Source organism: Staphylococcus sp. NWU MK-U1 (genome assembly GCF_033283505.1).
Classification (GTDB): domain Bacteria; phylum Bacillota; class Bacilli; order Staphylococcales; family Staphylococcaceae; genus Staphylococcus; species Staphylococcus haemolyticus.
The window spans coordinates 115,343-346,028 of record NZ_JAVSMG010000001.1 but is presented as its reverse complement, the minus strand read 5'-3'; the positions used below and the strand labels follow the sequence as shown (position 1 = coordinate 346,028).

Below are 230,686 nucleotides of genomic sequence, written 5' to 3'. Positions count from 1 at the left end.
TCAGGTAAATCGTCTTTAGCATTCGATACGATTTATGCTGAAGGGCAAAGACGTTATGTAGAATCATTAAGTGCATATGCGCGTCAATTTTTGGGGCAAATGGATAAACCAGATGTCGATACGATAGAGGGATTATCACCAGCTATTTCAATTGACCAAAAGACGACAAGTAAAAATCCCCGCTCAACAGTAGCAACGGTAACGGAGATTTATGATTATATTCGTTTGTTATACGCACGAATAGGCAAGCCATATTGTCCTAATCATAATATTGAAATTGAATCTCAAACTGTGCAACAAATGGTTGATCGCATTTTAGAACTTGAAGAACGCACTAAAATTCAAATTTTAGCGCCAGTTGTTTCTCATAGAAAAGGTAGTCATGAGAAACTTATCGCAGATATTGGTAAAAAAGGCTATGTACGTCTTAGAGTTGACGGCGATATTGTCGATGTCAATGAGGTTCCTGAATTAGATAAAAATAAAAACCATACTATCGAGGTAGTCGTAGACCGTTTGGTAGTTAAAGATGGTATTGAAACACGTTTAGCAGATTCAATTGAGACAGGTTTAGAATTAGCTGATGGCAATATTACTGTCGATGTAATTGATGGAGAGGACCTTAAATTTTCTGAGAATCACGCTTGTCCAATTTGCGGGTTCTCTATTGGTGAATTAGAACCTAGAATGTTTAGTTTCAATAGCCCATTTGGTGCTTGTCCAACTTGTGATGGTTTAGGCCAAAGATTAACAGTCGATCTTGATTTGGTAGTTCCAGACCCTAATAAGACTCTAAATGAAGGTGCGATTGAACCATGGGAACCTACGAGCTCAGATTTTTACCCAACTTTATTAAAACGCGTATGCGAAGTATATAAAATTAATATGGATAAGCCATATAAAAAGTTGACTGATAGACAGAAAAACATATTAATGAATGGTTCAGGTGATAAAGAAATTGATTTCTCTTTCCACAGTCGTAACGGTGGGACACGTCATAGAAGAATGAAATTCGAGGGTGTTGTTGCCAACATTGACCGTCGTTATCATGAATCACCATCGGAATATACACGTGAAGTAATGAGTAAATACATGACTGAACTGCCTTGCGAAACTTGTCACGGTAAACGTTTAAGTAAAGAAGCGCTATCTGTTTACGTTGGTGGATATAATATTGGAGAAGTTGTCGAATATTCTATCAAGAATGCATTAAATTACTATGAAAATATTGAGCTTTCAGAACAAGATAGAGCTATTGCAAATCAAATTTTAAAAGAAATCATTTCAAGATTGTCATTTCTAAATAATGTTGGATTAGAATATTTAACACTTAATCGTGCGTCAGGCACTCTTTCGGGTGGTGAAGCACAACGTATTCGATTAGCGACACAAATCGGTTCACGCTTAACAGGGGTACTTTATGTGCTTGACGAACCCTCTATTGGTTTACACCAACGTGATAATGATCGTCTGATAAGTACATTGAAAGAAATGCGAGATTTGGGCAATACACTTATTGTTGTTGAACATGATGATGACACTATGCGAGCAGCTGATTATCTCGTAGATGTCGGTCCTGGTGCAGGTAATCATGGTGGTGAAATCGTCTCTAGTGGCACTCCAAGTAAAGTCATGAAAGATAAGAAATCTTTAACAGGACAATATTTAAGTGGTAAGAAACGTATCGACGTTCCTGAACATCGTCGAGAAGTAACTGATCGCAAAATTAGTATCAAAGGTGCACGAAGTAATAACTTAAAAGGTGTAGATGTAGATATTCCATTGTCTGTAATGACAGTTGTAACAGGTGTGTCTGGTTCAGGTAAAAGTTCACTAGTTAATGAAGTATTATATAAATCATTAGCTCAAAAAATAAATAAATCTAAAGTTAAACCGGGTGCCTTTGATAGCATTGAAGGTATTGATCAACTAGATAAAATTATTGATATTGACCAATCTCCTATCGGTAGAACACCACGTTCTAATCCAGCCACTTATACTGGCGTATTTGATGATATACGTGATGTATTTGCTCAAACAAATGAAGCGAAAATTCGTGGTTATCAAAAAGGACGCTTTAGCTTTAATGTTAAAGGTGGACGTTGTGAAGCTTGTAAAGGTGATGGCATTATTAAAATTGAAATGCACTTTTTACCTGATGTGTATGTTCCATGCGAAGTTTGTGATGGAAAACGCTATAACCGTGAAACATTAGAAGTTACTTATAAAGGTAAGAATATTGCTGAAGTGCTTGAAATGACAGTGGAAGAAGCAACGTATTTCTTTGAAAATATTCCTAAAATACATCGTAAATTACAAACACTTGTAGATGTTGGTTTAGGTTACATCACGCTTGGACAACAAGCCACAACACTATCAGGTGGAGAAGCACAACGTGTTAAATTAGCTTCTGAATTGCATAAACGTTCAACTGGTCGTTCCATCTATATTCTTGATGAACCTACAACCGGTTTGCACGTCGATGATATTAGTCGTTTGCTAAAAGTGCTTAATCGTCTAGTCGAAAACGGTGACACAGTTGTGATTATTGAACATAATTTAGATGTCATTAAAACAGCAGATCATATTATTGATCTAGGACCTGAAGGTGGCGATGGTGGTGGTACACTAGTTGCTACTGGTACACCAGAAGAGATTGCAAATGTAGAATCATCATACACAGGTAAATATTTAAAAACGGTACTTGAACGAGATAAAGTAGAATAAATTAAATTATAGATTATGGAAATTAATAGTAATTTAAGGGATCATAGTCATCTCGCATTAATTGACTTAACTGAGAAGACGCTCATATCGAGCTTTTCTCAGTTTTTTTAATAACAAAACATCAAACCCAACAAAGGGAATTGTAATAAGAAATTCAATAAGTGAGGTTAAGTAATCCAATACAAACTATATGTTGCTCCCTTAATGATTTAAAAGCAATCTAAGGTGTATATGAAACAAATATATTAGGATTTCTTCTTTTTTATATTAATCTTGTCTTTATTTTTGATATGATAATAGGTGAATGAATTCAAGTGAAAATTTTGAGGTGAACTCATGTTAACGACAGAGAAATTAGTCAAATTACTTAAATTAGAATTGTTTACAGGTGAAAAAGGATTACATAAACCTATTAAAAATACGGATATTTCTAGACCAGGTCTAGAAATGGCTGGATATTTTTCACACTATGCTGCAGACCGAATTCAATTACTAGGTACTACAGAATTATCGTTTTATAATTTGTTACCAGACGAGGAACGTCATGGACGTATGAGAAAATTATGTCGTCCTGAAACACCTGCAATTATTGTGACAAGAGGATTAGAACCTCCGCAAGAGCTGATTGATGCCGCTCAAGAAATGGATACACCACTCATCGTATCAAAGGATGCAACTACAAGTTTAATGAGTCGATTAACGACATTCCTTGAACATGAATTAGCTAAGACAACATCATTACATGGTGTGTTAGTCGATGTTTATGGTGTGGGTGTGTTAATCACTGGAGATTCTGGTATAGGTAAGAGTGAGACTGCACTTGAATTAGTGAAACGAGGTCATCGACTTGTAGCTGATGATAACGTAGAAATTCGTGAAATAACTAAAGATGAATTAATAGGGACACCACCTAAATTAATTGAGCACTTACTAGAAATTAGGGGTCTCGGTATCATCAATGTCATGACATTATTTGGAGCGGGGTCAATCCTCACACAAAAACAAATTCGTCTTAACATTAACCTTGAAAATTGGGATAAAGATAAACTGTATGACCGAGTTGGATTGAATGAAGAAACATTACAAATTCTTGATACAGAAATCACTAAAAAAACAATTCCTGTAAGACCAGGACGAAATGTTGCAGTCATTATAGAAGTCGCAGCAATGAATTATCGTTTAAATATAATGGGGATTAATACAGCTGAAGAATTTAATCAACGTTTAAATGAAGAAATCTTAAAAAAAGGTCATCAAAGCAAGGAGAACTAGAACATGCTTTTTAATCTGAATTATATTGATCCTACTGCATTTAGCATAGGTCCACTCTCAATAAAATGGTACGGTATCATTATTGCGGTAGGAATCCTTATTGGTTATTTCATAGCTCAAGAAAGCTTGAAATATGTTGGTTTACATAAAGATACGCTTGTTGACGTCATCTTTTACAGTGCCATCTTTGGGTTTATCACTGCACGTATTTACTTCGTGATTTTTCAATGGCCATATTACGCCCAAAACCCTATTGAAATTCCAATGATATGGCATGGCGGTATTGCAATACATGGTGGTCTTTTAGGTGGATTTATCACTGGTATTATTGTATGTAAAATTAAAAATTTAAATCCATTTCAAATTGGTGACATTGTGGCACCAAGCATTATTTTAGCTCAAGGTATTGGACGTTGGGGTAACTTTATGAATCATGAAGCTCATGGGGGTCCAGTCTCAAGAACCTTTTTAGAAAATTTACATATTCCAGAGTTTATTATTCGTAATATGTATATTGAAGGGATATACTACCATCCAACATTCTTATATGAATCTATATGGGATATATTGGGATTCATCATTTTAATTACAATTAGAAAGCATCTTCGCGTAGGTGAAACATTCACACTTTATTTAATATGGTATTCAATTGGACGTTTCTTTGTAGAGGGGTTAAGAACGGATAGTTTGATGCTAACAAGTCATATTAGAGTAGCGCAATTGGTATCAATTATTTTAATCATAATTGGTTTGGTTATTTTAATTTATCGTCGCATTAAATACCAGCCACCATTGTACAAAGAAGCAGGTCCGTTAACTTGGAATAGCTCTAAGGCGAAAGTGAAATCATGAGACGGTTAACTAAAGAAGACCATCATAAGATTAATCCACTATGGCGGATTTATAGTTTAGTACGTTTTCCCAAAGTATTTACCAATACATTGCTTATTGAATTATGTCGTTTTATACCAAATTTAAAATGGAAACGTTGGATATATATTAATCTATTGAACATGACCATTGGACAACATACTGCTATTGCCTATAAAGTAATGCCTGACATCTTTTATCCGCAACTCATTACAATTGGCAATAATTCTGTAATTGGTTATAATACAACAATATTAACGCACGAAGTATTAGTGGATGAATATCGCTATGGCCCAGTGTACATTGGTGACCATACATTAATTGGTGCAAATTCGACCATTCTACCAGGTGTACATATTGGTAATCATGTAGTCGTTAAAGCTGGAACAGTTGTATCAAAAGATATACCAGATTATGCCATTGCATATGGCAATCCTATGCAAATACATCATAAATAAAGAGAGGTGACAAAGAATGGCGCAAAACAATGATAAAATTATCTCGATGAAATTTGATGAACCATTTTATCGTAAAATGGCTGATCAAAAATATAGAATGCAAGATTTTAATAAGGCAGTAGAATACTATAAAAAAGTGCTTGATTTGTCACCACAAGATTTTGATATTAAATTAAAGTATGCTTATTGCTTAAATAAACTTAATTTAGGTAGACGAGCTGAGCATTTGTTTTATGACAGCATTATTGAAGGTAATCATGTTGCCGACAGTTTCTATCAACTTAGTCAATTAAACATTGACCTTAATGAGCCAAACAAGGCCTTCTTGTTTGGTATTAATTATGTGATTTTAACTGATGATACTGACTTTCGAGAAGAATTAGAAAAAACATTCGAAGTGTCTTATATGAGTGAAGATAAAATTCAGCTCGAAGCACAACTTTTCTCAACGCAATTACTATTCCAATATTTATTTTCTCAAGGAAGATTACAAGATGCACGTAAATATATTTTGAATCAAGAGGAGAAAATTCAAGAACATAGAGTCATTCGCAACTTATTAGCAATGTGCTATTTGTATTTAAGTGAATATGAAATTGCTAAAGATATGTTTGAAGCGTTATTGGCAGAAGATAATTCAGATGTACATGCACTATGTCACTATACATTGCTACTTTACAATACGAATGAAAAAGATAAGTATCACAAATATCTTAAAATATTAAGTAAAGTAGTACCAATGAATGATGATGAAAGTTTTAAATTAGGCATAGTACTAAGCTATTTAAAACAGTACGATGCATCTCAACAAATATTATTACCACTTTATAAAAAAGGTAAGTTTGCCTCAATTCAAATGTTTAATGCATTGAGCTTTAATTATTATTACCTCGGAAATAAAGAACAGAGTAAAGTATTTTGGGAGAAGTTACTGCAAATTTCTAAAGTTGATGTGGGCTACGCACCTTGGGTACTTGAAGAGAGTAAACAAACATTTGATCAAAAAATATTACCACTGTTATTAGATGATGATAGCCATTATAGACTTTATGGTGTGTTTTTATTAAATCAATTAAATGGTAAAGAAATATTAATGACTCAAGAGATTTGGTCTATTTTAGAAACAATGAATGACTATGAAAAACTTTACCTTACTTATTTAGTACAGGGACTGCATTTAAATAAATTAGATTTCATTCACAAAGGTTTAGTGAGTTTATATGAAATGGACGACATACAGAAAGATACGGAATTATTTATAAGTTGGATTGATAAAGGTGAAGGGTTAATTGCGAACGATGTTGATTTTAGTGAAGTTGACAGATATGTAGCTGCACATGCTTATCTATATCATCGTTATTATCATAGCCATATGACTAAAAAGAAAATTATGGAATTGTTTAATATATCAAGTTATAAGTTAGATAACGCAATTGATCAATTGTTGAGCATATAAATTTAAAGATTTCAAATATTAATATATAATGCGCATGATATTAAAAACGTAGGAGGCATAAAAATGACTGAAGTAAATTATGATGTTGCAATTATCGGTGCTGGACCAGCCGGTATGACTGCAGCAGTTTATGCATCACGTGCAAATTTAAGCACAGTAATGATTGAACGAGGCATGCCTGGTGGACAAATGGCAAATACAGAGGAAGTAGAGAACTTCCCAGGATTCGAAATGATTACTGGTCCAGATTTATCAACTAAAATGTTCGAACACGCTAAAAAATTCGGTGCTGAATATCAATATGGAGATATTAAATCAATTGAAGATAAAGGTGACTATAAAGAAATTAATTTAGGCAATAAAGAGATAACAGCTCGTGCGGTAATTATTTCAACTGGTGCTGAATATAAAAAAATTGGTGTCCCTGGTGAACAAGAACTAGGTGGACGCGGTGTAAGTTATTGTGCAGTATGTGATGGTGCATTTTTCAAAAATAAAAACTTATTTGTAATAGGTGGCGGGGATTCTGCTGTTGAAGAAGGTGCATTCCTAACTAAATTCGCAGATAAAGTTACAATTGTACACAGAAGAGATGAATTAAGAGCACAAAAAATCTTGCAAGATCGTGCGTTTAAAAATGACAAAATCGATTTTATATGGAGTCATACTTTAAAATCTATTAATGAAAAAGATGGAAAAGTAGGTTCTGTAACACTTGTTTCTACCAAAGATGCCTCTGAACAAACTTTAGATGCAGATGGGGTGTTCATCTACATTGGTATGAAACCATTAACAGCACCATTTGTGAATCTAGGAATTACGAATGATATGGGCTATATTGTAACTGAAGATAATATGAGTACGAAAGTGCCAGGTATATTTGCGGCTGGTGATGTTAGAGATAAAGGTTTACGTCAAATTGTAACAGCTACGGGTGATGGTAGTATAGCAGCACAAAGTGCTATTGATTACATTGAAGAATTAAAAGATAAGCAAGAAGCATAAATAAGATTAGGCTAGAGCATGCAATCACATCATATAGTGATTAAAGCATGAATTCTAGCCTTTTTTATTTAATTCAATATTAGATTCAGATATCGCAATAATAGTTACGATAAGTAGCTCATATGATATTATGAAAGTAAATTAACGATATTCTAAAACGTATGTATATATTAAAAAGATTAACTAGGCGGTGTCAAAATGACGAACCATAAAGAAAATGAAATGAGTAAAAGTGAACTATTAGTAGTAACAGGTCTATCCGGTGCGGGTAAATCAGTGGTCATACAATGTTTAGAAGATATTGGTTACTTCTGTGTTGATAATCTACCACCTATTTTACTCCCTAAATTTGTAGAATTAATGGAACAAGGTAATCCTTCTTTGCAAAAAGTAGCTATTGCTATAGATTTAAGAGGTAAAGAATTATTTAAATCATTAGTAGAAGAAATTGATGCAATCAAAAGTAGAAACGATGTAATTGTAGATGTCATGTTTTTAGAAGCGGAAACAGAAAAACTAATTTCTAGATACAAAGAATCTAGACGAGCTCACCCTTTAAATGAAAATGGACAAATGTCTTTGATGGATTCAATCTTAGAAGAAAAGCAATTGCTTAGCAATATTCGTACAATCGCTAATTATATTGTAGATACAACTCAATTGACGACGAAAGAACTTAAAGCTAGAGTGAAAGAAAAATTTGAAGATGAGAATTTTAAATCCTTTAGTATCAATGTATCAAGTTTCGGCTTTAAACATGGTATACAAAAAGACGCAGATTTAGTATTTGATGTCCGTTTCCTCCCAAATCCTTATTATGTTGAAGACTTAAGACCGATGACAGGAGAAGATGAACCAGTTTACCATTATGTTATGAAATGGAATGAAACTGAAATATTTTTCGAAAAATTAATGGATTTACTGAAATTTATGATACCAGGTTATAAAAAAGAGGGTAAATCACAATTAGTAATTGCAATAGGTTGTACAGGAGGTCAACATCGCTCTGTTGCGTTAGCTAAACGCATTGGTGAAGAATTAACAGAAATATTTGATTATAATGTCTATGTTCATCACAGAGATGCACATATCGAAAGTGGCGTGAGAAAATGAAACAATTAAAGATTGTACTCATAGGCGGTGGAACAGGCCTATCAGTATTGGCGAGGGGGCTGAGAGAGTACCCCATTGATATAACGGCCATCGTTACTGTAGCTGATGATGGTGGTAGTACTGGTAAAATACGTAGTGAGATGGATATACCTGCTCCAGGTGATATTAGAAATGTTATAGCGGCACTAAGCGATGCTGAACCAGTCATAGAAGAATTATTTCAATATCGATTTAAAGAAAATCAAATCGAAGGACACTCACTAGGTAATTTATTACTAGCAGCCTTAACAAACATAAAGAATGACTTCGGTCATGCAGTTAAAGAATTAAGTAAGATTTTAAATATTAAAGGTAAAGTGATTCCTTCAACGAATACTAATGTTATGCTAAACGCAGTGTTAGAAGACGGAGAAATTGTACGAGGAGAATCTCAAATACCAAAGAAAAACAAACGTATTGATCGTGTTTTTTTAGAACCTGAAAATGTTGAACCTATGGAAGAAGCAATTGACGCATTAGAAGATGCAGATTTAATCGTGCTCGGACCTGGCTCACTATACACAAGTGTTATTTCGAATTTATGTGTTAAAGGTATGTCAGAAGCTATTTTACGTTCTAAAGCACCTAAATTATACATATCTAATGTTATGACTCAACCGGGAGAAACATCAGATTACGACGTTATGGACCATATTCAAGCAATACATAAACATGCTGGAAGTGATTTTATTGATTATGTCATCTGTAGTAATGATAAATACGATGATAAAGTGTTAGAACGTTATAGAGAGCGTAATGCTAAACCGGTTGTTATGGATGAACATAAAATTACAGATCATAATATTAGAATGATCACGTCATCTAATTTAGTCGAAATATTAGATGATCATTTAGTACGTCACAATACTAAAGTTTTAGCAAGATTGATCTATGATTTAGCACTTGAAATGACAAGTACGATTCAATTTAGACCTAAAAAATAACACTTCTAATCATCTGTATAACTATGGTATGATATAGGGCGTATGTTTATTAATGTATTCGCGTAATATAGTGCAACTATATAGGATGTTAGTTACTTGTATATATAAAATTGATTAGAGGGGGAAATGTGATGAGTTTTGCATCAGATATGAAGAATGAATTAACACGCATTGATGTTGATGAAAGCAATGCCAAAGCAGAGCTTAGCGCATTAATTCGTATGAACGGTGCACTTAGCCTATCTAATCAACAATTCGTAATTAATGTTCAAACAGAGAATGCTACGACCGCTAGAAGAATTTATTCATTAATTAAACGCATATTTAATGTAGAAGTGGAAATTCTAGTTCGTAAAAAAATGAAATTAAAGAAAAATAATATTTATATTTGTCGTACAAAAGTGCGAGCTAAAGAAATTCTAGATGAACTTGGTATATTAAAGAATGGTATTTTTGTTCACGATATTGATGCTAGCATGATTAAAGATGATGAAATGCGTAGAAGTTATTTAAGAGGCGCATTTTTAGCTGGAGGATCTGTAAATAATCCAGAGACATCATCCTACCATTTAGAAATATTTTCTCAATATGAGAATCATTCTGAAGGTTTAACTAAATTAATGAATAGTTATGGATTAAATGCTAAACATTTAGAACGAAAAAAGGGTAGTATTGCTTATTTAAAAGAAGCTGAAAAAATTTCTGATTTTCTAAGTTTAATAGGTGGATACCAAGCATTATTGAAGTTTGAAGATGTGCGAATTGTTAGAGATATGAGAAATTCAGTGAATCGTTTAGTAAATTGTGAAACTGCAAACCTTAATAAGACTGTAAGTGCCGCTATGAAACAAGTAGAAAGTATCCAGTTAATTGATCAGGAAATCGGATTAGATAATTTGCCTGATCGCTTAAGAGAGATTGCTAAACTTCGAGTTGAGCATCAAGAAATCTCTTTAAAAGAACTGGGAGAAATGATATCGACGGGTCCGATATCTAAATCTGGAGTCAACCATCGTTTAAGAAAGTTAAATGAACTTGCAGACAAAATTCGAAGTGGTGAAAAAATAGAATTATAAGTATAAACGCGTCATGGATTGGCGAGTTCTTTTTTTAGAACTAGGGACTTGGATCCCTGAAAAGTCCCTGAAATTTAATTTTCTTTGTTTTTTTATTAAAAGACAAATAAAAAAGAACGAGCCTGGAACATAAATAATATGATGATGCTATTTTGCAAATTCGCAGTAGATGACTGAACTGAGAAGGCGCTTAAATCAAGCTTTTCTCAGTTCTAGTCATCCTTGTGGGGCCCCAACAAAGAGAATTTCACTAAGAAATTCTACAAGCAAAGCAAGTTGGGAGTGGGACGACGAATTTAAAAAGAATTCTGTCGCACTCCCATTCTTGAAATTAAAATGTGCATAATTAAAGCTATTAGCCCCCTCGAGAGGAGTCGAACCTCTATCTTAAGAACCGGAATCTTACGTGCTATCCGTTACACTACGAGGAGATATTAAATGATAAAGACAAATTTCTGTACTAATTGTTATTTTAAAAGTACAATCTGAATGTATGTTTATAGTGTACAAAATCTATTAAAATATGGTCAACTTTTCTTAGTGCTAGATGAGTTTAAATTTTGACCATTTTTGACTTTTGATGTAAAATACTAATTAACAGTTAATCACAAGGAGGAAATATAAATGAATTTAATTCCTACAGTAATTGAAACAACAAATCGCGGTGAACGCGCATACGATATTTATTCACGTTTATTGAAAGACCGTATTATTATGCTAGGTTCTGCAATTGATGATAATGTAGCAAATTCAATTGTATCACAATTATTATTCTTACAAGCTCAAGACTCTGAGAAAGACATCTATCTATATATTAATTCTCCAGGTGGTAGTGTTACGGCTGGATTTGCAATTTATGATACGATTCAACATATTAAACCAGATGTACAAACAATTTGTATCGGTATGGCTGCATCAATGGGTTCATTCTTATTAGCAGCTGGTGCAAAAGGTAAACGCTTTGCATTACCAAACGCTGAAGTTATGATTCACCAACCATTAGGTGGTGCACAAGGACAAGCGACTGAAATCGAAATTGCTGCTAACCACATTTTAAAAACACGTGAAAAATTAAACAAAATTTTAGCTGAACGTACAGGTCAAAGTATTGAAAAAATTCAAAAAGATACTGATCGTGATAACTTCTTAACTGCTGACGAAGCTAAAGAATATGGTTTAATTGATAATGTTATGCAACCAGAAGATAAATAATCAAATTTAACCATGGCATACAAATGGGAGTAGGACAGAAATAATATTTTCTCAAAATTTATTTCGTTGTCCTACCCCGGCAAGGATGACTAGGTTTGAAAAAAGCTTGATTCAAGCGCATTTTCAAATCAGTCAGCTACTGACAAAATGATAAAGTAGGCTGAGACATTTTATTTTGTCCCAGCCTCATTTTTTTATGACTATTTTAATTGTTTGAAGAACGTTTTAGGAACAGTCGAATAGATATAATAAGTAAAATAATGCCAATTAATATGAAGAATATGGACATTAAAATAATTACTAAATTATGTTCGAAAGCGAAAACACCATTGAGTATAAGAAATAGACTTGCGATGATAAGTAGAATATAAGTTAATTTCTCGTCATTCATTTTCAAAACTCCAATTAAATTATTATGCATCTATTAAATCTTCGAAAGCAATTTTTAGGTTAGGATAGTTAAACGTAAAACCGAGCGCATCCAGTTTATTTGGTAATACCTTTTGCGTATCTAAAACAACCGTAGACATTTCACCAAGTGCTAATCGCATTAGGAAGGATGGCACCCATGTTTCATGAGGGCGATGCATGACACGCGCAAGTGTGTACCCAAATAAATTTTGGCGTTCAGCAATTGGTGCAGCCATATTGAATGGACCTTTTGCTTTAGGATTATCGATTGTGAATAGAATTGCGCGCACTAAGTCATTAATGTGAATCCATGAATACCATTGGAATCCAGATCCTAATTTACCACCTACGAAGAATTTATAAGGAAGCTTCATCGTCTGTAGGGCGCCTCCATCATCAGATAAAATCATGCTGAATCTGCCAAGTACTACTCGCGTACCAAATGACTCAAAGCGTTTAGCAAAACGTTCCCACTGATAAACCACATCAGATAGAAAATCAAACGGATGTGTTTGATATTTCTCTGTATACGTATGATATAAACTAGGTGGATAATAACCCATTGCACTAGCATTAAAGAGCACTTCAGGTTTATGTTCTCGTTCGCTAAATAAATCAACTAGTGCTTGAGTTGACTGAATACGACTAGTCATAATCAATTGTTTATATGATGGTGTCCAACGTTTATTTAAAGTTGCACCAGCCAAATTAATTACAACATCTATATCTGGAACTTGGGACATCCAACCGTCTTTTGACCAATTAACATAAGAAATCTTTGGATCATCACTTTGCTTATCACTACGAGTTAGTATTGTAATATGTACATCGCGATTCTTTAATTCATTTACTAATTGACTGCCTACCATTCCAGTTCCGCCAGTTATTAAGAATTGCTTCATATTTACACCTCTATTAATTTATAGTATTAAGATAGCCTTTCTATAATCAACATTGAACTTTTCTTGTTCAAAAAATGTACAATGATTAGTCAATAATATGTCATTTACTAAGCTGTAAACAGGATTTAAATTATCTAAAGTTAAGTTATAATTAATTTGTACCTTCGCTATAGTAGATTTCAATATCTTTGAGTAAATTGAGTATACCCCATAGACTACACAAAATAAACGAAGGTCAATTTTGACTCCCTTTAGTAGAAGCCCATGCGAGAATCGTGTGGGCTCTTTGTATATCTATTATAGTACTAATGAATAAAGATTAAGAATAATATGATTAGAGGAATGAAAATGACTGATAAAAATATAAAGTCAAACTGAGATGTATGACTGTCATCATAATCATCATTATTCAACATCATAGATTTTAGATTATGTTTAGGGACATTTTCATCTTCAAACATATCTTCAGAAACAAATTTTTTCATTATGACTCACACTTTCACATTTTAATAAAATTAAATTTGCATAATTGATGTTTGTAATTACTTATGATGTTATCATATATAAGTGATTATGTATCATTATAATTAATGTCTTAAACCTTTTTATTTCATTTCCGTGCGAATTACTGTAAAATTATATGCTACATTTAGGGGACTAGACAATTTTAATATATTAAAGTGAGGTAACTTATGTCTAAGAACAATAGAAATAGAGATGACTTTGGTGAACCGGAAAAGAAAAAAATGAGTGGCATTTCGAAACTTATTAGTACGATTATCGTTTTATTATTATTAAGCGGATTAGCATTTGCGATTTTTGCATTTGTAGATCATTCAAATCGTTCAAGTGAACGCTTAAACAATCAATCAACTGAAGAGCACAAAGATAAAAATGATAAAAAAGACAAAGAAGATAAAGACAAGAAGGATAAGTCAGATAAAGATAAAAAAACAAGTGAAGATAGTTCGAATGTGACTCAAGAGAATGTTACGCAGCAAACAGCTCAAACCCAACAACGTCAGACACAACAAGCAACACCTCCAACTCAGCAAAGAACTAAACATCAACCATCAACGGAGGAGAAACAAAGAACCAAAGAAGCACAGACTAAGGAAGAAAAAACACAAGAGAAAACAACTAAAGAAGAAGCTACAACAGAAGAAGCTCGCACTAAAGAACAAGCAACTCAAGAAAGTAACAGTAATAATAGTAGTGATAATAATTCTAGTGAATCAAATACGGATAAGTCTAATAGTAACCAGACAAGCAATCAAACTAGAACGCAACAATCACCACAGACACAACAATCACCACAGACCCAACAACGATCAACAACTCAGTCGTCTACGCAGCAATCAACCTCAAGACAAACTTCACAACGAAGTGCTACGTCTAGTCAAAGTCAGTCAAGCCAAGAATCATCAAATAGTAATGAATAATATAGTTAGTAGTTATCAAAGTGAGATTTTGAAACAGTCATGTTTCAAGTCTCACTTTTTACTTTTTTAAAACATCCAATTGAGTAAAAAGGTAAAAATAATTGAAAGCAAAATAGAAATGATTAGTGAAGAAAGGCAACCAAATGGACAACCACAACCATAATGATATCTTATCGAATAGTTGTTACGTTCATTATGATCATTACCATTAAAATAGTTATCATCTTTATATCTACGATCTTCAGGGTCAATGACTTCTACATTATTATCATTTTCTCGAGCCATTTCTTCATCCTCCTTAAATGAATTTCTTATATTATAAATTAAAATAGTTTAAACAAGAAAGTGTTTTGCAAAAGAATAATTTCTAAACTTTAAGGGTAATACTATAAAATAAGGGTTTAATTAAACTTTGCGCCACTTTATAAAAAGGGAAATACTACTTAAATTAGGGAATTTTACAGATAATTTTAAATATTAGAGTTTTTCTCTTGCATTTTCAACAACACAATAGTACTATTGCAAGTGTAAAGAGGTTAGATTTTGTCCCACGCGGGACGCAATAAGTCAAACCAGGTTTATGCTATTGGTTACCTTTTATATATAAAGGAGGAAGGTAGTAGTGAAGGACTTGATTAAAATTCAACAGAAGCTGATACCTGATTTAATTGATAAAATGTATCGACGCTTTTCTATCTTAACTACTATCTCAAATAATCAACCAGTAGGTAGAAGAAGTTTAAGTGAGCACATGGATATTACTGAACGTGTTTTAAGATCTGAAACTGATATGTTGAAAAAGCAAGATTTAATTCAAGTCAAATCGACTGGAATGGAAATCACTGAAGAAGGCAAGTCAGTTTTGAATCAGCTTAACGAATATTTCAATATTTATACTGATGATAATCAATTAGCTGATCAAATTAAGTCAACTTTTGGTATTAAAGAAGTTCACGTTATACCTGGTGATGCAGATGCTCAAGAGAATGTTAAATCCGAAATGGGAAGACAAGCTGGCCAATTATTGGAAAGCATCTTATATGAAGACGCTATTGTTTCAGTAACAGGTGGTTCAACAATGGCAAATGTAAGCCGAGCCATGCATCTTCTACCATTTAATGTATTTTTCGTACCAGCTCGTGGTGGTCTTGGTGAGAATGTTATTTATCAAGCTAACACGATTTCAGCGAGCATGGCGCAACAAACAGGTGGTTATTATACAACACTTTATGTACCAGATAATGTAAGTGAATCAACGTATAATACACTTCTGATGGAACCCTCTGTGGTTCATACATTAGATAAAATTAAACAAGCAAATATAACAATTCACGGTATTGGTGATGCGCTGAAGATGGCGTATCGTAGACAATCGTCAGAACAGGTGATTGAAAGCCTTCAACATCATCAAGCCGTCGCAGAAGCTTTCGGTTACTATTTTGACGCTCAAGGAAATGTAGTCTATAAAGTAAAGACAATAGGACTACAACTTGAAGATTTAGAAACCAAAGATTTTATATTCGCTGTTGCAGGTGGACAATCTAAAGGTGAAGCAATTAAAGCTTACTTAAGTATTGCACCTAAAAATACAGTTTTAATTACTGATGAAGCAGCAGCAAAGGTAATATTAAATTAGTAATAAAAAGTTTAAAGCTTTTTAAATATCATTTTAAAGGAGGCCATTATAATGGCAGTAAAAGTAGCAATTAATGGTTTTGGTAGAATTGGTCGTTTAGCATTTAGAAGAATTCAAGACGTAGAAGGTATTGAAGTAGTTGCAGTAAACGACTTAACAGACGACGAAATGTTAGCTCATTTATTAAAATATGACACTATGCAAGGTCGTTTCACAGGAGAAGTTGAAGTTGTTGATGGTGGTTTCCGCGTAAATGGTAAAGAAGTTAAATCATACGAAGAACCAGATGCAAGCAAATTACCTTGGGGCGATTTAGATATCGACGTAGTATTAGAATGTACTGGTTTCTATACAGATAAAGAAAAAGCAGAAGCACACATCAATGCAGGTGCTAAAAAAGTATTAATTTCTGCACCAGCTAAAGGTGATGTAAAAACAATCGTATTCAACACTAACCACAATGACTTAGATGGTTCAGAAACAGTTGTTTCAGGTGCATCATGTACTACTAACTCATTAGCACCAGTTGCTAAAGTATTAAGTGATGAATTTGGTTTAGTTGAAGGTTTAATGACAACTATTCACGCATACACTGGTGACCAAATGACTCAAGACGGTCCACATAAAAAAGGTGACAAACGTCGTGCACGTGCAGCAGCTCAAAACATCGTACCTAACTCAACAGGTGCTGCAAAAGCAATCGGTAAAGTTATTCCTGAAATCGATGGTAAATTAGACGGTGGTGCTCAACGTGTACCAGTTGCTACAGGTTCATTAACTGAAGTAACAGTTGTATTAGAAAAAGACGTTACTGTTGAAGACGTTAACAAAGCAATGAAAAACGCTTCAAACGAATCATTCGGTTACACTGAAGACGAAATCGTTTCTTCTGACGTAGTTGGCATGACTTACGGTTCATTATTCGATGCTACTCAAACTCGTGTAATGTCTGTTGGTGACCGTCAATTAGTTAAAGTTGCAGCTTGGTATGACAACGAAATGTCTTACACTGCTCAATTAGTTCGTACTTTAGAATATTTAGCAGAATTATCTAAATAATTTAGAAGCATAGTTAAATAAACTTGTGCTCAGTATGGATGTACTATTCACAGTACACTTGTACAAATTATTGAAATAAGTTAGCTTATGAGTAAGCGGGGAGCACTAACGCTTCTCCGCTTATTTTTATATTAGTAATTCCTATTTAGAGGAGGAAATTATAATGGCAAAGAAAATTGTTTCTGATTTAGATTTAAAAGGGAAAGTTGTTTTAGAACGTGCTGATTTCAATGTACCTTTAAAAGACGGTAAGATCACAAATGATAATCGTATTGTTCAGGCTTTACCAACAATTAAATATATCATCGAACAAGGTGGTAAATTAGTACTATTTTCTCACTTAGGAAAAGTTAAACAAGAAAGTGATAAAGAAGGTCTTACATTAAAACCTGTTGCTGATGCTTTATCTGAAAAATTAGGTAAAGAAGTTACTTTCGTACCTGAAACACGTGGTGAAAAATTAGAATCAGCTATCAAAAACTTAAGTGAAGGCGATGTATTATTAGTCGAAAATACACGTTACGAAGATTTAGATGGTAAAAAAGAATCTAAAAATGATCCTGAATTAGGTAAATATTGGGCATCACTAGGTGATGTATTTGTAAATGATGCTTTCGGTACAGCTCACCGTGAACATGCATCTAACGTTGGTATTTCAACTCATTTAGAAACAGCGGCTGGTTATTTAATGGAAAAAGAAATTAAATTTATCGGTGGTGTTGTTAACGACCCACATAAACCAGTAGTTGCAATTTTAGGTGGCGCAAAAGTATCTGACAAAATTGGTGTCATTAAAAACTTAGTAAATATCGCTGATAAAATTCTTATTGGTGGTGGAATGGCGTATACTTTCTTAAAAGCACAAGGCAAGGAAATTGGATTATCTTTACTAGAAGAAGACAAAATCGACTTTGCTAAAGAATTACTTGAAAGTAACGGAGATCAAATTGTGTTACCAGTAGATGCGAAAGTTGCGAAAGAATTCTCAAATTACGCTGAAATTACTGAAGTATCAATTGATAACATCCCTTCTGATCAAGAAGCAATGGACGTTGGCCCTAAAACTGTTGAATTATTCTCTAAAGAATTAGAAGGTGCACATACAGTAGTATGGAATGGACCTATGGGTGTATTTGAATTTAGTAACTTTGCTCAAGGTACAATCGGTGTATGTAAAGCCATTGCTAACTTAAAAGACGCTACTACAATTATCGGTGGTGGTGACTCAGCAGCAGCTGCAATTTCTTTAGGTTTTGAAGATGACTTCACACATATTTCTACTGGTGGCGGTGCATCATTAGAATACCTTGAAGGTATTGAATTACCAGGAATTAAAGCAATTAATGATAAATAATCACCTTATAAAAGGTGTACGTTTTTCTAAGCATTTTCAAGGGAAAATGTATAAAGAATAAGACTTTACGTCTTAAAAAATTATTTAATGCTAAAATTACAATTTTAAATATATAGGAGTGTAATCAATGAGAAAACCAATCATAGCTGGTAACTGGAAAATGAACAAAACAGTTAAAGAAGCTAAAGACTTCGTTAATAATTTACCAACATTACCTGATGAAAAAGAAGTTGAATCAGTAATTTGTGCACCAACAATTCAATTAGACGCATTAATTTCATTAGTGAATGATGGCAAAGCAAAAGGATTAAAAATTGGTGCTCAAAACACTTATTTTGAAGATAATGGTGCATTCACAGGAGAAACTTCTCCAGTGGCATTAGCTGACTTAGGTGTTAAATACGTAGTTATTGGACACTCAGAACGTCGTGAATTATTCCATGAAACAGATGAAGATGTGAATAAAAAAGCACATGCGGTATTTAATCATGGCATGACACCAATTATTTGTGTTGGTGAAACTGATGAAGAACGCGAAAATGGCAAAGCTAATGAAATCGTTAGCAATCAAGTTGAAAAAGCATTAGAAGGTTTATCAGAAGAGCAACTTAAAGAAGTTGTTATTGCATACGAACCAATTTGGGCAATCGGTACTGGTAAATCAGCTACTTCTGATGATGCTAATGAAATGTGTGCTCACGTGCGTAAAACAGTAGCGAAAGTGGCTAGTCAAGATGTTGCTGATGCAACACGTATTCAATACGGTGGTAGTGTTAAACCTAACAACGTTAAAGAATACATGGCTCAATCTGACATTGATGGTGCATTAGTAGGTGGCGCATCATTAAAAGTTGAAGATTTCGTACAATTGTTAGAAGGTGCAAAATAATTATGGCTAAACAACCGACAGCTTTAATCATTTTAGATGGTTTCGCTAATCGTGAAAGTGAACATGGTAATGCTGTAAAACAAGCGCATAAACCAAATTTTGACCGCTATTACAGCAAATACCCAACTACACAAATTGAAGCAAGTGGTTTAGACGTAGGTCTTCCAGAAGGCCAAATGGGTAACTCAGAAGTTGGTCATATGAACATTGGTGCAGGACGTATTGTTTACCAAAGTTTGACTCGTATTAATAAATCAATCGCAGATGGCGATTTCTTTGAAAATGATGTGTTAAATAACGCCGTGCAACATGTTAATGAGCATGATTCTGCATTACATGTCTTTGGATTACTATCTGATGGTGGTGTACACAGTCATTACCAACATTTATTTGCATTGTTAGAACTTGCTAAACAAAAAGGTTTAGATAAAGTTTATGTACATGCATTCTTAGACGGTCGTGACGTAGACCAAAAATCAGCACTAAAATACATTGAAGACACAGAAGCTAAATTTAAATCATTAGGTGTAGGAGAGTTCGCATCTATTTCTGGCCGTTATTACGCTATGGACCGTGATAAACGTTGGGATCGTGAACAAAAAGCATATAATGCTATCCGTAACTTTGAAGGGCCTACTTATGCTTCAGCAAAAGAAGGCGTTGAAGCTAACTACGCTAATGATTTAACAGATGAATTTGTTGAGCCATTTATTGTTGAAGGTCAAAATAATGGTATCAATGATGGAGATGCAGTTATCTTCTTCAACTTCCGCCCTGATAGAGCAGCTCAGTTGTCAGAAGTATTTACTAATAAAGCATTTGATGGCTTTAAAGTAGAACAAGTTAAAGATTTATTCTACGCAACATTTACTAAATATAATGACAATATAGATGCTGAAGTTGTCTTCGAGAAAGTGGATTTAACAAATACAATTGGTGAAGTTGCTCAAAATAATAACTTAAAACAATTACGTATTGCTGAAACTGAAAAATATCCACACGTAACGTACTTCATGAGTGGTGGACGTAATGAAGAATTTGAAGGTGAGCGTCGCCGTTTAATCGATTCACCAAAAGTAGCGACTTACGATTTAAAACCAGAAATGAGTGCGTATGAAGTTAAAGATGCGTTATTAGAAGAGTTAGATAAAGGTGATTTAGATTTAATTATCTTAAACTTTGCTAACCCTGATATGGTTGGACATAGTGGTATGTTAGAACCAACTATCAAAGCAATTGAAGCAGTGGATGAATGCTTAGGTGAAGTTGTTGATAAAATCTTAGACATGAATGGTTATGCAATTATTACAGGTGACCATGGTAACTCTGACCAAGTATTAACAGATGATGATCAACCAATGACTACTCATACGACTAATCCGGTTCCTGTTATTGTAACTAAAGAAGGCGTTACATTACGTGAAACTGGTCGTCTAGGAGATTTAGCACCAACACTATTAGATTTATTAAATGTAGATCAACCATCAGACATGACTGGTGAATCACTTATTAAACACTAAAAATTAGTCCAGTTATAAATGGTAAGAATATTGTAATCCCTAATACAATATTTGAAACTTTAGGGATTCAGTCCTTATCTGATATAAATATTTTATTTAAAGATTAAATCAAGCTATAATAGCTTTAGAATCTAAATTAAAGGAGATTTTTCACATGCCAATTATTACAGATGTTTATGCTCGCGAAGTCTTAGACTCACGTGGTAACCCAACAGTTGAAGTTGAAGTATTAACTGAAAGCGGTGCTTTCGGTCGTGCATTAGTGCCATCAGGTGCTTCTACAGGTGAACACGAAGCAGTTGAATTACGTGATGGAGATAAATCACGTTATAGCGGTAAAGGTGTTACTAAAGCTGTTGAAAATGTTAACGAAATTATTGCACCAGAAATCGTTGAAGGTGAATTTTCAGTATTAGATCAAGTATCTATTGATAAAATGATGATTCAATTAGACGGTACACCTAACAAAGGTAAATTAGGTGCAAACGCTATTTTAGGTGTATCTATCGCAGTTGCACGTGCAGCAGCAGACTTATTAGGTCAACCTTTATACAAATATTTAGGTGGATTCAACGGTAAACAATTACCAGTTCCTATGATGAACATCGTTAATGGTGGTTCTCACTCAGACGCACCAATCGCATTCCAAGAATTCATGATCTTACCAACAGGTGCAGAATCATTCAAAGAAGCATTACGTTGGGGTGCTGAAATCTTCCATAACTTAAAATCAATCTTAAGTGAACGTGGTTTAGAAACAGCAGTAGGTGACGAAGGTGGTTTCGCTCCTAAATTTGAAGGTACTGAAGATGCTGTAGAAACAATTATTAAAGCTATCGAAAAAGCAGGTTACAAACCTGGCGAAGATGTATTCTTAGGATTCGACTGTGCATCATCTGAATTCTACGAAAATGGTGTATATGATTACACTAAATTCGAAGGTGAACATGGTGCGAAACGTAGCGCAGCTGAACAAGTTGACTACTTAGAAGAATTAATTGGTAAATACCCAATCATCACTATCGAAGATGGTATGGATGAAAATGACTGGGACGGTTGGAAACAATTAACTGATCGTATTGGTGATAAAGTTCAATTAGTAGGTGACGATTTATTCGTAACAAACACTGAAATCCTTTCTAGAGGTATTGAACAAGGTATTGGTAACTCAATCTTAATCAAAGTTAACCAAATTGGTACATTAACTGAAACATTCGATGCAATCGAAATGGCTCAAAAAGCTGGATACACTGCAGTAGTTTCTCACCGTTCAGGTGAAACAGAAGATACTACAATCTCTGATATCGCAGTGGCTACTAATGCTGGTCAAATTAAAACTGGTTCATTATCAAGAACTGACCGTATTGCTAAATACAATCAATTATTACGTATTGAAGATGAATTATTTGAAACTGCTAAATTTGATGGTATCAAATCATTCTACAATTTAGACAAATAAGTCTAATAATTTAACCTATTTAAAACAATAATAGAGTTCACGCTTATGTATTACCTGTCACAGAGTTGAGACTGTGGCAGGTTTTTTCAATTATTAAACAATGTAAGTGATTAACTAATTGTAAAATCATAATGACAAAATCATTAATGTAGCTTTTATCACATATATCTAACCTACTAATGATTCTTAACGAACATGGAACAGATTTAATTTAGGTATACAAACTGATATAATAGCTATGTATATAAAAGAAGGAGAAATAAAGATGGAGAATCAACTTAATCAACCTAGTCAAAGAGAACGCAATGCAGGTAAATTAATAGGCTACAGTTCTTTAATTTTATGTATTTTATTGATCATCCATAACTTTATTGCATTAGATACGTTAACAGCTAAGACACTATTATCACAGGTAGGACAGAAAGCAAGTGATAGTGCAGTAGCTAATATTTTAAATAGCTTTAGATATACTGGCATTATGTATATTTTGGCATATTTAGCAGGTGTCATTGCATTATGGAATCGACATAAATATCTGTGGTGGTTTATGTTTGCAGTCTATGTTTCAAATGTATTATTTACATTAGTAAACGTAACTATGGTTATTAATGCGATAATAACAGCTAAATCAGTGTTGTTTATTATTCCTATTATAATCGTAATTGTGGGCTCTACAGTATTAGCATTATACATGCTAGTTATTTCAATCATCCGTAAGAGTACCTTTAATCGATAGTCATTGATTATAAAGACTAGTATATGATATAATTCGGAACGTATATAATGAATGGAGGACAATTTTCATGCATACACTTTTCATAGTACTATTAATTATTGATTGTATTGCATTAATCACTGTTGTATTACTCCAAGAAGGTAAAAGTAATGGACTTTCAGGTGCTATTAGTGGTGGCGCAGAACAGTTATTTGGTAAACAAAAACAACGTGGCGTCGATTTATTCTTGCATAGATTAACAATTATTTTAGCAGTCATTTTCTTTTTAATAATGATTGGTATCAGTTACTTTGGTTTATAAGGTCCGACGATGTTAATGTCGGGCTTTTTTATTTATAATGAATAGTGACGGACGACGTCATTGATATTTAGTCAGGAGACCTAAGGTCCGATTTAAATAATGTATATTTCCGAGAAAATAAGGGAATATTTAGTTAAATATAATATTAATACGAAGCATTGTATTTGAATTAAAACATATAATGCAAGAATAATTTTGAGATAATGATGGAAGAGGGATTTTAAATGCAAATTAAATTACCACAACCGTTTTTCTTTGAGGAAGGGAAACGAGCAGTCTTACTTCTACATGGATTTACAGGTAATTCATCAGACGTAAGACAATTAGGAAGATTCCTACAGAAGAAAGGTTACACTTCTTATGCGCCTCAATACGAAGGGCATGCTGCACCACCTGAAGAAATTCTAAAATCAAGCCCACATGTGTGGTTTAAAGATGTGCTTGATGGTTATGATTATTTAGTGGACCAAGGCTATGAAGAAATTGCCGTAGCAGGCTTATCTCTCGGTGGTGTATTCGCATTGAAATTGAGCTTAAATCGTCCTGTAAAGGGTATTGTAACTATGTGTGCACCCGCTGAAGGTAAAACGCAAGGTGCGATATACGAAGGCTTTTTAGAATATGCAAGAAACTTCAAAAAATATGAAGGCAAAGATCAAGCAACGATTGATAAAGAAATGGAAGACTTCCATCCTACTGAAACGTTAAAAGAGTTAAGCGAAACATTAAATAACGTTAGAAACGAAATCGATGAAGTGTTAGATCCAATTTTAGTAGTACAAGCTGAAAATGATGAAATGATTAATCCTCAATCAGCAAATTATATATACGAGAATGTCGACTCAGATGAAAAAGACATCAAATGGTATGCAAATTCAGGACATGTCATTACAATCGATAAAGAAAAAGAACAAGTATTTGAAGATGTATACAGTTTCTTAGAATCTTTAGATTGGTCTGAATAATAAATTTAAAAATATTAAACGAAAGAAGAAAGGAGGGGCATGATGAATTTAAAGCAATCCATTGAAGAAATCATAAAGCAACCTGATTACGAACCAATGTCGGTATCTGATTTTCAAGATGCTTTAGGTCTTAATAGTGCCGACTCGTTTAGAGATTTAATAAAGGTGCTAGTAGAACTTGAACAAGCAGGTTTAGTTGAACGAACTAAAACAGATAGATACCAACGCAATCAATCGCATAAAAGTTCAAATTCTAAGTTAATTAAAGGGACGTTAAGTCAAAATAAGAAGGGCTTTGCATTCCTACGTCCTGAACAAGAAGATATGGATGATATCTTTATTCCTCCAACTAAGATTAATCGCGCATTAGATGGTGACACAGTTATTGTAGAAATACAGAAGTCTAAAGGTGAACATAAAGGTAAAATTGAAGGCGAAGTTAAATCAATTGAAAAACATTCAGTAACGCAAGTAGTGGGTACGTATAGTGAAGCGAAACATTTTGGCTTTGTTATCCCAGATGATAAACGCATTATGCAAGACATCTTCATTCCGAAAGGTCAAAGTCTTGGTGCGGTAGATGGTCATAAAGTACTCGTTCAAATTACGAAGTATGCAGATGGTACAGATAATCCTGAAGGACATATATCTGCGATTCTAGGCCATAAAAATGACCCAGGAGTAGATATCTTATCAATCATTTATCAGCACGGTATCGAAATCGAATTCCCTGATAATGTATTGAAAGAAGCCGAAGCGGTTCCTGAAGAGATTAAGCCTGATGAAATTAAAGGTCGTACAGACTTGCGTGACGAGTTAACGATTACCATTGATGGTGCAGACGCAAAAGACTTAGACGATGCTATTAGTGTGAAAAAATTAAAAAATGGTCACACAGAATTAACTGTAAGTATTGCGGATGTCAGTTACTATGTTAAAGAAGACTCAGCACTAGATAAAGAAGCTTACGATAGAGCGACAAGTGTTTATTTAGTAGACCGTGTTATTCCAATGATTCCACACCGTTTGAGTAACGGTATTTGTTCATTGAACCCAGAAGTCGATCGCTTAACACTAAGTTGTCGTATGGAAATCAATGAACGAGGTGTAGTGGTTAATCATGACATTTTTGATAGTGTCATCCATTCTAATTACAGAATGACATATGATGCAGTTAATCAAATTATCACTGAAAAGGACCCTGACGTACGTAAGCAGTATCAAGAAATTACACCAATGCTTGATTTAGCACAAGATTTATCAAATCGTTTAATCCAAATGCGTAAACGTCGTGGTGAAATTGACTTTGACATCAGTGAAGCTAAAGTGTTAGTGAATAACGAAGGCTTACCAACTGATGTGGTTTTACGTGAGCGAGGCGAAGGTGAACGTTTAATTGAATCATTTATGCTAGCTGCTAACGAAACGGTGGCAGAACATTTCAATAAACTTGAAGTTCCTTTCATTTACCGTGTTCACGAACAACCTAAATCAGATCGTTTAAGACAATTCTTCGACTTTATTACAAACTTCGGTATTATGATTAAAGGTACAGGTGAAGATATCCATCCTTCAACATTACAATCTATCCAAGAAGAAGTTGAAGGTCGCTCTGAACAAATGGTTATCTCAACAATGATGTTACGTTCAATGCAACAAGCACATTATGATGATACAAACTTAGGTCATTTCGGTTTATCAGCGGAATACTATACACATTTCACATCACCTATTAGACGTTATCCGGACTTAACAGTTCATCGTTTAATTCGAAAATATCTCATCGATAATTCAATGAATAATAAAGAATTACACAAATGGGAAGATAAATTACCTGAATTAGCTGAGCACACGTCTCAACGTGAACGTCGTGCAATTGAAGCAGAACGAGATACTGATGAATTGAAAAAAGCTGAGTATATGATTCAACACATCGGTGATGAATTTGAAGGTATTGTAAGCTCTGTTGCAAATTTCGGTATGTTTATCGAACTACCTAACACAATTGAAGGTATGGTTCATATTTCAAATATGACAGATGATTATTATCAATTTGATGAACGCCAAATGGCACTTATTGGTGAGCGCCAAGCAAAAGTATTCCGTATAGGCGATCAAGTTACAGTGAAAGTCACACATGTCGATGTAGATGAACGAATGATTGATTTCCAAATTGTTGGTATGCCATTGCCAAAAAATGATCGAAGTCAACGACCATCGAGAGGTAAAACGATTCAAGCTAAAACACGTGGCAAGTCTTTAGATAAATCAAAAGATGATGATCATAAAGGCAAGAAGAAAAAACGTAAGCAACGAAAAGGTAAAAACCAACGTAGTCGTGATAAGCAAGGTAAAACGAATCACAAACCATTCTATAAAGATAAAAGTGTGAAGAAAAAATCACGTCGTAAGAAAAAATAATCAGCAAAGAGGTGACATAGATTAATGGCTAAGAAGAAAACGAAATCACCCGGTACACTAGCTGAAAACCGTAAAGCCAGACATGATTATAATATTGAAGATACAATTGAAGCGGGTATTGCTTTAAAGGGAACAGAGATTAAATCTATTCGTCGTGGAAGTGCCAATTTGAAAGATAGCTATGCGCAAGTTAAACGTGGCGAGATGTTCATTAATAATATGCACATTGCACCTTATGAGGAAGGTAACCGTTTCAATCATGACCCTTTACGTTCTAGAAAGTTATTACTTCATAAGAAGGAAATTATTAAACTTGGGGAACGTACGAGAGAAATTGGCTATTCACTTATTCCATTAAAACTTTATTTAAAACATGGTCAATGTAAAGTCTTATTAGGCGTAGCATATGGTAAGAAGATACATGATAAACGACAAGCTTTAAAAGATAAAGCAATGAAACGTGATGTTGATCGTGCAATTAAAGACCGTTATTAAGCGTGTTTGTTGCTTAATCGGGTGCTATTTGGTATGATAACTGATGTTGTGAATAAAAAATACGTTAGATAGAAAGTGAAGTAGGATTCTTTCGATTGTGTTATTTCACTTTAGTATGAATGACTAGAACTAAGAATTGCTTATATATATTGCTTTCTTAGTTCAGTCAGTCACTACGTATTGTAATGATTTATAAATTTTGTTATGGGGGCGTTTTTGGATTCGACAGGGGTCCCTCGAGCACATTAAGCGTGTCGGAGGGTTGTCTCCGACATCAACACATTTCAGTAAATATAACTGACAAATCAAACAATAATTTCGCAGTAGCTGCGTAATAGCACTCTGCATCGCCTAACAGCATCTCCTACGTGCTGTTAACGCGATTCAACCCTAGTAGGATATGCTAAACACTGCCGTTTGAAGTCTGTTTAGATGAAATTTAATCAAACTAGCATAATACTGGTTGTCTGTTGCTTACTATTATGCGAAATTTATCAATAGACTACACACGTAGAAAGGTGTGTATCAGGACCTCTGGACGCGGGTTCGAATCCCGCCGTCTCCACTATATAGCCTATAACCCTTGTGGTTATGGGCTTTTTGTTTTTTGGTGCCACAGTATTGCCCCAAAATTGCTATACAAAAAATACGCCCTATAATTAGGACGTAATATTTTTGTATAAAACTATTTCCTTTTTATCTTTGTGAATTTAAGGAATTATATCATAAATTTTCTCATATTCAATATAAGTATCTTCATTTCATTGTATTTAAAATATACTAACTTCTATTTATTCAATAGTGCATTAACGCTAACAAACGTTCTATGTTGCAGTGGGGAATAAGTATGTGTAATTATTGTATGTAACACTTGGTATATAATATATATAGGATGAGTTATATGAGTATAATTACAAGATTGTTAAACAACAGTGATTTTAAAAAATTAGATTAACTATGTAAATTCATTTATCGATGCAGCAAAGAGTGAATGTCATATACATAAAATTAATTTAATGATAAGTAGAATGATTACTAAAATGAAAAGATAACTGATAGGATGATGTGAAATGATTGAATATGAATGGTTTCATTTGAAAAGTGAAAATAGATCTGGAAATAAAGTTCTAGATATTTTGCATCCAAACTTTAAAGAGTTTGGAAAATCAGGAGAAGTTTATTATAAAGCTGATATAGATCAAATTCGACTGGATAATGATGACTATAAAATCAGTGACTTTGAAGAATGTTCTTTGTCCGAAGATTGCATATTATGTACATATACTTTGTTTAATAAAACAAATAATACTATAACGAATCGAAGTTCTATTTGGAAATACTATGAAAATGATTGGAAATTATTATTTCATCAAGGAACAGTTAAATATTAACTAAAAGAGAATAATTGTATTAGTTTTTCAATAAATCACAGATTTTGAAAGTGAAATTAAAAGCAAAGAGTGCATAACTTTCTTTTGTTTTCAATTTCAACATTTTAAACTCAACTGATTAGACAATGTAAATGCTGATACGACAATACTCATAGCGATTTGAACTTTGATTAATAAACGCTCTAATGACCTCCCACCGTTTCCACTATGAAGCCTATAACCACAAGGGTTATAGGCTTTTTGATTTTGTATTTAAACTTTTATGGGTTAAAATATATAAATGTTGTATTTATTATATAAAAATATTATAATATAATTAAGTCAACGACCATGCGTGGACTTTGAAAAACAAAATCATGTACAGTAGTAGCCGTCTGCTATGAGACTAGGCATTATAATTGAATATCATAGTGTTGATAAAGAGATATGATTAATGAGTGATTAGTCATATCTCTTTTTTACATATGCAAACATACAAATCAAACCATCAAATTAATGTGTAATGAACTAAAGTTAACCTTATAAGTAGAAGAGGTGGTTATTTGAGATATGTGAATAACGAGAAACATAGACATGCTTTAATCAGTCAATTAACTGAGAACCAAAGAGAAATACTGTTTAAGTATTATAAATACAGAAAAAAGAATATATTAATCAATGATATGTATCGCTATTCAGAAGAGTGGGAACTTATCGACTTTAAAGTAAATGAAAATTACCGAACGAGTTGTAATGATAACCCGCTATATTGTGAATGCGGAAAAGAATTAAAGTATCAATATATACTACGATCAAAGTCAAAAGACACAATTGTGAAACTTGGGATTGAACATTTTAAAGAACATAGTGGCATTCCAAATCGTATTGCTTATCAGGTTAGAAAGAATATGTTCTTGTTAGATGATTGGTTGGATGATGTACTCTTAAATCATGAGAAATTTATGAATGATTCAGAGTATCATCGTAAAGTGATAAACATGTATAAAGAGTGGAATACGATCTCTGAGTTAGACGTGGAAGAATTTAACTCGAATTCATCAAAGCCTATTACGAGTAAGAATATTGAATTAATTAATGATTTTAAAAAGTATAGTATGGCTTTGCCCACTAACATCGAACAGAAAGTTTTTGCTTTGATTGATTATTTTCATAGAAAGAAATATCTTGCGTATATAGAAGAACTAGAACGAGAAAGACGCATTCAAAGAGAAAAAGAACAAGAAGCATTGAGAAAAGAGCGAGAGTTAAAGCGACAGCAATTATTAAAAGAGGCTGAAGCACGTAATAGTCAAAAAAGAAAAATTATGGCCAAAGAAAAGACTGATAAGATGTTAATTGCTGAATGCAGAGTGAAAATAACAAAACTATTAGACGTACAAAATGTGATTGATATCACTACAATTTATAATGAATGTAAAATAGAGATAAACGAATTATTAAAATCGCATGTTAATACAAAGATTGTAAATGATATCGTAAATTCTATTAATAGATACACGATGTATACTGTGAAGTTTCAAAACAATAAGCTATTTAAAGCATGGACTAAGCGTTTTTGATAAGCAACATAGTCATATCCAAAATATATTGGATGAGTACAACTAAATTATATCACATTTATTAGTATTGAAATATTTAATAAAAATGTTATAATATAAATATCAACGACAATGCGTGGACGTTATAAACCGAAATACATTGCATAGCTAAGAATAAGTTTTAAATAACTTAGGAAAGAGAGCAAGTAGGACTTGTTCTCTTTTTAGTTAACGGTCGTGCGTGGACTTTAAAACAAGTACATTGATTATCTGATTTGAAATGCAAATTTCAATAAATGTAGACGAAGCGTTAGAACGAAGGGTTCTAACGCTTTTTAAAGATTTTTCAACATAAATAATATGATAATGCTATTTGGAAAATTTACAGTAGCTGTCTGAATTGATGAGACACTTAAATTAAGCTTTTCTCAGTACAGTCGGGCCCCAGCAACGAGAATTTCGAAAAGAAATTCCACAAGCAAAGAAAGCTGGGGTTAAAAAGGATTTAAAATTCTGTACCACGCTTCAATGATGTTACATCCAATTTCGATGTGGTATATATATAGTAAGCAGACTAAAGTCAGCATGATGAATTAAGACAACTCGTTATTAAAGGAGCTGTTGTAATATGGAATTATTAACGAAAGCGATTAGTTTTACGATGTCATCTCTTTCAACATGGCTAGGAAGTAAAGATTTATTAAAAGATGTCGGAAAACTATTTGATAAAGATCGCAATTAAAAGTAAGTCAACGTATCGTTTTAAGCATATGTAAAAACAAAAAAACAAGCATTTACTGTTTCAATAAATGAAACATGTAAATGCTTGTTTTGCTATTAGTTATCGTTAATTTTTTTACCATCTGTACGATCTGATTCGCCTTTATCTTTATGAGCCTTAGGGTTGTCTTTTTTGTGAGAACTTTTCTTAACATTATCTACTGAATCATCATTGTTACCACATGCCCCTAATAGTAAAAAACTTGAGAGTAGTACAAAAGCTACTTTCTTCATAAGTGTCACCCTTTATTTAATTATATTTAATATCTAATTGATATAAATATTATTACTATAAGTATGTCACACTTTTCTAAAAATTCAACAGTTAATAATATTTGATAATTTAAATAAAAAACACCGGGATAAGTCGAAAAGTTGATTATCCCGGTAAAAGTAATTGAATTAATTAGTTTATATATTGATTACACTAATTAGTTTGCACTATTATTTGATTCATTTGTATTAGTCTCAGTTGTTGCTTCGCCATTGTCAGATTGTTCAGCGGAGCTATTTTCTGAATATGTCTGTGTTTGATTTTCATTAGACTGATTCTCAGTACTTGAACTATCCTCTGTAGAAACATTTCCGTTTGAACCGCTATTATCACCATTGTTATTACTATTTCTATTACTTTGATTATAGTTTTGATTTGTGTCGTTTGCTTGATTCGCATTTTGATTATTATTAGAAGAAGTATTATTTTGATTGTTTACAGTATTATCCTGTGTAGTATCTTGTTGAGTAGAAGGTGCTTCGTTATTTGATTCTTCAGTTGTTGGTTGCTCTTGTTGTGAACTTTGTTGTTCTTGAGTATTTAATTCTTCATTAGTTGATGTTTCTTCAGAACGATTTTGTTCTTCTTGAGTAACATTATTATCATCTTTGTCGTCATCTTTTTTTGTCTTTTTTCTTTTTATCTTTAGATGATTTATCCTCTTTAGATTGCTTATCTTTAGATTGAGTTGCTTGATTTTCAGAAGGATTATTACTTTCAATCATTTTATGAATGCCTAAAGCAAGCATACTTAGTAGAATAATCGTAATAGCCATCGCAAAATATTTAAAATAATTCTTATTTTTAAATACTGCCACAATAGCGAACAAGATTAATATAATCGCAATAATTAGTAATACCGTGCCTGTATAGAACAACAGTTTCTCCATACGCTACTTCCATTAAATTTACATCATTAATTGTATTGTACTACACATATAATATAATACATATTACCTTGTAATTAACATCTAATTACTATTTAAAAACAGTTGTGTAAACGTATAATTGATTAAGCTATTTCACCTTATCGAAAATGTTAATCTCTTTATGCTCTTTACTTACAGATACATATAAGTTTTCATCGTTAAGTTGTACTTCGTTTGATGTTTGATTTAAGTTGATTTCAGCTAATATTTTGAAAGATCCATTATGATAAGGTTCAACAATAGATATTTCATTCGCATGTTCTTGAATCATCAAATGTCTGTGGGATTGGTTATTTATTTTCCAGTTAGTCATATATTCACCTTTTCCATAAAATAAAACTACGCTAGCAATAGTCTAACGTAGTTGATTAATTATTTAAAACTTTGCTCTATTTCGGTAAAAGCTTTGTTAGTAACGGTAATGTCATCAATTCTATCTGCTGTAAGTTGTCCTTCAAGATAACCATGATCGATTAGAACTTTACAATTCTCTAAAAAATCATCGTATTCACGATCACAGAAATAATCATCTTGTGCTTTTATACTATCTCCAAAATAATTCGCTTCACTTTCAGATTGCCCTTCATTAGAACGTTCCATGTATAATTTATAAAATTTAGCTATCGTATATTTTTGTTCTTGCGTTAATGAATCTAACATGACATGTTCCCCCTCACTATAATACGTTATACCCAAATTAAATATGATTGAAAACGTAGCGTAGGGGTTAATAAACTACTGTGCATCTTCAATGCCTTTATTAACTGCTTTAGCGAATTTGTAAAATGTATGTGTGTAATTGTCTGGGTTCTTTCTTGTATTTTGATCTAATTGTTTATCCTTAAAGAATAATGCTCTTTGCCCAGTAGTTAATTCAAGTTGAACGCCTGAGTCATTATCACTTCTATTAATAATATTAGATGATGATGTTGCTTCAATACCTTTAGGACTCTTTTGAACGGTGAAGCCTTTATTTTTTAATGATTTAGTTATTGATTTCGCTAATTTTTTATCTTTACCGCCAACGTAAACAATAGGGTCTTCACCTGAATAGCCATGAATAGATATTGTCTCATCTGAGTGGTCTAACATTTTTAATAGCGTCGGTTCATCAAACACAGTTGAGGTGATATGCAAGCGTTCGTTATGCTTTGGCATTAATCCTTCGAATGTGTAAAAATCATATTCACCTATATTGGCCACACGACGTGCAAGTTCAGTTGTACCTGGTTCAATACCTCCGCCATGTATTGCTGTGACAAGAATGTGATTATCTTTACGATTTTTCGTTTTAATACGCCAATCTTTACCTTCTGTTGTGTTTTCTTTTAGCTCTTCGAAATTTGAATAATAATCTAATGAACGATTTTGTTTATCTTCACGCGTTTTATAAAGTATAAATGCAATAACTATAATAGTAATAATTAAGACAGAAATAAAAATATAATATAATTTAGAATACCAGTTTTTTCTTTTTCTCATATGACCTTCCTTTATATTGATTGTAATAATAAAAATGTGTAATTTAACTTTTATATTATAAATTATATTACTGATAAGCTCAAATATTGTTTAATTTAGAAAAATAAGTAAATAATTGAAATAAGGAGGAATGAAAGTGACGAAAATAACAATTCAATCAGCGAAGCCTCACCATAATGAAGGGGGTCAGTTAATTTACTCGGCAATAGATGACATGGCTAAAATTATATTAGGTAAGTCAAGTGATAATGAAATTATTGATGACTTACAACAACTTTGGAAAAATCGTGCGAATCGCTTTAGTCATGATATGTCATTTGTAGCTCATGAAGATAATCAAGTGCTTGGGGCTATAACGTGCAATCCTTTAAAAAAGATTGATAGAGCGATGACGCCAACAGTACTTCAAATTATTTCAATGAATAAGTTGAAACCTTTCTTATCAATCATCTCACATCCGAAATCCTTTTATTCACTTGTAACGATGGACGAGGGTAATGAAGATGAATACCATATTAGTATGCTAGCGACTATGCCTAATGCAAGGGGAAAAGGAGTAGGGCAACAATTATTAAATTTTGCTGAACAAAAAGCTAAAGAATCAGGCTTCAGTAAACTTTCTTTAACAGTAGTACAAGATAATGATCCAGCATTGAAACTATATCAAAAAATGGGATTTGAAATTGTTGGAGAAATTAATAAGAAACCGTACTATCTATATCAAATGAGAAAAGAAGTAAAATAGAGAGATACATAGTCACATCACATATTTAACATGTGATAGCTTGCCTCTCTCTAAGTCCATGAACTTTATTAATTATTCTTATATTTATCGTATTTACCGTTAGCTATATCTTGTTCTCGTTGTTGTATTGTTTGATAAACTTCTTCAGCATCATCACCATCATAATAGCCTTGTTCAATTGCATGCTTAGTTTGAATCTCTCCAGAAGATAAACCGCCGTTATATTTTTTTCTCAAAGCATCTACGTATTCATCCTCATTAGTTGCAGCGTTGATTTCTGCATTTGGATCGTCTGTGTTTTCTTCTTCTGAAGACTGGTTAGACTGATCATAAACAGATTTTTCTTGACCACTTTCCACGCGTAGTGAACTTGCATAAGCTTCACTTGCAGGGCCTTCCATTACATTACCTTGTGGAATAACACCATTTGCAACTGCGCTATTATAGGCAGCAATTTTATCTATTTCAGAGTAATTGTTACTGTTTATAACTGCTTCTAATGTGGCGCGGTCAGTTATATTGTGAATATCGATTTGCTTTGCATTCTGAGAAGACGAGTTAGAAGTAGATTGCTGTTCGTTGGAAGAACTGTCTTCATTGCTTTGATCAGTAGATTCATCATCGCTTTCAGCATCATTTTTTGATGAATTAGAATCAGAATGTTGTTCATTTTTCTTTTTAGTATCATCATTCTCTTTTTTATTCTGTGAGGAAGATTTAGATTTAGAATGATCTTCTTCCTTATCTTCATTCGAAAAACTACAACCAGTTAATATAAAAAGACCTAATAATAATGTAAATAAAACTTTTTTCAATATAGTCACTCCTAAATTTAATATAATATTATTTTATAATGAAATGACTAGTAAATGTTTTAAATTTTTGAAAATATTTTAAAAGATATATTTACATAAATTATACGGTAATTTCATTGTTATTTTACAAAATTATGGTAAATATGAAGTGAATAGGATGTGAGATAACATGGATAAAAAATTATTAAAAAAGTACTTTGATAATAATGATTTTAAAGCAATTGCGATTGTAGTGGGTTCTAAAAAAATGGTATTAGAAAATGATATTCATCTAGATTATGAAAATGAAATTATTATCTATCCTTTAAAAAATTGTACGCGTATTATCCCGTTTAGCTCTATTTCTTATATTGATTTATTAGAAGAAAATGAGCATTTCATAAATTATTTCAAGGAAACTGTCTAACGAAAAAAGAGTAGCTATTTCAAAGCTACTCTTTTTACTATGGATATTCAGTATTGTTTAACTAATTTGAGTTGATAATCTTTCGTGAAATTATCTACAAGCGCGTATGGAGAAATGATGAGTAAACCATGTTCGTTAATTGAATTTTTACTTACGCCATATTTATAAGCTTGATAAATAATCTTAGTACAGTATGTAAATCTTTCACTTTTAAGATTTAAAGTGACTAGATATGTCTTATCTGTATCTTTATAGTGTTCTTCAGCCCATTTAGCTGCTCTCTCTCCAGCTCCAGGCATAGAACAACGGTAGATTTTAATCCAATCATCTTTGCCTTCACCAAATCGTTGTTTGAAAGAATGGAATGACTCTGTAATGGGTTTGTCTCCAGGGCCTTCTATTTGTAAAACGGTATCGTGATCAAGTGCGATACTAGAATGACCAAAGAAACCAAATAAAACTGGGCCCTTAGTGAGTATAATATCACCTGGCTGTAAATCAAAATCATCTTCAGTTGGTGAGAGTGCATTAGAGTTACTCGTATAAGCTAATAAGTGTGTTGGAAAAGTTATAAGAATTATCAGTGTAACAAAGAATATTTTTATAAATGGAGAAATTGAATATTTCACTTTGATACTCCTTAGAAATTAACAAATCATATTTGATGAGTTATTAATGAATATTACATATAGATATAAATAAAAAAGAACAAAAATAACAATGTCATTTTGTTCTTTAATTCTACGCTATAATATACCAAATATGAATACGTAGATGAGTAAAGCAAATCCAAAAATATAAAATATTACGGTAAAACCTAAATATGATTCTTTACGTTCTTCTTTTTTAGATTTAAGTAATAAGCCCAATATAATTGAGGCTGCTATTACAAAAATGATACCAAGCCATAACAATATAGTTAAATGCAAACTCATGCGTAAGCCTCCTAAATTTATATTAAAAGAATGTATATACCATAGGATAAATGTAGTATAAAAGCATAACAATATTGATTAGAAAAATAACTTCGCTAACCAGGTTCTTGCAAATGAGCGCAGTACTTAAGCTTAGTACAATTGTAATACCACTAATTGTAAGTCCTGGAATTAGCCAGAAGAAATCATCTAAGCCTGCATTGTAAGTGACAATGATATTGAAACCCAAAAATAATAACGTAATAAAAATATTTATCTAAAAAATTTTATTATTATTCATGGGTGTCACCTCTTATTAAATAGTTAAACTTTATATAATCATATCATTTATTGTATACCGGTAAAACGAGTTAATCAAAGTAATTGTATGTTTTTATCTTAATATTAGAATTTGTCAAAAATTTAGTTGCTAATATTGTAAAAGTGAGCAATAATATATATCAAACTTATATTTAATCTTCTTTATATACAAAAATGCCAACCGACTTAATGAAGCGGTTGACACAACATCCCTTATAACTTTTGATAAATGTTTTAATATTTATATTCATTTTTGCGTGAAGCTACATAACTAAATAAATGAACTTCGATTTCTTCATCATATTGTAACAATTACGACAAGTTACTATCTTAATAAATAACAAATTAAGTGATTAATTATTGGGTAAATGATTTAATAATCTTAAACAGTATATTTAATGCAATGAGTTATATACTAGAAATAAGCAAAAGTTGCTAATTACATGTTAAAGTTGAGTTATCTTATATGTTTAGAAAATATTAATAATGAAATATTTTAAGAGAGATTAATTAAACTGAGGAGGGGAACTATGACATTCTATGATTTTATAATTGGATTTATAAACGATGATACACCTCTAGGAAGTTTAGCTCAATATATCGAAAACGACTGTGAGTTTCCAAAACACGAACGAAATAACAAAGCTATTAGATCGTATGTTATGTCTAACTACGTCGATCATCAACTTATTGAAAGTACTAATAGAGCAATAAGTCTTTATAAATTAATTTGAGTGAGCGTAATACCAATTTTGGGTGTTTAGCGCATTCCACACATCTTTAGTTTTAAAGTTAATTTCATTATCTTTTATTGAAAAAGGCTCAATAATATTTCTGTCCATCCAAGAATTAATTAATTCTTTTGGAACACCATCTAATAACATATCTGTTTTACTTATGATTAAACATTCCCAATCTAACGAGAGCTTATTTGGATTAACATAATTATATTGATTATGGTCGCTCATGAAAGACACTCCTTTTAGAATTGTGAATCTTATAATAATTTATACCCACCATGACGGGACTCAAACCACTTTATAAATTTTTTCTATGTTCTTGTTTTTGAAAATTAAAAAATTAATGTATACTATTACTCGAAAATACAATTGTACTTAGGAACGGTTAATAACAAATAAACGCGTTCAATTAATGTCAGTAATTTGAAACAAAAACTAAGTTTGAGGTGTATACAATGTCAAAAACACTTTATTTAATGAGACATGGACAAACAATGTTTAATTTACGAGGTAAGGTGCAGGGGGCAAGTGACTCTCCTTTAACAAGTTTAGGAATCTCTCAAGCCAAACAAGCTGGTCAATATTTTAACGAACATAATATTTCTTTTGGAAATTTATATTCATCTAGCTCTGAACGCGCATGTGATACATTGGAATGCGTCGCACCAAACCAAGATTATAACCGTTTAAAGGGACTCAAAGAATGGCATTTTGGTATTTTAGAAGGCGAAAGTAATGATTTATTAAACGCAAATTATGATATTACAGATGCTTTTGGGGATCGTTTAGTAGTGTTTGGCGGAGAGTCTAAAAATGAAGTGGAAGACCGTTTTATAGGTACTTTAACTGAAATAATGCGCACATCAGATAGTGATTCGAATTTAGTTGTAAGTCATGGAACTACGATTGACGTATTTTTGAGAAAAGTTATTGGAGATACAGAAGCAATTAATTACTTTATTGGCAATTGTCATATTCTAAAATTTGAATATAGAAATTATGAATTTCAGTTTATTGAAAAGATTGATCCAGAAAACGGTGAAATTACTAAACATGAAAATTAAAATATAGCAAATATAGATAGGCACAAGTCAAAAAATAAAATATTAACTCAACATTCTCTACAAGGTCAATTACTTGTAGAGATTTTTTGCTTTTTAAATCTTCAAAACAGAAATGGCTAGAACCTAAAAACACTTATGATAAGTTATTTTAAGTTCTAGCCTACTGCTATATTTAAGAAAAGCATTTTTAAAATATGAGTTGATAAATTTTTTGAAGTATCATTAATGCAACGATTAAGATAATAATACTTGAAATCTTATTTAGTAAGATCAATAGGCGACCTGATTTATCAAAATGACCTACAGTACGACCAGCAATAGCTAGAAATATAAACCATAGCCATGAAACGCTAATTGTCGCAATAGTAAATGCTATCTTTACAGAGCCATCATAGGCAGAAGCGCTTGTACCTATTACGCCAATGGTATCCATAATTGCATGAGGATTAAGTAATGAAACAGAGAGTGCGAAGCTTATTTGCTTTGCAGGTGAGATGCCACCTTGTTCATCAATATCACTACTTTGTTCATGCCACAATGTCCACGCCATATAAAGTAGAAATACTAATCCTATTATGTAAACAATCATTTGAAGTATTGGAAATGACATAAGTATAAGGGACACGCCAACCACTGCTAGTATGATGAGTAAAGAATCACATAAACCAGCTGTAATAACAGCAGGAAGTGCACGCCTAAATTTCGTTTGATTAGCGCCTTGGTTAAAAACAAATATGTTTTGAGCGCCTAATGGTAGTATTAAGCCTATAGCTAACAATACTCCATGTAAAATAGCTTGTAACAATATAATCCCCCTAGACTTATGAATTTTTAAATTTTATAAAATCTGAAAATTTAGAATATATCAATTATTATAAAGGTCATAAATTAAATGTCTAGAGAAAAATTTTTAAAAGTATAGTTAAAATAGGGGTTAAACAATATCATATAATAGCCAATGAACATCAAAATATTCGTCACCAATTTTTGAAGACTTCGATTCTAGACCCAAAGTTTCAAATCCCATAGATGAGAAAAAGATTTTGCCACTAATGTTATTAGAAGTTACACAAGTCATCAATTTTTCAATGTTGCGAGATTTAGCGTGATCTATAGCAAATTGCATTAAATTTACAATCGTACTTTCATCTTTTTTATCAAGTAAGAATAAATTCTCTATCATAGCTTTGTGAGAACTTCCAACTTGCTTTAATTGACGTAAAGTAACACATGCTACAAGTTTATCATCTTTAAAAGCACCGATAATATTACAAAATTCATCATCATCGGATAGCATTTGTTTAAGATCTTCGTTTGAAAGATTTTCTAAATAGACTTTGTCCCACGAATAAGTGTGCGTGTTGCTGGATAATAATTGAGTATAATGATCTAAATCATCATGCTTTAGTATACGAATATTTGTCATCATGTCCTCCTATACCTGTCATAGAATAACGTTTTTAAAATTTTATTAATTATATAAATAATAGGGTGAACTCAAAAGATTGAAGTAAAAATAATTTTATAAAAACTATTTGAGTTTTAATATGTATAAATGATTTATAAAGTTTTTTATTTACTGTATTTATAGAATAACTTAAATTGGCAAAATTCACAAAAAAGAAGACACAAAAATCCCCAAAAGATTTTTGTGTCTAAAATAATGAGTACATGATTAAAATAATCACATATTTATTTTATATATAAATTTAATCTACTACTTGAACGTTTAAATCAACATCGATGTTACCACGAGTTGCTTTAGAATATGGGCAGAATTCGTGTGCATCTTGTAAATATTTTTCAGCGTCTTCTTGAGACAATACATTTTTAACTTTAGCGTCAATCGCTACACTTAATTTTGGACTTTCCGCATCTGGATCATCTTCAAGGCGAACCGTTAAAGTAACTTCTGGTTCAGCGTCACGTACTTTATTTTGTTTTAAGATAAGATCGAACGCACCATTGAAACATGAAGCGTAACCAGCAGCAAATAATTGCTCAGGGTTAGTTGCGTTTCCGTCTGCTTGTTGTGGTGGTAATACATCTACATTTATTGCATTATCGTCAGTGTTTACATGTCCTTTACGTCCACCAACGTTAGTAGCTTTTGTTTCATATTGAACTGCCATTATTATTACCTCCTAAATTCGTATACATTTATTATTTACCCATTTACATATTTTTAAATCATTGATTATTAATTTTATTGAAAAGTATGTTACTCGAGGTTGGAGAGTGACGGCCTTTAGTTTAAAATAAATACAAGTTAAATTGAGGAAGAAGGGATCATTATGACGAATGTTGAAGTGGCTGCCACAGTTGCTCCCAATCAATTACTGGATACATTAACATTAGATAGTATCAAAGAATATAGTAATGATATTGATATAATCGAATTACGGATTGACCAATGGGAAGATCGACATCTTGAGTTGCTTAAATCCAATTTAGAACAACTACAAGAATTAAATATAAACGCTAACATCTTGGTAACGTATCGCACGGTCTCACAAGGCGGTAAAGGTAAAATGATATATGAAGCATACATGACATTATTAAAAGAGATTATTAAAAATCATCATTGCCAAATGATTGATATTGAATGGGATAGTGATTTTGATGTTTTCGCGCATCGTGATTTAATTGACCTAGCACATCGATATAATAAACAAGTTGTTGTATCTTATCATAATTTTCAAGAAACACCTGATATAGATGTTTTAAAATTTACATATTATAAAATGAATCAATTAAACCCAGATTATGTCAAAATAGCTGTCATGCCACAAGACAAAGAAGACGTAGCTACTTTGCTTGAAGCGATAGCAACAAGTGCCGACACTCTTGATGCTAAGGTGATTGGTATTTCTATGTCTGGTGCTGGCTTAGTTAGTAGAACAGCTCAAGGTGTGTTTGGAGGCGCTGTATCCTATGGATGTTTAGGTGAGCCCCAAGCGCCTGGACAAATACATGTTAAAACTTTAAAACAACAACTATTATTTTATAGTAATCATTAAGATACATTTGAAATTAAGAGGCAAAGGTTTTATAATTGAGAAGAGTTATCAACAATAAGGAGCGATAATTGTGGAATTACAAGAGGCAATTGCTTCAAGAAGAAGTATAAAGAAATTTAAACATGATATGACAATAGATGATGATAAGCTTTATCAAGCGATCGAAAAAGCTGCAGATGCTCCAAACCATGGCATGCGAGAACCATGGAGAATTATCCATATAGCCAAAGATAGATTAGGTGAAATGAGCAGAGATGTAACGCATTTTGCATTTCCAAATCATCCTGAGAAACAAGAAGATCATTATAATAATGTGACTAATCTTGGTGGTATGTTAGTGTTAGTACTTAAAACTGACCCAAGACAACGACAAAATCGTGAAAACTTTTTTGCAATGGGTGCGTATGCTCAAAACTTAATGCTTCTATTACATGAACAAGGGATTGGTACATGTTGGAAGACACCACCTTACATTTTTGAACCAAAAGTTCGTAAGGTATTTGGCGTTCATGGAGATGAAGTCATTGCAGGTTTCCTTTACCTAACAGATTTAGAAGAAGTGCCACCAAAAGCACCGCGTAAAAACAAACATTTAATTTCAAAATACTAGAATTAATAAAGACGGCTGGACAAATAAATGTCTCAGCCGTCATTATTATTATACGGGCACTAGCTAACAGAATTGAGAAAGCACTTATATCAAACTTTACTCAGTTCTAGCCATCTATGCCAGAATAGTATCATCAAATTAAATTTTCGAATTAGATAACTATACTATATCCTATTTGTTAAATGTTTCTGATAAGAATGATTCTACTTGTTCAGGTGATTTAGCATTAGCAGAGTGTAAATGTGCAAGTTTATTACCATTTTCAAATACTAATAAGCTAGGAATACCCATAACATCATTATCTGCAGCTACATCTTCGAGTTCATCACGATTAACAGTATACCAATCATAGTCGTTATATTTTTCGACGATTGGATCAATCCACATGTCCATAGCTTTACAATCAGGACACCAACCAGCTTCAAATTTTACAATAACTGGTTTATCGCTTTCAATTGTTGATTTAAACGCATCAGTTGTATTAATACTTTGCATAACAAACGCTCCTTTAGATAATTACTAAATGTATTATAACGAATAATTTCCTTTAATTGAAAAATTAAGCTTAAAATATTGAGCGTTTACATAGATTATCTGATATATTTAAAATAAGACAGAATAGGAGGTTACATCTGAATGATTAAATTTTATCAATATTCAAATTGCACAACTTGTAAAAAAGCCGCAAAATTTTTAGATACACATGGCGTAAGTTACGAACCAATTGATATTGTACAACACACACCAACTAAAAAAGAGTTTGAAGAAATTATCGATAAAACAGGTGTAGAGGTTAATAAATTATTTAATACCCATGGTGCTAAATATAGAGAACTAGGGTTAAAAGATAAATTAAAAGATTTATCAACTGATGAAAAATTAAATTTATTAGCTTCAGATGGCATGTTAGTTAAACGACCATTAGCTATTTCTGGAGATAATATCACATTAGGATTTAAAGAAGATCAATACAAAGAAATTTGGCTATAGTTTAAAATTACAAATTTTATTTATATAAATTATTGTAACTTTTTGTTTTAATAGTTGAATGAAAACTTACGGTATGGCATCATTAAATTGTAATTAATTTTAGGAGGGGATTCTCGTGGCAGTACCGAGCGAATTAAAATATTCTAAAGAACATGAATGGGTAAAAGTTGATGGCAACACAGTAACAATTGGTATTACTGAATACGCACAAGGTGAATTAGGTGATATCGTATTCGTTGAATTACCAGAAGTTGATGACGAAATCAACGAAGGGGATACTTTTGGTAGTGTAGAATCAGTTAAAACTGTTTCTGAATTATATGCGCCAGTATCTGGTAAAGTTGTTGAATCAAACGAAGAATTAGAAGATAGTCCTGAGTTTGTTAACGAATCACCATATGAGAAAGCATGGATGGTTAAAGTTGAACTTAGCGATGAAAGCCAATTAGATGATTTATTATCAGCTGATCAATACAAAGAAATGATTGGTGAATAATTAATTTAAACTCCTTGATTACGGTCATGGAGTTTTTATTTTGCCTATTTTTCTAAATAATAATCAACAAATTTTAAAATTTATACTTTGTTGATATAAAATGTTAAATAATCGTAAATAATGTTTAATCTATTAGCGTTCTGTGAAAAAGTAACTGATTGTTTATTATCGACTTAGAAGGTGGATTATCATGGCAATTTTAAATAAAGTTATTATTGTTGAAGGCAAATCTGATAAGAAGAGAGTACAACAAGTCATCGCTGAACCTATAAATATTATTTGTACGCATGGTACAATGAGTATTGATAAATTAGATGACATGATTGAAACATTATATGATAAGCAAGTCTTTGTTCTAGCAGACTCAGATGACGAAGGTGAAAAGATAAGAAAATGGTTTAAACGTCATCTTAGCGAATGTGAACATATCTATGTGGATAAAACATTTTGTGAGGTAGCTAGATGCCCAAAGAATTATCTTGCGCATGTATTGAGTAAACATGGCTTTACAGTTCGTAAAGAGAAACGTCTAATTCCTAATTTAACGACTGAAAGGTTAGTAATCATGCATGAGTAAATCTGTAGAAATAGAAGATATTTGTGAGAATTTTAATAAAGAAAAACATCTAATTTTTGGATACACACCGATGTGTGGTACTTGTAAAATGTCAGAGCGAATGCTAGATACCGCAAATGAAATACTACAATTACCCGTTAAAAAAATCGATTTGAATTACCATCCTAAATATAGTGAGCGTAACAAAATTATGTCAGTTCCTGTTCTAATAGTAATGAATAAAGATATAGAGATAGATAGAATCTACGCTTTTCAATCTGTTCCTTATTTGTTAGAAAAGTTAAAATAATTGTTGACGAAATTATAGTGCAATGGTAGGATATAAATTAATTAAATAGTGCGAAAACTCTTATCAAGAGAGGTGGAGGGATGTGCCCTATGAAGCCCGGCAACCGTCTAGTTATAGAAATGGTGCCAATTCACATAAAGTTGATTACTTTAGAAGATGAGAGAAAGATGAATCAATGCTTTCTCAACTTTTCTAAAGTGAGAAAGCATTTTTTAATTACATAATGATTTTTAAGGAGGCACTAAACGTGATTGAGTTAAATCAAGTTGTAAAACGTTATCACACTAAAGATAAAGATGTACTAGCAGTTGATCACGTTAACTTAAATATAGAAACGGGCTCTATTTTCGGAGTTATCGGATTCTCTGGTGCTGGTAAAAGTACGTTAATCAGAATGTTCAATAATTTAGAAGAACCTACTTCTGGCGATATTATTATAGATGGCGATAATATTAACAAACTTTCAAAAGCAGAATTAAGAAGAAAACGACAAAAAGTAAGTATGGTATTCCAACACTTCAATTTATTATGGTCACGAACAGTACTTCGAAATATCACGTTCCCTTTAGAAATTGCAGGGTATTCTAAAAGCAAAGCAAATGAAAGAGCGAGAGAATTAATTGACCTTGTTGGTTTAAATGGCAGAGAAAATGCTTATCCATCAGAATTATCAGGTGGGCAGAAACAACGTGTGGGAATTGCAAGAGCTTTGGCTAATGAACCTGACGTCCTCTTATGTGACGAAGCTACAAGCGCATTAGATCCACAAACAACAGATGAGATTTTAGACCTACTGCTAAAAATTAAAGAACGTGAAAACCTTACAATCGTGATTATCACTCATGAAATGCATGTTATCAGACGTGTTTGTGATGAAGTAGCCGTTATGGAAAGTGGACGTGTAATTGAGCAAGGTAAAGTAACGCAAGTGTTTGAAAATCCACGACATGAAGTTACAAGACGATTTGTGAAAGATGATTTGGATGATGATTTTGAAGAATCAATCAAACATCTAGAACCATTAGATTCAGATGCGTACATTGTTAGGCTCAACTTCAATGGTGATAATACGACTGAACCAGTTGTATCTTACATAAGTAAAACGCATAACATTGATATAAATATTCTTGAAGCAAACATAAAAAATACCCGTGGTGGTTCTGTTGGATTCTTGGTGGTTCATATTCCACATATTGCTGAAACAGAGTTTGAGACATTTAAAGAAGATTTACATCAGCAACATGTAAATGTGGAGGTGGTTAAGCATGGATAAATCTTATGGTGATATTTTTAAAGAGATGATTACAATGCCTAACGTCCAATGGCCTGAAGTATGGCAAGCCATTTATGAAACATTATATATGACTGTAGTTTCAACTATTTTTGCATTTATTTTTGGATTGATTTTAGGAGTACTATTATTCTTATCAGCTAAGAGTAATTCCAAAGGTGCTAGAGTCTTTTATAGCATCGTTTCATTTATTGTTAACTTATTCCGAGCGATTCCATTTATCATTTTAATCTTGTTATTAATTCCATTTACAAGTGTGATCCTTGGAACAATAAGTGGTCCAACTGGTGCCTTACCAGCTCTAGTTATTGGTGCAGCACCATTCTATGCAAGATTAGTAGAAATTGCCTTCAAAGAAATAGATAAAGGTGTTATCGAAGCGGCTTGGTCAATGGGAGCTAGTACTTGGACAGTTGTCCGAAAAGTATTACTACCTGAGGCAATGCCAGCACTAGTTTCAGGTATTACTGTAACAGCAATCGCATTAGTTGGTTCTACTGCAATTGCAGGTGTAATTGGTGCAGGTGGTTTAGGTAACTTAGCTTACTTAACAGGTTTCACTCGTAACCAAAACGATGTCATTTTAGTTTCAACTGTATTTATTTTAATTATCGTATTTATAATTCAATTTATTGGGGATTGGATTACAAATAAAATTGACAAACGCTAAAAGAAAAGAGGAATGATTCAATGAAAAAACTTTTAAGCTTATTTTTAGTATTAACATTAACAGTCGTTTTAGCAGCTTGTGGTAATGGTAGTGGGGATAAAGATAAGAAAATCGTTGTAGGCGCATCTCCAGCACCTCACGCTGAAATTCTTGAAAAGGCTAAACCTTTACTTAAAAAGAAAGGCTATGACTTAGAAATTAAAACAATTAATGATTACACTACGCCAAACAAATTATTAGATAAAGGTGAATTGGATGCTAACTATTTCCAACACGTACCTTATTTAAAAACTGAAAGTAAAGAAAAAGGATACAAAATTGAAGACGCAGGTAAAGTTCACTTAGAACCAATGGCTGTTTACTCTAAAAAATATAAAAGTTTAAAAGACCTTCCTAAAGGTGCAACAGTTTATGTATCAAATAACCCAGCTGAACAAGGACGTTTCTTAAAATTCTTTGTTGATGAAGGATTAATTAAAATTAAAAAAGGTGTAAAAATCGAAGATGCTAAATTCGAAGATATCACTGAAAACAAAAAAGACATCAAATTCAACAGTAAACAATCAGCAGAATATCTTCCAAAAATCTATCAAAATGAAGATGTAGATGCTGCAATCATCAACTCTAACTATGCGATTGATCAAGGCTTAAGCCCTCAAAAAGATTCAATTGCTGTTGAAAAACCAAATAACAACCCTTATGCTAACTTAATCGCAGTTCAAAAAGGACATAAAGATGATGAAAAAATTAAAGCTTTAATTGAAGTGTTACAATCTAAAGAAATCCAAGACTTCATTAAAGACAAATATAAAGGTGCAGTTGTACCAGCGAAATAATAATGAAAGAAACTCCGTAACCATTTTGATTACGGAGTTTCTGTTATTTAGAAAGATTTTCTGTCCTTATACAATATACCGACGCCTTGTCCACCAGATCCCATTGTATAATCAAATTTAATAACTTCGATATACGGATTCTCCTCTAAAAAGCGATTTACTTTTTTAGTTAAACCACTTTCAGTCATAGCGGTAAAATTAATAAATTTCATCATATACCTCCTTTAATTTTATTGTTACAGTGTCATTATATAAGAATTATTAAATAGAATGAAAAATATTCTATAATATATAAAATTTATGAATAAGGTGTTTAATGAAAAGACTATAGGGGTATGTAATTATTAAGTAAAGATACAGACAATCAAGGAGGAATTTTAAATGGCTGAAGATAAATTTGAACAAGCAAAAGGTAACTTAAAAGAAACTGTTGGTAACGCAACTGACAATAAAGATTTAGAAAAAGAAGGTCAAAACGATAAAGCTTCTGGTAAAGCCAAAGAAGCAGTTGAAAACGTTAAAAACAAAGCTAACGACCTTATCGATAAAGTAAAAGGTAATAACGATAATAAATAATTTAATGATTATTTGAAGCATGAGTGCAAAGCACTTGTGCTTTTTTTTATGTGTAAAAATTAAAAGTATTGGCACAAGTTAATTATTTTTAAAAATTATTAAAAAAATTAGATAAAAAGTGTTACCACGTCTATCAAATTAAATTATAATCAAATTATAAAATAGGGGTGGGTGATTTAAAGTGAAAACAGATTATATTTTAGGATTAGATATAGGTATAACTTCAGTTGGATATGGCATTATCAATTACAATGACAAATCAATCATTGATGCCGGAGTGAGATTGTTCCCTGAAGCTAATGTAGAAAATAATGAAGGCCGTAGAAGTAAGAGAGGCGCTAGAAGATTAAAAAGAAGAAGAATTCATAGATTAGAGCGTGTTAAACAATTATTATTAGATTACAAGTTACTTGATTCTATTGATATCATTCCTCAATCTACAAACCCTTATGAGATAAGAGTGAGAGGGTTACGAGAAAAATTAACTAAAGATGAATTAGTAATTGCATTACTACATTTAGCTAAAAGACGTGGAATACATAATATAGATGTTATTGATCAAGAAGAGGATGCATCAAACGAACTTTCTACAAAAGAACAATTATCAAAAAATAATCTTTTACTAAGAGATAAATTTATATGTGAAGTTTTACTTGAGAGATACAATGAAGGTAAAGTTAGAGGAGAAAAGAATAGATTTAAAACTTCAGATATTGTTAATGAAATAAGACAAATTTTAGAAACGCAAAAAGAAGTACATCATTTGGATGATAGTTTTATTGATAAATATATTGAATTAGTAGAGACAAGAAGAGAATATTATGAAGGTCCAGGCGAAGGTAGTCCTTATGGATGGGGTGCTGATTTAAAAAATGGTATGAACATTTAATGGGCCGTTGTACATACTTTCCTGAAGAATTAAGAAGCGTCAAGTATGCATACTCTGCTGATTTATTTAATGCACTCAATGATTTGAATAATTTAGTTATTCAAAGAGATGGACTAAACAAGTTAGAGTATCATGAAAAATACCACATCATTGAGAATGTTTTTAAACAAAAGAAAAAACCTACTTTAAAACAAATTTCTAATGAAATAGGTGTTAATCCAGAAGATATAAAAGGTTATAGAATCACTAAATCAGTGAAGGAAAATTTCACTGAATTTAAACTTTATCATGATTTGAAGAAAATTTTAAAAGATCAAAGTATTTTGGAAAATATCCAATTATTAGATCAAATTGCTGAAATAATAACTATCTATCAAGATAAAGAGAGCATTAAAAAAGAATTAGAGCAATTAACTGAACCTATTAACGAAATAGATAAAGAGAATATTTCTGACTTAGCCGGTTATAACGGTACACACCGACTTTCCTTGAAATGTATAAATTTAGTATTAGAAGAATTATGGTATACTTCTAGAAATCAAATGGAAATATTTGCATATTTAAATATTAAACCTCGCAAAATTGACTTGCAGAAAACTAATAAAATACCTAAAGATATGATTGATGAGTTTATACTATCACCAGTAGTTAAAAGAACGTTTGGACAAGCAATCAATGTTATTAATAAAGTAATAGAAAAATATGGTGTTCCAAAAGATATTATAATTGAGTTGGCTAGAGAGAATAATACTAAAGATAAACAAAAATTTATTAATGAATTGCAAAAGAAAAATGAAAAAACAAGACAGAGAATAAATGAGATTATCGGAAAGACAGGTAATCAAAATGCTAAGCGATTAGTTGAAAAGATTAGACTTCATGACGAACAAGAGGGTAAATGTCTGTATTCTCTAGAGAGTATACCATTGGAAGACTTATTAAATAATCCTAATCATTATGAAGTTGACCATATTATCCCTAGATCTGTATCATTTGATAATTCATATCAAAATAAAGTTCTCGTTAAGCAAACAGAAAATAGTAAAAAGGGTAACCGTACACCATACCAATACCTGAATTCAGGGGAATCAAAACTGTCTTATAATCAGTTTAAGCAACATGTTTTAAATCTTAGTAAATCAAAAGATAGAATTTCGAAGAAGAAAAAAGAATATTTACTCGAAGAACGAGATATAAATAAATTTGAGGTACAAAAAGAATTTATTAATCGAAACTTAGTTGATACGCGATATGCTACAAGAGAATTAACAAATTATTTAAAAGCATATTTTAGTGCTAATGACATGGATGTTAAAGTTAAAACAATTAATGGTAGTTTCACTAATCATTTAAGAAAAGTATGGGATTTTAATAAAGAACGTAATCATGGTTATAAACATCACGCGGAAGATGCGCTAATTATCGCTAACGCTGACTTCCTATTTAAAGAAAATAAAAAGTTGAAAGCAGCAAATAAAGTTTTAGAACAACCAGAACGAAAAGAAATAGAAACTAAAATTGAAGTGAATAGTGATGAAAATTACCAAGATTTATTTGTCATTCCGCAGCAAGTAAAAGAAATTAAAGAATTTAGAGATTTTAAATATTCACATAGAGTGGATAAGAAACCAAATAGACAATTGATTAATGATACGCTTTATTCAACAAGAGTAAAAGATGATGACTTATATATTATCTCTCCGATTAAGAATATTTATAGTAAAGATAATACAGATTTAAAAAAACATTTTAATAAGAATCCTGAAAAATTCTTAATGTATCAAAAAGATCCTAAAACGTTTGAAAAATTAGAAGTGATTATGAAGCAATATGCAAATGAGAAAAATCCATTGGCTAAATATCACGAAGAAACAGGAGAATATTTAACCAAGTACAGTAAGAAAAATAATGGACCAATTGTTAAATCGATTAAAATGTTTGGTAAAAAGGTTGGAAATCATTTAGATGTAACAAATCAATACAACAATTCGAGAAATAAACTTGTGAAATTATCATTTAAGTCGTATCGTTTTGATGTGTATCTGACTGATAAAGGCTATAAATTTGTTAGCATTACATACTTAGATGTACTTAAAAAAGATAACTATTATTATATACCTGAAGTCAAATACGATAAATTAAAGTTAAATAAAGGTATTGATGATAAAGCCAAATTTATCGGAAGCTTTTATTATAATGATTTAATTGAATTAGACGGTGAAGTATATACAGTTATAGGAGTTAATGAAGATAAGAGAAATGTTATAGAGCTCAATCTTCCTGAAATAAAGTATAAAGAGTATTGTGAGATTAATAATATTAAAGGTAGCGGAAGATTAAGAATAACAATAGGTAAAAAAGTGAATAGTATTAGAAAATTATCTACTGACGTTTTAGGAAATAGATATTATCAATCTTTCGCTAAAAAGCCTCAATTAGTATTTAAAAAAGGAATTTAAGCTATGAGTTGGAGAATTGTGTATATAACAGAAGTTAATCACATGTCACTTAATTTAAATAGCTTAAAAATTAAAAAGGGGGATCTAGAAACTAAAATTCCTTTAGCTGATATTTTTGCTTTAGTTATTGAAGATTTAACTGTTACGTTAACATCCAGGTTATTAATAGAACTTTCAGATTATAATATATTAGTCATCTTTTGCAATCAAAAGCATTTGCCAGAGTGTACTTTACAACCTATATCAGGTCATTTTAATCAATATACGCAGATGAAAGCACAACTAACATGGGATGTAGCTCGTAAAAGTGAATTATGGAGAGTTATTGTAAAGCAAAAAATTCAAAATCAAATTGAATGCATGAAGTACATGCATATTGATACTATGCGAATTAAAAAAATGACAGAGTTAAAGCATTCAGTATTGTTATATGATCGGAATAATATTGAGGGTCAAGCTGCGAAATACTATTTTAATAGTTTCTTTGAGGATTTTACGCGAGACAATGATGCACTTATTGAGAATGCGGTTTTAAATTATGGATACACAATTTTAAATTCTGCAATAGCTAGAACGATAGTTGCAAAGGGCTTAATACCGGCAATTGGCATCCACCATATTGGAGGGAGAAATCATTTTAACTTAGCATCAGACTTAATTGAACCATTTAGAGCGCTGGTTGATTTGTTCTTGTTAAAGCATCCGCCTGAAGACTACTTAACAAAAGCGTATCGATTAAAAATAATTAATCTATTGCATGCACGTATTGAAATTGATGGCAAAATGCAGACGGTTATTCGAGCTATTGATATAATGGTGCAATCTATTATTGAGTATTTTAAAGACGGTGACATTAAATCATTAAAGTTTCCTAGTTTGAGTAAATATACATTTTATGAGTTATAGATTTATGAGAGTCCTATTAATGTTTGATTTACCTGTAGAAACTAAGAAGCAAAGAAGAGTTTATAGTAAGTTCAGAAAGAGACTTATTGAAGATGGATTTTTAATGATGCAATACTCAATTTATATAAAGAGTGTCATAAATAAAGATGCGGCAAACCAAACTATAAAAAAGTTAATACATTCTTGCCACAAGAAGGGCATGTCAGGGCATTAATGATAACTGAAAAGCAATATCAGCATATGCAAATACTTTTAGGAGAAGAAAATCATAATATAGAACTATTAGGTGATAATAGAACTATTATTTTTTGATAAAAGAAAATATGGAACATATCATATGGCAAATAAAATCTGAAGCGGTACCTACAATCAACTTAAATATTGGTCAATACACTGCTATTTATAATGAATTTGAAACCATTGAAGAGGACATACTTGAGCTTATTGATCAATATTTTAAGAAAAGAAATTCAAATAAGAATGAAGTCTCTATTATAGAATGCTCTAATCATGAACTTATTTCTAATCTTGAGTACGAGAGTTTTATTATTGATAATAATAAGATAGAACTTGAGCATTCATTAGGATCCACTTCTATTTTGAATAAGAAACTTCATAGAGATTTTGCTAATCATATTGAAAGTTCAGGATATTTGAATTCTATTAATCAACTTCTAAATGATTTATTAGAGATGATTAATTATAATGAATTACCTTTAAAAATAAAGTCTTTAGATATTAAATATTTCATTAAGTTATTGAGCTTTGAATATGAATTGAAAAAGGATTATACAAAATTAGTTAATAGAATAGAGCAAGTGCTACCTTTAATAGTCGATGAATTAAACAGGCTATATAATAATCGTTTATTATTGATATACTTATATCCCGAAGCAAATTTAAGTCCTAAAGAACAAATAAAGTTAAAGAAATTATTGTTAACACTCGATACAAACATAATTGTATTAACAGGATCATTACATTTCCTATCTGAAGAGTGGAAATACAATAACTATATTAGAGATGGGAAACAAAAAAACACATCTGAATTTCTAGAAGAATTAGAGTGGAACGCGCCACTTGATTTTGATAAGAAGGATCTAGAAGAAAGTTTGAACCGATTCATTTTAACTTATCAAGATAAATTAGAATTATATCCCATAATATCAAACTATCAAATAGCACAAATTATGTTATTTAATGCCATAGATATATATGTTGGGATTTCATATATGCAACATTGTAATCATAAATTTAAATTAAAAATCAAAAGTGAATTGCTGCCTAAAAGCATCAATAAATATTTAAATTTAATAAAAATATTAGTTGACTAAGCATCCAAGATAGCAATATAATTAATTTATAGAACAAGTTTAGCTAACTTGTACTTATACCTAAAATTACAGAATCTACTAAAACAAGACTTTATGTCGTGTTTATCCCATTAATTTATTAATGGGATTTTTTCTTTTTAATTAGACAAATCGCCAACGATGATGACTATCGTTGGCGATTATTTTTGTTTAATGTCATTTAATTACACATTATCATCAGTAATTTGACCGATCCAATAACTCGCTGCAAATCCAATGATTAAAGTGATGATTGAAAGTGTCCACTCAATACCAGTTTGAGGAAGACCAGGGAATACAGCATATATGGAGCCAATAACGAATCCAGTTATTAATGCGAATGTGGTATAGAAATGATGATGTAGGAAGTATTTAATAATACGACTTGATAATAAAAATCCTGCTAACACACCTAATCCTACAACAATTAATAATGGTAGGCCATCGAAATTCAATTTAACTAGATCAGCAATGGCTAACATAATTGTTCCATAAGCACCAAATACTAGTAGCATAAACGATCCGGAAATACCAGGTAATAACATTGCGCTTGAAGCACACGCACCAGCTAAGAAATATTTAATAATAAGACCGAATGATAGATCTAGTGATGTATCAGCACTTTGATTACCTGAATTCATTAATGTAATTACTATTAAAATGATAATGCCTACTACCATAATGCTATAATGTTTTGCTTTAAACGTTTTATTAAATTTCGCAGTTCTTAATAAATAAGGGATGATACCAATAATTAAACCGGTAAAGAAGAACATTGTAATTACTTGGTGATGTTCTAATAAATAATTGATTAGATTACTTAATATACCGATAGCTAAAGCCATACCTATTAAAATAGGAAGTAAAAACTTTAAACTAGGCCAAAATCGTTTTGAGAATAAGCCACTAATTGAAGAAATAAATCCATCATATATGCCTAATAGTAAGGCGATGGTTCCTCCACTTATTCCAGGAACTAAATCGGTTGTTCCCATACCGAACCCTTTTAATATATTTATCCATTTAAAATTTTGCATGAACGTCTCCTTTCAATTAGGTTAAATAGCATCATAACAGAATTTTGAATAATTATAAAATATTCAGTTTGTAAAATTATAATTTTTATAAAAATCGTGCTAAATTAATAACATTTGTGTCGGAATTATTTCTATTGAGAACAATAAGCCTTTGATTATCAGTTGCGAGAAAAAATTGAGTATCAGATAAAAATCATTTTAGATAGATAATCACTATAATTTAGAGTTTTAATAAGTTTATATTAAGGGCTATTTACGTTATAATGAAGTGTATTAAAGTACACAAAGTCTTTTTGACTACAAATTAAAATTATTATAAACTAGTTAAGAAAACTTTATATTTTACGGAGGGAATATAAATGTCATCAACATTAGAAATTAAAGACCTACATGTGTCTATTGAAGATAAAGAAATTTTAAAAGGTGTTAATTTAACTATTAATACAGGTGAAATACATGCAATTATGGGACCAAATGGTACTGGTAAATCAACATTATCATCAGCGATTATGGGACATCCATCATACGAAGTAACTCAAGGTGAAGTGTTACTAGATGGCGTTAATATTTTAGAATTAGAAGTTGATGAAAGAGCAAAAGCTGGTCTGTTCTTAGCAATGCAATATCCATCAGAAATTACTGGTGTGACAAATGCTGACTTCATGCGTTCAGCTATTAACGCGAAACGTGAAGAAGGACAGGAAATCAACTTAATGCAATTTATCAAAAAATTAGATAAAGAAATGGATTTCCTAGACATCGATAAAGATATGGCACAACGTTACTTAAATGAAGGTTTCTCTGGCGGTGAGAAAAAACGTAACGAAATCTTACAATTAATGATGTTAGAACCAAAATTTGCCATCCTAGATGAAATCGACTCAGGTTTAGACATTGACGCATTAAAAGTTGTATCTAAAGGTATCAACGAAATGCGTGGCGAAGAATTTGGTGCTTTAATGATTACACACTATCAACGTTTATTAAACTACATCACACCAGACAAAGTACATGTTATGTACGGTGGTAAAGTAGTTAAATCAGGAGGCCCTGAACTAGCTAAACGTCTTGAAGAAGAAGGTTATGAATGGGTTAAAGAAGAATTCGGTGCTAAAGAATAATCTAGCAATCGTTTATTTTAAATGATGAAACTAGAAACATGGTGTTAATGTGAAACATTGCATTAATATCAACGATTAAATAAGTGAGACTTAGACATCGTATAAACTTAATCATTTAAGTATACTAAATATCTACAGTCGTTAAATTTTTCATCAAGTAGGAGGAAAAGAGAGTTATGACAACTGAAACTTTAAACATTTCTGAAGAACAACTTGTTGATTATTCTAAAGCGCACAATGAACCTTCTTGGATGACTGAGTTACGTCAAAAAGCGTTGAAATTAACAGAAACTTTAGAAATGCCAAAACCAGATAAAACTAAATTAAGAAAATGGGACTTTGATTCATTTAAACAACATGAAGTTGAAGGTCAATCTTTCAATAATTTATCAGAGCTTCCAGAAGCTATTAAAAAAATTATAGACGTTGAAAACACTAAAAATTTAGTTGTTCAACATAATAATGCTTTAGCTTATACTCAAGTATCAGATCAAGCACAAAAAAATGGCGTGATAATTGAAGGATTATCAGAAGCTTTAATTAATCACGGGGAGTTAGTTCAAAAATATTTAATGACAGATGCAGTAAGTGTTGATGAACATCGTTTAACTGCATTGCATACAGCTTTAATTAATGGTGGCGTGTTTGTTTATGTGCCTAAAAATGTAGTTGTTGAAGATCCAATTCAATATGTTGTGTTACATGATGATGATAATGCTAGTTTCTATAACCACGTTATCATTGTTACTGAGGAAAGCGCTGAAGTAACGTATGTTGAGAACTATTTATCAACTGCAAGTGGTGAAGGTAACCAATTAAATATTGTTTCAGAAGTTATTGCCGGTGCTAATTCAAATATCACTTATGGCTCAGTTGACTATTTAGATAAAGGATTTACTGGTCATATCATTCGTCGTGGTACTACTGCTGCAGATGCATCAATCAATTGGGCATTAGGTCTAATGAATGAAGGTAGTCAAATCATAGATAATACAACTAATTTAATTGGTGACCGTTCAACAAGTGAACTTAAATCAGTTGTTGTCGGTACAGGTGACCAAAAAATCAACTTAACATCTAAAATTGTTCAATACGGTAAAGAAACTAATGGTTACATCTTAAAACACGGCGTTATGCGTGAAAATGCATCATCTGTATTTAATGGTATTGGATATATTAAACATGGTGGTACAAAATCTATCGCTAACCAAGAGTCACGTGTCTTAATGCTTTCTGAGAATGCAAGAGGCGATGCCAATCCAATCTTATTAATTGATGAAGATGATGTAGAAGCAGGACACGCAGCGTCTGTTGGCCGAGTTGACCCTGAGCAACTTTACTACTTAATGAGTCGTGGTATTTCTCAAAAAGAAGCTGAACGATTAGTAATTCATGGTTTCTTAGATCCTGTAGTACGTGAATTACCAATTGAAGACGTTAAACGTCAATTAAGAGAAGTAATTGAACTTAAAGTAAATAAATAAACATATAAATCTAAAAGAGATTTTTAATATTAGAAAGGTCGTGAAAAAAGTGGCCGAAACTTCATTAAATGTTGAGGAAATCATCAAAGATTTTCCAATATTAGATCAAAAAGTTAATGGAAAAAGATTAGCATACCTTGATTCTACAGCTACCAGTCAAACACCTGTTCAAGTGTTGAACGTATTGGATGATTATTATAAACGTTATAATTCAAATGTACACCGTGGTGTTCATACACTTGGTTCACTTGCTACTGACGGATACGAAGGTGCTCGTGAGACTGTAAGACGTTTCATTAACGCTAAATACTTTGAAGAAGTCATCTTTACTAGAGGAACAACTGCAGCAATCAATATTGTTGCGCGCAGTTACGGAGATGCCAATGTTGAAGAAGGCGACGAAATAGTTGTTACTGAAATGGAACACCATGCCAATATTGTTCCATGGCAACAATTAGCTAAACGTAAAAATGCCTTATTAAAATTCATTCCAATGACAGATGAGGGTGAATTAAGACTTGAGGATGTTAAGGCGACAATAAATGATAATACAAAAATTGTAGCAATAGCACATGTGTCTAATGTGTTAGGTACAATTAATGATGTCAAAGAAATCGCTAAAGTTGCCCATGAGCATGGTGCAATTATTAGTGTTGATGGTGCACAATCAGCACCTCACATGAAAATAGATGTTCAAGATTTAGACGCTGATTTCTTCAGTTTTAGTGGTCATAAAATGTTAGGACCTACTGGCATCGGTGTGTTATATGGTAAACGTGATTTATTAAAAGATATGGAACCAGTTGAATTTGGTGGAGATATGATTGACTTTGTAAGTAAATATGACGCTACATGGGCAGATTTACCTACTAAATTTGAAGCTGGTACACCTATTATCGCTCAAGCAATTGGCTTAGGTGAAGCCATTCGTTACATTGAGAAATTAGGCTTTGATGCTATTCATGAACATGAAAAAGCATTAACAGAATACGCTTATGAACAAATGTCATCTATTGAAGGACTTGAAATTTATGGCCCTCCAAAAGAACGTCGTGCTGGTGTTATCACATTTAATTTGGCTGATATCCATCCACATGATGTTGCTACAGCAGTAGATACAGAAGGTGTTGCTGTAAGAGCTGGACACCATTGTGCACAACCGTTAATGAAATGGTTGAATGTATCATCTACTGCACGTGCAAGCTTCTATGTTTACAATACTAAAGAAGATGTAGACCAACTTGTTGAAGCATTGAAACAAACGAAGGAGTTTTTCTCTTATGAATTTTAATAATTTAGATCAACTTTATCGATCTGTAATTATGGATCATTATAAGAATCCTAGAAATAAAGGCGTTTTGGACAATGGCTCAATGACTGTAGACATGAACAATCCAACTTGCGGTGACCGTATTAGATTAACGTTTGATATTGAAGATGGCATTATTAATGATGCTAAATTCGAAGGAGAAGGTTGTTCTATTTCGATGTCTAGTGCATCTATGATGACTGAAGCTGTAAAAGGTCATTCTCTAGGTGAAGCAATGCAAATGAGTCAAGAATTTACTAAGATGATGCTTGGTGAAGACTATGAAATCACTGAAGAAATGGGAGATATTGAAGCACTACAAGGTGTATCCCAATTCCCAGCACGCATCAAGTGTGCAACATTAGCCTGGAAAGCACTTGAAAAAGGAACAGTTGAAAAAGAAGGTAAAGCAGAAGGTACGACAGAAGAGTAAACTGTAGTCGTATGTGAAACTTTATAGTGATGATAGATAGCAATTTCTAAAGTCCAACCTTAACTTTTTACACTTTTGACTTTTTATGAAGGTTGCATATTGTTACAATGGCAATAGACAATAATGAATATTAAAAATCTCACGCACGTCGTTTTAAATATATTTAAGGAGTGATTGAAATGGCTAAAAAAGCACCTGATGTTGGAGATTATAAATATGGTTTCCACGATGAGGATGTTTCCATTTTCAGATCAGAACGTGGTTTAACAGAAAATATCGTTAGAGAAATTTCAAAAATGAAGGAAGAGCCTGAATGGATGCTCGACTTCAGATTAAAAGCTTTAAAATTATTTTACAAAATGCCAATGCCTCAATGGGGTGGCGATTTATCAGAATTAAACTTTGATGACATCACATACTACGTTAAACCTTCAGAGCATACTGAACGTTCATGGGACGAGGTGCCTGAAGAAATTAAACGTACATTTGATAAATTAGGTATTCCAGAAGCTGAACAAAAATATTTAGCAGGTGTTTCTGCTCAATATGAATCAGAAGTTGTATATCATAATATGGAAAAAGAATTAGAAGAAAAAGGTATCATCTTTAAGGATACAGATAGTGCTTTACGTGAAAACGAAGACCTATTTAAAGAATACTTTGCTTCTGTTATTCCAGCAGCTGATAACAAATTCGCAGCATTAAACTCAGCAGTATGGTCAGGTGGTTCATTCATCTATGTACCTAAGAATGTTAAATTAGATACACCATTACAAGCATACTTCCGTATTAACTCAGAGAACATGGGTCAATTCGAACGTACATTAATTATTGCTGATGAAGGTGCTTCAGTAAACTACGTTGAAGGTTGTACTGCACCTGTTTATACAACAAGTTCATTACACTCAGCAGTAGTTGAAATCATCGTTCATAAAGATGCACACGTACGTTATACTACAATTCAAAACTGGGCTAACAACGTTTATAACTTAGTTACTAAACGTACGTTTGTTCATGAGAATGGTAACATGGAATGGGTTGACGGTAACTTAGGTTCTAAGTTAACGATGAAATATCCAAACTGTGTTCTTTTAGGTGAAGGTGCGAAAGGTAGTACATTATCTATCGCCTTTGCTGGTAAAGGTCAAGTACAAGATGCTGGTGCTAAAATGATTCATAAAGCACCAAACACATCTTCAACAATCGTATCTAAATCTATTTCTAAAAATGGTGGTAAAGTTATTTATCGTGGTATCGTTCACTTCGGACGTAAAGCGAAAGGTGCACGTTCTAATATTGAATGTGATACTTTAATTTTAGATAACGAATCTACTTCAGATACTATTCCTTATAATGAAGTATTCAATGATAATATTTCATTAGAACATGAAGCGAAAGTTTCTAAAGTATCAGAAGAACAATTATTCTACTTAATGAGCCGTGGTATTTCAGAAGAAGAAGCGACAGAAATGATCGTTATGGGCTTCATTGAACCATTCACTAAAGAATTACCAATGGAATATGCAGTAGAAATGAACCGTTTAATTAAATTCGAAATGGAAGGCTCTATCGGTTAATTTAACCTATATTACCAACTTTTTCTTATTAACAATAACAAGTACCAAAGTGTTCCAACTAAGTGAATGCTTTGGTGCTTTTTTTATCTCTAAATAGTTAACACTTATTTATATTAATTGTTTATTTTCATTATGATATAATTTTATATAATATTTAAAAAGTAATCGATTTAACAAAATACATGTTGTGAGAGGACTCTACAATGTTTGACTTTTATGCGAATTGGTATTCGTTGATTATCATTGTTGAATATCTTGCTATATTTTTAGGTTCAATTGGCTTAATCTTTATAGCAATGGTCAGTTTAAGACAAATTCAAAAGAAAAAGAAGATTTGGTATTTAGGAATATTCTTAATTTATTCATCATTACTTGAATTGTTAATACATTTTACAGGGGAAGATATTCATACTTACAACTTGGTCTTTGTCGTAACACTTCTTCCTTTTTTATTGATGTGTTATTTATCGAGTCATTATTTGGTAAAACGGCCATTCAAAACAAAATTAGAATTTGTGAAAACTGGTCACGGTAAAACTAACAAAGTTACCAAGCAAGAAATGAAAGATATGAAAGACGAATTGCAATCGGCTAATATAATTGCATGGTCAGGTTCAATTGGAGCCGCTTTTCTAATAGTTGCTTGGTCAGCTAAAGTAAGATTTATACATAATAAGGAATGGATGATGGCGCAAGAATTGACCAAAACTACTGATAATTTGTTAGGGTTTGGAGGCTTTATGTTTTTAATCTCGGCCTTTTTAATTGTTATTTATTTCATTATTGACGCAGTGTTATGGAATAGAAGAGGTAAATTTCGTGGTCTAGTATTTCGACCAATGATTTTGTGCTTATGGCAATTTTTGTTTTTGATTTCGATTTAAAAATTAATAATTAGATAAGTATCAATTTTAGAAACTTCCTAATTTTAAATATCTTTTTGACATACATAAATATGTGATGTCTGCATAATTAAATAATTATCTATTTATCAAGTGCACTATTGTCAAATCATCATTTTATAAGTAAGGCTAACTTACATAAGTTCAGGCCTTGCTTTTATTTTTTCAAAAATTAGCAAAGTTTACTGAAAATGGGAGTAGGGAATACTTTGAATAATTATTTAAGTGAAATACGCATAGTAATTACCCCAAATTAAAGAAAAGGTGATTTTAAATGTGGTATAACAATCAACTAACGCAATCTTTAAATATTCAATATCCTATTATTCAAGCAGGTATGGCTGGTAGTACAACTGCGGAACTTGTTGCAACTGTAAGTAATAAAGGTGGTTTAGGCTGTATTGGAGCGGGCTACTTTACTACAGAGAAGTTAGCGCAAGAAATTCAAAAAGTGCAAGGACTAACATCACAACCATTTGGTGTGAATTTGTTTGTACCAAGTCATCAATCATACACTAATGAACAAGTCGAACATATGAATGCTTGGCTGAAGCCCTATCGTAAGGCATTAAATCTTGAAGAGCCAGTAGTCAATATTTCTGAAGAACAACAATTTAAAAATGCAATTCAAACTGTGATTAAATATAGAGTACCAGTATGTTGTTTCACCTTTGGTATCCCGTCAAAAGAAATCATAGAACAATTAAAAGGTGCTAAAATTACTTTAATTGGTACAGCTACCACTGTAGATGAGGCAATTGCAAATGAGCATGCAGGTATGGATATTGTAGTTGCTCAAGGCAGTGAAGCTGGTGGACATAGGGGGTCATTTTTAACAACCAACAATCAGTGTGAACCGCTCATAGGAACAATGAGTTTAATACCACAGATAGTTGATCATGTATCGATACCAGTTGTTGCTGCAGGTGGTGTTATGGATGGTCGTGGTATATTAGCGAGTCAGATACTAGGTGCACAAGGTGTACAAATGGGAACAGCTTTCTTAACTACTGAAGAAAGTGGCGCAAATCAATTAGTTAAACAAGCAGTGCTTCATAGTAAAGAGACTGATACAGTAGTCACTGACGTATTTAGTGGTAAATCAGCACGCGGTATCAACAATGAATTTGTAGAGACGATGAAACAATACGAAGGGAACATACCGCCATATCCTGTACAAAATCAATTAACTAACTCTATTAGAAAGACAGCCGCTTCTACAGGGCATCGTGAATGGACGCATATGTGGAGTGGTCAATCGCCACGTTTAGCTACGTCACAACATGTCAATCAATTGATGGATCGACTTGTTGAACAAGTAGAAACATTATTGACGGTTATTCAATGATTTTTAGAAAAATAGAGTGTGCATGAGAATGTAACATTTCCGAAAATAATAAGATAATGTAAAGATGATATAGAACAAGTGATATCATAAAATTGAATATGGTATCATATAGCTGGTGATAAAAATGATAAATATAGGTCTTACTGGATGGGGAGATCACGATTCTTTATATGAGGATTTAGAACGACAATCGGATAAGTTGCAAACATACGCTAGTCACTTTCCAATCGTTGAACTTGATGCATCTTACTACGCCATCCAACCTGAAAGAAATATCATGAAATGGATTAAAGAAACACCTGATCGTTTTGAATTTATAGTGAAGATTCATCAAGCACTTACACTACATGCAGATTATAAAGATTACGCAGAAACAAGAAGTGAATTATTCGAGCAATTCAAACAAATGCTACAACCACTTATAGATCATCACAAACTAGCTATGGTCTTAGTTCAATTTCCACCTTGGTTTGATTGTACGGCACAAAATATCAAGTATATCTTGTATGTTCGTCAACAATTGGCTGATATACCGATTTGCGTCGAGTTTCGACATCAATCATGGTTTAACGATCAATTTAAGGAACAAACGCTGTCATTTTTAACTGAGCATCACATTATCCATTCAGTAGTAGATGAGCCACAGGTGCGTGAAGGCTCAATACCACTAGTTAATCGTATTACTACTGAGACGGCTTTTGTACGCTATCATGGAAGAAATAGACAAGGCTGGACCAAAAAAGACATGACCGACCAAGAGTGGCGTGATGTGAGATACTTATATAACTACAACAAAGAAGAGCTTACCGATTTAGCTAATAAAGTTAGAATTATAGAACAAAAAGCTAAAAAGGTTTATGTCGTATTTAATAATAACTCGGGTGGGCATGCTGCTCAAAACGCTAAAACATATCAGGATATGTTAGATATTGAATACACAGGTTTAGCTCCGCAACAATTAAAATTATTCTAAGAGGCGAAATATAATGTTAGTGACAATTATTTTATTAGTGCTTATCGGCCTTTTCTCTGCTATTTTAGGGTCATTAGTAGGTATTGGTGGTGGAATCATTATTGTTCCAACACTGGTATACTTGGGCGTTACACACGATGTTTTACATGGTATTACACCACAAATAGCGATAGGAACATCATCGGTGATTCTAATCGTCACAGGCTTATCTTCATCATTAGGCTACTTAAAGACGAAGCAGGTAGATATTAAAAATGGCTCTATCTTCTTGTTTGGATTATTACCAGGTTCATTGTTAGGTTCATTTTTAAGTAGATATCTTACTTTAGAGTCTTTCAATTTATATTTCGGTATTTTTATGATTATTGTTTCAATTATTTTAATGGTAAGACATAAAATCAAACCGTTTAAGATTTTTGATAAAGAGAAATATCGTAAAACGTATGTTGATTCTGAAGGGAAGACATATCACTATAGCGTACCACCTTTATTTGCATTTGTTGCGACACTGTTCATTGGTATTTTAACAGGTCTATTCGGAATTGGTGGTGGCGCATTAATGACACCACTAATGTTAATTGTGTTCAGATTTCCACCACACGTTGCAGTTGGTACAAGCATGATGATGATTTTCTTTTCAAGTGTTATGAGTTCTATAGGTCACATTTTACAAGGACATGTTGCATGGTCATATTCTATAGTTCTTATTATTTCAAGTTATATTGGCGCCCAAATTGGCGTACGTGTTAACCACTCGATTAAATCTGAAACTGTTGTAACGCTATTACGTACGGTTATGTTGATAATGGGTGTATACTTAATTATTAAATCTTTTCTTTAAATAAATATAGGGGGAATTTAAGTGAAGTTAACCATTTTTCACACGAACGATATTCATAGTCATTTAAACGAATATGCACGTATTACATCTTATATGGCAGAACATAGACCTCAACTTCAACATCCCTCACTCTATTTAGATATAGGCGACCATGTGGATTTATCAGCACCAGTGACTCAAGCAACGATAGGTCGCAAGAATGTCGACTTGCTTAATGAGGCTCAGTGCGATATTGCGACGATAGGTAATAATGAAGGTATGACCATCTCTCATGAAGCATTAAATAATTTATATAATAATGCGACATTTAACGTCATTTGTACGAATGTTATTGATGAGGAAGGGAAGTTACCTCATAACATAGCCTCATCATGTATTAAAGAAATTGAAGGCGTACGTATTTTATTTGTGGCGGCAACAGCACCTTTCACACCATTTTACAGAGCACTTGATTGGATTGTAACGGATCCTTTAGAAGCGATTAAAGATGAAATCGCTAATCAACAGGGTAATTATGATGTACTTATTGTGATGAGTCATGTAGGCATCTTTTTTGATGAAAAATTATGCCAAGAGATTCCTGAAATTGATGTGATTCTTGGGAGTCATACACATCATCATTTTGATGAGGGTGAAATGAATAATGGCGTACTTATGGCAGCTGCCGGTAAATATGGTTATTATTTAGGTGAAGTTAATTTAACTATTGAAAATAAAAAGGTTGTTAGTAAAGAAGCGATTATTTATCCGGTTGAAACATTACCTATGGTTGAAACAGATTATGAGTCAGAAGGAAAGGCATTGATGAGTGAACCGGTGATTGATTATCCTATCAACTTAAGCAGTAAAACAGACGTCATTACTAAAACGACTTATTTATTAGCTGAAAGTGTATTTGAATTTACTAATACAGATTGTACTATCATAAATGCTGGTTTAATTGTAAAAGGAATTGAAGCGGATAGACTAACGGAATATGATATTCATAAAATGTTGCCACATCCAATTAATCTAGTGCGCGTACGTTTGACAGGTAGTGAATTGAAAAAAGTAATTGAAAAAAGTCAGAAGCAAGAATATATGCATGAACATGCTCAAGGACTAGGTTTTAGAGGAGATATATTTGGAGGCTATATTTTATATAATTGCGGTTTTATCCAGTCAGAAAATAGATTCTTTGTGAATGGTGAAGAGGTAGTTGATGATAAAATATACACTTTAGGAACAGTTGATATGTATACGTTTGGTAGATATTTCCCTATATTGAAAGGGAAGTCAATTGATTATATTATGCCTCAGTTCCTTAGAGATATCTTTAAAGATAAGTTATTGAGACTGCAATAGAATAACACAAATAGATTTATGTATATAATGGAATTAAATTCAAGGTTGAAATTTATGGTTTATTACGTTTTAATTTAATGTAAATTTCGTTATAATAGGAAAAGATAGATTATACAGGAGGGTATACGTGGTTATGGCTACTAAAAATGAAGAAATCTTACGTAAACCAGATTGGTTGAAAATTAAGCTTAACACGAACGAAAACTATATTGGCCTCAAGAAGATGATGCGTGAAAAGAACTTACACACTGTTTGCGAAGAAGCAAAGTGTCCAAATATACATGAATGTTGGGGAGCTAGACGAACTGCTACATTTATGATTTTAGGTGCAGTATGTACAAGAGCATGTCGTTTCTGTGCAGTTAAAACTGGCTTACCTAATGAATTAGACTTAAATGAACCAGAACGTGTTGCAGAATCAGTTGAGTTAATGAATTTAAAACACGTTGTTATCACTGCAGTTGCACGTGATGACTTAAGAGATGCAGGTTCTAACGTATATGCAGAAACTGTACGTAAAGTACGTGAACGTAATCCATTCACTACAATTGAAATCTTACCATCAGACATGGGTGGTGACTATGAAGCACTTGAAACATTAATGGCTTCTAAACCTGATATCTTAAACCATAATATCGAAACAGTACGTCGTTTAACTCCAAGAGTTCGTGCACGTGCAACATATGAAAGAACATTAGAGTTCTTACGTCGTTCTAAAGAACTGCAACCAGATATTCCTACTAAATCAAGCTTAATGGTTGGTTTAGGAGAAACGATTGAAGAGATTTATGAAACAATGGATGATCTTCGTGCAAATGATGTAGACATTTTAACAATTGGTCAATATTTACAACCATCACGTAAGCATTTAAAAGTTGAAAAATACTATACACCATTAGAATTTGGTAAATTAAGAAAAGTAGCTATGGACAAAGGTTTCAAACACTGTGAAGCTGGCCCAATGGTACGTAGTTCTTATCATGCCGACGAACAAGTAAATGAAGCGGCTAAAGAAAAACACCGTCTAGGTGAAGAAAAATTACAACAAAATTAATTTGAACAATTAAACGGTTTAGATTAAGTTTTTAGAGACTTAGGTTGCACATTTTAAATTGAATTGTGTAATCTAAGTTTTTATTATACGAGTTAAAGGTGACAAATTATGATTAAGATAGGTCAACAATATTTTGAAATCATTGAAGAATATAGATCATGCTTTGATGAAGAATTATTTGCATCGAGATATTCAGATATATTAGATAAGTATGATTTTATTGTAGGGGATTTTGGATATGATCAACTACGATTAAAAGGTTTTTATAAGGATACGAATAAAAAAGCTGAAATCTCGAAACGTTTTTCGAGTATTCAAGATTATATATTAGAATATTGCAATTTCGGTTGTCCTTATTTTGTATTACGTCATTTATCTAACAAAGAGGTACAACAATTAAATCATGATGAAGAGGATGTTATTTTGTCTGATTCTGAAGATAAATTACATGATGTTAAAATTAAACCTACCATTCAGGAAGTTAAGCACCAAGATGAGTAACTATAGAATTAATAAAATGAGCTGTGAAGAAATCTAAGAGAAGAGATTTTTTCACAGCTTTTAAAATAGTAATTATTGAATGACTTGATTAAGATATTCAATGATTTCATCACTTTCTTCTTGACTCACACCTAAAATATGCGCGATATATCCTTCTTCTTCAATATCATCTGTCCCGATAATACCGAATTTGTTTGTTTGCATATTTAGCACAAGTGTCTTACCGTAATGACGATCTGTTTGAACGAGCATTAAATCATAACGGCTATGTTCACCTACAAAGCCTACAAACTTTACTTGGCTTTGTTCTTCATCATCATATAAGTACATATCTATCATAAGAGTAGAACTCCTTTTATCTTGTATTTTTAATTAAGTATAACGACAAATGAAGACCTATGCAAAACTGTGATATGATAGACATATTAAGAGGTGAAGGATATGTATTTTGTAGATAAAGATCAGCTTACTTTAAAATTAACTTACTTAAATCAATTAATTAAAGATTATGAATCGAATAAAGGAAATCATTATGCATTTGAACGTATCGCACAAATGTTAATTGAATCATCTGTGGATATAGGTAATATGATTATTGATGGTTTTATCTTGAGAGATCCAGGAAATTATAAAGATGTCATTGATATTCTTGAACTAGAAGGTATTATTTCGAAATCTACTCAACAATATGTTAATGAAACAGTTGACGTTAGAAAACAGTTCGCACACCATTATACAGAACTTGATAATAGCAAGATTCAGCCATTATTTGACGAGGCTTTGCCTTATTATGAACAGTTTATTCAAGAGGTAACTCAGTTCCTTGAGAAAGAGAATGTTCCAGTTACCGCTTTTGGAAAAGGAGACAACAAGTAATGAAGAATTATAAAGGTTATTTAATCGACTTAGATGGAACTATGTATCTAGGTACAGATGAAATCGATGGTGCAGCACAATTTATTGACTACTTAAACAATCATCAAATCCCGCATTTATATGTTACAAATAACTCTACAAAGACGCCTGAAGAGGTAACGCAAAAATTAAAAGAAATGAATATTGATGCGAAACCTGAGGAAGTTGTAACGTCTGCCTTAGCAACAGCAAATTATATTTCAGATGAGAAAAGTGATGCTACGGTATACATGCTTGGCGGCAGTGGCTTACGCACAGCTTTAACTGAAGCTGGATTAACTGTAAAAGATGATGAAAACGTTGATTATGTTGCGATTGGTTTAGATGAAAACGTTACTTACGAAAAATTAGCTGTGGCAACGCTTGCAGTACGTAAGGGTGCAAGATTTATTTCAACGAACCCTGATGTATCGATTCCTAAAGAACGTGGCTTCTTACCAGGTAATGGTGCGATTACAAGTGTTGTTAGTGTATCTACAGGTCAAGCACCACAATTTATTGGTAAACCGGAGCCGGTCATTATGGATATTGCTTTAGACATCTTGAAATTAGATAAATCAGACGTAGCAATGGTTGGCGATTTGTATGATACCGATATCATGTCTGGTATTAATGTCGGTGTTGACACAATTCATGTACAAACTGGTGTAACGACTTATGAAGAACTAAAAGAAAAAGACCAACAACCTACACATTCATTTAAAGACTTAAATGTAGCAATTTCAGAATTAGAAAGAAATGCCCAAAAATAAAAAGAGGGGTGGCATGACATGGTTAAAATTCTAGTCACACGTCAAATTCCAGATCGTTTCGTAGAGCAATTGGAACAGTTCGGCGACGTTAAGGTGTGGGAAAAAGCATTTGAACCTATGCCTAGAGAGCAATTTTTAAAAGAATTAGAAGATGTTGATGCATGTTTCATCACATTAAGTGAAAAGATTGATGCCACATGTCTCGAACATGCTAAACATGTAAAGGTAATAGCAAATATGGCGGTTGGTTTTGACAACATTGATGTTAAATTAGCTCAAGAAAAAGGTATAGTCGTTACTAATACACCTCGAGTACTTACGGAAACGACAGCCGAGTTAGGGTTTACGTTAATGTTAACTGTGGCACGACGTATTGTTGAAGCTGAAAAATATGTACAAGATGGTGAATGGAAAAGTTGGGGACCATACTTATTATCTGGTAAGGATGTTCATGGTTCAACTGTAGGTATTTATGGTATGGGTGATATTGGAAAGAGTTTTGCACGTCGACTTCAAGGATTTAATACAACTATCTTGTATCATAATCGTTCAAGACATGAAGATGCGGAAACAGAACTAAATGCAAGTTATGTATCCTTTGATACATTATTAGCAGACAGTGATTTTGTCGTTTGTACTGCGCCATTGACACCTGAAACTGAGAATAAGTTTAATAAAGATGCATTTTCAAAAATGAAAAACGATGCAATCTTCATTAATATCGGCCGCGGTGCTATTGTAGACGAGGATGCTCTAATTGATGCATTGGACAATCATGAAATTGGTGGATGTGGTTTAGACGTCTTACGTGAGGAACCTATTAAACTTGATCACCCTCTCTTGAAAATGGAGAATGCAGTCATACTACCGCATATAGGTAGTGCTTCTGTAGCAACTAGAGATCGAATGATTCAATTATGTGTTGATAACATTGCTGCGATATTAAAAGGAGCAAAACCGTTGACTCCGATTACTAATAAATAAATTTTAAGAACTTCTAACGTTCAGGTAAAGATTTAACCATGAACGATAGAGGTTCTTTTATTATAACTAACAGTTTTGTTATACCGTATGTAATTGTTAAGCTAACTATTTGGTACTAATATAATTATTGTCATTTGAATTCATCATTGCCACTAATGCAGTGTTGTTGATAGTAACATTAACGCATAAAATCTTATTAATTTTTTAAGTGTTAATTTAGCATCATTAGCACAATAGTTTGAAGTGAAAAATTTAATTTGCCTTAAAATCAAATTTTAATTATAATAAGATGAATGTATAATATATAAAAATTATATTTAATGAATTTTGTTTTGTTTTCGGGAATTCGGTTTTAACTCAGGAGTAGGACGAATACTTCACTCCGATATTTGAAATGATAGTGAGGTGCAATAGTGCATTGAAAGAGAATAATCATAAGATGATGCAATATTATGAGAAAGCTAAACCTTATTTATTAACACTTTTATATTTAGCGATATTTATTGCGCTGTACCTAATTTATGGTTCCGGCGATACACATAATAATTTCATTTACAATGAATTTTAATAAGGAGTCTAATTATGACAGATATCATAAATTTAATAAATGACTTCGGTCAAAGTAATCCTGAACGTGTAGCAGTTAGACATAAAGATGAAGAATTAACATATCAACAATTAATGGATGAATCTAGTAAATTAGCGCATCTATTACAAGATAATCATAAGCCGTTAATCGTTTATGGACATATGTCACCTTACATGTTAGTAGGAATGATAGGTGCTATCAAAGCAGGTTGTGGCTATGTACCTATTGACACTTCAGTACCAAGTGAACGTGTGAATATGATTATAAATAAAGTACAACCGGACATTATATTTAACACAACAGATACACAATTAAATCATTCCAATATACAAGAACTTACAATCCAAAGTATCCAAGATTCTGATAATCCAACACTATTTGACAGTCAAATGGGATTAACGGATGTTGTATATACTATTTTTACATCTGGTTCAACAGGTGAGCCTAAAGGTGTTCAGATCGAATATGCAAGTTTAATAGAATTTGCAGAATGGATGGTATCACTTAATGAATCAGAAGGTTCACAAGAGTGGTTAAATCAAGCACCATTCTCGTTCGATTTATCAGTCATGGCAATTTATCCTTGTTTAACATCAGGTGGCACACTTAATTTAGTAGATAAAGAAATGATCAATAAACCTAAATTACTCAATGAAATGTTAGTTAATACACCAATCAATGCATGGGTATCTACACCATCATTTATGGAAATGTGCCTGCTATTACCTAACCTTAACGAATCAAGTTACCCAAGCTTAAATCATTTCTTCTTCTGTGGAGAAATCTTACCTCATAGAACTGCGAAAGCACTTTTAGATAGATATCCAAGTGCAGTGGTTTATAACACGTATGGACCTACGGAAGCGACAGTAGCTGTTACAGGTATTAAATTAACACCTGAAATTATTGAAGCTTATAACCCGCTACCTGTTGGTGTTTCAAGACCTAACACATCATTGTTTACAACAGACGAAGATGAACTTGTTATTAAAGGTAATAGTGTTAGTCTTGGGTATTTAGATAACAAAGAAAAAACAGATGCGGTATTTAACTTTGAAGATGGACTTCGTATATATCATACGGGTGATAAAGCCATCGAGAAAGATGGGCAATGGTTCATACAAGGAAGAATTGATTTCCAAATTAAACTTAACGGTTACCGAATGGAATTGGAAGAAATTGAAACGCAACTTAGACAATCAGAATTTGTTAGAGAAACTGTTGTCGTTCCAGTATATAAAAATAATAAAGTAATACATTTAATCGGTGCTGTCGTTCCGACTGAAGAAGTTAAAGATGATTTAGAAATGACAAGACAAATTAAATCTGAACTAAAATCTCGCTTACCTGAATATATGATTCCGAGAAAATTTGTTTGGATGAAACAGTTACCATTAACGTCAAACGGAAAGCTTGATCGTAAACAAGTCGCAGAGGATATTAACGCATGATTCCATATGGCACGTTTACCTTCTTCTTAGTTGCATTTATAGTACTTTTACCAGTCATCATACTCGGTTTTTTAGGTAAGCGAAGCTATATTTATAACGGTTTAAGTACTGCAATTATGATTGTCGTCATCTTTTCATCAGATAAACATAATTTATTCGGTAATAAATATTTAAGTATTCAACTCATTAGTTTTGTAATTTATCTCATATGGCAAGTGTTATTAATCATGGGATATTATAAATCAAGACAGAAGAGTAATACATTTAGCAAATTTGTCATTGTTATGATTTTATCCATTTTGCCATTAGCGATTGTTAAAGTATTACAAAGCTCATGGCTAGGTGGTCAACAAATCCATTTCCATGAACACAAGCTTATAGAATTTGTAGGTTTCCTAGGTATTTCTTATGTAACGTTTAAAAGTGTGCAATTAATTATGGAGATTCGAGATGGATCTATTAAAGAGATCAAAGTTGGGAAATTATTCCAATTCATTTCTTTCTTCCCAACGGTGTCTTCAGGGCCAATTGATCGCTATAAACGTTTTGTTAAAGACGATAAAAAGGTTCCTACAAGTGAACAATATAGGGAAATGGTTGCCAAAGCGATACACATGATTATGCTTGGATTTTTATACAAGTATATTATCGCTTATTTAATCAATGTTTATGCAATTCATCCATTATTAATGAATCTAGATGGATTTACTCATAAATGGCTATATATGTATGCTTATAGTTTCTATTTATTCTTTGATTTTGCAGGATATAGCTTGTTTGCTGTAGCAGTAAGTTATTTATACGGTATTAATACACCGCCTAACTTTAAGCAACCTTTCAAAGCTAAAAATATAAAAGACTTCTGGAATAGATGGCATATGTCATTATCATTCTGGTTTAGAGATTGTATTTATATGCGTACATTATTCTATATGTCACGTAAAAAAACATTTAAAAGTCAATTTGCGATGTCTAATTTCGCATTCTTCTTAAACTTCTTTATCATGGGTGTGTGGCATGGTTTAGAGTTATTCTATATCGTTTATGGTATTTACCATGGACTAATGTTTATTGGTTATGGATACTATGAACGTTGGAGAAAGAAACATCCACCACGTTGGCAAAATGGTTTTACTACAGCGTTGAGTATTATCATTACTTTCCATTTTGTAGCATTTGGATTTTTAATCTTTTCAGGAAAATTAATTTAAAAGGAGTCATAAATTATGGAATTTAAAGAACAAGTATTAGATTTATTAGCTGATGTGGCAGAAAATGATGTTGTAAAAGAGAACCCTGATGTTGAAATCTTCGAAGAGGGTATCATCGATTCATTCCAAACGGTAGGTTTATTACTTGAGATTCAAAACAGATTAGGCATTGAAGTATCTATCATGGATTTCGATCGTGATGAGTGGGCAACTCCAAACAAAATTGTTGAAGCATTAGAAGAATTACGATGAAATTAAAACCATTTTTACCAATTATTATTAGCGGCATTTTATTTCTAGCCTTCGTGTTAATGCCTGCTAGCTGGTTTACTGGATTAGTTACAAACAAGGCTGTCGCTAATAATAGAATATCTTTAACAGATCAAGTTCTTAAAGGTACGCTCATTCAAAATAAACTATTTAGTAGTGATAAATATTATCCAATATATGGGTCAAGTGAACTAAATAAATTAGATCCATTTAACCCTGCATTTGCTCTAAATCATAGAAAACATACTAAACCAATTTTTCTAATTGGTACGGGTGGTAATACAGATTTAATCAATGCAATTGAATTAGCTGGTCAATATAATCAACTAAAAGGGAAAAAGATGACATTTATTATTTCACCACAATGGTTTAGTACACATGGTGTTAATGATCGTGATTTTGCAGCACGTACAACACCAAATCAAATTAATCAGTTATTTCAACAAAAAGATATGCCTTCAGAATTAAAAGAGAGATACGCCAAACGCTTATTACAATTTAAAAGTGCGTCGAATAAAGAATTCTTGAAAGACGTCGTAAATAATCACGGTGAAGTAGATGGTAACTATGTTTCTCGTTTTAAAGAGAATCAGCTATTAAAAATTGAAGCGATTAAAACTTACTTCTCATTAGATAAGTCGCCATTATCAAATGTGAAACCTGTGACTGAGCCAAATGTATCATGGCAGGAAATGCAAGATAAAGCTGTGACATTAGGTGAGAAACGCTCATCATCAAATAATTATGGAATACGTAATGAATATTGGGAAAAACTTATGCATAAAAAGCCAATGAATCATCGTAAATATGAGTTTAAAATGAACTCTCCAGAATTTAATGATTTATCATTGTTAGTGGATACAATGCATAATGCAGGTGCAGACGTACAATATGTTATTTTACCGGTGAATGGTAAATGGTATGATCACTTAGGTATTGAACGCTCAACAAGAGAACCAGTCTATAAGAAAATACATCAAACTGTAGTAGCACATGGTGGTAAGGTGTATGATATGTCAGATAAAGATTATGAGAAATATGTTCTTAGTGATGTCGTTCACGTAGGTTGGAAAGGTTGGGCTCACATGAACCAACATATTGTTCAACATATGAATGATGACAAAAACCCGCATAACAAAGATTATAATAAACAACATTAACACCAATAATTAACAAAAGCACCAACGCGCAGAGTTTAAGAACTCTGCGCGTTGGTGCTTTATTGGATATATATCATATATGTTAGACGCTTAGAATACTTGTTCAACTTCAATAACGCCTGGAACTTCTTCGTGTAACGCACGTTCAATGCCGGCTTTTAATGTGATTGTTGAGCTAGGACAAGTACCACAAGCTCCGTGTAATTGTAATTTCACGATACCATCTTCTACATCTACTAATGTACAGTCTCCACCATCACGTAATAAAAATGGACGTAAACGTTCAATGACTTCAGCTACTTGATCAAACATTGTTGCATTCTCAGTAGGCATGAGATATGTCTCCTTTCAAGTAAATTACTTCATAAATTCATTATTAATTTATTATAATAGATAAAGAAAGAAAAATCTATAAAACAAAACGGGGGATTTGAGTATGACTAAAGTAAGCGTGATAGTATATGGCGCTGATGTCGTATGTGCAAGTTGCGTCAATGCACCAACATCTATTAATACATTTGAATGGATTAAGCCTTTATTAGAAAGAAAGTATCCAGACATTCAATTTGAATACACATACATTGATTTTCAAAATCAAACAGATAATCTAAGTGATCATGACCAACAGTATATTGAACAAATTGAGGAAGATGAGTTATTTTATCCTTTAATTACAATGAATGATGAGTATGTAGCAGATGGTTACATTCAAACAAAGCAAATTACAAACTTTGTAGATAAACATTTTGCAAAATAATTTAAAGTATAATTCTTGAGAAAAAGAGGTTGGGGTAGGGAGTGGGACAGAATTCTTTTAAAATTCGTCGTCCACTCCCAGCTTGCTTTGCTTGTAGAATTTCTTGATGAAATTCTCTTTGCTGGGGCCCCGCCCGCAAGGATGACTAGAACTGAGAAAAGCTTGATTTAAGCGCCTTCTCAGTTCAGTCAGCTACTGCGAATTTGCTAAATAGCATTATTATATTATTTATGTCCCAAACTGTACCCCATATTTTAATACTAACCATTATGGTATTTATATAACCATAAGACGCCCGATTTAAGTATATGAGCAAGACGTCCGGTAACTGTACGGTCCATAATATAGGCAAAGCCTTTTTTCTCGCCAAGAGAACCAAGGAAACCTTGTACTTTTAATTCAGGCATTTTATCTGGTAATGGTTCATTATTCCATTGTTTCTTAAGTACATCAGCGATTTGATCACCTTGAACTTCAGCTAATTGTGCACTTGGTGCATGAGGTAAATCAGCACAATCTCCGACTATAAATACATTAAGGTATGTTGGAACTTGATGATATTGGTTGATGATGACACGTCCACTTCGATTGATATCAATCGGTAAATGTCTTACAACTTCAACCGGTTGAATTCCAGCAGTCCAGACAACTAAATCAACATTTTCTGGTGTACCACTATTATAGATTTTTCCTGGTTCCACTTTATCAATTAAAGAATTAGGCACTACTTTAACATTGTTTTCACGGAACCATTTAGCGATATAATTGCTTAATTTTTCAGGGAAATTCCTTAAAATTCGCTCACCACGGTCATATAGTATGACTTCTAAATCTTCACGACTTTCACGAAGCTCACTTGCTAACTCGATGCCGCTTAAGCCAGCACCAACAATACCTACACTGGCGCCACTAGGTAATTCACTAATACTATGAAATGTTTCGCGCGCTTTGGAGAGTGTTTGAATACTATGCGTGTATTCCTCAGCACCAGGAACATTATGATATTTATCTTCACAACCTAAGCCAATAACTAATTCATCATAATCTACTTTTGTATTACCAACAGATACGATTTGAGCATCTAAATCAATATCATTAATTTCTCCATAAATTGTATTAACGCGTTTTGAATCAGGAAAATTCATACGAACATCACTATCAGACTTAGTACCCGCAGCTAAAGCATAAAATTCTGGTTTCAAGCCATGGAATGGCATACGATCAATTAACGTTAAAGTATAATTTTCTGGTAATGCATCAGGTAAGATACGCGACATGATACGCATATTACCATAGCCGCCACCAAGTAATACTAAATTTTTCATCTGTTATACCCCTTTATAAAAATTTGTTATTCCGAAATAATTTTGACTAATACCCTTTGAATTAAGCAAACTTTAGTAAATTGTTTGAAACTTTTATTTAAAAATTTCAAACAATCAAAGTAGTTTATCAACCACATTTATTGCCCCTAACAATAAAGTGTATGATATATGTATATGGTTATTATATCTTTTTTTTAAAATGACTACAATGAAATGTGTGGTAGGGAAACTAAGCTAAAGATATAGGTGTGTATTGTTGTTCTAAATAATATGAAAATGATGAGCGAGGACAATGCAGTCCAAGTTAAGATTTGTTATAATAATATAATTAAAAAATGAAGAAGAAGGTGAAGTATGTTTCCATTAGTCGAATTTTGCATTTCAAATATGGCAAAAGGCGGAGACTACGTTTACGATAAACTTGAGAATGATCCTGATGTGGATGTATTAGAATACGGATGTTTAAATAATTGTGGCGTATGTTCATGTGGGTTGTATGCATTGGTAGATGGTGATACTGTTGAAGGTGATACACCAGATGAGTTATTAAATAATATTTATAAACATATAGAAGAGAATGACTTTACTAACTTATTATAGGAGGAATGGTTTATGTCAACTGTAACATTAACTGAAGCAGCAGCTTATGAAGTAAAAGATATGTTGAAAAGTAATGACATGGAAGATGGATATTTAAAGATTAAAGTAAACGGTGGCGGCTGTACAGGTCTAACATATGGTATGTCAGCTGAAGAACAACCAGGAGAAAATGATGAAGTACTTGAATTTTATGGATTAAAAGTATTAGTAGACAAATATGATGTGCCTGTATTAAATGGTACGACAATTGATTTCAAACAATCTTTAATGGGTGGAGGATTCCAAATTGATAACCCTAATGCAATCGCTTCATGTGGTTGTGGTAGTTCATTTAGAACTGCTAAAGTAGCTGGAAATCCGGAAGAATGCTAATATAATTGCAAGTAATTTATCACTAAGGGTAATCCTTTAAGACAGTAATTTTCAGGATAATATGATTATTTTAATAATAGTCTTGTTGTTGCTTGAAAATGAACTATAAAAGCTATAAAATTGAAGATGGATTGAACTTTGTCTTTTTTGTGAACTAAAGTTCATAAAATCGAACTGAAAATGAAAGTGTTGACTAAGACTATAAATGGGGATGAACAATAGGTTAAGTGCAAAGTCTTTTAAATGAATCAGATAAACATATATTAAGGTAAAATATATTGTTACATCTGAACTTTGTTATGTTCTGAAATTTGTAGCCTTTTTCTACATTTAAGAAAATAATTATGAAAGCTTAGGTGAATGAAATGGCACAAGATCGTAAAAAAGTACTTGTTTTAGGTGCAGGTTATGCTGGTTTACAAACAGTAACTAAATTACAAAAAGAACTTTCTGCTGACGAAGCGTATATTACATTAATTAACAAAAATAAATATCACTACGAAGCAACTTGGTTACATGAAGCTTCAGCTGGTACATTAAACTATGAAGATTTAATTTACCCAATTGAAAGTGTAATTAAAGAAGATAAAGTTAAATTTATCAATGCAGAAGTAACTAAAATCGATCGTAACGCTAAAAAAGTAGAAACTAATCACGGTATCTATGATTACGACATTTTAGTAGTAGCATTAGGTTTCGAAAGTGAAACATTTGGTATTAATGGTATGAAAGACTATGCATTCCAAATTGAAAATATTGAAACTGCACGTAAATTATCTCGTCACATCGAAGATAAATTTGCAAACTATGCAGCTTCTAAAGAAAAAGATGATAAAGACTTAGCTATCTTAGTTGGTGGTGCAGGCTTTACAGGTATCGAATTCTTAGGTGAATTAACTGAAAGAATTCCTGAATTATGTAATAAATACGGTGTTGATCAAAATAAAGTTAGAGTAACTTGTGTTGAAGCTGCACCAAAAATGTTACCAATGTTCTCTGATGAATTAGTTAATTACGCAGTTAACTACTTAGAAGACCGTGGTGTTGAATTCAAAATTGCTACACCAATCGTTGCTTGTAACGAAAAAGGTTTCGTAGTTAAAATTAATGATCAAGAACAACAATTAGAAGCTGGCACAGCAATCTGGGCTGCTGGTGTTCGTGGTAGTAAATTAATGGAAGAATCATTCGAAGGTGTTAAACGTGGTCGTATCGTGACTAAACAAGATTTAACTATTGAAGGTCATGATGATATCTTTGTTATTGGTGACGTTTCAGCATTCATCCCAGCTGGTGAAGAACGTCCATTACCAACTACAGCACAAATTGCAATGCAACAAGGTGAACACGTTGCGAAAAGCATTAAAAACATCTTAAACGGTCAAGCAGCTACAGACTTTGAATATGTTGATCGTGGTACTGTATGTTCATTAGGTGCACATGATGGTGTTGGTATCGTATACGGTAGAGACATTACTGGTAAAAAAGCTGCATTCATGAAAAAAGTTATCGATACTCGTGCAGTATTCAAAATCGGTGGCGTAGGCTTAGCATTCAAAAAAGGTAAATTCTAAGTTTCTAATATAAATTATCTAATATGATTTTGAAAATAAATATTAATTTAAAGCTACAATGCAAATTCGCAGTAGCTGACTGAACTGAAAAAGCACATAAATCAAGCTTTTCTCATTTCTAGTCATCCTTATGGGGGTGGAACAACGAATTCATTGTGAATTCTGTTCCACTCCTTCTTTTATATGATATAAAAAGGAAGTGTAGAGGTTATGGTTAATTTCAATATAAGTAATACAGTTTTAAATTCAGAAGTACTTATTATAGGGTTGCCTGATCACATCAATCAACTTGGTTATATTAGTTACAATAATGAAGATATAACAAAACAAATTGATACATACCGTCATCATCATTTAATTAGTAGTCAATTAGGTAAAATATCTTCAACTTTGTTACCTTTAAAAGACTCATCAAAACGACTTATTACTATTGGATTAGGAAATTTAAAGACGCTTGATTATGGTGCGCTATTGAGAGCTTTCGGCAATTTATTTCAATTTTTAAAAGAAGAACGTGTAACTGAAGCAGATGTATTATTCGATTCATTGATTTCAAAGAAAATGGAGCAAACCAAAGTCGCAGAGGTTATGGGACTACAAAGTGAACAGGCAGTTTATAGTTTTGACAACTATAAATCTGATAAATCTGCACCCTATCAATTAGAGTTAAACATAAGTACGAATAAAGAAGACTTGCATCGATATTTTATCAATGGTGCTGTAATCGGACAATCGGTTAATGTTGCACGTGACTATAGCAATATGCCACCTAATATACTGACGCCTAATTATTTTGCTGAACAGGTTACGCAACACTTTGATCAAACATCAGTAAAAGTTGATATTAAAGATGGAAAACAATTATTAGATGAAGGATTCGGACTTATTCATGCTGTTGGTAAAGGGTCGGAAAATCCTCCTGTTGTAATAACTATGACATATAATGGTGGTGACATTGAAGACGCACCAATTGCATTAGTAGGAAAAGGGATTACATATGATTCAGGTGGCTATAGCATTAAATCGAAGATAGGTATGCAGACTATGAAATTTGATATGTGTGGCGCAGCTAATGTAGTTGGAATGATTGATGCGATATCACGCTTGCAACTTCCTATCAATATTGTAGGAGTTATTGCTTCTGCTGAAAATATGATCAGCAGTAATGCAATGAAACCTGATGATGTATTGACGGCATTGAGTGGTGAAACAGTTGAAATGTTAAATAGTGATGCGGAAGGGCGTCTAGTACTAGGAGATGCTGTATTCTATGCTAGTCAATTTCAACCTAAGATTATTTTAGATTTCGCTACATTAACAGGAGCTGCAGTTGCAGCACTAGGTGAAGATAAAGCAGCTTTATTTAACTCTAATGCAGATAAAGAGATTGAGGAAATACGAGTTAGTGCTAAAGAAATGGATGAATATGCTTTTGAATTACCTATGACTCAAACTGAGCAACGATTAATACGTCAATCTGACGTTGCAGATTTGGTCAATCATACAAACGGTCATGGAAAAGCACTCTTTGCAGCCACATTTATTACTCATTTTAGTGGATCTACACCACATATCCATTTCGATATTGCTGGTCCTGCGACAACTAACAAGACGAGCTATAAAGGTCCAAAAGGCCCAACTGGCAGCATGATTACTACTGTATTAAATTGGTTAAGATAAATAGAAAAGTAGAAATTATTTGGTTAAGGAGTAGAAACATGTGCTGTTGCATGTTTTTACTCCTTATTTAATAAGCATAATCTTATTAACTTAGAATGTAATTCTACATTGACAACGTATCAGCTACTTGGTATGATAAGGAACATATTAAATACTTTAGTTCGGTAGAGAGATAAAGGATGTGTTGTTATGTTTAATGCAGTTGTAATAGCCGTATTATTAATGATTGTTTTATGCTTATGTAGACTAAATGTAGTTATTAGTCTGTTCATTAGTGCATTAGTAGGCGGTCTCATTTCTGGAATGAGTGTTGAAAAGGTAATCAGTGTATTTGGAAAAAATATTGTAGACGGTTCCGAGGTAGCGCTAAGCTATGCATTATTGGGTGGATTTGCAGCATTGATTTCATATAGTGGTATTACAGATTATCTTGTAACTAAGATAATCCGCGCAATTCACTCTGAAAATAGCAGACTATCAAGAATAAAAGTAAAAATCATTATTATCATAGCTTTACTTGCGATGAGTATAATGAGTCAGAACCTTATACCGGTTCACATTGCTTTCATTCCAATAGTTATACCACCACTATTAAGTCTGTTTAATGATTTGAAAATTGATAGAAGACTTATTGCTCTAGTCATCGGATTTGGTTTATGTTGGCCATATGTCTTATTACCATATGGCTTTGGACAAATTTTCCACCAAATTATTCAAAGCGGTTTCCAAAAAGCACATCATCCTATCGAATTTAATATGATTTGGAAAGCCATGTTGATTCCTTCACTTGGTTATATTGTTGGTTTAATCTTGGGTATGTTTTATTACCGTAAACCACGAGAATATAAAACAGAAACTTATGTGGAAGATGAGAATACAATTAATGAAATTAAACCTTATGTACTCGTAGTTACAATAGTCGCTATATTAGCTACATTCTTAGTTCAAACTTTTACAGATTCAATGATTTTTGGTGCATTAGCAGGTGTACTCGTATTCTTTGTTTCAGGTGTCTACAAATGGAGAGAATTGGATAGTCAATTTGTTGAAGGTATTAAAATCATGTCATTTATAGGTGTTGTTATTCTTTCAGCTAATGGTTTCGCAGGTGTCATGAATGCAACAGGAGATATCGAAAAATTAGTATCAAGTTTGACTGACATTTCAAGTGGTCACAAGTTATTAAGTATTGTCATCATGTACATTATTGGTTTAATTGTAACTTTAGGAATTGGTTCATCATTTGCAACGATTCCTATAATTGCGACATTATTTATTCCACTTGGTGCTTCACTCGGCTTAAGCACTATGGCTCTAATCGCTCTAGTAGGAACTGCGAGTGCTTTAGGTGATTCAGGATCTCCTGCAAGTGATTCTACACTAGGGCCAACAGCTGGGTTAGATGTGGATGGACAGCATGACCATATTCGCGATACATGTATCCCGAATTTCTTATTCTATAATATACCTTTAATGGTATTTGGTACGATTGCAGCTATGATATTATAGGTGTAATGAGGTGAACAATTAAATGACTAACTTATTGGAAACGTTCGAAATGCAGATTGAAGAAACATCAGAGGGTAAAGTAGTAATTTCAATGCCTGTTACTGATAAAGTTAAACAACCATTTGGTTATTTGCATGGTGGTGCAACAATTGCTTTAGGTGAAACAGCGTGTTCATTAGGCGCTGCTAATCTAATCGATACGAATTCGTTCATACCACTAGGTTTAGAAATGAATGCTAATCATATTCATTCGGTTAAAGAAGGTCGTGTTATTGCTACAGCAACGATTATTCATAAAGGAAGTACAACTCAAGTTTGGAATATAGAAATAAAAAGTGAACAAGGCCAATTGATAAGTGTTATGAGAGGAACAATTGGAATTAAACTTTTAAAGCAATAAAATACCAAACGCTGCTTTAGTTCGATTAAGCATCGTTTTAAATATCCTAATTGTAAAAGTATTTGTCTAAGAAAGAACGCAGGCGTGGGACGGTAAATTCATAAAGAATTCTGTCCTGCGCCTGCTTTTTTATAAGAAATATACAAGAGATCGCATTTAAAAATAGTTTATAGTTGTTACGTTGACAATTACTTCTAATGAAATTAAGCATGTTTTTGGATAGGTTGAGCCGATAAACGTTTATAGGCCTGCTTAATTCTTTGAGCGGCTTCTCTTCCACCCATGATATTTCTAGCAAAAGGACCCAGTTCTAAATCTGCTAAACCACCTGACACAAACAATTGAGGTAACCACTCTAATTCAGAACTAATAGAAGGTAATCCACAATGTGTTAAAGGTGCATCTTCATTTTTAATTAATGATTGAATCATAGGCTGTTTTAATAGTGTTGGTTCAAAACCGGTTGCTAATAAAATGAAATCATACGGGACAGCCGCTTGTTCTGTATGAATTTGATGTTGGTCAACTGATAAAATATTCTCTTTATGAATTATAAGTCGTCCAGATTGAATATGTTTCTTAAGTCGTAAATATAACTCTCTAGGCATTGAACCTTTATGTCTTTCGTGTTGAATGATAGACTGCCGTTCTAAAGAGGATTCAATATTTAAAAAGTGATTCATATTTTTAGGACCTAACCAACCTGGATCTGCATCGAAATGTTGGATATCAATGTCTTTATTCATCCATAAATGAATAACTTTATCATGAGATTGATTTATAAGTTTTAAAGTTAAATGTGCAGCAGAAATACCACTTCCTATAACGTGAGAACTATGTCCATACATAGTTGTATTAAATGATTTATCGAAGATGTGGCATACATCATCAGCATCTTGATAAATATTAGGAATGTAAGGTTTATGCGTACATCCATTTGCTAATATAACGCAATCCGTGTGTATGACTTGATTATCATTTAATTGTATTTGCCATTGCCCATCTTTCTTTGCTAATGCTTCTACATAGCCTTGAATATGATTTTCGTTTAAATCATAATGATGAACTTGTTCGTGAACATGATGCATAAACATATCTGTTTGTGGACGTTGGTATTGACCATATGTACCGTGCGCATATTGTTGAACTTTAGCGAATTGTTTTAAATGGAATGGGTTAGGGTGGATGTGATGTACAATTGGTGAACGCAAATAGGGCATGCTGATACGATGAGAAAAATCATTAAATTGTTCACATAGTGTGGCATAAGGGTCTATAATTGTTAATTTATCTCTAGATAGCCCTAATTCTCTTAGTTGAATCGCAATTGTTGTACCTTGTAAACCGCCACCGATAATTGTCCAATGCATAATAACACTTCTTTCTTTATAAAACGTAATAATTACGATTTATATTATCATAAATATGTAGACTAGACAATAAAAAAGGGCGGGGACAGAAATCATTTTGAATTCTGTCCCCGCCCGCAATTGTGGTTTGAGCTATATAAAGTTTGCTATAAGAACTTTTTCAATTTAGTCAGTTGCTTGTATTAGTTAAATCATTTTATCTTTAAATTCATTTTTTAGTTCATCGATTTTCGTATCTTTAGTATAAGGTGTTTTATTATTATATGCTGCTCTCATTATTAAATGACTTGAAAGTGGGCCAGTTATAAGAATAAAAAGAATACCAAAGATTAATTGCATATTAATATATCCATCTGTAGCGATAAAGTATAAGAATGTGCCAAACAATAGAAAAATAGCACCTAAAGTTGCTGATTTGCCTGCAGCATGGCCACGCGAATAAATATCTTTTAATCTTATAATACCAATAGCAGTAACGGCACTTATAATAGCTCCTAAAATGACAAAGATAACTGCTAAACTAATGATGATGTTCGTTATCACGTTCGATCACCTTACCTTTATCCATATATTTTGAGAAGACGGCTGTTCCTAAAAAGGCCAAAATACCAATTAATAAAATAGCAACGAGTAAATATTCTGAACCTATGAATATACTATATAACGCGATACACGCCATTAGTTGTAAACCGATTGCATCAAGCGCTAAAATTCTATCGGCTAATGTGGGACCTTTGATGATACGTACAAACATCGCTAACATTGATATTGCAACAACAATTAAAGCAATAATCATGATGATTTTTACCATTAGTCTTCGCCCACCTCTCTAACTACTCTCTCTAATGAAGATTTTATACCTTCAACTTCTTCTTCTTTAGTACTGAAATCTATAGAGTGAATATATATTTTTCTTCTATCATCACTAATACCTAATACGACTGTTCCTGGCGTCAATGTTATTAAATTAGATAATAAAACGATTTGCCAATCAGTTTTTAAATCAGTGTGATATACGAAGAAACCTGGCTCATTCTTAAGTTTAGGTTGTAGAACAATTTTTAAAACGTCGATATTAGCTTTTAATAATTCTACAAAAAATACAACCGCTAATTTTAATATCTTATAAATTTTTATGAAATAAAATCTTCCTGGTAATATTCTACTAAATAAATATACAAATCCGAGTCCTAGTATGAAACCGAGTAAGAGGTTATTTAATGTATAGCTACCACTTAAGAAAATCCAAATAAAAGCTAAGATAAAGTTTAAAATAATTTGAATAGCCATTATGATCTACCTCCTAAGACACTCTCAATATAGATGCTAGGATCGTAAAACGATTGAGCCGCCTCAGAAATCAATGGATATAATAAATCAGCAGATAATCCAAATACGACTGTGATGACGACAGCAATTATTGAAATAGTAGTAGCGTGTTTAACGTTAACACTTTGAGTAGGCTCATAACCTCTAGGTTTCCCGAAAAAGCCTTTTAAGAAAATATGAATGACTGAATATAGCACAACTAAACTTGAAAGTAATACGATAATACCACTTACATAAAACCCTTTTTCAAAGGTTGCTTGTACAATGTAATATTTACCATAAAAACCACTTAGAGGTGGTATACCAGCGAGACTTAGCGCTGCGATGAAGAAAGTCCATCCTAGTACAGGGTAGTGTTTAATTAAACCGCCAAAGTCTTTAAGACTTGTAGATTTCGTAATTTGATACATCACACCTATAAGTAAAAATAGGGCAGTTTTGACTAACATGTCATGAATTGTGTAGTAAATCGCACCTATAATACCTGCTTCATTCATCATTGCTACGCCAACTAAGATAACTCCGACTGCAATCATGATATTATAAATAATTATCTTTTTAGTGTCATCGTATGCAATCGCACCGACCGAACCAAAAATGATCGTCAATAACGCTAAGAATAAAATTGTATAGTGCGAGAAACTCATTGTGTTGTGGAAGAACAAGCTTAAAGTTCTTAAAATCGCATATACGCCTACTTTTGTTAGTAGAGCACCAAAAAATGCAATGATTGCAAATGGTGGTGCATAATATGAACCTGGCAACCATACGTACATAGGGAAAGCACCAGCTTTAGTTGCGAACACGAAGATAAATAAAATAAAGACTATACTTAAGAGTCCGCTATGTGTGTTAGACAATGTAGATAATTTTTCACTAATATCTGCCATGTTTAACGTACCAACGATGGAATATAAAATCGCTACTGCAATTACAAAGAATGTTGAGGTAACTATATTAACTAATAAATATTTGACAGTTTCACGTAATTGAATTTGAGTGCCACCTAGTACAAGTAGTGCGTAAGATGACATTAGGAAGACTTCGAAAAATACAAATAAGTTAAATATATCTCCAGTTGTAAATGCACCTATAATTCCTACTAACATAAATGTGATAGAGAAGTGATAATAATAACGTTCTCTATCAATTCCTGCTGTGGTATTTGAAAATGCAGTAATTAAAATGGTGATAATGATACTAGTCACAATCAACATTGCACTAAAACTATCTAGTAAAAAGATAATGCCATAAGGTGCAGGCCAAGAACCCAATTCTACTTTAAGCGGACCATCGACATATACATTTCTTAAATTGATTATTGCCACTATTAGTGTCAGGACTAGACCAGTTAAAGTGACATATCGTTTCGCACGATAACGTTGTCCTAAAAAGACCAATATAATTGCTGTAAAGATAGGTACGACTAATGAAAGGACGACTAAGTTATTTTCAATCATCATCTAACACTCCTTTCATTCTTTCTACGTTGTCAGTACCTAATTCTTTGTATGTTCTAAATGCTAAGACTAAGAAAAAGGCAGTTGTCGCAAAAGCGATAACGATTGCCGTTAGTATTAATGCATGGGGGATGGGATCGACATATTGACTAATATTTTTTTCATAGATTGGCATTTCGCCATGTTTCAATCCACCCATGGTAATTAAAAATAAATTTGATGCATGTGTAATTAAAGTTGTCCCCATAACAATTCGTATCAAACTTTTAGATAAAACGAGATAGACACTAATTGAAGCGAGGATGCCACATACAAATATCATAATTATTTCCACTATTCGCTCTCTCCAATCGTTATAATAATTGTCATAATCGTTCCAACTACTGCGCAAAGAACTCCGAAATCAAAGAACATCGGTGTGTTCATATGAACAGGTTGAAGTAGGGGCAACGGTATATTAAATTCCGTGTGTGTGAAAAAGTTTTCACCATAGAACCAACTCGCTAATGGAGTACCAACACAGAATAATAAGCCTATTCCAATTAAAATTTTAAAATCCCACGGAAACACCTTTTCCATCGTTTTAATATCAAACGCAATTGCGATGATAGTTAGTGCACATGATAATAGTAAGCCACCTACGAAGCCACCACCAGGTGTATAATGTCCTGCAAAGAATAAAGTGACCCCAAATAAGGCGATTAGAAAGGCGATAATAACAGCAGCATATTGAAACATTAAATTATTGTTCTGTCTGTTCATCACTCTTCACCTCACTTGATTGATGTTTACGACGCAACTTAATCATTGTATAGACACCTAAACCGGCAATACCTAATACAGATGATTCAAATAAAGTATCCATACCACGGAAGTCAACAAGTATGACATTTACCATGTTCTTACCGTGAGCTAAATCATAAACATGTGCTTTATAGTATTCTCCAATAGATGTAAAATGTCTGTTTCCGTATGCAATTAAACCTAAGATAATGACAACAAGTCCGACACCAATTGAAATAAGTGCGTTCGTTAATTTAAATGACCGTGTTTCATTATAACGATTTAAATTAGGTAAATGATAGAAACATAATAAGAATAACGCTGTAGAAATCGATTCTACTACGAACTGTGTTAAGGCAAGGTCTGGTGCTTTGAAAAATACAAATAACACAGATACTGAATAACCGACCACACCTAGCATGATAACGCTAAACAAACGTGATTTAGCAATAACAACCATAAATGCCGCGATAATTAATAATATTAAAATCGCTATTTCATAAATATGAATATTATTTATATCTTTAAAATTAAAGTCAAAAGGAACACTTAGTAACGTCACAATCGTAACGACAATAAGCATACCAAATATAATGACTAAGCTATCTCTAACATAACCATTTACATAACTATTCGTCATATTCGCTGAATAATTAGGCAAGTATTTTCCAGTAGAATCGTACCAATGATTTAATGTTAGACGTGTTGGCTGAGCGTGTAAGAGTCTGATCCAATAACTAAATGTTAGTAATAAAAGAATACCTAATATCCAAATAATTAATGTTGAAATAAATGCAGGCGTAATACCATGGAATAAATGGAATTCCGCATTAACATTACTCATACCACTAATTGCAGTAGTCGCTGGTTCTACAATAGATTGCGTTAATAATCCTGGGAATAACCCAAAGACAACAACGAGTACTGCTAAAATGATTGGAGATAATAACATTAATATTGAAGCTTCATGTGCTTTTTTAGGTAAAGCATTCGGTTGATGTTTACCAAAGAAAATATACATAATAAATTTAATTGAATAAACAAACGTAAATATACTACCCACAATAGCTAAAATAGGAAAAACAATACCTAATGTATCTAAACTGAAAACATTAGCGTGAGAAATCTCAATCATGGCTTCAAGAAATTTTTCTTTAGAAAGGAAGCCGTTAAACGGTGGAATACCTGCCATACTTAATGCTGTAATAACAGTAATTGTAAATGAAATAGGCATAATCGTTAGTAAACCACCAAGTTTTTTAACATCTCTTGTGCCTGTAACATGATCTACAGCACCTGTAATCATGAATAACGCACCTTTAAATGTGGCGTGATTCACTAGATGAAATACTGCTGCAGTAAAACCAGCAATGTACAATTGGCTTTGACTTCCCTCGAAATGATAACTTACGGCACCAATACCTAACATCGACATAATCATGCCAAGTTGAGATACTGTTGAGAATGCAAGTATACCTTTCAAATCTTGTTGTTTTGTTGCATTTAAAGATGCCCAGAAAAGTGTGATTAGACCAACTAAAGTAATTGTCCAAATCCATCCTTGTGATATCGCAAAAAGCGGTGTAACACGTGCAACTAAATATAATCCTGCTTTTACCATTGTTGCCGAGTGTAGATATGCACTGACTGGGGTAGGTGCTTCCATAGCGTCAGGCAACCAAATATAAAATGGAACTTGTGCAGATTTAGTAAATGCACCCAGCATAATAAGTACCATTGCGAAGATAAAGAATGGACTATGTTGAATCTCAGATGCATTAGCAATTAGCTCGTGTAAGCTAAGTGAATCACCTGCTAGAGAAATTAAAATGAATCCCCCTAATAAACTTAATCCACCAAATACGGTAATGATTAATGACTTCTGTGCACCATAAATAGATGCCTTTTTTTCTCTCCAGAAAGAGATAAGTAAAAAACTTGAAAACGAAGTCAATTCCCAAAATAGATATAGAATTATTAAATTGTCTGAAAGGACAACGCCTAACATTGCACCCATAAATAGTAATAAATAACAATAAAAATTACCAAGCTGTTCAGATTTACTTAAGTAACCAATGGAATATAAAACCACTAACGATCCTATACCTGTTATAAGTAAACTGAATAAAATGCTTAAGCCGTCAAGATACAAATCAAAATTCATACCTATATGTGGCATCCAGTTTAATGTTTTTATTACTGTATTACCTGACTGAGTAGTCGAAATAAGAGATAAGAAATAGATAAATAAGACAACAGGAATAGGTAATACAAACCAACCTAAATGAATCTTTTTAAAGAATCGATATAGAATTGGAATAATGAGTGCAAATATTAACGGTAAAATGACCGCAATATGTAACAAACTCACTATGTTATCCTCCTTAAAAAATATTTATGAAATATATTATACATGAATCATATTGTTCTGAAAAACGACGAAAACGCATATGAGTAGTGATTTTTCAGAACTTGTTAAATAAGAAGAAACACGTTCAAATGACTTATAAAAATTTTTGTTTATATTGAATTGAATAGTCATTTTTTAAATTTTCAAGATTGTTTAAGGCTAGTTTTGCAAATTCAGTATTTTGCTGTTTTAAATCATTTTCCATTTTTGTAATAGCTTGTTGAAGTGACGATTCATAAGTCATTTCCTCAACATTAAACTCACGCAATTGTGAACGCGTTGCATAACGTTTCTCATAATGACTTAGAGCACGTCTTTCATGGAAAAAGACACCTTCAGTTTGTCCTGGATTATGTAAATCACCTTGTTTTGGATGTTTAATCACTTGCTCAACTTGAACTAGAACTTGGTCGTCATTCTCTTCTTTAATTGTAACGCCGTAAGCGCCAGTCTTATGTGAGAATCGGTATAACATGCTATATTACTTCCTTTCAAATGTGTTAAGATGTATCTATATCATCATAACATGAATGGAGAATTGAAATGACTAACTATCCACAACTAAACAAAGAAATACAAGACAATGAAATTAAAGTTGTTATGCATACAAATAAAGGCGATATGACATTTAAGTTGTTCCCAGATATCGCGCCGAAAACTGTTGAAAATTTTGTGACACACGCTAAAAATGGTTATTATGACGGTATTACTTTCCACCGTGTTATTAATGACTTCATGATTCAAGGAGGAGATCCTACAGCAACTGGTATGGGTGGTGAAAGTATTTATGGAGGTTCTTTTGAAGATGAATTCTCTTTAAAGGCTTTTAACTTATATGGTGCGCTTTCAATGGCAAATGCAGGACCAAACACAAATGGTTCTCAATTCTTTGTTGTACAAATGAAAGAAGTTCCAGAATCTATGGTTAACCAATTAGTAGATGGTGGCTGGCCTGAACCGATTGCCAAAGCATATGCGGATAATGGTGGCACGCCTTGGTTAGATCAAAAACACACTGTGTTCGGACAACTAATTGGAGGCGAAGCAACTTTAGAAGATATTGCAAATACTAAAGTAGGTGCACAAGATAAACCTGTACATGATGTAGTTATTGAATCTATTGATGTAGAAGATAAATAATAATTGATTATGAACAAATCTTTCGAATCGACGGTTGATGTCGATTCGTTTTTTTTATGGTTTAAACTTTCAATTCAATTGCAATTTTTAAAACGATAACCTTAAATGCGAACGTTAATTTAGTATTTGTCGAAAGGGTTATTATATTTTTGAAAAAATGTGGATTTTTATTGGTTTATAGTTAGTCCAAGTTTGTGATTTATGCTATTATAATTATGTTAAGTAAATCGAAGTAAGGGGTTATCAAGTTGAATAATCACTATAAAGAAGGTCAGCATATTAAAGTGCGTGTGACTGGAATTCAACCGTATGGCGCTTTTGTTGAGACCCCTGACCATACTGAAGGACTTATCCATATTTCTGAAATCATGGATGATTACGTCCACAACTTAAAAAAATTTCTATCAGAAGGACAAATCGTTAAAGCAAAAATTTTATCAATTGATGATGAAGGAAAACTAAATTTGTCTCTTAAAGATAATGATTACTTTAAGAATTATGAACGAAAAAAAGAAAAGCAGTCAGTATTAGATGAAATTAAAGAAACAGAAAAGTATGGGTTTCAAACACTTGAAGAACGCCTACCGGTCTGGATTAAACAGTCTAAACGTGCGATTCGTAATAATTGATTGACTGTTAACACGCTAAGCTAACGTTATATTTTAATATAACGTTAGCTTTTTTATGCGTTTGATTATAAAAAAGCGACACCAATATATGCATGTACAGTCAAGCAGAATATTGGAGGAGCTTTAATTTTGCGTGCTATAGTCTAGTCATAATTAAAAAGGAAAGGACTTACCTATGAATAAAAAATATGAAAAATTATTTGAAACCGTAACTTTGCCAAATGGGGTTGAATTAAAAAATCGTTTTGTATTGGCGCCATTAACGCATATTTCATCTAATGATGATGGTACAATTTCTGACGTGGAAATACCGTATATTGAAAAGCGCTCTAAAGATGTTGGTTTAGCTATCAATGCTGCAAGTAATGTTAACGATATTGGTAAAGCTTTTCCGGGACAACCTTCTGTTGCGCATGATTCAGATATAGAAGGACTCAAGCGTTTAGCACAAGCTATGAAGAAGAATGGTGCTAAAGCTTTAGTTCAAATTCATCATGGTGGCGCACAAGCATTAGCTAATTTAACACCGAATGGAGATGTTGTTGCACCAAGTCCTATCACTTTAAAAAGCTTCGGACAACAACATGAACATGATGCTAGAGAAATTACGCCTGAAGAAATTGAACAAACAATTAAAGATTTCGGTGAAGCAACGCGTCGAGTAATCGAAGCTGGGTTTGATGGCGTAGAGATTCATGGTGCTAATCACTATTTAATTCACCAATTTGTATCTCCATATTATAATAGAAGAAATGATGAATGGTCTGATCACATGAAGTTTCCAACTGCTGTTATAGATGAAGTATTAAAGGCCAAATCAGAATATGCGAGCGATGATTTCATAGTAGGGTATCGACTTTCTCCTGAAGAAGCTGAATCACCAGGTATTTCAATGGAAATTACCGAACAATTAATTAATACAATTACTGAAAAATCAATTGATTATGTTCATATATCTCTTGGAGATATTCACTCAACTACAAGAGAAGGTAAGTATGCAGGACAAGAGCGATTGAAATTAATTCACCAATGGGTGGATGGTCGTATCCCAGTTATTGGTGTAGGATCTGTATTTACAGCTGATGATGCATTAGACGCTATTGAATCAACAGGTGTTGAACTCGTAGCACTTGGTCGTGAAATATTATTAGATTATAATTTCATCAGCAAAATTCAAGAAGGAAAAGAAGATGAAATTTTATCAGAATTTGACCCTCATCGTGAAGATAAGCATGAATTAACACCTAATTTGTGGAAACAATTTAACCAAGGTTTTTATCCGTTACCTCGTAAAGATAAATAGTATTAATGAGTGAATAGATGTTAAACTTTGCGGTTAGTTTTAATCTAGTTAAAAAGAAGATGTTCAAAATATCTTTATAAATTTAATTTGATAAATGTAGATGAACTTAGAGTTTATAATAGATTATGGCAATCTTTCTTGTCATAATCTTTTTTATGTAAATACCAAAGGAATCTTAATTCATTTTATTTATCGGAAAATTTTTAATATTTTGCTTGTATAAATATTGATAGGTATGTCATTATATCTGTAAGGGCTTTCATTTAGAAACGAAGGGCATATTTGATGTAACAATGAGTCATTTAATGCTCTTATTAATTTTGCAAATATACTTCTTTGTATATGACATCGAAAGCCGTAATCGTATGGCCATTAGTTTTAATATAAATTAATCAAAGGGGAGATATTATGACTAAGTCAGAACAAATCATTGAATTAACAAACCATTATGGAGCTCAAAACTACGTACCACTACCAATCGTTGTTGCAGAAGCGGAAGGTATTTGGGTAACTGATCCAGAAGGTAATAAATATATGGATATGCTTTCAGCTTATTCAGCTGTTAACCAAGGACACCGTCATCCTAAAATTATTCAAGCACTTAAAGATCAAGCTGACAAAGTAACTTTGGTTTCTCGTGCTTTTCATAGTGATAATTTAGGTGAATGGTATGAAAAAGTTTGTAAATTATCAGGTAAAGATAAAGCACTACCAATGAATACTGGTGCGGAAGCAGTTGAAACTGCATTGAAAGCTGCACGTCGTTGGGCATATGATGTAAAAGGTCTTGAACCAGATAAAGCTGAAATTATCGCATTTAATGGTAACTTCCATGGTCGTACTATGGCGCCAGTATCTTTATCATCAGAAGCTGAGTACCAACGTGGTTATGGTCCATTATTAGATGGTTTCCGCAAAGTAGATTTCGGCGATGTTGATAAATTAAAAGAAGCTATTAATGAGAATACAGCTGCTATTTTAGTTGAACCGATTCAAGGTGAAGCAGGTATTAATATCCCACCTGAAGGTTATCTAAAAGCTATCAGAGAATTATGTGATGAACATAATATTTTATTTATTGCCGATGAAATTCAAGCTGGTTTAGGACGTTCTGGTAAATTATTTGCGACTGATTGGGATAATGTTAAACCTGATGTTTATATTTTAGGAAAAGCGCTTGGTGGCGGCGTACTACCTATTTCTGTAGTCTTAGCTGACAACGAAGTACTGGATGTATTTACACCTGGTTCACACGGTTCTACGTTTGGTGGTAATCCATTAGCTTGTGCCGTTTCAATCGCTGCGTTAGATGTCATATTAGATGAAGATTTACCTGGCCGTTCACATGAATTAGGGGAATACTTTAAATCTGAATTACAAAAAATTAATCACCCAGCTATTAAAGAAGTACGTGGTCGTGGTCTCTTTATTGGTGTTGAATTACATGAAAGTGCTAGACCTTTCTGTGAAGCATTAAAAGAAAAAGGACTATTATGTAAAGAAACTCATGATACGGTGATTCGATTTGCTCCACCTTTAGTTATTTCTAAAGAAGAATTAGATGATGCATTAGATAGAATCAGAAGCGTATTTAATTAAGTTCAAAAAGTTGTAACATTCATTTTGAAAACCCTTTAAAAAGCAAAGACATGTGTTACAATATGTATGAAAGCGAAATCATTTGTTAAAAAGAGGCGAAAGTGATCATGACTGAGAATAATAATTTAGTGACTTCTACACAAAGTATCATTAAAGAAGCTTTACACAAATTGGGATTTGACGATGGTATGTATGATTTAATCAAAGAACCATTAAGATTTTTACAAGTTCGTATCCCAGTACGCATGGATGACGGTACTGTTAAAACATTTACAGGTTATCGTGCTCAACATAACGATGCTGTTGGTCCAACTAAAGGTGGGGTCCGTTTCCATCCTGAAGTAGATGAAGAAGAAGTTAAAGCATTATCTATGTGGATGACTTTAAAATGCGGTATTGTTAATTTACCATACGGTGGTGGTAAAGGTGGTATCGTATGTGACCCACGTCAAATGAGTATTCATGAAGTTGAACGTTTATCTCGTGGATATGTACGTGCAATTTCTCAATTCGTTGGTCCTACAAAAGATATTCCAGCACCAGACGTATTTACTAACTCTCAAATTATGGCTTGGATGATGGATGAATATAGTGCTTTAGATAAATTTAACTCACCTGGTTTTATTACAGGTAAACCTATCGTATTAGGTGGTTCACAAGGACGCGATCGTTCAACTGCATTGGGCGTAGTGATTGCTATTGAACAAGCAGCTAAACGTCGTGGTAAGGAAATTAAAGGTTCTCGCGTAGTTATCCAAGGATTTGGTAATGCAGGTAGTTTCCTAGCTAAATTCTTATATGACATGGGTGCAAAAGTCGTAGGAATTTCTGATGCTTATGGTGCATTACATGATCCAGAAGGTTTAGATATCGATTATTTATTAGATCGTCGTGATAGTTTCGGTACAGTTACAAACTTATTCGATAACACAATTTCTAACAAAGAATTGTTCGAGTTAGATTGTGACATTCTAGTACCAGCTGCGATTTCTAACCAAATCACTGAAGATAATGCGAATGATATTAAAGCCGATATTGTTGTTGAAGCGGCTAACGGACCTACTACACCTGAAGCTACACGAATTTTAACTGAACGTGGTATCTTATTGGTACCAGACGTACTAGCAAGTGCTGGTGGTGTAACAGTTTCATACTTCGAATGGGTGCAAAATAACCAAGGTTATTATTGGTCTGAAGAGGAAGTTAACGATAAATTACGTGAAAAATTAGTAGATGCGTTTGATACAATCTACGAATTAGCACAAAATAGAAAAATTGACATGAGACTAGCAGCTTATATTGTAGGTATTAAACGTACTGCAGAAGCAGCTCGCTACCGTGGTTGGGCATAAGCCATAATATCAATATAATTAGGCTCTATAATAAATTGGACTGATGACAAATTTCATCAGTCCAATTTTTATATTTGAATACAAAAATGGCGCAATTACCTCTATAATTATTAGTTACCACACAAAATAAAAAAGAAAGGTAATGCGCCTATGTGTAAGTCTATATTAAATACATTAAGAATTAAAGATAAAAATCAAAATTTTTCAGATGAAGTGATTGAGAAAAAACATAAAGGACGAATGAGCTTGTTCTACTATGCCGAGCTCACTTATCAACCTACGCTATTTATGCAAAAAGAGATTAAACAACTTAAGGTTGATTAATCTCAACATTAGGACTCATCAATCCGATTTGACGAAGAGCTTATAATTAAAACGCTATCGTTTGTTTTGATACATAAACAAGCGATAGCGTTTATTTTGTTGTTCTCTAAATTATTAATTTATGAACCATAGTTATACTTTTATTTTTGAGCACTTATTGCTTTATATTGCTCAGCATAATTTGTAAACACACCATCAACACCGTATTGGTTCAAGCGCTGCATATCGGCAGTTTCATTCACGGTAAATGGATGTACAAGGAAACCTAAATCCTTTAAATGAGCTGTATTTTGTGCATTTAAATCACTATATTCAGGACCGACACCAATTGCATAAGAACGAATACGTTGTAAATCTGCTTCACTTTGTTGAGCTAATTCACCTTTGTCCAATAGGCGTATTAATGGCACAGTTGAATTTAATTGATGCATTTTTAATAAGCTAGCTTCTGAAAATGATTGTACCAGGACATGTCCATTTTCTAGAGAATTTGAAGTAAGCATGTTATGTCGGTTTAGTGTGTCTAGCAGTTGTTGTTCCATGCCAGGATAAACATCAGGCTGCTTTGTTTCAATATAATAATTGGCATCTGTACCATAACGTGTCAAAATTTCATCTAATGTTGGAACTGTAGCACCTTTATAACTATCTTTGGCTAATTGAGGATTTTGTTCATTAAATGATGAACCCGCATCTAATTTCTTTAATTCAGCTAATGTATAATCCTCGACACGTCCTGAGCCGTTTGTTGTACGATCAACTGTTTCGTCATGCATTGCAACTAAATGACCATCTTTAGTGCGTTGTAAATCTATTTCAATATATGAGGCACCTAATTCATTATGACTTTTATCGTACGCTGCAAAAGTATGCTCTGGTGCATAGCCACTAGCACCACGATGTGCAATAGTAGTATGGCGCTCTCCTGTTAAATTTCTTGACCAATTAGTATGATTGTTTTGAGTTTTAGATGCATTAGTTAGGTTCGTAGTTGTAGTGTTTGATGATTCACCACCACTTGCTTCAACGGGCGTATGTATAATCGCTAGACTCAAACTGGCTACTGTTAAACATGAAATGATACCTTTATTACTTGCTTTCAACAAACTCATCCTTTCAAAGTTAAATGTATAATTAAAATCTATCAGTGATATTTTGTGTAAGAAAGTGAATTTGCAGAAGCTTTAAATAACTATTATATAATTAATGTTCACTCAATATATTTAACAAAAAGGTTGGGAATGGATAGAATTCATTCAGAATTCGTTGGCCCATACCCAACCTCTAAAATTAATCGTTATTTAATAATTTTTCAGCAACTTTAAGCTGATGACGTACTGCGTCTTGGCCTGTTGAACCATAACTTTTTCTTCGGCTAAGACAGTTTTCCGGTTTAAGATAATCATAAACATCTTGATCAATATTTGAATTTAATTCTTTGTAACGTTCAAGAGGTACATCTAATAAATAGATACCTTGTTGAATGCACTCAAAGACAATTTTACCAACAATTTCGTGCGCCTTTCTAAATGGTACATCTTTAGCTACTAAATAATCAGCTAATTCCGTTGCATTTGAAAAGTCTTGATGCACAGTTTCGTTTAAACGGTCTGTATTAACGGTCATTGTATCTAACATACCTTCAAAAATTCGTAGTGAACCTTTTATAGTACGTACTGAGTCAAATAAACCTTCTTTATCTTCTTGTAAGTCTTTATTATATGCAAGTGGTAACCCTTTTAATGTTACAAGCATGCTCATTAAATGTCCTGTAGCACGTCCTACTTTACCACGAATAAGTTCTGCCATATCTGGATTCTTCTTCTGAGGCATAATAGATGAACCTGTAGAGAAAGCATCAGATAGGGTAATGAATTTCGCTTCATCCGTAGACCAAAAGATAATTTCTTCAGCAAAACGTGATAAATGAATCATAGTTAATGAAATATTATGCAAAGTTTCAATAATGTAATCACGATCGCTCACCGCATCTAAACTATTCTCATAAACTGAACTAAATTCTAATAATTGTTGCGTTTCGTGTCTATCGATAGGGTGTGTTGTACCACTTAATGCAGCTGCACCCAATGGTGAAATATCAATACGTTTCATACTATCAACAAAACGTGAATAGTCTCTTTCTAGCATCCAGAAATATGTCATAACATGGTGTGCAAAAGAAATCGGTTGAGCACGTTGTAAGTGTGTATATCCTGGCATGATTGTATCCACATGTGATTGAGCTAGTTTAAGAATGGATGTTTGGAATGAACGAATAAGGTCTTGAATTTCAAGTACTTCTTTTTTTACGTATAAATGCAAGTCAGTAGCCACTTGGTCATTTCTACTACGGCCTGTATGCAACTTACCTCCAGCGTCACCGACACGTTGAATGAGTTCATGTTCAATGTTTAAATGAATATCTTCAAGCGATTTTTTAAACGCAAGTTTCCCATTATGAAAGTCTTGTTGAATCTCTTTTAAGCCATTAATGATTGCGTCTTTATCATCTTGTGAAATGATATTTTGATTAGCTAACATGGTAGCATGTGCAATACTACCTTGGACATCTTCATCCAACAATGTTTGGTCGAAATCTATGGAAGCATTAAATTCATCTACCCAATCTTCCGGCTGTTGTTGAAAACGACCACCCCATGCTTTACTACTCATTACTATAACCTCCATGAAGATATGCATTTACTTGAGTAGGTAAACCATAAATATCGATGAAACCTACGGCTGCTGATTGATTGAATGCATCTTCTTTAGTGTATGTTGCTAATTTTTCATCATATAGCGTGTATGGAGATTTTCTTCCATTAACAATGGCATTACCTTTAAATAATTTAATTCTAACATCACCTTCAACATATTGTTGCGTGCTATCAATGAATAATTTTAAGCTATCAGTTAATGGTGAGAACCATAAACCATTATAAGTTTGTTCAGCAAATTGTTTTTCAATCACTGGTTTAAAATGAGCTACATCTTTAGTTAACGTTAATGTTTCAAGTGCTTTATGTGCTTTTAATATTACTTCTGCACCTGGAGTTTCATATATTTCACGAGATTTAATACCAACTAGACGATTTTCTACATGGTCGATACGTCCAATTCCGTGTTTTCCAGCTAATTCATTCAAAGTTAATATTAATTGATCTAAGTCATAATCTTGATGATTTAATTGAACTGGAACACCGTTTTTAAATGAAAGGATAATTTCATCAGGTGTATCTGGTGTATCTTCTAACTCTGCAGTTAAATCATAAGCGTCTTTTGGAGGGGCAGCATACGGATCTTCTAAAATACCACACTCATTTGCTCTACCCCATAAGTTTTGATCAATTGAATAAGGAGAATCGTGATTGATGCCAACGGGGATATTGTGTTTAATGGCATAATCAATCTCTTCTTCACGACTCCAACCCCATTCTCTTACTGGCGCAAATGCTTTTAGGTTAGGGTTTAATGCTTTAATAGCAACTTCGAAACGAACTTGGTCATTACCTTTACCAGTACAACCATGCGCGATACCGACAGAATTAGTTTGTTCAGCAATCTCAACTAATTTCTTAGCGATAAGTGGACGAGATAAAGCTGATACGAGTGGATAACTATTTTCATACATTAAGTTACCTTTGATTGCATAACTTACAAAGTCATCACTAAATTCTTTAGTAGCATCAATAATATGACACTCAACTGCACCCATATCTAGTGCTTTAGAGTATACAACATCTAAATCTTTACCTTCACCAACATCTAAACATACAGCTACGACATCATAGCCTTTATCTATAAGCCATTTAACGGCTACACTTGTATCTAATCCACCTGAATATGCTAATACGATTTTCTCTTTCATTAAAATTCACCTCATAATTTTTCTGAAAATTGATATAAATTTATACTAACAGATATCAAATGAAAATAAAACCATTTTTTTACATAAATATACAAAAATTCGGAAATACTTTTATCATCAACATATCAATTGTATAAAAGGATATGTTACATATTGATATGGAAATATAAGTATTATTTTATTTAGAAATTATTCATTTTAAAATTATTAAAAAATGTCTTAAAATTGTTGAATTAATTTGAAAATATTCGAATAGTCAGTCATGTCAATTGAATAGAAGGCTTAAAGTTAGTAAAATTAAATCAACAAGGACATACAGGAGGCTTTTATAAAATGACTCATATTCAATTAGATTATGGAAAAGCATTGGAATTCTTTGGTCAACATGAAATTGATCAACAACAAGATATCGTTAAAACAATTCATAAAACGATTCACGAAGGTACTGGTGCAGGTAGTGATTTCTTAGGTTGGGTGAATCTTCCGGAAGACTATGATAAGAAAGAATTTTCAAGAATTGTGGAAGCATCAAAACGTATAAAATCTAATTCAGATGTATTAGTAGTAATTGGTATCGGAGGTTCATATTTAGGTGCACGTGCTGCTATTGAAATGTTAACTTCATCATTCCGCAATTCAAATGAATACCCTGAGATTGTATTCGTGGGTAATCATTTATCATCAACGTACACTAAAGAATTAGTAGACTACTTATCAGATAAAGATTTTTCAGTAAATGTTATTTCTAAATCTGGTACAACTATAGAACCAGCAGTAGCATTTAGATTATTTAAACAATTAGTTGAAGATAAATATGGTAAAGCAGAAGCTAAAAAACGTATCTTTGCTACTACAGATAAAGCAAAAGGTGCATTAAAACAATTAGCAGATAATGAAGGTTATGAAACATTTGTAGTACCAGATGATGTTGGTGGTCGTTATTCTGTATTAACTGCTGTGGGTCTATTACCGATTGCAACAGCTGGTATAAATATTGAATCAATTATGATTGGTGCAAATAAAGCGCGTAAAGAATTATCATCTGATAAATTAGATGAAAATATTGCTTATCAATATGCGACAATCCGTAATATTTTATATAGCAAAGGCTACACTACTGAAATGTTGATTAATTATGAACCGTCAATGCAATATTTCAATGAGTGGTGGAAACAATTATATGGTGAGTCTGAAGGTAAAGACTTTAAAGGTATATATCCATCTAGTGCAAACTATACAACTGATTTACATTCATTAGGTCAATATGTCCAAGAAGGACGTCGTTTCTTATTTGAAACAGTTGTAAAAGTAAACAACCCTAAACACGATATTACAATTGAAGAAGATAGTGATGATTTAGATGGATTAAATTACTTAGCAGGTAAAACAATTGATGAAGTTAATACTAAAGCATTTGAAGGTACACTATTAGCTCACACTGATGGTGGCGTTCCTAATGTTGTTGTGAATATTCCACGCTTAGACGAAGAAACATTTGGTTATGTTGTATACTTCTTTGAATTAGCGTGTGCAATGAGTGGATATCAATTAGGTGTTAATCCATTTAACCAACCTGGAGTAGAAGCATACAAACAAAACATGTTTGCATTATTAGGTAAACCTGGATTTGAAGATAAGAAGAAAGAATTAGAAGAGCGTTTATAATTCTCTAGTCATTCAATAACGTCAATTAAATATGTCTTACACAGTCGATATGGATCAAATTCCGTATCGACTTTTCTAATATATATCTTTATATTAAAGCTAAGGAATGAGTTCTAACTACTACCTGTGACTGATTTATTGTTATATAGGTAGATTTATAAATGAAACAGTGTACAATATTTCTATGAAATAATAACTGTTAATCCAATAGGAAGGATTTGATGTAACTATGTTTCATCAAATTGAACAATGGTTTGATTTATTACAAGGTTTTGGTTATCTGGCTGGATTTATTATTTTATTTTTTAGAGCCATTGTGCCAGTACTTCCTTTAACATTGTATGTTATTTTATGTGTTCATGCTTATGGCTTTATAGCAGGTACGATTATTAGTTGGTTAGGTGTTGTAGCAGGTACTTATACAGTGTTCTTTTTCTGTAGAAAATTTGTTAATGCTAACTTTATGAAGCGGATTAAATCAAGACGCTCAGTTGAACGCCTTATTCATTTTATAGATAGACAGGGCTTAGTACCAATATTTATATTAATGTGTTTTCCGTTTACACCCAATACACTAGTTAATTTTGTGGCAAGTTTCTCTCATATTAGAGGCAAATATTATTTTATAATTTTACTTATATCTAAGTTAATTTCTATAACATTTTTGGCGATTATGGGAAAAAGTGTAACCTCATTTTTCACACATCCTGTTAGAGCAATAATGGTATTAATAGTTACTATAGCGTTATGGTTTGTTGATAAGAAAGTCGAGGGCTATTTCATGGGTTCGGACAAGGAGTGACAAGGTGCGTAGAGTGACAAGTTGGATTGTAGCATTCCTATTTGCTTGTCTGTTTGTCATGTTTATACAAATGTTCTTAGTTAAAAGTGCTGTAGTTCAAACTGATGATATGTCACCAACTTTGAATAAAGGTGACCGTGTCATTATTAATAAAATTAAAGTTACCTTTAACATGTTGAAAGATGGAGATATTATCATGTATCGACATAAAAATCAATTACACTTTGGTAGATTGGTCGGCAAGCCTGGTGAATCAATTGAAGTTAGAAACGGTAAATTGTATAGAGATGATAGACAAGTTAATAAATTTTATGCTAAAAATAGAGATATTAATAATTTTGCAATAAGAGATTTACATGATTCTGATGGTGATATTATTCCGCCAAATTCATATTTTATTTTAAATGATAATGGTGATAAACAAAGTGATTCAAGAACATATGGATTAATAGATAAGGACGATATTGTAGGAGATGTTAGTTTAAAGTATTATCCATTTAAAGAATTTACCTATCAGTTTAATAAGTAGATGAGGTGTTAAAATTGAAGAAAGAAATAGTTGAATGGATTGTTGCCATAGCGGTAGGTTTATTACTTGTATGGGTAATGGTCAACTTCGTAGCTAAATCATATACTATAAAAGGCGATTCAATGGATCCAACACTAAAAGATGGTGAACACGTCATGGTTAACATTCTAGGATATAAAGTTGGAGACATAAAAAAAGGTAATGTAATCGTATTTCATGCGAATCAACAAGACGATTATGTTAAACGTGTTATTGGTGTACCTGGCGATAACGTTATTTATAAAAATGATAAACTATATGTTAATGGTAAAAAGATAAATGAACCTTATCTTGATTACAATGAAAAACGTAAACAAGGTGAATATATTACGGGTTCATTTGAAACTAAAGATTTACTAAATGCAAATCCTAAATCAAATATCATACCAAAAGGTAAATACTTAGTTTTAGGTGATAACAGAGAAGTCAGTAAGGATAGTAGGGCGTTTGGTTTAATTGATAGAGATCAAATTGTTGGTAAAGTATCATTTAGATTTTGGCCGTTTAGTGAATTCAAATTTAACTTTAATCCAGATAATGAAAAATAAGAAAAATTAGTATTAATGAATTAATTTTTAACATAGCAAGACTGGTAATGGAATGTTCATAGAGGTTCCGCCAGTCTTTTTTTGTTCAATATTTCGACCTAACAAAACATTTTTAAGAACGTATGTTCTGTGTTAAAATAAGTTCAAAGGAGTGTGGGAATAATGGAGTTGAACGCATACATTGGCAGAGCAGGAACAGGCAAATCTCATCATATGATTGATAATATTAAGCAACAAATGAAAGAGGATCCTCTAGGTGATCCAATTGTTTTAATAGCACCAACACAGAGTACTTTTCAATTAGAACAAGAATTTGTTAATGATAAAGAATTGAATGGAAGTCTAAGAACTGAAGTGCTTCACTTTGAACGCTTAAGTTATAGAGTTTTTCAAGAGGTTGGGGGATTAACTGAAGAACGACTAACACAAGCGGCTACAGAAATGATGATTTATGATTTAGTTCAACAACATCAATCGGAATTAAAACTATATCAATCACAAGTAAATTATTATGGTTTTAGTGAGAAGTTAATTGAACAAATTCAAGATTTTAAAAAATATTCTGTTACGCCAGAACATTTACATACATTTTTGCAAGATAATGACTTGAAGACGAGAACTAGACATAAATTAGAAGATATATCGCTTATTTATCAGTATTTTGAGGAACGCATAAATGGCGAATTTATTACTTCAGAGGATAGTTTAAATCATTTTATTGATATTTTAAGTCAATCAGAATGGATTAAAAGAGCAGAGGTATACATAGATGGATTCCACAACTTCTCTACATTGGAGTATCAAATTATTAAAGCACTCGTTCAAAGCGCCAAAAAAGTTACTGTTCTTTTAACAACTGATGGTAATGAAGATCCATTTAGTTTATTCAGAAAACCTTCAGAGGTATTAACGCATCTAAAGGAAATTGCCAATGATTTAAACATAGAATTACAACAACAATTCTTTAAACAACAATATCGTTTTAACAATAAAGATTTAATACAACTGGAACAACAATTTGACGCATTGCAAATTAATCCTATCGCTTACGATGGCAATATTAATATTTTAGAATCCTCAAGTATACGTGAAGAAGTTAATGAAGTAGCTCGCCAAATTATTAAAGATACACGTGATAAGCAATATAGATATCAAGACATTGCTATCTTGTATCGTGATGAAGCTTATGCATATTTATTTGACTCTGTTCTTCCACAGTATGATATTCCATTTAATATCGACACTAAAAGATCAATGACACATCATCCAATCATGGAAATGGTACGCTCACTTTTGGAAGTTATTCAAACAAACTGGAATATTAGTCCTATGATGCGTTTAATTAAAACCAATATTCTAACTAATCACTTTAAGGATAGTGCATATTTAATTGATTTATTAGAGAACTTTGTCGTTGAACGTGGTGTTTATGGCAAACGTTGGCTTGATGAAAAACTGTTTAGTATTGATAACTTTACGAAAATGGGACGTAAAGAACATAAATTAACTACTGAAGAACGAGAAGATTTCGAGCAAGTAGTTCATTTAAAAAATGATATTATTGATAAAATATTAACTTTTGAAAAAGCAATGAACGAAGCAGAAAATGTGAGAGGTTTTGCGACAGCTTTCTATGAGACAATGGAGGCATTTGATTTACCTAATTATTTAATGACTCACCGTGACCAATTGGACGTCGATGGTCGTCATGAAGAAGCTGAAGAAATAGATCAAATTTGGAATGGACTTATTCAAATTTTAGATGATTTAGTCACTGTATTTGATAATGAAGAAATGACTCTTAAACGCTTTTTAGAGGTATTTGATATTGGTTTAGAACAATTAGAATTTGTAATGATTCCTCAAACCCTCGATCAAGTGAGTATAGGGACAATGGACTTAGCGAAAGTAGACAATAAAAAGCATATTTATATGGTTGGAATGAACGATGGTGCTATGCCGCAACCGGTTTCTTCTTCTAGTCTAATAACAGATGAAGAAAAGAAAGTGTTTGAACAACAAGCACAAGTTGAATTAAGTCCTACATCAGATATCTTACAAATGGATGAAGCGTTTGTTTGTTATATTGCAATGACACGAGGCAGTGAACAAGTTACATTTTCATATAGTTTAATGGGTGCACAAGGTGAGGATAAAGAAAAAAGTCCATTTATAGACCAAATACAAGGGTTGTTCAATGGGTTAGAAGTAACGAATATTCATTATCAACATAATGCACAACCTTTATCGTTAATGGAGCATCCACATCAAACTAAAGTCGTCTTATTCGAATCTTTAAAAGCTTGGCTAGAGGCAGAGATGGTCGCTGATGTATGGGTTGATGCTTATCAAGTCATGCGTGATAATGACAAATTGAATAACGGTTTAGAGTACCTATTAACTGCGTTGACATATGACAACGAAACAGTGAAATTAGATGAACCATTGGCTGCATCTTTATATGGTTCAACTATTAACGCAAGTGTATCTAGATTTGAAGGGTATAATGATTGTCCGTTTAAACATTATGCGAATCATGGTTTAAGGTTAAATGAGCGAACGAAATATAAGCTTGAAAATTTTGATTTAGGAAATATTTTCCATACAGCATTGAAGTATATTTCGGATAAGGTAGATGGAGACTTTAAAAATCTTGATAATAAGAAGATACATGCTTTAACTGTTGAGGCTTTAGAAAATGTTTTACCTCAAGTCCAATTTAATCTCATGGATTCAAATGCATACTATCGATATGTGTCAAAACGAATTGGTGTCATTGTCGAAAGTACTTTGAAAGCATTACGCTATCAAAATAAAAATACAAAGTTCAAACCACAACGTTTCGAAGCAGGGTTTAGAAAGACACCGAACAACAGTGAAGAACTTATTGCGCAACCATTAATTACAAAACAGGGCATTCCAGTTAATATACGAGGACAAATTGATCGTATAGATGCTTACACTAAAGATGATAAGAGCTACATTAATATTATTGATTATAAGTCATCTAATCCCAGTGCGAAATTAGATTTAAAAAAGGTTTATTATGGTAAACAAATGCAAATGATGACTTATATGGATATTGCTTTGCAAAATGCCCAACGTCTGGGATTATCTAATGAAATTAAACCAGGTGGCCTATTGTATTTCCATGTACATGATGAACGTCTCAGTTTTAAAGACTGGGGAGAATTGGAAGATGATGCTTTAACACAGGACAAACTTGAACAAGCATTTTTAAAAGAATATAAATTACGTGGCTTAGTTAATAGCGATATGGATGTAGTAGACGCATTGGATATTCGTTTAGAAGAAATTGGTAAATCCGACATTGTTCCAGTTAGCCTGAAGAAAGACGGAAGTATTGGAAGTAGGGGGAGCAGTGTTGCTGATGAAACAACAATTCATAAATTTATCAAACATAATAAAGACAACTTTATAAAGACTGCTACAAATATTATGGAAGGTCATACCGAAGTTGCACCACTTAAATTCGATGACCAATTACCATGCCAATTTTGTAATTTTCAATCAGTGTGCCATGTGGATACTATTATTGATAGTAAACATTATCGCCATGTAGATGAAACTATAGATCCTATCAAAGCAATACAAGATGTCGAGTTAGAAAGCGGTGATCATATTGAATAACATCCCCATCAAACCTAAAGATGCTCAATGGACAGATGCACAGTGGAAGAGTATATACGCTAATGGTCAAGATGTATTAGTAGCTGCAGCAGCAGGGTCTGGTAAAACTGCAGTATTAGTAGAAAGAATTATTCAAAAAATTATTAGAGATGAAATAGATGTTGATAAGTTACTCGTTGTTACTTTTACTAATTTAAGTGCGAGAGAAATGAAGCATCGTGTTGATCAGCGCATTCAACAAGCGTCAATAGAAGATCCTAGAAATGAACATTTAAAGAATCAACGCATTAAAATTCACCAAGCACAAATTTCGACATTACATAGCTTCTGTTTAAAGATTATTCAACAGCATTATGATGTCATTGATTTGGATCCTAATTTCCGCACAATTAGTGATGTTGAGAATGTGCTGTTACTTGAACAGTCTATTGATGAAGTTTTAGAAAAACATTATGATACACCGGATATTGAATTTCTTACTTTAGTAGAACAATTATCAAGTGATCGTAATGATGATAATTTTAGAGATTTGTTAAAACGTTTCTATAATTTCAGTATAGCCAATCCTTCACCGTTCCAGTGGTTGGATTCATTAGTTGAAATTTACACGGACGATAATAAACATAAATTATATTTAGACGAATTAGAAAGATTATCGAAAATTTATATCAAAGCTGCATATCATACTTTGTTAGAAGCGGAAAATAACTTTCTAAATTGTATAGAAGCGGAAAAGCATTTAGATGTTATCAAACTAGAAAAATATAAATGTGAAAAAATGATTGAGGGTAATGTAATAAATTTTGAAGAAATCATCAATTATACCTCTGAAAAATTGCCTACAATTACAAAAAAATTAAAAGATACGAATGAAGATGAAGGTATAAGTTCTCAGTTTTTAACAAACGCTAAAGATTTTTATGATGATTATAAAAAACTATTATCGGAAGTAAAAAATAAGTATCTAATGCGTTCTTATGAAGATTTAAAAGTAGATATGAAACGTTTGGCTCCTAGAATTCAATACCTTGTACAAATCGTTAAGGATATTATTAATGACTTTGCTGAAAAAAAACGTAGTCGAAATGTACTGGATTTTTCTGATTATGAACACTTCGCTTTACAAATATTAACTGACCAAGAGGGCAATGCTTCGCCTATCGCTAAAGAATATCGATCACAATTTGAAGAGATTTTAGTAGATGAATACCAAGATACGAACCAAGTACAAGAAGCAATCATATCTAAAATTAAACGTGGTGACGAATCTAATGGAAATTTATTCATGGTAGGTGACGTTAAACAATCTATCTATAAATTTAGACAGGCTGATCCAACGCTATTTATGGATAAATATCATCGTTTCACAAAAGATGGCGATCAATCAGGGTTACGTATCGATTTATCTAAGAATTTCCGTTCACGTAAAGAAGTACTCGCCACAACAAACTACTTATTTGACCATATGATGGATGAAGAAGTAGGTGAAATTGAGTACGATGCTGATGCGAGACTTTATTTTGGTGCTACTAAATATTCTGATAATTCTATGCCTCTTGAACTACATGCATTAATTCAGGATAAGAGTAGCGATAATGATTTAGAAAAGTCAGAACAAGAAGCTCGCTATATTGCTGAGCAAGTTAAATATATTATTGAGCATAAACAAGTTTATGATATGAAATCAGAATCTTATAGACAAGCTACTTTCAAAGATATCGTCATACTTGAAAGAGGGTTGAAAAATGCGCGCAATTTACAACAAGTATTTAAAGACTATAATATTCCCTTCCATGTAAATAGTAAGGAAGGTTACTTTGAACAAACTGAAGTACGTCTCGTCTTATCATTTTTAAGAACCGTTGATAATCCTTTACAAGATATATATTTAGTAGGATTAATGAGATCGGTTATATACCAATTTACGGAAGATGAATTAGCAAACATTCGAGTTCAAAGTATGAACGATGATTATTTCTATCAATCCATATTGCATTATATGAAAGATCAAGAAGCGAACCCTACGTTAGTTGAGAAATTAGAACATTTTATGGATGATATAAACATGTATCAAGAATATAGTCAATCTCATCCTGTGTATCAATTAATTGATAAGTTCTATAATGATCATTACGTGATTCAATATTTTAGTGGCCTTATTGGTGGTAAAGGTAGACGTGCAAATCTATATGGATTGTTTAATAAAGCAGTAGAATTTGAAAATTCAAGTTTTAGAGGGCTTTATCAATTTATAAGATTTATTGACGAACTAATAGAACGCAACAAAGACTTTGGTGAAGAGAATGTTATAGGACCTAATGATAATGTGGTACGTATGATGACAGTTCATAGTAGTAAAGGTCTAGAGTTCCCATATGTTATTTATTCGGGTCTTTCAAAGAATTTTAATAAAGGCGACTTACGTAAACCACTCATCTTAAATCAAAAATATGGTCTAGGTATTGATTATTTTGATTTAGACCAAAATGTAACCTATCCGTCACTATCGTCAGTTGTCATTAAATCAATTACTGAAAAAGAACTTATTTCTGAAGAAATGCGATTGATGTATGTAGCTTTAACGCGAGCGAAAGAGCAACTCATTCTTATTGGTACTATTGATAAGGAAGAAACATTAGAAAAACTTGAGCGATTGCCAATTTCAGGTAATCAAATTGCATTGCATAAGCGGTTATCAGCAGATCGACCTTTTGATTTAATATATAGTATTTTGGCTAAATACCAATCTACATCTTTATTACCAGAGTATCAGTTTGAGAAATCTATTGATAATCTAGATGAGAGTCTGCGTCCTACTGTAGATATTAAAATTGCACAATTTGAAGAACTTTCGATTGAGGACAGTGAATCAGAACAAGAAAGTCGCGATGTTTCAGATTTAGAAGTAGAAGGCTCGCATGATGAGACATTAAAGCAACAAATTAATGATCAATTATCATTTAAATATCCTTTTTTAAAAGATACGGAGAAACCATCTAAACAGTCTGTTTCAGAATTAAAGCGTCAATTAGAAACAGAAGAAAGTGGTACAAGTTACGAAAGGGTAAGACAATACCGTATAGGTGTATCAACTTATGAGAGACCTAAGTTTTTACGTGAAAATAAAAAACGTAAAGCAAATGAAATTGGTACTTTAATGCATACAGTCATGCAACATCTACCATTTAAAGAAACGCGTATGACTGAAACAGAATTGAATGACTATATTAATGAATTAATTGAAAAGCATATTATTGAAGAAGATGCAAAAAAAGATATTCAATTTGAAGCAGTTATGAATTTTATTAGAAGTGACTTGTATATGACTATTACACAAGCTGACAAAGTTTATAGAGAGTTACCATTTGTCGTAAATCAAGCGCGTGTAGACGAAATGCCTGAATTAGATGAAGATGTGTCAATAATTCAAGGTATGATTGATTTAATATTTTTAAAGGACGGTCAATATTACTTTGTAGATTATAAAACAGATGCATTTAATAAGCGTAGAGGTATGACAGATGAAGAGGTAGGTATACAACTTCGTGATAAGTACAAAATTCAAATGAAATATTATAAAAACACATTAGAAACAATTTTAAATTCTAAAGTATACGGTTACCTTTATTTCTTCCAATTTGGTCAAATGAGTATTGAAGAAGATGTTTAATAGGTTTTTAATCCAATAAATAAAATGTGTATTAAATTTCTAAAATTTCAGACATATATATTTGTGGTTTATCAAAGATTAAAGTTATAATATGTATTAAGATATAGATGAGGAGTTGATACTGAATGAAATTTTTATCATTCAATTATAAAGACGCTGAATCTTACGGCGTAAAAGTTAAGCGTGAAGACGCAGTTTGGGATCTTAAAAAGGTATTTGCGGAATTTGGAGAAGGTGACTTCCACCCTCAAACATTATTAGAGGGATTACAACAAAACCAAACATTAGATTTCCAAGAACAAGTGCGTAAAGCAGTTGTAGCGGCTGAAGATAGTGGTAAAGCAGATGAATTCAAAATCGCCTTTAATGACATTGAATTCTTACCACCAGTTACACCACCAAATAATGTTATTGCATTCGGTCGTAATTACCAAGATCACGCAAGTGAATTAAATCATGAAGTACAACGATTATACGTATTTACTAAAGCAGCATCATCATTAACTGGTGATGAATCAACAATTCCAAATCATAAAGATATCACAGATCAATTAGATTACGAAGGTGAATTAGGTATCGTAATCGGTAAATCTGGAGAAAAAATTCCGAAAGCATTAGCATTAGACTACATCTACGGATATACAATTATTAATGATATTACTGATCGTAAGGCGCAAAATGAACAAGATCAGGCATTTCTATCTAAAAGTTTGACAGGTGGTTGCCCAATGGGACCTTATATTGTAACTAAGGATGAGTTACCAACACCTGAAAATGTTAATATCGTAACTAAAGTTAATAATGATATTCGTCAAGATGGTAATACAAGTCAAATGATTAATAAAATTGATGATTTAATTGAAGAAATTTCTAAATATGTAGCATTACATCCAGGAGATATCATTGCTACTGGTACACCAGCTGGTGTAGGTGCAGGTTTACAACCACCTCAATTCTTACAACCTGGTGATGAAGTCAAAGTTACTATTGATAATATTGGTACATTAACTGCTTATATTGCCAATAGTTGTCAGAAATAAAAACGCACTTTTTACAAGCGTTTTAATTCAGGGGCCCCAGCAAAGAGAATTTCACATGGAAATTCCACAAGCAAAGCAAGCTGGGGTTGGGGCCCCAGCAAAGAGAATTTCACATGGAAATTCTACAAAACCATTATTTTAGTTTCATATCCTTCTCTTATATCGTTTAACAATACGTTCAAGTGTTTATGTGATATGATAGGTAAGTAAAAAGGTAATAAATAGTATTGGGGGAATTCGGTCTTGTTACATATGCATATTGCAAGTTGGGCGTTGACAATTATTTTATATGTAATTGCATTTTTACATATTTCAAAATCACAAGGTCCTACACCTATGTTTAAACCTTTACAAATGGCATTAAGAGTCTTTATGTTACTCACTTTATTTTCAGGGTTCTGGTTGTTAATTCAAGAATTCATGGCTGCTAGCCATGGTGGTGGAGGCAACCATATGTTGTTAACATTGAAGATGCTTTGTGGTATAGCGGTAGTTGCACTAATGGAAGTATCTATTGCGAAACGCAAGAAACACGAAGCAAGTCATGGTTTATTCTGGGCAACAATTATTTTAATAATTATTACTATGGCGTTAGGTATTATCCTACCATGGGGTCCAATTAGTAGTCTTTTTGGAATTAGTTAAAAATTTAAATTACTGATGATATAGGGATAGCCCTTAAATGATTGAATTTGCAGTAATCATTTAAGGGCTATCTTTTATAAATCTCTAGCTTTGTAACCAATCATATTAACTAAATCTTTTGGATGACTGTATGGTGGTGCGTATGCCACTTCAAATTCAGTTAATTCATCAATGGTTAATTCGCTCATCATTGCCATTGATAATACGTCAATACGCTTATCAACACCTGTTTTACCTACTGCGGCAGCACGTAAAAGATGACGATTATTTGTGTCAAAGTAAACGCGTAAGTGGACATTAGTATTTCCAGGGTAATAACCTGCATGAGTGCCAGAATTTAATTCAACCATTTGATAATCAAAATGCGTTAATTCTTCGACTTTGATGCCGACGCTTGCTAATGTATAGTCGAAAAATTTAACGATATTGGTACCTAAAAAACCTTTGAAAATGATATTTTTATTACCAGCTAGTTGTTCTGCAATGACGCTTGCGCCACGATGTGCTCCCCAAGCTAATGGAACTTGTGCGGGTAGATTTACATGACGGTACGAAGAGGTAATCACATCACCCAAAGCATAAATATTTGGGATGTTTGTTTCAAACTTATCGTTAACTTTAACGAAGCCTTTATCATCTAATTCTACGTTAGATGACTCGATAAATTTCGAGTTTGGATGTGTGCCAACGCCTTCAATAATAATATCGAAGTCTTCTTGAATGCCTGATTTAAAAGTAACCAGATGATTTTTAACACTTACAATTTCCTCATTTAACCGATAAGGTATGTGTCTCGAATCTAACTCGTCAAAGATAACTTGATTCATATCTTGGTCCATCAACTTGTTAATTTTATCAGAGCGGTGAATTAGAGTAACATCTAATCCTCTAGCATATAAATTCTCCAAGACTTCTAATGAAATATAACCTGCTCCTACTACTAATGCTTTCTTAGCCTGATGTTGATCTATAAATCGATCGATGGCATCAGTATCCTCCATATTGCGTAAAGTGAATATGTAATCACTATCAAATCCTAAAGAATTAGCACCTGCACCAGGACTCAATATTAATTCGTCATAACTCGCTTTAAATTTTTCATTCGTTTGACGATTTACTACCGTCACTGTTTGATCTTTGTCATTAATAGCAATTACTTCATGATACGTTTTAACTGTAATATTTTTCTTTTCTTTAAACACGTCTGGCGTAATTGGTAAAACATCTTTACGTTCATTAACAATGTTACCTATAAAGTAGGGTAATCCACAATTTGCGAAACTCATGTCGCGGTCTTTTTCAAAAATAGTAATTTCACTGTCTTTATCTAAACGTCGTATTTGGCTAGCACAGGTCGCACCACCGGCGACAGCACCGACTACAATTATTTTACGCATCATACATTCCTCCAGAAAAATATATTAAAATAGTGAGACATTATAAAAGTATACATTTGTCTCACTTAAGAATTGTTGTTTAACCTTTATAAGGTATATTTAATTTAAAGAAATCATTTAAATAACGGCCGATACCATCATCATTATTTGAATAAGTAATATGGTTTGCAATATGTTTTAATTCATCTAGACCATTGTCCATTGCGATACCATATTTAGCATATTTAATCATTTCAATATCATTATCCTCGTCTCCGAAGGCTATAATATGTGAAGGTTCAATTCCTAAATAGTCTTTGACTTGATCAATCCCACGCGCTTTACTAATCCCGCGTTTAACGATTTCGATTACTGGGAAAGGCGCGCCCCAACGTCTGTGCTCAATATTCTCTGCATAGAAACGCGTCAACATTTGCTTGATTCTAGGTATGTAAATCTCTTCTGCTTCTACTAATAACGACGTTGGTGCTTCATATAATTCTTCTAATAAATTACCTGTTTCAATTTTAGGATTACCCATTGAAAAACCCTCAAATAATCTAGGGTCATGATTATTAATAAACACGTGATCGCGAACCTCAGCAATAATATTTGTAACTTTGGCTTTTTGAAGTGTTTCGATCATGTTTCTAGCGAGGTCCACATCTAGAACCTCGTGTGTCGTTTTAAAATCATCTGATTTAGGATGATGAACATAAGCCCCATTGAAGTTTACAATAGGTGTGTCCATGTTTAATTCATGATAATAAATTTGGCTTGCACGGTATGGTCTTCCGGTCGCAATCATAATGCGATGACCTTGCTTTTTTAATGTTGTAAGTACTTGCTTAGTATAATCGCTAATTTCTTTATTATCATTTAATAATGTCCCATCTAAGTCTAAACAAATTAAATAAGGTTTCATATATTTCTCCTTAAGCTACATATCTATAGAATAAAATACATTAACATTTCATATTAAATGTTTTTAAAATTGATACATAAATCAACTTTATAATGTTATTATAACGTCTTTAATCGCTTAGTTGTATCATAGCATTTTATTGGCGTTTTGTCGGATATTTGATATATTAGTGTAAAGATAAATAATGAGAGGTGATACTAATGGAAGAGGCATTAAAAGACAGTATCCTAGGTGCACTTGAAATGGTTATTGACCCTGAATTAGGTATTGATATCGTTAATTTAGGTTTAGTATATAAAGTGAATGTTGATGATGATGGTTTATGTACAGTTGAAATGACTTTAACATCAATGGGTTGCCCACTTGGGCCACAAATTATCGAACAAATTAAAACAGTATTAGCTGAGATTCCAGAAATACAAGACACAGAAGTTAATATTGTTTGGAATCCACCTTGGAACAAAGATATGATGTCAAGATACGCTAAAATTGCATTAGGCGTTGGCTAATTAATCGCTTTTGAACAATAGTACACGATTAGGATGTACTATTGTTTTTTTATTTATAATAGAAACAATTTAAATGTTCATTTTCAATGCTTTTAGTGACAAAGTTAAGTTAATAAATGACATAATTGTAATATAAATTGAATTTGTTTAAGCGTTATACTACAATACATAAGAATTACAATATAAAATAAATTAAATTGTACTTGCATTTATGAAAAATAATAATAAATGCGTCAAATTTTATAAAATATTATTATAGTTCAAGCTCAGACATCTAAGTATAAAACTCGATTCAATCATATACATTAAAATATAAAAGAATATTAACTTAAATCATATTTTCTCATGTTGTTGATCATCGGCTTTCGTTTTATCCTGATTTTCAGTGCTTTAGTAATTAATGAATTTATTAAAATTTATTATTTAATAGGGAAAGAATGTGAACAATGAAACAAGATTTTGAAAAAGGGAAACAACGTAAGACTAAAATGCGTTACATGCCTGGTTTAGATGGACTAAGAGCAATTGCTGTCTTAGGTATTATCATATACCATTTAAACAGGAAATGGCTTACAGGTGGTTTCATAGGTGTAGATACCTTCTTCGTTATTTCTGGATATTTAATCACAAGTTTACTTTTAAAGGAATACGAGGAACGAGGTATTATTAGCCTTAAACAATTCTGGATTCGACGAGTTAAAAGGTTGCTTCCAGCAGTTGTTGCGCTATTAATCGTCGTTGGAATTGCTACATTAATATTTGAACCACAACAAATCGTTCGAGTTAAACATGATATTATCGCTGCATTATTCTATGTGTCGAATTGGTGGTATATTGCCAAAGATGTTAACTACTTCGAACAATTTTCATTTATGCCATTAAAACACTTGTGGTCACTTGCAATAGAAGAACAGTTCTATTTGTTCTTCCCATTTGTGTTAGTCATTTTACTCTTAACGATTAAAAAATATCGCAATGTTACTTTGATATTATGGATTATTTCTCTAGTGTCTTTATTAGCGATGGTCATTATTTCACAACCCAATGTTGGGTATTCAAGAGTTTATTTTGGGACAGATACTCGCTTGCAGACGTTATTATTGGGTGTGATATTAGCATTTGTATGGCCACCGTTTAAATTAAAAGTCAATCCACCAAAAGTATTGCAACGTTCTATTGATGGTATAGGCATCTTAGGTCTAATAATACTTATCTTCTTATTCTTTACAGTGAAAGATACTAGTGCATGGATTTATAATGGTGGATTTTATCTTATCTCAGGTATGACATTATTTATTATTGCTAGTGTCGTACACCCTTCTAGTATACTAGCAAAGGTCTTAGGTCATCGTATATTTGTTTATATAGGTAAACGCTCTTATAGTTTATATTTATGGCATTTTCCTGTCATAAGTTTTATACACATTCATTTTGTTGATGGGCAACTTCCTATTTATGTGTACTTTGTTGATATCATACTTACAGTTTTATTTGCTGAGTTATCATATCGTTATATTGAAACACCATTTAGACGAGAAGGTTTAAAGGCATTTTCATTCAATTATTTAAAACGACCTAAATTTATTAGAACAATAGTGTCAATTATTGCTATGATACCGATAGTATTGTTATTCTTAGGGGTCTTCGATCGTTTTGGAAAAGATGAAATTGAAAACAAAGCAAATTCATTCAACACGAGTGATCAAGATAAATATCTAGTAAGAATGATGCCTGGGGAAAATATAAAAATCGATGGCTCAAGTAGTAATAGTAAAAGTAAAAAACAAGTTTATACTAATATTAGTCCATTACTTATTGGAGACTCAGTGATGGTAGATATTGGGGAAGAATTTAAATCTCAAGTACCTAAAGCAACCATTGATGGTAAAGTTGGTCGTAATCTACAAGAAGCGTTGTCAATAGCAGGCAATTATTCAAATTATAATAAACCATCAGATAAAGTCGTTTTAGAACTAGGTACAAATGGTGATTTTACAGAGGAAGAATTAAATCAATTAATTAATAAGTTTGGTAAAGCACAAATTTACCTTGTTAATACACGTGTTCCTCGAGATTGGCAAGATAATGTTAATAAACAACTAGCTAATGCTGCTAAGAAGCATAAGAATGTAACTTTAGTGGATTGGTACCAACGTTCTGCAGGACATTCTGAATATTTTGCACCAGATGGTGTGCATCTTGAAAATAGTGGTGTAAAAGCTTTATCAGATGAAATAATCAAAGCTATAAAGAAAAATTCAAAAAACAAATAATTCATTCTAAACCAGTTTAGTGATTTTAAATCATTGAACTGGTTTATTTTATTTGATGTTTTAACGTATATTTGATGTTTATAACAGAAAAAGTGTGATAAAACAAGTAATGAAAGAGACTTACTAATTGCGTCAAACTAGCTTGACCAGGCAGTTTGAGAAATTTGTAAAAGTTGAGTGTATGTGTTGCGTAATCATGTAAGAGGGTCTATAATGTAATTAAGGTCAAAGAAAGTCAAAGTCAAAAAATGAGGTAATTGACCTTGCTCTTATCAAATATATAGGGGTGAACAAATTTGGATATTAATCAAATGACATATGCAATTCAAGGTGCATTACAAAAAGCCGTTGAATTGAGTAAAGAAAACGAATTACAAAATATTGAAATTGAAGCTATATTAAAAGGAACTTTAGAAGAAACTGATAGTTTATTTAAAAGCATATTAGAACGAGCAAATATAGATACAGATGAATTAAATCAAGCGTATACAAATAAATTGAAAAATTATCCTTCTGTACAAGGAGATAATATTCAATATGGACAGTATATAGGAGCTAAAGCAAATGAATTATTAAATAAAGCTGAATCATATATGAAAGAATATGAAGATGAATATATTTCAATGGAACACGTCCTTCGTGCTGCGATGGATATTGATGATACTACTAAACAATTTGTTGGAAATAAAGAAGAAGTTGTGAAAGAAATAATAACTAAAGTAAGAGGGGGAAATCATGTGACTTCACAAAATCCAGAAGTAAATTATGAAGCTTTAGAAAAATATGGTCGTGACTTAGTAGAAGAAGTACGTCAAGGTAAAATGGACCCTGTTATTGGCAGGGATGAAGAAATTCGTAACACAATTCGAATCTTAAGTCGTAAAACTAAAAACAATCCAGTATTAATCGGGGAACCTGGTGTAGGTAAAACTGCAATTGTTGAAGGTTTAGCGCAACGAATTGTACGAAAAGATGTGCCTGAATCATTACTCGATAAAACAATTTTTGAATTAGATTTAAGCGCATTGGTTGCTGGTGCAAAATTTAGAGGTGAATTTGAAGAGCGACTTAAAGCAGTACTTAAAGAAGTAAAAGAGTCAGATGGACGCATTATTTTATTCATTGATGAAATTCATATGCTAGTTGGTGCAGGTAAAACAGATGGTGCAATGGATGCTGGTAACATGTTGAAACCGATGTTAGCACGCGGCGAATTGCATTGTATTGGTGCAACTACTTTAAATGAATATAGAGAATATATTGAGAAAGATTCTGCATTAGAACGTCGTTTCCAAAAAGTAGGCGTAAGTGAACCAGATGTAGAAGATACAATTTCAATTTTACGTGGATTAAAAGAACGCTATGAAGTTTATCATGGAGTACGTATTCAAGACCGTGCTTTAGTTGCAGCAGCTGAATTATCAGATCGATATATTACTGATAGATTTTTACCTGACAAAGCAATCGATTTAGTTGACCAAGCATGTGCAACAATTCGAACAGAAATGGGTTCAAATCCAACTGAATTAGATCAAGTTAATCGTCGTGTTATGCAATTAGAAATTGAAGAAAGTGCTTTGAAAAATGAATCTGACAACGCAAGTAAACATCGTTTAGAAGAATTACAAGAAGAACTTTCAAATGAAAAAGAAAAACAAGCTTCCTTACAATCTCGTGTTGAACAAGAGAAAGAAAAAATTGCGAAAGTACAAGAAAAACGTGCTGAATTAGATCGCAGTCGTCAAGCTCTAGAAGATGCACAAACTGAGGGCAATCTAGAAAAAGCAGCAGAATTACAATATGGTACAATACCTCAATTAGAAAAAGAATTAAAAGAATTTGAAGAAGCTTATCAAGATGAACAAGGTGACAGCGAACGTATGATTCGTGAAGTTGTTTCTGATGAAGAAATTGGAGACATCGTAAGTCAATGGACTGGTATTCCAGTATCAAAATTAGTTGAAACTGAAAGAGAAAAATTATTGAACCTAAGTGATATCTTACACGAACGTGTTGTGGGTCAAGATAAAGCAGTAGACTTAGTATCTGATGCTGTAGTAAGAGCACGTGCAGGTATTAAAGATCCTAATAGACCGATTGGTAGTTTCTTATTCTTAGGACCAACTGGTGTAGGTAAAACTGAATTAGCAAAATCATTAGCTGCATCATTGTTTGATTCTGAGAAACACATGATTCGAATCGACATGAGTGAGTATATGGAGAAACATTCAGTTTCTAGATTGATTGGTGCTCCTCCAGGTTATGTAGGTCATGATGAAGGAGGACAATTAACAGAAGCGGTTAGACGTAATCCATATTCGGTCATTTTATTAGATGAAGTTGAAAAAGCACATAGTGATGTATTCAACGTTTTACTTCAAATATTAGATGAAGGTCGTTTAACTGATTCTAAAGGACGCAGTGTTGACTTTAAAAACACTATCATTATTATGACAAGTAACATCGGTTCACAAGTATTACTTGAGAATGTTAAAGATACTGGTGACATTACTGAAGACACTGAAAAAGCTGTAATGGATAGCTTACATGCATTCTTTAAACCAGAAATCTTAAACCGTATGGATGATATAGTATTATTTAAACCATTATCTATTAATGATATGAGTATGATTGTCGATAAAATCTTAACTCAATTAAATATACGTTTAATGGATCAACGTATTTCAATTGATGTGTCTGATGACGCGAAAAAATGGTTAGGAGAAGAAGCATACGAACCACAATTTGGTGCAAGACCATTGAAACGTTTTGTTCAACGTCAAATTGAAACACCATTAGCACGTATGATGATTAAAGAAAGCATGCCTGAAGGTACTGTGGTAAAAGTTGATATAAATGATGATCATGAATTAACATTTGATGTACAAAAGCCTGAAAATGAATAATGAATGTTTAGGTAAACCTAGGGAGTGTGATGAGCACTTTCTAGGTTTTTTTGTTTTTAAGTGCAGTTCAGTGTATTGTTGCATTCACTTGCTCTAGTTATAACTTAAACTAAAGATTAGTAAGAATAAGTAATTCCTCACTTTAAAGACTTTTTCAAAGACTTGAAGGTTGTAATGTATCGCTATAATATTAAGGGTTCATCTATATCTAGTTTAATATAGAAAAACACTTGAAATTTGAGTTTTAAATTCAAATTCCAAGCGTTTTTAACGTATTGTATTATTATGTAGTAATAAGACTATCTGTTACCTGAACGGGTAAAATCATCTGGTTTAATCATGGCAGCTAGAATAGCAATTACAATTGTAAAGATAACTGCTAGAACTATTGGCGTGATAAAGTTTAATGTTCCACCGCCATTTAAACTATTTAATACAAAGTTAACCATTTGTAATAAGATGACTGCCCAAATAAAAGTTACGAGGTATTTCATACCGATGACCTCCATTATTTATATACTTTCATTCTAAAGTAAAGTAATCTATTTGTATAGAGATAGCAGTTAACTGATAAAAAATTTGTAATCAAATTTATTTAATGAAATCTGTGTTTGTGAAAGGGTAACTACTTGAGTAGTGGTAAAAAAATGTGTTAAATTAATACCTGGTATTAAAAAATGAAGTAAGAAGGTGTACGTTCATGAACGTAGGTATAAAAGGATTTGGTGCATATGCGCCAGAGAAAGTCGTTGATAACGCTTATTTCGAAAGTTTTTTAGAAACTTCAGATGAATGGATTTCTAAAATGACTGGAATTAAAGAGAGACGCTGGGCTAGTGAAGATCAAGATACATCTGACTTAGCATTCGAAGCTAGTAAAAAAGCGATTGAAGATGCAGGAATCACACCTGCTGATATAGATATGATTATTGTTGCAACTGCTACTGGAGATATGCCATTTCCATCGGTTGCCAATATGTTGCAAGAAAAATTGGGAACACGTAAAGTACCAACAATGGATCAATTAGCTGCATGTTCTGGATTTATGTATTCTATGATTACAGCAAAACAATATGTTCAATCAGGTGATTATAAAAATATCCTAGTAGTTGGTGCAGACAAATTATCTAAGATTACTGATTTAACAGATCGTTCAACAGCAGTCCTTTTTGGTGATGGTGCTGGTGCAGTAGTTATTGGAGAAGTTTCAGAAGGACGAGGTATCATTAGTTATGAAATGGGATCTGATGGTAACGGTGGAAAATACTTATACTTAAACAAAGATACTGGTAAACTAGTAATGAACGGACGAGAAGTCTTCAAGTTTGCGGTAAGAATTATGGGTGAAGCATCAACACGAGTGGTTGATAAAGCTGGTCTACAATCAGATGATATTGATATGTTTATACCTCACCAAGCAAACATTAGAATTATGGAATCAGCTCGAGAAAGACTAGGTATAGAGAGAGAAAAGATGAGTGTATCTGTTAATCGCTTTGGTAACACATCTGCTGCCTCAATACCTTTAAGTATTTCACAAGAATTAGAAAATGGAAGAATTAAAGATGATGACACACTAGTATTAGTAGGTTTTGGTGGTGGCCTAACATGGGGCGCTATGGTTATCAAATGGGGTAAATAGGAGGATATAATGTATGACTGAGAATAAACGAGTTGTAATTACTGGTATGGGTGCATTATCACCTATTGGCAATGATGCCCAGACAAGTTGGGAAAATGCCTTGAAAGGTGTTAATGGAATCGATACTATTACTAGAATAGATACAGAAGATTATAATGTTCATTTAGCAGGTGAACTTAAAGATTTTAATATTGAAGACCATATTGAAAAGAAAGAAGCTCGACGCATGGATCGTTTCACACAATATGCGGTAGTTGCAGCACGTCAAGCAGTTGAAGATGCTAAATTGGACATCAATGATGAAACTGCTAATCGCATAGGTGTATGGATTGGTTCAGGAATTGGTGGTATGGAAACGTTTGAAACAGCACATACAACACTTCAAAATAAGGGTCCAAGAAGAGTAAGTCCATTCTTCGTACCTATGTTAATTCCTGATATGGCAACTGGCCAAGTATCAATTGATTTAGGTGCAAAAGGGCCAAATGGCTCTACAGTTACAGCATGTGCTACTGGTACAAACTCAATTGGTGAAGCATTTAAAATTATACAACGCGGCGATGCAGATGCGATGATAACAGGTGGTACAGAAGCACCAATTACACACATGGCACTTGCAGGATTCAGTGCTAGTCGTGCCTTATCTACAAATGATGATAAAGAAACAGCTTGCCGTCCATTCCAAGAAGGTCGAGATGGCTTTGTTATGGGTGAAGGTGCTGGTATTTTAGTGATTGAATCATTAGAATCGGCACAAGCGCGTGGTGCTCAAATCTATGCTGAAATAGTTGGTTATGGTTCAACTGGTGATGCATATCATATTACAGCTCCCGCTCCTGAAGGTGAAGGTGGTTCACGTGCAATGCAAGCAGCACTTGATGATGCAGGTATTGAAGCAAAAGATGTTCAATATCTTAATGCACATGGCACGAGTACACCTGTAGGTGATATGTATGAAATCAGAGCGATCAAGAATACCTTTGGAGATGCTGCTAATCAACTAAAAGTTAGCTCTACTAAATCAATGACTGGTCATTTATTAGGTGCTACTGGTGGTTTAGAGGCTATCTTCTCAGCATTATCTATTCGTGACTCTAAAGTCGCACCAACTATTCATGCGAATACACCAGATCCTGAATGTGATCTAGACATCGTTCCAAATGAAGCGCAAGATTTAGAAATTACTTATGCAATGAGTAACAGTCTAGGCTTTGGTGGTCATAATGCAGTATTAGTATTTAAGAAATTTGAAGATTAATTTTGGAAAAATGATATTAGATCAAGGACACTAATTGATAATGTCCTTGGTCTATTTTTTGTATATAGAATGATTTAAAGTAGAAATGAAATTATTATTGTCATCACAAAGTATGCAATATTACATATTAAAGCTGGAGCAATCCATGTAGATATAAAATAATGTTCCTTTTTAACTTGTTGAGGATTTAAAAATTCATCATCCGCCATTGTTCTCTTTTTTGAACGAGACGATAGTTGATATCTTATTCTTCTAAAACCATAGCTCGTTGCATCAAAAATGCCCTCTTGAACTAATAAAATGAAAAAAATGGCGATGAATATAATAAGAGATAAATAAAAAAGTGTATTAATATATGAAATAAGAGTATGATTTGTAAATATAATCCACAGTATCATAGATAAAATGGGAGTAATTATCAACCATATCATCCAGTTCTTTAAATTCTTCATAATAAAGCCCCCAGTTGACGATTTAATTTATTGTAACTTAAATTTTATAAATTATATATTCTTATTTATAGTTAGAATAAAAAAGACTGTCAAAGTAATCCTTAAAATGTTTTTATTTAAACGCTTACTTTTTTTAATTTTGTGAAAATTATATTGCAATTATATGAAAATTATATATATAATGTTACTAAATATTTCTGAAAATTTTGAAGGGAATGTTAATTTTGAAAATTCAATAAGGGGGTTATTTAATGACGCGATATATTTTTAAACGTTTGGGATATATGTTTTTATCGCTTTTCATTATTATTACAATTACATTTTTCTTAATGAAATTAATGCCCGGTTCACCATTTAACGATGCGAAACTAAGTGCTGAGCAAAAGGCGATCCTTAATGAAAAGTATGGTTTAAATGATCCGGTTGCCATTCAATATCTTCATTATTTAAAGAATGTCGTAACTGGAGACTTTGGGTATTCATTCCAATATCATAATCAACCGGTATGGGAGCTTATAAAACCGAGATTGATTCCTTCTATGGAAATGGGTATTACAGCTATGATTATCGGGGTTATTTTAGGGTTAATCCTTGGTGTAGCAGCAGCTACTAAACAAAATACCTGGGTAGATTATACAACAACTATAATTTCAGTAATCGCAGTATCAGTACCATCATTCGTATTAGCCGTACTTTTACAATATGTGTTTGCGGTACGTTTACGTTGGTTCCCAGTAGCTGGGTGGGAAGGATTTTCAACAGCAGTCTTACCTTCACTAGCATTGTCCGCGACAGTTTTAGCAACAGTAGCAAGGTATATACGAGCAGAAATGATAGAAGTATTAAGTTCAGATTACATATTATTAGCACGTGCAAAAGGTAACTCTTCTATAAGAGTGCTATTTGGACATGCATTACGTAATGCATTAATTCCAATTATTACTATTATTGTACCAATGTTAGCAAGTATATTAACTGGTACATTGACTATTGAAAATATTTTTGGAGTACCAGGTCTTGGGGACCAATTCGTTAGATCGATTACAACGAATGATTTCCCAGTTATCATGGCTACAACAATATTATTTAGTACATTATTTATTGTTTCAATCTTTATTGTAGATATTCTTTACGGAATTATTGATCCTAGAATTCGTGTGCAAGGAGGTAAAAAATAATGACAAATGATAAATTTGAAAAGCCGTTGGATGATCATTCAAACGCGGCGATGACACATACCTCTGAAGGCATTGCAGCTTCTGATTTTGTTATTAGAGATTTAGATTTAAATAAAGAACCTGAAATGCAACGAGAAAGTAAAAATTTCTGGCAAGATGCATGGGCACAGCTAAAACGAAATAAACTTGCTGTAATAGGGATGATTGGCCTTATACTTATAATAATTTTAGCTTTAGTTGGTCCACTAATAAGTAAACATGATTATGCTGAACAAAATGTCGATTATCGAAATCTTCCAGCAAAAATTCCCGTATTAGACAAGGTTCATTTTTTACCATTTGATGGTACAGGTTCTGACGGTAAAGATGCTTATGTAAAAGTGGGAGCTAAAGAAAATTATTGGTTTGGAACAGATCAACTAGGTAGAGATTTATGGACACGTACATGGAAAGGCACTCAAATTTCTCTAGTTATTGGTATTGTGGCTGCCTTATTAGATATTTTTATCGGAGTAGTATATGGCGCTATTTCAGGATTTTTTGGTGGGCGAGTAGATGATGTAATGCAACGTATTTTGGAAATCATTGCTTCAATTCCAAACCTTATTGTAGTAATTTTATTCGTACTTATTTTTGAACCTTCTATTTGGACGATTATACTAGCCATGTCAATCACAGGTTGGTTAGGAATGAGTAGGGTTGTTCGTGGTGAATTCTTAAAATTAAAAAACCAAGAATTTGTAATGGCATCAAGAACTTTAGGCGCATCAAAATTCAACTTGATTTTCAAACATATTCTCCCTAATACATTAGGGGCTATAGTAGTAACATCTATGTTTACTGTCCCAAGTGCGATTTTCTTTGAAGCATTCTTAAGTTTCATTGGTATAGGTGTCCCTGCACCACAAACCTCATTAGGATCTTTAGTTAATGATGGTCGTGCAATGTTATTAATTCATCCACACGAGTTATTCATTCCAGCAACAATTTTAAGTTTATTAATTTTATTTTTCTATCTATTTAGTGATGGTTTACGCGATGCATTTGACCCTAAAATGCGTAAATAATAAAGGAGGCACACGTTATGTCAGAAAGAGTATTAGAAGTCAACGACTTGCATGTTTCCTTTGATATTACTGCTGGGGAAGTGCAAGCGGTTAGAGGCGTAGATTTTTATTTGAACAAAGGTGAAACGTTAGCAATAGTGGGAGAGTCTGGTTCTGGAAAATCAGTAACCACTAAAGCGATTACAAAGCTATTCCAAGGAGATGCAGGCCGTATTAAAAAAGGTTCAATTGATTTTCTTGGTGAAGATTTAGCAAATAAATCTGAGAAAGAATTAATTAAATTACGTGGAAAAGATATTTCGATGATATTCCAAGATCCAATGACATCACTCAATCCGACGATGCAAATTGGGAAACAAGTAATGGAACCTTTAATTAAACATCGTAATTATAGTAAATCTGAAGCAAAAAAACGTGCTTTAGAAATTTTAAATTTAGTTGGATTGCCTAATGCTGAAAAACGTTTCAAAGCATACCCACATCAATTCTCTGGTGGTCAAAGACAAAGAATTGTTATCGCAACAGCTTTAGCTTGTGAACCTAAAGTATTGATTGCAGATGAACCAACAACAGCATTGGATGTAACAATGCAAGCTCAAATTTTAGATTTAATGAAAGATTTGCAGAAAAAGATTGATACATCAATCATATTTATTACACATGACTTAGGTGTAGTAGCTAATATTGCAGATAGAGTAGCAGTAATGTACGGTGGACAAATGATTGAAACAGGTAATGTTGAGGAAATATTTTATGACCCTAAGCATCCTTATACATGGGGATTATTATCATCAATGCCTGATTTAACTACTAGTAATGATACAGAACTAATTGCGATTCCAGGTACACCACCTGATTTATTACATCCTCCTAAAGGAGATGCATTCGCACGTAGGAGTCAGTATGCTTTAGATATTGACTTTAAACAAGAGCCACCTTGGTTCAAAGTGTCGCCGACTCATTTTGTTAAGTCATGGTTATTAGATGAACGTGCACCTAAAGTAGAACCGCCTGAGATGGTTAAACAAAAACAACGTCATATGCCAAATAATTATGACAAACCACGTCAAGTAGAAAGGGTGTCGTTCAATGAATAATAAAGAAACTTTATTACAAATAAAAAATTTAAAACAATACTTTAACGAAGGTAAGAGAAATGAAGTTAGAGCCATTGAAGACATTTCTTTCGATATATACAAAGGAGAGACATTAGGGTTAGTTGGAGAGTCAGGATGTGGTAAATCAACTACTGGAAAAGCAATTATAAAGCTAAATGATATTACAAGTGGAGAAATTTTATATGAAGGACAGGATATTCAAAAAATTTCTAAGCGTAAAGATTTATTAAAGCTTAATAAAAAGATTCAAATGATTTTCCAAGATCCATATGCATCACTTAATCCTAGATTAAAGGTCATGGATATCGTTGCAGAAGGTATTGATATACATAAATTAGCAAGCAGTAAAAAAGACCGTAAACGACGTGTTTATGACTTACTTGAAACGGTAGGTTTAAGTAAAGAACATGCGAATAGATATCCACACGAATTTTCTGGTGGACAACGTCAACGTATCGGTATCGCGCGTGCGCTAGCAGTGGAACCGGAATTTATTATTGCGGATGAGCCTATTTCAGCTCTAGACGTATCAATACAAGCTCAGGTAGTTAATTTAATGTTAAAACTTCAGCGAGAAAGAGGAATTACCTTCTTATTTATTGCCCATGATTTATCAATGGTTAAATATATTTCTGACCGTATTGCGGTAATGCATTTTGGGAAAATTGTTGAATTAGGTTCAGCTGACGAAATTTATTATCACCCATTACATGATTATACGAAATCATTATTATCAGCGATTCCTCAACCTGACCCAGATAGTGAGAGAACACGTAAACGTGTAGCATACCAAGAAGATGAATCTAAAAATTCTGAGCGAAAACTTCAAGAAATAAGACCAGATCATTATGTTTTTGTAACTGATGAAGAAGCTGCTCAATTAAAACAAGAACATCAAACGCAAAGCGTTTAAATGCAGGGGAAGGAGGATGAATTTACTATGAAATCTTTAAAATATATAGCAACTTTATTAATAGTGATTTTAGTACTTTCAGCTTGTAGTAATAATAAAAGTTTATATTCAGATGATGGCCAAGTCTTTAGAAAAGTTATTACACAAGATATAAGTACTTTAGATACGGCATTAATTACAGATGCAGTATCAGGAGATATAGCTGGCCAAGCATTTGAAGGCCTATATTCAATTGATAAAGGCGATAAGGTTACTTTAGGTGTAGCTAAAGAAATGCCTAAAAAAAATAAAGGGGGCAAAACTTTAACAATTAATTTAAGAAAAAATGCTAAGTGGTCTAACGGTGACCCAGTAACTGCGGATGACTTTGTTTATGCATGGAGAAAAGTTGTGGACCCCAAAACAGCATCTGAATTTGCTTACATAATGAGTGATATTAAAAATGCAGATTTAGTTAATTCAGGAAAAAAACCAGTGAGTGAATTAGGAATTAAAGCACTAGATAAATATAAACTTCAAGTTGAATTAGAAAAACCTGTGCCTTATATAAATGAACTATTGGCTTTAAATACTTTTGATCCTCAAAATTCTAAAATTGCCAAAAAATATGGAGAAAAATATGGTACAAAAGCCGATAGAGCAGTTTATAATGGGCCTTTTAAAGTAATTAATTGGCAAGTGGAAGATAAAATTCAACTTGTAAAAAATGACAAGTATTGGGATAAAAAGAATGTTAAATTAGATAAAGTAAATTATAAAGTACTAAAAGATCAACAAGCTGGTGCATCATTATATGATACAGCTTCGGTTGATGATACGATCGTAACATCTGAGCAGGTTAACAAATATAAAAATAGTAAAGCATTGAACCATCGTTTAACTGCTGCTACATTCTATATTAAAATGAATGAAAAAACTGTTCCGGAATTTAAAAATAAACACTTAAGATTAGCTATTGCGCAAGCTATTAATAAAAAAGGATATGTAAAATCTGTTTTAAATGACGGTTCTTTAGCCTCAGACAATTTCACTGGTATTGGAACTGCTAAAACACCAGACGGCAAAGATTTCGCAAGTACAGTTTCATCTCCATTAAAATATGATACCAAAGAAGCAAAACAAAATTGGGAAATTGCACAAAAAGAATTAGGTAAAAAAGAATTTACTTTTACTATGAATACTCAAGACACCCCAGCAGCGAAGATTGCTGCTGAATATATAAAATCGCAGATTGAAACAAATTTACCTGGTGTTACTCTAAAAATTAAACAAATGCCATTTAAACAAAAAATAACTCTAGAGTTAGCAAATAATTATGAAACGTCATATGCAGGGTGGAGTCCTGACTATCCAGACCCAACGGCTTTCTTGGAAATAATGACAAAAGGTAATGCTCAAAATAATACTGATTGGGGTAACGAAGAATACGATAATCTTATCAAAGAAGCTAATGGTTCTTTACTACGTGAACCTGATAAGAGAAATGAAGCTTTACAAAAAGCTGAAAGTATTTTACTTCACGACGCACCAGTTGCACCTATATATCAAAAAGGTGAAGCACATTTAACTAATCCACAAGTTAAAGGGTTACAGTATCACAAAGTAGGCCCAGATACTACACTTAAGCACGTGTATATCGATAAATCTATTGATCGTGAAACAGGTAAAAAAAAGAAAAGTGAATAATAGAAATAGCCATGGGAATCATTCCCATGGCTATTTCTATTACTAATGTATTATCTTTTACGTCCCAGTCCCATGGCACGTTCCATTTTTTTCAATGTTTTGAATGACGCTTTTTGAGCTTTATCGCGACCATGATCTAGGATGTCATCTAGTTTATCTGAATTGTAAAATTCATTATATTTTTCTTGGAAGTTAATTAAGAAATCTTTGACGATTTCTGATAAGTCTGTTTTGAACTTACCGTATCCTTCATTTTCGTACTTAGCTTCTAAATCTTTAATAGACTCATTTGTTAAGCTAGAGTATATTGTTAATAAATTTGAAATACCTGGTTTGTTATCACGATCAAATTTAATAATTCCATCTGAATCTGTTACAGCACTTTTAATTTTCTTTGCTGCCACATTAGGCTCGTCTAGTAATGAAATAAAGTTTTTCTGATTATCATCACTTTTACTCATTTTCTTCGTTGGGTCTTGTAAACTCATGACGCGACCACCTACTTTAGGCATACGAATTTCTGGTTTAACCAAAATGTCATTATAACGACTATTAAAACGTTCGACTAAGTTACGTGTTAATTCCATATGTTGCTTTTGGTCTTCACCAACTGGAACAATATTAGTATTGTATATCACAATATCTGCAGCCATTAATGGTGGGTAAGTTAGTAATCCTGCTGGAATACCATCAGTACGTTTTTGAGCTTTATCTTTATATTGAGTCATACGTTCAAGTTCTCCAACACTTGAAATTGTTGTGAGCATCCAACCTGCTTGCACGTGTGCTGGTACTTCAGATTGTATAAATAAGGTAGCTTTTTCTGGGTTTATGCCAGATGCTAAATAAATAGCCGCAAGTTGACGGATTTGTTTACGTAATTTGATTTTATCTTGTGGCACAGTAATTGCATGTTGGTCGACGATGCAAAAATAACAATCATAATCATTTTGCACATCAGCAAATTGTTTTAATGCCCCAATATAATTACCGATTGTGGGTATTCCACTAGGTTGAATTCCTGAAAATAATGTCTCCATATTAGATGCCTACTTTCTTAGTTTTAATTCATATTATTTAAATTATAACAGTATTTCTTTAAAATGTAAGTTATGTTAGTATGTAGTTATACGTTAATTCTAAGCCTTTAAATTTAGGTTTTTAGAAAATTTGAGATTTCTCAGAAAAATTAGGATTTTCTCATTTAATTTTAATGTTAGTTGATTATACTAACATTGTAAGGTTAAGAGGACTAAATAAATTATCATTTCTTAATCAATAAATTCAAAAATAATGAATAATATTCATTCAATAGGAGAGTGAGATGTATGGTAACATTATTTACTTCACCAAGTTGCACATCTTGCCGTAAAGCGAAAGCATGGTTACAAGAACATGACATTCCATATACGGAGCGTAACATTTTTTCTGAACATTTAACAATTGATGAAATCAAACAAATTTTAAAAATGACTGAAGACGGTACTGACGAAATTATTTCTACTCGTTCTAAAACATACCAAAAATTAAATGTTGACATTGATTCTTTACCACTACAAGATCTTTATGCGATCATTCAAGATAATCCAGGACTATTACGTCGTCCAATTATTCTAGATGAAAAACGTTTACAGGTTGGCTATAACGAAGATGAAATCAGACGTTTCTTACCTAGAAAGGTTCGTACTTTCCAATTACAAGAAGCGCAACGTCTTGTTGATTAATTTTAAAATTTAATTGAAGATTATAATAATATGAAACAGCACTATTTTAGTGCTGTTTTTTGTAACTCAAAAAGGGAATATGTTAGTATATATAACGATTGTAAAATAGTTAAATTTAATCAAACAAATAAATTGTAATTTCCACCACGTTCTAATACAATATGGTTACTATTCATCGACTGTAAGGAGTGAGATGATATGAGAATAGAACGCGTTGATGACACAACAGTCAAATTATTTATAACTTATAGTGATATTGAAGCTAGAGGATTCAGTCGAGAAGATTTATGGACTAACCGTAAAAGAGGCGAAGAATTCTTCTGGTCAATGATGGATGAAATCAATGAAGAAGAAGACTTCGTAGTTGAAGGACCTCTTTGGATACAAGTACATGCCTTTGAAAAAGGTGTGGAAGTTACGATTTCTAAATCTAAAAATGAAGAAGCTATGAATATGTCTGATGAAGATGCAAATGAGCAATTTGAAGAACAAGTTAACGAATTACTTGCAAATACATTAGAAAATGAAGAGAGCATTGAAGATTTATTCGAACAAAGAGCACAACAACAAAAGCACTCTCATAAGTCTGAACAAAAACAAACGAAACAACGTCCGAACATAAGAACAGTTATCGTTAAATTTGATGATTTAGAGCAAGTTATTAGTTATGCATATCACCATAATTTATCAACTGATGAATTTGAAGATTTATTATATATGAATGACAATAAATATTACTATGCTATTCACTTTGATGAATCAGTCAGTCAAGAAACGATTAACGATAGTTATAGTCAGATGTTAGAGTATGCATATCCAACAGATAAAACTGAAGTATACTTAAATGATTATGCTAAGATTATTATGAGTCATAATGTAACTGCTCAAGTGAGACGTTATTTCCCAGACACAGTTGAATAATGAAAGTTTTTACCGAGGCAATGAATATTGCTTCGGTTTTTTTGTGTTGAGAAGTAAAATCACCATTTCATACGTTTAATCTTATGAGGTGAGTGAAATTTATGTTAATCGCTATAAATCAACAAGGCGAGCAAGTATATGCACATCGTGCAAAGAAACAGGACAGCTATTATTGTCCGCATTGTAGCTCACAACTATTATTAAAGTGTGGCACAAAAAAATCCCGCATTTCGCGCATAAGGTTGATAGCGTATGTTATTGTGCAAAACAAGAATCCGAACAACATTACTTTGTAAAGTGTTTTATTGCGAAAATGTTATCACAACTGCATTATCACGTTCAAATTGAACCTTATTGTCCAACTATTCAACAATACCCAGACATACTAGTGAATTCAAAATACGTAATTGAAATTCAATTTTCTAGAATAGATATTGAAGAGATCATAGAACGAACAAAGGGATTTAAACAGCTGAATATGGAAGTCATTTGGTTAATTCAAGATTGTCGATATCATAGGGGAAGGCTATATCTCAATTCATTTCAAGCACATTTTATACATCCAATAAACAGGTGTTTATATGCATGGAATCAAAAGAACAAGTGTGTTGTTTTATATAGTCAAATTCAGCATATTGGTGGCAAACAATTTATCGCAAAACAAACAGTAATTGAAATCAACGAATTAGTGAATCAGATTAGTATCATGTCTACGCCATATCAACACATTTTCAAGCTAACTAAATCTGAAATACATTATTACTTGAATCAATGTAGAAGGAAAAATTCCGTCCTTGAACCATCGTTAAGCGCAATGTACCATTTAAGATTAACAGATGAAGCTGTTTATCATAACTTCGGCTACATATTCCCTTATCAACTTTATATTGAGAATCATCCAGTTCAGTGGCAATTACAATTTAAATTATTTAATGAACAAGAGTGTGATGTACATCAGTGTTTAAAAGCCTTTCTTAAATTTAGGCAGATGTACCTTAACACTATTTCTATGGATTGTGTTGTCTCAGAACTTATTAATCATTACATTAAATATAGTTAAAACGTGCAATTCATAGGGAATAATGAGAAAATTATAACATTAGTTATTATAGGAGGTTTACTATATGAGTCAACAATTAACAAGAGAAGAGCAAGAACGTAAATATCCAAATGATACGTGGGATTTAACAACGATTTTTAAAAATGATGAAGCTTTTGAAGAAGCATTAAAAGAGGTTGAAGGTTATCTAGGTAAAGAAGAGCAATTTAAAGGGCACTTAGCAGATAGCGCTGATACATTATATGATGCGCTTGCATTAGAAGATGAAATTGGTACTAAACTAGAGAAAGTATATGTGTATGCACATTTAAAACAAGACCAAGATACTTCAAACGATAAATATACAGGATTCGAGTCACGTGCACATCAACTTATAATTAAAATTAGTTCCGCATGGAGTTTCTTAGTACCAGAAATTCTTCAAATTGATGAAGATAAACTTCAATCATTTATCGAAACTAATGACAACTTAAAACGTTATGAATTTGATTTAAAACTTATCAATGAAAAACGACCACACATTTTAGATGCCGAGCAAGAGAAATTACTTACTGAGGCTCAAGATGCACTATCTACACCAAGTAATGTGTACGGTATGTTTAGTAATGCAGATTTAGAATTTGAAGATGCAGTAGATAAAAATGGTGAAAAACATCCATTAACACAAGGAACTTTTATCAAATATTTAGAATCTGATGATCGCGAGTTACGTCAATCAGCATATAATAATTTATATAAAGCTTACGGTGCTTATAATAATACTCTAGGTTCAACATTAGCAGGGGAAGTTAAGAAGAATGTCTTTAATGCTCGAACACATAACTATAAAACAGCTCGTGAGCGTGCGTTAAGTAATAATCATATACCAGAAGAAGTCTATGATAATTTAGTGAAAACTGTGCATAAATATTTACCATTACTGCACAGATACACAAAACTAAGAAAAGAATTATTAGCTGTTGATGAGCTGAAAATGTACGATTTATATACGCCAATGGTTAAGGACGTTAAATTTGAAATGCCTTATGAAGAAGCAAAAGAATGGATGTTAAAAGCGTTAGAACCTATGGGTGAAGAGTACCTTGATGTAGTAAAAGAAGGTTTGAATAATCGATGGGTCGACGTTTATGAAAATAAAGGTAAACGATCAGGTGCTTACTCATCTGGTGCACATTTAACTAATCCATTCATTTTATTAAATTGGTCAGATACTGTATCTGATTTATATACGCTTATCCACGAATTTGGTCATTCAGCACATAGTTATTTCAGTCGTAAACATCAACCATCTAATTCTAGTGATTATTCAATCTTTGTTGCTGAAGTTGCATCAACTTGTAATGAGGCATTACTAAGTGATTACATGGATAAACATTTAGACGATGAACGTCGTTTATTATTATTAAATCAAGAACTTGAAAGATTCAGAGCGACTTTATTCCGTCAGACTATGTTCGCAGAATTCGAACATAAAATTCATCAAATTGAAGAAGCAGGCGAACCATTAACTGCAACACGTATGAATGATGAATATGCTAAATTGAATAAACAATACTTTGGTGATGTTGTTGAAACAGATGACAATATTAGCAAAGAATGGTCAAGAATCCCTCATTTCTATATGAATTACTATGTATATCAATATGCTACTGGATATAGTGCAGCTCAAAGTTTAAGTCATCAAATTTTAACTGAGGGTAAACCTGCAGTTGAAAGATATATTAATGAATTCCTGAAAAAAGGAAGTTCTAATTATCCAATTGAGATTCTGAAAAATGCCGGTGTGGATATGACTTCACCAGAACCTATTGAGCAGGCTTGTGAGGTCTTTGAACAAAAATTAGATGCTTTTGAAAAACTTATGAAAGCTTAGAATGACTGTATCCGTTTACAATATGTTAAGTTTGTGACAATTTTAAAATAAGGGGTCTTTAATATTGAAACACCTATGTTAGCGTGTTATATTATGAACATGAAATTAATCACATAACAAACATACCCCTTTGTTTGAAGTGAAAAATTTCTCCCATCCCCTTTGTTTAGCGTCGTGTAATCAGACACGGCGTTTTTTTTATACTCTTTTTTAATAACTACCACTATCAATTAATTCCCCATTGTAGATAAATTTTTCATTGTACTTCGACGCCACTACTATACATTGCAATTGATTTATATAACAATAATAGAAACAGAGTCGTTCAACCTTAAATTGATGTGTACACAAAAATAAGCCACCCAATGCATGAATATAATCATCATTGAATGGCTATTGTTAGCTATCCTATATTCTAGGCATTTTTGATTGCCAAAAATCTCCTTCAGGATATTGAAGTTTTTCTACTTTTTGTTGTAACGCCAATTTCTTAAGTTCTTTTGTCATTAACTTTTCGGGCCACTCATATATGGTCAATAGTTCTTCCATAGTAACGAGTTGTTTCTTTTGAATATAATGCTCAATTTTGGGTGGAAGATTTTTTTCAATTGGCGTACCCATTAATTCATTAATAATATATGTGTAAATGTGATATGGATATAATCCTTCTACTTTCAGGCCTTCCTCATGAACATCTTCACTGAAGAATACGAGTGAAGGTGCTTGCTCAATTTCCATTTCTCGAGCAATGTGTAAATCTATTTTTAAACTTTCGGTTAATTTGCTTTTTTGTAAATCTTCTTTGAATTCATTGTAATCTAAACCTGCATTAATGATGCAGTCACAAATCATTTCTTCCGTAATAATATCCTTCTTAGGAATAATTTCATTTTGCATTAAATGGATGAAACGTTCCGCTCTTAAACGACCTTGTAATTCAGCCGCTTTATAAGCTAAGGCGATATTATCAAAATCAGATGTACTTTGCGCTTGGCACTTAGTAAGTACTTTCAATGAAGGGTTTAGAATATGTCTGATACGGATATATTGATTATATTCAATTCTTAATTTAGAAATAATCGCTGATAATTTAAAGCAATCTGTATTAAATGGATCAAAAAATGAATAAATTTCAATTTTATTTACAGGTGACAGATTAGCATCTTCACGACTTCTATTGTCTACAATTTTTAGTTCTTCAGCCATGTTTTACTCACCTTCAATTATATTTAGGAATTTACCATGTGGTTAGCGGTTAGACGTAAACGTTCATATAAATAGTCTCCAACATCAGCTGGAAACTGTGCTTCGGTTATTGCAGTATGCATATTTTCTAACCATGCATCTCTTTCATAAGTTGTAATTTTAAATTCCATATGTCTCTTTTTTAACATCGGATGTCCATGTTCTTCAGTATATAGGTTCGGTCCACCTAGAAATTGAGTGAGAAATTGCTTTTGTTTTCTACTCGTTTCGGCAAAATCCCCAGGGAACAAATGATTGATTCTGTCATCTTTCTCAACTAGAGCATAGAAATGATCAATCATATTATAAAGTGCTGTTTCACCTATAATATCGTATGGCGTTTTAGACATAATATCACCAATTTCCGTTAATATATTACTAATATAACATGAATTTTTACATTTAAAAGTAATTTGACTTTTTACAGCGACGTACTGCTACTTGTCAATTTGATTCTTATAGTCAAAGAAACGTTGAACTTTATTGTTAGGTACGGTGTGCTCAAGATTAAATTCTTCTAATAAACTATGAAATTTTTTCAAACCATTGTTATAGTCAGTAACTTCAAATTCTAACTCATAATCAACTTTGTCGAAATAATCACTTCGATCTAATACTAACAATTCATTTTTATAGTTTGTTTCTAAACGAGCTGTTCTCAATGCGCCTAATATAGTTAATTCGTTGTCATTAATACCGTATGATTCGACAATTTCTCGTATATCTTCTGGTAGTGAGTTATTAGATATTACATCACCTGTTTTAGGTATATGTTTAACCATATGATTATATTCCATTAAACCTACGTCGGCGGGCACTTTTAAGGTCATTTCATATGTGTCGTTTTTAACTCGGATTCGTAATGCGGATTTATGATCGCGCAATGTGAAGTTAGGAGTATCAATATAGTAGTTTATTTGAATAAAAGGTTCTTTATCTTCAAAAAAAGTATATTTAAATTTATCGTATACATCTTTACTTAGTAATTGTTTGAATTCTATTTCATTATTCGTCGCCATAATTGCACCTCTAAATCCATTTATTGTAATTCATTATGACTGAGTTATATAAATATTTAAAGTAATTGTATATGAATGAAAAGTTAAATCTGAGTACTTAAGTATAGTTTATAAAATGATTTGATTTGTCATGACATAATGAGCTTCATTCAATAGTGGATAGACGAGTAAGAAGTGCATTTCAAACGTGTGTTATACAGTTAAATTATGTTAAACTAATAAAGAATAATAAGGAGGAACAAGCATGCGTATTTATGTAAATGAAATTAAAATTAAAGATGATGGCATTTATTGCTACTCAGAAGATCCAACTGATGGATTAGTAGAAGTAGGGCAAATGCTTGTTGATAGTGATAATTACGGATTTGCCTACTTATTAGATGACGGACAATCATATGATTACTTGATTTTCGTTCAAGAAACATGGTCCATGTTGCATGAGAATAGAGGCAAGAAACTAATAGTAAACGATGACTTGGTTTTAGAACATTTTCAAGAGGAATTAGATTACATACTTGAGAATGTTGAAGGAAATAATAACTATGGTAAGGAGTTTGTTTCAGCTGTTGAAGAAACTTTTGACCTAAAGTGAAGCGGAGTGAAACAATATGAATCAATGGGATCAATTTTTAACACCATATAAACAAGCCGTTGATGAATTAAAGGTAAAATTAAAAGGTTTGCGTAAGCAATATGAAGTTGGAGAAGATGCTTCACCCATTGAATTCGTTACTGGTCGAGTAAAACCAATTACGAGTATTATTGATAAGGCGAATAAAAGGGGTATACCGTTTGATAGACTACGTGAAGAGATGTACGACATTGCTGGTCTTAGAATGATGTGTCAATTTGTGGACGATATCGATGTGGTTGTTAATATGCTTAGACAACGACAAGATTTCAAAGTGATTGAGGAACGTGACTACATCAATAACACAAAACAAAGTGGTTATCGTTCATATCATGTGATTATTGAATATCCAATTGAAACATTAAACGGTCAGAAAGCCATTTTAGCGGAAATACAAATACGAACATTAGCAATGAATTTCTGGGCTACAATTGAACATACATTAAGATATAAATATGACGGGGATTATCCAGCGGAAATTCAGCATCGTCTTGAGCGTGCAGCTGAAGCGGCATATCTTCTAGATGAAGAGATGTCTGAGATTAAAGATGAAATTCAAGAAGCACAGAAATATTATTCTCAAAAACGTGCAAAAAAACATGACTAATGAGGTGTGGGGATGCGTTATACTATCTTGTCTAAAGGTGATTCAAAATCCAATGCATTAAAGCATAAAATGATAAATCATATGAAAGATTTCCACATGGTAGAAGATGCCGTTAATCCAGAAATTGTTATTTCGGTAGGTGGAGATGGAACTTTATTACAAGCCTTTCATCAATACAGCCACATGCTTTCTCAAGTGGCATTTGTAGGTGTACATACAGGACATTTAGGTTTTTATGCTGATTGGTTACCTCATGAAGTTGAGAAATTAATTATTGAAATTAATAACTCTGAATTTCAAGTCATTGAATATCCATTATTAGAAATTATTGTCAGATACAATGATAATGGTTATGAAACACGTTATTTAGCTTTAAATGAAGCAACAATGAAAACGGAAAATGGTTCAACACTTGTAGTTGATGTGGGCATTCGTGGTAAGCAATTTGAACGTTTTAGAGGTGACGGTTTATGTATTTCAACCCCTTCAGGTTCAACTGCTTATAATAAGGCATTAGGTGGAGCACTAATACATCCCTCACTTGAAGCTATGCAGATTGCAGAAATAGCCTCTATCAATAATAGAGTATTTAGAACAGTGGGTTCACCACTTGTTTTGCCAAAGCATCATACATGTTTAATCACACCTGTTAATCACGATACCATTTTAACAACAATTGATCATGTTAGTTTAAAACATAAAAATGTCAATGGTATTCAGTTTAGAGTGGCTAATGAGAAAGTGCGTTTTGCTAGATTTAGACCTTTCCCATTTTGGAAAAGAGTACATGATTCATTCATTGAAAGTGAAGATGGACGATGAAATTTGAATATGTGATACAGCATAATGAAATGCTTAAGTCTTTTTTGCAGCGTCACCAATATTCTAAAAAGACAATTAGCGCCATTAAACATAATGGCGCTTTAATTATTAATAACAGTCATGTAACTGTCAGAAAAATGATGATGCCAGGTGATGAGTTAACTATTGCGTTACCAGATGAAACACCTAGTTCATATTTGATTCCATCACGTAATCCAATTGAAATATTGTATGAAGATGATTATTTAATTATTGTGTCAAAACCAAACTATTTAAATAGCACTCCGTCAAGAGAACATCCGCATGATAGTTTGATAGAACGTGTACTTTATTATTTAAATGTTGGTCAGTTAATCGATACATCGATCGTACCGCATATTGTTACACGTTTAGACCGTAACACTAGAGGCATTGTAATATTTGCTAAGCATGGGCATATCCATCATTTAATGACGACGAGTGCAATAGATAAAAGGTATATGTGTGTATGTTATGGTCAAATGCAATTGAGTGGTGTTATAGAAGAACCGATTGCTAGAGATAGCCAGAGTATTATTACTAGGAAAATTGATGCTTCAGGAAAATACGCAAAGACTTCATATGAAACAGTAATGACCAAACCTGAAGCGAGTTTATGTGAAATTAAATTACATACTGGAAGAACGCATCAAATACGCGTTCATTTTAATTATGTAGGACATCCTCTTGTTGGTGATGATTTATATGAAGGAAGTCATCCTGAAATTCATACGCAATCTTTACAATGTTATAAAGTGACATTCATACATCCAATTTATAATAGAGAAATTGAGATAGAGATAGATTATAAATGGCTACAAAACATTTTTGCAGAATTATAATAAGATTTGGAGGTGTTGACGTTGTCATTAGAAACAGAAAATAATGACTATAATACTGACGAAGTGTATAACCAAAATTTGTTAGATAATCTATTAAAACAAGACGATATAGATCGTTTTAGAGAAGAATTTCTAGCAATGCACGAGTATGAACAAAGTGAATATTTTGAAGACACTACAAATGAAAATAGACAAAAGATATTTGAATTTTTATCACCTCAAGAAGTAGGGGAATTCTTTGAACAATTAGAAATAGATGATGAAGCATATGAAGACCTTTTTGATACGATGAATGCACATTATGCTAGTAAAGTTTTAGAAGAGATGTCTTCTGATAATGCTGTAGATATATTAAATGAACTTTCGAAACCGAAAGTAGCTAGTTTGCTAACGTTAATGAACCGTGACGATGCTAATGAAATTAAGCATCTATTGCATTATGAAGAAGATACAGCCGGCGGTATCATGACGACGGAATATATCTCATTAGATGTCAATACTCCGGTTAAAGAAGCATTAATGTTAGTAAAAGAACAAGCACCAGATGCCGAAACGATTTATGTTATTTTTGCCATTAATACCGATGGACAATTAGTTGGAGTATTATCTTTAAGAGATTTAATTGTAGCTGAAAATGATGCATATATAGAGGATATCATGAGTGAGCGTGTGATTAGCGTTAATGTAGCAGATGACCAAGAAGATGTAGCTCAAAAAATGAGAGATTATGACTTTATTGCAATGCCAGTAATTGATTATCAACAACATTTACTTGGTATTATTACAATTGATGATATTCTAGATGTTATGGATGAAGAGGCTAGTGAAGACTACTCTCGTTTAGCTGGGGTATCTGATATTGACTCAACAAATGATTCTGTTGTGAAAACTGCTACTAAACGATTACCTTGGCTTATCATTCTTACATTTTTAGGAATGATTACCGCTACTATATTAGGTAGTTTTGAGGCAACATTATCACAAGTTGCATTATTAGCTGCATTTATACCTATTATTAGTGGTATGTCCGGAAATTCTGGTACACAATCACTTGCGGTGTCTGTACGTAATATCTCTACTGGGGAAATTGATGAACAAAGTAAATTTAAGGTTGCATTAAGAGAAGCGGGAAGTGGCTTGCTTTCAGGATTAGTTTGTGCCACTGTTTTATTTATTATCATCGTTGTTATATATAGACAACCATTTTTAGCACTAATAGTTGGAGGCAGTCTTACTATTGCAATGACGGTTGGTACGTTAGTTGGTTCTATGATTCCATTATTTATGAATAAACTGAATATTGATCCAGCCGTAGCCAGCGGACCATTTATTACAACAATTAATGATATTGTAAGTATGTTAATTTACTTTGGTTTAGCAACAACATTCATGTCATATTTAACATAGGGGGACAAAATGGAGTTCTTTTCACTAGTCATTGTAGTTCTAGCAGCATTTTTTACACCAATTATTATAAATAGACTGAACATCAATTTTTTACCAGTGGTTGTAGCCGAAATCATCATGGGTATTATTATTGGACAGTCTTTCTTAAATCTAGTACATAAAGATAGTATGCTTAATATATTATCAACGTTGGGCTTTATCTTTTTAATGTTTTTAAGTGGTTTAGAGATTGACTTTAGCACTTTTAAAAAAGATAAGAGAAATCGACAAGGTACGAACAAACATGAAAAAGATGTACCAAGCCATCTTAATTTAGCACTAACCGTATTCGCATTTATTATGATTATATCAGTAATATTAGCTTACGCGTTTAAATGGTTAGGACTCGTAGATGATGTGTTATTAATGATAATTATCATATCAACGATATCACTAGGTGTCGTAGTGCCTACTTTAAAAGAAATGAATATAATGCGTACAACTATCGGTCAATTTATATTATTAGTAGCCGTATTGGCTGACCTAGTAACGATGGTACTGTTAACTATTTACGGTGGTATCAATGGTAGTGGTAATGGTTCAGTTTGGCTTTCAGCAATTTTACTTGTATTTACTGCTATTTTCTATATATTAGGCGTTTTATTTAAGCGTATGAAATTTTTACATCGCTTAATTGGTGGTACTACACAAATAGGCATAAGAGCAATCTTTGCATTAATTATTCTTTTAGTTGCACTTGCAGAGGGTGTAGGCGCTGAATATATACTAGGCGCATTCTTAGCTGGTGTGGTTGTATCCTTGCTGAAACCAGATGAAGAATTAGTGCATACACTTGATTCATTTGGATACGGGTTCTTTATTCCAATCTTCTTTATCATGGTTGGTGTTGATTTAAATATTCCGTCATTAATTAAAGAACCATCATTATTATTAATTATTCCGGTGCTTATTCTAGCTTTTATTATTTCAAAATTAATTCCAGTTTTCTTTATTAGACGTTGGTTTGATAATAAGACAACGATAGCATCAGCATTTTTACTTACTTCAACATTATCATTGGTTATAGCATCTGCTAAAATTGCAGAGCAATTAAATACAATATCATCTGAAATGTCAGGCATTTTGATTTTAAGTGCAATCATTACGTGTGTGTTTGTACCGATTATTTTCAAGAAAATGTTTCCAATTCCAGATGAGGCTAATCGTAAAATTGATATTGCATTAATTGGCAAGAATCAATTGACGATTCCAATTGTGCAGAACTTGTCACCACACTTATATAATGTGACATTATATTATCGCAAAGATTTAGGAGATAAGCGTAATTTATCTGACCATATAACTGTTGTAGAAATAGCGAATTATGAAGAACAACTCCTAGAAAGATTAGGGTTATTCAATCAAGACATCGTAGTTTGTTCTGCTAATGATGATAGTCTTAACCGTGATGTGGCAAAATTAGCCAAAGCACATGATGTTAAACGCGTAATTTGTCGACTTGAAAATAGTAACGAAGATGAAGAAATGAAAGGTGAAGGTATTGAAGTATTCAGTAATTTCATTAGTAATAAAATCTTCCTACAAGGCTTAATTGAAACACCAAATATGTTAAACATTTTAAGCAATGTTGAAACATCATTGTATGAAATTGAAATGTTAAATCATCAATATGAAAATATTCAACTACGTAATTTCCCATTTGGCGGAGATATTATCTTCGTTCGAATTATTCGTAATAATGAATCAATCGTGCCTCATGGTGATACACAACTTAGATATAAAGATAGACTTATCGTAACGGGTTCAAAAGAATACGTAGATGAATTAAAATCAGATCTAGAATTTTATTATTGATTTAGAAAAAATTAAAAACAGGCGTCAGGGGTGGGACAGAATTCTTTTTAAATTCATGGTCCCACCCCAATTTGCTTATCTTATAGAATTTCTTTATAAAAATCTTTTTTGCTAGGGCCCCGCTCGAAAGGATGTCTATAACTGAGAATACGCAATTTTTTGGCGCTCTCTCAGTTCATTTAGCTTCTGCGAATTTGAAAAATAGCATTATGATATTATTTATGTACCAGGCTTTCATATATGACCAGGTAATAATATTGCTTTATCATTATGAAGCAAAAATGGTAAAATAATAACGTTAGATTAGTCTACATTGTTTGTACAGTGAGATTAAGATATAAAAAACGATGATTAAGGAGTTATTTCGAATGATTAATCTTGAAAATAAAACCTTCGTAATTATGGGTATTGCTAATAAACGTAGTATCGGATTTGGCGTTGCAAAGGTATTAGATCAATTAGGGGCTAAACTTGTATTCACATATCGTAAAGACCGTAGCCGCAAAGAGTTAGAAAAATTATTAGAACAATTAAACCAAGAAGATCCAAAATTATATCAAATCGATGTTCAAAAAGATGAAGATGTAGTAAATGGTTTCGCTAAAATTGGAGAAGAAGTAGGCAATATTGATGGCGTATATCACTCTATCGCATTTGCAAATATTGAAGACTTACGTGGACGTTTCTCTGAAACATCACGTGAAGGTTTCTTACTTGCGCAAGATATCAGTTCATATTCATTAACAATTGTTGCGCACGAAGCGAAGAAAATAATGCCAAACGGTGGTAGTATTGTTGCAACAACATACCTTGGTGGTGAATTTGCCGTTCAAAACTATAATGTAATGGGTGTAGCTAAAGCAAGTTTAGAAGCTAATGTTAAATATTTAGCTTATGATTTAGGCCCGGACAACATTCGAGTAAATGCTATTTCTGCTGGACCAATTCGTACATTAAGTGCTAAAGGTGTTGGTGGTTTCAACACAATCCTTAAAGAGATTGAAGAACGTGCACCATTAAGACGAAACGTGGATCAAGAAGAAGTAGGTAAAACAGCTGCTTACTTATTGAGTGATTTCTCAAGTGGCGTAACTGGTGAGAATATCCATGTAGATAGTGGTTTCCACGCAATAAAATAATAAATTAATTCAATTACTTGGTGTGTATAGCACCAAGTTTTTTTATGTTTACAAAAAGAAGTGAACTTGAATTCATTGTAAATTCAAGTTCACTCCTGAAAGTTTTTTAAATTTATATCAATCTAGTCTTTAACGTCGCTATTAGCTTTATCAATGATGCGTTGACGATATTTAAAGACATTGCTTGCAATAGTCTTAAGTACTGCATAGAGTGGTACGGCAATTAAAATAAGTGTGAAACCACCTAAATCTCCTGCGGCTAAAATAACAACAATTATTGTAAGTGGGTGAATACTTAAAGATTTACCCATAACATTTGGTGTAATCACATTACCTTCAAGTTGTTGAGCGATTAATGTAACAACACAAACCCAAATAAATGTAGTAGGACTATCTATGATACCGAGCACAGCTGCAGGTGCAAATGATAACCATGGTCCTAAGAAAGGTATTAAGTTAGCTACACCAGCAAATAGTACTAATAAAGGTGTATATGGTAAACCAATTATGGTATAACCAATATATAAAATGACCCCTAAAATAACACTTACAGTCACTTGGCCTTGAATGTATGATTTTAATGTGAAGTTTAAATCTTTCATTAAGTCGACTACAAATACTTTACGTTCTCCCTTGAAAAATTTAGCAAGAGCAGGAATGAATTTTTCATGATCTTTTAACATGTATATTAAGAAGAACGGTACCATGATAAGTAAGAAGACAGTTGAAATAAATGACGTTAAGTATGTAAATGAATTAGCCAAAATTCCAGTCATACTATCACCAATTGATTTTACAGCAGAATTAATTCTATCTGTTACATCACTTGGAAGTTTATCCATTTGCGTAAGTGAGAAGTTAACAATATGCTCAGCTTCTTTTTGCAGTGATGGTGTTGCTTTGATTAAACTATTCACGTTAGAGATAATAATTGGTGCTATAAATGCGACTACGATAGCAATAATAGCAATTAAGCCAATAAAAATTGTAGTGATACTTGCCCAACGAGGGAAACCCCACTTTTCAAGAATACTTTGGAAAGGTAAGCAGATATAGAATAAAAATCCGCTAATCATAAATGGAAGAAATACAGAACCGATAATGGTTACAATAGGTGCAAAAACACTTTGTACTTCCATAAACAATTTAATTAGCACGAACAAGATAACTAGGGCAATTCCTGTTCGGAACCAAACTTTGTTAAGCATAAGCTTACGTCCTCCTATTTTCATTTGTTCATTATTTAATTAGTATATATCAATTAAGACGCGTTAAAAAGGGAAATTTTAACTTCTAAAGAGATACACTGAGATTAATGGAGTTCATATTTAATAATGTAATTAATAAATAAAGAGCCATATTTTGAAAAAAGTGTTATAACTATGTATAAATTACCAAATTTCGTAAGTATGAAACATTAGATTTTTATCAGAGATTTAAAAGTCATCATTATCTTGATACAATAAGTATATTCTATTTAGGGGGCGTCAATGTCATGTCGAATTTTAAAGCAGGCAAAATTAATAAACATATATTACATAGTAATATCTTAGAAAGAGATGTTACATTATCAGTATATTTGCCTGAAGATTACTCTGAATTATTTAAGTATCAAGTCATTATATGTTTTGACGGGTTAGATTTTTTAAAATTTGGAAGACTTCAACGTGAATATGAACGGTTGAGAAGAGAAGATGAAATTCAACGAGCCATTATAGTTGGATTTCATTATGAAGATGTTGATAAACGTAGAGAAGAATTTCATCCACAGGGTACTAGAAGTAATAAAACCGTACAAGCTGTTGGTAAAGAGTTGCTACCATTTATTGATAAGACGTTTCCAACTTATAAAGTAGGTAATGCCAGAATTTTAATTGGAGATAGTCTTGCTGGTAGTATAGCACTTTTAACCGCCTTGACTTACCCAACTATTTTTAGTCAAGTAGCAATGCTTAGCCCGCATTCAGATGAAACTGTAATAGATAAATTTAATAAGTGTATTCAATATAGTGAATTGTCTATTTGGCACGCTATTGGTTTAGAAGAAGAAGATTTTGCTTTGCCAACAACTGGAGAACGTGCAAACTTTTTAACACCAAATAGAGATTTAGCAACAGTCATTAAAGACAAAGAGCTCACATATCATTATTTAGAATTTGAGGGTGGACATAACTGGAAATCTTGGAAACCTCTATTATCAGACATACTTAAATATTATTTAAGCGATGAAGTAATTACACAAGAGTCAAATGAGGTTTAATTACTTGTATTTTTAATAGGATCATCAATGCCAAGATTTAATTGAGATCATTTAATGTACAATACTACGAAATAAAATATTTAGATATTGTAAACCTTTTCAAAAAATTCTGCTAACTAATAACGTAATATATAGAATTTTGCTATAATAGTAATATGTTAAACAAAGGAGGAATTTCAATGAATATAGGATTAGCATTAATTCCGTCAAAATCATTTCAAGATGAAGTGAATGGTTATCGTAAACGTTATGATACTGAGTATGCACGTATCATGCCTCATATTACGATCAAATCACACTTTGAAATCAATGATGATGAATTAGATTCAGTAAAAGAAGAAGTTAAAAAAAGATTAGAAGGTTTCGGACCTGTAGATGTTCATGCTACAAAAGCTTCAAGCTTTAAACCAACTAACAATGTAATTTATTTTAAAGTTGCTAAAACTGATGAATTAGAACAACTTTTCAATTTATTTAATACTGAAGATTTTCATGGTGAAGCTGAGCATCCATTCGTGCCACACTTTACGATTGCTCAAGGTTTAACAAGCCAAGAATTCGAGGATATATTTGGTCAAGTAGAATTAGTAGGGGTAGACCTTAAAGAAAAAATTGAAGAACTTTCATTATTACGCTATGACGAAGAAGAGGATAAATGGAAAGTGATTGATACTTTCAAGTTAGCGTAAAATTAAATAATATGTAAAATAAAAATCTAGCTAATGTACAGTGTATGATGTACATTAACTAGATTTTTAGTATTTTATCTACTTTTTATTAGAAACGATTTGCTTTGCCTCGATACTTTACAAAATAAACACCGTAGAATATCGCTAATACTAAAAAGATTGCTGCAGAAAAATAAAATGTATTATTTAAACCATTAGAAAACTGAGCGATTAAGCCTCCAAATAAAGGACCTATCATAGAACCAAATCCTTGAACACTATTAAATACGCCCCAAGTTTCTTCTTGTTCAGCGGGATCGATTTGTCCTGCCATAAATGTATTCCATGCAGGCAATAATATCCCATACATTAAACCTATAAATATCGCTACAATCCAAACGATAAGGATATTTGTTACTAAAGATAAACCGAAGATAAATGCTGTGAATAGTATAAAACCTGTAAAAATAACTGCATACATAAAGCCTTTACTATTTTTATCAATAATCTTAGATAAGAATAGCATTGAAAAGGCACAACCGGCACCACCTATAGCGATGGCAATGGTGTACTCAATAGTACTTACGCCTACTACCTTTGTAGCATATGTAGGTAGTATAGGTAGCAATGCTGAAATAGAAGCACCTTGTAATAAAATACCAGGGAATAACACTAAGTGACGTTTCATAACATTAACGATTTGTCCTAATTGTTCACTAACCGGTTTAGTATTATAATTTGTTAATTTAATATCAACAAAATAATACAATACCCATGCAATAACTACAACAAGTGACATCATAAATGCAAATCGAGTAGGATGTAATTTAACTAGAACATTCATAAATGCCCATCCTACGAGTAACCCTAATAACCAAGCAAAGTAAACATAGCCCATTTGTTTACCACGTTGTGCTTCTTCTACACTTGATAACATGATAACCCATATAGGACTAACAGCAATACCCAACATGATAGCACTAAAAATGATAACTATTGGATTAGTTGGGAACCAAATGACTAAGAATAAACTAATAAAAGCTAATAAAAAACCTAAGGTTAATACTAGCTTAGTACCAAATTTTTTCAAAAGAAATCCGATGACAAAATTCGTTGCCGCATCGGATATAAAGTGAATTGATAATGCCGCTGAAGTCACTGCAACAGCAATAGAGGTAACGGTTGGTAAATAATTAACGTAACTTAATACATACATTCCCCGTGCAAACTCCATTAAGAACAAAATAACGAGCATTATCTTGAAGTTCTTACTAATTCCTTTATTACTTAACGAAGAATCTGGCATATAAAGGAACCTTTCCATATATTTCTTGTTGTTGTGATGAACTGTCCAAGATATTTAATAAATCGGTACATAGTCTATAAGTTGAATGGTTAACCTTTTCTTCAGTCATTTTATTAGTCATAGCTTGTAAGCGATACTCGTGATTTGTTAAATCAGAAACAATATCTATAGCTTCTTCAGGTGTATTCGCGATTTTGCCATATGATTTATCTTGGAAATATAATGCATTTTCAAGCTCTTGACCTGGAGCCGGATTCAAGAAAATCATTGGTAAACTACGTGTTAAACCTTCGGAAATCGTAATGCCACCTGGTTTTGTAATCATAAGTTGACTTGATGCCATCCATTCATTCATATGTTTTGTATATCCTAGAATAAGGACATTGTCATATGATTTAAATTGCATTTCTAAAGTACGCTTTAACCCTTTGCTACGACCACAAACCATTACGATTTGTGATTGTGGACTTTTCTGAAGGATGTTATCAATCATATAGTCAAATCCTTTTGATACACCAAATGCCCCGGCAGACATCAGAATAGTTGGTTTATCAGGATTTAAATTATGTTTCTTCAACCAAGCCACTTTATCGATGTCAGATTCAAATTTATCGGAAATAGGTATTCCAGTCACTTTTATATCAGAAGCAGGGATACCAGCATTGACGAAATCACGTTTGGTATCGTCAGTAGCTACATAATATCTATGAGAGTTAGGCGTTATCCAGTTTTTTTGTAGACGGTAATCTGTCATAACAGTTGCGATTGGAATATTTATGTTAAACTGCTCTGTTAGCACTGACATTACTGGAGTAGGGAATGTCAATAAGATTAAGTCTGGTTTTTCTTTAAGTAGTAGATTGATTAATTTATTTAATCCATAATATTTATAAAAACATTTATCTAATTCATCAGGGCGACTATAATAAAAGTTTTTATACATATTTCTAAAATACTTAAAGCTATTGATATACCATTTTTTGCAAATAGAAGTTAAGATTGGGTGTGCTTCCATAAACAAATCATGCTCAATAACTGATAGATGAGACAAGTTCATTTCATTGAGTTGATTAACAACACTTTGTGTCACTTGTAAATGTCCATTTCCAAATGAGCCGGTAATAATCAATATCTTTTTATTTTGAGTAACCATTAATAGTCACCCTCCATTAATTTAAATTTAAAACACGCAATAACGCATTCTGATTTAACTATAGTAGCAATAAACATACTTACATAGTTATCATAATATATATACCCTTTATTGAAAGTATAAAATTCATTTATAGTGCATTATAGCATATTAAGGAAGTTAACATCATCTTTATATAACTATCCTAGCATTAATAGATTTAAAAGTATTGAATTAAAGTGATATATATAGGAAATTTTAAAATAATTAACTATTAATTAATAATTCCTTCAATTATATTAATGAAATCTTTAGTTTGAGGTGTAAAACATATCAAGTTCGTATTAAATCTAATCAATATTTTAATGATTATAAATTTATCAACAACTTCAAAACGTGTATAATAAAATTATTGTAAAAAAAGGAGCGATACATTTTGAATGCGAATGAGTTGTTCGAAAAAATACGAGTTAAACAAGTAATAGGCACTTTAGATATAAATGTTACTGATATCACTACAGATTCACGTACCGCTAGTGAAGGGAGTATATTCGTCGCATCAATAGGCTATACAGTTGATAGCCATAAATTTTGTCAAAATGTTGTTGATCAAGGTGCAAAAGTCATTGTGGTTAACCATCAACAAGACATTAACGGTGACGTGACGCAGGTTATCGTACCAGATACATTAAGAGTTGCTAGCCTGTTAGCACATACTTTATATGATTATCCTAGCCATCAATTAACTACAATAGGTGTGACAGGCACTAATGGCAAAACTTCAATTGCTACTATGATTCATCTTATTTATAGAGGTTTAGGTAAAGGAAGCGCATATTTAGGAACAAATGGTTTCCAAATAAATGAACATAAAACTAAAGGTGCCAATACAACACCAGAAACAGTGTCTTTAACTAAAAAGATTAAGCAAGCGGTTGATGAAAATGCGGAAGCTATGACTATGGAAGTATCTAGTCACGGTTTATCACTAGGGCGATTAAGAGGTGTAGAATTTGATGTTGCGATATTCTCAAATTTAACACAAGACCATTTAGATTTTCATGGCACAATGGAAGCCTATGGACATGCTAAATCATTGTTATTTAGTCAACTGGGAGAAGATTTATCGAAAGAGAAATATGCTGTTTTAAATAATGATGATGATTTCTCCAAATATTTAGCATCAGTTACACCATATGAAATATTTACATATGGAATAGACCATGACGCTCAATTTATGGCTAAAAATATTCAAGAATCTTTACAAGGTGTTCAATTTGATTTTGATACGCCTATAGGAACTTACAGTGTTAAAACACCATATGTAGGTAAATTTAATATTTCAAATATTATGGCTGCCATGATTGCAGTCTGGAGTAAAGGAACATCTATGGAAGATATCGTCAGAGTAGTTGAGAATTTAGAGCCAGTTGAAGGGCGTTTGGAAGTTCTAGATCCTTCGCTACCAATTGATTTAATTATTGACTATGCGCATACTGCTGACGGAATGAATAAACTTATAGATGCAGTAAAACCCTTCGTGAAACAAAAATTAATCTTTTTAATTGGAATGGCTGGAGAACGTGACTTAACTAAAACACCTGAAATGGGCGCAGTAGCTTGTAGAGCAGATTACGTAATATTTACGCCAGATAATCCTGCTAATGATGATCCTAAAATGTTGACTGCTGAACTAGCTAAAGGCGCAACACATGATAATTATGTTGAATTTGATGACAGAGCTGAAGGGATCAAACATGCCATTGATATAGCTGAACCGGGCGATACAGTAGTATTAGCTTCTAAAGGAAGAGAACCTTATCAAATCATGCCTGGACATATTAAAGTGCCACATAGAGATGATTTAATTGGACTTGAAGCGGCATACAAAAAATTTGGCGGTGGACCAAGTGAACATTAAACAATTATCTATAAATGACGAAATTGTTAATGTTTACTTATATATAATTGAAGATAAAAATCAAATCATGTTGGCTATTCCAGATATATTTTGGGCAATAGAACTTGATTTGAATATGGACAGTAATGATGTCAAAGAAGAATTGTTAATGCAATTATTTGCTTTTATCGAGGAAAATGAAGCAAACAAAATTGCTTTAAATTTAACAAACTGGATTGTGAATGATTTTAAAGGAGATTAATAGATGAGTTTAAAAGAAGAAGTTGAATCAAGAAAGACGTTTGCCATAATATCTCACCCGGATGCTGGTAAAACGACACTGACTGAGAAGTTGTTATATTTTAGTGGTGCAATTAGAGAAGCGGGTACAGTTAAAGGTAAAAAAACAGGTAAATTTGCAACTAGTGACTGGATGAAAGTGGAGCAAGAACGTGGTATTTCAGTAACGAGTTCAGTGATGCAATTTGACTATGATGATTACAAAATTAATATATTAGATACACCAGGGCATGAAGATTTCTCAGAAGATACTTACCGTACTTTAATGGCAGTGGATAGTGCAGTGATGGTTATTGACTGTGCCAAAGGTATTGAACCTCAAACTTTAAAGCTATTTAAAGTTTGTAAAATGAGAGGAATTCCAATTTTTACATTCATTAATAAATTGGACCGCGTAGGTAAAGAGCCATTTGAATTATTAGATGAGATTGAAGAAACATTAAACATTGATACTTACCCTATGAACTGGCCAATTGGTATGGGTCAAAATTTCTTTGGTATTATCGATCGTGAGTCTAAATCTATAGAACCATTTAGAGATGAAGAAAATGTTTTACATTTAGATGATGATTTTGAACTACAAGAAGAGCATGCTATTCGTAATGACAGTGCATTTGCTCAAGCTATCGAAGAATTTATGCTTGTAGAAGAAGCGGGTGAAGAGTTTGATAATGATGCGCTATTAAATGGTGAATTAACACCCGTGTTCTTTGGTTCTGCATTAGCTAACTTCGGTGTTCAAAACTTCTTGAATGCATATGTTGATCATGCACCGATGCCTAATGCACGTCAGACTAATGAAGAAGTTGAAGTAAGCCCATTTGACGATGAATTTTCTGGATTTATTTTCAAAATTCAAGCTAATATGGACCCTAAACATCGTGATAGAATTGCGTTTATGCGTGTTGTTAGTGGTGCATTCGAACGTGGTATGGATGTAACATTACAAAGTACGAACAAAAAACAAAAAATTACGCGTTCAACATCATTTATGGCTGACGATAAAGAAACTGTTAACCATGCAGTAGCTGGAGACATCATTGGTTTATATGATACAGGTAATTATCAAATTGGAGATACTTTAGTTGGTGGCAAGCAAAAATATAGTTTCCAAGATTTACCTCAATTCACACCGGAAATATTTATGAAAGTTTCAGCTAAAAACGTAATGAAACAAAAACATTTCCATAAAGGAATTGAACAGCTTGTTCAAGAAGGAGCAATCCAATATTATAAAACGCTTCACACTAATCAAATTATTTTAGGTGCCGTTGGTCAATTACAATTTGAAGTGTTTGAACATCGAATGAAAAATGAATATAACGTTGATGTTGTTATGGAACCTGTTGGTAGAAAAATTGCGCGTTGGATTGAAAACGAAGATGATATTCAAGATAAAATGAACACGTCTCGTTCAATATTAGTGAAAGATAGATATGATAATTTCGTCTTCTTATTCGAAAATGAATTTGCAACACGTTGGTTCGAAGAAAAATTCCCAGAAATTAAATTGTATAGTCTTTTATAAGATTATGATTGAAAATAATGGGTATTTAAAAATATCTCTTTAAATAGACAATTTGTTAAACGTTAATTGTTTATTTATATTAAGTATAGTGTATAATACACTTAACAAATGAATACCTATGACAATTTGTCAGAGGGGAGTAACTTGAAGACCATCAACTACATGATGGTTAGCGCTTTATCGTCATTACGAAGTATTATCTTCCGGTAAAGTGGGCATTTATTTGCTAAGTGAGACCTTTGCTATTATTTAGCATAGGTCTCTTTATTTGTATTAAAACAAAAAGGAGCTGTCCACTATGGATCCGAGTTTAATTTTACCCTACCTATGGGTAATTCTCGTTCTTGTATTTTTAGAAGGGCTATTAGCAGCTGATAATGCGGTTGTAATGGCTGTTATGGTAAAACATTTACCACCTGAACAACGTAAAAGAGCGTTATTTTATGGTTTGCTAGGTGCATTTGTATTCCGTTTTCTTGCCTTATTCTTAATTAGTGTTATCGCAAATTTCTGGTTTATCCAAGCACTTGGTGCCGCGTATTTAATTTTTATGTCAATAAGAAATCTTTGGCAATTCTTCCACAAAAAACATGAAGATCAACCTGAGGGTGACGACCATCATTTTGACGAGTCTGGCGTAGAGAAAAAAGTTGGACCTATGCAATTTTGGGGCACTGTTTTAAAAGTTGAATTTGCAGATATAGCTTTTGCAATTGACTCAATGTTAGCAGCGATGGCAATTGCTGTTACATTACCTAAAGTCGGCATTCATTTTGGTGGGATGGACTTAGGTCAATTCTCAGTAATGTTTATTGGCGGAATGATCGGTGTTATTCTAATGCGTTTTGCCGCTACATGGTTTGTTGACTTACTAAATAAATATCCTGGATTAGAAGGAGCTGCTTTCGCAATTGTAGGTTGGGTAGGTATTAAATTAGTTGTTATAGTACTTGCTCATGAAGATATAGGTATTTTACCTGAACATTTCCCTCATAGTACATTATGGCAAGCTATCTTCTGGACAGTTATGATTCTTTTAGTCGTAATCGGTTGGTTAACGTCAGTACGTAGCAACAAGAAGAAAGCCAATAAATAGTATTAAATAAGTGATTGAGCCTTTTAGATTTGATGTGTACCATCAAGTTTAAAAGGCTTTATTATTATAAATTGTGCATTTTAGTGATTTGATAAGAAAAATTCAATTTTGAACCTTCAATTCATTGCTAATTGGCGATATTGATATTAAACTTTAGTTAATGAATAAATTAATTAAAGCCACAACCACAAAACATAATTTAACGTTAGCATGATAGATTGTGAGTTAGTCGATAGGAGTGGACACCTTTGGATAATGATAAAAAACACGTAATACCACGTGAACAGTATCGTCGAAAACGACATGAGTATTTCCATAATGAAGAACGCGAAGAACGATTAGAACGTGAGAGAGAACAACGTGAGAGACTTGCCAAAAAAGAGCAAGAACAAGCAAAAGTTAATGAAGAACGTGTTAAAGATAACATGCGAAAAGCAAGAATTGAGAAATTAACACAAGAAGAAATTCACCAGCAACAACATCTAGCTAAATTACGATCTGATAATGAATCTGATCAAGAATTAAATGATACTAACACGCATCATTTAACACTACCTGAAGAGCAACAACTAAAAAATGAACATAAAGAAAATAATGATAAGTTAACTAAACCTACTGACGAAGTGGAAAAACAGGAGAAAGAAGACAATAATTCTACATCTTCCAAACATGGTGAAATAGAACCAAAATATAGTAGAGTTGAAAAGAATAAAGGAAAACAAAAACAAGCTAATATTAATAAAAGTGAAGTTAATCATCTTGATAAAAGTGAACAAACTAAAAAACAAAAAGAGACTAAAGAATCATCGGAAGACGTTTTAGAAACAAATAAAAATCAAAAAATTGAACAAAAGGAACAAAAAGAACAAAAAGCAAGTTCTAATGAAACTTCTAACAAGGAATTAAATTCTCATACTAAAGATAAAAATAATAAAGTTGAAGATAATCAAGACTTAAAGAAAGCATCTAGTCAAAATTTAGCTCATTCTAATAAGTCAGAAGAAAATGAACACTCAGAAGATAAGCCTAAGAACAATGATACGATGGACAAAGTAAAAGACTTTTTAAAATTACATTGGCTTAAAATAGTCATAGTAGTTGCAATCATATTAATTGTTATACTAATTAGTGCAATTATCTCAACGATTAATCAAAATAGTAGTATTGAACAAAGTAGTAACAATGATACGAAATACACATCAACAATGAAGAATGCAGAAACAGCTGTTAAATCAGTGGTAACAATTGAGAATGACACACCTAAGAACATAACAACACAAACAATTGATAAAACAAATACAAACTCAAATAATGAAGTTGGTTCAGGTGTCGTCTACAAAGCTGTAGACGATACTTTTTTTATTTTAACTAATACACATATAGTTGGAAGTAATAAAAGAGTAAACATTACATATGATGATGATAAAACAGCTACTGCTACAGTCGTTGGGAGTGATATGTGGTCAGATATTGCAGTGCTTAAAACAACGATAAAAAATAAAAACGTGCAGCCAATTAAAATAGGTCATTCAAAACATTTAAAGCTAGGTGAATCCATCCTAGTTGTTGGTAATCCACTTGGAAATGATTTTAAAAATACAGTGACGAAAGGTATTATTTCCGGATTAAATAGGGCAGTACCTGTCGACTTCGATAAAGATAATAAGAATGATGAATTGGTTAATACATTTCAAATTGATGCTTCAGTTAACCCAGGTAATTCAGGAGGTGCTGTCATCAATAGAGTTGGAGAATTAATAGGCTTAGTATCGTTAAAAATAAATATGCCTAATATTGAAGGCATGGGCTTTGCAATTCCAATAGATGCTGCACGTGAAATTGCTGAGGAATTAGAGAAAAAAGGTGAAATTCAATATCCTAATACTGGTATTGGAATTAAAAATGTTTCAGATTTACTGCCTTATGAAAGAAATTTATTAAAAGTACCCGAAGATGTTCAAAATGGAATCGTAGTAGAAAAGTTAAAAGAAAATGGTTTAGGTAAAAAATCAGGTTTAAAAATTGGTGATGTAGTTGTAGAATTAGATAGTAAATCAATTCAAAATAATTTACAGTCTAGACAAATAATTTTTAATCATAGACAAGACTTAAAAACATTGTCGGCTAAAATTTATAGAGAAGGAAAATCTCAAGAGATAAAAATTAAATTGAAATAATGTTGAGGTGACAAATGAGTGTCTATTTTCAGTAAGTTACTTAAAAAATCTAGCCCTCAACAGGGGATAGTTTTATATTATTTGATAGCCATAGTTGTCGCTTTTTTATTATTAAACCTCCCATTTGTGCATAAACATGGTGTTGATGTTAGCCCAATCGATACGCTATTCGTTGCTGTATCAGGCATTAGTGTTACTGGACTATCTCCCGTTAACATAGTAGATACATATTCAACATTTGGCCAAATTATTATATTAATCATACTTAATATAGGCGGTATTGGCGTCATGGCGATTGGTACAGTACTATGGGTTGTGTTAGGGAAACATATAGGTATCCGCGAACGCCAATTAATTATGTTAGATAATAATAAAGATACAATGAGTGGAACCGTTAAGCTGATATTAGAAATCATCAAAACGATATTAACAATAGAATTTATAGGTGCGCTGTTATTAGCATTTTATTTCTATAGAGATAATCCAGATTTAAAAAATGCACTCATGCAAGGTTTATTTGTGTCTGTCTCTGCTACTACTAACGGTGGATTAGATATCACAGGGCAATCATTAATACCTTACGCTAAGGATTATTTTGTTCAAACGATTGTTATGTTTCTAATCGTATTAGGATCAATAGGATTTCCTGTATTACTTGAAATCAGAGCATATGTAAGGAATAGAGTCAGTCATTTTAGATTTTCACTATTTACCAAAATAACTACATGCACATATCTATTTTTATTTGTTTTTGGTGTTTTAGCCATATTAGCATTAGAACATCACCATGCTTTTAAAGGATTAAGTTGGCATCAATCCTTATTCTATTCATTATTTCAATCTGCAACAACACGTAGTGCTGGATTACAAACCATTGATGTAACAAACTTTAGTGATGCAACGAATGTAATAATGAGTATCCTCATGTTTATTGGTTCATCTCCAAGTTCAGTTGGTGGTGGTATACGTACAACTACATTTGCGATACTAATTCTCTTTGTAATTAACTTTAATAATAATGCTGAAAAAACAGCTATAAAAGTGTTCAATCGAGAAATACATGTAGTTGATATTCAACGTTCATTCGCCGTATTTACTATGGCATCAATTCTAACATTTGTAAGTATGATTGTTATTCTCGCTACTGAAAAAACAAATCTAACATTTTTACAAGTATTCTTTGAAGTCATGTCAGCCTTTGGAACATGTGGTCTATCTTTAGGTGTTACAGACGATATTAGTGGACTTACTAAAGTAATACTAATGATATTAATGTTTATAGGTCGTGTTGGTTTAATTTCATTTATTATTATGATAGCTGGACGTAAGGAACCGGATAAATACCATTATCCTAAAGAACGTGTTCAAATTGGTTAAATAGATTAGCATTCTCAGAAATTATTAATTCTGAGAATACTTTTTTGATTAGAAATAAATAGCACCTACAGATTAATAAATGTTAAACTAGCTTTAAATAAGGGGTGTGTAAATTGGAGAAAAATGAACATATAAATATAGATATCTTGGCAACATCAGATATGCATAGTCATTTTATGAATGGAGATTTTGGATCAAATATATATCGTGCTGGTACCTATGTTAAAAATATTAGAGAAAACAATGATAAAGTCATTTTATTAGATAGTGGGGGAAGTGTAGCTGGCTCATTGGCAGCGCATTATTATGCTATTGTCGCACCTTATAAACGTCATCCTATGATTAAATTAATGAATGCTATGCAGTATGATGCTAGTGGTATAAGTCCGGATGATTTTAAATTTGGATTATCATTTTTGACTAAAGCAGTATCACTATCAAGGTTTCAATGGTTATCTGCGAATATAGAATTTGCATTAACAAAGGAACCATATTTCTCAACACCTTATATAATTAAAGAATACGATAATGTTCGAATCGCAATTGTAGGTTTAACTGCAGATGGATTAATGAAAAACGAATTCGCTGAAATGGAGAAAGAGGTTAGTATTGAAAAAGCACTATTATCTGCTAAACGCTGGATTAGATATATACATGAAAGTGAACATCCTGACTTCTTAATTGTAATCTATCATGGAGGACTATATAAAATAAATCAAACGAATACAAGACATAGAAAAGGTTCTCATGAAGCGGAAAAAATAATGAAGGAAATAGGTGTGATCGATTTAATGATAACAGCGCACCAGCATCAAACGATTATAGGTAATGATTTTGAAACAGTATATGTTCAAGCAGGACAAGATGCTCAAGAGTTAGTACACGTCAAAATTAAATTTAAAAAACGTACGAACTCGTTCGAAAAAGAAAATATTGAATCTACAGTAATTAATTTAAGTGAGTATCCAGAAGATCAGGAATTACTTGAGACAACGTATTATGATCGTAAAGCCTTAGAACATTGGTCAAAGGATATTGTTTCAGAGAATAAAGTCGATTTACAGGTTAATGGCTTGGAAGACTTACTAAGTAGTCCACACCCATTCATACAATTATTACATGATAGTCTACATTTAGCCTATGAGAATAATATTACTTGTATTAACGTGCCTAAAAATGGCGAAAAGGGATTAAAAGGTATAGTGACTAATGAGGATGTCTATAATGCTTATCCACACCCTGATAAAGCAATAGATATAACACTTAGAGGCCATCAAATTAAAAAGATGCTTGAATATACTTATTCTTATATTCAATTTGAGCAAAATCAATTAAGTATGACTATTATTGATGAAACATTATGTACATTGTGGCAAGGATTTGATTATGAGGTAGATATGTCAGCGCCTCGTTTTGATAGAGTGAATATAAAAAATATTGAGTTAGATGAAAAGCATAGAGTTACAATGACAGATTATTGTTATAGAAATTATCGTCAATACTTGGAAGATGAATCAATACTTCATTCCACATATGATCGACCGATGAGTTCACTTATCGCTGAAAAGCTAAATCAACCTGATTATTATTTAAAGTTGGACTCTAATTTTTCAGTAGCGTATTAAAAATAGTACTCATATAAGTAAACGTATTTAAATTGTAAATTACTTCAAAAAAACTTTTCTTAGTTTTAACTAAGAAAAGTTTTTTATCCATGAAATATTAATAATAGTATAATTGCCACAATTTGTCCTAAAGAGGTAGTTACGATGCGACGTGTATATTGATAACTCAATGATAATACTAATTGAGCTACAAAAATAAATGCCACTATCCACCATTTATCTAAATAAATAAATAAAGAACTAGAACATAATGCAGTAATCAAGATGATTAACCAAGTAGGCAATTTATATTGAGTCAGTTCTTTTTGTAAAACAGTTCTCATGTATAACTCATGACAAGGAATTACAAAAATTAACGTCACTAACATTTGCCATTTGAAATAAACACCTGTTCTTGATAATTCTTTAATAAGTTCTGCATATGTTATTTGTGGTGAAAGTAATGAAAAAATTAATTGTATTATAACCAAGACGATACCTGTAGCGATACCAACTCCGATAGAAGTTAAAAGTCGTTTAGATTCTATGTCCCTTTGGTAAAATACATAACTAATACCTGCAATTAACATAATACCAGTGTATAGATACCAGTACTCTTGATGCTCTCCCCACATAACAAATAAAATCAAATGGAATACAATGAAACTTGCTATAAACCAAATTAAAGCTTTTGATATATTTTTCATTTTAATGTATACCTTCTTATTCAACGATAGTATATCGTTTATGATTAATAACTGTTTTTTCTGGTAAGTCTAATTCATTGAAGGTATCCATAATTGTTAAGTCTACAATAACTGAATTGTCATTAATTTTCTCAACACGGCCTCTTAAACCGTCATAAAATTCTACGATATTTCCTACTTCTGCAACAGTCATACGGAGTCCTCCTAAATTCATAACTAGGCTATATTGTACTAAAAATTTGCATAATAATAAACAAATATATGCTAAAAATGGCAAATAATATTTTAATTATGAAAATAATGTCAAAATTGAGTAAATAATTGGCAAAATAACTAAATATAAGGCATAACTAAACTAAGGGCATATACGAGAGAGTCAAAGGAGAGATATAGATGAAATTTGTAAGTAATAATAATATTACTGATCCTACAATTAACCTTGCCATGGAAGAGTACGTGTTAAAACATTTACCTTCGGATGACAGTTACTTTCTATTTTATGTAAATGGACCGTCTATCATTGTCGGAAAAAATCAAAATACTATAGAAGAGGTTAATAAACAATATGTAGATGAAAATAACATACATGTTATACGCCGTATTTCAGGTGGTGGCGCTGTATACCATGACCAAGGTAATCTAAATTTTAGTTTTATTACAGATGATGACGGTAATAGCTTCCATAATTTCAAAAAGTTTACAGAGCCAATCGTACAAGCACTTCAATCAATGGGTGTAGATGCTGAAATGACTGGTCGTAATGATATTCAAGTAGGGCAAGCTAAAATTTCAGGGAATGCCATGGTTAAAGTTAAAGATAGAATGTTTAGTCACGGCACATTAATGTTAAATAGTGACTTGGGAGAAGTACAAAATGCATTGAAAGTTAATCCTAAAAAAATTCAATCTAAAGGTGTTAAGTCAGTGCGTAAGCGTGTAGCAAATATCGATGAATTTTTAGAAGAATCGATTTCAATTGATGACTTTAAACAAATCATTCTAAAAACAATTTTTGGTGAACATGAAGTTGAAGAATATAAGTTAACAGACGAAGATTGGAAGAATATAGAAGCATTAAGTAATGAGAAATACCGTACCTGGGAATGGAACTACGGTCGAAATCCTAAGTATAATTTTGAACGAGATGAAAAATTTGAAAAAGGATTTGTACAAATTAAATTCGATGTTAAAAAAGGCAAAATTGAACATGCTAGAATCTTTGGAGACTTCTTTGGTGAAGGAGATGTAACAGAGTTGGAGAACGCACTTGTTGGCGTTTTGCATGATTACAATCACATTAAGGAAGCTATGGAAGAGTTTGATTTCTATCATTATTTCGGCGCTATTGAGAAAGAAGATATTTTAAAATTGATGTCTTATTAATATAACTAAGCGGCTATATAGGATTTAACCTATAGCCGCTATATTTTTATTTATTTAAATGATCTATAGCATATTGCGCTTCTTCTTGCGTGAACTTTTCACCGTAACTAGAAGTGAGTTGATCATAAATTGCATCATTAGACATATCTTGTTGATTTGCATAATCCTTAGCTTTTTCTAAAGCATTTTTCTTATAATCAACTTTAAGATTATCAATTGCATATTGAGCAGCATCTTCTGGGAATTTTTCTCCCGCATCAGATGTTAATTGATCATAAATACCTTGTTTAGACATATGCATAACATCAGAATATGTCTTAGCTTTATTAAGAGCCGATTTTTGTTCTCTAGTAGCATCAGAATCATTTGAACTTTGTTGCTCAGTATTATTAGAATTAAGACTATTATTAGAATTACTAAAAGAAGCAGTACAAGCTGATATTCCTATTATGATAAGGATTAATAAAACTAGGCAACCACCACAACCACCACATCCCCATAACCATCCTTTTTTCTTATTGGACTTATGCTGTTGGTAATCTTGAAATTGTTGCCATTGTCTTTGCTCTTCATTGCTCTCAAAATGTCGATCAGCCATTATTTAACATTCTCCTTCAAAATTTATATTTTATACAAATAAGTATATTATATAAATTAGACATATGGAACAAAATATTTTTAAATTTTAAATTTTTTAATATTTTAAATTAATGTAAGTTCTAACGTAAAATTAATGTTAAAGAGTAAATTAACAATTTAATAAATAGTTTATTTGAAAAAGAAATAGGAGTAAATTAGCTTTTATGAGTGGAAAATAGAAATGTAAAAAAACCCTCCAATAAATGGAGGGTTTAAAATGACGGAAACGGAGGGATTGTCTGTTACCTTTAAATAAGGGGTTTCAAGTACTTCGTTGTCGACTTGTTGTCGGTTTTAGAAAAAAGAGAGTTTTGAATCTAACATTTCATCTTCTTGTGATTTCATCTCATCAAGCAAATGGCTATATACTCGCCATGTAATTTCTATGTTTGCATGGCCCAATCTCTTACTAACATATTGTATACTAAAACCATGACCTAATAACATTGAAGCGTGTGTGTGTCTTAGAGAATGAAGTCCATAATCGCTTTTCAATTCGTTTTTAGCCAATATATTTCTCATAGCAGTAGTTACTGCTTTGTTAGTAATGAGTGAAATACCAGTGTTAAATATATAACCGTCTTTATGAAGTGGTTTAGAACTTATCACATCTATAATATGTTTCATATCTTTAGAAGTAATCGCTACATGACGGTCGGCTGATTTAGTCTTAGTTCCTCTCAAGTGGATAGTGTTTTGACTTTTATTTATATCCACTCTTTTGAGTTTCTGAACTTCACTAAATCTAGCACCGGTTGCTATTAATATATAAATTGCTAGATAAGATAAATGTGATTTAGTAGATGCGGTTTGTTTTAGTAATTGGTAGTCTTTTAAAGATAAATACTTTTGCTTTTCACTCATTGCTGCTTTTTTCTCATAGATTGGTGCATTCCACGTAGGATCTTTATAAATAAGTCTTTCATTTAAAGCATCCTTAAAAGCTTGAGAGAAACAATTGTTTAATTTTTTTACACTTTCTTTTGTCCTACCTTCTTTTCTACCACCTAAAAACATACCTTCAGCATATTCTTTAAGCATTTCTCTGTAACCTAATTGACTGACATCTTTAATGAGAATAGAACCAAACTTTTCCTCAAACACATTTAAAGCACTATAATATCTATTTAGTGTTGATTGAGATACTCTATCTACTTTATTTACTTTAATCCATCTTTCAAAGTACTCTATAAAGGTTATATCGTTTGCTAATTGACCACCTTTACTTAGATCAATGTACAATTCTCTTTCAGCTTGTATAGCGTCTTTTTTAGTTCTAAAACCTCTTTTTCTAAATCTTTTCCCTTCGTATTGGAAATCATAAGTCCAAGTGCCTTTAATCTTTTTAACAGACATAAAATCCATCCTTTCTATAATATTTCCGTTTTAGTTATGGGGTTTCACCTCCTTTAAAGGAACGTACGTTCGACTGGATGATTAAAAAATAATAAGGGTAGGTGGACTACCCATTGATTATTCTAAAAAAATGTGATTATCTGACTTATTTAATGTTTTAGAATGCAATAAAGATTTCATCTGATTTCTAGCTAATCCATTCAACTTGAGTAATCTTTCTTTCTGAGAATAGCCTTCACTAATTAATTCAGCATTTCTTGATTGAAGGTTATTTAAAACGATTAATTCTTGAATCGTAGCATGATCTCTTTGATTCCCTTGTTTTTCAGGATTGTCTTGTTTCCACTATTTTGCTGTCATACCAAATAATGCAACATTTAATAAGTCAGCTTCTGTTGCATAGGTAAAACCGATTTGCTGCTTTGTTAATTTTGAGTTAAGCAAATTCTCTTTTATTGCATCAGTATGGATAGTATAATTAGACTTACTTATTAAGCGTTTAACATCCCAATCTAAACGTTCAGGGTCATTTTCTTGTTCTTTTAATCTTTGGTAATCTTGAATAATATATAATTTAAACTCTGGAGAAACCCAACTTGCGAATTCAAAAGCTATGTCCTTATGAGCGTATGTTTCGCCATATCTTCCAGCTTTAGTTATTAAGCCAATAGCATTTGTAGTATTAATCCATTTTGTTGGAGACATTGTAAATGCATTTCTACCAGCTTGGTTCTTAAACCCGTCGAATTCGACGGGTTTAAAATTAGGATTATTTATATTTTCCCAAACTCCTAAGAATTCCAAAGTGTCTTTAGATCTTAACCAGTTTTTGATAACATCATTTGGTTCTTCACTTTTATATTTCGCTATATCTGTTAAACTGATATAATCATCATTTTCGTTCTTAAATAAAGTTATTTGTTGTCCTTGAGCATTAATTTTTGACATTTATAGCACTCCTTTCTTATTTAATTCCATAGCTTATTTACTTTCTCCATCCCTCAACCTCCTTTGCTTAAATAATCTTCGTCTTCATCTACTTTGCTCTCAATAATTTTAAGCACCTTTCTTACTTTATAAGATGTGATATCTTTAGGTAAAGAATAGGTGAAGTAATTATTTTTATTCGTTTTCACTTCGTAAACAATTTCACTTGATTTTATTTTGCAATTTAAAATTATCAATTCTAGTCTCCTTAAAATAGATAAATTCAATACACCTCATGCAACCTAAATACTCTCAACGGTTCAAACGTAATAGTCATAATGGGCGTAATAAAGAAGGGTAGCATGTCTACCCTAAAAATTCTTAGTAACCTGCTTCTTCATATTCTTGATCAACTAGTTCATTATATTCATCAACTAGTGTATTATATTGAGATTGAGGGACACTTGAATTTACTCTTGATTTATTTCCAGGACGATTTTCCATAGTATTATATTCATCAACTATGTCATTATATTCAGAGGCAGTTACAAGGTCATCTGTGGAATCGTGTTCGATGTTGTCTACTGAAGTGCTAGGCTCAGATGTAAATTTATCTTGTGCGCCTTCTTCATATAACGTATTAATTCTTGCTTGCAATTGAGAGTATTCTTTTTTTGTAACTCCTCTATTAACGTGGTCCATAGTTTCGCCATCTGTTAAAGAATTATATTCATCTACCAATTCATTGTATTGTTGTGCGGTATAAGGATATTCGTTTTCTTCATCAGATTGTTCATTTTGACTCGTATTACTATAATTATTATCTTGGTTAGAAAAATTTTGTTCTTCAGTAGAGTTATCTTCGTTTTCTTGAGATTTATTCTCTTCTTTAGACTTTTTATCCTCTTTAGATTTTTCATCTTCCGATCTCTTTTCGGTTTTATTTTCTGATTTAGAATCAGAATCGTTGTTAGATGTGTCATCGTTACCACAAGCGCCTAATACTAATAAACTACTAAATAATAAAACTAAAAACTTTTTCATTCTACATTTCTCCTTAAAATAATTTATATCAAAGCGCCACTAGGACGCTTATTAAAATAGTTTTTGACTTGCTACAACTCTACCGATTATTTTTACTTCATCGTCTTTGCCATACACTTGTGGGTAGTGGCTAGAATTGTTTGATTCTGGAATTAATATAATTTGGTCGCCATTGTATCTAATACGTTTAACGGTAGCGTTATAACCATTAATCATAACGACACCTAATTGACTGTTTTCAACAACAGAGTCTTTTTCTACCACAACGATATCGCCATCTTGGAAAATCTTATCCATACTATCGCCAGACACTTTTAAACCAAATTCTTCTTTATCAGAATTAAGTTTATTAGTAGCAAAGTATATGTAATCTATTAAATTTTCTTCGCTATAGATAGGTAATCCAGCAGAAATTTTTGAAACAACTGGAATCTTTTTGACTGGTAGGGTTTCTATTTGAGGCTGTGGTTCTTTTTGAAATAAGTCTGTCGGAGTCACACCGAGAGCTTCGCAATAATTCATTATATCTATTTCATCTATACCACGAGTTCCGTTTTCATGAGATGAAATAGTATTTTGTTTGTATCCAGTCAACTTACTTAAATCATTTTGAGTTAGTTTTTTCTGTTTTCTTAGTTCTTTTATTCTTTTTCCTATCACATTTTTGCTCATTTGGTATCACTCCTTGAGATAAATATAACACATCTATAATAAGGAAACAATAAAAATATTACAAATTGTGATAAAAAAAGTTTGAAATATATCACGAATTGTGATATAGTTTATATACAGTCATCGGAGGTGATAATAAATGACAGCAACAGATAAAAAGAAAATGCTTAAAGAAAAGTATTTAAAACCTAAAACTAAATTGCGTAAACTTAGATTATCTGAAGAGTTTACCACAGAGTATGTAGCTAATTTGATAGGCTTACAACGGAGGCAGTATGAGCAGAAAGAACAAGGTAAATATCCTTTCAATGATTATGAAATGGAAATTTTAGCTAAAACTTTTGACGTTAGTGTCGAAGATATTTTTTTTAAACACTAATATCACGTTATGTGATGTAGGAGGGAAGATTGAGTGAATGAAATCGAACAACAACATTTTGATTATTCATTAGTGGATAACGAAACGGCAATCAAGTTAAAAAAGTACGATAAACAACTAAATAAAATTTATAACAATTACACAATTGAAGTTGGAGAGATTCTTTATAACGCTAACCAAGAATTTTCAAACCCAAAAGACGGAACGTTTATAAAATGGGTTGAATATAAGGGCTTTAAAAGGCAAAGCGCTTATAACTACATGAATATATATAAAGCTTTCCAAAATTTGGAAGGTATTGAAAAACAAGAAATATTCCTTTCTCAACCTAAATCGCTTCAATATGAAATGTCCAAACCGTCAACAAATAAAAGCGTGAACGAAGCAGTCTATAACGGTGATATTAAAACTCACAAAGAATATAAAGAGTTAGAACGTCAACTCAAACAACGCGACGAACAAAACGCCCAACTCCAATCACAAGTGGAGCAAGCACAACGCTCTGAAGAGATTGCTAAGAAACAACTAGAAGATGCAGAGAGTAGAGAGCCAGAAGTTATTGAGAAGTATATGGAGCCTGAGGACTATCAAGAAACTAAAAATGCGCTCGCTCAATCAAGACAACAACAAAAACTCATTGAACAACGTAATGAGAAGTTAGAAAAAGATATCAAAGAAATGGAACTACGCAGAGATGAAGTGAGTGAGAAATCACAGAAATATGATGAGTTGAATAAAGCTATCAATGATATGAACGCCAAACTGAATGACGGCCAACAAAAGTTAAAAGCTCAAAAAGAAATTTATGATTTGGTCAAAGGTAGTGAGAAAGTCATCAGGGAAGTAGCGCCACTTTGTTACTTAGCTTTTTCAAAAGATATCATCGACAACGATTATGCTAGAAAACCTATTGAAAAAATTATCGAAGATTTAACTGATATGGCAAACAGATTAAGAAAACAATTAAAAAAAGGAGATGTTATAGATGTCTAACCAAATAATGGAATTAACACGAAATCAAATGGAAAACATGGTAGCTCAAGCGAATTCAATTCTACAAATGTATGACGAAATTACAGAAATGAAAAGTGAATTCAGAGGGTTGTACGACGAAATACGAAAAGAGTTTGACGACTTTAGAAATACAGTACCTTTAACTGGTCCACAAGCTGATAGATTACATTCTTTTTGTTCTAGAAAAGGTCATCAATTCACTAGAGAATATTTCGGTCAACAAGTATCTCAAGAATTATATTCAAAAAAATACGGTCATCTAATTAGAGGTATTTTTACAGTCATTAAAAAGAAATATGAAGTTAATAAATACAACCAAGTAAGAAGTGTAGACGGTGAAGATGCGATTGCATTTGTAGAAAGTTTAACTTTAGATGATTTACCTATCAACTATAAACGACTTACAGATAGTCAGATAGATACAGCAGAAAGACATGGAGATTACGGAGTTTTAGAAAGACTAGCTTAACCCGCAATCGAACAAACAACTTAAAAAAGCACATACTTTGTCGTGGAAAGCATGTGCTACGGAAATTTTGTTTGATTCTAGTCGCCACGACTAACAGCTCAAGTTTTGCTGGTATCGTCCCCAGCCCTGTAATGAGCTTAGGTGTTCAATCAAAGTCTAGCGTCCCGTAAGTTACTACCTTACAGTGCGCATGCCTTTTTAACGCCTCAGTTGGCGATGGAGCACAACAAACGATGCCCTAAATTTAGATTTACTTATCTATAGAACCACAGGGTGATTTAAAACCTCGCATAAGCAAGGCCATCACCTCCCAGTTTATGTGGGGTTGAGATAAGTATATAACGAAATTCCGATATAGACAATAAGGAGTGTCATCATGCTGAATTTGAAAGATTTAAGAGAGAAAAAGGGATTAAGTCGTTATCAACTGGCTAAGTTAACGGGATTGCAGAATTCTACAATCCGATCAGCTGAATTAGAAAATAACAATCCCGGATTTCTAACAGTGAAAAAAATCTGTGATGCATTAAAAGTTGATATTAAAGAAGTGCAAGAAAAGCTTTAAAGGAGGTGAAACGAAATGAACAAACTTAAAGCAATCAAAATAGCACTCCTAATCGTCATCTTGGCGGAGGAGATTAGAAGTGCTAGGAAACGTACTATAAGAATTAATGTCGGAATAGACGAAAAACAATTAGCCAAAATTGTAAATAATGGAAAATACAAAAAATACTAAATTAACTTTTTTTCTAATAGGAGGTTCGAACCATGCTATTTACAAATATTTGTATGCTGCTAACAGTAATTTTCATGATATTAGCATTAATCATTAACATTAAAAATTAAATTTACGTTTCTTACTAAAGTAATAAATACGTTTATCAGTAACAATTTCAACAACTTTCGGTTGTTCTTTTAGATGATACGAAAATTCTATCTTCGCATTAGGAATAAAAATTTCATTTTCAGTAAAAGGACTACAACTATACGGAGATGCAAAAGGATTAGGATATTTCTTCCAATCATCTTCTGGAACTTGTACATGAATGTTTTCTAATTTCTTATTACTGCTATCAAGTAAATTAATTTCTTTAACAGTGATTGTTTTTGGAGAAACATTCGCGAGAACGAAACCAAATTTTATCGGTTCATTTTCGTTATCTAGTTGATCAGTATAGAATTCGCTTATTTCGATACTAGGACGATTACTCATATAAGCGTAGACGAAACTAGCAATAGCTACTAACAAAGCAATTACAGCAATGATATTAGAAAACAAAGTTGATTGGATAAATTCCATTAGACATACCACCTTATATATTAATAACTCAATTATACATGAAAGGAGTGTTAATAAATGGAACAAACTATAACAGTCACATTACCCGACACTCATGTTCTTATACCTAAAGTTGAATTTGAAAGATTGGTAAGTAATTCATTACCTGCATTTTGGACTATGGAAGATCTAATCAAAGAGTCGAAGTTGAGCAAGTATTTAGTATTTAAAAGAATATTAGAAGTTCCTAGATTTAATAAATATCTCAAAGATAATGACATTTGGTTTGAAGGTCAAGGTGGTAGTTCATCTCATTACTTCGACGCTGAATTAATGTGGAAGTTCTTAAAAGATTATAAGAAAGAGATTTACAAGGGGGTGAAGAAATGACTAATGAAGACAAAACGTTTGTACTAACAGGTTTTATGTTTATTGCAGTGTTCTTTCTATTATTAATCGTAAATGTGTTTATCACTAATGCAGCTGCAATTGCTTTATTAGCATCAATGCTAACGTATCTGTTTTTCGACAAACTATTTTACGCACAAAAAAAGACTGAAAGTCGCTGCAACGACTAACAGTCAAACACTTAACAAAAATTTCATCTTAATCATATAACGGGAGGCACATATATGCAAGAGGTAACTATATCTTTAAAAGAATATAACAATCTGCTCAAAGACAGTAGAGATTTAATGCTAGTTAGTTTAGAAAACAAACATCTAAAAAGACAGCTAGATACTGCTAATGAGCATATCAATGATTTAAACGACAATATCAATTTATATATAAGCCTATATCAAAGCGCAGATGCTAGAGCAGATAGAGCAGACCAACGATTGGAGGAGTATGTGAATGCAAGAACCAATATTAAATTGTGAAGTAGAATATCGTATTAAAGACAATTACTTTGGACGTTGGATCACTAATAAACCTACTGCTCAAGAATATGCTAATTACAATGCTTTAAGAAGTAATGCTCGTAAATTCAATGGTTTAGACGAGATCGATATAGATTGGGATAAACACTTGATTGAAGTATCAAGAATTGAAACGAAAGAAACACGTAAAGTATACAATTTTGAAGATTTGGAGGAGGTAAACGATGGCGTTTAATATATCGAGTGCTAAAGAAATTACCACAGACAAATCAACGTATTTAATTTATGCCAAACCAGGCACAGGTAAGACACACACAATTAATTTTTTACCCGGTAAAACACTCTATGTGAATGTAGATAAATCAGAACGACCTTTAAAAGGCAACGAGAACATCGACATTCTGAATTTTAATACCCACGATGCATGGGAAGAGTGGGGCGAATTAATGAAATGGTTTAACGATAACAAAGATATAGTTAATCAATACGACACGATTGTCATCGACAATATATCAGAATTGTTCCGTTCAATGCTAGCTAATCTAGGGCGTAATGGTAAAAACGAACGTGTACCCGAAATGTCACATTATCAACGTGTAGACTTCTTTACGATTGATAGCTTGCGTTTCCTGCAATCTCTAGGGAAACGACTTGTATTTATTGCTTGGGAAACGAACTTTGAAAATTACACTCCAGCAGGTCAACAAATTACTCAAGCAGTACCAGACATTCGTAAAACTATTCGTGATAATGTCGCAGGTATTTGCCAAGTGGTTGCTCGATTAGTTTTTAACGAAAAATCAGGCAAACGTGGTTTTATCTTAAGTCCTAGCAACAATGTATTTGCTAAAAATCAATTAGATAATAGAGAACATTGTTTGCAAGAAGATTTGTTTAAAGTCGGTGATGTGGATGACGGAGTTTAAACTCTACGACTACCAAGAAAATCTTGTTGATCAAGCAAGACATATATTGCTAAAAAAATCTGGTGTACTAATTCAAAGTCCTCCAGGAAGTGGTAAGTCGGTCATGATTGCAGAAGTTGTAAAAAATGCTGTGAACAAAGGTAGCCACATTCTGTTTATTGTTCATCGTAAAGAATTGAGTTATCAAATCGAGAACACTTTAAAAAAACATGGTGTCGATTTAACCCATGTAGATATTCTTTCAGAAAAACGTGCTAAAAATATTTTATCTGAACTTACACCACCTAAGATTATCGTTACTGATGAAACACATCATAGTAGAGCGAAAACGTATAAAGACATTTATGATTATTTTCCTAACGCTTTACGGGTTGGTTTCACTGCAACTCCTTGGCGAGCAAATGGTAAAGGTTTTACAGATATTTACGACGTAATGGTCAAAGGTCCATCAGTTGAGTGGTTAATTAAAAATAACAAACTAGCAGACTACGAATATAAAAGTGTGGTGCTTGCAGATGAAAGTAAGTTAAAGAAATCTAGCACAGGCGACTACACAAAGAAGTCGATGGATAATGCCATACCTAAAGCAATATACGGCAACATCGTTGAGAATTATAAAAAGTTTGCTAACGGCCAAAAAACTATACTCTATGCCCACAGTGTGGAGACGAGTAAAGATATTGCAGAACAGTTTAGAAATGCCGGTATTAACGCAGAACATGCAGACGCTAAAACAAGTGCAAACGAGCGTGACAGAATTATGTCCGATTTTAAAAACGGCACTATCAAAGTTTTATGCAACGTTGATTTAATCTCTGAAGGCTTTGACGTTCCAGATTGTACGTGTGTCATTTTAGCACGTCCTACTGACTCACTTGTTTTATTTATGCAGCAAGCTATGCGATCAATGCGATATCAACCTAATAAAAAAGCTTTAATTATTGATCATGTTGGAAATTATGCAAGACATGGCTTACCCGATACCCCACATGATTGGGAACGTTATTTTGAAGGGTCACAATCTAAGCGTAAAAAGAAACAAAACGACGCACCTGCATTAGCAGAATGTACAGAATGCTTCACAGTTTTTGAAAGCAAATTAAAAAGATGCCCCAATTGTGGCCATGAATTAGAACTTGAAGAACAAAAAGGTTTAGAACAAAAGGATGCAGAACTTACCGACATCAAACCGTTTAAAGTTGATTACACACTTAAACGATATAGCAAAGATTTAAAAGATAAAAAAGATCTAAAGTCTTTAGAAGATTTTTATCTCTATACAAAAGCAAACAACTACAAAGAATCATGGATTAAATTTAATCATCCATATTACAAACAAGCACCATTTCCGGTTTTATATGCAGACTTAAAGCCAATTAAACAAAAATATAACTATTAAGGAGATTTATTATTATGACATTATTTACAACAGATTATTCAAATTTAGAAAGTAACGATTTTAGTCCACTACCTGAAGGTGAATACGAAGTAATTATCAAGAGTGCTACTGAACGTGCAACAAAAAATGGCAAGGAAGAAACACAATTACAACTTGTTGTCAGAAACGATTTAAAGAAAACATCAGAATTACAAGCAAAATATGCTAATAGAGTGATTTTCGTTGATGAATGGAAACGCACAATCGATGGTCAATATAAATATAAAATGGATAACTTCATGCACTATTTAAACGGTATAGGTGTGCCAGAGGGTACTGCAATTGAAAGTATCGAACAATTACTTGATATGTTCAGAGGTAAACCAGTCAGAGTTTATGTTAAGCAAGAAGAAAACGAATATAAAGGCGAGAAGCAAATCGTCAATCGTGTAGCACCATGGAACTTTAAAAATACTAAATTCCCACAAGTTAACCACGAGTGGAAGTCAGACGATAAACCAGAACAAAATGCGTTTGCAGGTGGTGTAGATTTAAACAATGATGAATACCCTTTCTAATATTCCAGATGAATTAAAACAACTTAATAACTGGTGTGTGTGGAAGTTTGAAAAGCGTAATGGTAAACGTACAAAAATACCTTTTAATGCCGAAACTGGCGAGTTCGCTAAATCAAATGATAAAAGCACATGGTCTAGTTACGAAACAGCAGTCAATGCTGAAGGTGTCGACGGTATAGGGTTCTTTTTTGAACCCCCATACCTTGGCATTGATATTGATGATATTGATGATGATCTTCATAGATTTAAGCAAGGCGATAAGTTAGACAATATTGTTAGCGAATTTAACGAGGCATTTAAAAGTTATACAGAGGTCAGTCCAAGTGGTAACGGTTTACACATTATTGTAAAAGGCAAGATACCCGGCACTCGTCGCCGTAAAGGCAATATTGAAATGTACGATAGCGGTCGATTTTTTACCATGACGGGTAAGTCAATCGGTAAATATAAAGACGTAACGGAAGTATCAAAACAAGTATTCAAAACAATCTATGATAAGTATTTACCAGATAACACAGTGCAATATCCAACCACAAACAATTATCAACAAAATATCCATAACTTATCAGAAATCGATGTTATCAATGAAATCTACAAATCAAAGCAAGCTAAATTATTTGATGATTTAATGAAAGGTAACTACGAGCCTTATTACACCTCTCATTCAGAAGCAGATATGGCACTTGCAAATATACTAGCTTTCTGGTGTGCCAAAGATTACTCACAAATGGATAGTATTTTTAGACAGTCAAACCTATACCGTGATAAGTGGGATGAAAAAAGAAAGAATTCCACATACGGTGAACAAACCTTATTCAAAGCAATTAATGAAGCCAACAATATTTATACCCCTAAGCAGCAAACAGATGACAATCCACTTAGATATGCGTTAAGTAAACTATTTGATAATCAAGAAGAAACAAAAGAATATCCAATTCGAAGTTATGACGATACAGGTAACGCAGACCGATTTATAGATAGATACGGCAATCTTTACAAATATAGTTATATCGCTAATAAATTTTATATCTATGACGGTATGAAATGGAAGGTTGATGATAAAGGGTCAATTCGTAAATTAATAGATGAAATGATTGAAAGTATTAAAAATGAAAAAGTGCTTCATAGCGAAGATGTAACAGAAGAAGAAGCTAGAGAAGTCTTTCAAAAATATTATAAAAAAACACGTGGCACTCAAGCTAAAAAGAACATCATGAATGAACTCATGCACCGACGACCTGCTACACCTGATGACTTTGATAGAGACGACATGCTTATAAATGTTGCGAATGGTTATATTGATTTAACTTCAAGAGAGCTTTATAAACACGATATCAATAAAATGTTTTCACAAATTACCAACACTGATTATACAGAAAAAATGCAACCCGCAGTATGGTTAGATTTCTTGAACGATATTTTTGCAGGTGATCAAAAAGTTATCCGCTACATTCAAAAAGCATTAGGTTATTCGCTTACTGGTAGTACAAGAGAACAAATCATGTTCATTCTATTTGGTAAGGGTCGTAATGGTAAAAGTATCTTTGTAGAAGTTATTTCTGAAATACTTGGGGATTATTCCAACAACATGCAAGCAAAGTCATTAATGGTTAAGAAAAACGACAATGTTAATACCGACATTGCACGGTTAAGCAAAGCGAGATTTGTAACAAGCTCTGAACCAAATGAAGGTTTTCGTTTTGATGAAGGTTTAATCAAACAGTTAACTGGTGGCGACAAAGTTACAGCACGTTTCTTATATGCTGAAGAATTCGAATATACACCTAAATTTAAAATATGGGTGTCCACAAATCATAAGCCAATTATTCGTGGTACTGATGACGGTATTTGGAGACGTTTAGTATTAATTCCATTCGATGTACAAATACCTGAAGAAAAAGTCGATAAAGATCTTAAATATAAATTGTTAAGAGAAGCACCGGCGATTTTAAATTGGATGGCTGAAGGCGCCTATATGTGGATGCAGGAAGGTTTGGCTATGCCAGAGAAACTTAAAGAGGCAGTACAGAAATATCGTAATGAGATGGATACGTTAGGACAATTTATAGAGGATTGTTGCAAAGTTGATAAAAACAGTTCTGAAAAAGTTAGTAATTTACATCAAGCATATAAAACATGGTCTAACGATAACCTTACTTCAACTAAAGTTTTAGGGATGAAAAGTTTTAGTCAGAAAATGGAAGAGCGTTTTGTTAAAGAATCTAGACGAGACGCAAACTATTTTGTTGGAATTGAAATAGATAACAAAAAAAGTTTTGAAGAACAAAAATACCCAGGTATAAGAGCGGTTTTTGATTAGTGTGGAAGGTCGTGGAACTTGTGTGGAACATTAAATGTACCAAGTTCCACCATTCGAAGTATTGATATAACAACGTTTTTATCTATTTGTGGAACGTGTGGAACTTAAAATAAGAAAAGTTAATATACGTAAAATAAAAATTTGTTATATAAAGGTTAGACAGTTTATAAGAAATACCCTCCACACGTTCCACAGATTTATCTAATTCATTGGCACACAAGGGTTTAAAGTGTGGAACTTCAAAAAATAAAATTCCACAAAGTTCCGCAAACCTTCCACAAATTTTAGGAGGTAATTGAATGAATAATAAAATAATACAAATATTGAATACTAATAAAAATGTGGCAGCGCAATACGATAGCGGTGATGGAAATATATTCGAATGCCCAGTCGTATGTTTAGCATTGGTTGAAAATAATGAGGGTCACCGATATGTAGAACTAATGGATATGACGAGTGATGGTGAAATAGACTTTTCCGGCTATGATGATAGTCACTTTCTAGGTGTAAAAGTTTATGACTGAACAACAAATACAAAACGATATCATCTTAGAAATAAATAAACGCGGTCACAGATTGTGGAGAGCAAACGCAGGTAAGGTCGTAACCAAAGACAATCGCGTTATTAAGTTGTTGCCGAAAGGGTTTCCTGATACATTCGGTTATCGTAAATCGGATGGAAAGTTTATAGCAATCGAAGTAAAAACTGAAAGTGGACGATTAAGACCTGAACAAAAGAAATTTAAAGATTTTGCAGAAACGCAAAACATTTTATATGGCGTAGCGAGAAGTGTAGAAGATGCAATCAACATTGTGGAAGGAGAATAACCAATGCAGGAAGAAACACTAAAACTCACATTCGATTTGACTGTGGAAGTAGAACAGCCTATTTGGATAAACAAGCGTGCAGATAGAGAAAACTATATCGAACATTACTCTAATAGATATAAGAATGATCCTGACAATTTACTCGATAATATCAAAAACATTACTGACGTTAGTGTCAGTTACGCAGATTGGAAGTGACACCATGATAAAAGTGAATTTAAACGGTAAACGTTACAGATTATGTGATGTATATAAATATTTTGATGTATCGGATAGTACAGTCCGTAAAAGATACAAAGAAGGCTTACGTGGACCAGAATTATTATACGGAAAAGGAGTATATGAGTATCGTGATTAATAATGATGAATTAGTAAAAGAAGAACAACGATTAAGCAATAAAGAGCAGTACGGCAGATTATCAGAAAGAGAATATCGTCAGCTTATGTATATTAGAGCAGCACACGAAAGAGCATTGAAACGTAAACGACGTGAGCAACGTATCGCAAGAGCAAGACGTTCAGAAGAATTAGTCGCTAAGCACAGAGTGAGTAGTAAGTGGTTTAGATACTTATCGGAGAATGACATATTTCCAAAGGTAAGGGGGTAGCGGAATGGAAAATGTAAGAATAATTGATTTGAAAGTAGATAATATTGTTCAGTTCCAAACAGCATTTAAAGGTATTACTGCTATGCAAACGGCCATAGTCAATCGTGTGTATGCAATAGAAAAAGGTTTGAAAACAGTTTGGTATGCAGAGGTAGAGAATGCAGGCGGTTATAAATTTACGCTTACTGATAATGATGATTTTATCAGAGTAAACGAGCCATTCACACGTAAAGTTGATATGGTACACAAGCCAGAACATTACCACAGTGAAGACGGTATCGACTTAATAGAGTTTTGTCGTCAACAATTCACTGACGAAGAATTTAGAGGTGCTATGAAGTTTACTCAAATGAGATATGCACTTAGAACAGGTCGTAAAGAAAATGATGTTCAAGACCAAAGCAAGTTGAAAGAGTACGCAGATAGATTTATGGAAGTACTGAACAATGCAACTCGATAACACAGTACATCAACGGTACAAATATAAAACTAATGCCAAAACACCTACACAAATACAACATGAATTAAGTGAATTAGGTATCAACGGCTTTGTGGTAAAGGTAGCAGGAAGTAGAGTGACGATGTTGGTAAGTGAGAACGATATTAAAAGGAATAGGGAGTGTGTAAGGAATGGGAAATAGCATAGAACCGAACACTAAAGAATACTATCAATTGCAGTCAGAATACTGGTTTAACGAATGTTGTAAATGTACAAACGCATGCAATGAACTCATCAATGATATGGAAGAAGTGAAAAGGAAGGCAGAGGCGTTTGATGAGATTGTCAATGCTGTTGATGAAAGTGCTAATTCATATGAGTTGGTTGCAAGAATAAAAATAGAAGTTCTGAAATATCAAAAATTGGAGCGTGGTAGTGATGACAATCGAAACTAAACGTATTTATGAAATTAGTAGAGATAAATTTCACGGTGTGTTTTCTAATCGAAAGTATGACGTTTTGTGCGAATTTAGAGATGAGCCTTATGCAGTTGTTGAATACGATAACAAATTAATAAAAGTGGAATTATATCAAGTTGAATTTATCGAGGAGGACAAACAAATGACTAACACATTAGATCGATTAGTAGAACAAGTACAACAATGGAGTATTGATAAAGATTTACACAATGGTAATTCAGATAGACAAGCACTTAAATTCTACGAAGAAGCAGGCGAAGTTGCATCAGCATTATCTCGTGGCCAAATGGATGCATTAAAAGATGGGATAGGCGATACAGTCGTTACATTAATCATATTGGCACAACAACATGATATGACGTTACAGGAGTGTTTGCAGTATGCATATGACGAAATCAAAGGGAGAAAAGGAAAAACTATCAATGGAACATTCATTAAGCAATCAGACCTCGAAGGATAAGGATATTCTAGAACGTGTAAAGGAGATTTTAAACAAAATGACACAATACCTAATACGCCAATTCAAAGACAGTACAGGACGCATTCACACAGATGTTGAGAAACCACGTAGTAATGAAACTCTCTCTATTGTGGAGGCAGAGAGTAAGGAAGAGGCTAAAAAGAAAGTGAATTCTTATTATACTGATAATTCCAAAGTCAGCTCATATAAAGTACCAGAAGATAAAACTTTGAAATCTTTATTTGGAGGTAAGTAGTATGAAAGATTATTACAAACAGGAATTTGAAAAACTACATGAACGTGTCGCTATATCAACAGCATATATTAGTGAAAAGTTAAGTCATGCAAAGTTTGATAATGCTAATAAAAACTATATCAAACAGTTAGAAGCAGAGTATTATGCATTACAAACTATTCGAGTGAACATGAATGCAATTCATAGAGATAGACCTAGAGTTGAGGAGTGAACGGAATGATTAAACGCATACTAAAAATATGGTTCATTATTGCTTTGTACGAATTAAGCAAATATCTAACTAACGAACTAATAGTTAAGTTGCAGAGTGAAGATGATGTGGAAGTGCCTAGTGATTATGCTAGAGAGAGTGATCAGACAGATTTGAATGGAGTAAAACGATGACAGGTTGGATAGTATTAATACCGATTGCCTATCTCATTTGGATAATAGTTAAAAGCAAAATGGAGGAATGAATTGTGACATTAAGACGCTCTACACAGATTTATTTAGAAAGCGAATTAAGCAATTACAAGTATATTGATAAGGATATTGCGCGTGTACGTGAGGAAGTACTCAACCCATGGCACCCAACTGATACAAATATCGGTGGAGAACACGTACACAGTAATATAAGCGTTACAGAGATAAAAGCGACAAGAGTAGTAAATGATAGACGTTTATCACAATTGGCAAGAATGAAATCTGCTATTGAAGTAGTATATCATTCCAGTACGCCGGAAGTTCAAAAGTTAATGGAACTATATTACTTCAAAAAACCTAGAACGTTAAATCTTACAGGTGTAGCACAAGAGATATGCATTAGTAAGTCGACTGCGTATGATTTAAGAAAAGATTTATTAACTCGTTTAGCTGATGAGTTAGGGATTATTCATTAAGTTTGGAAAAGTTCTGGAAAAATAACGTCAACTTAACCTATATAATGATATTGTGGCTACGGAAATAGTCATAACATACTCCTTTCTATTTAGTTACGTGGGAAAGTCTTCCTAAGCCTTTCAAATATTGAGGCCTATCTGAGAGAACACTCAGGTAGGTTTTTTGTATGCTGATATGACATTTAAAACGTGTGATATGAGTGTATAAACGCTTTAATTTTCTTTAAATTGGAGGTGATTTGGGGAATGAACTCAAAACAATTGAAAGCAATCGCATTAATGGTGGAGGGTAACTTAAATCAAAAGCAAATCGCTGAAGAGTTAAAGGTGTCTGTTCAATCTATAATAGCATGGAAAAAGAAACCAGAATTTCAAGAAGAGTTACTTAATGCTGAACGTAATCTACTAAAAGGACTGACTGGTAAGGCGATTAAGACGATGGAAGATTTATTAACTGCAAAAAGCGAGTTAGTTAGATACAACGCAGCAAGTGACATCTTAGACAGAACAGGACATAAACCTACTGACAAAGTTGAGGCAGAAGTAATTACTCCAACTTTCATAAACGATGTGCCAGCCGATGACTGATAGTAAAGTAAGTATCGCTAAAACAATCGGTGGCGGGTACAACGAGTTCTGGCACAACAAAAACTTTTATAGAGTAGTAAAAGGTAGTCGTGGTAGCAAGAAATCAAAGACAACTGCACTCAACTTTATATACAGACTAATGGAATATGAATGGGCTAACTTGCTTGTAGTTAGACGTTTTAGCAATACAAACAAACAATCAACATATACAGACTTGAAGTGGGCTACAAACCAGTTAGGTGTAACCCACTTATTTAAGTTTAACGATAGTTTACCAGAGATTACTTACAAACCGACTGGCCAAAAAATATTGTTCAGAGGACTTGATGATCCTTTGAAAATCACATCAATTACAGTTGATAAATGAATATTGTGTTGGTGTTGGATAGAAGAAGCGTATCAAGTTGAAACTTACGATAAATTCGCAACACTTGTAGAAAGTATTCGTGGTAGCGTCGATAGTCCAGATTTCTTTAAACAGATTACAATTACATTCAACCCTTGGAGTGAGCGCCACTGGCTTAAATCTACATTCTTTGATGAAGATACTAAGCTAAACAATACTTTTTCCTATACAACGACCTATCGAGTGAATGAATGGCTTGATGATGTCGATATTGCACGTTATGAGGACTTATACAGAACAAATCCTAGACGTGCAAGAATTGTGTGTGATGGTGAATGGGGCGTAGCTGAAGGACTTGTATTTGACAATTTCGAAGTGAAAGAGTTCGACTGGTTGAAAGTATTCAAACGGACACAAGAAAAAGCGCATGGTAGTGACTTCGGATTTACTCACGATCCAACTACATTGGTTAGTACCGTTGTAGACATCAAAAACAAAGAATTATGGATATACGACGAACACTATGAAAAAGGTATGCTCACTGATGAGATATATCAAATGTATGTAGATAAAGGGTATAAAGATGCGCTTATTGTTGCAGATAGTGCTGAGAAACGTTTAATTGCAGAGATTAAGCGTAAAGGTATTCCTAACATTAAACCGTCAATCAAAGGACAAGGCTCAATCATGCAGGGCGTTCAATTTATACAAGGTTTTAAGATATATGTTCATCCCACTTGTGTAAATACGATTGAAGAACTGAATACTTACACATTTGAACAAGATAAAGAAGGGAATTGGCTCAATAAACCAATTGACGCTAACAACCATTTGCTCGATGCACTTAGATATAGCCTAGAACGTTTCCACTTACCTCATAAACAAACGAAAGCAAACGTTAGGAAGAACATTAGCACAATCAAATCAATGGGGTTATAAGGAGGGATAACGCTTGTTAAAAGTAAATGAATTTGAAAGAGATGCTGAATATCGTCAACATCGAGATAAGATATACAGACGTGACGCAGTAGAAACATATCGTTATGATGGTACGTTGAGTGATATATTAGATGACTATGATTTTATTAGTGAATGTATCGAGCATCATTTAGAGGCGCAAGCCCCGCGATTGCAAATGTTAGACGACTACTATCAGGGACTTAATTTTAACATCATGCGCAATCGTAGACGTAGAGAAAAACACTTAGCAGATAATCGTGCAGCACATGATTTTGCATCATACATCGCAGACTTTATTAATGGTTATTGTTTCGGTCATGCGATACAAGTTCAGTCAGAAGATGAACACACACAAGAAACAATCAATGGACTACATAAGCTAAATGACATTGATACACACAACCGTTCAATCGGTTTGGACTTATCCATCTTTGGTCGTGCTTATGAGTACATTATCCGTAATCAAGATGATGAAGTGAGATTGTATAAATCTGATCCGCGTCATACATTTGTGATTTACGATAATACGATTGAACAAAATAGCTTAATTGCAGTGAGATATTGGCAAACAGCAACAAGAGAATATGAAGATACTGATATCTATAATGTGGATATCATTACACCGTTTGCTACACACTTCTTTATTGCAAATAAATCTACTAATTTAAAATTAGAAGAACGTAAACCAGCAGAAGCTCATTCATTCGGCAAAGTGACAATCACAGAGTTTAGCAATAATGAAAAGCGTCGTGGAGACTTTGAGAAAGTTATTCCACTCATTGACTTATACGACAATGCACAATCAGATACAGCTAACTACATGAGCGATTTAAACGATGCGATGTTACTTGTTATCGGTAATATGGAATTAGATAGCAATACAGCACAGTTACAAAAAGATGCGAATGTATTCCACTTAGTCCCACCTGAATACACAAATATGGATGAGAGAACGACTGAGGGTAATGTAGATGCTAGATATATCTATAAGGAATATGATGTGAGTGGCGTTGAGTCGTATAAAGATAGAATTAGTCGTAATATTCACATGTTTACTAACACACCAGATATGACCGATGAGAACTTCTCAGGCAATCAATCAGGTGAAGCTATGAAATATAAATTATTCGGATTAGAACAACGTACTGCAATTAAAGAAGGTTTATTCCGAAAAGGTTTACGTAGGCGTTACAAATTAATCGGTCAAATTATGAGTATCAATCGTGAGTTAAATAGTGATGCTATTCGTGACCTTACATTTACATTCACTCGTAACATTCCTAAGTCGATTAAAGATGAAATGGATATGTACTTACAAGCTGGTGGAGAACTAAGTAATCAAACCTTAATGTCGCTAGTATCATTTATAGATAACCCTCAACAAGAAATAGAACGTATCGAAAATGAAGAAGATGAACAACTTCAAAAATCAGATGAACGTATGTATAACAGACAGGGTATAGACAACCAAAACGATATTGAGGAGTGATAGTCTATGTCCTACTGGGAAGATAGAGCAAAGGAAATCATTGATGAAGAAAGTAAATCAGATTATGAAATTGCTCAAGAGATACAACGTATTGTCGATGAGATGAATGAAGATATTGAAAATGAGATCAATCGTTTTTATACAAGGTATGCGATTAATGAAGGTATTTCATTTATTGAGGCTAAGAAGAAAATTGATGCAGTAGATGTTCAAATGTTCCAACAGAAAGCGAAACAATATGTTGAGAATAAAGATTTTAGTGAGAAGGCTAATGCAGAATTAAGAGCCTACAACACTAAGATGTATGTAAGTCGTGAGAAGTTACTACAAGCGCAATTAGGACTTATTGTAACTTACGCATATGCTCAGATAGAACAATCTATGTATAACTACATGGAAAGTGCTTATTATCGTGCATTAGAGCAACAAGCAGGTATCTTAGGAGAAACGCTCCAAGTATCTATCAATGATGTTAAAACAATCGTATTCACGCCGTTTGAAGGGCATAAGTGGAGTACAAGACTTTGGTCAGATATGGACGTGGTAAGGCGACACGTACAAAAGACTACACGTCATGTATTACTACGTGGCAGACATCCTTATGAGTTTGTGAAAGATTTACGCAAAGATACTGGGGCAACAACTTACAACATGAAACGCTTGTTACTTACTGAAACTGCAAGAGTACAAACGTTAGCGTCTAAACGTCATATGTTAGAAGAACACGGTGCAGATGCTGAATATCAATTTGTAGCAAAAATGGATAGTAAGACTACGAAAACATGTAGAAGTTTGAATGATAAAACATTTAAAGTAAAAGACATGGTGCCAGGCGTAAATGCTCCACCTATGCACCCATTTTGTCGTAGTGCGGTCGTTCCGCACGTTGATGAAAATAGGCGTGATAAATTCTTCGAAGAACGTAAAGGTAAGTATTTTGGAGGTGTGGTTAAATGACAGATGCGCTTAATCGTATCGCCAATGCTTTAGAACACATTCATGTAGAACTGAAGCGTCTGAATGATACAAACCCTAGTAACCAAGCACAAGCGAAACCTAAGCAAGATAAAAAGAAATCATTTGAAGCTAAAAACTTTATTTGAGGTGGTACTCATGAGAAGTCGTAACGTGAAAATGGTGATCCAATTATCTCGTTGGTAGCATACGTTAGCTACTTGACCTAAGTAAGTCATTAAACTGCTCATAAACATACTAATAACTAATTATAAGGGTTAAGAAACTTGTTTCCCTATCAAAATAAATCTAGCGCACTAATCGGGCTTAATTGACTGATTGGGGCGCTTTTTTTATGCGGTAAATTCGAGTGCTTAACGTTTATGAGGAGGATAAAAAATGATTAAAGATGACTTATACAAATTAAATTTACAGTTTTTTGCAGAAGACGAAGGCGATTCTCAAAACACTAACGAAGATGACGATAAAAAGTCAGTAAACGATGACGATAAGAAGCAAGAAACTTACACAAAGAATGAAGTAGATTCGGCTATCAGTAAAGCAGTAGACAGCGCATTGAAGAAACGTGAGCGTAAGCACCAGCAAGAATTAGAACAAGCTCGTGAAGAAGCTAGAAAAAAGGGTGAAAGCTACGCAAAACTAACCGAAAAAGAAAAGCGTGACAAAGAAATTGAAGAACGTGAGCAAGCGTTAGCTGAAAAGGAAAAAGAGTTTAAACTACGTGAACTTAAATCTGATGTTGAGAGTGATCTTAAAGATAAAGGTTTACCTACTTCATTCGCAACGTCACTTATTCATTTAGAAGATGTAGAAAAGATTAATGAAGTTGTGAAAGAAATCAAAGTTGATTTTGACAATGCAGTACAAGAGCAAGTGAAAGAAGTTACTCGACAATCTACACCGAGCAATCAAAGTAGTAGTTTTGGCGGTCGTCAAACAAGCGGAAAGTCGATTCAAGAACTTGCTAATGAAAATAGAATTATAAAATAACGGAGGTATCAACCTATGGCAGATGTAAAACCACAAGTATTTAACCCAGATCATGTAATGATGCATGAACATAAGGAAGGCGAATTATTAAACGACTTTAATCAACCTATCCTTTTAGATATTTTACAAAACTCGAAGATTATGCAATTAGGTAAATATGAAGATATGGGCGGTAAATCTGAAAAAGAATTTACTTATTGGGCAGATAAACCAGGCGCTTACTGGGTTGGTGAAGGTCAAAAAATTAGAACTACTAAACCTAGCTTAGTAAGTGCTAAAATGCGTTCTCATAAATTAGGTGTAATTGTCGTAGCATCTCGTGAGTTCTTAAATTATACTTACTCACAATTCTTCGAAGCAATGAAACCGCAAATCGCTGAGCAATTTTATAAGAAATTTGATGAAGCTGGCTTATTAAACGTTGACAACCCATTTGCTCAATCAGTAGAACAATCAGTAACAACTTCAGGTAATGTTGTGAATGGTCCTATTACTTTAGAAAATGTATTAGCGTTAGAAGATGAGTTATTAGAACATGATGTAGAAGCTAATGCTTTCTTATCTAAAACACAAAACCGCACAGCTTTACGTGGTGTACGTGACGAAAATACTAATGAAAGTTATTATGATCGTTCTTCTAATACATTGGACGGACTTCCAGTAGTTGACTTAAAATCTGATGAAATTAAAAAAGGTGATTTATACGCTGGGGACTTTAATAAGATGTTCTACGGTATTCCTTACAACATGTCTTACAAAATTTCAGAAGATGGTCAGTTGTCTACTGTGCAAAATGAAGATGGTAGTCCAGTAAACTTATTCGAACAAGAATTAATCGCTTTACGTGTGACTATGGACGTTGCATTCCACATCGCAGACGATAATGCATTTGCTAAATTAACTGAAGGTGCAACTACTAACCCTGAAATAAGTACACCAGAACCTGAAACTGTCTAATTAATCTAAGGAGGTCTGACACATGGCTTATTCATACGAAGTAGTGCGACCGTTTGTTGATGCAGAAGATAACAAACCATATGAAGTGGGCGATATTTACCCTACTGACATCACAGATGAACGTATTACTCAATTGCTACATGCTGATAACAAATATAATAAACAATATATTAAGTTAGTTATGGATAGTAAGAATACAAAAGCAGAATTAATTGAAATTGCAGATAAACATGGTATTGAAGTATCTGAAAAAGATACAAAAGCAGACATCTTAGACACATTGGAGGGATAGTATGGCTACATTAGAGAATGTTAAGCTATTACTTTCTATTAACGATAATGTTCAAGATGAACTTTTAAAAAGAATAATAGATAACACTGAAAAGCGTTTGATTAGCTTACTTCCTATCGGTATCGAAGAAGTTCCAGATAGATTGGAATACATCGTCGAAGAAGTAGCAGTCAAGCGCTTTAATCGTGTTGGCGCAGAAGGTATGACGCAGGAAAGCGTAGATGGGCGTTCTAATACGTTTCAAGCAAACGACTTTGACGAATATATGGACGTAATAGATCAATATACGCCACGAACAACAGGTAAACGTGGGACAGGTATTTTCTATTGAGATATAACAAGAGAGTCGTGTTTGCTAAAGAAACGAAAGAAAAGTATAACCCTAAAACAAGCAAAACTGAAACATACGAAAAGCGCTACGATGCAATACCGTGTAATATCAGTCCATTAAGTCCACAAAAAACAGTGGTGCAATACGGAGACATCAACAAAGACATTAATGTTATACGTTTAAACGGTCGTTTTCATCCTACTGTGACACACGCTTATATCAATGATGTTAAGTATCAGATTACAAAACGAATTGACTATGAACACGATACAGTGTTCTACGTTGAGGAGGTTAAGTAATGCGTTTTAAGAGTGGTGGAGATTTCGACGATTTAATCAGAGATTTTGACAGAATGTACGATGATATTGATGATGATGTAGATGAAGTGCTGCAAAACAATGCGATTGAATTTAGTGCAGATACAGTTAAAAGTGCTAAAGAAGTAATGAACAAAGGTTATTGGACTGGTAACTTAGCTAGAATGGTTGAAGATGCTAAAGAAGGGCATCTCAAGTATGGTATCACTTCAAAAGCAGGTTATAGTGGGTTCCTTGAATATGGAACCAGATACATGGAACCAGAAACATTTATGTTCCCAGTCTACCAAGAGTTCACTAAAAAAGTCAGAGCAGACCTCGAAAGATTAATTAACGGTTAGGAGGTATGCGATGCGTCAATCAGTGAATTTACAATTGTTCAATTATCTTTATACAAGGTTTGAAGAACTTGGCGTGCCTATCATTCGCACAAGCGAACTTAACCAAGAATTACCTTATCCATTCATCGCTATTCAAGATATTAAAGACGATATCAATCGTTTAACTTTTGACAGTTACGGTGGCAGTCCTACTGCAACTATCCATATCTGGTGTAAAGATGACGATAAAGGTAAGAATGATGAACTTTATATGCAGGTTCAGTCAATTCTGCTAGATGAGATACAACTAGACGGATATACATTGACACTCCCACAAGTTAGTGTGAATGAAAGTACAGAACAAGAAACTAATCAAACGTTGTCACATACAACTATAAGTGTAGAGTACGCAAGCCATTAAATAGGCTTGCTTTTTTAATACAAAAATTTAGGAGGTATTCAACTTATGCCAACAAAACAGGGTACTGATGAATTAGTTTTAATTCGTAAATTAGGCGATAGAAAAGATGCTAACAAAGTAATGTTAGTGACTGAGTTAGAACGTGAAACTGAAAAAGATAGAGATACAGAAGCTACATTTGATGGCTCTGTTAACTCTGGTGGTACATTAGAGTCTACTGTAACAATCAATTGCTACATGGACCAAAAAGACACGTTATGCGATGAAATCGAAGACGCAACAGAAGATGATACGCCATATGAATTATGGGTAATCAATAAGCGTGTTCAAAATAGCGAAGGTAAGTACAAAGCTGAATATAGACAAGGTTACTGGAATAGTATCACTCGCACTAATGAAGCAGACGGTATTGCTGAATTTGAAACAGAGTTTGGTGTTTATCTTAAAAAACAACGTGGTTATGCTACATTACCGCAAGCAATCGAAGCAGACAAAGCTGCTTATGGCTTCCACGATACTGTTGCATCTGATCCAGCAGACGACGGTTTGGCTGAAAGTATTCCACAACCAACAGAAGTTGAAACTGTATAAACATGAGGGGAAATATCCCCTCTTTTTTATTTGCGCAAATAAAAAATAAGTGAGGTATTTAAATTATGGAAATTACTTACAACGGTAGAAAATTAGAATTATCATTTGGATTTAAAGCATTAAATGCTATTGATAGAAAATTAGGTGTTGAAGCAGAACAAATGAAATTTGGAATGGGCTTACAGTCTACAATTCCTTTTGTATTACAAGGAAATCCAATTACTTTAGGTGAATACATTATCGCTATGACATCACATCATAAAAAACATCCTACTGAAAACGATGTTTTAGATGTTCTAGATGATATTGCTGAAAATCAAGGTTTAGTAGAATTTGCCGAAGAATTAGTGGAGACACTGGGAAAGAGACCTTCAACCCAAAGCCTAGTGCCAGACAGATTCAAAACAGCGAAGAAAGACAACAAGAAGAAATAGAAAACGAGCCTTTAACATACGAAAAGATTATCGTGCTATGTATGAGTAAACTCAAGATATATGACTTGAAACGCATAGAAATGATGACTTTGACTGAATTTAACTATCGTATGTGGGCTTATGAATATGAGCAACTCGATAAAGATATGGAAATGTACAAACTTGCCTTTGCTATACGTGATGCACAAGCTGAACGTAAAAAACGTGGTGGTAAAAAAGGCGAAGTTGAGTACGTATTCAAAAGTGCAAATGACATCATAGATTACGAAGAAAATATCAAGCGCTTAAATAAAGGTGAAGCCATTAAATATGGTTCAGACTCTAAGCAAGAAGTTAACGCACCATCTGATTTGCTCAAAATGATTGCAAATCACAACAATTCTTTAAGAAAGGAGTGATAACGTGGCAGAAGCAAATTATAGTATTAAAGCGCAAATCGAGGCGAATACACGTAAGTTTAAAAGTGCTATTCAATCCGCTAAGAAAGTGGCTCAAAACTTCAAGAAAACACAAGAGTCAATCAAAGATACTAAATTAGATGGCGACTCATCTGGTGTAATGAAAGCAGTTAAAGCAGCGAAAGAAAGTGTTAAAAGTTTCGATAATACTCACGCAGATGCAGAACTAGATGTAGATTTTAGTAAAGTACAAGAACAAGTGAATACTGCTAAAGGTATAGTGAACAGTTTCGACCATTTACATGCAGATGCAGAATTAACAGCGGATATAAAACGTGCTAGAACCAATATAGAAGCACTAGAACGTTACATTGATAATGTAGATAACAAAGACTCTGATATTGATATTTCGGCGGATATTTCAAAAGCAATGAAACGTCTTGATATTTTACGAACTAATTTATCTGCAATTACTAATAAAAACTACGATGCTGAATTAACAGCAGATGCTACTAGAGCAAGAGAAGCAATAAAACGTGCTAAACACGAATTGAACGACTTCGCTAGACAACGTGCTAAAGCTACTATTGATGTAGATATGAAGGGCGCAACCTCCAGAATACAGATGTTCAAAGCTATGCTACGTTCTATCCCTAACCGACATCGTACTCGGCTTGATGTTGACGGTAATCCAGCAATAGCTTTCTTCAAACAACTACACAAAGGTTTAGAAGATTATAGTAATTCATTAGATAGCTTAGCAAACGATATCAGATCATTCGGAACTGTCTTCGGTAACATGATTAAAGGTTCGTTGCTTGCTAACATTTCGTTACTTGTTCCAGCAATAGCAAGCGTCGTACCAGCATTAATGGCAGTATTGAACGCATTAGGCGTAGTTGCTGGTGGTGCTTTAGGTGTAGCTGGCGCATTTGGTGTAGCAGGTGCTGGTGTAGTAGCATTTGGTGCTATGGGCATCAGTGCTTTAAAAATGTTATCAGACGGTACATTAGAAGCAACTAGAGAAACTGAACGTTACGAGGCTTCATTAGAAAGTTTAAAAGGTGCATGGGCAGATCTTATCAAACAAAACCAAGCACAGATATTTAATACATTAGCAAATGCGATTGATACTGCTAAAGTTGCGTTAGCTGGACTTACACCTTTTATCAACGGTGTATCTAAAGGAATGGAACAAGCAAGTGCTAAAATGCTTAATTGGGCTAAAAACTCACAAGTAGCACAGAAGTTCTTCGAGATGATGGGTACAACTGGCGTAAGAATATTTAACAATATGTTAGATGCTGCCGGCTCATTTGGTAGTGGTTTAGTTAGTGTACTTACACAAATTGCTCCATTAGCCGAATGGGTATCACAAGGCTTTAAGAAAATGGGGCAAGCATTTAATGAGTGGGCGCAGTCAGTTGAAGGACAAAACGCAATTAAGTCATTCATCGAATATACTAAACAGAATTTGCCATTAATAGGTCAGATATTCGGTTCAACATTTAAAGGTATCTTCAACTTAATGAAAGCATTTGCTCCTAACACTCATCTTGTATTACAAGGATTAGCAGATATGGCTAAACAATTCGAACAATGGAGTGCGACAATTGCCGAAAGTGATGGATTCAAGAAGTTTATTGAATACGTCCAAGAGAATGGACCTAAACTTATTCAATTAATAGGTAATATCATTAATATTCTTATTAATATTGGTGTAGCTATGGCTCCATTAGCATCAGTAGTTTTAGATGTGGCGTTAGCTATAACTGAATTTATAGGAAAGCTAACAGAAGCTCATCCTATTATTGGTATGATTATGGGAATTGTAGCAACATTAGCAGGTATTTTAATGGCGTTAGCACCAGCGTTCATATTCGTAAATCAAGTAATAATTCCTCTTATTTCAACATTTGGTGGTTTAAGTGGAATAGTTAGTATCGTTATGGGCGTTATAGAAGGTTTAGGCGGTGTACTTGCAGCGTTATCTGGTCCGGTAGGTATAGTAATAGCAGCGGTTGTAGCAGTAATTGCTGTATTCGTTGCTTTGTGGAACTCATCTGAAGTAGTTAGAGATGCAGTTACAGACGCATGGAACGCTATTTCTAGTGCAGTTGGAGATGCTATTCATGCAGTTATCGGGTTCTTACAAGATTTATGGAATGAAGCACAATCAATATTAGCGCCATTGGTACCAATTTTTAAAAATACATGGGATATTATTGTTAAAGTAGTCGAAACAGCAGTTAAATTATTAACACCTATGGTATCTCAAGCATTTAACACAATGGTTAATGTTATTAAAGTAGCGTGGGAAGTTATTAAAGCGATAGTAAAAATAGCTATGGAAGTCATTCTTGGCACGATTACTGCGTTACTTCAAATCTTAGCTGGTGATTGGTCTGGTGCATGGGAAACTATATCAAAAGTCGGCGCAGATATTTGGCAAGCCATTGTAGATATGGCTAAAAATATTTGGCAAATTTTAGGAGATTATTTACAACAAACATGGCAAAATATTGTGAATGGCTTTTCTCAAATATTTGAACCATTAATTAGTCTGGCTAGTCAAATTTGGCAAGCAATCGTTAACGCAGTATTAACAGTTGTCGTTCAATTAGGTGTATTCCTAATGAATTTATGGACTTCTATTGTTACAACTGCACAAACAATCTGGACGACTTTGGTCACAGTGGCTTCCACAATTTGGCAAATGATTGTTACTACAATCGTTACAGTAGTTCAAACGCTAGGTGTGTTCTTATCAACTATATGGCAAACCATTGTTACAGTTGCTCAAACTTTCTGGACGTTGCTTGTTACAGTTGCACAAACAATTTGGACTACATTAGTTACTGTAATTACAACAGTGGTTCAAAGTATAGTAAGTTTCGTTCAAGCTGGTTGGAGTTTACTTTTATCAGTAACAAGCGCAATCATGTCTGCAATTTCTGCATTCATAAGCGCTATTTGGTCAGCTATTGTTAGTATTATCACTTCGATTGTATCAAGCATCATTTCGTTCGTATCAAGTGGTTGGTCGTCGCTAATGAGTATCACTTCATCAATCATGAGTGCCATTTCTAGCTTTATTTCAAGCATTTGGTCATCAATCGTTAGTTTTATTACTAACGCGGTATCAAGAGCAGTTAGTTTTGTATCAAGTGGCTTTTCTAACATGCTTAGCGCAGTTGGTTCTGCAATGTCCGGAATTGTAAGCGCAGTAATAAGTGGTATGTCAAATGTTGTTAGTTCTGTAAGAAATGGCGTATCTAATGCTGTAAATGCTGCTCGTAGCTTTATAAGTCATATGGTTTCTGTTGGTCGTGATTTAATCATGGGACTTATTAATGGTATTAAAGCAATGGCAGGACAAGTTGCATCTGCTGCAAAAAATGTAGTAATGGGTGCGGTTAATGCTGCTAAAAGCGCCTTACACATCGGTTCACCTTCAAAATTATTCAAACAATACGGTGTATGGACTATGGAAGGTTTAGGCATCGGAATTAATAAAGAAGGTAAAAATGTTATCAGTGGCATGGGTAGCATGGCTAATAGTATTACAGACGCGTTTAATAGTAATTTAGCCATTCCAGACATAACTGCCAACATGAAGAAAGTAAACGCTAATATGAACGCTCAAGTGCAACATACACACAATATCAAGACAAATCCATCACAACGTGTAGTTCGTATTGAAATGGACGTTAACAATGAAGCGTTAGCAACGATTGTCAACGAACAAAATGCAAATCGTGATGCAATATTCACATTCTAAGGAGGTCGTTCAATGGATTTAGAAATCAAAAAACAAAATGGAGAAAAGTATACATTGGGCGACTTCGGTTTTGTCGTCGATGATCTAATTATCGAAAGTATGGAAATTGAAGATAACTACGAAACAAAAGAAAATACAAGTGGTCGTATTCTTTTAAGTAGTCAGTATCGCAAACGTAAGATAAACGTTAAGTGTCATGTAAATTCTACAAAATTAAATGATAACGCAAGATTAAGGGACGAGTTCTACAACTTAACTAATTCCACTGAAGAAGTGTGGATAAGAGAGTTAAGAAGAACAGTCCCTTTAAATTATCGTTTTATTGAGCCATTAGAAAATGATTATCAAGAAATAAGCGAGTATAACAATCTTGTGTTAGATCACGAAGAATTTAACGACAATTATTATGTAAATGGTAAACGTTATAAAGTTAAAAATGCTGATGTTATCGTGCCAGATGAAAATGGCAAGAAAATTAGTTTCGATTTAGTATTTGAAACAACTGAAATTCCATTCGCTGAAAGTATTGGTACGTCTCTTGACTTAGAAAAACGACCAGATAAAGAGTTATGGTCGAATGATATGCTTATTCCTTTTGACGAACAAGATGGTTCACGTATCTACTCATTTACTAATATTTGGAATAACGCCATTTATTATCATGGCACAGCAGATAACGACCAATTCAATATGTATAAAAAAGTAACAATCATCTTAGGGGAAGATACAGAAAACTTTACTTTTACCATGACGCATTCTGATGTTATGACGATTCGCAATGTCAAAATGAAAAAAGGTGACAAGATTGAGTATGATGGTGTGCAAACATTCAAAAATGGTACGCCATTAAGTTATGAAGTATCTGGTTCACAGCCGAAGTTCCGTCATGGATGGAATGAGTTTGAATTTAATCAACAAGTTAAATCGGTTAAATTCGATATGAAATTTTATTATAAGTAGGTGTTGCAAATTGCCAATATTAATAAGTCCAAAGCGTGGTCGTGGCAAGTTTGTCAATACCACTACAAATTGGACTGACAAAAACAGTTCAGAAGCAGTATTACAGTTTGAGTTACTTGAAGATGCTTATAATTACGAAGTAGTAAGATCAATAGATAAGCGATGGAGTGTGTCTAGAGTAGAAGGACCGGACGACGAAAAAGAATACTTAGCTTTTTTAATTGACCGTCAAGCGCATGGTACTAAACAACGTGTGACGGTCTCTTGTCGTTATAAGCCGATAGATACTATTAAACGACGTAGAATCTATGCGCCTATTAATGGTAGTTTTACTGCTAAGAAATTCTTAGATATAGCCTTTGGTCCTACTGATTTAGAGTATAAAGTGACAGAAGATAAATTACCTTCATCAGAATTTGAAAACGCTGGCGAAGGTGAAACAGTAGAAGAACTTATCAAAAAAGCTATGTCTCACTGGGATTTAGAATTTTACATTGATTTTGATAAAAAAACTAAAAAATACACGTTTGTATTTACACCTTATAATCAAAAAGAAGTCGATTACATCATAGATGATGAAATCAACGCAAATAATATCAAAGTTGAAGAAGATACTGGCGATATGGCAACGTATTGTGTTGGGTATGGCGATTATACAGATGAACAGGGTATTACTGGTGCTGGTTTGATTATGAAATTTGAACATCCGGATATGAAAGACATTGGAAAATATGAAGCAGAACCTATTAAAGATGGTCGTATTAAAGATGAAGAATTAATGAAGGGCAAGTTACAAAAGGTTATAGATGACTCAATCAAACGTTCGATCAGTTTAGATTTTATTGTACTTAAAAAGTATTACCCAAACGCCAACCCTAGAGTTGGCGACTTGGTAAAGATACGCCATTCTGTATTAGGACTAAATGAAATAGTACGCATTGTTGAAGTTAAGACAAAACGAGATATAAACAACGAAATCGTTAAACAAGAGGTAGTATTAGGTGAATACAGACGTTATGACAGGTATATGAATCGTATCAATGTTGCAGCTAATACTATTGGTGGATTAGGTGGTGGCGCATTTGTTAGAGATTACCGTTCAACAAGTGCCAAAACATCAAGCGTCTTAGCTACAACAATAGAGATGAGAAACGAAGGTAATGCTTCTACTGATAAAGCTGGTTTGATGTCACCAGAAGATAAGAAAAAACTAGATTCTATCGACGCGTCATCGAAATTAACTGCTAAAAAAGTAGACGGTACTGTCATAGATTTAAGCGATAAAGAATTATACATTGACGAAAATGGAAATCTAAAAATTAAGGAGGTCAGCGATAATGCGTAAGACGATATACACTGAAATTGATACGCTTTTTAGCGCTAGACACGTAAGAGAACTAGAGCTTAACTTCATAGCTTTTCGTGACATGGTAACATACGTGGAAGATCAATTGCATCGACATAATTTTGTTGATAATGAAGCGCATCAATCACATCAAATCCAACATACATTTGCTGATGGCTCAACAAGAAGTGTAAAAGACTCTATAAACTGGCTAGATGCTAGAATGAGAGCATTTTTAGTTCCTACTTTAGCTAATGATCAACAAGAAATCATTGATGCTAGAGCAAGTATGGATGGTAAAGTGTCAAAAACATTAGGTGATAGATTAGAATACGATTTTAACTTAGTTAGAACTGACCTAGATAAAGAATTGAATGTTGCTGCTGATAGTTCATACCTATGGACTCCACCTTACATTAAAGGTGCTATGCGTGGTGAAAATGAAACACCATTACACAATGAGCCAGTAGAAAATTTAAAAGTCTTTTACGATAAATTTGTAGATAACGAGTATTGTCGTAAAACTTATATTGGTAAAGACCAATCAGGTGAATATAGTGTTTACTCATATACATTTGAGCCACAACATTATTCTAAAACGCTATTATTAACATCTTGTATTCACGGTAACGAATATAGTGCGTTTTATGCGAATAGTCGTTTCTTAGATTTGGTTGTAAACAAGTGGCATACCGATCCACATTTAGCTTACATTCGTAAAAATGTAAGAATTGTATGTGTACCTATTATTAATCCACATGGATTTGCCAATGATAACCGAGAAAATGTTAATAATGTAGACCTTAACAGAAACTTTGATTATAACTGGAAAGCTGGAAAAGGTACAAATTCAACTGGTAAGAACTTTAAAGGAAAAGCGCCATTCAGCGAACAAGAGTCTAAAAACATGAAAAAATTGGTTGAGGGACTTAACCACATTACTGCTCATGTTGATTGTCATAATATTGTATCTCAAGTATCAGATTATTGTTTATTCTATCCAAGATTTTCTAATCAAGACCACAATATTATGACTCAATTCATGCAAGATGTGAGTAATCACGGTGATTTTGTTACATGGGGATCTAGTACATTGTCATCATTCTCTAACTGGGTAGGTATTAAGAAAAACATTACGTCATATTTACCGGAAATTTATGAAGGGCGTGCCGGTAAACCTCGTGGTGCAGAAGAAATGTGGCGTTCAGTCAATTTCTTAGGTAATATCATTATCCGATTAATGCATACAAATACAAGCGGGCAAGGTAGAACGTCGAACGAAGCTTTTGCTAAAACGTTTGTATATAGTGACAGATACAACAATAAAGGTATTCAAACATTTAGTTTAAAAGCCACTAACAAATATCAACGTATGCTAATGACGCAACAACGTTTTAATATTACAGCAAATGGCATTGTTGAAATGAATGGTTCTATTACAGTGGAAGTTGATAGAGACACAACATTTGGTGTAAGTCCAATGGTAGTACAAAACTATAATCCATGGAGTGGTAATGGAAAATCTGATGAACGTCAATTGTTTAAAACGGAACATAAACTTCCGAAAGGTATTCACACAATACCTATAAATGCGATTGCTCCTGTTCAAATGTCTAGTATTACACCGAGTGACGTTCATAGAACAGCAGAAGTCATGTGTCCTGTTGAAGTTAGACGTTCGGAAGGTGTTTGCCATATTAAGCAACTTATTCAAAATATTAAATTTATTCCTACAGGTTCGCACAATGCATTCCAAGCGTTTACATCAACTGGATACGGTAACCAAAAAGAAAAAACATTCAAGCAAATCTATCCTAACTATGAATCGGCTTATGATGTGCGTAATGAAATTATTACTAAAAAATAGGAGGGTAAGATATGGGTTTAATGGATAAAGATGGTATTTATAAAAATGCTAAAATGATAGCGAGCGACACACCTTATTTAAAACCTTTAAGTAATGAACAGATAGTTTTTTATAACTTAGATGTCAATACAGCTATGCTTACGTTTCAGTTGAGGAAAGATAAATACCCGTTACAAATTAGTAAGTTAAATAGTGATATTGACTTATATGTAGAGTCTGAAAACGGGTCTCGCATCACTTTAGCAGCAACTGAATTTGTTGATCCTCTAAATGGTATTATTCGATTTATTATCGACAAGGATTTTCTGAAGTCTGCGACTGATACTTGGGTTAAAGGCCAAGTAAGAGTTAAGGCAATAGGTCGACCAGATACAGTTATATTGAATGAATTCACGTTCTACGTTAAAGATGCATTAATCAATAAAATTGGTGCAGATGTCAAAATAAGATATATTCGTCAGATTGACGACCTTATTGAAGAAGTTAAAACACGAATTACTTCAGCTATGTTAGGTATTGATAAAGTCGAAAGTGTTCAAGTAAACTTTGATTCTTTCATTAGTCAGCAAAAACAAGATTTAGAAAAGATTGTGACTGATACCGAAATAAGAACGAATAAATTAGTTGATTCAGCACAAAAAGACATTAATTCAGCAATTCAAAATATGCGTGACGAAGCTGATACAATTCGACAAAACTTAAGTGATGAAACATCTGGCGCAGTTACTAAACCAGATGTGGAAACAATGCATACTGGTTATGTAACAACTGCTGATTTTACAGATGCATTAAATACTAAAGCGGATAAAGGTGAGATAGCACCTGCTGGTTTACCAGATAACTTTAACGAATTAGTTAACCAAGCTGTATCAGATAGAATTAATGAATTAAATCAAAACAAGCCATTATTTGATGATAATGGAGAGGTATATGAAATTAATAATCCAGACTTATCGACTATGGACTTTGTTGATACTTCTGGATATTTTTATGCAGTCGGTCCACTTCATACGCCAGATGGTAATGACACAGAGGGTATGTTGCAAATCTTAGCTTATAGTAATTACACTAAAGTTATTTACTCACCTAACGAAACAAATGCTATTTACCTACGTTCAAAATTAGATCAAGTCGGTAACAACTGGACTGACTGGCTCAATATTGGTAGCGAAGTAGAGATTGGTACTAATGATAGTTACACGGAAGAAAGTGATGTAGACACTTCAATAGATAGTACAGAGACAACGTAAAATGAAAGAAGGTGCTAAATATTGAAATACAACTTTAATGAAGTGATAAATTTTATATTACTTTTAGGATTGAGTGCTTTTACGTTTTCAAGAGGTTTCTTTTTTACAAAAGAACAAGATGCAGTTTTAAGTGATAGCGATTTTTATGTTGCGCTACATCATATAATGCCTATTTGGGCTTGGGGCATAATCATTATGATTGCTAGCATTATTTTAGGAGTCTCATCATTCTTTTTGCCTAGACAAAAAACAAACAATACTTGCAATTGGTTACTACTAATAGGTGGTACTATTTGTTCGGTATTGTATTTTTTTATGACATCAGCAAGTATATACAACGCTATTAATTGGCTTTCAACAATTCAATTCAGTATCTTATCAGCGGTCTGTTTTGCAGTTGGTTTTATCGGGGGTGCTGATATCTATGACAGAAGATAGATACGTCACATATAAAGAATGGCGCATCTCAAGAGAAGATATTCTCGAAAAAATCAAAGATGGTGATGACGAAAATTTAAGACACATCAACGAGTTAAATGAAAAAATTGTCGAGGGTAATGTTTATCAAAGACAATCTTTTGAAGTGCAAAAAGATACAAATGAGCAGATAAAGCAATTAAACGATACTAACAGTAAACAATGGGACACAATCAAAGAAATTAAGTTTGTCGTCAAAAATCATGAAGATGAAATCGAGAAATTAGAAGGTACAATCTCAGAAAAACAGAAGAATAGTGTACAGATTACTGTGGCTCTCATAGGCACTGCTGGAACAATCATAGTCGGTGCCTTTGGACTAGCACAGTATTTCTTTTAAGTCGGCACTTATGTGTCGGCTTTTTATTATACAAAAAAGAAGGTGGATAAATGGCGATTTTACCTTCAAGTGGTAAGCCGACTGCATCACAAGTTGCAGCTTGGGCTAAGTGGTTAGCAAGAAACCGTAAAGGTGTAAATGTAGATGGTATGTATGGGTATCAGTGTTAATTCTAGCACCTTTAACGAGCAATCGTTATAGCAAACTCCTCTAATTCATGGGAACTCCTAACGTAAAGACGAGGACAATCATGAGCGAAGCCTAGCAATAGGAACGTGCAACGACTAGTCGAAAGACGTACACTTAAGCGAGTGGAAACGGGGGGCAACCTTATAGGTTGATGATATAGTCTGAACATTCATAGAAATATGAAGAAGGTAACAAGTAGCGAATGTTATCGTAACAAAATTGTGGGACTTACCTAACTACATCTTTAATCGTTATTGGGGCTTTAGAACGTGGGGTAATGCCAATGCGATGGCATATAGAAATCAATACCCTGCAGGTTTTAAAATATATGCAAATACTTCTAAATTCGTTCCTAAGCCAGGTGACATTGCAGTATATACAGGTGGAACATATGGGCATACTAACGTTGTTGTAGGACCTTCAACTACCACTTATTTTACAGCAGTAGATCAAAACTGGAGTCCAGTTAGTGCTGCGTATGGTAGTAGAGCATTATTGGTTAAGCACAGCTATTCTGATGGTCCGGGTGGCGTTAGGTACTTTGTCCGACCACCTTATAAGGCAGAACCTAAAAAGCCAAAACCAAAACCAACAGAGCCAGATAAACCAAAAGATAACAACACAGGCACAACGCCTAAACCGAGTGATACTGAAGAAGCAAAAGAAGTAAAAACTATATTAAAAGATGTAAAAGAAATTAAATTCACAATAGATGATGTAGAAACAAACTTCCCTGCATTTATTCCTCACAGAATAGCAAAAGGTAAAGACAGAGGTCGTTCCCCAAAAAAAGTGTTGATACGTGACGCTGGAACAATGTGTAGTGTGCTTGATTTATACACAACAAGAAGAAAATATATTCGAAATGCAGAGTTGCCACATTACTACATTGATAGAAATTACATTTGGCAACCAAGATATGAACAAATCGAAGTACCAAGCGCACCAGATTGTCTAGTTATTGAAGTTTGTGGCGACTACTCAGATAGTAAAAACGATTTCATTTTAAACGAAATACATGCAATGATTTATCTAATTGGTCGTATGAAGTTTCATAACATTCCAATGAAACAATCATCGTTCATAATTGAAAGTGAATATTGGCGCACTATTTTAGAACATGGCGCTTGGAACACAGTAACTAAAGGTCAGCCAAGTAAAAAAGTCGAAGATAAGACAATAGAGGCATTAATCAATCTATATCAAAATAGAGAAAAATTACTGAATGACATTCCTTCTGATAAAGTAAGCAAGCGCAAAATCAAAGTGGAAGTGTCTAAAGATGACGAAACGACATCAACAAGTAACGATAAACCTAAAGACACAAACACATCAACAAGCAAGACAACTAGCGTTAAGAAAAAACAACCTACTGTTACAGTCGTTTATAGTAAATACACCTACAACAATGCGCTTAATATTCAAATGGCTAGAGCGCCGCAAGTCAACTATGGTAGTGGTTGGTACAACGCTAGTCGAAGTGCTACATCGGCAGCTATGAATAATGCAAAAATATGGAATAACAGTAAAATGCGTTATCAAATGCTTAATTTAGGTAAATATCAAGGTATTCCGGTTAGTAAATTAAATCAAATATTAAAAGGTAAAGGCACACTATCCGGTCAAGGGCAAGCCTTTGCAGACGGTTGTAAAAAATACAATATTAACGAAATTTACCTTATCTCACATGCTTTCTTAGAAAGTGGATATGGAACTTCAAACTTTGCTAGTGGTCGTTACGGTGCTTATAACTACTTTGGTATTGGTGCTTATGATTCTAATCCTAACTATGCTATGACATTAGCTAAAAGTTATGGTTGGACCACACCAGCTAAAGCAATTATTGGTGGTGCTAAGTTTGTAAGACGAGGTTATATCGATAACGGTCAACAAACGCTTTATCGTATGCGTTGGAATCCACAATCACCGGGAACTCATCAATATGCAACAGATATTAACTGGTGTAAGCATCAAGCGAACACTATTTATAACTTATACTCACAAATCGGTATGAAAGGCGAATATTTCATACGAGATAGATATAAATCTTAATTTACAGGACTATGTGCTGACAGCATGTAGTCCTAATTTTATGAAAGAGGTGTCAAAATGGCAGACATTTACAAAACAAAAGAAATTGAAACAAATATTAATGAACGTGGTGTCAATCTAGGTAACGTAGATGTGACACTATATACAATGGATAAAGGTAGCGCTGCGTTCAAGATTCATTTAAAACGTGAAGTGAATTATGGTAATGAAAAGGTGTACGATTCCGTTAATCTGTACACAGCTGATATGACACCTAGAATTGATATTGTTGCAGCAGACGGTTCTGTATTTTCTAATGAGCCAATTGATATCGTTATACCTGAAAGTGGTGTTATTCAATATATTGTTAGCGACTATGTTATTCGTCATGCTGGTAAGATGGACGTTTACATTTATTTAGAAAATAAAAGTGAAAGCGTACAAGTCGCTAACTTCTATTTTTATATTGAAGAAGATGGAGTGGCACGACGTTTAGGCAAAGAAATTACAGGTGATCGTTTAGACGATATTGTTAAAAACGTTATGAGTGGTCAATTAATGGAATTATTAAGTGAAGATTATAGAGAGCAACTTGATAAAGAAATCAAACAGTTTTTGTCAGATAACAATAAAGACTTTAATCTTAAATTTGAAGATTTAACTCGTGAAGAAAAAGATGAACTAACGAAGGATTTAACTAATAAAGGTTTAGCAGATTTTAGAATTGAAGATAATAGTATTTTTAATGAGAAGTTAGTAGATGGTACAATCCAACCAGAAAAAACAACATTCTTTGATATTAAAAGAAGTTCTAACTTACTAGACATTAATAAAGTTACTTATAACAAAAACATTGATTCTAGTGGGAATATTGTAGATGATAGTAACCGTTGGATTAGTGACTTTATACCTATGACTTCTAATGAATCTATTAGTTTTACTAAAGGTTCTTTTGCTTTAGCGTTATATGATGAAAATAAAAACTTTATTAGTAGAGTAGGAATTAGTACAAGCCCTTACAGCCCACGCAGTGTTTCTAATCTAGGATTTATCAGAATTATTTCTTCAAGTGATTTATCTAATCTAATGTTTAATAAGGGCGAATCTTTACTACCATACGAAAAAGGTTATGGCGAAATTGTTAAGTTAAAAAAATCTTACTATGATACTTTTGACTTTAAAGATGGTGTGGTTACTACTAATAAAATCAAAGATGATGCAGTAACTACTGATAAAATCAAAAATAATTCAATTACACCAGAGAAAACAACATTTATTACATCAAAAGAAAGTAAAAATCTACTTAGTAAAATAACAATTCAACCTAATAAATCTATTGATACAGATGGAACAGTTATAGAAGATTCTGCACGTTGGTTGAGTGACTATATTGAGTTAGATAGTGTTGTAGGTGAAAAATTAAATATTACACAAGACCGTTATCGTTTGGCACTTTATGATAAAGATAAAAAATTCATCAGTCGTGTTGGTTTAACTGGTACGTCACAATATGCACCTAATCCTGCAACTGGTCTTAAATATATTCGTATTATCGGATATATGACAAATGACTACACTAAAATTATGGTTAACAAAGGCGAAACACTTTTACCACTAGAAAAGCCAGAAAATAGTACAAAAATGAATGCTAATATCAAAGTGACACCAGATAGCTTAATACAGTACCAAAAATCTAATAATATCTTTAATAAAAATGATATTCAATTCAATAAAACATTAGATATAAACGGAAATATTGTAGATGATCAAAACTGGGTAGTTACACCTAAAATAGCAGTTGAAGGTAAAACAGTATCATTTACACAAGACATGACGGTACTTTGGGCTGTTTTTGATGAAAACGATAATCTAATCTCTAGAAGTCAAAAAAACAATGGTGCTACAACAACATTAAGCCTAAGTGATAGTGCTAGTTATTTTATTTTATCAGTGGTTAAAACGACATTAGATCGTTTTATGGCTAATTATGGTTCTACACTTTTACCTTACGAAGATTTTGGTTATACATTAGTATCTACTAATGAAACACCTATTAAAATTTCAGAAGATATCGTGCCAAAAAGTTCGGGTGGAGTTAATGTAGATGCAGAGGACATCACTATTGTTGAGTTAAATAACTCAAAACAAATTGCTACCGAATACAAAAATAATCTACCTAGTAATAAAACTGCTAGTGTATATACTAAAGATGGTAAAGTGCAGTTCGATAGTATAATTTTTTCATCTGATGATACTAATGCAGAAATAATTATCACATATGAAAATGACGAAGGTGAGCAAGTTAATGATAAAATTATAAAACCTGATGACAATACAGATTTACCATTAACAATTGATAATATTGCAACATACGGCTACCCTAAAACTCAATTCTTGTTATATAACCCTAAAAAGAATTTATATAAACTATCATTAAATGCTCTTAATTTTAGTAACAATGTTCAAATTAGTGTAAAAAACAATCATACTAGTTCAATTAACGTAAGTATTCAGTTAGTAGGTAGATACTATGTTTAAGTTTGATAGATACGATTGGAACTATACAACCAACCCTTATCCTAAATATAATGATTATATCGACTACGTTGATAGTCTTTTGTTACCTTTGAATTTTAAAAAAGAAGTCATAGGTAAAAGTGCTGATGGACAATTCAATATTTATGCTTATAGTAAAGATTTAGATAAACCTGTTTACTGGATTGATGGTACTGTACATGGTTCGGAATGGCAATCAGCGTACTTCCCACTAGATTTTATCGTTGAAGTTTGGGGCGATAAACACCATAACAAATTATTAACAAAAGCTATACGTGATAATTTTGGCATACACTATATACCTAGCATAAGTCCCTATGGTTTTGAAAATGTGACTTATACTAATGCAAATGGTGTTAATATTAACCGTCAATTTGATAATTATTGGGAAAAAGCAGACGCAAATTTAGAGCCTTTTAACCCTAACTATAAAGGGACTTCTGTTCTAAGCGAAAGTGAGGCTAAAGCATTTGTCGATGAATTTGATAAAATCAAACCTTATATGGTAGCTAATTGTCATACGACTTTTGGAGAGGCTAGTGGTATGACAATTCAACGCAGACATACTCACTATCTGATTCAATCTATGGATGCTATGAACACATTAAGGTTAACTTATAACGAGATTGGCACAGCAGAGTGGTCGTCTCAATACGGACCAACTATTGCTGGTTGGTGTGCAACTCAGACATCTAAGGAAGGTACACCAGTTTATTCAACGGTATTAGAGTCTCAAGGTAATACCGATAAAGTAAATGTTGGTATTCCTGCATTGTATATTATTGCAATCACAATGATTAATTGGAAAAATAACGGAAAAATGATAACAAATAGCATTAATAATATTTTAAGCTGACCTTTTTAGGTCGGCTTTTTATTTTGAATAAGGAGTGAAAAAATGGAAAGTATTATTGCATTTGCAACAGTGATTTCAGTTATAACTATCGCATTAACACAATTAGTTAAGCAAGCTGGCGTATCAAAAAATATTGTGCCTTTAATTGCTATCGGTATTGGTATCGTTTTAGGTGGTGTTACAGCTTTTATTCCAGAAATTGTTACCGAATTATCGATTGGTGGTCGTTTGCTTGCTGGTTTGATTAGCGGGCTAATGGCAACAGGCATTTGGGAAACTGTAAGAACACGTACAGGATCAACTAAAGATAAAAATAATAAAATTGGTGGAGGTCGTGCATAATGACAGAAAAATGGAATGGTGTTCCCGTTAAATATGATTTCTTGCCTATTGGAACACGTAGAAGTGGGCAACCTTTAACTAGTAAAAAACCTTTGTTTGCGGTAGCGCACGACACAGGGAATCCAGAAACCACTGCACAAACAAATGTTAATTATTATAAAAACACATACATGATTGATTGGTCATTAGTAGCAAGCGCACATATCTTTGTCGATGACAAAGAGTGTATTGTTTGTATTCCAGTTACTGAGAAAGCATGGCATGTATTATATAATACACCAACTGACAACCAATGGTATAACGCTGATGCAAACGATGTAGCATTTGGTGTGGAAGGTAGTTATTTCCCTAGTAGTCAAGAACGTTCTCGTAAGTCATTAGATAATATGGCACGTGTATTAGCTTATTTATGTAATTATTGGGACATTGATTACAAAACAGAAGTGCCAGGTCATCAAGATATTCAAAATGACAAAATCGATCCCGGCAATTTATTAGAAGCATGTGGTTATTCACGCAATGTTAAAAACCTTGATAAGCAAATAGCAAAATACATTAATGGGGTACAAGAAAAAACAAGCGAGAAACCTAGTGAACAATTATCAGAGAAGACAAAAGAAAAAGCGACGCCATCACCACAAAGTGTTGTTAAGTATAAAGAAGCGATTGAATATATGCACAGTCTGAAAGGTCAGTTTGTAGACTTTGATAATATGTATGCTTATCAATGCGCAGATTTAAGTGTAGACTTCATATATCACGTTACCGGTGGAGTTAGATTTTATGGTAACGCCAAAGAATTGCATACTTTAAATGCTATGCCTAAAGGTTGGAAAGTAGTTAAAAACACAAGAAATTATATTCCTCCTATTTGCGCTATTGCAGTGTATACTGAGGGTATTTATAGAGAATGGGGGCATACAGGCTTAGTTTGGGACAATTCGGGTGGTACAAATACATTCACAATCTTAGAGCAAAACTATGATGGAAATGCCAATACACCAGCTAAATTGCGTGAAGATGATTATACAGGCTTAACCCACTTTATTGTTCCAGACTTTGCCGATGATAGCGTAGATTTAACAGATATTAAAGAAGTTAAAACAGCGACACGTAAATCAAATGGATCATTGACTATAAATGCAACACCTCCTAAAAAACTCACGTGGAGTAACCAACCATACTTCAAAGCCGTTGCAGATAATGCTGGCGTAAGTATTTGTAGACCAAATCATAACAATGTCATGGTAGTTACAAACGAAATATATAAACCGGGCGATGTGTTCTACGTGTATGAAATTCGTAATGGTTGGGCTAGAGTTTACAGTCCAAGTAACGACGGTTATGTATGGTACGAGCGCTTAATTGTTAAAGATATTTATAAAACTTCAGGTGGGAGTAAATTAGCGAATAAACCGAATAAACAAATAGTTAACCAAAAAAACAAACTAGATAGTACTACTGGATTAAAAGTTGGTAGCATTCCACCTAAAAGTATGAAGAAATCATCTAAGGCTAGATTTAGAGCAAGAGTTGACCATTATGGAGCCACTTTAGTTAAATTTAAAGGTAAGGAATGGTATACAACAAACGATGTTTATAGAGCAGGATATAGTCAATTTTATGTGTTTGAAGTTAAAGAGGGCTGGTGTCGTGTTTATTCAAAAAATAATAACGGGTGGATATGGTATGAGCGTTTAAGAGTTGCAGAAATATTTTAATGTGTTATAGTATGCATAGTACATTATCTGAGCCTCCAATTTAGGGTAGTCCTAGTGACTGCCCTATTTTTAATGCCTAATATTTTAAAAAATATTTTATTACTTTCTTATTGTGTAGTATAATTATATATGTAAGGTTGATATATACCTTACAGACCTACATGTAAGGAGGTGAGAGCCGTTGCATGAGGTTATAAAAATACTCCTAGGAGAACCAGTACAAGTCGCAATTCTACTAATTATCCCAGGAGCCCTAAAACAACTTAGATTATGGCACATTGACTATTTAAGTCAAAAGCCTAACAACAAAGATTAATATAACCGGAGGCGTTAAGCCTCCTCCTTACATGTTTATTATATATTTTATTAAAGGGGGTTTCAAGTAATGAATTATATTATGACATTAATAGCTATTACAGTTATTTTACTTCTCCCACAATTTATTAAATACGCAAGAATTAAACACATGAAATCATTAGGATACAGATATGAAGGTGAAAAACTTGTCAGAATACAAGAAAAAAATAATTGAATTGATCGAGAGTGATATAACAGGGTATCAAGTATCCAAAGATACAGGGTTAAGCCAAACGGTTATGTCGTCTTTAAGAACTGGCAAGCGCTATATAGACAACTTAAAGTTGGGAACAGCTGAAAAGCTATACGAGTACGCATGTAAAGTGTTATAGTGGTAATCTATAATCACTACATTAACCACCCACAAATGACACTGTGTGGTTTTTCTAGTAGATTTCTAATAATTTTCTAGCTTTGTGACTGACATAGATGTCACTCGCAAATGTGTTATAATACATTCATTTCCTGGCTAGCAAAAAACGCAATCCCTAACAAGGAAGTGGCACGCGTTACAGGTTCAAGTGTCTTAACCGTATTTTAATAGGTACGGTTATTTTTTTATGCTTAAAAATAAAAGCGAAAACCGGGATAAATTCCCGGTTATTTTTGTACTTAAAATCACACGGAAGATATTGATTTAAATAAAAAAGCGCCATCTGAAAAAATAGGTGTGGGTTCAGATAACGCATAGAAAATTAAATAATTATAGAAAAGGTTATTTTCTTGTTCAACATAAATATAAGGATGAACTCCAAAAGTGAGTATATCAAATATTTACATAAATGAAACCGAAAAAATAAGAAATATAATAAAAACACTTCTAGGACATACAGTATTGGCAGTACTGATAGTTCCGGAAGTGTTAAAACAACTTAGGATAAGAAATGGCATCTCGGTTACCTAGACCGAAAACCAAATAACAAAGGATGATTTTTTCGGAGCCTTAGGAGGAGCTCCTTGTTCTTAAAGTGTATAACAAATTATGGAGGTTTTCAATTATGACAGGACAAATGTATATAACGATTATAAAAATAGTGCTATCTGAAAACTTTACAGAGAGATCAGATAGCGCCGAGAAGTAATGTCGTAGAAAGGAGTTAAACATTCATCTATAGTTTTATCGATGAACTAGATATAACGATAACAGATAATATCTAGAAAAGAAATAGAAAAGCTTAATCATTTTCAATATACTGTTGAGATACTAAAAAAGGTAAAAAACGAAACGTCTCTAACCCTAGAGCGACAAGCGATTGAGGAGACAAACCGACAACAAAACCGACAACATTGAGCAATATTCAGTAAGTTGTCGACTTCGTTGTCGGCTTAGATTTAAAACTATTTTAAACTATATAAAGAAAACCCCGTAATAACGGGGTTTTTAATCTCTATTTGATACTATTTAAAGGTAACAAACGGAAACGGAGGGATTCGAACCCTCGCGCCGCTCTCGCGACCTACACCCTTAGCAGGGGCGCCTCTTCAGCCAACTTGAGTACGTTTCCATATGGCTCCGCAGGTAGGATTCGAACCTACGACCGATCGGTTAACAGCCGATAGCTCTACCACTGAGCTACTGCGGAATAATATGTATTTATATAATGTATCTCTATGAGCACAAATATTATTATATCAATAAACTTAAAATTTGCAAGGGATTATATTTAAAAAATATACGGAACATTTACACTATATTAATATAAAAGTCCCGTATGATTTAAAATTAAACGTAAAACTATTTATCTTGTAATAGTGAATAATGTGAAAGTGCTTCGAAAATATTTAAAGTCGTTTTCTCATAATCAATTGGCATTTCTGGATTGTTTGACTTCATACGAGATTGTTTATCGACCATGTAATAATAAAAAATGCAGTTAGAGTATTGGTGCCAAATACTGTGGTAGGAAACATTAAGTGTTAATGTTTGATGATTTGCAAAAATAATTTTACATTTTCGATTTTTAAGAGGTTTAATTTCATGTACATAATGCATATTAATCCACATGTTTTCTTCTAAACGGTCTGAATGCGTAGGGAAAAAATAAGTGGGGAAGAGAGGAGTCAATAAAATAGGTGGTTTACTAGTAATGCCGGCAATTCGTTGAGTTTCGGATTTCTTACTAATATAGCTATTACCATAAAATTTACATGAGCGTTCGACGATTTTTTGAGTTTTGAATGGGCTTGAAACTATTGTGGAATCATATTTCCATATTTCTGATCCTTTTGTTTGCTCATAATCATCAATGACGGGTTTGATTATCATATCTCCTTTTCGAATAATATATACAGTATTTTGGCTTTGAGAAATATTTGTCATCTCTTAACCTCCTTAAATTTATATCATTATTAAGCGCTAAAAACTCAACGATTAATAATATAAATTTATTATATAAAATTTTTATATGTTGTCAAGATAATCATTACATATAAAATTATACTTATTTTTTGTGAAAAGTCAGAATATTCGATTGATTTAAAAAATAAAAGCTTGTATACTATCCTTATACAAAAAAGAAAGGCAGTGATTACAATGAATCACAACACGAATGTCAAAAATACGACACTAGAAGATTTTGTAACGACAGTTAATGATTTAGGCGTTGAGCTAGTCATTGAAGAGGCACTTCGTCTAGGACGAAAGAAACAGTTAATGAAATTGATTGATGAAGCGTTGATTAATAAGAACGAAGAAGATTTTATTAACTATACTACTGAATATAAAAATCTGGAGGCATTTCTCAATGAGTAAATTTGGATCCTGTAACTCATTATAAAAGGTCTATTCACTACTTAAATCAAAGTTAGCGAATAGACCTTTTTACATTTTATTTTTGACCACCGTTTGATTTTCCCTCAATTTTATTTCGAATCCATTTTACTAAATATCCTGTTATAACAATTCTAAGTACGCGTTTGATAATATTCATACTAGCTTACTCCTTTTTTTAGGTTTATTTGAGTTTACCCGTTCTACACATTATTAAAGATAATTTCTAAAATTACTGATTAAATTTTTGGATGGCGGTTATTTGGTATAAATATATAGCCATTTTGATCAGCTTTAGTTGTAAAGACTATGATAATACCATGGATAATTGAAATAATGGTTGGAATAGTAGTCCAAAAGAACACTAAATGAAGCACGCCTTGCCACACTTTGTCTGCGTAAAATTTATGAATGCCGACACCACCCAAAAATAAAGAACATAATACATATAATGTTTTATTAACTCTCATAACTATGTTGCCTCCTTAATCTCATATTTTAAGCATTTCAAAAATTAAATCAAATATTACTGAGGTGATTGGAAAAATGATTATAATTACAATCAAAATGTTTCAATTTACTGCAATTAATTTATTATTATTTGTAAATTTTATATAATATAGTTAACAAACTAATGGAGAGGAGAATGGTAAATTGATCAGAAAAGCACGTCCGAGCGACAGTAAGGAAATAGCGGAATTATGTTATATCATTTGGCATGATATGGAACTAGATATTGTACAAGAAATCACTAAAGAACGTGTTATTCATGCAATTGAAGAGAGTATAGTCAATATTAAATATAGAACGAATTATAATAACATTTGGGTATATGAGCAAGACAATCATGTTGCAGGATGCATCATAGCATATAAGGGTGATAAAGAATTAGAGTTAGAAGCTACATGGAATAAATTGCCGTTGGAAGAAGACATAAAAGCACTAGGTACGCCATTACCTTTGAAAGAATCTAAAGATGATGAATGGTACATTGAGGCTGTTGCAACATTCTCGGAATATAGAGGACAGGGTATTGCAACTAAATTATTTAATTATTTAATATCTACATACTCAGATAGAAAGTGGAGCTTAAGTTGTGACTACGATAATCCAAGAGCTAAGAAATTATACGAACGTTTAGGTTTTAAATGGACTGAGGATATAGAGTTGTATGGCCATCAATATTTACATATGGTTTATTCTTCATAGGTAAAAAATAAAACGGAGGAGACAGAAACTATAATTAGTTTCATTGACTCACTCCGAATCACCTTACTATGAAATATTTAAAATTTATCTGAGGATATTAAATGCCACCTAATAGGGCACTAATATAAATACCTAAAGCGTATAATACACCAAAAATTGTGTTGGTTTTTCCAGTTGCAGCCATAGCAGGCATCATACTTGCAGGTGTATCATTCTTTTTGAAACGACGAATGGCTTTAACTGGCATAGGGAATGATAACAAGACAAGTAGATAAAATAGTGAACCACCATCTACAAATAATGCAGTATAGACAACGAAAACGTATGCAATGATATACATAACTGCCATAAATGTAATTGATGCGCGTTTACCTAATAAAATAGGTAGAGTTTTACGTCCACTCGCTTGGTCTTTGACTCTGTCGCGTATATTATTAGCCATGTTAATTAGACCAATTGTAATTACTATTGGAATACTAATCCAAACCACAAAGCTATTGATATTGCCAGTTTGTATGAAGAACGCTAATAAAATAATAATCATGCCCATGAATAAACCAGAAAACAGTTCACCAAAAGGTGTCCAAGAAATTGGCATTGGGCCACCTGTATATAAATAGCCAATTGCCATACAGACGATTCCTACTGGAATGATCCAAAATGAACTATTCGCTGCTAAAAAGATACCAAGCAATGCAGCAACGATATAAAAAGCAATTGCTAGATTCATGACAAGTTTTGGACTCATACCATTTCTTACGATAGCACCACCGATACCAACGGAAGTGTGATCATCTAAACCTTTTTTAAAGTCATAGTATTCATTAAACATGTTTGTTGCAGCTTGGATAAGTAAACAAGCGATTAACATTGCAATAAATAACATGAATTTGATGTTATCTTGACTACCTAATAAAAAAAGTTTTGCAGTTGCAGTACCAACTAAAACTGGTACAACAGCAGCAGTTAAAGTATGAGGTCGCATCAAATGCCAATATTTTCTAACAGTAGAATATTGTTGATATTGATTTGCCATAATTTGATCTACCTCTTATTGTATATTGTTTTAACATATGTATTTTAAAGGAATAGTAAATAAAGGTCAATCAACGTGAAATATTTCTCTAGAAGATTAAGCAATTATGCCACCATAAATAGTTAAAAATGATACAATATTGTAATGAGAAAAAATAGATAATGAAAGAAGTGAAATGAATGGCTGCGAATATAAAGGAAGATGACATTATTGAGTCAATATATGAAAGTAACAAAAGCTGGGTATCTGTTGAAGTAAAAATTGATAGAGAACTTGCACCTGATGAATTATTCAATTTAACTGAATCTCAGGCAGGAGATCGCTTTTATTTTCGCTTAAATGATAATGCGTCTTCATTTTTCGGCTATCATGCTGTTCAAAGATTCAAAAATAACTTTGATAATAAGCAATCGATCTTTCGTGAGTGGGAAAAATTTAAAAAAGATATTGAATTGGTACACCCGGATATAGAAAAGCATCATTTGAAAGTCATTGGAGGATTTCAATTTTCTAGCCATAAATCTGATGATGAATGGCGTGAATTTGGCATTAATCATTTTGTAATACCTCAAGTTTTAATATCAAATATCGGAGAAACTACTTATCTGACATATACAGTTGAAAGAGCCCAATTTGATATTGAACAGTTTAAAGAAGTAGTGAATTACTTTGAAGAAACTCAAATTGCTAAAGCTGAACATGATGAAACATTGGGGAATATCTTACGAATGGAAGATATCTATGTTGATGAGTGGAAAGAACTCGTTAGGGATGCGATTGCTCAGCTTGATGAAAATAAAAAAATCGTTCTTGCAAGACGTCGTATGATTAAATTTGATAAACCAATTAATATACCTTATGTGCTTAATCGAGCATTACAAAGCGAAAGAAACAGCTATTTATTCATTTTAGAATCCAATCAATCTGTATTCTTTTCACAAACGCCAGAACAACTTTTAAAAGTAGAAGACGGTGTTCTATCTACAAAAGCTGTAGCTGGTACGATTAAGCGATCTAACGACATAGACGAAGATGAAAAAAATATACAAGCATTTTTAAAAGATAAAAAGAATTTAGGTGAACATGATTTTGTAGTTAAAAGTATTCTAGATGACATAACGCCTTATGTTGATAATATTGAATATAATCATTCACCCAATATTTTAAAAAACGACCATCTATATCATTTATATACTCAAATTCAAGGTCAGTTAAAAAACAAATCCTTTATAGGACTAATTGATGAAATGCATCCTACACCAGCTTTAGGTGGCTACCCTAAAAATGAAGCACTCAAATTTATTGAAAAAAATGAATTTGGAACACGAGGCTTATACGGCGCACCAGTTGGTTATATCGACATGAATGATGATTGTGAATTTATTGTAGCAATACGCTCAATGTTAATAAAACAAAATCAAACCACGTTATTTGCAGGGTGTGGTATCGTAAAAGATTCTGACCCTGATAGTGAGTTAGCTGAAACTGCAGTTAAATTTTCACCGATGATGAATGCTTTAGGAGTAGTGGATAAGAATGAATCATAATGACGCACTAACAAAACAAGTATATACATTTGCTTCGGAGTTATATGCCTATGGCGTACGTGAAGTTGTAATTAGTCCCGGCTCAAGATCAACGCCATTGGCCATTGCTTTTGAAGCACATCCTAATATTAAGACATGGATACATCCTGATGAACGTAGTGCAGCGTTTTTTGCTTTAGGCTTAATAAAAGGTAGCGAACGCCCTGTAGCTATTTTATGTACCTCTGGTACTGCGGCGGCAAATTATACACCAGCAATTGCAGAGAGCCAAATCAGTCGTATACCTTTAATTGTATTAACAAGTGATCGTCCACATGAATTAAGAAGTGTGGGGGCACCACAAGCAATTAATCAAGTTAATATGTTCGCAAATTATGTTAATTTTCAATTTGATATGCCTGTAGCAGATGGTACTGATTACATGCTAGACGCAATTTATTATCAAATGCAAATTGCAAGTCAGTATCTATATGGTCCACATAGAGGTCCTATTCATTTTAATTTACCATTTAGAGAGCCATTAACACCTAACTTAGAAAGACAAGAGTGGCTAACATCTTATTCTAAAAAGCTGCCACATTATCAAAAAAATATTAATGTTCAAGACATCAGACATATATTAAAAGAGAAAAAAGGGTTAATAATAGTTGGTGATATGCAACATCAAGCTATCGATCAAATACTTACTTATGCGACCGTGCATGACATACCTATACTTGCAGATCCATTAAGTCAATTACGTAAGTATAATCATCCAAATGTGATTACGACATATGATTTATACTATCGTGCAGGTCTCGACTTAGATGTTGATTTTGTAATAAGAGTTGGTAAACCTGTTATCTCAAAAAAATTAAATCAATGGCTTAAGCGCACAAATGCATATCAAATTTTAGTGCAGAATAATGACAAGATAGATGTATTTCCAACGCCACCGAGTATTTCATATGAAATATCTGCAAATGATTTCTTTAGAAATCTTATCGAGGAAGCAGCTGTCGATCGAAAAGACTGGATAAACATGTGGCGAACACTTGAATCACAGGCTAGAAATACAATCGATAAACATATGACAAATGCAACAGATGAAGCGGCATTTGTAAAAATATTAATTGATAAATTAACTAAAGACGATGCTATTTTTGTAAGTAACAGTATGCCAGTTCGTGATGTCGATAATCTACTTTATAATAGTGAAGTTGAAGTATATGCGAATCGTGGTGCAAATGGTATCGATGGAGTTGTATCAACTGCTATTGGAATGGCTGTACACAAGAAAATCACGCTGATAATCGGCGATTTAGCATTCTATCATGACATGAATGGTCTTTTAATGGTTAAAATTAATAATATTAATTTAAATATTGTTTTACTTAATAATGATGGTGGCGGTATATTCTCATATCTTCCACAAAAAGCATCTGCTGAAGCATATTTTGAACGTTTGTTTGGAACACCGACTGGATTAAATTTTGAATATACAGCATTACTTTATGATTTTACATTCAAACGATTTAATACTGTGGCAGATTTTACTCAAGAAAAGCTATCACATATGAATTCACATATTTACGAAATGGTAACCAATCGTGATGACAATATGTCACAACATCAAATTCTATATAAGAAATTGAGTGGTATTCTAAATGTTACACTATAACTTCTATCAATCACAAAACAATTCAAATCAGTTATTAGTACTTTTACATGGCTTTATTAGTGATAGTCGTACGTTTAATGATGATGTTCAATATTTTTTAAAAGAGGCTAATGTTCTTACAATCGATTTACCAGGGCATGGACAAGATCAATCACCAATTGATGTAACTTGGGACTTTCCATACATTACGACACAATTAGATGAGTTATTAGATATATACAAATCTTATGATATTACTTTACTCGGATATTCAATGGGTGGCAGAGTGGCCTTGTTTTATGCGTTATACGGTAAATGCTCTTTATCAAAATTGATAATTGAAAGTAGTTCCCCAGGAATTAAAGATGAAAATAATCGACATGAGCGTCAACAAATAGAAGCAGCAAGAGCGAAAGTATTAGATATTGCTGGGTTAGAGGTATTCGTTAATGATTGGGAAAAATTACCACTATTTTATACGCAATATGAATTAGATAAAGATAAAAAGTCGGCTATAAGAGAAATGCGATTATCCCAAAATCCACATAAATTAGCAAAAGCATTGCGTGATTATGGTACTGGCCAAATGCCTAATTTATGGGAACAAATTGGTAATATTCAAATACCTTGCTTTATTTTAACTGGTGAATTAGACCAAAAATTTGTTAAAACTGGACAAGCTATGAATAGGGATATGAAATACAGTCAAATCCATTCTTTTTCAAATGTAGGTCATACAATTCATGTGGAAGATAAGGCGGAATTTGATACAATAGTATTAGGTTTTTTAAAGGAGGAGCAAAATGACTAGACAGTGGGAAACACTTAGAGAATATGATGAAATAAAATATGAATTCTACGAAGGAATTGCTAAAGTAACGATTAATCGACCTGAGGTAAGAAATGCATTTACACCTAAAACAGTAGCTGAGATGATTGATGCATTTAGTCGTGCACGTGATGATCAAAACATTTCTGTAATCATCTTAACAGGTGAAGGTGACAAAGCATTTTGTTCTGGCGGTGACCAAAAGAAACGTGGACACGGTGGCTATGTAGGCGAAGACCAAATCCCACGTTTAAATGTATTAGATTTACAACGTTTAATCCGTGTCATTCCTAAACCAGTTATCGCAATGGTTAGAGGTTATGCCATCGGTGGTGGTAACGTATTAAACGTAGTATGCGACCTAACAATCGCTGCTGATAATGCTATTTTCGGACAAACAGGTCCTAAAGTAGGTTCATTTGATGCTGGTTATGGTTCTGGTTACTTAGCAAGAATCGTTGGTCATAAAAAAGCACGTGAAATTTGGTACTTATGTCGCCAATATAATGCACAAGAAGCTTTAGACATGGGCTTAGTTAATACAGTGGTTCCATTAGATCAAATCGAAGATGAAACAGTTCAATGGTGTAAAGAAATTATGAAACACTCTCCAACAGCTTTACGTTTCTTAAAAGCTGCTATGAATGCGGATACTGATGGCTTGGCTGGATTACAACAAATGGCTGGAGATGCTACATTACTTTACTACACTACTGATGAAGCTAAAGAGGGTCGTGACGCGTTTAAAGAAAAACGTGATCCAGACTTTGATCAATTTCCTAAATTCCCATAAATCAGTAACGGTAAAATAAAAAAGTATAATTTTAGGACACTTATATAGTGATAAACTGATTGACAGTTAACCACTATTTTAAGTGTCCTTTTTTAATTAAGGTTATATATTGTAGTTTGCTTTTAAGAATCTTTCTAATCGACGCATACCCTCTTTTAAGACATCCATGTCATATGCATAAGAGATACGAATGTAACCTTTACCTATATCGGTGAATGATGATCCGGGAACCATTGCTACGTGTGCTTCTTCAAGCACTTTGACGCAGAAATCGAAATCATCAGCAGTATAGTTACGAATACTTGGGAATATATAAAAAGCACCTTCTGGTTGAGCATCCAATTCGAAGCCCAATTCTTTTAATTTATTTACTAAATAGTTACGACGCTCTATATAAGCTCGGTTCATATATTGAGGCGCATCTAATCCTTCATTAAGTGCAGCAATACATGCGATTTGTGATGGTACATTTGCACATATACAATTATATGCATGCATAAATGTTAACTTTTCAATTAGATACTCAGGGCCTAGTAAGAAGCCTATACGAATACCGGTAGCGGAGTGAGACTTACTTAACCCACCAATAAGTAATAATTGATCACGAATTTCCTCAAATTCTGCAAATGAGACATGCTTACCTTTGAAAGTATTTTCTGCATAAATTTCATCGCTAATAATAAAAATTTCTTTTTCTTTCAAATAATTTACAATGCCTTTTACTTCATCACGTTCTAATATCACACCAGTTGGATTCGTAGGATAATTCAGCAAAATTGCTTTTGTTTTATCAGTATAATGTTGCGCAATTAATTCTGGAGTGATTTTAAATTCTGTATTTGTAGTATCTATATAAATAGGCTTACCACCTAATGTTTCAACTAAAGGAATGTAGCCTGCATAAATAGGTCCTGGAATTAATATCTCATCTCCAGGTTCGATAATACTTCGCAATGACGTATCAAGTGCTTCACTCGCGCCATTCGTAATAATGATTTCCTCTTCACTATAATAAAAACCGTACTTATTTTTGAAATAATTACTTATTGCCTGTCGAGTTTCCGGCAATCCCTTATTGTGTGAGTAACTAGTTTTATCTTCTTTAATCGCATTGATGTATGCCTCTTTTACCACATCTGGCATAGGAAAGTCGGGTTGACCAATCGTTAAATTTACACAATCATCAATGTGCTTCATACGATTAGAGAACTGGCGTATACTTGGTGCTCTTAAAAATTTGGAATTCGTATTTAAAGATAATTTCATTTTTTACACCTCAAAAAAACCAAATTATAGTAACATTAAATGTTACTACAAAATTTTTAGAATAATCTTATAATAACATATTTTTTAGTCACCATAATTTGGTAAGTCCTTTTGTATTTAATTTTTTTATTATCCTCTAAAAGAAGAAGGTTTCTTCAAATTAATTAAAGGATTCGTCCATTTACAAACAAAGTTCGTCGATAGTAAATATACAATTAACACTGAAATGAGAATTAAATAACCGTAAGTGAATACTGATATATGATCTTTAAAAGGATATATTTCCAATCCTCTAACTATACCTATAACTAAACCATGTAATAAATAGACGTACATTGTGCGATTTCCTATATAAGTATAAACACGTTCATGATTACTCATTAAATTGAGGAATGAGAACATAGCTACAAAGATAACGAAGTATAGCAATAGTCTTTTCAATGGGCTGTACACATCTTCATTATTATTTTCAAGTGAAGTATAGGGACTACTACCTAAAAGCCAATCTGAATTGATTGGGTGTATATAGTAGACGATGAAAAATATAATAAGTACAATGATTGAAATTAGCCTTAATTTTTTATTTCTCAATAATTGAGTATGAGCTCGCGTTGTTAAATAACCAACATAAAAAATCGGGAAAAATATGATTGTTCTTGAAATACTCATATAACCATCGATATCATCAGAAAAACCTGCAAGTATTGAAATAATCAAAGCGACAGGTAATACATAATATGCTTTATAGCGACGTACTATGACAAGGATGACATGGAAACAAAATAATGTAAGTAAGAACCACAAAGCAAATACAGGATTAAAAGGGTCCATTTGAATTGCATCACTTTTACCAGTTACAAAATAATAGATAGAAAAGAATGCATAAAATATAGCGTATGGCGCAATCAACTTTTTAGCTACATTCTCTAAGTAATGTGGTTTATCTAAATGTTTCGCAAAGTATCCAGAGATAAATAAAAACGATGGCATATGGAAACTATAAATTAACAAATATAATGCAGATAAGTATTTACTTTCAGAAGTATAAGGTTGAATCATATGACCGAATACGACTAAAAAGATAAGGATGGCGCGCGCGTTATCGAAAAAGTAATCTCTTTTTGTATCCATCGACATACGATTGTCTCCTTTTTTAATTAATAACTGTATTTAATTTAGTATATATTAACATTGAAATGCAACAATTTAGGATGAAATGTTGGGTAATAACTATTATTTGTATGTAAATTCTATTTGATTTTAGAAAAATAGATTTAAATATGAATAGTATTTGCATAATAGGGAAGAGCAAGTTATCACATTAAAGGAGTGGATTAATATTAACATATTAAAAGACATCATTAAGCTGATACATCCAATGGTAGGTGGGAGTATCATCGGTCGAATCATAGCAAAGGAATCACAACAGGACTACAAAAATTTTAGGAAACCACCATTTTCTCCACCTACAAAAGCATTTCCAATCGTATGGCCAATATTATATTTATTAATGGGCGTTTCATATTTAATCACTACTAAAAATAAAACAAAGACAACTCGAATTAAAGTGACACATTATACGCAGTTAACTTTAAACTATTTGTGGTCGATCCTTTATTTTAAAAAGAAAGTAAGAGGTATTGCATTAATTGAAAGTATCATGTTGTTTATCTCAGTATTTGCTAACGCAGTATCAATGTTTAAAATACATCGAGTGGCTGGGTTATTACAGATTCCATATGTACTTTGGTCTGCATTTGCAAGTTATTTAAATGCAGGTAATTATTACCTTAATAAGGACAATCCTAACTATAAATAGCAATGGAATATATCAATGATTCATAGTTTAAATATATATTTAGCGAGATGCTTTAAAACTTAATGAAATTAAAATTGAATTATTTAGAATTGTATTGTGACAAAATATTGAAAGTACATGACATATAAAAAAATCATAGTATAATAGTATTATCAATTACAAAAGTGGAGTAGAACAACAATGTATAATCAACTAGAAAAACTTATTACACTAACTAATAATGACCTTAATTTGGTTAATAGACGTTTTGGACAGCGTACAGATATTACAAATGATCAATTAGAACTATTGAGAATTTTATATAGTTATGATCGATTGTCGCAATATGATTTAACGATGAAGATTAGTAGAGAGCAATCCATTGTATCTAGATGGATTAAGAAATTAGTGCAAAAAGGATATATAACTAGTCAACAATCTCATGAAGATTTACGTTGCAAAGACTTATGCCTAACAGAAGAAGCTCGTAATTTGATTCAACAAATCAATACGGCAAGATGTGAGTTAATAGAAGCACGTTGTCAGTGTCTAAGTAAGGAAGAAATACAAAGTTTAAATCAACTATTAGATAAGCTAAATAGTCGTCACATATATATTTAAATAAATGAGTCCTATTGTCTTAATGAATTTAGCCAAATAATCATTATAGCGATAGGGCTTTTTTAGTACAGTTAAATGGGCATAAAGAATATAACTTTTAATTGAATGTTTAAAATTGTACGAACTTGCAACATATATAATTAAAATAATTATAAAAAGACAATTTCTATAGTGTATCAATAGAAATTGTCTTTTTAATTTATCCAAGAACTTATTGTCCTAGAATCTTGGTTATTCAAATGAGAATTTTATGTCTCATTCATTTTATTAGTGAATAGAGTTATTTATTTACTATAGCTTGAGATATCAAAATATTTACCAACAGCTTTAATTTCATTATAAAGTTGTTTTAAATATTGAGCGTTAGCATTAGCCCAATTAATATCAGTTGCATATTGGTGTGTAGCAGGGTGGTCTGGATTCCAACGCATTTTATATAGCGTGTTTTGGCCTGCTTTAATATAGTCTTTACCTATAAATTTAGCACCACCAATAATCGCTTTAGACACTGTATTCCAACCAGCTTGCTTAGCATAATTAATACCATTGTATAGTGGATTAGCATCAAAAGCGGCTATACCAAATACATTATGATATTTTGTAGCACTATTAGTAGTAACATAGTTATTTACGATGTTTGCACCTTTAGCTAATTGAGATTGACCATTACCAGTTTCAATTAATGCATGTGCAATTAAGTAAATTTCATTGATACCTGAAGTAGCAGCAGCTTGACTGAATGCTTGACCTTGATTTTCAAGAACACCTTTACCTTTAAGTAATTGATTTAAACTTGCTACAGAAAGGTTTTGCGGGCGATCTAAGCGTAAGAATTGATATTTAAGCGTATCATCTTTAGCTAATTTTTCTGTGTTCATAGCATTTTTAATTTCACTATAAGTTGCGTTTGACCAACCATAACCGTTTCTTTGAACTTGTGGTGGAGCCCCGTACGCATTTTGTTGAAGTGATACAGCTTGATTTAATGTTCTATATGATTTTGAATATTTAACTAATTCTTTTTTCAAATCAGTATCTTTAATCCATACATATTTGCCATTACTTAATTTACCATAATACCAAGTTTTACCATTAACGACTTTACGATTTGTTACTTGGAAGATTTGTTCATTAAAAGCTTTTAATGAAGTTGCTTTAGCTGAACTAGGGTCATCATAGTAATAACCATTAGTAGTGTTGATAATAAATTCATATTGATATTTTTCACCATTATCTGATGAAGTATTTGATGAAGTTAAGTCATTCTTAGCGATCCAACCAGTTTTACCGTTAACTGTACCGTATAGATAAGTTGTGTTTCCAATAACAACTGATTTAGATACTTTAAATGATTTATTAGCTAAATCTTTATTATCTAAACGTTGTTGGTTTGTACCCCACGCAATTGAGTATAGACCATTATTTTTGTCGTTAATTTTATAAGTACCTGATGTTTTTTGTTCAGAACTAGAGTTTTGAACTTTCAAGTCTTTAACATTGAACCAACCTAAAGGTGTATTTGTCGTAGTATTTTGAAGTAACACATAAGTATTACCATCAATTGTTTTTTCTTTAGAAACGTTGAAAGTACGATTAGCATACTTAGTTGCATTTTTACCTGTTTTATCATAAACAGTTGCACGTGCACCGCTGTTGTTCGCATTAACTTGAGCTACTTTCGACACAGTTTGAGTTGATGCAGTAGATGGCTTAGTAGCTTTAGTGTTTACAGCAAATTTAGCATTTACTTTAGGTGTTTGTTTAACATCAGTTGATTTAACCCAACCCCAAATATTGTTGATTACACCGTGTAGGTATGTTTCGTTACCAACTTTAAGGTTATCAATTGATTTTAACTGTTTACCACTTGAAGGTACTGTAGCTTTAACTTGTTTAGCTGTTCCCCAAGGTGTGTCGTAAATATTTGCATTTCCATTAATATCGTAATAAGTAGCATTAGTTTTGTTAGGTGTTGTAGTTTTAACAGAAATTTCTGAAGCAGGTACCCAACCACGTGAAGTATTACCATTATAATCAGAAATTAAGTAATAATCTTTATTGTTCAACGTAGCTTTCTTAGTTATGTTGTACGTTTTTCCACCAATAGTTGCGTTAGCTTTCACATTTTTATCATAAACAGTTGTATACGTTCCTTTATTTTTAGTAGAAACTTGACCTAGTGTATTCTTAAGATTCGATACTTTTAAAGTATTATCTACAGTAGGTGTTTTACTTCCAGAAGATGGTTTAGTTATATTAGATAGAAATGCTTGGCTAACCCATCCATTTTTACCATTTAAAGACCCATATAAATAAGTGGCTTTGCCAACTTGTTGAGACTTTGTTGCTTTAAATGGTGCTGTATTAGATTTTGAAACAGTTCCAGCTACTTGATTATAGTTACCCCATGGCACTGTATATAGCGTAGCACCTGATTTTATATTATATGATTGGTTTACTTTTACAGGAGATTTTACTGTATTATAAACGGTTTCTCCTTGCTTAACCCAACCGTAAACTTTACCACTATTGTAGTCAGATACTAGATAATACTTATCTTTACCAAGTGTGGCAGATTTAGTTACAGATAAAGTGTTATGAACTTGGTTAGTAGCTTTACCTTTATCATCATAAACTGTTGTGTAAACACCACTATTATCAGTTTTAATTTGAGCTAAGCCACTATTTGACTTAACAGTTAATTTAGGTGCTGTAGTAGTGGAACCACTATTACTTGAACCACCTTTATTGGTATTAGATGAGCTGCTACTTGAAGTAGTACCCCAAGGTGCTACTTGGCCTGTTTTAATTAAATATTTTTCATTAATTAAATCGTATAATTCATTATAAGTATAATTATGGCTTTGTAGGTAAGCGTGTGGGTCAGAATGGTCTGTACCACCTAGGAATCGACTAATTGCATAGTGAGTCCAAACTGTACCTTGACCATCATTTTCAGCACTATTAGGTGTTAATCCATAATATTGTAATTGTGTTGCAGCATAATCTGCATAGTTATTCATTGATTTAGCGAATGAAGCATAGTCATGTGTATGAACAATTTCAACATTTATAAAACGATCATTAGCATATGGACCCGCACCCCATGATAGGTAGTCAGTAGGGGCAGTTTCTATAATACGGTTACCATCTACAAATGCATGAACGAAAGCTGAGTTGTAATTGTTTTTCATGTAATTAATTTCGCCATCAATAGTTGAGTTATCATTAGCTGTATCATGAACTACAATACCCTCTGGTTTACCTACACCATTACGATATCCATATTTAGGGAAATAAGATGAATAATTTTCTTCGATTTTAGGTGCTTGTAAGTTATTCGAACGAATATAGTTGTTGATTGATGAACTTACTTGTGGTTTATATTTCGGTAAAGATGATGTAGTTGCTTTAGCTGCATAACGTTGAACTGTTTTTACTGAAGTAGCTGGACCACCTTTGCCACCAACTGATCTAAATCCAGAATAACCTGATTGTGTACTGTTAGATGTAGATGTTTGAGTTGTTTTTGATGCTGTTGCATTCTTCGTATTAGCTTCTTGTGATGTTTTAGCTTGATCTACGTTTACTTGGGTTGCATTATTATCATTATTACTATAAGTACTTACTTTCTTATCACTGCTTTGCTCAGACTCTATTTGCTTGTTAGACTGAGCCACTTGATTAGTTTGTGATGGAGTAACAGATGATGAATTCAATTGATTCTTATTTGATGAAGTTAAACTATTCTCTTGTTGTGAGTTAGAGCTACTTTCATCAATTTGATTATTAACATTTTGTGTAGTGTTTTGATTACTATTAGCAGACGTATCATCATTTGACTGAACTTGAGGTGATGATAAAGTGTTTTTAGAAGCTTGCAATGTTTGCTTATTAGCATCAGTATTACTTTGTGTGTTATTGATATTATTTTTTTGATCAGATTTATTTGAAGTTGAAACTTCTTGCTCTTTATCTTGAACCTTAGCTTGTTCACTATTTGAATTAGTAGCGTTTGTGTTAGCAGTACTTTGATTTTGCGTACTTTGTTGATCTTGTGAAGTCTGTTTTGTTGTAGTTAAATTATCTAATTTAGCATCATACGTTTTGCTTACTGTAGCAACAGATGCTTTAACATCAGAAGGATTTTGATACGTTTGTACCCCTGATACATTTTGAGCTGAATTAGTTACTTCTTTTTTAACTTGCTCAGCATTTTCTATATTTTGTTGATCATCAATAACATTATTTGTATTATTCGAATTTTGATTCGCTTCAGCTGCATGTGCATGTTGTGAAGTAAATGCAGCACCAAATAATGTGATCGCAATCATCGAAGGAAATTTTAAATTAAACTTTTTGGTCATATTGTTACTCCTCGTTATTATTAATATTACAAATTCATTATAGTATTTTAATTAAGGCTATGATTTGATTTAACTTATTTGTAAACTAACTTTAATACTTTCTTACATATAGTAAACAAATTATGATTTTACTAAGGACTACATTACTAAGCACAGGTAATTTAAAATACATTAGTTTAAGCTACTATTAATAAAATGGGATAGTCTATTTAATTAATTACAAGTACTCTATGAATTTAGAATATAAATAGTTTAAATATTCTTATACATTTTTATATGATCGATATTTTCCTCAATAAAAACTGAGCCCGTTTGAATATAACCTAGTTTCTCATAAAAGCCTTGAGCTTGGACTTGAGCATTTAAAACTAATTGATTGTATCCTTTATCTTTTGCAAAACGTTCAATAGCGTGCATCATTGTTTTGCCATACCCATCTTTTCTGTAAGGTTTTAAAATAGCAACTCTTTCTACTTTTGCTGCGTTGTTATAAGGTCTAAATCTCGCACATGCAAAAGGTACATGATTTTTGTCGTAGCCAATAATATGTGTAGATTCTTCCTCAAATGAATCTAATTCATTTTCCAAGGGAACACCTTGTTCTTTCACAAATACTTCTCTTCTAATATAAAAACATTCTGATAACATATCTTTGTTTTTAACTATTTCAAACATCTTAATTCCCCCATATATATGTAATTATTAAAAGTTGCAAAAATTAAATTTATAAAAGTATAAAGTTATTCTATATGATTTAAAGATATAAAAAACTCCTTTTTACAACAAATTCGTAAAAAGGAGTGGAAATTGTTTTATTATAAGGCTTCTTGGCGAACAATCGCACTGTACTGCCAAAATATTCTCATTTGAGCAATATTCCAATTATTCATTCCCATTGTAAAGCCTGAAGGTTTAAATAATGTTACATCAGTAACTTCTAATGCTGCCGCAATAAGATATTGAAGAGGAACGCTAATACTTTGCATTGTCTCAGTAATACCATTTTCATCATAAACCCATGAGAACGGTAAATCCGATTCAAAAACATCTACTTTATTGAAGATTTCTGGTAAAGCAAGAATGTAGCACGCACCATTTACAATTGGATTAACAGAATTTTCACCATAGTAGACTAATAATGCTTCATAATTTTCACGATGTTCATGATTAACGTAAAAGAATTCACTTCTAAATAATGCCATGTCTTTGCTATGAATAATTTGTTGCTCTAAAACATTAAACATACCATTAATGTTAGCAGCTTTTTCATATGTTTTACGTGACATAGTTTGTGCTCCTCTCAATTAGTAAATTTGATTTTGATTGTTATTGAATGAATCAGTATTATTCGTTTGATTGTAGTTTTCACTTTGAGTATTGTCTTGACTACCTTGGTTAAAATCTTCGTTTGAGTTTGAACTATTTTCATCAGATGACTGTACATCATTATTGTTGTCTGAATTTGTTGAATCATCATTGTTATCATCAGAAGAAGATGAATCTTTTTGATTATTTTTCAATAAAGACTGATCAAGAGGTGTAAGTGGTACAAGTGTACCGTAATGTTTAATAACGCGTTGATCTAAGAATTCATCCTTATCTGTTATTTTAGATAGTCCTAAATCAGAACGCAATATATTTGAATATTTCATAATACTACTTACGCTCGGATTATAATAGTAAATATTTTGTAAGTAATCATCTTTACCCTTGAGTTGAGACTTTTTAAATTCAATGTCATCAGATAAGTACATAGATGCTAGAGATTTGATTTCAGAAGAAGTTAAATTATGTTTCGCATTTTTCCCAACTATTTGTACTAAATCATCTAATTTATCATATGAATCAAGGCTCTTAGCTTTTTGGAATAATAATTTAATTAAATCCATTTGTCTTTCGCCACGTTTTAAATCAGAATCGTGATGTCGTGTTCTTGCAACGGCTAGCGCTTCATCACCATTAAGTTTTTGATAGCCTTTTTTAATTTTAATTCTACCGCTATCGTCTGTATTAGGCTCATTTAAGTCGTAAGGGACGTCATAATAAATACCGCCAAGTTCATCAACTGCCTCAACGAAAGCATCCATATTTACTCGTACATAGTAATCAACAGGAACGTTTAATGTCGCCTCGACAGAATCCATAGCAGCTACAGGTCCTCCGTAAGCATGTGCGTGAGTTATCTTATCGTAATAACCAACTTTTGGTATATAACTAATCGTATCACGTGGGATACTAAGTAATCGTATTTGACGCTTTTCAGGACTGAAGGTAGAAAGAATCATAGAATCCGTTCTTGAATGTTCTGTAGTTTGGCCATTTTTACGACGACCTTCATTATCATCAATTCCTAAAAATAAGATTGAAACTGCATCTTTAGAAGGGTTTACTTTTCGTTCACGTATGTTTGATTGACGCTTCGAATCAGATTTATCATATGAGGCTTGCATTGCACTTTCAGAAGTTTTATACAAATTGATGATAAAAATTACAGGAACAACGATTAGTACTAGTGTAAGTAGCATCATAAAATATTTTAAAAATCGGTTCATAGCATTTGCTCCTATACATATTATCTTTTATAAGAGATTTTATGATTTGAAAAATAAAAATCGTTACATTTTTATTTAACATGAAGTATAAAATCAAAAATAAATTTATATTTTTTATTTTTTGCTTGTATTCAAAGTTGTAAGGATGGTGCAATTATATATAATGTATACTCTCATAGCCTTAAATTGTATTACTTTTTGGAGAGAATTACAACTTTAAGTTTAATACAAAATTTACATTATTAAAATAGAATTTACAAAAGATGATTAAGCAATATTAGATAGTACTTTATCATACTAAAGTACGATGTAATAAAAAATTATAAGTATATGATTAAAGAGAGATGAATTCAGTGGTGTTGTGTTATATAATATAAAATATTAAACGAATAAAAAAATGATTTAGATAGAATAGGTTTTAATTTAGATATACTTCTATATTAGACGTAAGAGGGACCCCATGAAAAATAACAAATTAAAAATTATAGCTTTTATTTTAGTATTAATTGTTTTAATACTTCTCATTACATTATTCGTCATTAAAGTTACTAACTATAGTATTAAGGATAGTGAATATAACAATGTTAATGATAACAAGGCTTATATAGAACATCGTGATAAAAACCACAAAACAGTCGATAAGCTCAAAACGGTTCAAGCAAAAGATGATAATATTGAACAAATTAATGCGTATTTAAAAAATGTTCATTTCAATGGATCAATTACAGTTTTAAAAGATGGAAAATTAATGCTTGATAAAGGTTATGGTTATCAAAATATTAGCAGTAAGAAAAAAAGCAATGCAAATACGATGTATTTAATTGGATCAGCTCAAAAATTCACTACTGGTTTAATACTCAAGCACTTAGAATTATCAAACAAAATTAATATTAATGACCCTGTTACTAAGTATTTGCCTTGGTTTAAGACAAATAAAACAATTACATTGAAAGATTTAATGTTACATAGAAGTGGTTTATATAAATTTAGTGCTAATCCTAATACAAAGAGTTTAGATGGGGCAGTTCATGATATTCAAAGAAGAGGGATTAATAGTAAATATTATCATAAACATTTATATAACGATGCTAACTATCTAGTTCTTGCGCAAGTTATAGAAGCAGTAACACATCATTCTTATGTGGAAAATTATTATAAATTATTAGCAGAACCCTATCATTTAGAGCATAGTGCTTTCTTTAATGAAAAGCCTTATAAAAAGAATATGGCTACTGGATATAAAGTAAAAAATAATAAACTAAAAACGATGAATCCGAATGTATTAGATCAATATTATGGTGCAGGAAATTTATT

242 protein-coding genes, 3 tRNA genes, 1 other RNA gene, 4 pseudogenes and 1 riboswitch (2 of these 251 cut by a window edge) are annotated in these 230,686 nt (G+C 32.7%); of the genes and pseudogenes, 181 read left to right on the top strand and 69 right to left on the bottom strand.

Annotation, left to right across the window (positions count from 1 at the left end):
* The 9 genes from uvrA to whiA form a co-directional block, all read left to right on the top strand.
* A protein-coding gene (gene uvrA, locus SBL16_RS01815) for an excinuclease ABC subunit UvrA (RefSeq protein ID WP_107611469.1) crosses the window boundary here: on the top strand, positions 1 to 2,727 show its 3' portion. 108 nt of this gene lie to the left of the window's left edge; only the last 2,727 of its 2,835 coding nucleotides appear in the window; the start codon falls outside the window, past its left edge; it ends in the stop codon at positions 2,725 to 2,727.
* A 336-nt stretch (positions 2,728 to 3,063) separates the two neighbouring features.
* The gene (gene hprK / locus SBL16_RS01810; protein WP_011276393.1) at positions 3,064 to 3,999 is read left to right on the top strand and encodes an HPr(Ser) kinase/phosphatase; all 936 of its coding nucleotides are present in this window, start codon (positions 3,064 to 3,066) and stop codon (positions 3,997 to 3,999) included.
* A 3-nt stretch (positions 4,000 to 4,002) separates the two neighbouring features.
* On the top strand, positions 4,003 to 4,851 hold the full coding sequence (lgt, locus tag SBL16_RS01805) for a prolipoprotein diacylglyceryl transferase (protein WP_107613416.1): 849 nt from the start codon (positions 4,003 to 4,005) through the stop codon (positions 4,849 to 4,851).
* A complete protein-coding gene (locus SBL16_RS01800) occupies positions 4,848 to 5,327 on the top strand; it encodes an acyltransferase (RefSeq protein WP_053019094.1) in 480 nt (159 codons plus the stop codon). The genes lgt and SBL16_RS01800 overlap by 4 nt, the downstream gene beginning before the upstream one ends.
* A 16-nt stretch (positions 5,328 to 5,343) precedes the next feature.
* Entirely contained in the window at positions 5,344 to 6,783 is a 1,440-nt protein-coding gene (locus SBL16_RS01795; RefSeq protein ID WP_107611466.1) for a tetratricopeptide repeat protein, read from the top strand.
* A 63-nt stretch (positions 6,784 to 6,846) separates the two neighbouring features.
* Entirely contained in the window at positions 6,847 to 7,788 is a 942-nt protein-coding gene (gene trxB, locus SBL16_RS01790; RefSeq protein ID WP_037536326.1) for a thioredoxin-disulfide reductase, read from the top strand.
* 198 nt (positions 7,789 to 7,986) lie between these two features.
* Positions 7,987 to 8,901 (top strand): RNase adapter RapZ, encoded by a 915-nt coding sequence (gene rapZ / locus SBL16_RS01785; protein WP_317952532.1) that lies wholly within the window; start codon positions 7,987 to 7,989, stop codon positions 8,899 to 8,901.
* Positions 8,898 to 9,884: a uridine diphosphate-N-acetylglucosamine-binding protein YvcK gene (locus SBL16_RS01780; RefSeq protein WP_037536325.1), complete on the top strand. Its 987-nt coding sequence runs from the start codon at positions 8,898 to 8,900 to the stop codon at positions 9,882 to 9,884. Before rapZ ends, SBL16_RS01780 begins: the two co-directional genes overlap by 4 nt.
* 131 nt (positions 9,885 to 10,015) lie before the next feature.
* Positions 10,016 to 10,960 carry a DNA-binding protein WhiA gene (gene whiA / locus SBL16_RS01775; protein WP_037536323.1) on the top strand — a complete coding sequence of 315 codons (945 nt, stop codon included), beginning with the start codon at positions 10,016 to 10,018 and terminating at the stop codon, positions 10,958 to 10,960.
* 359 nt (positions 10,961 to 11,319) lie between these two features.
* Here whiA and SBL16_RS01770 read toward each other — a convergent pair.
* A tRNA-Arg gene (locus tag SBL16_RS01770) sits at positions 11,320 to 11,391 on the bottom strand.
* 193 nt (positions 11,392 to 11,584) lie between these two features.
* On the opposite strand from SBL16_RS01770, the gene clpP reads away from it, so the two are divergent.
* The gene (clpP, locus tag SBL16_RS01765; protein ID WP_011276385.1) at positions 11,585 to 12,172 is read left to right on the top strand and encodes an ATP-dependent Clp endopeptidase proteolytic subunit ClpP; all 588 of its coding nucleotides are present in this window, start codon (positions 11,585 to 11,587) and stop codon (positions 12,170 to 12,172) included.
* 205 nt (positions 12,173 to 12,377) lie between these two features.
* Here clpP and SBL16_RS01760 read toward each other — a convergent pair whose 3' ends face one another.
* The 3 genes from SBL16_RS01760 to SBL16_RS01750 form a co-directional block, all read right to left on the bottom strand.
* Positions 12,378 to 12,563: a hypothetical protein gene (locus tag SBL16_RS01760; RefSeq protein ID WP_182477420.1), complete on the bottom strand. Its 186-nt coding sequence runs from the start codon at positions 12,561 to 12,563 to the stop codon at positions 12,378 to 12,380.
* 22 nt (positions 12,564 to 12,585) lie between these two features.
* Entirely contained in the window at positions 12,586 to 13,485 is a 900-nt protein-coding gene (locus SBL16_RS01755; protein WP_107611464.1) for a TIGR01777 family oxidoreductase, read from the bottom strand.
* Positions 13,486 to 13,790: 305 nt separating this feature from the next.
* On the bottom strand, positions 13,791 to 13,970 hold the full coding sequence (locus SBL16_RS01750; protein ID WP_107611463.1) for a hypothetical protein: 180 nt from the start codon (positions 13,968 to 13,970) through the stop codon (positions 13,791 to 13,793).
* Between the two features lie 207 nt (positions 13,971 to 14,177).
* On the opposite strand from SBL16_RS01750, the gene SBL16_RS01745 reads away from it, so the two are divergent.
* Entirely contained in the window at positions 14,178 to 14,927 is a 750-nt protein-coding gene (locus tag SBL16_RS01745; RefSeq protein ID WP_107614126.1) for a DUF4887 domain-containing protein, read from the top strand.
* Positions 14,928 to 14,993: 66 nt separating this feature from the next.
* Here the strand turns inward: SBL16_RS01745 and SBL16_RS01740 are convergent, their stop codons facing one another.
* Positions 14,994 to 15,212 carry a hypothetical protein gene (locus tag SBL16_RS01740; protein ID WP_033079633.1) on the bottom strand — a complete coding sequence of 73 codons (219 nt, stop codon included), beginning with the start codon at positions 15,210 to 15,212 and terminating at the stop codon, positions 14,994 to 14,996.
* Positions 15,213 to 15,549: 337 nt separating this feature from the next.
* Between SBL16_RS01740 and SBL16_RS01735 the strand changes: the two genes are divergently transcribed.
* From SBL16_RS01735 to SBL16_RS01670, 14 genes are all read left to right on the top strand, one after another.
* On the top strand, positions 15,550 to 16,563 hold the full coding sequence (locus SBL16_RS01735; protein ID WP_011276378.1) for a sugar-binding transcriptional regulator: 1,014 nt from the start codon (positions 15,550 to 15,552) through the stop codon (positions 16,561 to 16,563).
* A gap of 51 nt (positions 16,564 to 16,614) precedes the next feature.
* Entirely contained in the window at positions 16,615 to 17,622 is a 1,008-nt protein-coding gene (gene gap / locus SBL16_RS01730; RefSeq protein ID WP_033079634.1) for a type I glyceraldehyde-3-phosphate dehydrogenase, read from the top strand.
* A 163-nt stretch (positions 17,623 to 17,785) separates the two neighbouring features.
* Positions 17,786 to 18,976 (top strand): phosphoglycerate kinase, encoded by a 1,191-nt coding sequence (locus SBL16_RS01725; protein WP_107611461.1) that lies wholly within the window; start codon positions 17,786 to 17,788, stop codon positions 18,974 to 18,976.
* 127 nt (positions 18,977 to 19,103) lie between these two features.
* Positions 19,104 to 19,865 carry a triose-phosphate isomerase gene (gene tpiA / locus SBL16_RS01720; protein ID WP_011276375.1) on the top strand — a complete coding sequence of 254 codons (762 nt, stop codon included), beginning with the start codon at positions 19,104 to 19,106 and terminating at the stop codon, positions 19,863 to 19,865.
* Between the two features lie 2 nt (positions 19,866 to 19,867).
* Positions 19,868 to 21,385, top strand: a complete 1,518-nt coding sequence (gene gpmI, locus SBL16_RS01715; RefSeq protein WP_107611460.1) for a 2,3-bisphosphoglycerate-independent phosphoglycerate mutase — start codon at positions 19,868 to 19,870, stop codon at positions 21,383 to 21,385.
* A 154-nt stretch (positions 21,386 to 21,539) separates the two neighbouring features.
* Complete coding sequence (gene eno / locus SBL16_RS01710) at positions 21,540 to 22,844, top strand: surface-displayed alpha-enolase (protein ID WP_037537260.1); 1,305 nt, start codon at positions 21,540 to 21,542, stop codon at positions 22,842 to 22,844.
* A gap of 265 nt (positions 22,845 to 23,109) precedes the next feature.
* Entirely contained in the window at positions 23,110 to 23,580 is a 471-nt protein-coding gene (locus SBL16_RS01705; protein ID WP_107611459.1) for a hypothetical protein, read from the top strand.
* Between the two features lie 67 nt (positions 23,581 to 23,647).
* Entirely contained in the window at positions 23,648 to 23,881 is a 234-nt protein-coding gene (secG, locus tag SBL16_RS01700; protein WP_011276371.1) for a preprotein translocase subunit SecG, read from the top strand.
* A gap of 224 nt (positions 23,882 to 24,105) precedes the next feature.
* A complete protein-coding gene (locus SBL16_RS01695) occupies positions 24,106 to 24,846 on the top strand; it encodes an alpha/beta hydrolase (protein ID WP_037537259.1) in 741 nt (246 codons plus the stop codon).
* Between the two features lie 42 nt (positions 24,847 to 24,888).
* Entirely contained in the window at positions 24,889 to 27,267 is a 2,379-nt protein-coding gene (gene rnr, locus SBL16_RS01690) for a ribonuclease R (RefSeq protein ID WP_107611457.1), read from the top strand.
* 24 nt (positions 27,268 to 27,291) lie between these two features.
* A complete protein-coding gene (gene smpB / locus SBL16_RS01685) occupies positions 27,292 to 27,762 on the top strand; it encodes an SsrA-binding protein SmpB (protein ID WP_107611456.1) in 471 nt (156 codons plus the stop codon).
* 206 nt (positions 27,763 to 27,968) lie between these two features.
* Positions 27,969 to 28,330, top strand: a transfer-messenger RNA (tmRNA) gene (gene ssrA, locus SBL16_RS01680).
* 502 nt (positions 28,331 to 28,832) lie between these two features.
* Positions 28,833 to 29,153 (top strand): hypothetical protein, encoded by a 321-nt coding sequence (locus SBL16_RS01675; RefSeq protein WP_053019122.1) that lies wholly within the window; start codon positions 28,833 to 28,835, stop codon positions 29,151 to 29,153.
* Between the two features lie 542 nt (positions 29,154 to 29,695).
* A complete protein-coding gene (locus SBL16_RS01670) occupies positions 29,696 to 30,712 on the top strand; it encodes a hypothetical protein (RefSeq protein ID WP_107634660.1) in 1,017 nt (338 codons plus the stop codon).
* Between the two features lie 816 nt (positions 30,713 to 31,528).
* Here SBL16_RS01670 and SBL16_RS01665 read toward each other — a convergent pair.
* The 6 genes from SBL16_RS01665 to SBL16_RS01640 form a co-directional block, all read right to left on the bottom strand.
* Positions 31,529 to 31,705, bottom strand: a complete 177-nt coding sequence (locus tag SBL16_RS01665) for a hypothetical protein (RefSeq protein WP_011276336.1) — start codon at positions 31,703 to 31,705, stop codon at positions 31,529 to 31,531.
* 197 nt (positions 31,706 to 31,902) lie between these two features.
* Positions 31,903 to 32,466, bottom strand: coding sequence for a hypothetical protein (locus SBL16_RS01660; RefSeq protein ID WP_317952519.1), 564 nt, complete (start codon positions 32,464 to 32,466; stop codon positions 31,903 to 31,905).
* A complete protein-coding gene (locus tag SBL16_RS01655) occupies positions 32,360 to 32,635 on the bottom strand; it encodes a hypothetical protein (protein WP_317952518.1) in 276 nt (91 codons plus the stop codon). The genes SBL16_RS01660 and SBL16_RS01655 overlap by 107 nt, the downstream gene beginning before the upstream one ends.
* Before the next feature lie 127 nt (positions 32,636 to 32,762).
* On the bottom strand, positions 32,763 to 32,987 hold the full coding sequence (locus tag SBL16_RS01650; protein WP_107611453.1) for a hypothetical protein: 225 nt from the start codon (positions 32,985 to 32,987) through the stop codon (positions 32,763 to 32,765).
* A gap of 59 nt (positions 32,988 to 33,046) precedes the next feature.
* The gene (locus SBL16_RS01645) at positions 33,047 to 33,334 is read right to left on the bottom strand and encodes a hypothetical protein (RefSeq protein ID WP_011276333.1); all 288 of its coding nucleotides are present in this window, start codon (positions 33,332 to 33,334) and stop codon (positions 33,047 to 33,049) included.
* A 75-nt stretch (positions 33,335 to 33,409) separates the two neighbouring features.
* The gene (locus tag SBL16_RS01640; RefSeq protein ID WP_053019110.1) at positions 33,410 to 34,156 is read right to left on the bottom strand and encodes a poly-gamma-glutamate hydrolase family protein; all 747 of its coding nucleotides are present in this window, start codon (positions 34,154 to 34,156) and stop codon (positions 33,410 to 33,412) included.
* A 136-nt stretch (positions 34,157 to 34,292) separates the two neighbouring features.
* Between SBL16_RS01640 and SBL16_RS01635 the strand changes: the two genes are divergently transcribed.
* Positions 34,293 to 34,901 (top strand): GNAT family N-acetyltransferase, encoded by a 609-nt coding sequence (locus SBL16_RS01635; RefSeq protein WP_107611452.1) that lies wholly within the window; start codon positions 34,293 to 34,295, stop codon positions 34,899 to 34,901.
* Between the two features lie 68 nt (positions 34,902 to 34,969).
* Here SBL16_RS01635 and SBL16_RS01630 read toward each other — a convergent pair whose 3' ends face one another.
* Complete coding sequence (locus SBL16_RS01630; protein ID WP_107611451.1) at positions 34,970 to 35,716, bottom strand: membrane lipoprotein lipid attachment site-containing protein; 747 nt, start codon at positions 35,714 to 35,716, stop codon at positions 34,970 to 34,972.
* Positions 35,717 to 35,885: 169 nt separating this feature from the next.
* Here SBL16_RS01630 and SBL16_RS01625 point away from each other — a divergent pair, with 169 nt between their 5' ends.
* Entirely contained in the window at positions 35,886 to 36,122 is a 237-nt protein-coding gene (locus SBL16_RS01625) for a hypothetical protein (RefSeq protein WP_016931008.1), read from the top strand.
* A 47-nt stretch (positions 36,123 to 36,169) separates the two neighbouring features.
* On the opposite strand, the gene lnsA is transcribed toward SBL16_RS01625, so the two are convergent.
* The 3 genes from lnsA to tsaA all read right to left on the bottom strand — a co-directional run bounded on the left by lnsA (position 36,170) and on the right by tsaA (position 37,313).
* On the bottom strand, positions 36,170 to 36,751 hold the full coding sequence (lnsA, locus tag SBL16_RS01620) for a lipoprotein N-acylation protein LnsA (RefSeq protein ID WP_011276327.1): 582 nt from the start codon (positions 36,749 to 36,751) through the stop codon (positions 36,170 to 36,172).
* 117 nt (positions 36,752 to 36,868) lie between these two features.
* Positions 36,869 to 37,057 carry a type II toxin-antitoxin system toxin TsaT gene (tsaT, locus tag SBL16_RS01615; protein ID WP_011276326.1) on the bottom strand — a complete coding sequence of 63 codons (189 nt, stop codon included), beginning with the start codon at positions 37,055 to 37,057 and terminating at the stop codon, positions 36,869 to 36,871.
* A gap of 22 nt (positions 37,058 to 37,079) precedes the next feature.
* Positions 37,080 to 37,313: a type II toxin-antitoxin system antitoxin TsaA gene (tsaA, locus tag SBL16_RS01610; RefSeq protein WP_317952673.1), complete on the bottom strand. Its 234-nt coding sequence runs from the start codon at positions 37,311 to 37,313 to the stop codon at positions 37,080 to 37,082.
* Between the two features lie 574 nt (positions 37,314 to 37,887).
* Between tsaA and SBL16_RS01605 the strand changes: the two genes are divergently transcribed.
* A complete protein-coding gene (locus tag SBL16_RS01605; protein WP_033079647.1) occupies positions 37,888 to 38,091 on the top strand; it encodes a sterile alpha motif-like domain-containing protein in 204 nt (67 codons plus the stop codon).
* Here the strand turns inward: SBL16_RS01605 and SBL16_RS01600 are convergent.
* Positions 38,083 to 38,325 carry a hypothetical protein gene (locus tag SBL16_RS01600; protein ID WP_011276324.1) on the bottom strand — a complete coding sequence of 81 codons (243 nt, stop codon included), beginning with the start codon at positions 38,323 to 38,325 and terminating at the stop codon, positions 38,083 to 38,085. The genes SBL16_RS01605 and SBL16_RS01600 overlap by 9 nt on opposite strands.
* 227 nt (positions 38,326 to 38,552) lie before the next feature.
* Here SBL16_RS01600 and SBL16_RS01595 point away from each other — a divergent pair, with 227 nt between their 5' ends.
* Positions 38,553 to 39,161 carry a histidine phosphatase family protein gene (locus SBL16_RS01595; RefSeq protein WP_107613877.1) on the top strand — a complete coding sequence of 203 codons (609 nt, stop codon included), beginning with the start codon at positions 38,553 to 38,555 and terminating at the stop codon, positions 39,159 to 39,161.
* 187 nt (positions 39,162 to 39,348) lie between these two features.
* On the opposite strand, the gene SBL16_RS01590 is transcribed toward SBL16_RS01595, so the two are convergent.
* From SBL16_RS01590 to SBL16_RS01580, 3 genes are all read right to left on the bottom strand, one after another.
* Entirely contained in the window at positions 39,349 to 39,966 is a 618-nt protein-coding gene (locus SBL16_RS01590; protein WP_053017929.1) for a LysE/ArgO family amino acid transporter, read from the bottom strand.
* A gap of 129 nt (positions 39,967 to 40,095) precedes the next feature.
* A complete protein-coding gene (locus tag SBL16_RS01585; RefSeq protein WP_053018710.1) occupies positions 40,096 to 40,587 on the bottom strand; it encodes a GNAT family N-acetyltransferase in 492 nt (163 codons plus the stop codon).
* Between the two features lie 283 nt (positions 40,588 to 40,870).
* On the bottom strand, positions 40,871 to 41,293 hold the full coding sequence (locus SBL16_RS01580; protein WP_016931015.1) for an organic hydroperoxide resistance protein: 423 nt from the start codon (positions 41,291 to 41,293) through the stop codon (positions 40,871 to 40,873).
* A 162-nt stretch (positions 41,294 to 41,455) separates the two neighbouring features.
* Between SBL16_RS01580 and aroD the strand changes: the two genes are divergently transcribed.
* Entirely contained in the window at positions 41,456 to 42,181 is a 726-nt protein-coding gene (gene aroD / locus SBL16_RS01575; protein WP_107612612.1) for a type I 3-dehydroquinate dehydratase, read from the top strand.
* Between the two features lie 70 nt (positions 42,182 to 42,251).
* Positions 42,252 to 42,791 carry a nitroreductase gene (locus SBL16_RS01570; protein WP_011276318.1) on the top strand — a complete coding sequence of 180 codons (540 nt, stop codon included), beginning with the start codon at positions 42,252 to 42,254 and terminating at the stop codon, positions 42,789 to 42,791.
* Between the two features lie 171 nt (positions 42,792 to 42,962).
* Here SBL16_RS01570 and SBL16_RS01565 read toward each other — a convergent pair whose 3' ends face one another.
* Positions 42,963 to 43,286, bottom strand: a complete 324-nt coding sequence (locus tag SBL16_RS01565; protein ID WP_037537245.1) for a thioredoxin family protein — start codon at positions 43,284 to 43,286, stop codon at positions 42,963 to 42,965.
* 141 nt (positions 43,287 to 43,427) lie between these two features.
* Between SBL16_RS01565 and SBL16_RS01560 the strand changes: the two genes are divergently transcribed.
* The 7 genes from SBL16_RS01560 (at position 43,428) to SBL16_RS01530 (ending at position 47,940) form a co-directional block, all read left to right on the top strand.
* Entirely contained in the window at positions 43,428 to 43,781 is a 354-nt protein-coding gene (locus tag SBL16_RS01560) for an arsenate reductase family protein (RefSeq protein ID WP_037537244.1), read from the top strand.
* 115 nt (positions 43,782 to 43,896) lie between these two features.
* Positions 43,897 to 44,277, top strand: coding sequence for a glycine cleavage system protein GcvH (gcvH, locus tag SBL16_RS01555; protein ID WP_037537243.1), 381 nt, complete (start codon positions 43,897 to 43,899; stop codon positions 44,275 to 44,277).
* A 190-nt stretch (positions 44,278 to 44,467) separates the two neighbouring features.
* Positions 44,468 to 44,854 carry a toprim domain-containing protein gene (locus SBL16_RS01550; protein WP_037537242.1) on the top strand — a complete coding sequence of 129 codons (387 nt, stop codon included), beginning with the start codon at positions 44,468 to 44,470 and terminating at the stop codon, positions 44,852 to 44,854.
* Entirely contained in the window at positions 44,847 to 45,143 is a 297-nt protein-coding gene (locus SBL16_RS01545; RefSeq protein ID WP_107612617.1) for a thioredoxin family protein, read from the top strand. The genes SBL16_RS01550 and SBL16_RS01545 overlap by 8 nt, the downstream gene beginning before the upstream one ends.
* A gap of 57 nt (positions 45,144 to 45,200) precedes the next feature.
* A riboswitch (SAM riboswitch) is annotated at positions 45,201 to 45,306 on the top strand.
* Positions 45,307 to 45,390: 84 nt separating this feature from the next.
* The gene (locus SBL16_RS01540; RefSeq protein WP_107612619.1) at positions 45,391 to 46,416 is read left to right on the top strand and encodes a methionine ABC transporter ATP-binding protein; all 1,026 of its coding nucleotides are present in this window, start codon (positions 45,391 to 45,393) and stop codon (positions 46,414 to 46,416) included.
* Entirely contained in the window at positions 46,409 to 47,104 is a 696-nt protein-coding gene (locus SBL16_RS01535) for a methionine ABC transporter permease (protein WP_011276310.1), read from the top strand. The genes SBL16_RS01540 and SBL16_RS01535 overlap by 8 nt, the downstream gene beginning before the upstream one ends.
* 20 nt (positions 47,105 to 47,124) lie before the next feature.
* The gene (locus tag SBL16_RS01530) at positions 47,125 to 47,940 is read left to right on the top strand and encodes a MetQ/NlpA family ABC transporter substrate-binding protein (protein WP_053017933.1); all 816 of its coding nucleotides are present in this window, start codon (positions 47,125 to 47,127) and stop codon (positions 47,938 to 47,940) included.
* 47 nt (positions 47,941 to 47,987) lie between these two features.
* Here the strand turns inward: SBL16_RS01530 and SBL16_RS01525 are convergent, their stop codons facing one another.
* Positions 47,988 to 48,152 (bottom strand): hypothetical protein, encoded by a 165-nt coding sequence (locus tag SBL16_RS01525; protein ID WP_016931019.1) that lies wholly within the window; start codon positions 48,150 to 48,152, stop codon positions 47,988 to 47,990.
* A 169-nt stretch (positions 48,153 to 48,321) separates the two neighbouring features.
* On the opposite strand from SBL16_RS01525, the gene SBL16_RS01520 reads away from it, so the two are divergent.
* The 6 genes from SBL16_RS01520 to SBL16_RS01495 all read left to right on the top strand — a co-directional run bounded on the left by SBL16_RS01520 (position 48,322) and on the right by SBL16_RS01495 (position 54,104).
* On the top strand, positions 48,322 to 48,516 hold the full coding sequence (locus SBL16_RS01520) for a CsbD family protein (protein ID WP_037537239.1): 195 nt from the start codon (positions 48,322 to 48,324) through the stop codon (positions 48,514 to 48,516).
* A 181-nt stretch (positions 48,517 to 48,697) separates the two neighbouring features.
* Complete coding sequence (gene cas9, locus SBL16_RS01515; RefSeq protein ID WP_233641330.1) at positions 48,698 to 49,405, top strand: type II CRISPR RNA-guided endonuclease Cas9; 708 nt, start codon at positions 48,698 to 48,700, stop codon at positions 49,403 to 49,405.
* On the top strand, positions 49,405 to 51,864 hold the full coding sequence (cas9, locus tag SBL16_RS01510) for a type II CRISPR RNA-guided endonuclease Cas9 (RefSeq protein ID WP_233641331.1): 2,460 nt from the start codon (positions 49,405 to 49,407) through the stop codon (positions 51,862 to 51,864). The genes cas9 (SBL16_RS01515) and cas9 (SBL16_RS01510) overlap by 1 nt, the downstream gene beginning before the upstream one ends.
* A 3-nt stretch (positions 51,865 to 51,867) precedes the next feature.
* Positions 51,868 to 52,770 (top strand): type II CRISPR-associated endonuclease Cas1, encoded by a 903-nt coding sequence (gene cas1, locus SBL16_RS01505; protein ID WP_107611982.1) that lies wholly within the window; start codon positions 51,868 to 51,870, stop codon positions 52,768 to 52,770.
* Positions 52,760 to 52,984 (top strand): CRISPR-associated endonuclease Cas2, encoded by a 225-nt coding sequence (gene cas2 / locus SBL16_RS01500; RefSeq protein WP_313770312.1) that lies wholly within the window; start codon positions 52,760 to 52,762, stop codon positions 52,982 to 52,984. The genes cas1 and cas2 overlap by 11 nt, the downstream gene beginning before the upstream one ends.
* Positions 52,985 to 53,093: 109 nt before the next feature.
* Positions 53,094 to 54,104 (top strand): hypothetical protein, encoded by a 1,011-nt coding sequence (locus SBL16_RS01495; protein WP_107611981.1) that lies wholly within the window; start codon positions 53,094 to 53,096, stop codon positions 54,102 to 54,104.
* Positions 54,105 to 54,307: 203 nt separating this feature from the next.
* On the opposite strand, the gene SBL16_RS01490 is transcribed toward SBL16_RS01495, so the two are convergent.
* On the bottom strand, positions 54,308 to 55,159 hold the full coding sequence (locus SBL16_RS01490; protein ID WP_107611980.1) for a DUF368 domain-containing protein: 852 nt from the start codon (positions 55,157 to 55,159) through the stop codon (positions 54,308 to 54,310).
* A 359-nt stretch (positions 55,160 to 55,518) separates the two neighbouring features.
* Here SBL16_RS01490 and sufC point away from each other — a divergent pair, with 359 nt between their 5' ends.
* From sufC to SBL16_RS01430, 12 genes are all read left to right on the top strand, one after another.
* Positions 55,519 to 56,280, top strand: coding sequence for a Fe-S cluster assembly ATPase SufC (sufC, locus tag SBL16_RS01485; RefSeq protein ID WP_011276304.1), 762 nt, complete (start codon positions 55,519 to 55,521; stop codon positions 56,278 to 56,280).
* 176 nt (positions 56,281 to 56,456) lie between these two features.
* Positions 56,457 to 57,764 (top strand): Fe-S cluster assembly protein SufD, encoded by a 1,308-nt coding sequence (sufD, locus tag SBL16_RS01480; RefSeq protein WP_037537236.1) that lies wholly within the window; start codon positions 56,457 to 56,459, stop codon positions 57,762 to 57,764.
* Positions 57,765 to 57,804: 40 nt separating this feature from the next.
* Complete coding sequence (locus tag SBL16_RS01475) at positions 57,805 to 59,055, top strand: cysteine desulfurase (protein WP_182477440.1); 1,251 nt, start codon at positions 57,805 to 57,807, stop codon at positions 59,053 to 59,055.
* Positions 59,045 to 59,506 (top strand): Fe-S cluster assembly sulfur transfer protein SufU, encoded by a 462-nt coding sequence (gene sufU, locus SBL16_RS01470; protein WP_037537234.1) that lies wholly within the window; start codon positions 59,045 to 59,047, stop codon positions 59,504 to 59,506. The genes SBL16_RS01475 and sufU overlap by 11 nt, the downstream gene beginning before the upstream one ends.
* A 179-nt stretch (positions 59,507 to 59,685) precedes the next feature.
* Positions 59,686 to 61,083, top strand: a complete 1,398-nt coding sequence (gene sufB / locus SBL16_RS01465; RefSeq protein WP_037537233.1) for a Fe-S cluster assembly protein SufB — start codon at positions 59,686 to 59,688, stop codon at positions 61,081 to 61,083.
* Between the two features lie 203 nt (positions 61,084 to 61,286).
* Positions 61,287 to 61,967 carry a hypothetical protein gene (locus SBL16_RS01460; RefSeq protein ID WP_107611978.1) on the top strand — a complete coding sequence of 227 codons (681 nt, stop codon included), beginning with the start codon at positions 61,287 to 61,289 and terminating at the stop codon, positions 61,965 to 61,967.
* A gap of 292 nt (positions 61,968 to 62,259) precedes the next feature.
* A complete protein-coding gene (locus SBL16_RS01455) occupies positions 62,260 to 63,333 on the top strand; it encodes an NAD(P)H-dependent flavin oxidoreductase (RefSeq protein WP_107611977.1) in 1,074 nt (357 codons plus the stop codon).
* A 124-nt stretch (positions 63,334 to 63,457) separates the two neighbouring features.
* Positions 63,458 to 64,306, top strand: coding sequence for a DUF72 domain-containing protein (locus SBL16_RS01450; protein WP_053017942.1), 849 nt, complete (start codon positions 63,458 to 63,460; stop codon positions 64,304 to 64,306).
* 13 nt (positions 64,307 to 64,319) lie between these two features.
* Complete coding sequence (locus SBL16_RS01445; protein ID WP_053017943.1) at positions 64,320 to 65,147, top strand: sulfite exporter TauE/SafE family protein; 828 nt, start codon at positions 64,320 to 64,322, stop codon at positions 65,145 to 65,147.
* Positions 65,148 to 65,168: 21 nt separating this feature from the next.
* Positions 65,169 to 66,491, top strand: coding sequence for a bifunctional metallophosphatase/5'-nucleotidase (locus SBL16_RS01440; RefSeq protein WP_107611976.1), 1,323 nt, complete (start codon positions 65,169 to 65,171; stop codon positions 66,489 to 66,491).
* 133 nt (positions 66,492 to 66,624) lie between these two features.
* Positions 66,625 to 67,545, top strand: coding sequence for a lipoyl synthase (gene lipA, locus SBL16_RS01435; protein ID WP_029376689.1), 921 nt, complete (start codon positions 66,625 to 66,627; stop codon positions 67,543 to 67,545).
* Between the two features lie 108 nt (positions 67,546 to 67,653).
* On the top strand, positions 67,654 to 68,046 hold the full coding sequence (locus SBL16_RS01430) for a YutD family protein (RefSeq protein ID WP_011276293.1): 393 nt from the start codon (positions 67,654 to 67,656) through the stop codon (positions 68,044 to 68,046).
* Positions 68,047 to 68,118: 72 nt separating this feature from the next.
* Here SBL16_RS01430 and SBL16_RS01425 read toward each other — a convergent pair whose 3' ends face one another.
* The gene (locus SBL16_RS01425; protein WP_107611974.1) at positions 68,119 to 68,385 is read right to left on the bottom strand and encodes a DUF3055 domain-containing protein; all 267 of its coding nucleotides are present in this window, start codon (positions 68,383 to 68,385) and stop codon (positions 68,119 to 68,121) included.
* A gap of 102 nt (positions 68,386 to 68,487) precedes the next feature.
* On the opposite strand from SBL16_RS01425, the gene SBL16_RS01420 reads away from it, so the two are divergent.
* From SBL16_RS01420 to dltD, 8 genes are all read left to right on the top strand, one after another.
* Complete coding sequence (locus tag SBL16_RS01420) at positions 68,488 to 68,922, top strand: DUF86 domain-containing protein (RefSeq protein WP_317952491.1); 435 nt, start codon at positions 68,488 to 68,490, stop codon at positions 68,920 to 68,922.
* Positions 68,922 to 69,713: a TIGR01457 family HAD-type hydrolase gene (locus SBL16_RS01415; RefSeq protein WP_107611973.1), complete on the top strand. Its 792-nt coding sequence runs from the start codon at positions 68,922 to 68,924 to the stop codon at positions 69,711 to 69,713. Before SBL16_RS01420 ends, SBL16_RS01415 begins: the two co-directional genes overlap by 1 nt.
* Positions 69,714 to 69,731: 18 nt before the next feature.
* Positions 69,732 to 70,697 carry a 2-hydroxyacid dehydrogenase gene (locus SBL16_RS01410; RefSeq protein WP_107611972.1) on the top strand — a complete coding sequence of 322 codons (966 nt, stop codon included), beginning with the start codon at positions 69,732 to 69,734 and terminating at the stop codon, positions 70,695 to 70,697.
* 439 nt (positions 70,698 to 71,136) lie between these two features.
* Positions 71,137 to 71,265: a teichoic acid D-Ala incorporation-associated protein DltX gene (locus SBL16_RS01405; protein WP_160380485.1), complete on the top strand. Its 129-nt coding sequence runs from the start codon at positions 71,137 to 71,139 to the stop codon at positions 71,263 to 71,265.
* A 14-nt stretch (positions 71,266 to 71,279) separates the two neighbouring features.
* Positions 71,280 to 72,737: a D-alanine--poly(phosphoribitol) ligase subunit DltA gene (dltA, locus tag SBL16_RS01400; protein ID WP_107611971.1), complete on the top strand. Its 1,458-nt coding sequence runs from the start codon at positions 71,280 to 71,282 to the stop codon at positions 72,735 to 72,737.
* Complete coding sequence (gene dltB, locus SBL16_RS01395; protein WP_037537222.1) at positions 72,734 to 73,948, top strand: D-alanyl-lipoteichoic acid biosynthesis protein DltB; 1,215 nt, start codon at positions 72,734 to 72,736, stop codon at positions 73,946 to 73,948. Before dltA ends, dltB begins: the two co-directional genes overlap by 4 nt.
* A gap of 15 nt (positions 73,949 to 73,963) precedes the next feature.
* Positions 73,964 to 74,200: a D-alanine--poly(phosphoribitol) ligase subunit 2 gene (gene dltC, locus SBL16_RS01390; protein ID WP_011276285.1), complete on the top strand. Its 237-nt coding sequence runs from the start codon at positions 73,964 to 73,966 to the stop codon at positions 74,198 to 74,200.
* Complete coding sequence (gene dltD / locus SBL16_RS01385; protein ID WP_107611969.1) at positions 74,197 to 75,378, top strand: D-alanyl-lipoteichoic acid biosynthesis protein DltD; 1,182 nt, start codon at positions 74,197 to 74,199, stop codon at positions 75,376 to 75,378. Before dltC ends, dltD begins: the two co-directional genes overlap by 4 nt.
* Before the next feature lie 90 nt (positions 75,379 to 75,468).
* Here dltD and SBL16_RS01380 read toward each other — a convergent pair whose 3' ends face one another.
* Positions 75,469 to 75,711: a NifU family protein gene (locus SBL16_RS01380; protein ID WP_002433501.1), complete on the bottom strand. Its 243-nt coding sequence runs from the start codon at positions 75,709 to 75,711 to the stop codon at positions 75,469 to 75,471.
* Between the two features lie 103 nt (positions 75,712 to 75,814).
* On the opposite strand from SBL16_RS01380, the gene SBL16_RS01375 reads away from it, so the two are divergent.
* A complete protein-coding gene (locus tag SBL16_RS01375) occupies positions 75,815 to 76,135 on the top strand; it encodes a YuzD family protein (protein ID WP_107611968.1) in 321 nt (106 codons plus the stop codon).
* Between the two features lie 260 nt (positions 76,136 to 76,395).
* Here the strand turns inward: SBL16_RS01375 and SBL16_RS01370 are convergent, their stop codons facing one another.
* Positions 76,396 to 77,460, bottom strand: coding sequence for an NAD(P)/FAD-dependent oxidoreductase (locus SBL16_RS01370; protein WP_107611967.1), 1,065 nt, complete (start codon positions 77,458 to 77,460; stop codon positions 76,396 to 76,398).
* Positions 77,461 to 77,814: 354 nt separating this feature from the next.
* On the opposite strand from SBL16_RS01370, the gene SBL16_RS01365 reads away from it, so the two are divergent.
* The 6 genes from SBL16_RS01365 (at position 77,815) to SBL16_RS01340 (ending at position 83,595) form a co-directional block, all read left to right on the top strand.
* Complete coding sequence (locus SBL16_RS01365) at positions 77,815 to 78,060, top strand: YuzB family protein (protein WP_037538976.1); 246 nt, start codon at positions 77,815 to 77,817, stop codon at positions 78,058 to 78,060.
* Between the two features lie 12 nt (positions 78,061 to 78,072).
* Positions 78,073 to 78,432 (top strand): HesB/IscA family protein, encoded by a 360-nt coding sequence (locus SBL16_RS01360; protein ID WP_037538972.1) that lies wholly within the window; start codon positions 78,073 to 78,075, stop codon positions 78,430 to 78,432.
* A gap of 365 nt (positions 78,433 to 78,797) precedes the next feature.
* The gene (locus SBL16_RS01355) at positions 78,798 to 80,006 is read left to right on the top strand and encodes an NAD(P)/FAD-dependent oxidoreductase (RefSeq protein ID WP_107611966.1); all 1,209 of its coding nucleotides are present in this window, start codon (positions 78,798 to 78,800) and stop codon (positions 80,004 to 80,006) included.
* Positions 80,007 to 80,216: 210 nt separating this feature from the next.
* A complete protein-coding gene (locus SBL16_RS01350; protein WP_107611965.1) occupies positions 80,217 to 81,686 on the top strand; it encodes a M17 family metallopeptidase in 1,470 nt (489 codons plus the stop codon).
* A 189-nt stretch (positions 81,687 to 81,875) separates the two neighbouring features.
* On the top strand, positions 81,876 to 83,195 hold the full coding sequence (locus SBL16_RS01345; RefSeq protein WP_016931157.1) for a Na+/H+ antiporter family protein: 1,320 nt from the start codon (positions 81,876 to 81,878) through the stop codon (positions 83,193 to 83,195).
* A 22-nt stretch (positions 83,196 to 83,217) separates the two neighbouring features.
* A complete protein-coding gene (locus SBL16_RS01340) occupies positions 83,218 to 83,595 on the top strand; it encodes a PaaI family thioesterase (protein ID WP_037538741.1) in 378 nt (125 codons plus the stop codon).
* Between the two features lie 203 nt (positions 83,596 to 83,798).
* Here the strand turns inward: SBL16_RS01340 and SBL16_RS01335 are convergent, their stop codons facing one another.
* The 9 genes from SBL16_RS01335 to kapB form a co-directional block, all read right to left on the bottom strand.
* The gene (locus SBL16_RS01335) at positions 83,799 to 84,965 is read right to left on the bottom strand and encodes an NAD(P)-binding domain-containing protein (RefSeq protein WP_107611964.1); all 1,167 of its coding nucleotides are present in this window, start codon (positions 84,963 to 84,965) and stop codon (positions 83,799 to 83,801) included.
* Positions 84,966 to 85,151: 186 nt separating this feature from the next.
* Complete coding sequence (locus SBL16_RS01330; protein WP_011276272.1) at positions 85,152 to 85,508, bottom strand: Na+/H+ antiporter subunit G1; 357 nt, start codon at positions 85,506 to 85,508, stop codon at positions 85,152 to 85,154.
* Positions 85,486 to 85,776: a Na(+)/H(+) antiporter subunit F1 gene (locus SBL16_RS01325; RefSeq protein ID WP_037538732.1), complete on the bottom strand. Its 291-nt coding sequence runs from the start codon at positions 85,774 to 85,776 to the stop codon at positions 85,486 to 85,488. Before SBL16_RS01325 ends, SBL16_RS01330 begins: the two co-directional genes overlap by 23 nt.
* Entirely contained in the window at positions 85,776 to 86,255 is a 480-nt protein-coding gene (locus tag SBL16_RS01320; protein ID WP_037548993.1) for a Na+/H+ antiporter subunit E, read from the bottom strand. Before SBL16_RS01320 ends, SBL16_RS01325 begins: the two co-directional genes overlap by 1 nt.
* A complete protein-coding gene (locus SBL16_RS01315) occupies positions 86,255 to 87,754 on the bottom strand; it encodes a Na+/H+ antiporter subunit D (protein WP_107611963.1) in 1,500 nt (499 codons plus the stop codon). The genes SBL16_RS01320 and SBL16_RS01315 overlap by 1 nt, the downstream gene beginning before the upstream one ends.
* A complete protein-coding gene (gene mnhC1 / locus SBL16_RS01310; protein WP_011276268.1) occupies positions 87,747 to 88,088 on the bottom strand; it encodes a Na+/H+ antiporter Mnh1 subunit C in 342 nt (113 codons plus the stop codon). The genes SBL16_RS01315 and mnhC1 overlap by 8 nt, the downstream gene beginning before the upstream one ends.
* Positions 88,088 to 88,516 (bottom strand): Na(+)/H(+) antiporter subunit B, encoded by a 429-nt coding sequence (locus tag SBL16_RS01305; RefSeq protein ID WP_016931159.1) that lies wholly within the window; start codon positions 88,514 to 88,516, stop codon positions 88,088 to 88,090. The genes mnhC1 and SBL16_RS01305 overlap by 1 nt, the downstream gene beginning before the upstream one ends.
* Entirely contained in the window at positions 88,497 to 90,908 is a 2,412-nt protein-coding gene (locus SBL16_RS01300) for a Na+/H+ antiporter subunit A (protein ID WP_107613997.1), read from the bottom strand. The genes SBL16_RS01305 and SBL16_RS01300 overlap by 20 nt, the downstream gene beginning before the upstream one ends.
* 133 nt (positions 90,909 to 91,041) lie before the next feature.
* Positions 91,042 to 91,422 carry a sporulation phosphorelay system protein KapB gene (kapB, locus tag SBL16_RS01295; RefSeq protein WP_107611961.1) on the bottom strand — a complete coding sequence of 127 codons (381 nt, stop codon included), beginning with the start codon at positions 91,420 to 91,422 and terminating at the stop codon, positions 91,042 to 91,044.
* Between the two features lie 68 nt (positions 91,423 to 91,490).
* Here kapB and SBL16_RS01290 point away from each other — a divergent pair, with 68 nt between their 5' ends.
* The 6 genes and pseudogenes from SBL16_RS01290 to SBL16_RS01265 all read left to right on the top strand — a co-directional run.
* Entirely contained in the window at positions 91,491 to 92,087 is a 597-nt protein-coding gene (locus SBL16_RS01290; protein WP_107611960.1) for a peptidylprolyl isomerase, read from the top strand.
* Positions 92,088 to 92,335: 248 nt separating this feature from the next.
* Positions 92,336 to 92,716, top strand: coding sequence for a S1 domain-containing post-transcriptional regulator Ygs (gene ygs / locus SBL16_RS01285; RefSeq protein WP_011276262.1), 381 nt, complete (start codon positions 92,336 to 92,338; stop codon positions 92,714 to 92,716).
* Between the two features lie 175 nt (positions 92,717 to 92,891).
* Positions 92,892 to 94,019: an NADH-dependent flavin oxidoreductase gene (locus SBL16_RS01280; protein WP_037538717.1), complete on the top strand. Its 1,128-nt coding sequence runs from the start codon at positions 92,892 to 92,894 to the stop codon at positions 94,017 to 94,019.
* A gap of 408 nt (positions 94,020 to 94,427) precedes the next feature.
* A complete protein-coding gene (locus SBL16_RS01275; protein WP_016931162.1) occupies positions 94,428 to 95,618 on the top strand; it encodes an ornithine--oxo-acid transaminase in 1,191 nt (396 codons plus the stop codon).
* Positions 95,619 to 95,725: 107 nt separating this feature from the next.
* Positions 95,726 to 96,970, top strand: coding sequence for a Glu/Leu/Phe/Val family dehydrogenase (locus SBL16_RS01270; RefSeq protein ID WP_029376667.1), 1,245 nt, complete (start codon positions 95,726 to 95,728; stop codon positions 96,968 to 96,970).
* 150 nt (positions 96,971 to 97,120) lie between these two features.
* A pseudogene (locus SBL16_RS01265) lies at positions 97,121 to 97,252 on the top strand (ISL3 family transposase); the annotation flags it as partial.
* A gap of 182 nt (positions 97,253 to 97,434) precedes the next feature.
* On the opposite strand, the gene SBL16_RS01260 reads toward SBL16_RS01265, so the two are convergent.
* From SBL16_RS01260 to SBL16_RS01250, 3 genes are all read right to left on the bottom strand, one after another.
* Positions 97,435 to 98,397 carry a glycerophosphodiester phosphodiesterase gene (locus SBL16_RS01260; protein ID WP_107611958.1) on the bottom strand — a complete coding sequence of 321 codons (963 nt, stop codon included), beginning with the start codon at positions 98,395 to 98,397 and terminating at the stop codon, positions 97,435 to 97,437.
* Positions 98,398 to 98,584: 187 nt separating this feature from the next.
* Positions 98,585 to 99,967: an argininosuccinate lyase gene (gene argH, locus SBL16_RS01255; protein WP_011276257.1), complete on the bottom strand. Its 1,383-nt coding sequence runs from the start codon at positions 99,965 to 99,967 to the stop codon at positions 98,585 to 98,587.
* Positions 99,960 to 101,162, bottom strand: a complete 1,203-nt coding sequence (locus SBL16_RS01250; RefSeq protein WP_075140689.1) for an argininosuccinate synthase — start codon at positions 101,160 to 101,162, stop codon at positions 99,960 to 99,962. The genes argH and SBL16_RS01250 overlap by 8 nt, the downstream gene beginning before the upstream one ends.
* A 333-nt stretch (positions 101,163 to 101,495) precedes the next feature.
* Here SBL16_RS01250 and SBL16_RS01245 point away from each other — a divergent pair, with 333 nt between their 5' ends.
* From SBL16_RS01245 to SBL16_RS01210, 8 genes are all read left to right on the top strand, one after another.
* Positions 101,496 to 102,827: a glucose-6-phosphate isomerase gene (locus SBL16_RS01245; RefSeq protein ID WP_107612362.1), complete on the top strand. Its 1,332-nt coding sequence runs from the start codon at positions 101,496 to 101,498 to the stop codon at positions 102,825 to 102,827.
* A 229-nt stretch (positions 102,828 to 103,056) separates the two neighbouring features.
* Positions 103,057 to 103,629 (top strand): TVP38/TMEM64 family protein, encoded by a 573-nt coding sequence (locus tag SBL16_RS01240; protein ID WP_107634611.1) that lies wholly within the window; start codon positions 103,057 to 103,059, stop codon positions 103,627 to 103,629.
* A 4-nt stretch (positions 103,630 to 103,633) separates the two neighbouring features.
* Positions 103,634 to 104,158 (top strand): signal peptidase I, encoded by a 525-nt coding sequence (gene lepB, locus SBL16_RS01235; RefSeq protein WP_037538701.1) that lies wholly within the window; start codon positions 103,634 to 103,636, stop codon positions 104,156 to 104,158.
* Between the two features lie 14 nt (positions 104,159 to 104,172).
* Positions 104,173 to 104,745, top strand: a complete 573-nt coding sequence (gene lepB / locus SBL16_RS01230; RefSeq protein ID WP_011276252.1) for a signal peptidase I — start codon at positions 104,173 to 104,175, stop codon at positions 104,743 to 104,745.
* A 162-nt stretch (positions 104,746 to 104,907) separates the two neighbouring features.
* Complete coding sequence (gene addB, locus SBL16_RS01225; protein WP_317952451.1) at positions 104,908 to 108,396, top strand: helicase-exonuclease AddAB subunit AddB; 3,489 nt, start codon at positions 104,908 to 104,910, stop codon at positions 108,394 to 108,396.
* Positions 108,389 to 112,066: a helicase-exonuclease AddAB subunit AddA gene (gene addA / locus SBL16_RS01220; RefSeq protein WP_119472163.1), complete on the top strand. Its 3,678-nt coding sequence runs from the start codon at positions 108,389 to 108,391 to the stop codon at positions 112,064 to 112,066. Before addB ends, addA begins: the two co-directional genes overlap by 8 nt.
* A 125-nt stretch (positions 112,067 to 112,191) precedes the next feature.
* Positions 112,192 to 113,106 carry a fumarylacetoacetate hydrolase family protein gene (locus tag SBL16_RS01215; RefSeq protein ID WP_317952448.1) on the top strand — a complete coding sequence of 305 codons (915 nt, stop codon included), beginning with the start codon at positions 112,192 to 112,194 and terminating at the stop codon, positions 113,104 to 113,106.
* 243 nt (positions 113,107 to 113,349) lie between these two features.
* On the top strand, positions 113,350 to 113,751 hold the full coding sequence (locus SBL16_RS01210) for a YisL family protein (RefSeq protein WP_037538693.1): 402 nt from the start codon (positions 113,350 to 113,352) through the stop codon (positions 113,749 to 113,751).
* Positions 113,752 to 113,825: 74 nt separating this feature from the next.
* Here the strand turns inward: SBL16_RS01210 and SBL16_RS01205 are convergent, their stop codons facing one another.
* The gene (locus tag SBL16_RS01205; protein WP_107612351.1) at positions 113,826 to 115,148 is read right to left on the bottom strand and encodes a CoA-disulfide reductase; all 1,323 of its coding nucleotides are present in this window, start codon (positions 115,146 to 115,148) and stop codon (positions 113,826 to 113,828) included.
* Positions 115,149 to 115,227: 79 nt separating this feature from the next.
* Complete coding sequence (locus SBL16_RS01200; protein ID WP_107612349.1) at positions 115,228 to 116,052, bottom strand: Cof-type HAD-IIB family hydrolase; 825 nt, start codon at positions 116,050 to 116,052, stop codon at positions 115,228 to 115,230.
* A gap of 200 nt (positions 116,053 to 116,252) precedes the next feature.
* Here SBL16_RS01200 and SBL16_RS01195 point away from each other — a divergent pair, with 200 nt between their 5' ends.
* The 3 genes from SBL16_RS01195 to clpB all read left to right on the top strand — a co-directional run bounded on the left by SBL16_RS01195 (position 116,253) and on the right by clpB (position 121,740).
* The gene (locus SBL16_RS01195; RefSeq protein WP_011276244.1) at positions 116,253 to 116,561 is read left to right on the top strand and encodes a metal-sulfur cluster assembly factor; all 309 of its coding nucleotides are present in this window, start codon (positions 116,253 to 116,255) and stop codon (positions 116,559 to 116,561) included.
* A gap of 446 nt (positions 116,562 to 117,007) precedes the next feature.
* The gene (locus SBL16_RS01190; RefSeq protein WP_107612347.1) at positions 117,008 to 118,834 is read left to right on the top strand and encodes an acyltransferase family protein; all 1,827 of its coding nucleotides are present in this window, start codon (positions 117,008 to 117,010) and stop codon (positions 118,832 to 118,834) included.
* A 296-nt stretch (positions 118,835 to 119,130) separates the two neighbouring features.
* Complete coding sequence (gene clpB / locus SBL16_RS01185) at positions 119,131 to 121,740, top strand: ATP-dependent chaperone ClpB (RefSeq protein ID WP_037538684.1); 2,610 nt, start codon at positions 119,131 to 119,133, stop codon at positions 121,738 to 121,740.
* Between the two features lie 299 nt (positions 121,741 to 122,039).
* Here the strand turns inward: clpB and SBL16_RS01180 are convergent, their stop codons facing one another.
* Entirely contained in the window at positions 122,040 to 122,234 is a 195-nt protein-coding gene (locus SBL16_RS01180; protein ID WP_011276241.1) for a YjzD family protein, read from the bottom strand.
* A 206-nt stretch (positions 122,235 to 122,440) separates the two neighbouring features.
* On the opposite strand from SBL16_RS01180, the gene SBL16_RS01175 reads away from it, so the two are divergent.
* Both SBL16_RS01175 and fabF read left to right on the top strand, forming a co-directional pair.
* Entirely contained in the window at positions 122,441 to 123,382 is a 942-nt protein-coding gene (locus SBL16_RS01175) for a beta-ketoacyl-ACP synthase III (RefSeq protein ID WP_037538680.1), read from the top strand.
* Between the two features lie 13 nt (positions 123,383 to 123,395).
* Positions 123,396 to 124,640, top strand: coding sequence for a beta-ketoacyl-ACP synthase II (gene fabF / locus SBL16_RS01170; RefSeq protein WP_107612345.1), 1,245 nt, complete (start codon positions 123,396 to 123,398; stop codon positions 124,638 to 124,640).
* 74 nt (positions 124,641 to 124,714) lie between these two features.
* Here the strand turns inward: fabF and SBL16_RS01165 are convergent, their stop codons facing one another.
* A complete protein-coding gene (locus tag SBL16_RS01165) occupies positions 124,715 to 125,092 on the bottom strand; it encodes a DUF3899 domain-containing protein (protein WP_107612343.1) in 378 nt (125 codons plus the stop codon).
* Between the two features lie 251 nt (positions 125,093 to 125,343).
* On the opposite strand from SBL16_RS01165, the gene opp3b reads away from it, so the two are divergent.
* The 5 genes from opp3b to SBL16_RS01140 are packed head-to-tail and all read left to right on the top strand — an operon-like array spanning position 125,344 to position 131,054.
* Positions 125,344 to 126,270, top strand: coding sequence for an oligopeptide ABC transporter permease (gene opp3b / locus SBL16_RS01160; protein ID WP_037549066.1), 927 nt, complete (start codon positions 125,344 to 125,346; stop codon positions 126,268 to 126,270).
* Entirely contained in the window at positions 126,270 to 127,337 is a 1,068-nt protein-coding gene (gene opp3C, locus SBL16_RS01155; protein ID WP_107613601.1) for an oligopeptide ABC transporter permease, read from the top strand. Before opp3b ends, opp3C begins: the two co-directional genes overlap by 1 nt.
* Before the next feature lie 17 nt (positions 127,338 to 127,354).
* A complete protein-coding gene (locus tag SBL16_RS01150) occupies positions 127,355 to 128,434 on the top strand; it encodes an ABC transporter ATP-binding protein (protein ID WP_107614150.1) in 1,080 nt (359 codons plus the stop codon).
* Positions 128,427 to 129,368: an ABC transporter ATP-binding protein gene (locus SBL16_RS01145; protein WP_107611396.1), complete on the top strand. Its 942-nt coding sequence runs from the start codon at positions 128,427 to 128,429 to the stop codon at positions 129,366 to 129,368. The genes SBL16_RS01150 and SBL16_RS01145 overlap by 8 nt, the downstream gene beginning before the upstream one ends.
* Before the next feature lie 27 nt (positions 129,369 to 129,395).
* Positions 129,396 to 131,054, top strand: a complete 1,659-nt coding sequence (locus SBL16_RS01140) for a peptide ABC transporter substrate-binding protein (protein WP_317952424.1) — start codon at positions 129,396 to 129,398, stop codon at positions 131,052 to 131,054.
* Between the two features lie 50 nt (positions 131,055 to 131,104).
* Here the strand turns inward: SBL16_RS01140 and trpS are convergent, their stop codons facing one another.
* The gene (gene trpS / locus SBL16_RS01135; protein ID WP_011276231.1) at positions 131,105 to 132,094 is read right to left on the bottom strand and encodes a tryptophan--tRNA ligase; all 990 of its coding nucleotides are present in this window, start codon (positions 132,092 to 132,094) and stop codon (positions 131,105 to 131,107) included.
* A 288-nt stretch (positions 132,095 to 132,382) separates the two neighbouring features.
* Here trpS and spxA point away from each other — a divergent pair, with 288 nt between their 5' ends.
* The 4 genes from spxA (at position 132,383) to pepF (ending at position 136,632) form a co-directional block, all read left to right on the top strand.
* Positions 132,383 to 132,778, top strand: coding sequence for a transcriptional regulator SpxA (gene spxA / locus SBL16_RS01130; protein WP_011276230.1), 396 nt, complete (start codon positions 132,383 to 132,385; stop codon positions 132,776 to 132,778).
* 198 nt (positions 132,779 to 132,976) lie between these two features.
* Positions 132,977 to 133,699 carry an adaptor protein MecA gene (gene mecA / locus SBL16_RS01125; RefSeq protein WP_107611394.1) on the top strand — a complete coding sequence of 241 codons (723 nt, stop codon included), beginning with the start codon at positions 132,977 to 132,979 and terminating at the stop codon, positions 133,697 to 133,699.
* Between the two features lie 205 nt (positions 133,700 to 133,904).
* A complete protein-coding gene (locus SBL16_RS01120; RefSeq protein ID WP_233667474.1) occupies positions 133,905 to 134,759 on the top strand; it encodes a competence protein CoiA in 855 nt (284 codons plus the stop codon).
* 64 nt (positions 134,760 to 134,823) lie between these two features.
* Positions 134,824 to 136,632, top strand: a complete 1,809-nt coding sequence (gene pepF, locus SBL16_RS01115; protein WP_107611392.1) for an oligoendopeptidase F — start codon at positions 134,824 to 134,826, stop codon at positions 136,630 to 136,632.
* Positions 136,633 to 137,040: 408 nt separating this feature from the next.
* On the opposite strand, the gene yjbH is transcribed toward pepF, so the two are convergent.
* The 3 genes from yjbH to SBL16_RS01100 all read right to left on the bottom strand — a co-directional run bounded on the left by yjbH (position 137,041) and on the right by SBL16_RS01100 (position 138,896).
* The gene (gene yjbH, locus SBL16_RS01110; RefSeq protein ID WP_037535471.1) at positions 137,041 to 137,838 is read right to left on the bottom strand and encodes a protease adaptor protein YjbH; all 798 of its coding nucleotides are present in this window, start codon (positions 137,836 to 137,838) and stop codon (positions 137,041 to 137,043) included.
* Positions 137,839 to 137,861: 23 nt separating this feature from the next.
* Positions 137,862 to 138,227, bottom strand: a complete 366-nt coding sequence (locus tag SBL16_RS01105) for a truncated hemoglobin YjbI (protein WP_107611391.1) — start codon at positions 138,225 to 138,227, stop codon at positions 137,862 to 137,864.
* 87 nt (positions 138,228 to 138,314) lie between these two features.
* On the bottom strand, positions 138,315 to 138,896 hold the full coding sequence (locus tag SBL16_RS01100) for a CYTH domain-containing protein (RefSeq protein ID WP_107611390.1): 582 nt from the start codon (positions 138,894 to 138,896) through the stop codon (positions 138,315 to 138,317).
* Between the two features lie 244 nt (positions 138,897 to 139,140).
* Here SBL16_RS01100 and SBL16_RS01095 point away from each other — a divergent pair, with 244 nt between their 5' ends.
* The 7 genes from SBL16_RS01095 (at position 139,141) to fabI (ending at position 146,216) form a co-directional block, all read left to right on the top strand.
* Positions 139,141 to 139,488 (top strand): hypothetical protein, encoded by a 348-nt coding sequence (locus tag SBL16_RS01095; protein WP_011276223.1) that lies wholly within the window; start codon positions 139,141 to 139,143, stop codon positions 139,486 to 139,488.
* A gap of 16 nt (positions 139,489 to 139,504) precedes the next feature.
* On the top strand, positions 139,505 to 140,134 hold the full coding sequence (locus SBL16_RS01090) for a GTP pyrophosphokinase family protein (protein WP_011276222.1): 630 nt from the start codon (positions 139,505 to 139,507) through the stop codon (positions 140,132 to 140,134).
* Positions 140,135 to 140,146: 12 nt separating this feature from the next.
* Positions 140,147 to 140,956 carry an NAD kinase gene (locus SBL16_RS01085; RefSeq protein WP_011276221.1) on the top strand — a complete coding sequence of 270 codons (810 nt, stop codon included), beginning with the start codon at positions 140,147 to 140,149 and terminating at the stop codon, positions 140,954 to 140,956.
* Positions 140,953 to 141,816 carry an RluA family pseudouridine synthase gene (locus tag SBL16_RS01080; RefSeq protein WP_107611389.1) on the top strand — a complete coding sequence of 288 codons (864 nt, stop codon included), beginning with the start codon at positions 140,953 to 140,955 and terminating at the stop codon, positions 141,814 to 141,816. The genes SBL16_RS01085 and SBL16_RS01080 overlap by 4 nt, the downstream gene beginning before the upstream one ends.
* A gap of 21 nt (positions 141,817 to 141,837) precedes the next feature.
* Positions 141,838 to 143,223 carry a magnesium transporter gene (gene mgtE, locus SBL16_RS01075; protein WP_107611388.1) on the top strand — a complete coding sequence of 462 codons (1,386 nt, stop codon included), beginning with the start codon at positions 141,838 to 141,840 and terminating at the stop codon, positions 143,221 to 143,223.
* A gap of 9 nt (positions 143,224 to 143,232) precedes the next feature.
* The gene (locus SBL16_RS01070; RefSeq protein WP_107611387.1) at positions 143,233 to 145,077 is read left to right on the top strand and encodes a monovalent cation:proton antiporter family protein; all 1,845 of its coding nucleotides are present in this window, start codon (positions 143,233 to 143,235) and stop codon (positions 145,075 to 145,077) included.
* 368 nt (positions 145,078 to 145,445) lie between these two features.
* Complete coding sequence (fabI, locus tag SBL16_RS01065; protein ID WP_037535483.1) at positions 145,446 to 146,216, top strand: enoyl-ACP reductase FabI; 771 nt, start codon at positions 145,446 to 145,448, stop codon at positions 146,214 to 146,216.
* A gap of 122 nt (positions 146,217 to 146,338) precedes the next feature.
* On the opposite strand, the gene cozEa is transcribed toward fabI, so the two are convergent.
* Complete coding sequence (gene cozEa / locus SBL16_RS01060; RefSeq protein WP_011276216.1) at positions 146,339 to 147,424, bottom strand: lipoteichoic acid biosynthesis protein CozEa; 1,086 nt, start codon at positions 147,422 to 147,424, stop codon at positions 146,339 to 146,341.
* A 287-nt stretch (positions 147,425 to 147,711) separates the two neighbouring features.
* Between cozEa and SBL16_RS01055 the strand changes: the two genes are divergently transcribed.
* Positions 147,712 to 148,476 (top strand): esterase family protein, encoded by a 765-nt coding sequence (locus tag SBL16_RS01055; RefSeq protein ID WP_107611385.1) that lies wholly within the window; start codon positions 147,712 to 147,714, stop codon positions 148,474 to 148,476.
* A gap of 179 nt (positions 148,477 to 148,655) precedes the next feature.
* On the top strand, positions 148,656 to 149,165 hold the full coding sequence (locus SBL16_RS01050; RefSeq protein WP_011276214.1) for a YjcG family protein: 510 nt from the start codon (positions 148,656 to 148,658) through the stop codon (positions 149,163 to 149,165).
* Between the two features lie 88 nt (positions 149,166 to 149,253).
* Here SBL16_RS01050 and ltaA read toward each other — a convergent pair whose 3' ends face one another.
* Both ltaA and SBL16_RS01040 read right to left on the bottom strand, forming a co-directional pair.
* Positions 149,254 to 150,450, bottom strand: a complete 1,197-nt coding sequence (ltaA, locus tag SBL16_RS01045) for a lipoteichoic acid biosynthesis MFS flippase LtaA (protein WP_182703534.1) — start codon at positions 150,448 to 150,450, stop codon at positions 149,254 to 149,256.
* Positions 150,428 to 151,603 (bottom strand): diglucosyl diacylglycerol synthase, encoded by a 1,176-nt coding sequence (locus tag SBL16_RS01040; RefSeq protein ID WP_011276212.1) that lies wholly within the window; start codon positions 151,601 to 151,603, stop codon positions 150,428 to 150,430. The genes ltaA and SBL16_RS01040 overlap by 23 nt, the downstream gene beginning before the upstream one ends.
* 415 nt (positions 151,604 to 152,018) lie before the next feature.
* Between SBL16_RS01040 and SBL16_RS01035 the strand changes: the two genes are divergently transcribed.
* The 7 genes from SBL16_RS01035 to SBL16_RS01005 all read left to right on the top strand — a co-directional run bounded on the left by SBL16_RS01035 (position 152,019) and on the right by SBL16_RS01005 (position 161,585).
* Positions 152,019 to 153,503: a UDP-N-acetylmuramoyl-L-alanyl-D-glutamate--L-lysine ligase gene (locus SBL16_RS01035; protein WP_107611383.1), complete on the top strand. Its 1,485-nt coding sequence runs from the start codon at positions 152,019 to 152,021 to the stop codon at positions 153,501 to 153,503.
* On the top strand, positions 153,493 to 153,744 hold the full coding sequence (locus SBL16_RS01030) for a YueH family protein (protein WP_037535492.1): 252 nt from the start codon (positions 153,493 to 153,495) through the stop codon (positions 153,742 to 153,744). The genes SBL16_RS01035 and SBL16_RS01030 overlap by 11 nt, the downstream gene beginning before the upstream one ends.
* A 3-nt stretch (positions 153,745 to 153,747) precedes the next feature.
* Positions 153,748 to 155,310, top strand: a complete 1,563-nt coding sequence (locus SBL16_RS01025; protein WP_317952406.1) for a peptide chain release factor 3 — start codon at positions 153,748 to 153,750, stop codon at positions 155,308 to 155,310.
* A gap of 298 nt (positions 155,311 to 155,608) precedes the next feature.
* Entirely contained in the window at positions 155,609 to 156,406 is a 798-nt protein-coding gene (locus SBL16_RS01020; RefSeq protein ID WP_053017791.1) for a TerC family protein, read from the top strand.
* A 248-nt stretch (positions 156,407 to 156,654) separates the two neighbouring features.
* Positions 156,655 to 158,583, top strand: a complete 1,929-nt coding sequence (locus tag SBL16_RS01015) for a S1C family serine protease (protein WP_107611381.1) — start codon at positions 156,655 to 156,657, stop codon at positions 158,581 to 158,583.
* A gap of 18 nt (positions 158,584 to 158,601) precedes the next feature.
* The gene (locus SBL16_RS01010; protein WP_011276205.1) at positions 158,602 to 159,960 is read left to right on the top strand and encodes a TrkH family potassium uptake protein; all 1,359 of its coding nucleotides are present in this window, start codon (positions 158,602 to 158,604) and stop codon (positions 159,958 to 159,960) included.
* Between the two features lie 113 nt (positions 159,961 to 160,073).
* Positions 160,074 to 161,585 (top strand): bifunctional metallophosphatase/5'-nucleotidase, encoded by a 1,512-nt coding sequence (locus SBL16_RS01005; RefSeq protein WP_107611380.1) that lies wholly within the window; start codon positions 160,074 to 160,076, stop codon positions 161,583 to 161,585.
* Between the two features lie 83 nt (positions 161,586 to 161,668).
* On the opposite strand, the gene SBL16_RS01000 is transcribed toward SBL16_RS01005, so the two are convergent.
* A complete protein-coding gene (locus tag SBL16_RS01000; protein ID WP_037535503.1) occupies positions 161,669 to 162,271 on the bottom strand; it encodes a type II CAAX prenyl endopeptidase Rce1 family protein in 603 nt (200 codons plus the stop codon).
* 16 nt (positions 162,272 to 162,287) lie between these two features.
* On the bottom strand, positions 162,288 to 162,464 hold the full coding sequence (locus tag SBL16_RS00995) for a YkvS family protein (RefSeq protein WP_107611379.1): 177 nt from the start codon (positions 162,462 to 162,464) through the stop codon (positions 162,288 to 162,290).
* 200 nt (positions 162,465 to 162,664) lie between these two features.
* Between SBL16_RS00995 and SBL16_RS00990 the strand changes: the two genes are divergently transcribed.
* A complete protein-coding gene (locus tag SBL16_RS00990; RefSeq protein ID WP_107611378.1) occupies positions 162,665 to 163,654 on the top strand; it encodes a lipoate--protein ligase in 990 nt (329 codons plus the stop codon).
* Positions 163,655 to 163,700: 46 nt separating this feature from the next.
* Here the strand turns inward: SBL16_RS00990 and SBL16_RS00985 are convergent, their stop codons facing one another.
* The 6 genes and pseudogenes from SBL16_RS00985 to SBL16_RS00960 form a co-directional block, all read right to left on the bottom strand.
* Complete coding sequence (locus tag SBL16_RS00985; RefSeq protein WP_053017801.1) at positions 163,701 to 164,252, bottom strand: Ltp family lipoprotein; 552 nt, start codon at positions 164,250 to 164,252, stop codon at positions 163,701 to 163,703.
* A gap of 335 nt (positions 164,253 to 164,587) precedes the next feature.
* Positions 164,588 to 165,649, bottom strand: a complete 1,062-nt coding sequence (locus SBL16_RS00980; protein WP_119472211.1) for a site-specific integrase — start codon at positions 165,647 to 165,649, stop codon at positions 164,588 to 164,590.
* Between the two features lie 117 nt (positions 165,650 to 165,766).
* Positions 165,767 to 166,597, bottom strand: a pseudogene (locus tag SBL16_RS00975) (KilA-N domain-containing protein).
* 53 nt (positions 166,598 to 166,650) lie between these two features.
* On the bottom strand, positions 166,651 to 166,833 hold the full coding sequence (locus SBL16_RS00970; RefSeq protein ID WP_107611375.1) for a hypothetical protein: 183 nt from the start codon (positions 166,831 to 166,833) through the stop codon (positions 166,651 to 166,653).
* Positions 166,834 to 166,957: 124 nt separating this feature from the next.
* Positions 166,958 to 167,620 carry a hypothetical protein gene (locus SBL16_RS00965; RefSeq protein WP_317952397.1) on the bottom strand — a complete coding sequence of 221 codons (663 nt, stop codon included), beginning with the start codon at positions 167,618 to 167,620 and terminating at the stop codon, positions 166,958 to 166,960.
* Between the two features lie 51 nt (positions 167,621 to 167,671).
* Positions 167,672 to 168,292 (bottom strand): XRE family transcriptional regulator, encoded by a 621-nt coding sequence (locus SBL16_RS00960; protein ID WP_317952396.1) that lies wholly within the window; start codon positions 168,290 to 168,292, stop codon positions 167,672 to 167,674.
* Positions 168,293 to 168,431: 139 nt separating this feature from the next.
* Between SBL16_RS00960 and SBL16_RS00955 the strand changes: the two genes are divergently transcribed.
* The 5 genes from SBL16_RS00955 to SBL16_RS00935 all read left to right on the top strand — a co-directional run bounded on the left by SBL16_RS00955 (position 168,432) and on the right by SBL16_RS00935 (position 170,890).
* Positions 168,432 to 168,671, top strand: coding sequence for a helix-turn-helix transcriptional regulator (locus tag SBL16_RS00955; protein ID WP_317952395.1), 240 nt, complete (start codon positions 168,432 to 168,434; stop codon positions 168,669 to 168,671).
* A 33-nt stretch (positions 168,672 to 168,704) separates the two neighbouring features.
* Positions 168,705 to 169,664 carry a hypothetical protein gene (locus SBL16_RS00950; RefSeq protein ID WP_317952394.1) on the top strand — a complete coding sequence of 320 codons (960 nt, stop codon included), beginning with the start codon at positions 168,705 to 168,707 and terminating at the stop codon, positions 169,662 to 169,664.
* Positions 169,657 to 170,154 carry an ORF6C domain-containing protein gene (locus SBL16_RS00945; protein ID WP_107520466.1) on the top strand — a complete coding sequence of 166 codons (498 nt, stop codon included), beginning with the start codon at positions 169,657 to 169,659 and terminating at the stop codon, positions 170,152 to 170,154. The genes SBL16_RS00950 and SBL16_RS00945 overlap by 8 nt, the downstream gene beginning before the upstream one ends.
* 376 nt (positions 170,155 to 170,530) lie before the next feature.
* Complete coding sequence (locus SBL16_RS00940; protein WP_107611371.1) at positions 170,531 to 170,719, top strand: helix-turn-helix transcriptional regulator; 189 nt, start codon at positions 170,531 to 170,533, stop codon at positions 170,717 to 170,719.
* 15 nt (positions 170,720 to 170,734) lie between these two features.
* Positions 170,735 to 170,890 carry a hypothetical protein gene (locus SBL16_RS00935; protein ID WP_182713014.1) on the top strand — a complete coding sequence of 52 codons (156 nt, stop codon included), beginning with the start codon at positions 170,735 to 170,737 and terminating at the stop codon, positions 170,888 to 170,890.
* Between the two features lie 99 nt (positions 170,891 to 170,989).
* On the opposite strand, the gene SBL16_RS00930 is transcribed toward SBL16_RS00935, so the two are convergent.
* Entirely contained in the window at positions 170,990 to 171,454 is a 465-nt protein-coding gene (locus tag SBL16_RS00930; protein ID WP_107611370.1) for a hypothetical protein, read from the bottom strand.
* A gap of 57 nt (positions 171,455 to 171,511) precedes the next feature.
* Between SBL16_RS00930 and SBL16_RS00925 the strand changes: the two genes are divergently transcribed.
* From SBL16_RS00925 to SBL16_RS00675, 51 genes and pseudogenes are all read left to right on the top strand, one after another.
* Positions 171,512 to 171,823, top strand: a complete 312-nt coding sequence (locus tag SBL16_RS00925; RefSeq protein ID WP_317952388.1) for a DUF771 domain-containing protein — start codon at positions 171,512 to 171,514, stop codon at positions 171,821 to 171,823.
* Positions 171,820 to 172,011, top strand: coding sequence for a hypothetical protein (locus SBL16_RS00920; protein ID WP_317952386.1), 192 nt, complete (start codon positions 171,820 to 171,822; stop codon positions 172,009 to 172,011). Before SBL16_RS00925 ends, SBL16_RS00920 begins: the two co-directional genes overlap by 4 nt.
* Before the next feature lie 54 nt (positions 172,012 to 172,065).
* Positions 172,066 to 172,314, top strand: a complete 249-nt coding sequence (locus tag SBL16_RS00915) for a hypothetical protein (RefSeq protein WP_233663942.1) — start codon at positions 172,066 to 172,068, stop codon at positions 172,312 to 172,314.
* Complete coding sequence (locus SBL16_RS00910; protein WP_142837036.1) at positions 172,289 to 172,549, top strand: DUF2483 family protein; 261 nt, start codon at positions 172,289 to 172,291, stop codon at positions 172,547 to 172,549. The genes SBL16_RS00915 and SBL16_RS00910 overlap by 26 nt, the downstream gene beginning before the upstream one ends.
* Positions 172,539 to 173,240, top strand: a complete 702-nt coding sequence (locus tag SBL16_RS00905; protein ID WP_142837037.1) for an AAA family ATPase — start codon at positions 172,539 to 172,541, stop codon at positions 173,238 to 173,240. The genes SBL16_RS00910 and SBL16_RS00905 overlap by 11 nt, the downstream gene beginning before the upstream one ends.
* Complete coding sequence (locus SBL16_RS00900) at positions 173,227 to 174,639, top strand: DEAD/DEAH box helicase (RefSeq protein WP_142837038.1); 1,413 nt, start codon at positions 173,227 to 173,229, stop codon at positions 174,637 to 174,639. Before SBL16_RS00905 ends, SBL16_RS00900 begins: the two co-directional genes overlap by 14 nt.
* A gap of 14 nt (positions 174,640 to 174,653) precedes the next feature.
* Positions 174,654 to 175,196 (top strand): DUF669 domain-containing protein, encoded by a 543-nt coding sequence (locus tag SBL16_RS00895; RefSeq protein ID WP_142837039.1) that lies wholly within the window; start codon positions 174,654 to 174,656, stop codon positions 175,194 to 175,196.
* Positions 175,177 to 177,516, top strand: a complete 2,340-nt coding sequence (locus tag SBL16_RS00890; RefSeq protein ID WP_317952378.1) for a phage/plasmid primase, P4 family — start codon at positions 175,177 to 175,179, stop codon at positions 177,514 to 177,516. Before SBL16_RS00895 ends, SBL16_RS00890 begins: the two co-directional genes overlap by 20 nt.
* Before the next feature lie 299 nt (positions 177,517 to 177,815).
* Entirely contained in the window at positions 177,816 to 178,040 is a 225-nt protein-coding gene (locus SBL16_RS00885; RefSeq protein ID WP_317952376.1) for a hypothetical protein, read from the top strand.
* A complete protein-coding gene (locus SBL16_RS00880) occupies positions 178,033 to 178,344 on the top strand; it encodes a VRR-NUC domain-containing protein (RefSeq protein WP_317952374.1) in 312 nt (103 codons plus the stop codon). The genes SBL16_RS00885 and SBL16_RS00880 overlap by 8 nt, the downstream gene beginning before the upstream one ends.
* A 42-nt stretch (positions 178,345 to 178,386) precedes the next feature.
* Positions 178,387 to 178,542 carry a hypothetical protein gene (locus SBL16_RS00875; protein WP_317952372.1) on the top strand — a complete coding sequence of 52 codons (156 nt, stop codon included), beginning with the start codon at positions 178,387 to 178,389 and terminating at the stop codon, positions 178,540 to 178,542.
* Between the two features lie 4 nt (positions 178,543 to 178,546).
* The gene (locus SBL16_RS00870) at positions 178,547 to 178,702 is read left to right on the top strand and encodes a hypothetical protein (RefSeq protein ID WP_199186556.1); all 156 of its coding nucleotides are present in this window, start codon (positions 178,547 to 178,549) and stop codon (positions 178,700 to 178,702) included.
* Positions 178,695 to 178,952 carry a hypothetical protein gene (locus SBL16_RS00865; RefSeq protein WP_110709083.1) on the top strand — a complete coding sequence of 86 codons (258 nt, stop codon included), beginning with the start codon at positions 178,695 to 178,697 and terminating at the stop codon, positions 178,950 to 178,952. The genes SBL16_RS00870 and SBL16_RS00865 overlap by 8 nt, the downstream gene beginning before the upstream one ends.
* 4 nt (positions 178,953 to 178,956) lie before the next feature.
* A complete protein-coding gene (locus tag SBL16_RS00860; RefSeq protein ID WP_317952362.1) occupies positions 178,957 to 179,412 on the top strand; it encodes a DUF3310 domain-containing protein in 456 nt (151 codons plus the stop codon).
* Positions 179,399 to 179,593 (top strand): hypothetical protein, encoded by a 195-nt coding sequence (locus tag SBL16_RS00855; RefSeq protein ID WP_317952360.1) that lies wholly within the window; start codon positions 179,399 to 179,401, stop codon positions 179,591 to 179,593. Before SBL16_RS00860 ends, SBL16_RS00855 begins: the two co-directional genes overlap by 14 nt.
* 100 nt (positions 179,594 to 179,693) lie before the next feature.
* The gene (locus tag SBL16_RS00850; protein ID WP_317952358.1) at positions 179,694 to 179,846 is read left to right on the top strand and encodes a hypothetical protein; all 153 of its coding nucleotides are present in this window, start codon (positions 179,694 to 179,696) and stop codon (positions 179,844 to 179,846) included.
* Positions 179,847 to 180,012: 166 nt separating this feature from the next.
* Positions 180,013 to 180,330, top strand: a complete 318-nt coding sequence (locus tag SBL16_RS00845; RefSeq protein ID WP_107634576.1) for a MazG-like family protein — start codon at positions 180,013 to 180,015, stop codon at positions 180,328 to 180,330.
* Positions 180,331 to 180,367: 37 nt separating this feature from the next.
* The gene (locus SBL16_RS00840; RefSeq protein ID WP_317952356.1) at positions 180,368 to 180,586 is read left to right on the top strand and encodes a DUF1381 domain-containing protein; all 219 of its coding nucleotides are present in this window, start codon (positions 180,368 to 180,370) and stop codon (positions 180,584 to 180,586) included.
* Between the two features lies 1 nt (position 180,587).
* Positions 180,588 to 180,797, top strand: coding sequence for a hypothetical protein (locus tag SBL16_RS00835; protein ID WP_317952354.1), 210 nt, complete (start codon positions 180,588 to 180,590; stop codon positions 180,795 to 180,797).
* Between the two features lie 5 nt (positions 180,798 to 180,802).
* The gene (gene rinB / locus SBL16_RS00830) at positions 180,803 to 180,970 is read left to right on the top strand and encodes a transcriptional activator RinB (RefSeq protein ID WP_107634555.1); all 168 of its coding nucleotides are present in this window, start codon (positions 180,803 to 180,805) and stop codon (positions 180,968 to 180,970) included.
* A gap of 74 nt (positions 180,971 to 181,044) precedes the next feature.
* Positions 181,045 to 181,464 (top strand): transcriptional regulator, encoded by a 420-nt coding sequence (locus SBL16_RS00825; RefSeq protein ID WP_233667998.1) that lies wholly within the window; start codon positions 181,045 to 181,047, stop codon positions 181,462 to 181,464.
* A 246-nt stretch (positions 181,465 to 181,710) separates the two neighbouring features.
* Positions 181,711 to 182,052 carry a phBC6A51 family helix-turn-helix protein gene (locus SBL16_RS00820; RefSeq protein WP_107611352.1) on the top strand — a complete coding sequence of 114 codons (342 nt, stop codon included), beginning with the start codon at positions 181,711 to 181,713 and terminating at the stop codon, positions 182,050 to 182,052.
* Positions 182,045 to 183,337: pseudogene (locus tag SBL16_RS00815) on the top strand (PBSX family phage terminase large subunit). The gene SBL16_RS00820 and the pseudogene SBL16_RS00815 overlap by 8 nt, the downstream one beginning before the upstream one ends.
* Positions 183,338 to 183,350: 13 nt before the next feature.
* Positions 183,351 to 184,847, top strand: a complete 1,497-nt coding sequence (locus SBL16_RS00810; RefSeq protein WP_317952347.1) for a phage portal protein — start codon at positions 183,351 to 183,353, stop codon at positions 184,845 to 184,847.
* A gap of 6 nt (positions 184,848 to 184,853) precedes the next feature.
* Positions 184,854 to 185,804 (top strand): minor capsid protein, encoded by a 951-nt coding sequence (locus SBL16_RS00805; RefSeq protein ID WP_107634551.1) that lies wholly within the window; start codon positions 184,854 to 184,856, stop codon positions 185,802 to 185,804.
* Complete coding sequence (locus tag SBL16_RS00800; protein WP_199186099.1) at positions 185,801 to 185,950, top strand: hypothetical protein; 150 nt, start codon at positions 185,801 to 185,803, stop codon at positions 185,948 to 185,950. Before SBL16_RS00805 ends, SBL16_RS00800 begins: the two co-directional genes overlap by 4 nt.
* 250 nt (positions 185,951 to 186,200) lie before the next feature.
* On the top strand, positions 186,201 to 186,812 hold the full coding sequence (locus tag SBL16_RS00795; protein ID WP_317952340.1) for a DUF4355 domain-containing protein: 612 nt from the start codon (positions 186,201 to 186,203) through the stop codon (positions 186,810 to 186,812).
* Positions 186,813 to 186,827: 15 nt separating this feature from the next.
* The gene (locus SBL16_RS00790; RefSeq protein WP_107611347.1) at positions 186,828 to 187,769 is read left to right on the top strand and encodes a phage major capsid protein; all 942 of its coding nucleotides are present in this window, start codon (positions 186,828 to 186,830) and stop codon (positions 187,767 to 187,769) included.
* A gap of 22 nt (positions 187,770 to 187,791) precedes the next feature.
* Positions 187,792 to 188,061, top strand: coding sequence for a hypothetical protein (locus SBL16_RS00785; RefSeq protein WP_107611346.1), 270 nt, complete (start codon positions 187,792 to 187,794; stop codon positions 188,059 to 188,061).
* A gap of 1 nt (position 188,062) precedes the next feature.
* Positions 188,063 to 188,392: a phage head-tail connector protein gene (locus tag SBL16_RS00780; RefSeq protein ID WP_317952337.1), complete on the top strand. Its 330-nt coding sequence runs from the start codon at positions 188,063 to 188,065 to the stop codon at positions 188,390 to 188,392.
* Positions 188,389 to 188,691 carry a hypothetical protein gene (locus SBL16_RS00775; RefSeq protein ID WP_317952335.1) on the top strand — a complete coding sequence of 101 codons (303 nt, stop codon included), beginning with the start codon at positions 188,389 to 188,391 and terminating at the stop codon, positions 188,689 to 188,691. The genes SBL16_RS00780 and SBL16_RS00775 overlap by 4 nt, the downstream gene beginning before the upstream one ends.
* A complete protein-coding gene (locus tag SBL16_RS00770) occupies positions 188,691 to 189,050 on the top strand; it encodes an HK97-gp10 family putative phage morphogenesis protein (protein WP_317952333.1) in 360 nt (119 codons plus the stop codon). The genes SBL16_RS00775 and SBL16_RS00770 overlap by 1 nt, the downstream gene beginning before the upstream one ends.
* A gap of 10 nt (positions 189,051 to 189,060) precedes the next feature.
* Entirely contained in the window at positions 189,061 to 189,450 is a 390-nt protein-coding gene (locus SBL16_RS00765; protein WP_107638560.1) for a hypothetical protein, read from the top strand.
* Between the two features lie 45 nt (positions 189,451 to 189,495).
* A complete protein-coding gene (locus SBL16_RS00760) occupies positions 189,496 to 190,041 on the top strand; it encodes a phage major tail protein, TP901-1 family (RefSeq protein ID WP_317952330.1) in 546 nt (181 codons plus the stop codon).
* A gap of 65 nt (positions 190,042 to 190,106) precedes the next feature.
* On the top strand, positions 190,107 to 190,475 hold the full coding sequence (locus tag SBL16_RS00755; RefSeq protein WP_242279016.1) for a tail assembly chaperone: 369 nt from the start codon (positions 190,107 to 190,109) through the stop codon (positions 190,473 to 190,475).
* A 41-nt stretch (positions 190,476 to 190,516) separates the two neighbouring features.
* Positions 190,517 to 190,873 carry a hypothetical protein gene (locus tag SBL16_RS00750; protein WP_317952327.1) on the top strand — a complete coding sequence of 119 codons (357 nt, stop codon included), beginning with the start codon at positions 190,517 to 190,519 and terminating at the stop codon, positions 190,871 to 190,873.
* Positions 190,874 to 190,877: 4 nt separating this feature from the next.
* Positions 190,878 to 194,654 (top strand): phage tail protein, encoded by a 3,777-nt coding sequence (locus SBL16_RS00745; protein WP_317952325.1) that lies wholly within the window; start codon positions 190,878 to 190,880, stop codon positions 194,652 to 194,654.
* A gap of 12 nt (positions 194,655 to 194,666) precedes the next feature.
* Positions 194,667 to 195,614, top strand: a complete 948-nt coding sequence (locus SBL16_RS00740; RefSeq protein ID WP_107611339.1) for a phage tail domain-containing protein — start codon at positions 194,667 to 194,669, stop codon at positions 195,612 to 195,614.
* A gap of 10 nt (positions 195,615 to 195,624) precedes the next feature.
* The gene (locus SBL16_RS00735; protein WP_317952321.1) at positions 195,625 to 196,959 is read left to right on the top strand and encodes a phage tail protein; all 1,335 of its coding nucleotides are present in this window, start codon (positions 195,625 to 195,627) and stop codon (positions 196,957 to 196,959) included.
* Positions 196,952 to 198,826, top strand: a complete 1,875-nt coding sequence (locus tag SBL16_RS00730; RefSeq protein ID WP_317952319.1) for a M14 family metallopeptidase — start codon at positions 196,952 to 196,954, stop codon at positions 198,824 to 198,826. The genes SBL16_RS00735 and SBL16_RS00730 overlap by 8 nt, the downstream gene beginning before the upstream one ends.
* 11 nt (positions 198,827 to 198,837) lie before the next feature.
* Positions 198,838 to 200,076 (top strand): BppU family phage baseplate upper protein, encoded by a 1,239-nt coding sequence (locus SBL16_RS00725; RefSeq protein WP_317952317.1) that lies wholly within the window; start codon positions 198,838 to 198,840, stop codon positions 200,074 to 200,076.
* Between the two features lie 21 nt (positions 200,077 to 200,097).
* A complete protein-coding gene (locus SBL16_RS00720) occupies positions 200,098 to 200,514 on the top strand; it encodes a hypothetical protein (RefSeq protein ID WP_107611335.1) in 417 nt (138 codons plus the stop codon).
* Positions 200,501 to 200,893: a hypothetical protein gene (locus SBL16_RS00715; RefSeq protein WP_107611334.1), complete on the top strand. Its 393-nt coding sequence runs from the start codon at positions 200,501 to 200,503 to the stop codon at positions 200,891 to 200,893. The genes SBL16_RS00720 and SBL16_RS00715 overlap by 14 nt, the downstream gene beginning before the upstream one ends.
* A 408-nt stretch (positions 200,894 to 201,301) precedes the next feature.
* A complete protein-coding gene (locus SBL16_RS00710) occupies positions 201,302 to 203,134 on the top strand; it encodes a glucosaminidase domain-containing protein (protein WP_317952314.1) in 1,833 nt (610 codons plus the stop codon).
* A gap of 57 nt (positions 203,135 to 203,191) precedes the next feature.
* Positions 203,192 to 205,651, top strand: coding sequence for a BppU family phage baseplate upper protein (locus SBL16_RS00705; RefSeq protein WP_142837052.1), 2,460 nt, complete (start codon positions 203,192 to 203,194; stop codon positions 205,649 to 205,651).
* The gene (locus SBL16_RS00700; RefSeq protein ID WP_142837053.1) at positions 205,644 to 206,525 is read left to right on the top strand and encodes a M14 family metallopeptidase; all 882 of its coding nucleotides are present in this window, start codon (positions 205,644 to 205,646) and stop codon (positions 206,523 to 206,525) included. The genes SBL16_RS00705 and SBL16_RS00700 overlap by 8 nt, the downstream gene beginning before the upstream one ends.
* 42 nt (positions 206,526 to 206,567) lie before the next feature.
* Positions 206,568 to 206,867, top strand: a complete 300-nt coding sequence (locus SBL16_RS00695) for a hypothetical protein (protein WP_107611330.1) — start codon at positions 206,568 to 206,570, stop codon at positions 206,865 to 206,867.
* Complete coding sequence (locus SBL16_RS00690) at positions 206,867 to 208,588, top strand: N-acetylmuramoyl-L-alanine amidase (protein WP_317952310.1); 1,722 nt, start codon at positions 206,867 to 206,869, stop codon at positions 208,586 to 208,588. Before SBL16_RS00695 ends, SBL16_RS00690 begins: the two co-directional genes overlap by 1 nt.
* A gap of 181 nt (positions 208,589 to 208,769) precedes the next feature.
* Positions 208,770 to 208,904, top strand: a complete 135-nt coding sequence (locus tag SBL16_RS00685) for a hypothetical protein (RefSeq protein WP_317952309.1) — start codon at positions 208,770 to 208,772, stop codon at positions 208,902 to 208,904.
* Between the two features lie 187 nt (positions 208,905 to 209,091).
* Complete coding sequence (locus SBL16_RS00680; protein WP_182703524.1) at positions 209,092 to 209,277, top strand: helix-turn-helix domain-containing protein; 186 nt, start codon at positions 209,092 to 209,094, stop codon at positions 209,275 to 209,277.
* 464 nt (positions 209,278 to 209,741) lie between these two features.
* Positions 209,742 to 209,875: pseudogene (locus SBL16_RS00675) on the top strand (hypothetical protein).
* Positions 209,876 to 210,361: 486 nt separating this feature from the next.
* Here the strand turns inward: SBL16_RS00675 and SBL16_RS00670 are convergent.
* The 3 genes from SBL16_RS00670 to SBL16_RS00660 all read right to left on the bottom strand — a co-directional run bounded on the left by SBL16_RS00670 (position 210,362) and on the right by SBL16_RS00660 (position 211,265).
* A tRNA-Ser gene (locus SBL16_RS00670) sits at positions 210,362 to 210,450 on the bottom strand.
* Between the two features lie 3 nt (positions 210,451 to 210,453).
* Positions 210,454 to 210,528, bottom strand: a tRNA-Asn gene (locus SBL16_RS00665).
* A 152-nt stretch (positions 210,529 to 210,680) separates the two neighbouring features.
* Positions 210,681 to 211,265 carry a competence protein ComK gene (locus tag SBL16_RS00660; RefSeq protein WP_011276196.1) on the bottom strand — a complete coding sequence of 195 codons (585 nt, stop codon included), beginning with the start codon at positions 211,263 to 211,265 and terminating at the stop codon, positions 210,681 to 210,683.
* A gap of 213 nt (positions 211,266 to 211,478) precedes the next feature.
* Between SBL16_RS00660 and SBL16_RS00655 the strand changes: the two genes are divergently transcribed.
* Entirely contained in the window at positions 211,479 to 211,697 is a 219-nt protein-coding gene (locus SBL16_RS00655; RefSeq protein ID WP_107611327.1) for an IDEAL domain-containing protein, read from the top strand.
* A 76-nt stretch (positions 211,698 to 211,773) separates the two neighbouring features.
* Here SBL16_RS00655 and SBL16_RS00650 read toward each other — a convergent pair whose 3' ends face one another.
* Together SBL16_RS00650 and SBL16_RS00645 are read right to left on the bottom strand one after the other, a co-directional pair.
* Positions 211,774 to 211,875 (bottom strand): SAR1012 family small protein, encoded by a 102-nt coding sequence (locus tag SBL16_RS00650; RefSeq protein WP_011276194.1) that lies wholly within the window; start codon positions 211,873 to 211,875, stop codon positions 211,774 to 211,776.
* A 79-nt stretch (positions 211,876 to 211,954) separates the two neighbouring features.
* On the bottom strand, positions 211,955 to 212,185 hold the full coding sequence (locus SBL16_RS00645; protein WP_107611326.1) for an NINE protein: 231 nt from the start codon (positions 212,183 to 212,185) through the stop codon (positions 211,955 to 211,957).
* Positions 212,186 to 212,369: 184 nt separating this feature from the next.
* Between SBL16_RS00645 and SBL16_RS00640 the strand changes: the two genes are divergently transcribed.
* Positions 212,370 to 212,924, top strand: coding sequence for a GNAT family N-acetyltransferase (locus tag SBL16_RS00640; protein WP_107611325.1), 555 nt, complete (start codon positions 212,370 to 212,372; stop codon positions 212,922 to 212,924).
* 97 nt (positions 212,925 to 213,021) lie between these two features.
* On the opposite strand, the gene SBL16_RS00635 is transcribed toward SBL16_RS00640, so the two are convergent.
* A complete protein-coding gene (locus SBL16_RS00635; RefSeq protein WP_016931372.1) occupies positions 213,022 to 213,960 on the bottom strand; it encodes a 1,4-dihydroxy-2-naphthoate polyprenyltransferase in 939 nt (312 codons plus the stop codon).
* Positions 213,961 to 214,139: 179 nt separating this feature from the next.
* Here SBL16_RS00635 and SBL16_RS00630 point away from each other — a divergent pair, with 179 nt between their 5' ends.
* Genes SBL16_RS00630 through menB form a run of 4 tightly spaced genes read left to right on the top strand, consistent with a single transcriptional unit; the run spans position 214,140 to position 218,768 of the window.
* Positions 214,140 to 215,507 carry an isochorismate synthase gene (locus tag SBL16_RS00630; protein WP_107611324.1) on the top strand — a complete coding sequence of 456 codons (1,368 nt, stop codon included), beginning with the start codon at positions 214,140 to 214,142 and terminating at the stop codon, positions 215,505 to 215,507.
* A complete protein-coding gene (gene menD / locus SBL16_RS00625) occupies positions 215,497 to 217,167 on the top strand; it encodes a 2-succinyl-5-enolpyruvyl-6-hydroxy-3-cyclohexene-1-carboxylic-acid synthase (RefSeq protein ID WP_107611323.1) in 1,671 nt (556 codons plus the stop codon). Before SBL16_RS00630 ends, menD begins: the two co-directional genes overlap by 11 nt.
* Entirely contained in the window at positions 217,154 to 217,957 is an 804-nt protein-coding gene (gene menH / locus SBL16_RS00620) for a 2-succinyl-6-hydroxy-2,4-cyclohexadiene-1-carboxylate synthase (RefSeq protein ID WP_317952299.1), read from the top strand. The genes menD and menH overlap by 14 nt, the downstream gene beginning before the upstream one ends.
* Entirely contained in the window at positions 217,950 to 218,768 is an 819-nt protein-coding gene (menB, locus tag SBL16_RS00615; RefSeq protein WP_011276187.1) for a 1,4-dihydroxy-2-naphthoyl-CoA synthase, read from the top strand. The genes menH and menB overlap by 8 nt, the downstream gene beginning before the upstream one ends.
* A gap of 102 nt (positions 218,769 to 218,870) precedes the next feature.
* Here menB and SBL16_RS00610 read toward each other — a convergent pair whose 3' ends face one another.
* Positions 218,871 to 220,034 carry an aminotransferase class I/II-fold pyridoxal phosphate-dependent enzyme gene (locus SBL16_RS00610; RefSeq protein WP_107611321.1) on the bottom strand — a complete coding sequence of 388 codons (1,164 nt, stop codon included), beginning with the start codon at positions 220,032 to 220,034 and terminating at the stop codon, positions 218,871 to 218,873.
* 129 nt (positions 220,035 to 220,163) lie between these two features.
* On the bottom strand, positions 220,164 to 221,171 hold the full coding sequence (locus SBL16_RS00605; RefSeq protein ID WP_107611320.1) for an acyltransferase family protein: 1,008 nt from the start codon (positions 221,169 to 221,171) through the stop codon (positions 220,164 to 220,166).
* A gap of 154 nt (positions 221,172 to 221,325) precedes the next feature.
* On the opposite strand from SBL16_RS00605, the gene SBL16_RS00600 reads away from it, so the two are divergent.
* Both SBL16_RS00600 and SBL16_RS00595 read left to right on the top strand, forming a co-directional pair.
* Positions 221,326 to 221,853, top strand: a complete 528-nt coding sequence (locus SBL16_RS00600; RefSeq protein ID WP_053017816.1) for a TspO/MBR family protein — start codon at positions 221,326 to 221,328, stop codon at positions 221,851 to 221,853.
* Between the two features lie 180 nt (positions 221,854 to 222,033).
* Positions 222,034 to 222,453, top strand: a complete 420-nt coding sequence (locus SBL16_RS00595; RefSeq protein ID WP_037535525.1) for a MarR family transcriptional regulator — start codon at positions 222,034 to 222,036, stop codon at positions 222,451 to 222,453.
* A 284-nt stretch (positions 222,454 to 222,737) separates the two neighbouring features.
* Here SBL16_RS00595 and SBL16_RS00590 read toward each other — a convergent pair whose 3' ends face one another.
* The 4 genes from SBL16_RS00590 to SBL16_RS00575 form a co-directional block, all read right to left on the bottom strand.
* Entirely contained in the window at positions 222,738 to 226,820 is a 4,083-nt protein-coding gene (locus SBL16_RS00590; RefSeq protein ID WP_119472300.1) for a GW dipeptide domain-containing protein, read from the bottom strand.
* Positions 226,821 to 227,072: 252 nt separating this feature from the next.
* Complete coding sequence (locus SBL16_RS00585) at positions 227,073 to 227,495, bottom strand: GNAT family N-acetyltransferase (protein WP_317952290.1); 423 nt, start codon at positions 227,493 to 227,495, stop codon at positions 227,073 to 227,075.
* Positions 227,496 to 227,635: 140 nt separating this feature from the next.
* Positions 227,636 to 228,106: a DUF2538 family protein gene (locus SBL16_RS00580; RefSeq protein WP_011276180.1), complete on the bottom strand. Its 471-nt coding sequence runs from the start codon at positions 228,104 to 228,106 to the stop codon at positions 227,636 to 227,638.
* Between the two features lie 18 nt (positions 228,107 to 228,124).
* Positions 228,125 to 229,372 (bottom strand): LCP family protein, encoded by a 1,248-nt coding sequence (locus SBL16_RS00575; protein WP_107634649.1) that lies wholly within the window; start codon positions 229,370 to 229,372, stop codon positions 228,125 to 228,127.
* 460 nt (positions 229,373 to 229,832) lie between these two features.
* Between SBL16_RS00575 and SBL16_RS00570 the strand changes: the two genes are divergently transcribed.
* Positions 229,833 to 230,686: the 5' portion of a serine hydrolase domain-containing protein gene (locus tag SBL16_RS00570; RefSeq protein WP_107611318.1), read on the top strand. Its footprint extends 322 nt past the window's final position; the window shows 854 of its 1,176 coding nt (coding positions 1-854); the start codon lies at positions 229,833 to 229,835; its stop codon lies beyond the right edge, outside the window.

Excerpts from the sequence above, each read along its gene's own strand:
- SBL16_RS01355 (WP_107611966.1), top strand. The coding sequence starts at position 78,798 with ATGGCACAAGATCGTAAAAAAGTACTTGTTTTAGGTGCAGGTTATGCT.
- SBL16_RS01520 (WP_037537239.1), top strand. The coding sequence starts at position 48,322 with ATGGCTGAAGATAAATTTGAACAAGCAAAAGGTAACTTAAAAGAAACT.
- SBL16_RS00795 (WP_317952340.1), top strand. The coding sequence starts at position 186,201 with ATGATTAAAGATGACTTATACAAATTAAATTTACAGTTTTTTGCAGAA.
- SBL16_RS00980 (WP_119472211.1), bottom strand. The coding sequence starts at position 165,649 with ATGTCTGTTAAAAAGATTAAAGGCACTTGGACTTATGATTTCCAATAC.
- SBL16_RS00790 (WP_107611347.1), top strand. The coding sequence starts at position 186,828 with ATGGCAGATGTAAAACCACAAGTATTTAACCCAGATCATGTAATGATG.
- cas1 (WP_107611982.1), top strand. The coding sequence starts at position 51,868 with ATGAGTTGGAGAATTGTGTATATAACAGAAGTTAATCACATGTCACTT.
- SBL16_RS01150 (WP_107614150.1), top strand. The coding sequence starts at position 127,355 with ATGTCAGAAAGAGTATTAGAAGTCAACGACTTGCATGTTTCCTTTGAT.
- SBL16_RS00575 (WP_107634649.1), bottom strand. The coding sequence starts at position 229,372 with ATGAACCGATTTTTAAAATATTTTATGATGCTACTTACACTAGTACTA.
- sufD (WP_037537236.1), top strand. The coding sequence starts at position 56,457 with ATGACAACTGAAACTTTAAACATTTCTGAAGAACAACTTGTTGATTAT.
- SBL16_RS00905 (WP_142837037.1), top strand. The coding sequence starts at position 172,539 with ATGGCGTTTAATATATCGAGTGCTAAAGAAATTACCACAGACAAATCA.
- SBL16_RS01205 (WP_107612351.1), bottom strand. The coding sequence starts at position 115,148 with ATGCGTAAAATAATTGTAGTCGGTGCTGTCGCCGGTGGTGCGACCTGT.
- SBL16_RS00585 (WP_317952290.1), bottom strand. The coding sequence starts at position 227,495 with ATGTTTGAAATAGTTAAAAACAAAGATATGTTATCAGAATGTTTTTAT.
- menH (WP_317952299.1), top strand. The coding sequence starts at position 217,154 with ATGTTACACTATAACTTCTATCAATCACAAAACAATTCAAATCAGTTA.
- SBL16_RS01565 (WP_037537245.1), bottom strand. The coding sequence starts at position 43,286 with ATGCAAAGTATTAATACAACTGATGCGTTTAAATCAACAATTGAAAGC.
- dltB (WP_037537222.1), top strand. The coding sequence starts at position 72,734 with ATGATTCCATATGGCACGTTTACCTTCTTCTTAGTTGCATTTATAGTA.
- aroD (WP_107612612.1), top strand. The coding sequence starts at position 41,456 with ATGACGAATGTTGAAGTGGCTGCCACAGTTGCTCCCAATCAATTACTG.
- mecA (WP_107611394.1), top strand. The coding sequence starts at position 132,977 with ATGAGAATAGAACGCGTTGATGACACAACAGTCAAATTATTTATAACT.
- SBL16_RS01645 (WP_011276333.1), bottom strand. The coding sequence starts at position 33,334 with ATGTTAGATTCATTAACGCAAGAACAAAAATATACGATAGCTAAATTT.
- SBL16_RS01655 (WP_317952518.1), bottom strand. The coding sequence starts at position 32,635 with ATGGAGAAACTGTTGTTCTATACAGGCACGGTATTACTAATTATTGCG.
- SBL16_RS01405 (WP_160380485.1), top strand. The coding sequence starts at position 71,137 with ATGATGCAATATTATGAGAAAGCTAAACCTTATTTATTAACACTTTTA.
- SBL16_RS01550 (WP_037537242.1), top strand. The coding sequence starts at position 44,468 with ATGGCAATTTTAAATAAAGTTATTATTGTTGAAGGCAAATCTGATAAG.
- SBL16_RS00695 (WP_107611330.1), top strand. The coding sequence starts at position 206,568 with ATGGAAAGTATTATTGCATTTGCAACAGTGATTTCAGTTATAACTATC.
- SBL16_RS01315 (WP_107611963.1), bottom strand. The coding sequence starts at position 87,754 with ATGATTGAAAATAACTTAGTCGTCCTTTCATTAGTCGTACCTATCTTT.
- SBL16_RS01675 (WP_053019122.1), top strand. The coding sequence starts at position 28,833 with ATGATTGAATATGAATGGTTTCATTTGAAAAGTGAAAATAGATCTGGA.
- SBL16_RS01290 (WP_107611960.1), top strand. The coding sequence starts at position 91,491 with ATGACTAACTATCCACAACTAAACAAAGAAATACAAGACAATGAAATT.
- SBL16_RS01760 (WP_182477420.1), bottom strand. The coding sequence starts at position 12,563 with ATGAATGACGAGAAATTAACTTATATTCTACTTATCATCGCAAGTCTA.
- SBL16_RS01100 (WP_107611390.1), bottom strand. The coding sequence starts at position 138,896 with ATGGCGACGAATAATGAAATAGAATTCAAACAATTACTAAGTAAAGAT.
- tpiA (WP_011276375.1), top strand. The coding sequence starts at position 19,104 with ATGAGAAAACCAATCATAGCTGGTAACTGGAAAATGAACAAAACAGTT.
- SBL16_RS00820 (WP_107611352.1), top strand. The coding sequence starts at position 181,711 with ATGAACTCAAAACAATTGAAAGCAATCGCATTAATGGTGGAGGGTAAC.
- SBL16_RS00755 (WP_242279016.1), top strand. The coding sequence starts at position 190,107 with ATGGAAATTACTTACAACGGTAGAAAATTAGAATTATCATTTGGATTT.
- SBL16_RS00800 (WP_199186099.1), top strand. The coding sequence starts at position 185,801 with ATGACAGATGCGCTTAATCGTATCGCCAATGCTTTAGAACACATTCAT.
- SBL16_RS01305 (WP_016931159.1), bottom strand. The coding sequence starts at position 88,516 with ATGAACAGACAGAACAATAATTTAATGTTTCAATATGCTGCTGTTATT.
- SBL16_RS01725 (WP_107611461.1), top strand. The coding sequence starts at position 17,786 with ATGGCAAAGAAAATTGTTTCTGATTTAGATTTAAAAGGGAAAGTTGTT.
- SBL16_RS01495 (WP_107611981.1), top strand. The coding sequence starts at position 53,094 with ATGGAACATATCATATGGCAAATAAAATCTGAAGCGGTACCTACAATC.
- rapZ (WP_317952532.1), top strand. The coding sequence starts at position 7,987 with ATGACGAACCATAAAGAAAATGAAATGAGTAAAAGTGAACTATTAGTA.
- SBL16_RS00590 (WP_119472300.1), bottom strand. The coding sequence starts at position 226,820 with ATGACCAAAAAGTTTAATTTAAAATTTCCTTCGATGATTGCGATCACA.
- SBL16_RS01270 (WP_029376667.1), top strand. The coding sequence starts at position 95,726 with ATGACTGAGAATAATAATTTAGTGACTTCTACACAAAGTATCATTAAA.
- dltA (WP_107611971.1), top strand. The coding sequence starts at position 71,280 with ATGACAGATATCATAAATTTAATAAATGACTTCGGTCAAAGTAATCCT.
- SBL16_RS01325 (WP_037538732.1), bottom strand. The coding sequence starts at position 85,776 with ATGGTAAAAATCATCATGATTATTGCTTTAATTGTTGTTGCAATATCA.
- sufB (WP_037537233.1), top strand. The coding sequence starts at position 59,686 with ATGGCTAAAAAAGCACCTGATGTTGGAGATTATAAATATGGTTTCCAC.
- SBL16_RS00630 (WP_107611324.1), top strand. The coding sequence starts at position 214,140 with ATGGCTGCGAATATAAAGGAAGATGACATTATTGAGTCAATATATGAA.
- SBL16_RS01020 (WP_053017791.1), top strand. The coding sequence starts at position 155,609 with ATGGATCCGAGTTTAATTTTACCCTACCTATGGGTAATTCTCGTTCTT.
- SBL16_RS01025 (WP_317952406.1), top strand. The coding sequence starts at position 153,748 with ATGAGTTTAAAAGAAGAAGTTGAATCAAGAAAGACGTTTGCCATAATA.
- SBL16_RS01175 (WP_037538680.1), top strand. The coding sequence starts at position 122,441 with ATGAACGTAGGTATAAAAGGATTTGGTGCATATGCGCCAGAGAAAGTC.
- SBL16_RS00895 (WP_142837039.1), top strand. The coding sequence starts at position 174,654 with ATGACATTATTTACAACAGATTATTCAAATTTAGAAAGTAACGATTTT.
- SBL16_RS01415 (WP_107611973.1), top strand. The coding sequence starts at position 68,922 with ATGAAGAATTATAAAGGTTATTTAATCGACTTAGATGGAACTATGTAT.
- kapB (WP_107611961.1), bottom strand. The coding sequence starts at position 91,422 with ATGTTATACCGATTCTCACATAAGACTGGCGCTTACGGCGTTACAATT.
- SBL16_RS01450 (WP_053017942.1), top strand. The coding sequence starts at position 63,458 with ATGATAAATATAGGTCTTACTGGATGGGGAGATCACGATTCTTTATAT.
- SBL16_RS01370 (WP_107611967.1), bottom strand. The coding sequence starts at position 77,460 with ATGAAAAATTTAGTATTACTTGGTGGCGGCTATGGTAATATGCGTATC.
- trpS (WP_011276231.1), bottom strand. The coding sequence starts at position 132,094 with ATGGAGACATTATTTTCAGGAATTCAACCTAGTGGAATACCCACAATC.
- sufU (WP_037537234.1), top strand. The coding sequence starts at position 59,045 with ATGAATTTTAATAATTTAGATCAACTTTATCGATCTGTAATTATGGAT.
- SBL16_RS01105 (WP_107611391.1), bottom strand. The coding sequence starts at position 138,227 with ATGTCTAAAACGCCATACGATATTATAGGTGAAACAGCACTTTATAAT.
- SBL16_RS00910 (WP_142837036.1), top strand. The coding sequence starts at position 172,289 with ATGCAAGAACCAATATTAAATTGTGAAGTAGAATATCGTATTAAAGAC.
- cozEa (WP_011276216.1), bottom strand. The coding sequence starts at position 147,424 with ATGCTTAACAAAGTTTGGTTCCGAACAGGAATTGCCCTAGTTATCTTG.
- lgt (WP_107613416.1), top strand. The coding sequence starts at position 4,003 with ATGCTTTTTAATCTGAATTATATTGATCCTACTGCATTTAGCATAGGT.
- SBL16_RS00595 (WP_037535525.1), top strand. The coding sequence starts at position 222,034 with ATGTATAATCAACTAGAAAAACTTATTACACTAACTAATAATGACCTT.
- SBL16_RS00985 (WP_053017801.1), bottom strand. The coding sequence starts at position 164,252 with ATGGCTGATCGACATTTTGAGAGCAATGAAGAGCAAAGACAATGGCAA.
- SBL16_RS01195 (WP_011276244.1), top strand. The coding sequence starts at position 116,253 with ATGGAAGAGGCATTAAAAGACAGTATCCTAGGTGCACTTGAAATGGTT.
- opp3C (WP_107613601.1), top strand. The coding sequence starts at position 126,270 with ATGACAAATGATAAATTTGAAAAGCCGTTGGATGATCATTCAAACGCG.
- SBL16_RS00940 (WP_107611371.1), top strand. The coding sequence starts at position 170,531 with ATGCTGAATTTGAAAGATTTAAGAGAGAAAAAGGGATTAAGTCGTTAT.
- SBL16_RS00725 (WP_317952317.1), top strand. The coding sequence starts at position 198,838 with ATGGGTTTAATGGATAAAGATGGTATTTATAAAAATGCTAAAATGATA.
- SBL16_RS01545 (WP_107612617.1), top strand. The coding sequence starts at position 44,847 with ATGAGTAAATCTGTAGAAATAGAAGATATTTGTGAGAATTTTAATAAA.
- SBL16_RS01095 (WP_011276223.1), top strand. The coding sequence starts at position 139,141 with ATGCGTATTTATGTAAATGAAATTAAAATTAAAGATGATGGCATTTAT.
- SBL16_RS00920 (WP_317952386.1), top strand. The coding sequence starts at position 171,820 with ATGACTAATGAAGACAAAACGTTTGTACTAACAGGTTTTATGTTTATT.
- SBL16_RS01040 (WP_011276212.1), bottom strand. The coding sequence starts at position 151,603 with ATGGTTACTCAAAATAAAAAGATATTGATTATTACCGGCTCATTTGGA.
- SBL16_RS00580 (WP_011276180.1), bottom strand. The coding sequence starts at position 228,106 with ATGTCACGTAAAACATATGAAAAAGCTGCTAACATTAATGGTATGTTT.
- SBL16_RS01640 (WP_053019110.1), bottom strand. The coding sequence starts at position 34,156 with ATGAGAAAAAGAAAAAACTGGTATTCTAAATTATATTATATTTTTATT.
- SBL16_RS01375 (WP_107611968.1), top strand. The coding sequence starts at position 75,815 with ATGACTAAAGTAAGCGTGATAGTATATGGCGCTGATGTCGTATGTGCA.
- clpP (WP_011276385.1), top strand. The coding sequence starts at position 11,585 with ATGAATTTAATTCCTACAGTAATTGAAACAACAAATCGCGGTGAACGC.
- SBL16_RS01145 (WP_107611396.1), top strand. The coding sequence starts at position 128,427 with ATGAATAATAAAGAAACTTTATTACAAATAAAAAATTTAAAACAATAC.
- SBL16_RS01705 (WP_107611459.1), top strand. The coding sequence starts at position 23,110 with ATGGAGAATCAACTTAATCAACCTAGTCAAAGAGAACGCAATGCAGGT.
- SBL16_RS01695 (WP_037537259.1), top strand. The coding sequence starts at position 24,106 with ATGCAAATTAAATTACCACAACCGTTTTTCTTTGAGGAAGGGAAACGA.
- SBL16_RS01240 (WP_107634611.1), top strand. The coding sequence starts at position 103,057 with ATGTTTCATCAAATTGAACAATGGTTTGATTTATTACAAGGTTTTGGT.
- SBL16_RS00935 (WP_182713014.1), top strand. The coding sequence starts at position 170,735 with ATGAACAAACTTAAAGCAATCAAAATAGCACTCCTAATCGTCATCTTG.
- SBL16_RS00780 (WP_317952337.1), top strand. The coding sequence starts at position 188,063 with ATGGCTACATTAGAGAATGTTAAGCTATTACTTTCTATTAACGATAAT.
- menB (WP_011276187.1), top strand. The coding sequence starts at position 217,950 with ATGACTAGACAGTGGGAAACACTTAGAGAATATGATGAAATAAAATAT.
- SBL16_RS01425 (WP_107611974.1), bottom strand. The coding sequence starts at position 68,385 with ATGATAGATATGTACTTATATGATGATGAAGAACAAAGCCAAGTAAAG.
- SBL16_RS01190 (WP_107612347.1), top strand. The coding sequence starts at position 117,008 with ATGAAACAAGATTTTGAAAAAGGGAAACAACGTAAGACTAAAATGCGT.
- SBL16_RS01750 (WP_107611463.1), bottom strand. The coding sequence starts at position 13,970 with ATGAAAAAATTTGTTTCTGAAGATATGTTTGAAGATGAAAATGTCCCT.
- SBL16_RS01340 (WP_037538741.1), top strand. The coding sequence starts at position 83,218 with ATGACTAACTTATTGGAAACGTTCGAAATGCAGATTGAAGAAACATCA.
- SBL16_RS01625 (WP_016931008.1), top strand. The coding sequence starts at position 35,886 with ATGGATAAAAAATTATTAAAAAAGTACTTTGATAATAATGATTTTAAA.
- SBL16_RS00965 (WP_317952397.1), bottom strand. The coding sequence starts at position 167,620 with ATGAAAAAGTTTTTAGTTTTATTATTTAGTAGTTTATTAGTATTAGGC.
- dltD (WP_107611969.1), top strand. The coding sequence starts at position 74,197 with ATGAAATTAAAACCATTTTTACCAATTATTATTAGCGGCATTTTATTT.
- SBL16_RS01000 (WP_037535503.1), bottom strand. The coding sequence starts at position 162,271 with ATGAAAAATATATCAAAAGCTTTAATTTGGTTTATAGCAAGTTTCATT.
- SBL16_RS01360 (WP_037538972.1), top strand. The coding sequence starts at position 78,073 with ATGTCAACTGTAACATTAACTGAAGCAGCAGCTTATGAAGTAAAAGAT.
- SBL16_RS01090 (WP_011276222.1), top strand. The coding sequence starts at position 139,505 with ATGAATCAATGGGATCAATTTTTAACACCATATAAACAAGCCGTTGAT.
- SBL16_RS01335 (WP_107611964.1), bottom strand. The coding sequence starts at position 84,965 with ATGCATTGGACAATTATCGGTGGCGGTTTACAAGGTACAACAATTGCG.
- SBL16_RS01365 (WP_037538976.1), top strand. The coding sequence starts at position 77,815 with ATGTTTCCATTAGTCGAATTTTGCATTTCAAATATGGCAAAAGGCGGA.
- SBL16_RS01665 (WP_011276336.1), bottom strand. The coding sequence starts at position 31,705 with ATGAAGAAAGTAGCTTTTGTACTACTCTCAAGTTTTTTACTATTAGGG.
- addB (WP_317952451.1), top strand. The coding sequence starts at position 104,908 with ATGGAGTTGAACGCATACATTGGCAGAGCAGGAACAGGCAAATCTCAT.
- SBL16_RS01600 (WP_011276324.1), bottom strand. The coding sequence starts at position 38,325 with ATGAGCGACCATAATCAATATAATTATGTTAATCCAAATAAGCTCTCG.
- SBL16_RS01755 (WP_107611464.1), bottom strand. The coding sequence starts at position 13,485 with ATGAAGCAATTCTTAATAACTGGCGGAACTGGAATGGTAGGCAGTCAA.
- cas2 (WP_313770312.1), top strand. The coding sequence starts at position 52,760 with ATGAGTTATAGATTTATGAGAGTCCTATTAATGTTTGATTTACCTGTA.
- SBL16_RS00960 (WP_317952396.1), bottom strand. The coding sequence starts at position 168,292 with ATGAGCAAAAATGTGATAGGAAAAAGAATAAAAGAACTAAGAAAACAG.
- SBL16_RS01585 (WP_053018710.1), bottom strand. The coding sequence starts at position 40,587 with ATGACAAATATTCGTATACTAAAGCATGATGATTTAGATCATTATACT.
- SBL16_RS01245 (WP_107612362.1), top strand. The coding sequence starts at position 101,496 with ATGACTCATATTCAATTAGATTATGGAAAAGCATTGGAATTCTTTGGT.
- rinB (WP_107634555.1), top strand. The coding sequence starts at position 180,803 with ATGATTAAACGCATACTAAAAATATGGTTCATTATTGCTTTGTACGAA.
- SBL16_RS01280 (WP_037538717.1), top strand. The coding sequence starts at position 92,892 with ATGAATAAAAAATATGAAAAATTATTTGAAACCGTAACTTTGCCAAAT.
- dltC (WP_011276285.1), top strand. The coding sequence starts at position 73,964 with ATGGAATTTAAAGAACAAGTATTAGATTTATTAGCTGATGTGGCAGAA.
- SBL16_RS00955 (WP_317952395.1), top strand. The coding sequence starts at position 168,432 with ATGACAGCAACAGATAAAAAGAAAATGCTTAAAGAAAAGTATTTAAAA.
- SBL16_RS01275 (WP_016931162.1), top strand. The coding sequence starts at position 94,428 with ATGACTAAGTCAGAACAAATCATTGAATTAACAAACCATTATGGAGCT.
- SBL16_RS01460 (WP_107611978.1), top strand. The coding sequence starts at position 61,287 with ATGTTTGACTTTTATGCGAATTGGTATTCGTTGATTATCATTGTTGAA.
- SBL16_RS01140 (WP_317952424.1), top strand. The coding sequence starts at position 129,396 with ATGAAATCTTTAAAATATATAGCAACTTTATTAATAGTGATTTTAGTA.
- SBL16_RS00860 (WP_317952362.1), top strand. The coding sequence starts at position 178,957 with ATGGAAAATGTAAGAATAATTGATTTGAAAGTAGATAATATTGTTCAG.
- SBL16_RS01455 (WP_107611977.1), top strand. The coding sequence starts at position 62,260 with ATGTGGTATAACAATCAACTAACGCAATCTTTAAATATTCAATATCCT.
- SBL16_RS00885 (WP_317952376.1), top strand. The coding sequence starts at position 177,816 with ATGAATAATAAAATAATACAAATATTGAATACTAATAAAAATGTGGCA.
- SBL16_RS00715 (WP_107611334.1), top strand. The coding sequence starts at position 200,501 with ATGACAGAAGATAGATACGTCACATATAAAGAATGGCGCATCTCAAGA.
- SBL16_RS00610 (WP_107611321.1), bottom strand. The coding sequence starts at position 220,034 with ATGAAATTATCTTTAAATACGAATTCCAAATTTTTAAGAGCACCAAGT.
- SBL16_RS01070 (WP_107611387.1), top strand. The coding sequence starts at position 143,233 with ATGGAGTTCTTTTCACTAGTCATTGTAGTTCTAGCAGCATTTTTTACA.
- SBL16_RS00750 (WP_317952327.1), top strand. The coding sequence starts at position 190,517 with ATGAGTAAACTCAAGATATATGACTTGAAACGCATAGAAATGATGACT.
- SBL16_RS00845 (WP_107634576.1), top strand. The coding sequence starts at position 180,013 with ATGACTAACACATTAGATCGATTAGTAGAACAAGTACAACAATGGAGT.
- SBL16_RS01560 (WP_037537244.1), top strand. The coding sequence starts at position 43,428 with ATGATTAAATTTTATCAATATTCAAATTGCACAACTTGTAAAAAAGCC.
- SBL16_RS01650 (WP_107611453.1), bottom strand. The coding sequence starts at position 32,987 with ATGACTAACTGGAAAATAAATAACCAATCCCACAGACATTTGATGATT.
- SBL16_RS00705 (WP_142837052.1), top strand. The coding sequence starts at position 203,192 with ATGGCAGACATTTACAAAACAAAAGAAATTGAAACAAATATTAATGAA.
- SBL16_RS00890 (WP_317952378.1), top strand. The coding sequence starts at position 175,177 with ATGATGAATACCCTTTCTAATATTCCAGATGAATTAAAACAACTTAAT.
- SBL16_RS01080 (WP_107611389.1), top strand. The coding sequence starts at position 140,953 with ATGAAATTTGAATATGTGATACAGCATAATGAAATGCTTAAGTCTTTT.
- SBL16_RS00740 (WP_107611339.1), top strand. The coding sequence starts at position 194,667 with ATGGATTTAGAAATCAAAAAACAAAATGGAGAAAAGTATACATTGGGC.
- SBL16_RS01780 (WP_037536325.1), top strand. The coding sequence starts at position 8,898 with ATGAAACAATTAAAGATTGTACTCATAGGCGGTGGAACAGGCCTATCA.
- argH (WP_011276257.1), bottom strand. The coding sequence starts at position 99,967 with ATGAGTAGTAAAGCATGGGGTGGTCGTTTTCAACAACAGCCGGAAGAT.
- SBL16_RS00650 (WP_011276194.1), bottom strand. The coding sequence starts at position 211,875 with ATGAATATTATCAAACGCGTACTTAGAATTGTTATAACAGGATATTTA.
- SBL16_RS01345 (WP_016931157.1), top strand. The coding sequence starts at position 81,876 with ATGTTTAATGCAGTTGTAATAGCCGTATTATTAATGATTGTTTTATGC.
- SBL16_RS01740 (WP_033079633.1), bottom strand. The coding sequence starts at position 15,212 with ATGGCTCGAGAAAATGATAATAATGTAGAAGTCATTGACCCTGAAGAT.
- SBL16_RS01420 (WP_317952491.1), top strand. The coding sequence starts at position 68,488 with ATGTATTTTGTAGATAAAGATCAGCTTACTTTAAAATTAACTTACTTA.
- SBL16_RS00835 (WP_317952354.1), top strand. The coding sequence starts at position 180,588 with ATGAAAGATTATTACAAACAGGAATTTGAAAAACTACATGAACGTGTC.
- SBL16_RS00660 (WP_011276196.1), bottom strand. The coding sequence starts at position 211,265 with ATGACAAATATTTCTCAAAGCCAAAATACTGTATATATTATTCGAAAA.
- smpB (WP_107611456.1), top strand. The coding sequence starts at position 27,292 with ATGGCTAAGAAGAAAACGAAATCACCCGGTACACTAGCTGAAAACCGT.
- SBL16_RS01215 (WP_317952448.1), top strand. The coding sequence starts at position 112,192 with ATGAAATTTTTATCATTCAATTATAAAGACGCTGAATCTTACGGCGTA.
- SBL16_RS01180 (WP_011276241.1), bottom strand. The coding sequence starts at position 122,234 with ATGAAATACCTCGTAACTTTTATTTGGGCAGTCATCTTATTACAAATG.
- hprK (WP_011276393.1), top strand. The coding sequence starts at position 3,064 with ATGTTAACGACAGAGAAATTAGTCAAATTACTTAAATTAGAATTGTTT.
- whiA (WP_037536323.1), top strand. The coding sequence starts at position 10,016 with ATGAGTTTTGCATCAGATATGAAGAATGAATTAACACGCATTGATGTT.
- fabF (WP_107612345.1), top strand. The coding sequence starts at position 123,396 with ATGACTGAGAATAAACGAGTTGTAATTACTGGTATGGGTGCATTATCA.
- SBL16_RS00930 (WP_107611370.1), bottom strand. The coding sequence starts at position 171,454 with ATGGAATTTATCCAATCAACTTTGTTTTCTAATATCATTGCTGTAATT.
- tsaT (WP_011276326.1), bottom strand. The coding sequence starts at position 37,057 with ATGAGTTTGCATTTAACTATATTGTTATGGCTTGGTATCATTTTTGTA.
- SBL16_RS01745 (WP_107614126.1), top strand. The coding sequence starts at position 14,178 with ATGTCTAAGAACAATAGAAATAGAGATGACTTTGGTGAACCGGAAAAG.
- eno (WP_037537260.1), top strand. The coding sequence starts at position 21,540 with ATGCCAATTATTACAGATGTTTATGCTCGCGAAGTCTTAGACTCACGT.
- secG (WP_011276371.1), top strand. The coding sequence starts at position 23,648 with ATGCATACACTTTTCATAGTACTATTAATTATTGATTGTATTGCATTA.
- SBL16_RS00880 (WP_317952374.1), top strand. The coding sequence starts at position 178,033 with ATGACTGAACAACAAATACAAAACGATATCATCTTAGAAATAAATAAA.
- SBL16_RS01795 (WP_107611466.1), top strand. The coding sequence starts at position 5,344 with ATGGCGCAAAACAATGATAAAATTATCTCGATGAAATTTGATGAACCA.
- SBL16_RS00995 (WP_107611379.1), bottom strand. The coding sequence starts at position 162,464 with ATGACTGTTGCAGAAGTAGGAAATATCGTAGAATTTTATGACGGTTTA.
- SBL16_RS00645 (WP_107611326.1), bottom strand. The coding sequence starts at position 212,185 with ATGAGAGTTAATAAAACATTATATGTATTATGTTCTTTATTTTTGGGT.
- SBL16_RS01490 (WP_107611980.1), bottom strand. The coding sequence starts at position 55,159 with ATGCAAAATTTTAAATGGATAAATATATTAAAAGGGTTCGGTATGGGA.
- SBL16_RS00760 (WP_317952330.1), top strand. The coding sequence starts at position 189,496 with ATGCCAACAAAACAGGGTACTGATGAATTAGTTTTAATTCGTAAATTA.
- lipA (WP_029376689.1), top strand. The coding sequence starts at position 66,625 with ATGGCTACTAAAAATGAAGAAATCTTACGTAAACCAGATTGGTTGAAA.
- gpmI (WP_107611460.1), top strand. The coding sequence starts at position 19,868 with ATGGCTAAACAACCGACAGCTTTAATCATTTTAGATGGTTTCGCTAAT.
- SBL16_RS01055 (WP_107611385.1), top strand. The coding sequence starts at position 147,712 with ATGTCGAATTTTAAAGCAGGCAAAATTAATAAACATATATTACATAGT.
- cas9 (WP_233641331.1), top strand. The coding sequence starts at position 49,405 with ATGGGCCGTTGTACATACTTTCCTGAAGAATTAAGAAGCGTCAAGTAT.
- SBL16_RS00805 (WP_107634551.1), top strand. The coding sequence starts at position 184,854 with ATGTCCTACTGGGAAGATAGAGCAAAGGAAATCATTGATGAAGAAAGT.
- SBL16_RS01410 (WP_107611972.1), top strand. The coding sequence starts at position 69,732 with ATGGTTAAAATTCTAGTCACACGTCAAATTCCAGATCGTTTCGTAGAG.
- gap (WP_033079634.1), top strand. The coding sequence starts at position 16,615 with ATGGCAGTAAAAGTAGCAATTAATGGTTTTGGTAGAATTGGTCGTTTA.
- SBL16_RS01530 (WP_053017933.1), top strand. The coding sequence starts at position 47,125 with ATGAAAAAACTTTTAAGCTTATTTTTAGTATTAACATTAACAGTCGTT.
- ltaA (WP_182703534.1), bottom strand. The coding sequence starts at position 150,450 with ATGCCAGATTCTTCGTTAAGTAATAAAGGAATTAGTAAGAACTTCAAG.
- SBL16_RS01525 (WP_016931019.1), bottom strand. The coding sequence starts at position 48,152 with ATGAAATTTATTAATTTTACCGCTATGACTGAAAGTGGTTTAACTAAA.
- SBL16_RS00850 (WP_317952358.1), top strand. The coding sequence starts at position 179,694 with ATGGAAGAAGTGAAAAGGAAGGCAGAGGCGTTTGATGAGATTGTCAAT.
- SBL16_RS00900 (WP_142837038.1), top strand. The coding sequence starts at position 173,227 with ATGACGGAGTTTAAACTCTACGACTACCAAGAAAATCTTGTTGATCAA.
- SBL16_RS01580 (WP_016931015.1), bottom strand. The coding sequence starts at position 41,293 with ATGGCAGTTCAATATGAAACAAAAGCTACTAACGTTGGTGGACGTAAA.
- SBL16_RS00730 (WP_317952319.1), top strand. The coding sequence starts at position 196,952 with ATGCGTAAGACGATATACACTGAAATTGATACGCTTTTTAGCGCTAGA.
- SBL16_RS01595 (WP_107613877.1), top strand. The coding sequence starts at position 38,553 with ATGTCAAAAACACTTTATTTAATGAGACATGGACAAACAATGTTTAAT.
- SBL16_RS00770 (WP_317952333.1), top strand. The coding sequence starts at position 188,691 with ATGCGTTTTAAGAGTGGTGGAGATTTCGACGATTTAATCAGAGATTTT.
- SBL16_RS00635 (WP_016931372.1), bottom strand. The coding sequence starts at position 213,960 with ATGGCAAATCAATATCAACAATATTCTACTGTTAGAAAATATTGGCAT.
- SBL16_RS00855 (WP_317952360.1), top strand. The coding sequence starts at position 179,399 with ATGCAACTCGATAACACAGTACATCAACGGTACAAATATAAAACTAAT.
- SBL16_RS00785 (WP_107611346.1), top strand. The coding sequence starts at position 187,792 with ATGGCTTATTCATACGAAGTAGTGCGACCGTTTGTTGATGCAGAAGAT.
- SBL16_RS01320 (WP_037548993.1), bottom strand. The coding sequence starts at position 86,255 with ATGGCTATTCAAATTATTTTAAACTTTATCTTAGCTTTTATTTGGATT.
- SBL16_RS01200 (WP_107612349.1), bottom strand. The coding sequence starts at position 116,052 with ATGAAACCTTATTTAATTTGTTTAGACTTAGATGGGACATTATTAAAT.
- SBL16_RS01445 (WP_053017943.1), top strand. The coding sequence starts at position 64,320 with ATGTTAGTGACAATTATTTTATTAGTGCTTATCGGCCTTTTCTCTGCT.
- SBL16_RS00655 (WP_107611327.1), top strand. The coding sequence starts at position 211,479 with ATGAATCACAACACGAATGTCAAAAATACGACACTAGAAGATTTTGTA.
- SBL16_RS01380 (WP_002433501.1), bottom strand. The coding sequence starts at position 75,711 with ATGCCTACTGAGAATGCAACAATGTTTGATCAAGTAGCTGAAGTCATT.
- rnr (WP_107611457.1), top strand. The coding sequence starts at position 24,889 with ATGAATTTAAAGCAATCCATTGAAGAAATCATAAAGCAACCTGATTAC.
- SBL16_RS00765 (WP_107638560.1), top strand. The coding sequence starts at position 189,061 with ATGCGTCAATCAGTGAATTTACAATTGTTCAATTATCTTTATACAAGG.
- opp3b (WP_037549066.1), top strand. The coding sequence starts at position 125,344 with ATGACGCGATATATTTTTAAACGTTTGGGATATATGTTTTTATCGCTT.
- SBL16_RS01050 (WP_011276214.1), top strand. The coding sequence starts at position 148,656 with ATGAATATAGGATTAGCATTAATTCCGTCAAAATCATTTCAAGATGAA.
- spxA (WP_011276230.1), top strand. The coding sequence starts at position 132,383 with ATGGTAACATTATTTACTTCACCAAGTTGCACATCTTGCCGTAAAGCG.
- SBL16_RS01165 (WP_107612343.1), bottom strand. The coding sequence starts at position 125,092 with ATGAAGAATTTAAAGAACTGGATGATATGGTTGATAATTACTCCCATT.
- trxB (WP_037536326.1), top strand. The coding sequence starts at position 6,847 with ATGACTGAAGTAAATTATGATGTTGCAATTATCGGTGCTGGACCAGCC.
- SBL16_RS01250 (WP_075140689.1), bottom strand. The coding sequence starts at position 101,162 with ATGAAAGAGAAAATCGTATTAGCATATTCAGGTGGATTAGATACAAGT.
- SBL16_RS01535 (WP_011276310.1), top strand. The coding sequence starts at position 46,409 with ATGGATAAATCTTATGGTGATATTTTTAAAGAGATGATTACAATGCCT.
- SBL16_RS01350 (WP_107611965.1), top strand. The coding sequence starts at position 80,217 with ATGGTTAATTTCAATATAAGTAATACAGTTTTAAATTCAGAAGTACTT.
- SBL16_RS00925 (WP_317952388.1), top strand. The coding sequence starts at position 171,512 with ATGGAACAAACTATAACAGTCACATTACCCGACACTCATGTTCTTATA.
- SBL16_RS01800 (WP_053019094.1), top strand. The coding sequence starts at position 4,848 with ATGAGACGGTTAACTAAAGAAGACCATCATAAGATTAATCCACTATGG.
- menD (WP_107611323.1), top strand. The coding sequence starts at position 215,497 with ATGAATCATAATGACGCACTAACAAAACAAGTATATACATTTGCTTCG.
- SBL16_RS01430 (WP_011276293.1), top strand. The coding sequence starts at position 67,654 with ATGATTAAGATAGGTCAACAATATTTTGAAATCATTGAAGAATATAGA.
- SBL16_RS00870 (WP_199186556.1), top strand. The coding sequence starts at position 178,547 with ATGATAAAAGTGAATTTAAACGGTAAACGTTACAGATTATGTGATGTA.
- fabI (WP_037535483.1), top strand. The coding sequence starts at position 145,446 with ATGATTAATCTTGAAAATAAAACCTTCGTAATTATGGGTATTGCTAAT.
- SBL16_RS01085 (WP_011276221.1), top strand. The coding sequence starts at position 140,147 with ATGCGTTATACTATCTTGTCTAAAGGTGATTCAAAATCCAATGCATTA.
- SBL16_RS00700 (WP_142837053.1), top strand. The coding sequence starts at position 205,644 with ATGTTTAAGTTTGATAGATACGATTGGAACTATACAACCAACCCTTAT.
- sufC (WP_011276304.1), top strand. The coding sequence starts at position 55,519 with ATGTCATCAACATTAGAAATTAAAGACCTACATGTGTCTATTGAAGAT.
- pepF (WP_107611392.1), top strand. The coding sequence starts at position 134,824 with ATGAGTCAACAATTAACAAGAGAAGAGCAAGAACGTAAATATCCAAAT.
- SBL16_RS00690 (WP_317952310.1), top strand. The coding sequence starts at position 206,867 with ATGACAGAAAAATGGAATGGTGTTCCCGTTAAATATGATTTCTTGCCT.
- SBL16_RS01605 (WP_033079647.1), top strand. The coding sequence starts at position 37,888 with ATGACATTCTATGATTTTATAATTGGATTTATAAACGATGATACACCT.
- SBL16_RS00945 (WP_107520466.1), top strand. The coding sequence starts at position 169,657 with ATGTCTAACCAAATAATGGAATTAACACGAAATCAAATGGAAAACATG.
- SBL16_RS00840 (WP_317952356.1), top strand. The coding sequence starts at position 180,368 with ATGACACAATACCTAATACGCCAATTCAAAGACAGTACAGGACGCATT.
- SBL16_RS00915 (WP_233663942.1), top strand. The coding sequence starts at position 172,066 with ATGCAAGAGGTAACTATATCTTTAAAAGAATATAACAATCTGCTCAAA.
- yjbH (WP_037535471.1), bottom strand. The coding sequence starts at position 137,838 with ATGGCTGAAGAACTAAAAATTGTAGACAATAGAAGTCGTGAAGATGCT.
- SBL16_RS00990 (WP_107611378.1), top strand. The coding sequence starts at position 162,665 with ATGAAATTTGTAAGTAATAATAATATTACTGATCCTACAATTAACCTT.
- SBL16_RS00605 (WP_107611320.1), bottom strand. The coding sequence starts at position 221,171 with ATGTCGATGGATACAAAAAGAGATTACTTTTTCGATAACGCGCGCGCC.